Annotated in this window: 246 protein-coding genes and 2 tRNA genes (2 of these 248 cut by a window edge); 113 read left to right on the plus strand and 135 right to left on the minus strand. The window is 63.2% G+C overall.

What is annotated here, in order from left to right:
- On the minus strand, positions 1-114 hold the beginning of the coding sequence (locus DVK01_RS10635) for an AEC family transporter (protein ID WP_101349609.1). 837 nt of this gene lie to the left of the window's left edge; only the first 114 of its 951 coding nucleotides appear in the window; it begins with the start codon at positions 112-114; the stop codon falls past the left edge of the window.
- A gap of 146 nt (positions 115-260) precedes the next feature.
- Between DVK01_RS10635 and DVK01_RS10640 the strand changes: the two genes are divergently transcribed.
- The 4 genes from DVK01_RS10640 to DVK01_RS10655 all read left to right on the plus strand — a co-directional run bounded on the left by DVK01_RS10640 (position 261) and on the right by DVK01_RS10655 (position 2,043).
- On the plus strand, positions 261-650 hold the full coding sequence (locus tag DVK01_RS10640) for a nascent polypeptide-associated complex protein (protein WP_101349610.1): 390 nt from the start codon (positions 261-263) through the stop codon (positions 648-650).
- A 1-nt stretch (position 651) separates the two neighbouring features.
- Entirely contained in the window at positions 652-1,374 is a 723-nt protein-coding gene (locus DVK01_RS10645; RefSeq protein ID WP_121536637.1) for a methyltransferase domain-containing protein, read from the plus strand.
- A gap of 76 nt (positions 1,375-1,450) precedes the next feature.
- Positions 1,451-1,660: a hypothetical protein gene (locus DVK01_RS10650; RefSeq protein ID WP_004962941.1), complete on the plus strand. Its 210-nt coding sequence runs from the start codon at positions 1,451-1,453 to the stop codon at positions 1,658-1,660.
- A gap of 2 nt (positions 1,661-1,662) precedes the next feature.
- Positions 1,663-2,043 (plus strand): hypothetical protein, encoded by a 381-nt coding sequence (locus DVK01_RS10655; protein ID WP_101349612.1) that lies wholly within the window; start codon positions 1,663-1,665, stop codon positions 2,041-2,043.
- Here DVK01_RS10655 and DVK01_RS10660 read toward each other — a convergent pair.
- From DVK01_RS10660 to DVK01_RS10670, 3 genes are all read right to left on the minus strand, one after another.
- Entirely contained in the window at positions 2,024-2,635 is a 612-nt protein-coding gene (locus tag DVK01_RS10660; RefSeq protein WP_101349613.1) for a hypothetical protein, read from the minus strand. The genes DVK01_RS10655 and DVK01_RS10660 overlap by 20 nt on opposite strands.
- Before the next feature lie 9 nt (positions 2,636-2,644).
- The gene (locus DVK01_RS10665) at positions 2,645-2,971 is read right to left on the minus strand and encodes a transcription factor S (RefSeq protein WP_005535365.1); all 327 of its coding nucleotides are present in this window, start codon (positions 2,969-2,971) and stop codon (positions 2,645-2,647) included.
- Positions 2,972-3,089: 118 nt separating this feature from the next.
- Positions 3,090-4,172: a hypothetical protein gene (locus DVK01_RS10670; protein ID WP_101349614.1), complete on the minus strand. Its 1,083-nt coding sequence runs from the start codon at positions 4,170-4,172 to the stop codon at positions 3,090-3,092.
- A gap of 133 nt (positions 4,173-4,305) precedes the next feature.
- Between DVK01_RS10670 and DVK01_RS10675 the strand changes: the two genes are divergently transcribed.
- Together DVK01_RS10675 and DVK01_RS10680 are read left to right on the plus strand one after the other, a co-directional pair.
- Positions 4,306-4,593, plus strand: coding sequence for a DUF5789 family protein (locus DVK01_RS10675; RefSeq protein WP_121536639.1), 288 nt, complete (start codon positions 4,306-4,308; stop codon positions 4,591-4,593).
- Positions 4,594-4,742: 149 nt separating this feature from the next.
- The gene (locus tag DVK01_RS10680) at positions 4,743-4,943 is read left to right on the plus strand and encodes a hypothetical protein (protein ID WP_121536641.1); all 201 of its coding nucleotides are present in this window, start codon (positions 4,743-4,745) and stop codon (positions 4,941-4,943) included.
- Between the two features lie 92 nt (positions 4,944-5,035).
- Here the strand turns inward: DVK01_RS10680 and DVK01_RS22220 are convergent, their stop codons facing one another.
- The 10 genes from DVK01_RS22220 to DVK01_RS10720 form a co-directional block, all read right to left on the minus strand.
- A complete protein-coding gene (locus DVK01_RS22220) occupies positions 5,036-5,200 on the minus strand; it encodes a hypothetical protein (protein ID WP_004962921.1) in 165 nt (54 codons plus the stop codon).
- Between the two features lie 89 nt (positions 5,201-5,289).
- Positions 5,290-5,454, minus strand: coding sequence for a hypothetical protein (locus DVK01_RS21825; RefSeq protein ID WP_158598762.1), 165 nt, complete (start codon positions 5,452-5,454; stop codon positions 5,290-5,292).
- Between the two features lie 75 nt (positions 5,455-5,529).
- The gene (locus tag DVK01_RS10685; RefSeq protein WP_121536643.1) at positions 5,530-6,300 is read right to left on the minus strand and encodes a creatininase family protein; all 771 of its coding nucleotides are present in this window, start codon (positions 6,298-6,300) and stop codon (positions 5,530-5,532) included.
- 80 nt (positions 6,301-6,380) lie between these two features.
- Positions 6,381-8,105, minus strand: a complete 1,725-nt coding sequence (locus DVK01_RS10690) for an alpha-glucosidase (protein WP_233562763.1) — start codon at positions 8,103-8,105, stop codon at positions 6,381-6,383.
- Complete coding sequence (locus DVK01_RS10695) at positions 8,102-9,811, minus strand: alpha-glucosidase (RefSeq protein ID WP_121536645.1); 1,710 nt, start codon at positions 9,809-9,811, stop codon at positions 8,102-8,104. The genes DVK01_RS10690 and DVK01_RS10695 overlap by 4 nt, the downstream gene beginning before the upstream one ends.
- 97 nt (positions 9,812-9,908) lie before the next feature.
- Entirely contained in the window at positions 9,909-10,991 is a 1,083-nt protein-coding gene (locus tag DVK01_RS10700) for a Xaa-Pro peptidase family protein (RefSeq protein WP_101349619.1), read from the minus strand.
- Positions 10,992-11,122: 131 nt separating this feature from the next.
- The gene (locus DVK01_RS10705) at positions 11,123-12,082 is read right to left on the minus strand and encodes a nucleoside hydrolase (RefSeq protein WP_101349620.1); all 960 of its coding nucleotides are present in this window, start codon (positions 12,080-12,082) and stop codon (positions 11,123-11,125) included.
- Positions 12,083-12,197: 115 nt separating this feature from the next.
- Positions 12,198-13,211, minus strand: coding sequence for an ornithine cyclodeaminase family protein (locus DVK01_RS10710; protein ID WP_121536647.1), 1,014 nt, complete (start codon positions 13,209-13,211; stop codon positions 12,198-12,200).
- Between the two features lie 78 nt (positions 13,212-13,289).
- Positions 13,290-13,562, minus strand: coding sequence for a hypothetical protein (locus tag DVK01_RS10715; RefSeq protein ID WP_101349622.1), 273 nt, complete (start codon positions 13,560-13,562; stop codon positions 13,290-13,292).
- Entirely contained in the window at positions 13,559-15,112 is a 1,554-nt protein-coding gene (locus DVK01_RS10720) for a Na+/H+ antiporter NhaC family protein (RefSeq protein ID WP_121536649.1), read from the minus strand. Before DVK01_RS10720 ends, DVK01_RS10715 begins: the two co-directional genes overlap by 4 nt.
- 330 nt (positions 15,113-15,442) lie before the next feature.
- Between DVK01_RS10720 and DVK01_RS10725 the strand changes: the two genes are divergently transcribed.
- Complete coding sequence (locus DVK01_RS10725; RefSeq protein WP_101349624.1) at positions 15,443-16,195, plus strand: IclR family transcriptional regulator; 753 nt, start codon at positions 15,443-15,445, stop codon at positions 16,193-16,195.
- A 99-nt stretch (positions 16,196-16,294) separates the two neighbouring features.
- Here the strand turns inward: DVK01_RS10725 and DVK01_RS10730 are convergent, their stop codons facing one another.
- Positions 16,295-17,041 carry a helix-turn-helix domain-containing protein gene (locus tag DVK01_RS10730; RefSeq protein ID WP_101349625.1) on the minus strand — a complete coding sequence of 249 codons (747 nt, stop codon included), beginning with the start codon at positions 17,039-17,041 and terminating at the stop codon, positions 16,295-16,297.
- Positions 17,042-17,179: 138 nt separating this feature from the next.
- Between DVK01_RS10730 and DVK01_RS10735 the strand changes: the two genes are divergently transcribed.
- Positions 17,180-18,223, plus strand: coding sequence for a DUF1611 domain-containing protein (locus DVK01_RS10735; protein WP_101349626.1), 1,044 nt, complete (start codon positions 17,180-17,182; stop codon positions 18,221-18,223).
- Complete coding sequence (locus DVK01_RS10740; protein WP_121536651.1) at positions 18,220-19,299, plus strand: dipeptide epimerase; 1,080 nt, start codon at positions 18,220-18,222, stop codon at positions 19,297-19,299. Before DVK01_RS10735 ends, DVK01_RS10740 begins: the two co-directional genes overlap by 4 nt.
- A gap of 43 nt (positions 19,300-19,342) precedes the next feature.
- On the opposite strand, the gene DVK01_RS10745 is transcribed toward DVK01_RS10740, so the two are convergent.
- Entirely contained in the window at positions 19,343-20,443 is a 1,101-nt protein-coding gene (locus DVK01_RS10745) for a polymer-forming cytoskeletal protein (protein WP_101349628.1), read from the minus strand.
- 201 nt (positions 20,444-20,644) lie between these two features.
- Here DVK01_RS10745 and DVK01_RS10750 point away from each other — a divergent pair, with 201 nt between their 5' ends.
- Positions 20,645-21,490 carry a hypothetical protein gene (locus DVK01_RS10750; protein ID WP_121510953.1) on the plus strand — a complete coding sequence of 282 codons (846 nt, stop codon included), beginning with the start codon at positions 20,645-20,647 and terminating at the stop codon, positions 21,488-21,490.
- A 20-nt stretch (positions 21,491-21,510) separates the two neighbouring features.
- Here DVK01_RS10750 and DVK01_RS10755 read toward each other — a convergent pair whose 3' ends face one another.
- Positions 21,511-22,971 (minus strand): trehalose-6-phosphate synthase, encoded by a 1,461-nt coding sequence (locus DVK01_RS10755; RefSeq protein WP_101349630.1) that lies wholly within the window; start codon positions 22,969-22,971, stop codon positions 21,511-21,513.
- Positions 22,972-23,300: 329 nt separating this feature from the next.
- Here DVK01_RS10755 and DVK01_RS10760 point away from each other — a divergent pair, with 329 nt between their 5' ends.
- Complete coding sequence (locus DVK01_RS10760; RefSeq protein WP_121510951.1) at positions 23,301-23,993, plus strand: 6-hydroxymethylpterin diphosphokinase MptE-like protein; 693 nt, start codon at positions 23,301-23,303, stop codon at positions 23,991-23,993.
- A gap of 15 nt (positions 23,994-24,008) precedes the next feature.
- Here the strand turns inward: DVK01_RS10760 and DVK01_RS10765 are convergent, their stop codons facing one another.
- Positions 24,009-25,007, minus strand: a complete 999-nt coding sequence (locus DVK01_RS10765; protein ID WP_101349632.1) for a TIGR04024 family LLM class F420-dependent oxidoreductase — start codon at positions 25,005-25,007, stop codon at positions 24,009-24,011.
- Between the two features lie 240 nt (positions 25,008-25,247).
- Between DVK01_RS10765 and DVK01_RS10770 the strand changes: the two genes are divergently transcribed.
- Together DVK01_RS10770 and DVK01_RS10775 are read left to right on the plus strand one after the other, a co-directional pair.
- On the plus strand, positions 25,248-25,514 hold the full coding sequence (locus DVK01_RS10770) for a multidrug efflux SMR transporter (RefSeq protein WP_101349633.1): 267 nt from the start codon (positions 25,248-25,250) through the stop codon (positions 25,512-25,514).
- 108 nt (positions 25,515-25,622) lie between these two features.
- A complete protein-coding gene (locus DVK01_RS10775; RefSeq protein ID WP_101349634.1) occupies positions 25,623-26,303 on the plus strand; it encodes a haloacid dehalogenase type II in 681 nt (226 codons plus the stop codon).
- Between the two features lie 94 nt (positions 26,304-26,397).
- On the opposite strand, the gene DVK01_RS10780 is transcribed toward DVK01_RS10775, so the two are convergent.
- From DVK01_RS10780 to DVK01_RS10790, 3 genes are all read right to left on the minus strand, one after another.
- A complete protein-coding gene (locus DVK01_RS10780; RefSeq protein WP_101349635.1) occupies positions 26,398-28,635 on the minus strand; it encodes an amino acid permease in 2,238 nt (745 codons plus the stop codon).
- Complete coding sequence (locus DVK01_RS10785; RefSeq protein ID WP_121536653.1) at positions 28,632-29,063, minus strand: universal stress protein; 432 nt, start codon at positions 29,061-29,063, stop codon at positions 28,632-28,634. The genes DVK01_RS10780 and DVK01_RS10785 overlap by 4 nt, the downstream gene beginning before the upstream one ends.
- A gap of 101 nt (positions 29,064-29,164) precedes the next feature.
- The gene (locus DVK01_RS10790; protein ID WP_101349637.1) at positions 29,165-29,818 is read right to left on the minus strand and encodes a TrkA family potassium uptake protein; all 654 of its coding nucleotides are present in this window, start codon (positions 29,816-29,818) and stop codon (positions 29,165-29,167) included.
- 212 nt (positions 29,819-30,030) lie between these two features.
- On the opposite strand from DVK01_RS10790, the gene DVK01_RS10795 reads away from it, so the two are divergent.
- Both DVK01_RS10795 and DVK01_RS10800 read left to right on the plus strand, forming a co-directional pair.
- A complete protein-coding gene (locus DVK01_RS10795; protein ID WP_101349638.1) occupies positions 30,031-31,485 on the plus strand; it encodes an APC family permease in 1,455 nt (484 codons plus the stop codon).
- A gap of 3 nt (positions 31,486-31,488) precedes the next feature.
- Positions 31,489-32,142: a TrkA family potassium uptake protein gene (locus tag DVK01_RS10800; protein ID WP_101349639.1), complete on the plus strand. Its 654-nt coding sequence runs from the start codon at positions 31,489-31,491 to the stop codon at positions 32,140-32,142.
- A gap of 123 nt (positions 32,143-32,265) precedes the next feature.
- On the opposite strand, the gene DVK01_RS10805 is transcribed toward DVK01_RS10800, so the two are convergent.
- On the minus strand, positions 32,266-33,423 hold the full coding sequence (locus DVK01_RS10805; protein WP_101349640.1) for a dihydropteroate synthase: 1,158 nt from the start codon (positions 33,421-33,423) through the stop codon (positions 32,266-32,268).
- A 123-nt stretch (positions 33,424-33,546) separates the two neighbouring features.
- On the opposite strand from DVK01_RS10805, the gene DVK01_RS10810 reads away from it, so the two are divergent.
- Positions 33,547-34,734 (plus strand): HAMP domain-containing sensor histidine kinase, encoded by a 1,188-nt coding sequence (locus tag DVK01_RS10810; RefSeq protein WP_121536655.1) that lies wholly within the window; start codon positions 33,547-33,549, stop codon positions 34,732-34,734.
- Between the two features lie 96 nt (positions 34,735-34,830).
- Entirely contained in the window at positions 34,831-35,847 is a 1,017-nt protein-coding gene (locus DVK01_RS10815; RefSeq protein WP_101351411.1) for a phosphotransferase family protein, read from the plus strand.
- On the opposite strand, the gene DVK01_RS10820 is transcribed toward DVK01_RS10815, so the two are convergent.
- Positions 35,844-36,722, minus strand: coding sequence for a carbohydrate kinase family protein (locus tag DVK01_RS10820; protein ID WP_101349642.1), 879 nt, complete (start codon positions 36,720-36,722; stop codon positions 35,844-35,846). The genes DVK01_RS10815 and DVK01_RS10820 overlap by 4 nt on opposite strands.
- 168 nt (positions 36,723-36,890) lie before the next feature.
- Between DVK01_RS10820 and DVK01_RS10825 the strand changes: the two genes are divergently transcribed.
- Genes DVK01_RS10825 through DVK01_RS10835 form a run of 3 tightly spaced genes read left to right on the plus strand, consistent with a single transcriptional unit; the run spans position 36,891 to position 40,187 of the window.
- The gene (locus DVK01_RS10825; RefSeq protein WP_121536657.1) at positions 36,891-38,384 is read left to right on the plus strand and encodes a hypothetical protein; all 1,494 of its coding nucleotides are present in this window, start codon (positions 36,891-36,893) and stop codon (positions 38,382-38,384) included.
- On the plus strand, positions 38,381-39,064 hold the full coding sequence (locus DVK01_RS10830) for an ABC transporter ATP-binding protein (RefSeq protein WP_101349644.1): 684 nt from the start codon (positions 38,381-38,383) through the stop codon (positions 39,062-39,064). The genes DVK01_RS10825 and DVK01_RS10830 overlap by 4 nt, the downstream gene beginning before the upstream one ends.
- A complete protein-coding gene (locus tag DVK01_RS10835; RefSeq protein ID WP_101349645.1) occupies positions 39,054-40,187 on the plus strand; it encodes an ABC transporter permease in 1,134 nt (377 codons plus the stop codon). Before DVK01_RS10830 ends, DVK01_RS10835 begins: the two co-directional genes overlap by 11 nt.
- Here DVK01_RS10835 and DVK01_RS10840 read toward each other — a convergent pair.
- The 13 genes from DVK01_RS10840 to DVK01_RS10895 all read right to left on the minus strand — a co-directional run bounded on the left by DVK01_RS10840 (position 40,184) and on the right by DVK01_RS10895 (position 48,477).
- Entirely contained in the window at positions 40,184-40,696 is a 513-nt protein-coding gene (locus tag DVK01_RS10840; protein ID WP_101349646.1) for an HTH domain-containing protein, read from the minus strand. The genes DVK01_RS10835 and DVK01_RS10840 overlap by 4 nt on opposite strands.
- 339 nt (positions 40,697-41,035) lie before the next feature.
- On the minus strand, positions 41,036-41,188 hold the full coding sequence (locus DVK01_RS21830) for a hypothetical protein (protein ID WP_158598763.1): 153 nt from the start codon (positions 41,186-41,188) through the stop codon (positions 41,036-41,038).
- A 95-nt stretch (positions 41,189-41,283) separates the two neighbouring features.
- Positions 41,284-42,357, minus strand: a complete 1,074-nt coding sequence (locus DVK01_RS10845) for a methionine synthase (RefSeq protein ID WP_121536658.1) — start codon at positions 42,355-42,357, stop codon at positions 41,284-41,286.
- Positions 42,358-42,361: 4 nt separating this feature from the next.
- Entirely contained in the window at positions 42,362-43,360 is a 999-nt protein-coding gene (locus DVK01_RS10850; protein WP_121536659.1) for a 5-methyltetrahydropteroyltriglutamate--homocysteine methyltransferase, read from the minus strand.
- A 62-nt stretch (positions 43,361-43,422) separates the two neighbouring features.
- The gene (locus DVK01_RS10855) at positions 43,423-44,043 is read right to left on the minus strand and encodes a HemK2/MTQ2 family protein methyltransferase (RefSeq protein ID WP_121510938.1); all 621 of its coding nucleotides are present in this window, start codon (positions 44,041-44,043) and stop codon (positions 43,423-43,425) included.
- Between the two features lies 1 nt (position 44,044).
- Complete coding sequence (locus tag DVK01_RS10860) at positions 44,045-44,902, minus strand: 16S ribosomal RNA methyltransferase A (protein WP_101349650.1); 858 nt, start codon at positions 44,900-44,902, stop codon at positions 44,045-44,047.
- 81 nt (positions 44,903-44,983) lie between these two features.
- Positions 44,984-45,556 carry a DUF655 domain-containing protein gene (locus DVK01_RS10865; RefSeq protein WP_101349651.1) on the minus strand — a complete coding sequence of 191 codons (573 nt, stop codon included), beginning with the start codon at positions 45,554-45,556 and terminating at the stop codon, positions 44,984-44,986.
- 174 nt (positions 45,557-45,730) lie between these two features.
- On the minus strand, positions 45,731-46,087 hold the full coding sequence (locus DVK01_RS10870) for an RNA polymerase Rpb4 family protein (protein WP_121510936.1): 357 nt from the start codon (positions 46,085-46,087) through the stop codon (positions 45,731-45,733).
- The gene (locus tag DVK01_RS10875) at positions 46,084-46,374 is read right to left on the minus strand and encodes a 50S ribosomal protein L21e (protein ID WP_004593356.1); all 291 of its coding nucleotides are present in this window, start codon (positions 46,372-46,374) and stop codon (positions 46,084-46,086) included. The genes DVK01_RS10870 and DVK01_RS10875 overlap by 4 nt, the downstream gene beginning before the upstream one ends.
- A 113-nt stretch (positions 46,375-46,487) precedes the next feature.
- Positions 46,488-46,754 carry an elongation factor 1-beta gene (locus DVK01_RS10880; RefSeq protein ID WP_004593354.1) on the minus strand — a complete coding sequence of 89 codons (267 nt, stop codon included), beginning with the start codon at positions 46,752-46,754 and terminating at the stop codon, positions 46,488-46,490.
- A 2-nt stretch (positions 46,755-46,756) separates the two neighbouring features.
- Positions 46,757-46,936 (minus strand): HVO_2753 family zinc finger protein, encoded by a 180-nt coding sequence (locus DVK01_RS10885; RefSeq protein ID WP_004516620.1) that lies wholly within the window; start codon positions 46,934-46,936, stop codon positions 46,757-46,759.
- A 72-nt stretch (positions 46,937-47,008) separates the two neighbouring features.
- Entirely contained in the window at positions 47,009-47,608 is a 600-nt protein-coding gene (locus DVK01_RS10890; protein WP_101349654.1) for a DUF2391 domain-containing protein, read from the minus strand.
- On the minus strand, positions 47,605-48,477 hold the full coding sequence (locus DVK01_RS10895) for a 3-hydroxyacyl-CoA dehydrogenase family protein (protein WP_101349655.1): 873 nt from the start codon (positions 48,475-48,477) through the stop codon (positions 47,605-47,607). The genes DVK01_RS10890 and DVK01_RS10895 overlap by 4 nt, the downstream gene beginning before the upstream one ends.
- 147 nt (positions 48,478-48,624) lie before the next feature.
- On the opposite strand from DVK01_RS10895, the gene DVK01_RS10900 reads away from it, so the two are divergent.
- Both DVK01_RS10900 and DVK01_RS10905 read left to right on the plus strand, forming a co-directional pair.
- Complete coding sequence (locus tag DVK01_RS10900) at positions 48,625-49,593, plus strand: sugar phosphate isomerase/epimerase (RefSeq protein ID WP_101349656.1); 969 nt, start codon at positions 48,625-48,627, stop codon at positions 49,591-49,593.
- A 93-nt stretch (positions 49,594-49,686) separates the two neighbouring features.
- The gene (locus tag DVK01_RS10905; protein WP_101349657.1) at positions 49,687-50,400 is read left to right on the plus strand and encodes a TIGR00266 family protein; all 714 of its coding nucleotides are present in this window, start codon (positions 49,687-49,689) and stop codon (positions 50,398-50,400) included.
- Between the two features lie 31 nt (positions 50,401-50,431).
- Here DVK01_RS10905 and DVK01_RS10910 read toward each other — a convergent pair whose 3' ends face one another.
- A complete protein-coding gene (locus tag DVK01_RS10910) occupies positions 50,432-50,812 on the minus strand; it encodes a cyclic nucleotide-binding/CBS domain-containing protein (RefSeq protein WP_004516615.1) in 381 nt (126 codons plus the stop codon).
- A 102-nt stretch (positions 50,813-50,914) separates the two neighbouring features.
- Between DVK01_RS10910 and DVK01_RS10915 the strand changes: the two genes are divergently transcribed.
- Together DVK01_RS10915 and DVK01_RS10920 are read left to right on the plus strand one after the other, a co-directional pair.
- The gene (locus tag DVK01_RS10915; RefSeq protein WP_121536661.1) at positions 50,915-52,024 is read left to right on the plus strand and encodes a Gfo/Idh/MocA family protein; all 1,110 of its coding nucleotides are present in this window, start codon (positions 50,915-50,917) and stop codon (positions 52,022-52,024) included.
- Positions 52,025-52,069: 45 nt separating this feature from the next.
- Positions 52,070-53,251, plus strand: coding sequence for a redox-regulated ATPase YchF (locus DVK01_RS10920; protein WP_121536663.1), 1,182 nt, complete (start codon positions 52,070-52,072; stop codon positions 53,249-53,251).
- 16 nt (positions 53,252-53,267) lie between these two features.
- Here DVK01_RS10920 and DVK01_RS10925 read toward each other — a convergent pair whose 3' ends face one another.
- Positions 53,268-54,194 carry a hypothetical protein gene (locus DVK01_RS10925; protein ID WP_121536665.1) on the minus strand — a complete coding sequence of 309 codons (927 nt, stop codon included), beginning with the start codon at positions 54,192-54,194 and terminating at the stop codon, positions 53,268-53,270.
- Between the two features lie 137 nt (positions 54,195-54,331).
- Between DVK01_RS10925 and hisD the strand changes: the two genes are divergently transcribed.
- Complete coding sequence (gene hisD, locus DVK01_RS10930) at positions 54,332-55,603, plus strand: histidinol dehydrogenase (protein ID WP_101349661.1); 1,272 nt, start codon at positions 54,332-54,334, stop codon at positions 55,601-55,603.
- A gap of 89 nt (positions 55,604-55,692) precedes the next feature.
- Positions 55,693-56,067 carry an iron-sulfur cluster assembly accessory protein gene (locus DVK01_RS10935; protein WP_004593334.1) on the plus strand — a complete coding sequence of 125 codons (375 nt, stop codon included), beginning with the start codon at positions 55,693-55,695 and terminating at the stop codon, positions 56,065-56,067.
- Here the strand turns inward: DVK01_RS10935 and DVK01_RS10940 are convergent, their stop codons facing one another.
- From DVK01_RS10940 to DVK01_RS10970, 7 genes are all read right to left on the minus strand, one after another.
- Positions 56,068-56,268 (minus strand): dodecin, encoded by a 201-nt coding sequence (locus tag DVK01_RS10940; protein WP_004516608.1) that lies wholly within the window; start codon positions 56,266-56,268, stop codon positions 56,068-56,070.
- A 47-nt stretch (positions 56,269-56,315) separates the two neighbouring features.
- Positions 56,316-56,975 carry a hypothetical protein gene (locus DVK01_RS10945; RefSeq protein ID WP_101349662.1) on the minus strand — a complete coding sequence of 220 codons (660 nt, stop codon included), beginning with the start codon at positions 56,973-56,975 and terminating at the stop codon, positions 56,316-56,318.
- A complete protein-coding gene (locus tag DVK01_RS10950; RefSeq protein WP_101349663.1) occupies positions 56,972-57,592 on the minus strand; it encodes a hypothetical protein in 621 nt (206 codons plus the stop codon). The genes DVK01_RS10945 and DVK01_RS10950 overlap by 4 nt, the downstream gene beginning before the upstream one ends.
- A 58-nt stretch (positions 57,593-57,650) precedes the next feature.
- The gene (locus DVK01_RS10955; RefSeq protein WP_121536667.1) at positions 57,651-58,565 is read right to left on the minus strand and encodes a metal-dependent hydrolase; all 915 of its coding nucleotides are present in this window, start codon (positions 58,563-58,565) and stop codon (positions 57,651-57,653) included.
- Positions 58,566-58,632: 67 nt separating this feature from the next.
- Positions 58,633-59,166: a mechanosensitive ion channel domain-containing protein gene (locus tag DVK01_RS10960; protein WP_101349665.1), complete on the minus strand. Its 534-nt coding sequence runs from the start codon at positions 59,164-59,166 to the stop codon at positions 58,633-58,635.
- A gap of 24 nt (positions 59,167-59,190) precedes the next feature.
- On the minus strand, positions 59,191-59,523 hold the full coding sequence (locus tag DVK01_RS10965) for a hypothetical protein (protein WP_101349666.1): 333 nt from the start codon (positions 59,521-59,523) through the stop codon (positions 59,191-59,193).
- A 188-nt stretch (positions 59,524-59,711) separates the two neighbouring features.
- Positions 59,712-59,951 (minus strand): DUF5816 domain-containing protein, encoded by a 240-nt coding sequence (locus tag DVK01_RS10970; protein ID WP_004516602.1) that lies wholly within the window; start codon positions 59,949-59,951, stop codon positions 59,712-59,714.
- 72 nt (positions 59,952-60,023) lie between these two features.
- Here DVK01_RS10970 and DVK01_RS10975 point away from each other — a divergent pair, with 72 nt between their 5' ends.
- Positions 60,024-61,382: a bifunctional UDP-sugar hydrolase/5'-nucleotidase gene (locus DVK01_RS10975; protein WP_101349667.1), complete on the plus strand. Its 1,359-nt coding sequence runs from the start codon at positions 60,024-60,026 to the stop codon at positions 61,380-61,382.
- Positions 61,383-61,414: 32 nt separating this feature from the next.
- The gene (locus tag DVK01_RS10980) at positions 61,415-61,861 is read left to right on the plus strand and encodes a universal stress protein (RefSeq protein ID WP_101349668.1); all 447 of its coding nucleotides are present in this window, start codon (positions 61,415-61,417) and stop codon (positions 61,859-61,861) included.
- On the opposite strand, the gene DVK01_RS10985 is transcribed toward DVK01_RS10980, so the two are convergent.
- Positions 61,831-62,892 carry a mechanosensitive ion channel family protein gene (locus DVK01_RS10985; protein ID WP_121536669.1) on the minus strand — a complete coding sequence of 354 codons (1,062 nt, stop codon included), beginning with the start codon at positions 62,890-62,892 and terminating at the stop codon, positions 61,831-61,833. The genes DVK01_RS10980 and DVK01_RS10985 overlap by 31 nt on opposite strands.
- A 77-nt stretch (positions 62,893-62,969) precedes the next feature.
- On the opposite strand from DVK01_RS10985, the gene DVK01_RS10990 reads away from it, so the two are divergent.
- Together DVK01_RS10990 and DVK01_RS10995 are read left to right on the plus strand one after the other, a co-directional pair.
- Positions 62,970-63,704, plus strand: a complete 735-nt coding sequence (locus tag DVK01_RS10990) for a proteasome assembly chaperone family protein (RefSeq protein ID WP_121536671.1) — start codon at positions 62,970-62,972, stop codon at positions 63,702-63,704.
- 125 nt (positions 63,705-63,829) lie between these two features.
- A complete protein-coding gene (locus tag DVK01_RS10995) occupies positions 63,830-64,024 on the plus strand; it encodes a hypothetical protein (protein WP_101349671.1) in 195 nt (64 codons plus the stop codon).
- A 9-nt stretch (positions 64,025-64,033) separates the two neighbouring features.
- On the opposite strand, the gene DVK01_RS11000 is transcribed toward DVK01_RS10995, so the two are convergent.
- Complete coding sequence (locus DVK01_RS11000; protein ID WP_101349672.1) at positions 64,034-64,255, minus strand: hypothetical protein; 222 nt, start codon at positions 64,253-64,255, stop codon at positions 64,034-64,036.
- A 99-nt stretch (positions 64,256-64,354) separates the two neighbouring features.
- Positions 64,355-65,206, minus strand: a complete 852-nt coding sequence (locus tag DVK01_RS11005) for a translation initiation factor eIF-2B (RefSeq protein ID WP_121536673.1) — start codon at positions 65,204-65,206, stop codon at positions 64,355-64,357.
- Between the two features lie 90 nt (positions 65,207-65,296).
- Between DVK01_RS11005 and DVK01_RS11010 the strand changes: the two genes are divergently transcribed.
- A complete protein-coding gene (locus tag DVK01_RS11010) occupies positions 65,297-65,725 on the plus strand; it encodes a type IV pilin (RefSeq protein WP_121536675.1) in 429 nt (142 codons plus the stop codon).
- Positions 65,726-65,748: 23 nt separating this feature from the next.
- Here the strand turns inward: DVK01_RS11010 and DVK01_RS11015 are convergent, their stop codons facing one another.
- Positions 65,749-66,843 carry a DoxX family protein gene (locus DVK01_RS11015; protein ID WP_121536677.1) on the minus strand — a complete coding sequence of 365 codons (1,095 nt, stop codon included), beginning with the start codon at positions 66,841-66,843 and terminating at the stop codon, positions 65,749-65,751.
- A 120-nt stretch (positions 66,844-66,963) separates the two neighbouring features.
- On the opposite strand from DVK01_RS11015, the gene DVK01_RS11020 reads away from it, so the two are divergent.
- The 4 genes from DVK01_RS11020 to DVK01_RS11035 all read left to right on the plus strand — a co-directional run bounded on the left by DVK01_RS11020 (position 66,964) and on the right by DVK01_RS11035 (position 70,132).
- Entirely contained in the window at positions 66,964-67,443 is a 480-nt protein-coding gene (locus DVK01_RS11020) for an N-acetyltransferase (RefSeq protein ID WP_004516592.1), read from the plus strand.
- A 39-nt stretch (positions 67,444-67,482) separates the two neighbouring features.
- Entirely contained in the window at positions 67,483-68,661 is a 1,179-nt protein-coding gene (priS, locus tag DVK01_RS11025) for a DNA primase small subunit PriS (protein ID WP_101349676.1), read from the plus strand.
- Positions 68,658-69,602, plus strand: coding sequence for a DNA replication complex GINS family protein (locus tag DVK01_RS11030; protein ID WP_121536679.1), 945 nt, complete (start codon positions 68,658-68,660; stop codon positions 69,600-69,602). The genes priS and DVK01_RS11030 overlap by 4 nt, the downstream gene beginning before the upstream one ends.
- A gap of 101 nt (positions 69,603-69,703) precedes the next feature.
- Positions 69,704-70,132 carry a hypothetical protein gene (locus tag DVK01_RS11035; RefSeq protein WP_101349678.1) on the plus strand — a complete coding sequence of 143 codons (429 nt, stop codon included), beginning with the start codon at positions 69,704-69,706 and terminating at the stop codon, positions 70,130-70,132.
- Positions 70,133-70,163: 31 nt separating this feature from the next.
- Here the strand turns inward: DVK01_RS11035 and DVK01_RS11040 are convergent, their stop codons facing one another.
- Complete coding sequence (locus tag DVK01_RS11040; RefSeq protein WP_121536681.1) at positions 70,164-71,249, minus strand: S1C family serine protease; 1,086 nt, start codon at positions 71,247-71,249, stop codon at positions 70,164-70,166.
- A 146-nt stretch (positions 71,250-71,395) separates the two neighbouring features.
- Here DVK01_RS11040 and DVK01_RS11045 point away from each other — a divergent pair, with 146 nt between their 5' ends.
- From DVK01_RS11045 to DVK01_RS11055, 3 genes are all read left to right on the plus strand, one after another.
- Complete coding sequence (locus DVK01_RS11045) at positions 71,396-71,659, plus strand: hypothetical protein (protein WP_053968458.1); 264 nt, start codon at positions 71,396-71,398, stop codon at positions 71,657-71,659.
- A gap of 138 nt (positions 71,660-71,797) precedes the next feature.
- Positions 71,798-74,389 carry a heavy metal translocating P-type ATPase gene (locus DVK01_RS11050; RefSeq protein ID WP_121536683.1) on the plus strand — a complete coding sequence of 864 codons (2,592 nt, stop codon included), beginning with the start codon at positions 71,798-71,800 and terminating at the stop codon, positions 74,387-74,389.
- A 74-nt stretch (positions 74,390-74,463) separates the two neighbouring features.
- Positions 74,464-75,183: a metal-dependent hydrolase gene (locus tag DVK01_RS11055; protein WP_101349681.1), complete on the plus strand. Its 720-nt coding sequence runs from the start codon at positions 74,464-74,466 to the stop codon at positions 75,181-75,183.
- On the opposite strand, the gene DVK01_RS11060 is transcribed toward DVK01_RS11055, so the two are convergent.
- Positions 75,180-76,532, minus strand: coding sequence for a hybrid sensor histidine kinase/response regulator (locus tag DVK01_RS11060; protein WP_101349682.1), 1,353 nt, complete (start codon positions 76,530-76,532; stop codon positions 75,180-75,182). The genes DVK01_RS11055 and DVK01_RS11060 overlap by 4 nt on opposite strands.
- A 321-nt stretch (positions 76,533-76,853) precedes the next feature.
- Between DVK01_RS11060 and DVK01_RS11065 the strand changes: the two genes are divergently transcribed.
- Positions 76,854-77,096, plus strand: a complete 243-nt coding sequence (locus DVK01_RS11065) for a hypothetical protein (protein ID WP_053968454.1) — start codon at positions 76,854-76,856, stop codon at positions 77,094-77,096.
- A 69-nt stretch (positions 77,097-77,165) separates the two neighbouring features.
- Here the strand turns inward: DVK01_RS11065 and ilvD are convergent, their stop codons facing one another.
- Entirely contained in the window at positions 77,166-78,893 is a 1,728-nt protein-coding gene (gene ilvD / locus DVK01_RS11070; RefSeq protein ID WP_121536685.1) for a dihydroxy-acid dehydratase, read from the minus strand.
- Between the two features lie 120 nt (positions 78,894-79,013).
- Between ilvD and DVK01_RS11075 the strand changes: the two genes are divergently transcribed.
- Both DVK01_RS11075 and DVK01_RS11080 read left to right on the plus strand, forming a co-directional pair.
- Positions 79,014-79,979 carry a beta-ribofuranosylaminobenzene 5'-phosphate synthase family protein gene (locus tag DVK01_RS11075; RefSeq protein ID WP_121536687.1) on the plus strand — a complete coding sequence of 322 codons (966 nt, stop codon included), beginning with the start codon at positions 79,014-79,016 and terminating at the stop codon, positions 79,977-79,979.
- Between the two features lie 105 nt (positions 79,980-80,084).
- Positions 80,085-81,188: an NADH:flavin oxidoreductase/NADH oxidase gene (locus DVK01_RS11080; RefSeq protein ID WP_121536689.1), complete on the plus strand. Its 1,104-nt coding sequence runs from the start codon at positions 80,085-80,087 to the stop codon at positions 81,186-81,188.
- A gap of 6 nt (positions 81,189-81,194) precedes the next feature.
- Here DVK01_RS11080 and DVK01_RS11085 read toward each other — a convergent pair whose 3' ends face one another.
- The 3 genes from DVK01_RS11085 to DVK01_RS11095 form a co-directional block, all read right to left on the minus strand.
- Positions 81,195-82,196, minus strand: a complete 1,002-nt coding sequence (locus tag DVK01_RS11085) for a DUF368 domain-containing protein (RefSeq protein ID WP_121536691.1) — start codon at positions 82,194-82,196, stop codon at positions 81,195-81,197.
- 104 nt (positions 82,197-82,300) lie between these two features.
- On the minus strand, positions 82,301-82,552 hold the full coding sequence (locus DVK01_RS11090; protein WP_053968449.1) for a hypothetical protein: 252 nt from the start codon (positions 82,550-82,552) through the stop codon (positions 82,301-82,303).
- A 91-nt stretch (positions 82,553-82,643) separates the two neighbouring features.
- Positions 82,644-84,011, minus strand: a complete 1,368-nt coding sequence (locus DVK01_RS11095) for a hypothetical protein (RefSeq protein WP_101349687.1) — start codon at positions 84,009-84,011, stop codon at positions 82,644-82,646.
- A 118-nt stretch (positions 84,012-84,129) separates the two neighbouring features.
- Between DVK01_RS11095 and DVK01_RS11100 the strand changes: the two genes are divergently transcribed.
- On the plus strand, positions 84,130-84,402 hold the full coding sequence (locus tag DVK01_RS11100; protein ID WP_101349688.1) for a hypothetical protein: 273 nt from the start codon (positions 84,130-84,132) through the stop codon (positions 84,400-84,402).
- 78 nt (positions 84,403-84,480) lie between these two features.
- On the opposite strand, the gene DVK01_RS11105 is transcribed toward DVK01_RS11100, so the two are convergent.
- On the minus strand, positions 84,481-85,308 hold the full coding sequence (locus tag DVK01_RS11105) for a hypothetical protein (protein ID WP_101349689.1): 828 nt from the start codon (positions 85,306-85,308) through the stop codon (positions 84,481-84,483).
- Between the two features lie 301 nt (positions 85,309-85,609).
- On the opposite strand from DVK01_RS11105, the gene DVK01_RS11110 reads away from it, so the two are divergent.
- Positions 85,610-86,392, plus strand: coding sequence for a winged helix-turn-helix domain-containing protein (locus DVK01_RS11110; protein WP_121536848.1), 783 nt, complete (start codon positions 85,610-85,612; stop codon positions 86,390-86,392).
- Here DVK01_RS11110 and DVK01_RS11115 read toward each other — a convergent pair.
- The 7 genes from DVK01_RS11115 to crtD form a co-directional block, all read right to left on the minus strand.
- Positions 86,389-86,712, minus strand: a complete 324-nt coding sequence (locus DVK01_RS11115) for a transcription factor S (protein WP_101349690.1) — start codon at positions 86,710-86,712, stop codon at positions 86,389-86,391. The genes DVK01_RS11110 and DVK01_RS11115 overlap by 4 nt on opposite strands.
- 32 nt (positions 86,713-86,744) lie before the next feature.
- Positions 86,745-87,380 (minus strand): hypothetical protein, encoded by a 636-nt coding sequence (locus DVK01_RS11120; RefSeq protein WP_101349691.1) that lies wholly within the window; start codon positions 87,378-87,380, stop codon positions 86,745-86,747.
- Positions 87,373-88,245, minus strand: a complete 873-nt coding sequence (locus DVK01_RS11125) for a hypothetical protein (RefSeq protein ID WP_121536693.1) — start codon at positions 88,243-88,245, stop codon at positions 87,373-87,375. Before DVK01_RS11125 ends, DVK01_RS11120 begins: the two co-directional genes overlap by 8 nt.
- A gap of 133 nt (positions 88,246-88,378) precedes the next feature.
- Positions 88,379-89,215 (minus strand): HTR-like protein, encoded by an 837-nt coding sequence (locus tag DVK01_RS11130; RefSeq protein ID WP_101349693.1) that lies wholly within the window; start codon positions 89,213-89,215, stop codon positions 88,379-88,381.
- Positions 89,216-89,295: 80 nt separating this feature from the next.
- Complete coding sequence (gene cruF / locus DVK01_RS11135; protein WP_101349694.1) at positions 89,296-90,177, minus strand: bisanhydrobacterioruberin hydratase; 882 nt, start codon at positions 90,175-90,177, stop codon at positions 89,296-89,298.
- Positions 90,170-91,054 carry a prenyltransferase gene (locus tag DVK01_RS11140; RefSeq protein WP_101349695.1) on the minus strand — a complete coding sequence of 295 codons (885 nt, stop codon included), beginning with the start codon at positions 91,052-91,054 and terminating at the stop codon, positions 90,170-90,172. Before DVK01_RS11140 ends, cruF begins: the two co-directional genes overlap by 8 nt.
- A 3-nt stretch (positions 91,055-91,057) precedes the next feature.
- On the minus strand, positions 91,058-92,545 hold the full coding sequence (gene crtD, locus DVK01_RS11145; protein WP_121536695.1) for a carotenoid 3,4-desaturase: 1,488 nt from the start codon (positions 92,543-92,545) through the stop codon (positions 91,058-91,060).
- Between the two features lie 134 nt (positions 92,546-92,679).
- On the opposite strand from crtD, the gene DVK01_RS11150 reads away from it, so the two are divergent.
- The 3 genes from DVK01_RS11150 to DVK01_RS11155 all read left to right on the plus strand — a co-directional run bounded on the left by DVK01_RS11150 (position 92,680) and on the right by DVK01_RS11155 (position 94,526).
- Positions 92,680-93,855: a Xaa-Pro peptidase family protein gene (locus DVK01_RS11150; protein WP_101349697.1), complete on the plus strand. Its 1,176-nt coding sequence runs from the start codon at positions 92,680-92,682 to the stop codon at positions 93,853-93,855.
- A gap of 246 nt (positions 93,856-94,101) precedes the next feature.
- Positions 94,102-94,272 (plus strand): hypothetical protein, encoded by a 171-nt coding sequence (locus DVK01_RS22225; RefSeq protein WP_199722324.1) that lies wholly within the window; start codon positions 94,102-94,104, stop codon positions 94,270-94,272.
- A gap of 44 nt (positions 94,273-94,316) precedes the next feature.
- On the plus strand, positions 94,317-94,526 hold the full coding sequence (locus DVK01_RS11155; protein WP_004593281.1) for a ribbon-helix-helix domain-containing protein: 210 nt from the start codon (positions 94,317-94,319) through the stop codon (positions 94,524-94,526).
- An 8-nt stretch (positions 94,527-94,534) separates the two neighbouring features.
- Here DVK01_RS11155 and DVK01_RS11160 read toward each other — a convergent pair whose 3' ends face one another.
- Together DVK01_RS11160 and DVK01_RS11165 are read right to left on the minus strand one after the other, a co-directional pair.
- Entirely contained in the window at positions 94,535-94,945 is a 411-nt protein-coding gene (locus DVK01_RS11160) for a hypothetical protein (protein WP_101349698.1), read from the minus strand.
- A gap of 47 nt (positions 94,946-94,992) precedes the next feature.
- On the minus strand, positions 94,993-95,667 hold the full coding sequence (locus DVK01_RS11165) for a hypothetical protein (RefSeq protein WP_101351413.1): 675 nt from the start codon (positions 95,665-95,667) through the stop codon (positions 94,993-94,995).
- A gap of 127 nt (positions 95,668-95,794) precedes the next feature.
- Between DVK01_RS11165 and DVK01_RS11170 the strand changes: the two genes are divergently transcribed.
- The gene (locus DVK01_RS11170; protein ID WP_121536850.1) at positions 95,795-96,511 is read left to right on the plus strand and encodes a VOC family protein; all 717 of its coding nucleotides are present in this window, start codon (positions 95,795-95,797) and stop codon (positions 96,509-96,511) included.
- 117 nt (positions 96,512-96,628) lie between these two features.
- Positions 96,629-96,907 (plus strand): hypothetical protein, encoded by a 279-nt coding sequence (locus DVK01_RS11175; protein WP_121536697.1) that lies wholly within the window; start codon positions 96,629-96,631, stop codon positions 96,905-96,907.
- Positions 96,908-97,026: 119 nt separating this feature from the next.
- Here DVK01_RS11175 and DVK01_RS11180 read toward each other — a convergent pair whose 3' ends face one another.
- The gene (locus tag DVK01_RS11180) at positions 97,027-97,329 is read right to left on the minus strand and encodes a DUF5779 family protein (RefSeq protein ID WP_121536699.1); all 303 of its coding nucleotides are present in this window, start codon (positions 97,327-97,329) and stop codon (positions 97,027-97,029) included.
- Positions 97,330-97,463: 134 nt separating this feature from the next.
- On the opposite strand from DVK01_RS11180, the gene DVK01_RS11185 reads away from it, so the two are divergent.
- The 12 genes from DVK01_RS11185 to pfkB all read left to right on the plus strand — a co-directional run bounded on the left by DVK01_RS11185 (position 97,464) and on the right by pfkB (position 109,651).
- Entirely contained in the window at positions 97,464-98,708 is a 1,245-nt protein-coding gene (locus DVK01_RS11185) for a LeuA family protein (protein ID WP_014039970.1), read from the plus strand.
- A 345-nt stretch (positions 98,709-99,053) separates the two neighbouring features.
- Complete coding sequence (gene ilvB, locus DVK01_RS11190) at positions 99,054-100,811, plus strand: biosynthetic-type acetolactate synthase large subunit (RefSeq protein WP_121510895.1); 1,758 nt, start codon at positions 99,054-99,056, stop codon at positions 100,809-100,811.
- Between the two features lie 14 nt (positions 100,812-100,825).
- Positions 100,826-101,413 (plus strand): acetolactate synthase small subunit, encoded by a 588-nt coding sequence (ilvN, locus tag DVK01_RS11195; protein ID WP_101349704.1) that lies wholly within the window; start codon positions 100,826-100,828, stop codon positions 101,411-101,413.
- Positions 101,406-102,437, plus strand: a complete 1,032-nt coding sequence (ilvC, locus tag DVK01_RS11200; protein WP_121536701.1) for a ketol-acid reductoisomerase — start codon at positions 101,406-101,408, stop codon at positions 102,435-102,437. The genes ilvN and ilvC overlap by 8 nt, the downstream gene beginning before the upstream one ends.
- Complete coding sequence (locus DVK01_RS11205; RefSeq protein ID WP_101349706.1) at positions 102,430-102,696, plus strand: hypothetical protein; 267 nt, start codon at positions 102,430-102,432, stop codon at positions 102,694-102,696. The genes ilvC and DVK01_RS11205 overlap by 8 nt, the downstream gene beginning before the upstream one ends.
- On the plus strand, positions 102,693-104,114 hold the full coding sequence (leuC, locus tag DVK01_RS11210; protein ID WP_121536703.1) for a 3-isopropylmalate dehydratase large subunit: 1,422 nt from the start codon (positions 102,693-102,695) through the stop codon (positions 104,112-104,114). Before DVK01_RS11205 ends, leuC begins: the two co-directional genes overlap by 4 nt.
- The gene (gene leuD, locus DVK01_RS11215; protein WP_101349708.1) at positions 104,111-104,755 is read left to right on the plus strand and encodes a 3-isopropylmalate dehydratase small subunit; all 645 of its coding nucleotides are present in this window, start codon (positions 104,111-104,113) and stop codon (positions 104,753-104,755) included. Before leuC ends, leuD begins: the two co-directional genes overlap by 4 nt.
- 174 nt (positions 104,756-104,929) lie before the next feature.
- Positions 104,930-105,670, plus strand: coding sequence for a DUF6293 family protein (locus DVK01_RS11220; RefSeq protein ID WP_101349709.1), 741 nt, complete (start codon positions 104,930-104,932; stop codon positions 105,668-105,670).
- A 93-nt stretch (positions 105,671-105,763) separates the two neighbouring features.
- A complete protein-coding gene (locus DVK01_RS11225) occupies positions 105,764-106,525 on the plus strand; it encodes a response regulator (RefSeq protein ID WP_101349710.1) in 762 nt (253 codons plus the stop codon).
- 387 nt (positions 106,526-106,912) lie between these two features.
- Positions 106,913-107,896, plus strand: coding sequence for an isocitrate/isopropylmalate dehydrogenase family protein (locus tag DVK01_RS11230; RefSeq protein WP_121536705.1), 984 nt, complete (start codon positions 106,913-106,915; stop codon positions 107,894-107,896).
- 88 nt (positions 107,897-107,984) lie between these two features.
- A complete protein-coding gene (gene glpR / locus DVK01_RS11235; RefSeq protein WP_101349712.1) occupies positions 107,985-108,746 on the plus strand; it encodes an HTH-type transcriptional regulator GlpR in 762 nt (253 codons plus the stop codon).
- Positions 108,743-109,651: a 1-phosphofructokinase gene (gene pfkB, locus DVK01_RS11240; RefSeq protein ID WP_101349713.1), complete on the plus strand. Its 909-nt coding sequence runs from the start codon at positions 108,743-108,745 to the stop codon at positions 109,649-109,651. The genes glpR and pfkB overlap by 4 nt, the downstream gene beginning before the upstream one ends.
- A 40-nt stretch (positions 109,652-109,691) precedes the next feature.
- Here the strand turns inward: pfkB and DVK01_RS11245 are convergent, their stop codons facing one another.
- Both DVK01_RS11245 and DVK01_RS11250 read right to left on the minus strand, forming a co-directional pair.
- Positions 109,692-110,819, minus strand: a complete 1,128-nt coding sequence (locus DVK01_RS11245; RefSeq protein ID WP_121536707.1) for a hypothetical protein — start codon at positions 110,817-110,819, stop codon at positions 109,692-109,694.
- Between the two features lie 3 nt (positions 110,820-110,822).
- Positions 110,823-111,605 (minus strand): class I fructose-bisphosphate aldolase, encoded by a 783-nt coding sequence (locus DVK01_RS11250; RefSeq protein ID WP_101349715.1) that lies wholly within the window; start codon positions 111,603-111,605, stop codon positions 110,823-110,825.
- Between the two features lie 119 nt (positions 111,606-111,724).
- Here DVK01_RS11250 and DVK01_RS22230 point away from each other — a divergent pair, with 119 nt between their 5' ends.
- Positions 111,725-111,868: a hypothetical protein gene (locus DVK01_RS22230; RefSeq protein ID WP_170083691.1), complete on the plus strand. Its 144-nt coding sequence runs from the start codon at positions 111,725-111,727 to the stop codon at positions 111,866-111,868.
- On the opposite strand, the gene DVK01_RS11255 is transcribed toward DVK01_RS22230, so the two are convergent.
- Positions 111,865-112,314 (minus strand): DUF5799 family protein, encoded by a 450-nt coding sequence (locus DVK01_RS11255; RefSeq protein ID WP_121536852.1) that lies wholly within the window; start codon positions 112,312-112,314, stop codon positions 111,865-111,867. The two genes, DVK01_RS22230 and DVK01_RS11255, sit on opposite strands and share 4 nt — an antisense overlap.
- Before the next feature lie 176 nt (positions 112,315-112,490).
- Here DVK01_RS11255 and DVK01_RS11260 point away from each other — a divergent pair, with 176 nt between their 5' ends.
- Positions 112,491-113,774 (plus strand): FIST signal transduction protein, encoded by a 1,284-nt coding sequence (locus DVK01_RS11260; protein WP_121536709.1) that lies wholly within the window; start codon positions 112,491-112,493, stop codon positions 113,772-113,774.
- A gap of 47 nt (positions 113,775-113,821) precedes the next feature.
- On the opposite strand, the gene DVK01_RS11265 is transcribed toward DVK01_RS11260, so the two are convergent.
- Positions 113,822-114,217: an OsmC family protein gene (locus DVK01_RS11265; RefSeq protein ID WP_121536711.1), complete on the minus strand. Its 396-nt coding sequence runs from the start codon at positions 114,215-114,217 to the stop codon at positions 113,822-113,824.
- Between the two features lie 106 nt (positions 114,218-114,323).
- Here DVK01_RS11265 and DVK01_RS11270 point away from each other — a divergent pair, with 106 nt between their 5' ends.
- Positions 114,324-114,695 (plus strand): hypothetical protein, encoded by a 372-nt coding sequence (locus DVK01_RS11270; RefSeq protein ID WP_121536713.1) that lies wholly within the window; start codon positions 114,324-114,326, stop codon positions 114,693-114,695.
- Positions 114,696-114,747: 52 nt separating this feature from the next.
- On the plus strand, positions 114,748-115,602 hold the full coding sequence (locus DVK01_RS11275) for a UbiA family prenyltransferase (protein WP_101349719.1): 855 nt from the start codon (positions 114,748-114,750) through the stop codon (positions 115,600-115,602).
- 71 nt (positions 115,603-115,673) lie between these two features.
- Here DVK01_RS11275 and DVK01_RS11280 read toward each other — a convergent pair whose 3' ends face one another.
- A complete protein-coding gene (locus DVK01_RS11280; RefSeq protein WP_101349720.1) occupies positions 115,674-116,333 on the minus strand; it encodes a DnaJ domain-containing protein in 660 nt (219 codons plus the stop codon).
- Between the two features lie 127 nt (positions 116,334-116,460).
- On the opposite strand from DVK01_RS11280, the gene DVK01_RS11285 reads away from it, so the two are divergent.
- Entirely contained in the window at positions 116,461-117,009 is a 549-nt protein-coding gene (locus DVK01_RS11285) for a DUF1684 domain-containing protein (RefSeq protein WP_101349721.1), read from the plus strand.
- 62 nt (positions 117,010-117,071) lie between these two features.
- Positions 117,072-117,932, plus strand: a complete 861-nt coding sequence (locus DVK01_RS11290) for a CPBP family intramembrane glutamic endopeptidase (protein ID WP_101349722.1) — start codon at positions 117,072-117,074, stop codon at positions 117,930-117,932.
- Between the two features lie 829 nt (positions 117,933-118,761).
- Here DVK01_RS11290 and DVK01_RS11295 read toward each other — a convergent pair.
- Positions 118,762-120,120: an NAD(P)/FAD-dependent oxidoreductase gene (locus tag DVK01_RS11295; RefSeq protein ID WP_101349723.1), complete on the minus strand. Its 1,359-nt coding sequence runs from the start codon at positions 120,118-120,120 to the stop codon at positions 118,762-118,764.
- A 96-nt stretch (positions 120,121-120,216) separates the two neighbouring features.
- Entirely contained in the window at positions 120,217-120,738 is a 522-nt protein-coding gene (locus tag DVK01_RS11300; protein ID WP_101349724.1) for a response regulator transcription factor, read from the minus strand.
- 216 nt (positions 120,739-120,954) lie between these two features.
- Here DVK01_RS11300 and DVK01_RS11305 point away from each other — a divergent pair, with 216 nt between their 5' ends.
- Complete coding sequence (locus DVK01_RS11305) at positions 120,955-121,908, plus strand: D-2-hydroxyacid dehydrogenase (protein WP_101349725.1); 954 nt, start codon at positions 120,955-120,957, stop codon at positions 121,906-121,908.
- Here the strand turns inward: DVK01_RS11305 and DVK01_RS11310 are convergent, their stop codons facing one another.
- From DVK01_RS11310 to DVK01_RS11325, 4 genes are all read right to left on the minus strand, one after another.
- Positions 121,909-122,289, minus strand: a complete 381-nt coding sequence (locus DVK01_RS11310) for a hypothetical protein (protein WP_101349726.1) — start codon at positions 122,287-122,289, stop codon at positions 121,909-121,911.
- Positions 122,290-122,381: 92 nt separating this feature from the next.
- On the minus strand, positions 122,382-123,419 hold the full coding sequence (asd, locus tag DVK01_RS11315; RefSeq protein ID WP_121536715.1) for an aspartate-semialdehyde dehydrogenase: 1,038 nt from the start codon (positions 123,417-123,419) through the stop codon (positions 122,382-122,384).
- A 68-nt stretch (positions 123,420-123,487) separates the two neighbouring features.
- A complete protein-coding gene (locus DVK01_RS11320; protein WP_053968407.1) occupies positions 123,488-123,922 on the minus strand; it encodes a hypothetical protein in 435 nt (144 codons plus the stop codon).
- A gap of 58 nt (positions 123,923-123,980) precedes the next feature.
- Complete coding sequence (locus DVK01_RS11325; RefSeq protein WP_121536717.1) at positions 123,981-126,209, minus strand: AAA domain-containing protein; 2,229 nt, start codon at positions 126,207-126,209, stop codon at positions 123,981-123,983.
- A gap of 104 nt (positions 126,210-126,313) precedes the next feature.
- On the opposite strand from DVK01_RS11325, the gene DVK01_RS11330 reads away from it, so the two are divergent.
- From DVK01_RS11330 to DVK01_RS11340, 3 genes are all read left to right on the plus strand, one after another.
- Positions 126,314-127,354 (plus strand): tyrosine--tRNA ligase, encoded by a 1,041-nt coding sequence (locus DVK01_RS11330; RefSeq protein WP_101349729.1) that lies wholly within the window; start codon positions 126,314-126,316, stop codon positions 127,352-127,354.
- A 12-nt stretch (positions 127,355-127,366) separates the two neighbouring features.
- Positions 127,367-128,056 (plus strand): class I SAM-dependent methyltransferase, encoded by a 690-nt coding sequence (locus DVK01_RS11335; protein ID WP_121536719.1) that lies wholly within the window; start codon positions 127,367-127,369, stop codon positions 128,054-128,056.
- 201 nt (positions 128,057-128,257) lie between these two features.
- A tRNA-Gly gene (locus DVK01_RS11340) sits at positions 128,258-128,328 on the plus strand.
- Between the two features lie 302 nt (positions 128,329-128,630).
- Here DVK01_RS11340 and DVK01_RS11345 read toward each other — a convergent pair.
- Positions 128,631-128,945 (minus strand): hypothetical protein, encoded by a 315-nt coding sequence (locus DVK01_RS11345; protein WP_101349731.1) that lies wholly within the window; start codon positions 128,943-128,945, stop codon positions 128,631-128,633.
- Between the two features lie 390 nt (positions 128,946-129,335).
- On the opposite strand from DVK01_RS11345, the gene dinB reads away from it, so the two are divergent.
- Entirely contained in the window at positions 129,336-130,697 is a 1,362-nt protein-coding gene (gene dinB, locus DVK01_RS11350) for a DNA polymerase IV (protein ID WP_121536721.1), read from the plus strand.
- A 6-nt stretch (positions 130,698-130,703) separates the two neighbouring features.
- Here dinB and DVK01_RS11355 read toward each other — a convergent pair whose 3' ends face one another.
- Positions 130,704-131,051, minus strand: a complete 348-nt coding sequence (locus DVK01_RS11355; protein ID WP_101349733.1) for a hypothetical protein — start codon at positions 131,049-131,051, stop codon at positions 130,704-130,706.
- A gap of 169 nt (positions 131,052-131,220) precedes the next feature.
- Between DVK01_RS11355 and bluB the strand changes: the two genes are divergently transcribed.
- Both bluB and DVK01_RS11365 read left to right on the plus strand, forming a co-directional pair.
- Positions 131,221-131,904 carry a 5,6-dimethylbenzimidazole synthase gene (bluB, locus tag DVK01_RS11360; protein WP_101349734.1) on the plus strand — a complete coding sequence of 228 codons (684 nt, stop codon included), beginning with the start codon at positions 131,221-131,223 and terminating at the stop codon, positions 131,902-131,904.
- A gap of 159 nt (positions 131,905-132,063) precedes the next feature.
- Positions 132,064-133,968 carry a helicase HerA domain-containing protein gene (locus DVK01_RS11365; protein ID WP_121536723.1) on the plus strand — a complete coding sequence of 635 codons (1,905 nt, stop codon included), beginning with the start codon at positions 132,064-132,066 and terminating at the stop codon, positions 133,966-133,968.
- A gap of 27 nt (positions 133,969-133,995) precedes the next feature.
- Here DVK01_RS11365 and tpiA read toward each other — a convergent pair whose 3' ends face one another.
- Positions 133,996-134,643 carry a triose-phosphate isomerase gene (gene tpiA, locus DVK01_RS11370; RefSeq protein ID WP_008309909.1) on the minus strand — a complete coding sequence of 216 codons (648 nt, stop codon included), beginning with the start codon at positions 134,641-134,643 and terminating at the stop codon, positions 133,996-133,998.
- Between the two features lie 97 nt (positions 134,644-134,740).
- On the opposite strand from tpiA, the gene DVK01_RS11375 reads away from it, so the two are divergent.
- Positions 134,741-135,346 carry a response regulator gene (locus DVK01_RS11375; RefSeq protein ID WP_101349736.1) on the plus strand — a complete coding sequence of 202 codons (606 nt, stop codon included), beginning with the start codon at positions 134,741-134,743 and terminating at the stop codon, positions 135,344-135,346.
- A 1-nt stretch (position 135,347) separates the two neighbouring features.
- Here the strand turns inward: DVK01_RS11375 and DVK01_RS11380 are convergent, their stop codons facing one another.
- Genes DVK01_RS11380 through hisC form a run of 4 tightly spaced genes read right to left on the minus strand, consistent with a single transcriptional unit; the run spans position 135,348 to position 138,110 of the window.
- The gene (locus tag DVK01_RS11380) at positions 135,348-135,878 is read right to left on the minus strand and encodes a multiprotein bridging factor aMBF1 (RefSeq protein ID WP_004515642.1); all 531 of its coding nucleotides are present in this window, start codon (positions 135,876-135,878) and stop codon (positions 135,348-135,350) included.
- Positions 135,879-135,919: 41 nt separating this feature from the next.
- Positions 135,920-136,528, minus strand: coding sequence for a CDP-alcohol phosphatidyltransferase family protein (locus tag DVK01_RS11385; protein ID WP_121536725.1), 609 nt, complete (start codon positions 136,526-136,528; stop codon positions 135,920-135,922).
- A complete protein-coding gene (locus DVK01_RS11390) occupies positions 136,525-137,031 on the minus strand; it encodes an adenylate kinase family protein (protein WP_121510874.1) in 507 nt (168 codons plus the stop codon). Before DVK01_RS11390 ends, DVK01_RS11385 begins: the two co-directional genes overlap by 4 nt.
- Complete coding sequence (gene hisC, locus DVK01_RS11395) at positions 137,028-138,110, minus strand: histidinol-phosphate transaminase (protein ID WP_101349739.1); 1,083 nt, start codon at positions 138,108-138,110, stop codon at positions 137,028-137,030. The genes DVK01_RS11390 and hisC overlap by 4 nt, the downstream gene beginning before the upstream one ends.
- Positions 138,111-138,368: 258 nt before the next feature.
- On the opposite strand from hisC, the gene DVK01_RS11400 reads away from it, so the two are divergent.
- From DVK01_RS11400 to DVK01_RS11410, 3 genes are all read left to right on the plus strand, one after another.
- Positions 138,369-139,067, plus strand: a complete 699-nt coding sequence (locus DVK01_RS11400) for a chemotaxis protein CheC (protein WP_101349740.1) — start codon at positions 138,369-138,371, stop codon at positions 139,065-139,067.
- A gap of 48 nt (positions 139,068-139,115) precedes the next feature.
- The gene (locus DVK01_RS11405; protein ID WP_101349741.1) at positions 139,116-139,568 is read left to right on the plus strand and encodes a transporter; all 453 of its coding nucleotides are present in this window, start codon (positions 139,116-139,118) and stop codon (positions 139,566-139,568) included.
- Positions 139,569-139,652: 84 nt separating this feature from the next.
- Complete coding sequence (locus DVK01_RS11410) at positions 139,653-140,231, plus strand: metal-dependent hydrolase (protein ID WP_121536727.1); 579 nt, start codon at positions 139,653-139,655, stop codon at positions 140,229-140,231.
- On the opposite strand, the gene DVK01_RS11415 is transcribed toward DVK01_RS11410, so the two are convergent.
- Complete coding sequence (locus DVK01_RS11415; protein WP_121536729.1) at positions 140,228-141,859, minus strand: GMC family oxidoreductase; 1,632 nt, start codon at positions 141,857-141,859, stop codon at positions 140,228-140,230. The genes DVK01_RS11410 and DVK01_RS11415 overlap by 4 nt on opposite strands.
- A 600-nt stretch (positions 141,860-142,459) precedes the next feature.
- Between DVK01_RS11415 and DVK01_RS11420 the strand changes: the two genes are divergently transcribed.
- Positions 142,460-143,473, plus strand: a complete 1,014-nt coding sequence (locus DVK01_RS11420; RefSeq protein ID WP_121536731.1) for a site-specific integrase — start codon at positions 142,460-142,462, stop codon at positions 143,471-143,473.
- Here the strand turns inward: DVK01_RS11420 and DVK01_RS11425 are convergent.
- Both DVK01_RS11425 and DVK01_RS11430 read right to left on the minus strand, forming a co-directional pair.
- Positions 143,470-143,766, minus strand: a complete 297-nt coding sequence (locus tag DVK01_RS11425) for an HNH endonuclease (protein ID WP_121536733.1) — start codon at positions 143,764-143,766, stop codon at positions 143,470-143,472. The genes DVK01_RS11420 and DVK01_RS11425 overlap by 4 nt on opposite strands.
- Before the next feature lie 186 nt (positions 143,767-143,952).
- A complete protein-coding gene (locus tag DVK01_RS11430; RefSeq protein WP_121536735.1) occupies positions 143,953-144,735 on the minus strand; it encodes a hypothetical protein in 783 nt (260 codons plus the stop codon).
- Between the two features lie 1,117 nt (positions 144,736-145,852).
- On the opposite strand from DVK01_RS11430, the gene DVK01_RS21595 reads away from it, so the two are divergent.
- Complete coding sequence (locus tag DVK01_RS21595) at positions 145,853-146,101, plus strand: hypothetical protein (protein WP_121577559.1); 249 nt, start codon at positions 145,853-145,855, stop codon at positions 146,099-146,101.
- 503 nt (positions 146,102-146,604) lie between these two features.
- Here the strand turns inward: DVK01_RS21595 and DVK01_RS11440 are convergent.
- The 4 genes from DVK01_RS11440 to DVK01_RS11450 all read right to left on the minus strand — a co-directional run bounded on the left by DVK01_RS11440 (position 146,605) and on the right by DVK01_RS11450 (position 148,646).
- A complete protein-coding gene (locus tag DVK01_RS11440; protein WP_121536739.1) occupies positions 146,605-146,808 on the minus strand; it encodes a hypothetical protein in 204 nt (67 codons plus the stop codon).
- Positions 146,809-146,899: 91 nt separating this feature from the next.
- Positions 146,900-147,526 (minus strand): hypothetical protein, encoded by a 627-nt coding sequence (locus DVK01_RS21600; RefSeq protein ID WP_121577557.1) that lies wholly within the window; start codon positions 147,524-147,526, stop codon positions 146,900-146,902.
- Positions 147,519-148,193, minus strand: coding sequence for a recombinase family protein (locus DVK01_RS11445; RefSeq protein WP_121536741.1), 675 nt, complete (start codon positions 148,191-148,193; stop codon positions 147,519-147,521). Before DVK01_RS11445 ends, DVK01_RS21600 begins: the two co-directional genes overlap by 8 nt.
- A gap of 171 nt (positions 148,194-148,364) precedes the next feature.
- Positions 148,365-148,646: a hypothetical protein gene (locus DVK01_RS11450; protein WP_121536743.1), complete on the minus strand. Its 282-nt coding sequence runs from the start codon at positions 148,644-148,646 to the stop codon at positions 148,365-148,367.
- A 99-nt stretch (positions 148,647-148,745) separates the two neighbouring features.
- On the opposite strand from DVK01_RS11450, the gene DVK01_RS11455 reads away from it, so the two are divergent.
- The 6 genes from DVK01_RS11455 (at position 148,746) to DVK01_RS11475 (ending at position 152,257) form a co-directional block, all read left to right on the plus strand.
- Positions 148,746-149,093: a hypothetical protein gene (locus DVK01_RS11455; protein WP_121536745.1), complete on the plus strand. Its 348-nt coding sequence runs from the start codon at positions 148,746-148,748 to the stop codon at positions 149,091-149,093.
- A 60-nt stretch (positions 149,094-149,153) separates the two neighbouring features.
- Positions 149,154-149,801: a hypothetical protein gene (locus DVK01_RS11460; protein WP_121536747.1), complete on the plus strand. Its 648-nt coding sequence runs from the start codon at positions 149,154-149,156 to the stop codon at positions 149,799-149,801.
- 169 nt (positions 149,802-149,970) lie between these two features.
- Positions 149,971-150,135, plus strand: coding sequence for a hypothetical protein (locus tag DVK01_RS21835; RefSeq protein WP_158598764.1), 165 nt, complete (start codon positions 149,971-149,973; stop codon positions 150,133-150,135).
- Between the two features lie 2 nt (positions 150,136-150,137).
- Positions 150,138-150,500 carry a hypothetical protein gene (locus DVK01_RS11465; protein ID WP_121536749.1) on the plus strand — a complete coding sequence of 121 codons (363 nt, stop codon included), beginning with the start codon at positions 150,138-150,140 and terminating at the stop codon, positions 150,498-150,500.
- A gap of 217 nt (positions 150,501-150,717) precedes the next feature.
- Complete coding sequence (locus DVK01_RS11470; protein WP_121536751.1) at positions 150,718-151,092, plus strand: hypothetical protein; 375 nt, start codon at positions 150,718-150,720, stop codon at positions 151,090-151,092.
- Between the two features lie 265 nt (positions 151,093-151,357).
- Positions 151,358-152,257, plus strand: a complete 900-nt coding sequence (locus DVK01_RS11475) for a Dam family site-specific DNA-(adenine-N6)-methyltransferase (RefSeq protein ID WP_121536753.1) — start codon at positions 151,358-151,360, stop codon at positions 152,255-152,257.
- Here the strand turns inward: DVK01_RS11475 and DVK01_RS11480 are convergent.
- Both DVK01_RS11480 and DVK01_RS11485 read right to left on the minus strand, forming a co-directional pair.
- A complete protein-coding gene (locus DVK01_RS11480; protein WP_121536755.1) occupies positions 152,251-152,496 on the minus strand; it encodes a hypothetical protein in 246 nt (81 codons plus the stop codon). The two genes, DVK01_RS11475 and DVK01_RS11480, sit on opposite strands and share 7 nt — an antisense overlap.
- Before the next feature lie 6 nt (positions 152,497-152,502).
- Complete coding sequence (locus DVK01_RS11485) at positions 152,503-153,375, minus strand: type II restriction endonuclease (RefSeq protein WP_233560775.1); 873 nt, start codon at positions 153,373-153,375, stop codon at positions 152,503-152,505.
- Between the two features lie 90 nt (positions 153,376-153,465).
- Between DVK01_RS11485 and DVK01_RS11490 the strand changes: the two genes are divergently transcribed.
- Positions 153,466-153,693 carry a hypothetical protein gene (locus tag DVK01_RS11490; protein ID WP_121536759.1) on the plus strand — a complete coding sequence of 76 codons (228 nt, stop codon included), beginning with the start codon at positions 153,466-153,468 and terminating at the stop codon, positions 153,691-153,693.
- Between the two features lie 64 nt (positions 153,694-153,757).
- On the opposite strand, the gene DVK01_RS11495 is transcribed toward DVK01_RS11490, so the two are convergent.
- The 5 genes from DVK01_RS11495 to DVK01_RS11515 form a co-directional block, all read right to left on the minus strand.
- The gene (locus DVK01_RS11495) at positions 153,758-154,900 is read right to left on the minus strand and encodes a hypothetical protein (protein WP_121536761.1); all 1,143 of its coding nucleotides are present in this window, start codon (positions 154,898-154,900) and stop codon (positions 153,758-153,760) included.
- A complete protein-coding gene (locus DVK01_RS11500) occupies positions 154,893-156,791 on the minus strand; it encodes a hypothetical protein (protein WP_147435161.1) in 1,899 nt (632 codons plus the stop codon). The genes DVK01_RS11495 and DVK01_RS11500 overlap by 8 nt, the downstream gene beginning before the upstream one ends.
- Positions 156,792-157,013: 222 nt before the next feature.
- On the minus strand, positions 157,014-158,666 hold the full coding sequence (locus DVK01_RS11505; RefSeq protein WP_147435162.1) for a hypothetical protein: 1,653 nt from the start codon (positions 158,664-158,666) through the stop codon (positions 157,014-157,016).
- Between the two features lie 15 nt (positions 158,667-158,681).
- On the minus strand, positions 158,682-159,116 hold the full coding sequence (locus tag DVK01_RS11510; RefSeq protein WP_121536767.1) for a hypothetical protein: 435 nt from the start codon (positions 159,114-159,116) through the stop codon (positions 158,682-158,684).
- 169 nt (positions 159,117-159,285) lie between these two features.
- Entirely contained in the window at positions 159,286-159,774 is a 489-nt protein-coding gene (locus tag DVK01_RS11515) for a hypothetical protein (protein WP_121536769.1), read from the minus strand.
- 141 nt (positions 159,775-159,915) lie between these two features.
- On the opposite strand from DVK01_RS11515, the gene DVK01_RS11520 reads away from it, so the two are divergent.
- Positions 159,916-160,272, plus strand: a complete 357-nt coding sequence (locus tag DVK01_RS11520; protein ID WP_121536771.1) for a hypothetical protein — start codon at positions 159,916-159,918, stop codon at positions 160,270-160,272.
- A 202-nt stretch (positions 160,273-160,474) separates the two neighbouring features.
- Here DVK01_RS11520 and DVK01_RS11525 read toward each other — a convergent pair.
- Positions 160,475-160,548, minus strand: a tRNA-Arg gene (locus tag DVK01_RS11525).
- Between the two features lie 77 nt (positions 160,549-160,625).
- The gene (locus DVK01_RS11530) at positions 160,626-160,865 is read right to left on the minus strand and encodes a twin-arginine translocase TatA/TatE family subunit (RefSeq protein ID WP_121536773.1); all 240 of its coding nucleotides are present in this window, start codon (positions 160,863-160,865) and stop codon (positions 160,626-160,628) included.
- Positions 160,866-161,242: 377 nt separating this feature from the next.
- Here DVK01_RS11530 and DVK01_RS11535 point away from each other — a divergent pair, with 377 nt between their 5' ends.
- From DVK01_RS11535 to DVK01_RS11560, 6 genes are all read left to right on the plus strand, one after another.
- Entirely contained in the window at positions 161,243-161,488 is a 246-nt protein-coding gene (locus DVK01_RS11535; protein WP_121536775.1) for a hypothetical protein, read from the plus strand.
- A gap of 60 nt (positions 161,489-161,548) precedes the next feature.
- Entirely contained in the window at positions 161,549-162,016 is a 468-nt protein-coding gene (locus DVK01_RS11540; RefSeq protein ID WP_101349746.1) for a peroxiredoxin, read from the plus strand.
- Positions 162,017-162,057: 41 nt separating this feature from the next.
- Entirely contained in the window at positions 162,058-162,870 is an 813-nt protein-coding gene (locus DVK01_RS11545) for an HD domain-containing protein (RefSeq protein WP_101349747.1), read from the plus strand.
- A gap of 62 nt (positions 162,871-162,932) precedes the next feature.
- Entirely contained in the window at positions 162,933-163,331 is a 399-nt protein-coding gene (locus tag DVK01_RS11550) for a hypothetical protein (RefSeq protein ID WP_101351414.1), read from the plus strand.
- A gap of 234 nt (positions 163,332-163,565) precedes the next feature.
- A complete protein-coding gene (locus DVK01_RS11555) occupies positions 163,566-163,847 on the plus strand; it encodes a hypothetical protein (protein ID WP_101349748.1) in 282 nt (93 codons plus the stop codon).
- 2 nt (positions 163,848-163,849) lie between these two features.
- Complete coding sequence (locus tag DVK01_RS11560) at positions 163,850-165,424, plus strand: methyl-accepting chemotaxis protein (RefSeq protein WP_121536777.1); 1,575 nt, start codon at positions 163,850-163,852, stop codon at positions 165,422-165,424.
- Between the two features lie 299 nt (positions 165,425-165,723).
- Here the strand turns inward: DVK01_RS11560 and DVK01_RS22845 are convergent, their stop codons facing one another.
- Positions 165,724-165,849 carry a hypothetical protein gene (locus DVK01_RS22845; protein WP_255410216.1) on the minus strand — a complete coding sequence of 42 codons (126 nt, stop codon included), beginning with the start codon at positions 165,847-165,849 and terminating at the stop codon, positions 165,724-165,726.
- 232 nt (positions 165,850-166,081) lie between these two features.
- On the opposite strand from DVK01_RS22845, the gene DVK01_RS11565 reads away from it, so the two are divergent.
- Positions 166,082-167,332, plus strand: a complete 1,251-nt coding sequence (locus tag DVK01_RS11565) for a DHHA1 domain-containing protein (RefSeq protein WP_121536779.1) — start codon at positions 166,082-166,084, stop codon at positions 167,330-167,332.
- A 2-nt stretch (positions 167,333-167,334) separates the two neighbouring features.
- Here DVK01_RS11565 and DVK01_RS11570 read toward each other — a convergent pair whose 3' ends face one another.
- Genes DVK01_RS11570 through DVK01_RS11585 form a run of 4 tightly spaced genes read right to left on the minus strand, consistent with a single transcriptional unit; the run spans position 167,335 to position 171,291 of the window.
- Positions 167,335-168,258 (minus strand): DMT family transporter, encoded by a 924-nt coding sequence (locus DVK01_RS11570; protein ID WP_121536781.1) that lies wholly within the window; start codon positions 168,256-168,258, stop codon positions 167,335-167,337.
- A 7-nt stretch (positions 168,259-168,265) separates the two neighbouring features.
- Positions 168,266-169,069 carry a 5'/3'-nucleotidase SurE gene (gene surE / locus DVK01_RS11575; protein ID WP_101349752.1) on the minus strand — a complete coding sequence of 268 codons (804 nt, stop codon included), beginning with the start codon at positions 169,067-169,069 and terminating at the stop codon, positions 168,266-168,268.
- A 36-nt stretch (positions 169,070-169,105) separates the two neighbouring features.
- Entirely contained in the window at positions 169,106-170,560 is a 1,455-nt protein-coding gene (locus tag DVK01_RS11580) for a small ribosomal subunit Rsm22 family protein (protein WP_121536783.1), read from the minus strand.
- Positions 170,557-171,291, minus strand: a complete 735-nt coding sequence (locus DVK01_RS11585) for a prephenate dehydrogenase/arogenate dehydrogenase family protein (protein WP_121536785.1) — start codon at positions 171,289-171,291, stop codon at positions 170,557-170,559. The genes DVK01_RS11580 and DVK01_RS11585 overlap by 4 nt, the downstream gene beginning before the upstream one ends.
- 163 nt (positions 171,292-171,454) lie before the next feature.
- On the opposite strand from DVK01_RS11585, the gene DVK01_RS11590 reads away from it, so the two are divergent.
- A complete protein-coding gene (locus DVK01_RS11590; RefSeq protein ID WP_101349755.1) occupies positions 171,455-172,228 on the plus strand; it encodes a fumarylacetoacetate hydrolase family protein in 774 nt (257 codons plus the stop codon).
- A 41-nt stretch (positions 172,229-172,269) separates the two neighbouring features.
- Here the strand turns inward: DVK01_RS11590 and DVK01_RS11595 are convergent, their stop codons facing one another.
- Complete coding sequence (locus DVK01_RS11595; RefSeq protein WP_121536787.1) at positions 172,270-173,088, minus strand: halocyanin domain-containing protein; 819 nt, start codon at positions 173,086-173,088, stop codon at positions 172,270-172,272.
- A 317-nt stretch (positions 173,089-173,405) separates the two neighbouring features.
- Here DVK01_RS11595 and DVK01_RS11600 point away from each other — a divergent pair, with 317 nt between their 5' ends.
- Positions 173,406-173,768, plus strand: coding sequence for a helix-turn-helix domain-containing protein (locus DVK01_RS11600; RefSeq protein WP_101349757.1), 363 nt, complete (start codon positions 173,406-173,408; stop codon positions 173,766-173,768).
- Positions 173,765-174,067, plus strand: coding sequence for a hypothetical protein (locus DVK01_RS11605; RefSeq protein WP_101349758.1), 303 nt, complete (start codon positions 173,765-173,767; stop codon positions 174,065-174,067). Before DVK01_RS11600 ends, DVK01_RS11605 begins: the two co-directional genes overlap by 4 nt.
- Positions 174,068-174,089: 22 nt before the next feature.
- Here the strand turns inward: DVK01_RS11605 and DVK01_RS11610 are convergent, their stop codons facing one another.
- Positions 174,090-174,665: a halocyanin domain-containing protein gene (locus DVK01_RS11610; protein ID WP_101349759.1), complete on the minus strand. Its 576-nt coding sequence runs from the start codon at positions 174,663-174,665 to the stop codon at positions 174,090-174,092.
- A gap of 170 nt (positions 174,666-174,835) precedes the next feature.
- On the opposite strand from DVK01_RS11610, the gene DVK01_RS11615 reads away from it, so the two are divergent.
- A complete protein-coding gene (locus tag DVK01_RS11615) occupies positions 174,836-176,365 on the plus strand; it encodes a cryptochrome/photolyase family protein (protein WP_121536789.1) in 1,530 nt (509 codons plus the stop codon).
- Between the two features lie 32 nt (positions 176,366-176,397).
- Here the strand turns inward: DVK01_RS11615 and DVK01_RS11620 are convergent, their stop codons facing one another.
- From DVK01_RS11620 to DVK01_RS11630, 3 genes are all read right to left on the minus strand, one after another.
- Positions 176,398-178,152: an AarF/ABC1/UbiB kinase family protein gene (locus tag DVK01_RS11620; RefSeq protein WP_101349761.1), complete on the minus strand. Its 1,755-nt coding sequence runs from the start codon at positions 178,150-178,152 to the stop codon at positions 176,398-176,400.
- Between the two features lie 52 nt (positions 178,153-178,204).
- Positions 178,205-180,841: a heavy metal translocating P-type ATPase gene (locus DVK01_RS11625; protein WP_121536791.1), complete on the minus strand. Its 2,637-nt coding sequence runs from the start codon at positions 180,839-180,841 to the stop codon at positions 178,205-178,207.
- A 127-nt stretch (positions 180,842-180,968) separates the two neighbouring features.
- On the minus strand, positions 180,969-181,559 hold the full coding sequence (locus DVK01_RS11630; protein WP_101349763.1) for an Lrp/AsnC family transcriptional regulator: 591 nt from the start codon (positions 181,557-181,559) through the stop codon (positions 180,969-180,971).
- A 154-nt stretch (positions 181,560-181,713) separates the two neighbouring features.
- Here DVK01_RS11630 and DVK01_RS11635 point away from each other — a divergent pair, with 154 nt between their 5' ends.
- Genes DVK01_RS11635 through DVK01_RS11645 form a run of 3 tightly spaced genes read left to right on the plus strand, consistent with a single transcriptional unit; the run spans position 181,714 to position 184,576 of the window.
- Positions 181,714-182,799: a metal ABC transporter substrate-binding protein gene (locus DVK01_RS11635; protein WP_101349764.1), complete on the plus strand. Its 1,086-nt coding sequence runs from the start codon at positions 181,714-181,716 to the stop codon at positions 182,797-182,799.
- Between the two features lie 2 nt (positions 182,800-182,801).
- The gene (locus tag DVK01_RS11640; RefSeq protein ID WP_101349765.1) at positions 182,802-183,605 is read left to right on the plus strand and encodes a metal ABC transporter ATP-binding protein; all 804 of its coding nucleotides are present in this window, start codon (positions 182,802-182,804) and stop codon (positions 183,603-183,605) included.
- On the plus strand, positions 183,602-184,576 hold the full coding sequence (locus tag DVK01_RS11645; protein WP_101349766.1) for a metal ABC transporter permease: 975 nt from the start codon (positions 183,602-183,604) through the stop codon (positions 184,574-184,576). The genes DVK01_RS11640 and DVK01_RS11645 overlap by 4 nt, the downstream gene beginning before the upstream one ends.
- A gap of 75 nt (positions 184,577-184,651) precedes the next feature.
- Here the strand turns inward: DVK01_RS11645 and DVK01_RS11650 are convergent, their stop codons facing one another.
- The 12 genes from DVK01_RS11650 to DVK01_RS11695 form a co-directional block, all read right to left on the minus strand.
- On the minus strand, positions 184,652-185,047 hold the full coding sequence (locus DVK01_RS11650) for a hypothetical protein (RefSeq protein WP_121536793.1): 396 nt from the start codon (positions 185,045-185,047) through the stop codon (positions 184,652-184,654).
- A gap of 66 nt (positions 185,048-185,113) precedes the next feature.
- Positions 185,114-185,821, minus strand: coding sequence for a TMEM165/GDT1 family protein (locus DVK01_RS11655; RefSeq protein ID WP_101349768.1), 708 nt, complete (start codon positions 185,819-185,821; stop codon positions 185,114-185,116).
- Entirely contained in the window at positions 185,818-186,510 is a 693-nt protein-coding gene (locus tag DVK01_RS11660) for a metal-dependent transcriptional regulator (protein ID WP_198560226.1), read from the minus strand. Before DVK01_RS11660 ends, DVK01_RS11655 begins: the two co-directional genes overlap by 4 nt.
- 71 nt (positions 186,511-186,581) lie before the next feature.
- Positions 186,582-186,731 (minus strand): hypothetical protein, encoded by a 150-nt coding sequence (locus DVK01_RS22235; RefSeq protein WP_170083661.1) that lies wholly within the window; start codon positions 186,729-186,731, stop codon positions 186,582-186,584.
- Between the two features lie 126 nt (positions 186,732-186,857).
- Positions 186,858-187,106 carry an MTH865 family protein gene (locus tag DVK01_RS11665; protein WP_004515677.1) on the minus strand — a complete coding sequence of 83 codons (249 nt, stop codon included), beginning with the start codon at positions 187,104-187,106 and terminating at the stop codon, positions 186,858-186,860.
- Between the two features lie 158 nt (positions 187,107-187,264).
- Complete coding sequence (locus DVK01_RS22240; RefSeq protein WP_198560227.1) at positions 187,265-187,435, minus strand: hypothetical protein; 171 nt, start codon at positions 187,433-187,435, stop codon at positions 187,265-187,267.
- Between the two features lie 2 nt (positions 187,436-187,437).
- Positions 187,438-187,662 carry a zinc ribbon domain-containing protein gene (locus DVK01_RS11670; protein WP_101349769.1) on the minus strand — a complete coding sequence of 75 codons (225 nt, stop codon included), beginning with the start codon at positions 187,660-187,662 and terminating at the stop codon, positions 187,438-187,440.
- A 227-nt stretch (positions 187,663-187,889) separates the two neighbouring features.
- Positions 187,890-188,480, minus strand: coding sequence for a DJ-1/PfpI family protein (locus DVK01_RS11675; protein ID WP_121536795.1), 591 nt, complete (start codon positions 188,478-188,480; stop codon positions 187,890-187,892).
- 66 nt (positions 188,481-188,546) lie between these two features.
- A complete protein-coding gene (locus DVK01_RS11680; protein WP_101349771.1) occupies positions 188,547-189,341 on the minus strand; it encodes an HAD-IIA family hydrolase in 795 nt (264 codons plus the stop codon).
- 36 nt (positions 189,342-189,377) lie between these two features.
- Complete coding sequence (locus DVK01_RS11685; RefSeq protein ID WP_121536797.1) at positions 189,378-190,763, minus strand: response regulator; 1,386 nt, start codon at positions 190,761-190,763, stop codon at positions 189,378-189,380.
- Between the two features lie 74 nt (positions 190,764-190,837).
- Complete coding sequence (locus tag DVK01_RS11690; RefSeq protein WP_101349773.1) at positions 190,838-191,518, minus strand: DUF2071 domain-containing protein; 681 nt, start codon at positions 191,516-191,518, stop codon at positions 190,838-190,840.
- 21 nt (positions 191,519-191,539) lie between these two features.
- The gene (locus tag DVK01_RS11695) at positions 191,540-192,244 is read right to left on the minus strand and encodes a YqjF family protein (RefSeq protein ID WP_121536799.1); all 705 of its coding nucleotides are present in this window, start codon (positions 192,242-192,244) and stop codon (positions 191,540-191,542) included.
- A gap of 119 nt (positions 192,245-192,363) precedes the next feature.
- On the opposite strand from DVK01_RS11695, the gene DVK01_RS11700 reads away from it, so the two are divergent.
- A complete protein-coding gene (locus tag DVK01_RS11700) occupies positions 192,364-192,864 on the plus strand; it encodes a macro domain-containing protein (protein WP_101349775.1) in 501 nt (166 codons plus the stop codon).
- A 7-nt stretch (positions 192,865-192,871) separates the two neighbouring features.
- On the opposite strand, the gene DVK01_RS11705 is transcribed toward DVK01_RS11700, so the two are convergent.
- Genes DVK01_RS11705 through DVK01_RS11725 form a run of 5 tightly spaced genes read right to left on the minus strand, consistent with a single transcriptional unit; the run spans position 192,872 to position 198,108 of the window.
- Positions 192,872-193,165: a hypothetical protein gene (locus DVK01_RS11705; RefSeq protein WP_101349776.1), complete on the minus strand. Its 294-nt coding sequence runs from the start codon at positions 193,163-193,165 to the stop codon at positions 192,872-192,874.
- A 57-nt stretch (positions 193,166-193,222) separates the two neighbouring features.
- On the minus strand, positions 193,223-194,200 hold the full coding sequence (locus tag DVK01_RS11710; RefSeq protein WP_101349777.1) for an aldo/keto reductase: 978 nt from the start codon (positions 194,198-194,200) through the stop codon (positions 193,223-193,225).
- Between the two features lie 43 nt (positions 194,201-194,243).
- Complete coding sequence (locus DVK01_RS11715; protein ID WP_101349778.1) at positions 194,244-195,332, minus strand: ABC transporter permease; 1,089 nt, start codon at positions 195,330-195,332, stop codon at positions 194,244-194,246.
- Entirely contained in the window at positions 195,325-197,205 is a 1,881-nt protein-coding gene (locus tag DVK01_RS11720) for an ABC transporter permease (RefSeq protein WP_121536801.1), read from the minus strand. Before DVK01_RS11720 ends, DVK01_RS11715 begins: the two co-directional genes overlap by 8 nt.
- Positions 197,206-198,108 carry an ABC transporter ATP-binding protein gene (locus tag DVK01_RS11725; RefSeq protein ID WP_101349780.1) on the minus strand — a complete coding sequence of 301 codons (903 nt, stop codon included), beginning with the start codon at positions 198,106-198,108 and terminating at the stop codon, positions 197,206-197,208.
- A 60-nt stretch (positions 198,109-198,168) separates the two neighbouring features.
- Here DVK01_RS11725 and DVK01_RS11730 point away from each other — a divergent pair, with 60 nt between their 5' ends.
- Positions 198,169-198,600 (plus strand): SRPBCC family protein, encoded by a 432-nt coding sequence (locus tag DVK01_RS11730; RefSeq protein WP_121536803.1) that lies wholly within the window; start codon positions 198,169-198,171, stop codon positions 198,598-198,600.
- A gap of 19 nt (positions 198,601-198,619) precedes the next feature.
- Here DVK01_RS11730 and DVK01_RS11735 read toward each other — a convergent pair whose 3' ends face one another.
- The 5 genes from DVK01_RS11735 to sucC all read right to left on the minus strand — a co-directional run bounded on the left by DVK01_RS11735 (position 198,620) and on the right by sucC (position 203,430).
- Positions 198,620-199,642 (minus strand): HAMP domain-containing sensor histidine kinase, encoded by a 1,023-nt coding sequence (locus DVK01_RS11735; RefSeq protein WP_121536805.1) that lies wholly within the window; start codon positions 199,640-199,642, stop codon positions 198,620-198,622.
- Between the two features lie 251 nt (positions 199,643-199,893).
- Complete coding sequence (locus tag DVK01_RS11740; RefSeq protein WP_004593153.1) at positions 199,894-200,130, minus strand: hypothetical protein; 237 nt, start codon at positions 200,128-200,130, stop codon at positions 199,894-199,896.
- A gap of 246 nt (positions 200,131-200,376) precedes the next feature.
- On the minus strand, positions 200,377-201,369 hold the full coding sequence (locus DVK01_RS11745; protein ID WP_121536807.1) for a hybrid sensor histidine kinase/response regulator: 993 nt from the start codon (positions 201,367-201,369) through the stop codon (positions 200,377-200,379).
- 43 nt (positions 201,370-201,412) lie between these two features.
- Positions 201,413-202,285, minus strand: a complete 873-nt coding sequence (gene sucD, locus DVK01_RS11750) for a succinate--CoA ligase subunit alpha (RefSeq protein WP_101349783.1) — start codon at positions 202,283-202,285, stop codon at positions 201,413-201,415.
- Positions 202,282-203,430, minus strand: coding sequence for an ADP-forming succinate--CoA ligase subunit beta (sucC, locus tag DVK01_RS11755; RefSeq protein ID WP_101349784.1), 1,149 nt, complete (start codon positions 203,428-203,430; stop codon positions 202,282-202,284). Before sucC ends, sucD begins: the two co-directional genes overlap by 4 nt.
- A gap of 210 nt (positions 203,431-203,640) precedes the next feature.
- Between sucC and DVK01_RS11760 the strand changes: the two genes are divergently transcribed.
- Positions 203,641-204,423: an NAD-dependent protein deacylase gene (locus tag DVK01_RS11760; RefSeq protein ID WP_121536809.1), complete on the plus strand. Its 783-nt coding sequence runs from the start codon at positions 203,641-203,643 to the stop codon at positions 204,421-204,423.
- 4 nt (positions 204,424-204,427) lie between these two features.
- On the opposite strand, the gene DVK01_RS11765 is transcribed toward DVK01_RS11760, so the two are convergent.
- Positions 204,428-204,853 carry a DUF5793 family protein gene (locus DVK01_RS11765; RefSeq protein ID WP_064288494.1) on the minus strand — a complete coding sequence of 142 codons (426 nt, stop codon included), beginning with the start codon at positions 204,851-204,853 and terminating at the stop codon, positions 204,428-204,430.
- Positions 204,854-204,955: 102 nt separating this feature from the next.
- Here DVK01_RS11765 and DVK01_RS11770 point away from each other — a divergent pair, with 102 nt between their 5' ends.
- The 7 genes from DVK01_RS11770 to DVK01_RS11800 all read left to right on the plus strand — a co-directional run bounded on the left by DVK01_RS11770 (position 204,956) and on the right by DVK01_RS11800 (position 214,163).
- On the plus strand, positions 204,956-205,456 hold the full coding sequence (locus tag DVK01_RS11770) for a TIGR04206 family protein (protein WP_121536811.1): 501 nt from the start codon (positions 204,956-204,958) through the stop codon (positions 205,454-205,456).
- 132 nt (positions 205,457-205,588) lie between these two features.
- Positions 205,589-207,208: a type II/IV secretion system ATPase subunit gene (locus DVK01_RS11775; RefSeq protein WP_101349787.1), complete on the plus strand. Its 1,620-nt coding sequence runs from the start codon at positions 205,589-205,591 to the stop codon at positions 207,206-207,208.
- A 1-nt stretch (position 207,209) separates the two neighbouring features.
- A complete protein-coding gene (locus tag DVK01_RS11780) occupies positions 207,210-209,657 on the plus strand; it encodes a type II secretion system F family protein (RefSeq protein ID WP_121536813.1) in 2,448 nt (815 codons plus the stop codon).
- Positions 209,658-209,695: 38 nt separating this feature from the next.
- Positions 209,696-211,354, plus strand: a complete 1,659-nt coding sequence (gene ligA, locus DVK01_RS11785) for an ATP-dependent DNA ligase LigA (protein ID WP_121536815.1) — start codon at positions 209,696-209,698, stop codon at positions 211,352-211,354.
- Between the two features lie 59 nt (positions 211,355-211,413).
- The gene (locus DVK01_RS11790) at positions 211,414-212,160 is read left to right on the plus strand and encodes an MBL fold metallo-hydrolase (protein WP_121536817.1); all 747 of its coding nucleotides are present in this window, start codon (positions 211,414-211,416) and stop codon (positions 212,158-212,160) included.
- Positions 212,161-212,254: 94 nt separating this feature from the next.
- Positions 212,255-212,734 (plus strand): hypothetical protein, encoded by a 480-nt coding sequence (locus DVK01_RS11795; protein ID WP_121536819.1) that lies wholly within the window; start codon positions 212,255-212,257, stop codon positions 212,732-212,734.
- Positions 212,735-212,879: 145 nt separating this feature from the next.
- Positions 212,880-214,163 (plus strand): PQQ-binding-like beta-propeller repeat protein, encoded by a 1,284-nt coding sequence (locus DVK01_RS11800; protein ID WP_121536821.1) that lies wholly within the window; start codon positions 212,880-212,882, stop codon positions 214,161-214,163.
- Between the two features lie 26 nt (positions 214,164-214,189).
- Here the strand turns inward: DVK01_RS11800 and DVK01_RS11805 are convergent, their stop codons facing one another.
- Complete coding sequence (locus DVK01_RS11805) at positions 214,190-215,296, minus strand: DNA topoisomerase IV subunit A (RefSeq protein ID WP_121536823.1); 1,107 nt, start codon at positions 215,294-215,296, stop codon at positions 214,190-214,192.
- Position 215,297: 1 nt separating this feature from the next.
- Positions 215,298-217,688, minus strand: a complete 2,391-nt coding sequence (locus tag DVK01_RS11810) for a DNA topoisomerase VI subunit B (RefSeq protein WP_121536825.1) — start codon at positions 217,686-217,688, stop codon at positions 215,298-215,300.
- Positions 217,689-217,826: 138 nt separating this feature from the next.
- Here DVK01_RS11810 and gyrB point away from each other — a divergent pair, with 138 nt between their 5' ends.
- Positions 217,827-219,755: a DNA topoisomerase (ATP-hydrolyzing) subunit B gene (gene gyrB, locus DVK01_RS11815; RefSeq protein WP_101349794.1), complete on the plus strand. Its 1,929-nt coding sequence runs from the start codon at positions 217,827-217,829 to the stop codon at positions 219,753-219,755.
- Positions 219,752-220,236, plus strand: the 5' portion of a protein-coding gene (gyrA, locus tag DVK01_RS11820) for a DNA gyrase subunit A (protein WP_121536827.1). The gene runs 1,963 nt beyond the window's last position; 485 of the gene's 2,448 nt are visible here — the first part of the coding sequence; its start codon is at positions 219,752-219,754; its stop codon lies beyond the right edge, outside the window. Before gyrB ends, gyrA begins: the two co-directional genes overlap by 4 nt.

Consider the following 220,236-nt stretch of genomic DNA (forward strand, 5'->3'; position numbering starts at 1 on the left):
GATGGTGTTGAGCGCGTCGGGGTCGGTGTCCTTCACCCGACCGAGTGCGAAGCCGGCCCCAGCGACGGCGACGACCGGGAGGATCGCCGTGGCGAAGATAGACAGCAGTGACACGGCGGGGATGCACGGGCGAGCCTTAGAACCGTTACGAAGCCGTGTGCGCGTGCCGGTTTTGTCCGGTCAGCCGGCCTGTCCCGTGACGAACACCTGTCCGGGTCCGGGTCGCTACGCTTTTCTGCCCTGCCCCGCCAGTCCTACGTATGTTTGGCGGAGGCGGCGGGATGAACCCGCGCAAGATGAAACAGATGATGGAACAGATGGGCATCGACATGGAGGACATCGATGCGCAGGAAGTAATTATCCGCACACCCGACGAGGAACTCGTCTTCGACGACGCGGAGGTCCAGCTCATGGAAGCCCAGGGCCAGAAAACGTACCAGGTCGTTGGCGAGCCCGAGAGCCGCGAACTCGACGCCGGTGAGGGCTCGGCCGCGGCCGACGACGCTGATGAGTCCGAGAACGATTCCGGCGTCGACGAGGACGACGTCGAACTCGTCGCCATGCGTGCTGGCGTCGACGAGGACACCGCGCGAGAGGCGCTCGAAGCCAACGACGGCGACCTCGCGGACGCGGTCGACCAACTGGAGTAACGTGGCGTACCTCTTCGTCCACGAAGACCGCGAGTACCTGCTGGACCCCGGCGAGCGGTTCGAATCCGACCTCGGTATTTTGGAGGTGCCCGAAGACGTTGAACCGGGCGATGTCGTCGAGACCCATCTGGGGACCAGCTTCACCGTCCGTCGGCTGCGCGGCCCGGACCTGTTCACCCACCTCGAACGCACTGGCGCGCCGATGATGCCCCGCGACGTGGGGCTGGTCGTCGGCAAGACCGGCGTGGCAGCGGCAGATCGCGTCCTCGACGCCGGTACCGGAACAGGCATCCTCAGTGCGTACATGGGCCGTATCGGCGCGGACGTGGTGACCTACGAACAAGACCCCGAGTTCGCGGAGGTCGCGCGCCAGAACATGGCGGTCGCGGGCGTCGCGGACACTGTGGAGGTCCGGACCGGCGACATCACCGATGACCTCGACGACCTCTCGGGCTTTGACGTGCTGACCCTTGATACCGAGGATGCACCGACCGTGGTCGAGCGAACGCCCACGCTGCTGGGACGGGGCGGGTCACTGGCGGTGTACTCCCCGTTCGTAGAGAACACGCGCGAGGTCGTAGAGACGGCCACCGAGGTCGGCCTCGACGGCGTCGAGACGCTCGACACCATCCAGCGGGAGATGGACTTCGACGACCGCGGCTCCCGCCCCTCGACCGGCGGCGTCGGCCACACCGGCTATCTGACGTTCGCGCGGCGTCCCTGACAGAACCTGTCAGTTCTGCCGAACCCCTGTTGTTGGGGTCGACTTTAAACATGTATGAGTACGTATGGGATACTGCATGAGCGAATCAGAGACGCCGATGGAGACGACAACCTGGCCAGACCTCGCAATCGGTCTCTACGACCGCCTGACCGGACGCAATGCGGAAATAACGTACGACTTCGACGACATGGAAGTCGACGTCCCGAGCAAGGCCGGCGAAGACGCCGAGCACGCTCGCTGGCGGGTCGACGGCACGCTGACTATCACGACACGCGATAACGACTGACAGTGGCCACGACGACGAAGGCGGTCGGCGATCTGTTCGACCTGCTCGAGCGAAAGCCAGACCTCCTCGTCGACGCCGATCTGACCGTCGAGCGGGACGGGGTCGCGTTCACCGTCCGGGGATACGACGACTTCGTCGCCGTCGACCTGCCGTCACTCGGGGCGGCGGTCGCCATCTGGCGGGACCGGCTGGTCGGAGGACCGGACGCCGCCGCGGCGCTGGCTGCTGCCGGACTGACGGCCGAAATCCGGGTCCGAGGCGCACCCGTCGCCCGCCTCGGTGTGGACGCCGTGCCGAGTTCGCTCGCGAAGCGACTTGGCCTCGGGCCGGTCCAGCTGTTCCTCGACGGCGCGCTCCTGGCGATTACGCCACGGCGCGGATGAGGGCAAGCAGTTCGGTCCGGTAGTCCGACGGCGACCGCCGGAGCCGCTCCGGCGGGTTTTCGACGTTCAAAAGTGTCGCCAGCGACCGGTCAGGGTATGCGCCGGCGGCGATGCGGAACCCATCGCCGTGCCAGACGCCGACCCAGCCGGTAATCGACAGCGTCGCATCGACCGGTTCGAGGTCGAGTTCGGCGCTGTAGGTCCGGAGCCGCGCCCGGTCGCCGCTGTCGACGCGGACCCGTTCCCGCCGCCCGCGCTCGATGGATTCGAACCCTCTGTCGGCCAGTTCCTCGGCGAAGGCCGACTGTGCTTCAGAGCGGACCGTCGGGAGAATCATCGCCGGCCCGACGCCGGGCGCAAGCGGCGGTGTAAACGACAGTGCGGTGGCGAAAAAGAACCGCCACTGGTGGTCGAGTCCGATTGCTTCCCGGACCGCCGCGCGTGTCTCGGCGGCGTCGTACACTTTCGTCGCTCCCTGGACGCGCGCCGTCGGTAGCTGAAAGACCGTTTCGACGCTCTCGTCGACGAGCTCCCAGCCGCCGTCGCGTAACTGGTCGGCGGGCACATCCGGGAACGCGGGGTCAGTGGGCACGGTCCGGCCTCAGTGGTCGTCCTCTCGCCACTTGTGTTCGCACTCGGTGCAGGTGAAAAAGCGTGTTTCGGACTCGTCGGCCGCGCGTATCTGCTTCATCTCGTAGAACGCTCGCTCGTTGCCACACTCTGGACAGCGTGCGCCCGTCGTCGGCCCCATGTCTTCGGCATCGACTTCGGAGGTGTCGACGACTTCCGACTCCTCCTGGCCCTGCGTGGTGACGGCCATTTCCTGTTCGGTCTCGGCGTTTCGAGCCTTCTCGTAGCCGCAACTGCCACAGACCCAGCGCTCGTCGTCCGTTTTCATCATCGAACCGCATTCGTCGCAAAACTCCATTGTAGTACCACCATTTGCTTGCCGGCCGTGTTAAACACCCGGTTTCGACCGAACCGCTCTGTCTCTCCGTGTCGCCGTACGCTGTGAGACGAACAGCAAAATCGGACTGGCGACCGTCTCAGTCGTTGCGAACCCACGCCGAGCAGGCTTCCATGTCGTCCATGACCTCACCGTGGAACGAACAGTACGGCTCGATGTCGCCGTCCTGCATCACGTACTCGAAGTGTCGGCAGTTCCCGCAGTAGGTGTCTGGCTCGCCCTGATGGACCGCCGTCTCGGTAATTGCGTCGTGCCCCGTCGTCGCCGTGCCGCCATCGGTCGACGGCGAGGCTTCCGGGCCGGCCTCAGCTATCCTCGGGTCGAGCGCGTTCTCAGAGGGCCCACTCTGGTCCCTTCGACGCGACGCGGTGTTTTGCTGCCCGGTGTTCGAGCGCGCGTTTGCCTGGCGGCCCGACTCCGTCGCTGCGCCGCTGTTCGACCGTCGCTGGGACCGCGTGTTGCGGTCAGACTGCGTGTCGGTCGACGGTTGGCGGTGGCGGCCGTTGACCGTGCGCGCATCATCCGAGGGCTGTCCGGTCCCGCCGTCGCTGACAGCACCGCTCGCTCCCGGTCTATTCGTCTGCGTCTCGACTGTGCCCTCCGGGTCCTGTCCGAAAAACCCGATGCCGCCCAGCCCCGGGAGCGTTCGGGCTTCCTCAACGAGGCGAATCGTCCCTTCCTCGGTCACTTCCATGCGTGCCGTCCCACCGGGGTCGTTTCGCGTCTTGAACGTCGCGAGCGACGCGAACAGACACCAGAACGTCGTCACGATGCCGGCGAAGTAGACGACGCCGGTAAGTAGTGCCAGCAGCGGGTCGTTGCTGGTCCAGCTGTAGGGATACAGCGACTGGAACAGCCAGACGCCGACCGCAGCGACGCCTGTCCCGCCAAGGGCAGTCAGCCGGATTCGTCGACTGGCCGGCAACACTGCGAACACGCCGAGGATAACCGACGGCAGCCCGAGGCCGGCGATGATGCCGGCGATTTGTCTAGCTGCGTAGGCGTCCAGCCCGTATCTGTTGCCGACGGTGGTCGTTGCGAGTGCGATTGCCCCGACGAGTCCGGCAACACCAACGAGAAACAGGACTGTCCCGACGAGTTGCTGGCGGCGCGATGCAACGCGCCCAACCTCCCCTTCGTACACGTCGGTGAGACTAGTCATGCAGTATACTACTGCTACATCGGATAAAACTACCCGTCAGACACACGCATGACGCGGGCACGCGCGAACGCGATCTGAGGGACACGCGAGCCGTTCCGAAAGCACTAATCGGACCCACGGGCACTGTTCGGGTATGAGCGACGACGAAAGCGAGGACGCGGAGGAGCCGGCTGTCAAACTCGGCGACGGACCTGACGTTGCCGGTGCGCCGCTGGCCCGCGTCTCGGCCCGGCTCACCTGGGGCATCGAACATAGCACTATCGTCGACCGCGAGGGGGACACGACGATCCGGACGCCGGACGGCCCGCAAAAACTTGAAACGGTACTCGAGGACGTCGACGTGCCGTACTTCGCTGAGCGTCAGGAGTTCGAGAGCGCAGTCCGGGACGTCATCGGGACGGGCCCCATCCCGACCGAGTAAGCCGGGTAGCGGACTTCTGTGGCACCAGCACGACCCATCCTAGTTACAGCTGCTGTGATCTGTATGGCGTGTGTTATTACTTTTCACACTCGCGGTCCGATATCGCGTCGAACCACAGGCTTTGATACCGTCTGTTGCGGAGACAGCGTGTGTTCCACAGAAGTGGCCTCTCCTGGAAAGAGCGGACCGCATTCGCGATCTGGGGACTCGGGGTTATCATCGTTCTCCGAACCCTGTATGATGTCTTCGGCGTGGAGGGGCGCGAATTAGCTATCGTGGCTGTTGTTCTGTTCTTTGGCTCGTTCTACGGCGTGTTCATGCCAGTCTGGCGACGGCTCTCTGCGGAGTGAAGCACAAGAAGAGCGTCTGTGCGGTCACAGCGGGTCAGCGGTCCGACGCAGTACGGTTCGCTACCGTAGCGCCACAACACAACAGCGTACAGTTACCGCATATTTTCGAGCGCACACACTGTGTCGGAGATAATCCACTCCGTCTCACAGTCGGCGTGCTCGATACTGAGCGCGTTGAAGGTCTCTCGTCCGTCATCGACCGTTATTTCGAACGCTCGGCTACGAAGCGACTCCGGGTGGGGACTCGGTGGGGACACACATCCCCCTCATAGGGTGGGACCGATAAACGAGTCGATTCGCGGCGAGAGGGCCGTAACACGCCGATTGGCCGCTGTCTGGCGATTGGTCAGGATTCGGTTCGGTCGCTCACTTCGGCTCTGCCGCGGCGCTTCCCAAACAGGTACGCGGCGACAATGAGCGCCAGGGGGACAACGAGAAACAGCCCCATCATGATGAGGAGGATGACCAGTTCGATAGCCCCGGGCATACCGGGAAACAGGAGGAGGGCCACATCCGCCGTACATCCGCCTGTCGCAAAAAGCCACCTGCCAGGCGAGCCCGGGGACTCGCTCCTGCGGTGTCCGATTCAGACGTGTGGCTTCGGCAGGAGGTCGTCGAACGCTTGCGCGTCCAGCCACTCACAGAGCCTGACGAGCTGTTCGGTCGCGGCCTCGAACATCTCCGCGCCCTTTTCGGCCGTGGCATCGGTCTGGTCGCCCAGAACACCGTTATCGGTGTTATCAGCGGCGTCGTAGAAGGTTCGCGAGCCGTACTTCTTTGTCTCGGCTGCCGCAACGCTCGGAATCCCACCGTCCCGTGCGTCTTCGAGGCGGTCGTCGTGAACTAGGTCGGAGCGCAGGTGTTGAATCATGGCCGTTTCTTTCGGGCCGCCGTGTGGTCCGTTCTGTTCGAACAGGTCGTCCACGAGGTCTGGGATGCTCTCGTTCCACATCCATTCGATGGCGTACAGCACTTCGTCGTCCCGGAGCCGACGGCCGACCTCACGGAGGTGCTCGACGTTCCCACCGTGAGCGTTCACGTAAATGACCCGGTCGATGCCGTGGTAGGCCAGATTCCGTGTGAATGACTCGACGTAGTCGCGAAACACCGGCGCGTCGACCCACATCGTCCCGTTGAACTGTCTGTGATGGGGGCTCACGCCGACGTTGATCGTCGGAGTACAGAGATAGCCCGTCCTGTCGGCGGCTTCTCTGGCGAAGGCTTCCCCGATGAGGTGGTCCGTCGCCAGCGGGAGATGCGGCCCGTGTTGTTCAGTCGACCCCAGCGGCACGAGCGCGAGCGACTCCGTCTCGAAATAGTCACCGAGGTCCGGCCAAGTCTCGTCGGCAAGGTACATACCACTGCTGGTGACGGGCGCGTCTTGAATCTGTGCCTCTTGATGACCGTTTCGGTGGGAGTGCCATAGGGCGACGGTTGTCAGTCGAATAGCTCGTAGACGCGAGCCTCATACGGTGCAAGCGTCACCGTTTCCGGATCTGCGTCGTCGCGGTCGTAATTGCCCTCGAGCAGCGTCGCATCGGCGTACTCGACCGGGAGTGCAACGGTTTCGCTCCCGTCATCGAAGTGCAAGACGACCAGAACACGCTCGGTTCCCGCGTCCGTCGACAGCGACCGCGTGAACGCGAAGACGGTTTCGTGGTCGGGGAGCAAGTCGGTGTAGTCTCCGTACACCAGCACGTCCCTGTCGGAGCGCAACTGGATGAGTCGCCGGTAGTAGTTGTAAACGGAGTCTTCGTCCGTTCGCTGGGTAGCGGCGTTGATATCCCTGTAGTTCGAATTGACCTTTATCCAGGGGTCACCGTCGGTGAAGCCGGCGTTTCGGGAGTCGTCCCACTGCATCGGTGTCCGGGCGTTGTCGCGGGTCCGGTAGCCGACGACCTCTCTCACGTCCTCGTAGTCCTCGACATCGTCTTGCCCGAGGAGTTCCCGCGCGTGGTTGATGGCGTCCACGTCACGGAGGTCGTCCATCGTCTCCCAGTCGGCGTTCGTCATCCCGAGTTCCTGCCCCTGGTAGATGTAGGGCGTGCCACGGAGCATAAGGACGAACGTCCCGAGCAGCGTCGCGGATTCCCGGCGGTAGTTCTCGGGGTCGCCGTAGCGGGAGACGCTCCGCGGCTGGTCGTGGTTCTCCCAGTACAGGGCGTTCCAGCCGTCCGCCGCCAGCCCGTCCTGCCAGCGGTCGACGATGGTTTTCAGCTCCGGCAGGCTCCAGTCGCCGACCGACCACCGCTCGCCGTTGTCGTAGTCGAGCTTCGTGTGCTGGAAGTGAAACGCCATGTCAAGCGGGCCGTCGGCGCCGGCGTACTCCCGGGCCGACTCGACGGTGAGCTGTGGCATCTCGCCGACAGTCATCACGTCGTAGTTCGACAGCACCGACTCGTCCAGTGCCGTCAGATACGACGACAGCTCCGGCCCGTTGATGAAATGCTCGGAGCCGATCCATTCGCTGTCCGGCTCGCCGTCGGGCAGCCCCTCGACTTTCGACAGAAGGTTGATAACGTCCATCCGGAAGCCGTCGATGCCCCGCTCCAGCCACCACTCGATGGTGTCGAAGACGTCCTGCCGGACGGCGTCGTTGCGCCAGTTCAGGTCCGGCTGTGAGGTGTCGTACAGGTGGAGGTAGTACTCGCCGCGCTCCTCGTCGAACTCCCAGGCGGAGCCCCCGAAAAAGGACTCCCAGTTGTTCGGCGGCACGGGCTCGCCGTCCGCGTCAGTGCCGCCCTCGCGCCAGATGTAGTAGTCCTCGTACCCCGGGTCGCGCTGTCGGGACTTCTGGAACCACTCGTGTTGGTCTGACGTGTGATTGACGACGAGGTCCATGACGAGCCGCATATCTCGGTCGTGGACTTCCGCGAGCAGCGCTTCCCAGTCGGCCATCGTTCCGAACTCGTCGTAGATTGCCTGATAATCGCTGATGTCGTAGCCGTTGTCTTCCTGTGGAGAGTCGTAGACTGGATTGAGCCAGATAACGTCGACGCCGAGGTCGGCGACGTAGTCCAGTCGGTCGACGATGCCCTGCAGGTCGCCGACCCCGTCGCCGTCGCTATCGCTAAAACTGCGTGGGTAAATCTGATAGACGACTGCTTCTTTCCACCATTCGCGGTCCAGTTCGCCGTCGGAAAGCATCTGCGATGACATCATTGTTGCTCTGAGAGTTCGTAGAGGCGCGCTTCGTAGGGCTGCAGTTCCAGGTCTGTGCCGTTGTGGCTGCTGGATTCGACCGCCGCGTCCAGTTCGTTCCCGAACAGCGGTGTTGCCTCGGCCTCGACCGGGACCGAGACGCGTGTGGCCGTCGGTGAGACGTTCAAGACGACCAGCACGTCGTCGACATCGACCGCCGGGTCGTCGAGCGTGCGCCGATAGGCGTACACCGTCTCGTGGTCGGGCAGTAATAGTTCGTATTCGCCGTACACGAGCACGTCCAGGTCGCTCCGGAGGTCGATGAGGTCGCGGTAGTACGACAGAATACCGTCTTCGGTCGCCTCGGCCGCAGCGACGTTCACCTCCTCGTAGTTTGGATTGACCTTTATCCAGGGGTCACCGTCGGTGAATCCGGCGTTCCGGGAGTCGTCCCACTGCATCGGCGTCCGGGCGTTGTCCCGCGAGCGGAACTCGACAACGTCGCGTGCCTCGTCGTAGTCGTCGATATCACCCGACTGCAGGGCGAGTTCGACGCGGTTGGACGCGTCCGCGTCCCGGATCTCCTCGACTGACTCCCACGGGCAGTTCGTCATCCCGATCTCGTCGCCCTGGAACAGGAACGGCGTCCCCTGATGTGTGAGCAGGAAGGTCGCCAGCAGCGTGGCCGACTCCTCGCGGTACGCCTCGTCGTCGCCGAAGCGGGAGACGATTCGTGGCTGGTCGTGGTTGCCCAGGTAGACGGTGTTCCAGCCGTCGAGTTCGGTCTGCCACTCGGCCATCACCGACTTCAGCTCGGGCAGCGACCAGTCTTCGATAGTCCACCACCCTTCCTGCTGGTCCAGCAGCATGTGCTCGAAGTGAAACACCATGTCCAGCGGTCCGTCGGCGCTGACGTAGTCACCGGCGGTGTCGACGTCGATATCGACGCACTCGCCGACCGTCATCGAGTCGTAGCTGTCGAACGTTTCGGCGGCCATTTCTTCGAGGAACTCCTGTGTCCGAGGCCCGTTAGCGAACTGCTCGATACCGACCCATCCGGTGTCCGGGTCGCCGTCGGGCAACCCTTCCGGCTTGGATATCAGGTTGATGACGTCCATCCGGAAGCCGTCGATGCCCTTCGCCAGCCACCAGTCGATCATCTCGTAGATGTCCGAGCGGACCTCGGGATTCTCCCAGTTCAGGTCCGGCTGGCGCTCGTGGAACAGATGGAGGTACTGCGCCCCGACCTGCTCGTCGTAGGTCCAGGCCGACCCGCCGAAGCCGGTGGTCCAGTTGTTCGGGGGCGCGGGGGTACCGTCCTCGTCGGTGCCGCCCTCGCGCCAGATGTAGTAGTTGCGGTAGCCATCCTCGTCTCGGCGCGAGCGCTGGAACCACTCGTGGTCGTCGGAGGTGTGGTTGACGACCAGGTCCATGACGAGTTTCATGTCCCGGGCGTGAATCTCCTCGAGTAGCTCCTCCCAGTCTTCCAGCGTGCCGTACGCCTCGTGGATGGCGCGGTAGTCACTGATGTCGTAGCCGTTGTCGACCTGTGGTGACTGATACACCGGGTTGAGCCAGATGACGTCGACGCCGAGGTCAGCGACGTAATCCAGTCGGTCGATGATACCCTGCAAGTCGCCGACGCCGTCGCCGTCGCTGTCGTTGAAGCTCTGTGGGTAGATCTGGTAGACGACCGCTTCCTTCCACCAGGCGCGCGCTGCGGTCATACACAGGGGTAGCCTGAGCCGTTCCTTAAACCCACGGATTCATACAACACCTGTTGTAAACATCCTCTCCACAATCGGAAACAGCGTTCCAGCGCCGCTACAGCTCAAGCACCGTGTGCCGCGGCAGTTCGAGGTCGTAGCCGACCGCCGAGACCGTCTCAGTCGGCCAGTCGCCGGTCCCGGACAGCAGTTCGACGTCGTCTGCAGAGACGAGATACGTGTCCTCGCTCTTCGTACCGGCGATAGTCGGATTCCAAGCGTACCCGTGTGGCAGCGCGACCTCACCCTCGTGTCCGGGCGTGGCGATCCATTCGCGACCGGCGAAGCCCGTCGCACCGCCCTGATGATGATTCTGCCACTCGCCCTCCCAGCCGACCTCGGCGTAGGCGTCCTGTATCGCGCCGAATACGTCGCCCGCTGTGCCGCCATCTCGGCCAGCAGCCTGTGTCGCAGCCAGCGCAGTGGTTTCGACGCGGGCAGCCTTGCGGGTGCGCTCCATGAGCCACTCCGGCGGGTCGAACGCGACCGCTCGGGTGGTGCTGACGTGGAGGCCGTTCCGCTCGACGGTCACCGACATGAGCGCGTAGTCACCGAGTTCAGCGTCTGTCGGGGTGTAGTGTCGGTAGGATTGTGCTCGCTCGGCGCTGCCGACGAGCACAACGGGTGTGGCGATGCCCCGGCCTTCGAGCTTCTGTCGGAGCACCGCGGTCACATCAAGCTCGGTGTGCGACGGCTCGACGTTCCGCGCGACAGCCTCGACTGCTTCGGCCGTGTCTCGCGCGAGTTCGCGGCACTGCTCAATCTGGGTCTCGGTCAGTGGCTGACGGAGACGCGCGGCGTCAACTGATTCAAAGCCGGGGACATCGAAATCAGCCGCCGCCGGGGTCGGACTCGCTTCAGCGACGGCTTCGGCCAGCGACTGTGCGTGCCAGTCGAATGTCTCGACGGCCACGTCGCTGTCGAGTTCCTCGTCGCGGAGCCGCGGCGCTTCGATGTTGTCGGTGACGACCCGTACCTCGTCGCCGTCGTAACCTGCGGCGGCGACGCCAACGCCGACCTCCCGGTCGACGACGTTGTCACCACCGCCGGTGAGCCACGCGAAGGAGTTCGGTCGGGCGAACCAGACGGCTTCGAGCCCCGCTGTCCGGAGGTACCGGTCGAGACGGTCTGTAAGCGTCATACCCTGACATGCCGCCGGCCCCCAGTAAAAACCAGGGACAACACGCGGCACCGGGACTGGTGCCACAGGTCTCACACAGCGGCAACGACGACACACCGTCCGTTACTCTCGTGTTCGCCTCCGCTCCTGACTCACTCGGTGATGCCGCTGTCGGGGTCTCGGGACTGGAGCAGCGAGTACATGACTGACTGGAAGGCGTCGCTATCGACGGACTCTACGACGTGGGTATTCGGGTCGCTGTCGGTCACACCGTTGACATCGACGCTGGTGTACCCACGGGTGAGTCCCTCGCGGTCGTCCACCGTAACGTGATACGTCGACACCGCCTCGCGGAGTTCCGGGTACGCAAACAGCGCGGCGGTGACACTGTCCGGGAGTGCCGTCCACCCGGGGTCATCAGGGCCCTCACTGTTGAACGCCCGGGCCTGCGCTGTCACCGACTCGAAGAACGACGCCAGTTCCGTGTCGAACGCCGATACCGCCTCGAACTCGGGAGTGCCGAACACTGCGTCCCGAAGGCACACGCCCCAGTCGACGAGCGTCACCTCGAAGGCGTCGAACACACGCTTGGCGGCGTCGGGATCGACCCACAGATTGAATTCCGCGGCGGGGGTGACGTTCCCTGCACAGTTGACGTTCCCGCCCATTACCCACACTTCATCGACGAGGTCTGGCAGCTCGGGCTCGCGGGCGTACGCCAGCGCCAGATTGGTCAGCGGGCCGATACAGAGCAGCGTGATTTCACCCGGGGCCGCCCGACAGCGGTCGACGATCTCGTCGGGGCCAAACCCCGCCGCCGATTCGATGCCGGTGTCGGGGAACACGTCCCCGCCGAGGCCGTCCTCGCCGTGAATGTACGTCGCGTGTTCGAACTCCTTGAGAAGCGGCTGTCTCGCCCCTTCGTAGACGGGCACGTCGAGTGAATCGGCGAGTTCGAGCGTATACTTCGCGTTCTCGACTTCTCTGTCGAATGGAACGTTGCCGGCGACGACCGTGATTGCGTCGACAGTAATCCGGTCACTGAGACAGGAAAGCAAAATTGCCTGTGTGTCGTCGCCCGCGGTATCCGTGTCGATGATGACGCGTCGCATACCCCCTCGTCGGATGGCACATACAAATGATACCGGGCCACAACTGCGTGCCACATCGACACTTCGTCGCTCGATACCACTGTAGAGCGACTACCGGTGCTGTAGACCGGCGTACTTACACCATTTCGAGGCGGTGTCCGCTGTCGTCACCGAGCGATTCGTACACGATACGTGCGGCAGCGATGTCCTGAATCGCGAGGCCGGTCGAGTCAAAGACGGTATTCCCGGACAGGTCCTCGCGACCCGACGCGCTCCCGACGACAATCTCGCCGAGTTCGGCGTCAATATCCGACTCGTCGATATCGCCTGTGCTCCATGGAACGTTTATCTCGCCGGAGTGGGTCGTCTGTTCGAAGTCGTCGATGACAAGTGTCGCCTCGCGGATAACATCGGTGTGGAGTTCCTGCTTCCCTTCGGCGTCGGCACCCATGGCGTTGACGTGGGTGTGCTCCCCGAGGTCCTCAAGCGTGACGATGGGGTCTTCGACCGGCGTGACCGTCGACAGGACGTCACACTGGGCCGCCTCAGAAATCGTGCCGGCGCGCACGTCGAACTCGTCGCCGAACGTGTCGATAAACCGCTGGACCCGGTCGTCATCGAGGTCGCTAACGACGACGGACTCGATCGGTCGCACCTGCGAGATGGCCTCCAGTTGCGTGTAGGACTGGACGCCGGCACCGATGATGCCCAGCGAAGATGCCCCCTCGATAGCGAGGTGGTCCGTCGCCACGGCGGCGGCCGCACCGGTTCGCTTCATCGTCAGCGTCGTCGCGTCCATCACGGCAAGCGGGAAGCCGCTCTCGGGGTCCGTGTATACGAGTGTCCCCATCACGGTCGGTAGGTCGAACTCGTCGGGGTTGTCCGGGTGCACGTTCACCCACTTGATGCCCGACGCCTCCCAGTCGTCCGTTTCGAGGTATGCCGGCATCGACCGGAAGTCCCCGTTGTGCTGTGGCAGGTCGATGTAGGACTTCGGTGGCATCTGCGCCGTGTCGTTTTCGTATGCGGCGAATGCGGCCTCGATGGCCGGGACGAGGTCCGCCATCTCGACGGTCGCTTCGATGTCCGTACTGGGAACGATAGTCGTCTGGTTGTGCTGTCGTGCTGTGGAATGGAGTGAATTGCTCATATGCTGTGAATCTCTTATATCGGTTTTATCGGTCGCGCTATACTGGCTCGCTGCACTGTTCGGCACTCTGTGGCACTGCTAGAACGACCCCTGCGACAGCGTCTTCCGGTGAGTGACCCGGCCGCGGTGCTCGGCGTCGTCGAACGACTCGACCGTTGCGAGCACGCGACAGCCGACGATATCCGCCTCACCGTTTTCGAAGTAGAGGCGGGTCTCGCCGACCTGTGCGACCAGCTCGCCGGATTTCTCGTCGAGTTCCGTGACGTACACTTCTATTTCTTCGCCCGCCTCGAACGTCGGCGTGGTCGACCTGAAGGACATCCCGGTGAGGAACTTGCTGAGCATGCTCATAGACGGGTCACATCCTTGGATTTGCGGTCAGTGGTGTACTCAAGGCCGAAGCCGGTCAGCGCGGAGAGGAGGAACACACCGAACAGGAACCAGCCGTGGAAGACGTACGGCCACACCTGGACGGGGTTGACAATCATCGCGCTGGTGAACCATTCGTACTGCTCCGGGAGGCCCTGTAGCGTCGCGAAGCCGATGAGAACGCCGCCGCCCCACGGGAAGATGTACCCAAGCGCCGAGGTGTTCGCGTCGAGGATATTCGCCCGTCGGTAGCTATTGATGTTGTACCGCTGGCCGATGCGAGCGATGTACGGCGCAATCGCGATCTCTGCTGCCGTGTTGATCGTAATCATCGAGTTGACGAGGGCGGTCCCAACCACCATCGTCGTCTCGGCTTTTCGGACGCCCGTTGCGACATTTTCGAGAAGCCATTCCTGTATCGCTTCGAAGCCACCGCCACGGATCATGATCTCCGACCCGGCGACGATGAGCAACACGAGCACGATAAGCGGGAAGAAGCCGGCTGCACCGTTGTAGATCGAGCCGGTCACGCCGGCGTTTTGCGGCGCGACCACTTCGGCAACAGGGAGCGCACCGGCCCAGCTCGCGGCTGCTGACGTTTCGGGAACTTTGAACAGCAACACGTCACTCAGCGGTGCGAGATCGAAGATGACGTTGAACACAACCGCAACGATGAGTCCCCACGAAATGGCCTCGACAATGTGTCGGCCCATGACCGCCGTCACGATGACGACGAGCATGGAGATGAGATGCAACAGTCCCGCTGGTTCGCTGTTCTGGACGAACAGGTCCTGTGCTTGCTGGGAGATGTCCAGCCCGGCCATCGCGTTTCCGGCGAAGACGTACGCCGCAAGCGCCAGTATCGCTGCGATAACAGCGTACTTGAACCGCGACGCGACGACGCCGCCGATATCGGCGTCCTGCGTCACTGCGCTCACGATCGTCGTATCACTGACTGGCGCGAGGTTGTCCCCGAAGACGGCCCCGGAGAGAATTGCTCCGAACAGCAACACCGGATTCGCCCCGAGCAGGATGCCGGCCGGGAAGAAAAGCGCCGAGAACGCGACTGCCGCGCCGTAACCAGTACCGATCCCGGTCGTGAACAGCGCTGCGAGGATGAACGTGGCGGCTGGGAACAGTGCGCCCCCGACGTCGGCCGCGTTCGCTGCCCAGACGAGTCCGCCGACGAAGCCGCCTGCCTGGAGCGTGCTCGAGAACATCCCTGCCCAGAGCCATGCGACGACTGCTGTCGCGGCGACTCGCTTCGTCATCCCATCGAAGATGGTGTTCGCGTAGTTCTTCCAGTCTCCTTTGGCGAAGAACATCCCGACGATGAGCGCCACGAGCATTCCCGCGACAAGACCAGTCGTATCCCCGATTCCGAACAGGCCACTCTGGACAATCGCCCACAGGATAAACAGCCCTATGGGAATAACGCTCATCCACCGTCCGCCGTAGAACTCGATTGCTTCGACATCTGGGCGAGAGATCTCCTCGATCTCAGTCCCATCGCCGCTATCCGTGTCTGACATGCATTCTGTGCCTCGTCAAATACACACGCAAAAGTTCATGATAATAGCTAACTCAGCGGTAACAAATCATCGGAGCCGCCTCTGGTAAATTCTCATCCCGTCGCCGTCGCTGTAGACATATAAAACTCCGCTAGGATTGGAATTCGAGTGGTGTATTACCCCTGAATATCGTCCAGATTGAACTGAGTGGACACAATTTCAGACATGTACTCTAAAAATATAACCCGTGGCAATCACTAGGCCGAGTACTATCAGCGAGTGGTATAATATCGACAGAACCTGTTCCACTATGACCGGACTTTTTTATACTGGTGTCGAGTCCACTGTGGTATGGACAGCTCTAGCGGTCGTCGTCTCCAGACGACCGAAACCTCCCTCGCGATCATTGATGCGGTAAACGAGCTGGGGGAGGCGCGAATGAGTGAGCTTGCGGACCGGCTGGACCTCTCGACGAGCACCATTCACGTTCACCTCAGGACACTCCTGGATCAGGAGTATCTGGTCAAGCGGGGTGAGCAGTACCGACTCGGCATGAAGCTGTTCCACCTCGGAGAGGGCGCCCGGACCCGAAACGAGTGGTACGAGGTCGCCCGTCGCAAAACACACGAACTTGCCGATAGCTGTGGTGAGGAAGTCACGTTTGCCATCGAAGAGTACGGACGTGCGATAACGTTGTTCAACGTCGTCGCTAACGTCCCGTCGAAAGGGTTCCAGGTGGGTCGGTACTACTACCTGCACAACTCGGCAGTCGGCAAGGCGATCCTCGCCGGGTTGCCAGAAACCCGTGTCAACGAGATTCTCGACCGGTGGGGACTGCCCGCCGAGACGGAGTACACAATCACCGACCGCGACGCCCTCATGGAAGACATCGAACGCACGAGCGAGCGCGGCTATTCGGTGAACGATCAGGAGGCAGTCGAGGGGCTTCGGTCCGTCGGCGTGCCGGTCACCGCCCCACACGGCGGCGTTCTCGGCGCGCTCGACATCTCCGGTCCGCTGTATCGGCTCCCACCGAACGAGGAACTCGCATCGATGTTGCAAGACGTCGTCGAGGAGCTGGAATCGGAACTCGGAGTCCAGTAGCGCTCTGTCGCGCCTGTCGTCGCAAGCTTGGAACGCTGCCACCTGCTCTGTGACAGGAGACACGACAACTGGCAAGTGGGCCGAGACGCTGTGTTGTCGTCAGCCCCGGTCGGCGTCTCTCGGACCGAGAAGCGTGGCCTCGACTTTCCGGAGGTGTTCGTGAAACGTCGTCTTCGCGATACCGAGCTCGTCGGCTAGCTCGCTCCCGCTTACCTCTCTCGGGTAGTCGTAATAGCCGCGTTTGCGGGCCAGTTCGAACACGTCGCGCTGTCTGTCGGAAAGCTGTCGGACCGCCAGTTCGTCCCGCTCCCTGCTTCCGGTGGTCGCGGACGTAATCTGGGTCACGGTGATCGTCGCGTCTTTCTGTGCGCACACGGCGTCGAGCTTCTCCTGTATTGTCGTCCGCGATTCGTCGATAGCGACCGTCCAGTACTCGGTCCCGTCGCGGATTCGGATCGGCTCTTGATTCATGAACCCGTGTGAGACCAGCGCGTCGTGGATGCTCTCTTCGGGGCCGTATTCGACGAGAAGCGTGCGCGTCGCTTTGTTTACCGGTGCCGATATCCCGCCGAAGCTACGACGAGTATCCATTTCTGTGACTGCATGGGTGTGGTCGGATGCCCGGGTCGCCGCAACGAGCGCCTCGACCGCGGCCGCCGACTCAGCGTATGCGACGACGTGGGCTTTGACCTTCCCGTCGACCAGATACGCCGCGTTGACCAGCAGTTTGGCTGCAGTGGCCGCCGTCACTTCCCGCATCCAGCAGTCGGGATGCTCCAGTTTGAGTGTCAACTGGAGACCGCCGCTGGACGGGGACGCGGCCATATCGGAGCCGTCAGTGGCCATCGTTCTCTCCGGGTTCTGTGACGCGATAGCGCTCGCCTGTTCTTGCTTTCATTACCGGTTGTCGTCCTCCAGTACTCTCAGTGGAGGCCACACATGTAAGGCTCTGGTTTGTCAGTCACGCCCGCAGTGTCCTTCAGTATGGACTTGCGGCGAAAATACGACGAAGGCACGCCCGCCGTTGTGCTCGCAGAGGGGGAGTTCGGACAGCCGGAAGGTAAGACGGCCAACGGTATCGTTATGCACGGAGAGCTGTTCGACGCGCAGGCCGTCGTGGACTCGACGTGTCCGAGCCCTCACGCCGGAGCGGCTCTTGAGTGGCCTGCTGCCGACAGCGTCCCGGTCGTCGAAACCGTCACCGAAGCGCTGGATCGGGCCCCGGACGCGGCCGTCCTTGTCATCGGCGTCGCGCCCGCTGGTGGTGACCTCCCGGAGTCATGGGCCGAGGCAATCAAGCACGCGATGGAGCGGGGCTGTGATATCGTCTCCGGCTTGCACGTCTTTCTGAGCGAGCGCCCGGCCTGGACCGAGCGCGCACAGCAACACGGTGTCGACCTCGTTGACGTTCGGAAACCTCCAGCCGTCACCGATCTGACGCTCGGTGACGGCCGCGGGGCTGCGGCCGACGCAGACGTCGTCCTGACGATGGGGACTGACTGTGCAGTCGGGAAGCGAACGACGACCTTTGAACTGTACCGGGCCGCGACCGATGCCGGACTCGACGCCGGCTGGGTCGCGACGGGACAGACCGGCATCCTCGTCGGCGCGGACCGCGGCGTCGTCATCGACCGGGTCCCGGCTGACTTCGTCTCGGGCGTCGTCGAGGACATGGTGCTCGACGTTGCGACGGACCACGACATCGTGTTCGTCGAAGGGCAGGCCGCCCTCACGCACACCGCATACGGCGGGGTGACGCTCGGACTGCTCCACGGAGCGGCCCCCGACGCAGTCGTACTGGCCGATGACCCTTCTCGGGAGGCCCGGTCCCACTTCGATGACCTCACTGTAGCCGGTGTCGAGGCCGAATGCCGCGCGATTACCGCCCTCACAGAGACGACAGTCGCCGCCCTCTCGACCTGGGGGGACCCGGAGGCGGAAACCGCCAGAACAGGGCTTCCGGCGGCGAACATCTACGACGATGACGGCCCGGAGACACTCCTCACAGCTGTTCTGGAGGCGCTATGACCCGTATCGACCGTGTCTCTGTCGAATCGCTCGATCGCGAACTCCGCGAGCCGTTCGAGATCTCGCTCGGAACTCGTGAGAAAGCGCGGAATCTGGTCGTTCTGGTCGAGACGGACTCGGGCGTCGTCGGCCACGGGGAGGGGTCCCCGTTACCGCCAGTGACCGGCGAGACGCAGCCGGCTGCCGTGGCGACTGCCCGGTCGGTAACGTCGATGCTTGAGGGAGCGTCCCTCGCCGACTACCGCGAACTCGCCGGTGAGGTGCGGGCCGCAGTACCCGGAGCGGTTACGGCACTGTTCGCCGTCGAGACGGCGCTGCTCGACGCGTACTGTCGCGACCGCGGTATCCCGCTCTCGGAGCTGTTCGGCGGAGCGCCGACCCCAGTTACCACCGATATTACCGTTCCGATAGTCGCGCCCGACGCGGCAGCCGAGCGAGCCACCCGTGCCGCGGCCGCGGGCTTCGACCATATAAAGGTCAAAACCGGCGGCGCGATTGACGACGACGTGGCCCGAACCGTTGCGGTCGCAGACGCCGCACCCAACGCAACGATTACCGTGGACGCGAACCAGGGCTGGACGCCGAAGGCTACAGAGCAGTTTGTCGACGAGGTGGCGACGGCTGGGGTCGACCTCGCTCTGGTCGAACAGCCGACGCCGAAGGACGATGTCCGCGGTCTCGCGAGGACCCGCGACAGACTCTCGGTCCCCGTCGCCGCGGACGAGGCCGTATTCACGCCCGCGGACGCAACTACCGTGGTTCGCGACGGGGCTGCCGACGTGATCAACGTCAAACTCGGGAAGTCCGGGCTCCTCGGGGCAGCGGCAATTGCGACAATCGCCGAGGCCGCCTCGCTCGATTGTATGCTCGGCTGTATGCTCGAAGGCGCGATCGGGATTGCGACGAGCGCTCACCTCGCCGCTGGGCTCGGTGCCTTCGACTACGTCGACCTAGATGGCCACCTGTTGCTCGACGAAACGCCGCCATCGATGGCGTTCGGTCCGGGCATCGATATCGACGGGCCGGGCCACGGAGTTTCGCTGCCGGCGGCTGTGAGTGGTGCGACTCAGAGCTGATGCTGTGGCGGGACGGTTCTCACGCAAAATAGCGTCCGGGCAGTTACTCTGCGGACTCCGCCGCCTCTTCGACGTCGGAATCGGCTTCTGAAGCATCGCTGCCAGTCGTTGCGCCAGTCCCATCGCCGCCGTCGGTTGCTGCGCTGTCCGCAGTGGCAGCGGTATCGTCCGCTGTTACATCAACCGCCGGATCGGTATCGTTGGACTCGCTCTCTTCGGTGGCTGGCTCCGTAGTGTCAGTATCAGCTTCAAGCGATTCGGCCATTTCCGCCATCGCCGCAGCGGACTCGTCCGGCCGGTCCAGAACCGCTTCGGTGTGCATTCGCATCTCTTCGCTGGCCCGGATCGTCCCGTCGACCGTCGCGTTCTCGTGGAGTTCGACGGTCGTCCCCGAGATGTCGCCCCAGACCTTCGCGCCCGGGCCGACGCGGACGGTCCCGTTGCGGGTCGTTACGTCCCCTTTGATCTCTGTGCCCCGGCCGACCACGATGTCGGCTTTCGCGCGGAGGCTTCCGAAGACAACCGTGTCACGGCCGACTTCGAGTGATTTTGCACGGATATTTCCGTGGAGCCGGCAGTCGTCGCCGACCGTCGCTGGCGTCGACACGCGCCAGGCGTCATCCGAGACGCTCGCGCCGCGTGGAATCAGAACCGGGTCGTGCTCGTCACTGCCGTCGTCTAGCATCTCGTCGATTACTTCCTCGGCCGCGTCTTCCTCGCCGATGCGGAGGAGTTGTGAGAGGTAGACGAACAGGAAGACGATGGTCGGCATCGGATTGCGGATGACGATCCAGCCGTTCGCCTCGAACCCGTTCTCGATGTCCACGTCGTCGCCGATATCAAGGTCGCCCGCGACACGGAGTTCGCCGCCGATGTGTACTCGTTCGCCGATGTAGGCGTCCTCGCCGACCAGCACGTTGTCCGCCACGTCACACCACATATCCAGCCGACAGTCACCTTCGGCTTCGATGTGGCCGCCAAAGCGGACTCGCTCGTCGGCGATGACCGTCCGCCCGCGCACACCGAACTCCACGGTCGACTGGCCGCCGACGATGACATCACCGTCGGTCACCAGGTCGTGTTCCTCGACGGTTGTTCCGTCGGGAATGTCGAGTTCGGACAGCGGGTCGGAGCCGAGTGGCACGGTTCCTATAGCGTTTTCGTTCGTATTAAACCCTCATGACGTGCATGACGGGCGTCTGACGCGGGTCGGACGGGACCGGCATCGCCGCAGTCTCGCGACGGCAGCGGGACGGTCATCGAGTCCGTGTATACCCTGAAGCCGGACGGAATCTGACAGCTGAACGGCCATAACGAACTAACCCACTGATACAGTGGCACCGATATGTCTCTCGAACGCCGTCATCTCTCGCTTGCACTTGCGGTGCTACTGATAGCGTCCGCTGGCTGTAGCGGGCTGTTGGGCACTGAATCGGGTACAGCTGGAACAGACACCGAAATAACATCGACCTCGGCTGACGTCAACGGCCCCGCACCCGGCTCGTCCGGCTTCGATGCGGCGGCTATCGAACGCGGACACTTCGAGCGGCTGTCGAACTCGTCGTTTACCACGTCGCTGTCGTTCCAACTTTCGACGGTCCGCGACGGCGAGAACCGGTCGGTGTTCATCAACCGAACCGTTGCTATCGACCGTGCGAACGACCGGTCGCTAGCGCAGGGCGAACTGGTTCAGGCCGGCGGCGACACACTGGTGACAACGACGTACACCGCCGATGGAACCACCACACAGCGCCGTGTCCTCACCCGCGGTGAGGAGGCGATGACGGAGATCCGGGCTGCGTCACCGCCGTACGACGGGTCGGTCCAGCCGGTCAACGAGAGCAGTGTCATCGACCGCTCGTTGCTCCAGTCACTGGGGTCGGACATCAACTGGACGTACGCCGGTACCGAGACGGTCGACGGTGACAGGGTCTCGCGGTTCGAAGCGACAGGGGGTAACGTTACTGGCTTCGCGGCCGACGACGCTGTCTCGACGACCGTCTCGGCCAACGGGACGACGGACTCGGCCAGTGCAACCGTCCTTGTTGACGAGGATGGCGTCATCCGGTCGTTCCAGTACCGGGTGACCACTGAGCGGGACGGCCAGCCGGTGACGGTGACGCTGTCGCTTTCCGTTTCGCAGGTCGACGATACCACCGTCGCGGAGCCGGACTGGCTGTCGAACGCGTAGCGCCGGTAACTGACGGCCCCCTACGGTGACTGCCCGGGGCTGAACTGTCTGGCGACCCACTGTGAACTGTCGAGCGCTTCGGCGCTTTGCTGCAAGCGCGCCAGCCGGTCTGCTCTGTCCGCTTCCTCCAGTTCCAGCGCCCGCTCGATGGTGTCCGCAATCGCACCGATATCGTGCGGATTGACTGTTAGCGCGCCGTCGAGATGGGTCGCCGCGCCGGCCAGTTCACTCAGTACGAGTGCGCCGTCACCATCAACACAGGCGACCGGATACTCGTGGGCGACGAGATTCATCCCGTCGCGGTGTGGCGTCACGACCATGACCTCGGCAGCCCGGTACAGCCCGGCCAACGTCTCGTTGTCGAGGGTGGCTTCGGTGTAGACGATGGGCTGCCAGTCATCGGTCCCGAAGCGGTCGTTGACGCGTTCGACGGCATCGACGACGTCCGCTCGGTACCGTCGGTAGGCGGCAATCCCCTCCCGCGTTCGACTTGCCTTCTGCACGTACGTGAACTCCCCTCGCAGGTCCGGTCGCCGGTCCCAGAGGTGCGCCAGCGCCTCAATCCGCTCGGGGATGCCCTTCGAGTAGTCGAGCCGTTCGACGCCGAGCGCGAGGCGGATGGACGTGTCCGAGCGACTGCCGCCCAGCACGGTATCGCGGATACTGCCCACGTCGGCAGCACGCGCTCGGTCCCGGACCCCCTCGGCATCGATACCTAGGGGGTTCGCGACGACTCGCGTCCGCTCGTCGTTCCGGGTGACTGTCCCGGTGTCCGTGTCGATGGTTGCCGCGGAGAACGCACTATCGACGCAGTGCAGGAACTGCTCGGCGTACCCTGCTGTGTGAAAGCCGATGACGTCACACGCCAGCAGTCCGTCGAGTAGCGCGTCGCTGTGGGGACAGTGCTGGAACACCGACGGCGCGGGCCAGGGGATGTGCCAGAACTGCAGTAGCCTTGCCTCCGGCCGTCGCTCCCGGAGCAGTTTAGGGGCGAGCGCCAGATGATAGTCCTGGAACCAGACCGGCTGGCCCGCGTCAGCGACCGTGTCGACGGCCTCGGCGAACTGCTCGTTGACGGCGCGGTACTGCTCCCAGTAGGCTGGTTCGGCCCACATCCGGCCCGTATCCTCGTGACAGAGGGGCCAGAGCACTTGATTGGCGTAGCCGTAGTAGTAGCCCTGGACCGCCGCGTCGGAGAGCGGGACGCGTTTCAGGTCGTAGGCCGGGTCCGACGGCGGCACTTTGACAATACCTTCGTGGGCGACAGTCATATCGGCGTCGCCGCTGCCCCAGGCGACCCAGGTGCCACCCCGTGACTGCATCACCGGGTCGAGTGCGCTCGTCAGGCCACCCGCGGCGGACTGGACCCGTATCTCGCCGTCGTCGCCCCGCTCGTGGCTATACGGTTCGCGGTTCGAGACGATCACCAGCGAATCCGGAACTGCACCGTCTTGCGCATTCACCGACAGTTCCGGGACCATTTGTCCTCCGTAAGGACTGCCCCGTCTTGAGGCTGTCGCGGAGTGCTGGCGTAGCTACGGGGTGGAACAAGTTATCGCTGCCCGCGAGGTCCGCCATTCGTGTCTGACGGTAAGAGAAAACTTATACCGGAGGCCTCGAAAGAAAGGGGTGAAAGCCGAAAGGGCACCCGGGTAGGGGTACACGGACGTGCCATTTCGGCTCAACTCGGTTTATCTGGCCACGAATCCGGTAGCGACAGCAACGCTCCGGGCCAGTGACAGCGTCGTGCAGTGTGACTGACCGGGGAAACAAGACAGAAGCATGTCCACTTCGTGGCGTCTGATAACAGATGGAATTTCACACCTGGGAGCCAGTGTATTCGGACATTCTCGACGACTTCGGGTACCCTCGTGACGGCGACGAGCTCGCCTGTGACCGCTTCGTCGAACTGCTCGGCGACGATAGCACATACGACCCGACGACCCTCGGACTCGACGGTGCATCGGTGGCTATCGCCGGAGCCGGCCCGTCACTGGAAACCGAGGCCGACCGTGCAGCCGACGCCGACGTGGTCCTCGCGGCGTCCACTGCTGCCGACCGTCTCCAGGCGGCAGGCGTCGCCGTCGACTGTATGGTTACGGACCTGGACAAGAACGCTGATACCGGGCGGAAACTGACTGCCGCCGGGACGCCGGTTGTCGCCCACGCCCACGGTGACAACATCCCCGCACTGGAGACACACATTCCGGCCTACGACAGTGAGTTCGTTGTACCGACGACGCAGGCGACACCCGCCCCGCCGGTCCGCAACTACGGCGGCTTCACCGACGGCGACCGCGCCGCGTTCCTCGCGGACCACTTCGGCGCTGCCTCGCTGGTATTCCCCGGATGGGACTTCGAGGATCCGTCCGTCACTGCTGAAAAGCGGCAGAAGCTTCGCTGGGCCGAGCGCCTGCTTCGCTGGCTAGAACAGCGCCGTGGCGAGCGCTTCAACGTTCTCGATGGCCGTCGCGACGCCATCGAGCCGGTAGTGACCGACTGAAAGCCACTCCCCACTTCAGGGTGCTAACACGTCGATGGTCGCGTCGATAGTGTCCCGTTCCGCAGCGCGGGGGAACGAGATGTTAATCGCGTCCACGCCATCGATAGTCTCGAACTGTGCGATACGGTCACGACATTCTTCAGGTGTCCCGGCAACGGCAATGCTGTCCAGTAGCTCGTCACTGATCGCGTCGACGGCGGCCGCTTTGTTGCCCGACCCCCATTGCTCGGCGATCTCGTAGGCGGTGTCCTCGTACCCCTGCCGGGCCAGCGCGTCGCGGTAGAACGTCCCCATCCCGCCGATGTAGAACGCGACGTGCTGACGGGCCAGTTCGCGGGCCTGCTCCCGGTCGTCCATCGCACAGCACGTCAGCGACAGCGTTACCCGCTGGTCGGCGCGGTCGCGGTCGCCGAGGTCCGCGCCGTGCTCGAAGTCTTCGAGCCGGTCCCGAAGGCCGTCAGCGGTCAGCATGAGCGCGTGCCAGCCGTCGGCGAAGCGACCGGCGAGTTCGACTGATTTCGGTCCGAGACCGCCGGCATCCACGGGGGGCGCGGGTTCGGGCGGTTCACAGCGCAGCCGGAACCCGGACAGCGAAAAGATGTCTCCGTCGTAGTCGACGGTCTCCCCGGAGAGTACCAGTTTCATGATGTCGACTGTCTCTCGGGTGTACTTGAGGGGGCTCTCGAACTCACGGCCGTGCCAGCCTTCGATGACGATGGGCCCGGACGGGCCGACGCCAGCGCGGAAGCGGCCGTCTGAGACCTCCTGCAGTGTCGCTGCGGTCTGGCCGAGCAGCGCCGGCGACCGCGAGTACACGTTCAGAATCGATGAGCCGAGGCCGACCGCCGACGTGTGTTCGGCGATGCTGGTCAGCGTCGTCACTGCGTCCCGCCCCCACGTCTCCGGGAGCCAGACCCGGTCGTAGCCGCTGTCCTCGGCCTGCTGGCTCATCCCGACAAGCGTGTCGACCGACGGCTGGGCTGCGACCGGGAGATACACGTCTCGCGCTGTCATCTGTCGCCCTCCACGCGTCGAGCGGCGACCGGCCGTACTCCTGTCGGCTGGAACGTATGTACCTGAAACATGGCTCGCAGTGCGGCCGCACGGGAGATAAAGCCACATGAGAGGGGGAGTGTCGCCCGTTGTCCGCGGTTTATTCACAGGACGGTCAACTGGGCCGGGAGCGTCTCGGAAAGGGGACTGGTGAGGTGACGACAGTCGAAATGTATCGTATCTGTCCACAATTCTCGACGAGTGAACCCATACGCCTTCCTCGGAGCCGTGATTGTGTCCGAACTGCTCGGGACAACGTCGCTGAAACTCTCAGAAGGGTTCCCACGTCCCGTTCCCCGTCTCGGCGTCGTCTACGGCACCTGGGCCGCGCTGGGAATCGTCGGTGTCGTGGCGATCGGGACTGTCGTGTTCGACCGGCCTATCGACCTCCCCGGTGCCGTCGGGATATTGCGCATCATCATCGGCGTGTACTGTGTCACCGTCCTCTCGGAGACGTCTGCGCACTGAGCGGGAACCGGCCACAACACGCCCAGCGTCGTGAGTCTGCCCGTGCCGAACAGCTGTGCGTCCGGCTTGGCGACCGGCTATATGAGGCACCCGGTTCTACGGGGGCCTATGTCGTTCGACCCGGACCGCGTAACGACGATTACGTTCGACTCGTACAGCACCATCGTCGACGTTGAGGCGGCTCAGAAAGCCCTCGCCGACCGGGTAGATGACCCCAAACCGGTATCCCGGCTCTGGCGCTCTCGTTCACTGGCGTACACGTTCCTCGCTAACCAGATCGACGCCTACAAGCCGTTCTACGAGATGAACCGCGACGCGCTCCAGTACGCCCTCGATGTCCACGGCGTCGACATCACTACCGAGGAGCGCGACGAGATTCTCGCCGTCTACCACGAACTCGACGTGTTCGACGACGTTCGTGACGGCATGAACAAACTCTACGACGCCGGCTACGACCTCTATGTCGTCTCGAACGGGAACCCCGAGATGCTCGACTCCATGGTTGATTTCGCCGGTATCGGCGGCCTGCTCGAAGACACTGTCAGTGCCGACGAGATCCAGACGTTCAAGCCGGCGGCGGAACTGTACCGTCACGCATCGGACCGGACGTCGACTGAGATCGAGGAAATCGCCCACGTCACTGCAGGGTATTTCGACGTGTACGGGGCGATGCACGCCGGGATGCAGGGCGTCTGGGTCAATCGCGATGACGGCCCCTGGGACTCGTTCGCCGGCGAGCCGGATCTCACTATCGCGTCGTTCCACGACCTTCACGATGAGCTGATGTGAAGCGTCGAAAAGGCATGTCGCGGTTCTGGTTCCGCGGATAGTCAGGGGAGTCAGGAGATGGCGTCGCAGGAGTCTCAGAAAAAATACCGGCTACTCAGAACAGCCGCTCAAGCAGGCCGCGGTCGCGGCGTTTCTCCGCCAGCAGGACGGAACACTCCACGTCGTCGACAACGTCCAGCACGAGCGACTTGGAGACGAGCCGGCGAAGTAGACCCTCCTCGGTCGCGCCGATGAGGAGCAGCGTCGAATCGGTGGCAGCGTTCCGGATCGCGGTCTCGACATCGCCGGATTTGACGAGGCGCTCCGCGTCTTCAAGCCCCTGCTCGGCCGCCCATTCCCGCAAGAATTGCTTGCCTGCCTCGCGGTCGTCGTCGACGTTAAGCAGCGTCACGTCGGAACCATATTCGGACTGTAACAGTTTCGCGATGGCGGCCGACAGCTCGGAGTCCGGCCCACCGGCTGTCGGAAGCAGGATACGCGAGGGGTCGAACCCGCGGTCACGGAGCACGAGGAAGTCACAGGGAACTGTCTCTGTGAGTTCGTCCATGGCAGACTCCGCCCGCCCGGGCGAGCCGTGCGCGTCTGGCCCCCATCCCATCACGACGAGGTCCGCCGTCTGCGTGCGGGCGGCGTCGAAGATAGCCTCGTAGGACTTGTGCGAGAGGACGGTGTGTGTTTCGACATCGACGCCGAACGTCTCGGCGTCCTCGCGAGCTTTATCGAGCAGTTGCTGTGAGCTCTTGTCGATCTCATCGGATCGGTCGGCGGCAGCCGAAAGCGCCGTCTGGTCGGGGACGGTGACGATGTGGGTCGCGATTACGGTTCCGCCGCGCTGTTTGGCGATGGCGCTGGCGAGCGTAATGAGGTCCTGTTCGTGTGCAGGATTGGCTAGTGGGACCATCACGCGGTACTGCCCGCCATCGGGCTGGACGCCGGCGGCCGCGCTGACGGCCGCGTCCGGCATTTCGTCGGACCGCGAGATGATGTGTTTCGACAGGATGCCCTGTTTTTCGGTGCGCGACCGAGCGTAGAACCCGTACCACAGTATCGCTGCGGCGGCGATGCCAAAGGAGAGCAACAGGGCGTCGCTGGCAACGAACACCAGTAGGGCAAAGGAGAGCACGACTCCCAGAATCGGCAGTAGAGGATACAACGGCACCACGAAATCCGGTGCGTACTCCTCCGGATTCACGTACCGCATGACGATGAGTGCGACGTTGAGTAATCCGTAGATGATGAGATGCAGGCCCGACGCAGCGCCCGAGAGCAGCGTCAGGTCCCCGATGATGATAAACAGGAGAATCAGGCCGCCGGTAATGCCGATTGCTCTGTACGGCGTCCCGTAGCGGGGATGTATCTCGTTGAGGGCCGGCGTGACGATCCGGTCACGGCCCATCGCGAAATTGATGCGTGACGACGCGAGGATGGAGGCGTTCGCGCTGGACGCTGTGGCGAGCAAGCCGCCGAACAGGAGCGCACCCCCCATTACAGCCCCCTGAATGTAGCTCCCGACCTCGACGACGGCGATCGGGTTCTCGGCGTCGGAGCTGATGATGTCCGCGATGAACCCCTGCGGAACGGCCGCGCTCATGATCACGAGGACGAGCGCGTAGATGACAGTCACGATGACGACGCTGCCGATAACTGCACGCGGAAGGTTCTTTCCGGGGTCTTTGATCTCTTCGGCCACGCTCGTAATCTGGACGAAGCCGAGATAGGAGACGAAGATGAGTCCCGTCGTCTCCAGAGTCGTAACCACGTCAGTAGCGGCCGGCAGGTTCGACGGCTCTGCCCGGAGCGTTCCGAGGAGTGTGAACACGGAGAGAATGGCGATAAGCAGGACGACGATGATGTTCTGCAGTCGCCCGGTTTCCTTCGCGCCGACGTAGTTGATGAGGACGAAGAAGGCCCCGCCGACGAGTGCGATAAGTTTCACGACGGTGAGCGATATCGGACCGACGCCGACGCTGCCGGAGAGACCGAAGATGCGGGCGATGTACCGGCCAAACCCGACCATGTAGAACGCGCTCGCGAAGGCCAGACCGAGCCAGTTGGCCCAGCCGGCGACCGAGCCAAACATCGGCCCGAGCGCGTGGTTGACGTAGTAATAGGCCCCGCCCGAACGCGGCATCGCTGTGCCGAGTTCGCTAGCCGACAACGCCGTGAACATGGCGATAACGCCGCCCAGAATGAACGCCACGGACGCCAGCGACCCGGCCTTGAGGATGGCCTCGCCCGGGAGGACGAAGATCCCCGCGCCGATCATCGTCCCGACGCCGATAGTCAGCGCCGCCAGCGGTCCGAGGTCCTTGGCAAGGTCTTCCTCGCTCATGTTCCATCCTCTCGGGGGAGTGCAATGACGGGCCGGTCCGAATTTGTCACCAGTTTCAGGGAGACGTCACCGGAGAGAAACTGCATGAGTCGGTTCCCGCCACGGGACCGATAGGCAATAGCGCTGGCGTCCACTTCTGCAGCGGCCTCGAATATCGTCTCCGCGACATCTCGGCCGTACGCGGTGTGTTCGCTGGCGTCAGGGAACACTGTCCGGACGGCAGCGTACGCCTCTGTGGCCAGTTCTTCGGACTGTTCGACCGGCGTCTTGTCCGGAACGCCACCGCCCTTTTCGACGACATGCAAGGCGGTCACGCTCCTTGGTTCGTACGGTTCGAGCGCCTTCGCCGTCGCCAGCGCGTCATCCTCGTCAGTGACGGGAAGAAGTACGTGGCCGAGGAGACCCTCGTCCGTGGGCTCACTGGTCATAGTGGTGGGAGAACCTACTCGCTGTTAAGCGTGTGTATCCGCTTTCTCGCATACGAATAAATAATAAGAGATGCTGACTATCAGGCTGACAACTCGGCCTGTTACCCGCGCATGAGATTCAACACTTCGTCGACGACATCAGTTTCGACGGCGAGAATATACTGCTCGTCAGGCTCCAGCACCGTCTCAGCGCCTGCGAGTTCCGTTCGGTCGGCCGTCGAAATCAGGAGACTGCCAGCCGGAAGCGCGATCTCGTCGAGACGACGCCCTGCAACGGGGGCCGACGGAGCAACACTCACCTCGATGATATCGAGGTCAGCGGTTGGGTAGACGAGCGTTCGGATATCCTCACCGGTCAGTATATCGGCCGCGTAGTCTCCACCGAGATATTCGGGAAGTAGCGTTGCGTCGACGACTTCACCGTACTCCTGGTCCGTCTCCGTCTCTGCTCTCGCGATGGTCCGAATCGAGGGTGCGTACTGCTGTGCCTCCATACAGATGGCGAGATTCGTGCCCGGTTCGTCAGTGAGTGCGGCGATAGCGTCAGCCTCCGACAGGTCTGCCTGTTCCAAAATTGACGGTCGCGTGGCGTCCCCGTGGATAACTGGGCCGATATACGCATCCGATAGCGCCTCGACGCGTTCCGCATCGGACTCGATCAGTAGGACGTCGTGCCCCTGTTCAACGAGGTTTTCGGCGGTTTGTTTCCCGACGCGGCCGCCGCCGGCGATGACGAATCGCTTTGTCCGGGCCATTGTTGTACTGTTATCGATGTGTTATCTTCAATGCCCCGCCAGTTCTAACCGAGCGGGAACGCAACTGGCTGAATCGGCGGTCACGCGGCAGAAGGCTTAATGAAATCCCATCACAGTTCTTACAATAGGAGAACTCCCCCCGGTACTCAAATGGACCGAGCGAAGCACATACAGCGTACGATGGACAGCGCGCCAGTTACAACCAGAACGCAATGAGCAAGAGCCAGACGCGGTCGCCCGAGGCTGAACTCGGACTCCTCGACGCGACGATGATCGGGATGGGTGCGATGATTGGGGCCGGTATTTTCGTGTTAACGGGACTGGCCGCCGAAATCGCTGGCCCAGCCGCGATTCTCGTCTTCGCACTGAACGGCGTCGTGACGGCGTTCACAGGACTTTCGTACGCGGAACTCGCCGCTTCGATTCCAAAGAGCGGCGGTGGATACGCGTTCGTGCGGGAGATATTCGACGACTTCGCCTCGTTCATCATGGGCTGGATGCTCTGGTTCGCCTACATGATTGCGGGAGCGCTGTATGCACTGGGATTTGCGCCGAACTTTCTCGAACTGTTGCACGTCTACGGCGTGGTCCCGTCACCGGACGAGGTCGGCGCCGTTGCAGTTCCGGTCATTGATACAGCGCTCCCGCCGGCCTTTTTGCTGGCGTTTATTGCAGTCCTTGGTCTCGTGGCGCTCAACGCCGTCTCGACGGCCGCCAGCGGTAGTGTCGAGACGATTTTCACAATAATCAAAGTGTCTATTCTGGTGGTGTTCGTCGCGTTCGGGTTCGCGTCACCGATGTTTTCGGGAGCCGAATTCCAGCCACTGTTCCCGGAGGGGAGCGGAGCGGCTGCCGTCTTGCCGGCGATGGGGCTCACCTTCATCGCCTTTGAGGGGTACGACCTCATCACCACTGTCACGGAGGAAGTACAGAACCCGCGGGAAAACATCCCGAAAGCGATCTTTATTAGCCTCGCTGTGACTGTCGTCGTCTATCTGGCAGTTGTGACAGTCGCTATCGGAACGCTCGGAGCCGAGGGACTCGCCGACGCTGGCGAAGCCGGTATCGCCGCGGCCGCGACGTCGTTCATGCCGACCGGGCTCCCGGTTATTCAGAACGGTGGGGCACTCATCGTCTTCGGGGCTGTGTTCTCGACGCTTACGGCCCTCAACGCCGTCGTCATCGCGTCGTCGCGCGTCGCGTTCTCGATGGGGCGCGAAGGGCAGTTACTCCCTTCGATTGGCCAGATACACCACCGCTACGGGACGCCCTTCGTTGCTATCCTCACCAGTGCCGTCGTGATGCTTGGCTCAGTTGCACTGCCGACACAGAGCGCCGGCAATATGTCGAGCCTGTTCTTCCTGCTCTCGTTTATCATTGTCAACGTCGCGGTCATTAGACTCCGCAGGGAGCGACCGAACATGAATCGGCCGTATGAGATGCCATACTACCCGGCACCACCGATAATCGGTATCGCACTCAATCTGATTCTGACCGGGGTGCTGATAGAGTTTCTGCTCCGGACGGATCCACTGGCACTGGCACTCAGCGTCGCATGGATCGTGCTCGGCGCAGTCGTGTATTTCGCCCTCAAACGGGTAAAACAGCAATCGGACCGCGAGCAGGCGACTGCCGCCAGCGAAATAACACCTGAGGCTGAAGACTAACTCATGACCCGAACACTTGACATTATCATCGCAGGCGGTGGCCGCGTCGGCTTCCAGACAGCCGAGATACTTGCCGACCGCGGGCACGACGTGACGATCATCGAACGGGACGAACGGATGGTCTCGGAAATCGCCGATCAGTGGGTCGCGACGGTTATCCGAGGCGACGCGACGAATCCGGAGATCATCGAACAGGCAGGTATCGACCGAGCGGACGCGATTGCCGCGCTCACGGGTGAAACCGGGCTGAACCTCGCGGTGTGTTTAGCTGCGTCGGAATTGACACCAGATATTCGGACGGTCGCGCGAATCGACCGCACAGCCGGTAAGGCGTACACCCGATTTGTCGATGCGGTGGTCTTTCCCGAACGGGCTGGTGCGAGGGTGGCAGCGAACGAAATCCTTGGGAGTGATGTCCAGACGCTTGCCGACGTGACAGGCAACCTCGATATCATGCTCGTCCGCGTCGCTGACGGCGCTCCAGCCGCCGGAAAAGCACTCACAGACGTACGCTTTCCCGAGGGGACGCTGGTTGTCTCCGACGATAACGGTGAGCGGATCGCCCGTGCCGACACGACCTTGACGCCAGGAAGCCGCTACGTTATCGCGGTTGAACCTGATGTCGTCGATGAGGTCTTGAATTTGATGCGCGGCTAGTGACTTTTTCGACTCGCAGACCGCTCCGCGTAATTCGCTCGTCTCCACGGACAGCCACTGTGGGACCGCTCCGGAGTAGTCTGTGAAAATCCCGTCACTGCAAGTACGGACCAGCCGCGGTGCCTACACCCGCCGGGACAGCGAGGCCCGTAGTTCGCCGGCAAGCTCCCGGTGTCCGTCCTCGGCGAGGCTGTCGGTGACGACCTTCAGCGCAGCCGCGGCACCACCGACGTAGAGGCTGCCGCTGTCTTTCTCGACCACCACTACGTCAGTCACCTCGGCGACAGCCCGGATACTCGAGCGGGCGTCGTCGGTCAGGTCGCCGAGCAGGAACGTGAGCGTCGCGCCGTTGTCGGTGCCGCCGGCGACCGTCTCACCGAGGGCCTGATGGCGCGCGACCTCACGCAGAGACACGTCTGTCAGTTCCGACACGGTGGGGCCGGAGTCGGTCTCAGCCCGCGTCGTCCGCTCGTCACCGAGCGCGTCGGCCACTTTGACCACGTCATGTGTCTCTTGCGTATCGTGTGTTCGGATGATGTGTGCGCCGCGTTCGACTTCCATCGTCGCTGCGGCCAGCGAAACGGCGAGCTGGTTCTCCGTCTCGGGCTGGTCGGCCAGATCGCCGAGGAAGTCCTCACGGTTGGTCGCGGTGAGCATCGGCCGGTCGAAGGCACGGAACTCCCGCAGCCGACGGAACATCTCCCAGTTGTCCTCGAACTCCTTGCCGTCGTACCAGCCGCCGAAGGCCGGGTCGATGATGGTTCTATCCGTGAACCCGTCTCGCTGAAGCGCCTCGAAGATGTCGTCGATAGTTTTCAGTGCGCCGGGTCGCGAGAGGTCCGGCGGGCTGGCCATCTTGACGACCGGCATATCGTGGTCCTCGACGACGCCTTTCATCTCCGGGTCGGCGAAGCCACACACGTCGTTGATGAGGTCGAAACCGTGGCCGATGGCCTCTTCGGCCACCTCAGCGTAGCGCGTTTCGAGCGACAGCGGCACATCGGCGTCGAGTTCGTCGACCAGCGGCGCGACCTCTTCGAGCCGGTCTTTCTCCATCTCGACCGGTTTGGACTCGTATTTGGGGTTCGCCGACTGAAGGCCGACATCAATGATATCTGCCCCAGCGGGGACGAGGTTCTCCTCGATAGCGTCGGCGGCTTCGGCTGGGTCCAGATACACGCTCGGTTTGTACCCGGAGTTCGAACTCATATTCAGCACGCTCATGACGCGCGTTGGGTGGCCATCACCCACCGGGAGGCCGTCGATTTCGACCGTTCGCATACTGCTTCCTGAGGGCTGTGCATACATAGGTCCCGCGACATCGGCGGACTGGCGACGCCGTGTAACGTATCACTGACACAGAATCACCGAGTTTTATATACTGAGTTGCATGATTTGTACGGGATGGGTGGGGAGTTAACCGTTACATTCGATCTCGATTCGTTCGAGGCTGTAACACGACAGCTGATGGCTGCGGAGTCCGAGCGAGAGATCTGCGAAATCGCAATGTCGGAGATTTCGTCTGTGTTTGACCTGCCACTCGGAGCACTGTGGCTGTATGACAGCGACGCGACGGAGCTACAGCTGGCCGCGTCGACGGAGCGGGCGGACGAGGTGTTCGACTGGCCGGTTACCTACCGACCCGGCAACAGCCTCTCGTGGGAGGCGTTCGAGCAGGACGAAGTGCGGACGTACTCGGAACTTGACGACGAGCAGCGCCAGTACAACGAAAACTCCCCCGTCAGCAGCGAGATCATCCTCCCGCTTACCGAGTACGGCGTTATCAACATTGGGTCGCTAACCCCCGTTACGTTCGACGATGAAACGGTTCGACTCGCGAGGATGTACGCGACGCACGTTCAGGCGGCACTACAGAAAGCCGAGCGCGAGCATGACCTCCGCGTCCAGCGCGACCGGATGGAACAGTTCATCGGTGTCGTCTCACACGACCTCAGAAACCCGCTTCACGTTGTCGAGGGACGCATTGAACTCGTCCGAGAGAGCGGTGACCTGTCCCACCTCGACGACGCGGCGGAAGGCGTGGCTCGCATGGAATCACTCATCAACGACTTGCTAACACTTGCCAAGGAGGGGTATGCAGTCGAAGACCGCACTGCCATATCGCTTGACACCATTGTCGAACAGACATGGGAGATGGCCCGAACAGCCGACGCGACGTTGCAGATCGAAGGGTCCGCCCCGGTGTTCGGTGATCAGAACCGCCTCAAACAGGTGTTCGAGAATCTCTTTCGGAATGCGGCGGACCACGCGGGCGACGACGTGACCGTCTGGGTCGGCCCACTTGTCGACAGCGGGGCAGCCGATATCGGCAGTGCGGATGCGCGGAACGAAGGCCGAGTAATCGGCTTCTACGTCGCCGACGACGGACCAGGAATCTCGCCCGACAAACTGAACGACCTGCTCTCGGTCGACGCTCTCTCAGGCAGTGACAGCGGCCTCGGCCTGTCTATCGTCGCACAGATCACTGATGCCCACGGCTGGGACATCTCTGTGACCGAGAGCAGGGCCGGCGGCGCACGATTCGAAGTGACCGACGGGACGAAACCGGTCTCACCGTTTCACTCCTCGTAGCGTAGAGATGGCCACCGACGGCGCTTGAACCGGGTGCCAGTGCTGTCCGTGGCGGGATTGACAGATTTATTTGCTCGCCCACTAGATGGTATGGCAGTGCAGACCCCGGAACAGGACATCGAAGCCGTGCTGAAAGAGTCAGGCCCGGACTACGAGGGGTTCCAGTTCGAGACTCCGGGTGGGGGCCACCAGAGCGATGTCTACATGGTAACGCTGCGCCACAACGGTGAGGCGTACGAGGTCGTCGTGAAGTTCAAGCCACAGGGCGATGTCCCGTTCGCCGTCGAACCCTGTCTCCACGATTTCGTCGCCGCCCGGACCGATGTCCCTGTTCCACGCATCCTTGTCTACGAGGACAACCCCGACGCCGATGTCCCGCCGTATTTCGTCACCGAGCGCATCCACGGCGAGAATCTCGCCGAGGAGTTCGCCGGGCTTTCCACTGACGACCGACAGCGGGTGCTGGCACAGTCCGGTCGGATCCTCGGAGATATGCACTCCGAGATCGGATTCGAGGCGTTCGGCCGACTCACGCTCCACGACGACCGGATTATCGTGAGTGACTGGATGGGCAACTGGCGGGAGTACTTCGAGAGTCTCACCAGATCACATCTGTCGCACCTTGCCGGGACGCCCTTCGAGGACATGACAGACCGAGCGTGGGACTGTATCGAACCGGCACTGAGTATGGTGCCCGAGGACGGCGTTCCGCGACTGGTTCACGACGATTTCAGGCCGGCGAATCTGATGTTCGAGCAAACGGCGGACGCGCCGATCACGGCGGTCCTTGACTGGCAGGACGTGCTCGCGGCACTGCCGGAGTACAACCTCGCACAGACGGAGTTTCTCTTTATCGACTCGTCGTTTCAGGACCCGGAACTGCGCGACTCGCTCCGGACGGTGTTTCACGAGGGGTATCAGGAGATGCGCCCGATGGAGTTCGACGAGGGGTACGAGCAGCGACGCCCCCTCTATCAGCTCTCGACGCTCCTGTGGCGGATGGCCGGCTTCGAGGCCGCCTTCGCTGACGAGTCCGGCCTCGCCACCGCTCGTGCCGAAGCCCAGTACCGCCAGCAGTTCGAGCGCCTCGTCGAAGAGATACAGGCGAACTAAACTGGGTCCGGTGAGTGCCCGCTGTCGACGAGGGCCCACACCGACTCCCAGTCGAGCGTCGTCTGTGCGCCGGGTGACTGCGCCGCGAGTGCACCACAGGCATTGGCGACTGCGAGCGCGCGCTCTGGGCCGCTCTCCTGTGCGCTGGCGAGCAGATACCCGGCAGCGAACGCGTCGCCCGCGCCTGCAGTGTCCACAGAGTCTATCGGATACCCGGCGTTCGTGACTGTTCGGTCACCAACATATGCGGTCGCGCCGCAGTCCCCGTGTTTGACAACAACTGTCGGCACTGTTTCGAAGAGCCCGCTGTCTCTGGCGTGGTCGGCCTCCCGGTCGTTGCAAAACAGGATATCCGCATGTGAGAGCACCGACGAGTAATCGCGGTACGGGAGCCGGCGGCCGGGGTCGAAGCTTACCGGAACATCCGCGGCCGTGGCATCGCGTGCGAGCGCTGCAGCCGTCGTCGGATCCTGTCCAGTCAGGTGAAGGTGGTCCGCCTCGGCCAGGGCCTCGGCTGGGAGGTCCGACGCGCCGAACGCCTCGTTGGCCCCGTCGTTTCCAAGCACTGCAACGTCGCCGCTCTCGTCCACGATGAGGTACTTCACGGCCGTCGGCTTGTCCGATTCGATCAACACCGTCTCGACACCGGTGGCCGACAGTTCGCGCCGAGCCATGGTTCCGTGGTCGTCCCGCCCGACGCTACCGAGAACTAGCGGCTCCGCATCGAGCCCGGCCAGCGCGACGGCCGCGTTCGATGCGCTCCCCCCGCTAGACTGTGACCGGTCGGTGATACGCCCCTCGCCGTCGGGTTCCGGGAGGTGGTCGACGTGGAGCGTCACGTCCCAGTTGACGTGGCCGGCACAGATGACGCGCATATCCACCGCTGGGAGGGGCGCTATGATATCAGTTTCCCACTCAGATATATGCAGCATGTTTAACATTGACCGGAACGGACCGGCGCACATGGCAACGGTCCCCGATAGCGTCCTCCCGATGAGTTGTCGGACCGGCATACGAGTACCACAGCCAGAGGTGACCGCCTGATGCGTCACAGTGTGGCTGTACTGGCCTGCTTAGTCGTCGTCGGCTCGCTTCCGCTGTCAGTCGCCGGCGCGAGCGTCAACGCGTCGATCTCGAACGTCGAGGTATCGCCGTCATCACCAGCACCGGGTGAAACCGTCACGTTCGACACGACTGTCCGGAATCTCCAGAGCAGCGATTCACCGCTCGAAATCAACGACATTGCAATTCGGAAATCGGGTGGGAGAGGAATCACCGAGTACGAACGCGTTTCGAATCTGGGCTCGATTTCCCCGGGCAGCACACTGGAGGTACCCTTGACCGCCTCGTTTGATTCGTCCGGAAGCAAGGACCTCCGCGTCATCGTGTACGGCCGTGACCGTGGCACAGGCGACAACGTCGAGCTCAGATACCCGGTGAAGCTAAACGTCGAAGAGCGTCACCCGCAGATGGATATCACGGCTAACGACTCCGTCGCCGGCGTTGAATCGACCGGCCAAGTCACCGTCGCAAACGGACTCGATTCCCAGATAACGAACGTCGAAGTCGTCGTCGAGGGCGATGGCGTCGAGATGACAAAGAGCCGGACGGTACGGTCAAGCATCGCCCAGAACGGGTCAATAACCGCACCGTTCCGGTTCCGACCTGAATCTGCCGGCGAACACTCGCTGACCGCAACGGTCAGCTACACAGTCGCTGGCGACACCACGCGCACCACAACCCGGTCAAAAGTCATCGAGTCGGACCCGCTCCGAAACAGCGTGGAACTCGATACGACTGCGGTCGGTAGCGGCACTGACCGCGCGTTGCGGGTCGCCGTCTCTAACGGGGCCAACGCTCCGCTTTCGGATGTCATGGTCAGTGCAACGTCGGAGAACGCGTCGTTCCAGCGCGTCCTGCTTGAGAACATCTCAGCCAGCACGACCCGGCAGGTGCGACTGAACGCCACGATGAACGAACCCCGCGCTGACGTTACTGTCACGGCCACCTACGAACTCGGGACTGAAACGGAACAGACAACAACCGAAACGACGCTTCGATCCGTCCCGGGAACGATAGACCTCACCGGTCTTGACGTGGTCCGACAGGGCGGGCGCCTCCAGATCTCAGGGAGCGCGAGCAACGTCGGGTCGACGGATGCGGACAGCGTCCTCGTCAGCGTCGTCGATACCGAGCGCATCACCCCGGCAACTCCGAACCGCGATTACTTTGTCGGCACGGTCCCGGCCAGTGACTTCGTCTCCTTCGACGTGTATGCCCGGACGACGGGGAACGTCACGTCGGTGCCGCTGGAGGTGACCTACCTCGTCGACGACACGCGCAAGACACAGCGCTTCGACGTGGACATCAACCAGATGGGCAGTGCGGCACAGCAGCCGGAGCAGGACGGCGGCAGCGAGGGTGGAAACCAGAACAGTATGCTGCCGGTGTTCATCGCCGGCGGCCTGGCGCTACTGGTCGTCGTCGGTGTCCTCGTACGCCGCTACCGCCGCAGTGACGACGATATCGAGGTATGACGGTCATCGACGCACAGGGACTGGTCAAGCGCTACCGGACCGGCGGCCAGACCCTCTACGCACTGGCGGGCATCGACTTCGCACTCGAAGCCGGTGAGTTCGTCTCGATTATGGGCCCCAGTGGCAGTGGCAAGACAACTCTGTTGAACATCCTCGGGCTGCTGGATACGCCGACGGAGGGAACCGTCTTGCTGGAGGGACAGGATGTGACCGGACTCGGCGACAGCAAGCGGACGCGCCTCCGGAAGCAAACAATCGGGTTCGTGTTCCAGCACTTCTATCTCCTGCCGACACTGACTGCTGTCGAGAACGTCGAGGTACCGCTGCTGTTGGACAGTGATCCGAAAGTCAAAAAGCGGGCCAGAGCGCTCCTGGAGCGGCTTGGGCTCGGTGACCGACTGGATCACAAGCCCGACGAACTCTCCGGCGGCCAGAAGCAGCGCGTCGCTATCGCACGCTCGCTCATCAACAGCCCGAAGGTCGTTCTCGCCGACGAGCCGACGGGCAACCTAGACAGCGAGACGGGCCGACAGATACTCGATGAGTTCCGCCGCATCGCCGACGAGGACGACGTGGCGATCGTCGCGGTCACCCACGACGACCTCGTCAACGAGTACGTCGACCGAACCGTCCATCTGGTCGACGGCACCATCGGGAGGGAGCGGAAGAATGGCGGGTAGGTTCTTCCCGGCCGCGCTGATGGCGCGGCGCAACCTCACGCGGACGAAGATGCGGTCATTGCTGGCGTCGCTGGGTATCGTCATCGGTGTCGTTGCCATCGCTTCACTGGGAATGTTCGGCGTCGCGCTCCAGTACTCGTTTACCCAGAACCTCGGTAACGTCGGCAACCAGCTCACGGTATACCCGAACTCCGGCGAAAACATCACTGAACTCACCGAACGCGATATCCGTACGATTCGCAGAGAGGCAAGTCCGACAGCGACTGTGTCGCCGGTAAAGACGCGCGTAGAGCCGGTGTCGTACAACCGTGAGGACGCGGTCAGGGAAACGATCTACGGCGTGGAAGACCCTGCAGCGTTGTACGAGGCCAAGGAGGGACGGGTATCGCCGTTCCGGTCTGGTGCACTCGTCGGTTCAGATGTCGCGGAAGAGCACGAACTGCATCCCGGGAGCCAGATTACCGTCAACGGGACCAGCGTCCGCGTCCGGGCCGTCCTCGAAGAAGGCGACCCGTTCTCCTCGACAAACCCCGATAACCGAATCATCATGCCGGCTACTTCGTTCAACCAGCGCGGTTACTCAGAAGTGTACGTTATCGAGTCGACCGGGACACAGGCCAACGAAACGGCGATTGGGATCCGCGACGCGCTCAACGACCGCGAGCAGCGAGTCTTCGTTCAGGAACTCGGCTCGCTCGTCGACACTATCGAAGAGCAGTTCCAGATCATCAACACTGTCCTCGCCGGCATCGCATCGATTTCGCTGCTCGTGGCTGGCATCTCCATTCTCAACGTCATGCTGATGTCCACCGTCGAACGACGGGAGGAGATTGGCGTCCTCAGAGCGGTGGGCTACCAGAAGCGGGATGTCCTCAAAGTGATGTTGATGGAAGCGACGCTGCTCGGCTTCCTCGGTGGCATCGCTGGTGTCATTCTGAGTCTCGGTGCCGGGTTGGCGATAAACCACTACGCCGTCGGCGATGCCATGGCTGTCTTCAGGCTGCCAAACGCTTGGTACGTCGGTGCAGCGTTCTCCTTTGGGGTGCTGACGAGCATTGTCAGCGGGCTGTATCCGGCCTGGAAAGCAGCGAGCGAGGAACCGGTCGAAGCGCTGCGCGGTTAAATCGTCGCGTCGACGCCCGGTTCCAGCAGCGGGTCGGTCCGGTCGACCGAGAGCGAGTCGAACTGTGCAAGCCAATCCTTGTCGCCGCGCTCGAAGGCTTCTAGCGCGTCGCCAACCGTGTAAGTCCGTTCCTCGTCCGAGCACGGGAACACGCCTTCCAGGTCGTCGCCGTCGTAGATCGCCAGCGAGACGACCGGGAACACGACCACATCGTCGATGCGGTCCATCCCGACGTAGCTCCGGTTCCGTCGCTCGAATGCCGGTTCGAGCGAGTGACCGTTCCGGGCCGCCCAGCCCGTGAACTCCTCGTAGGTTTGGATGGCTTCCGACCGTTTGTCCTCCGCCATCGTCCTGATCCGTTGCCACTCGCCAGCGACCATCGACTCGCTGAACACGCCGTTGGCCTCCAGCCGCTTCACCCGATTGAGCACCTGCTGTTGTGCATCGAACGTGCCGTAGGTATCTCCGCGAAGATACAGTTCCGCCCGAAGATGTGTGTCCCCTGTCATAGCTTTCTCATCGCTAGCTTCTCCAGAGACCCTCAAAACTCTTTCCCAGATTTGCGTGCCAACACACCACACGAATCTGGGAGCGGAAATTAGTGGTATGAGGCGCTCTATATCCATAATATAGAATATTTACCTGAATACAGCATCCCCCAATATTATTAGTTCAATAACAATTATTTTCCCCTTAGGTCGATGTTAGGTTCGATATTTGTCGAACAAACTACTGGCAAATAGCTTCCAGTTTAGCTGATGGATTCGAGGATACATAAGAAAATTAATGACTTTATGCCGGGAGCCTTTGTGCTCAGGCAACCTCGTGATGGCCTGTTCGAGATACTGCTAGCCAGCGGTCCCACAGGTCTCGTCTGATTCCAGTTCCGGATAGCCGCTGTATCTGTCTGCGACATTTGCCGGATTCGGGTGCGGTGCGCCCGAGAGAATTCGATAGTTGCCGAAATCGTAGCCAACTTTCGTCGAAATTAGGTCAGTCATACCACAATCCGAGAGCCCCCTTGCTGCGTTCGGATACTCGCTACTCGTCCGCTACAAAAACGGTTGCCAACTCGTGGTCGATCCTTCTCGCCGATTCAGTCGTCTGCGTGCGCTTGTGCACCACTCGCAACAATATCGATCTCGCCGGCGTCCAGTTCTTCCTCGATTTCGCGGGCGGCCTGCACCATGTTCTCCATCTTGCCGTAGGCAACCTCGCGCGGCAGGAGCTTCACGCCGCAGTCCGGCGAGACGGTGAGGCGCTCCGGGGGTACGACCTCTAATCCTTTCTTGATGTTCTCCTTGATTTCCTCGACAGGTTCGACTTCGGCGACGTGGGCGTCGACGACGCCCATCGCGAAGTCCTTCGTGAACTCGTGCTCTTTGAAGACGTCGAGCTGGTCGTAGTCGCCGTTGGCGAGTTCCAGGTCGTACTCGTGGACCGGATAGTCCAGAATCTCGGGGTAGATACGCGAGTAGTCGCCGTAACAGACGTGTAGCCCGAGGCGCACGTCGTCGGGAATCTCGTCGACGATGCGCTCCAGACACTCGCCGACGATGGCGTGGTCGTCCGGCGTCGTGGCGAGGGCGGGCTCGTCGATCTGGATGTAGCGCGCGCCGGCCTCGACCAGCGCCTCGATTTCCTCGTTGACGAGTTCGGCCAGCTCGTAGGCCAGTTGCTCCTCGCTGTCGTAGACCTCGTTGAACGACCAGTTGGCGAGCGTGTACGGGCCGGTGATCGGGACCTTGACCGGTCGCTCGGCCACCTCGTCGGTGAACTCGAACTCCTCGACGAGCCACTGCTCGCCGTACTCGACCTCGTCGGCGACCGAGGGCTTGTCGAAGTAGTTGTGGCCCCACACCTTCACGCGGCCGTTGAACTCGTAGCCGTCGATGCGGTGGGCGAAGTACTCGACCATCTCGTTGCGGCGCATCTCGCCGTCACAGATGACGTCGAGACCCGCGCGCTCGTGCTCGTGGGTGATGAGCCGCGAGGCGTCGTCTTTCGATTCTTCCCACTCGTCCTCGCCGAAGTCGGCGTCCTCGTCCTCGAACAGCTCGCGGGCGCGGTCGTGCCATTTGGGCTTGGGGTAGGAGCCGACGACGGTCGTCAGCAGGAAGTGGTCGTTCGGGTGATCCGCCGGTTTGAACTGGTTTCGTGGTCCTGTCATCGTTTTATGCCTCCGCCGCCTCCAGGTCTGCGGCGTTTGCGAGCGCTTCGAGCTTGTCTTCGAACTTGTTCACCGGGAGATAGAACGTTTCCGTGTTCGCCGTCGCGTAGACGGTGTCGTAGGCGGTGTTGGTCTGCTGTTCGAACCAGTCGATGCGGTCGCGGATGGTCTCGGGCGACTCGACGAGCGTGTTCTGGCCGTCGACGACGCCAAGTGCCACGTCGTCCTTGGTGCCGTACTCCTGTACGTTGTAGACCGTCTGATCGTGGTTCGCCACGAGGTCGAAGCCGATGGCATCCACGTCAGCGTCCATCAGATGCGCGTAGGCCTTCTCTTCGATTGCGCCCCAGTAGGTGTGGGCGACGACTTCAGCGTCGGCAGCCGAGGCGATGGCATCGATTGCCTCGGCGGCGCGTTTGTCCTCGCCGTCCTCTGGCGTGTTCTCGACCAGCGACGGTTCAAGCAGGAACAGGGTCTCTATCTCGGGGAACGACTTCACTTCCTCGACGAGGAAGTCGGCGACCGCATTGAGGAACTCGGCGTCGTCGCCGTAGTGTTCGTCCGTGGCGAGGTCCGCGAGCGAGTACGGCCCGGGGAGGACGGCCTGCAGTCCCGAATCGACGTGGTCGGCTGCGGCACCGAGGTCCGCGGCCACGTCGCCGCCGTCGGCGGAGAGGTCGCCCTGCACGACTGGCTCCCGATAGAAGTTGTTGTTGTCGTAGTAGCGGACGATGCCTTTCGTCTCCACGCTGTCGTGGACGGCCAGCGGGTGCGCGAGCATGTCGTCCCAGCGGAACTGGCCCTCGACAACGCGGTCAAGGCCGGCGTCCTGCTGGACGCCGATGACTTCCTCGCGGGCCTCGTCGTAGGCCGCAACGACCTCACCGGACTCGTCGCCCGAGATGAGGTCGGTCTTCTGATGACCTTTCAGATCTGCCAGTTCGTCCTTGGCCCAGTCCGGGAGCGGAAAGAGCCCAGGTGTCGTGGCGATTACCTGTGTCATTGCCCTGGGGTATGAAATGACGGGCTTTAATATTTCCTATTCGATCAAATGCCCAACGGTAATTACTCGGCGGAGAACCGCAGGACGACGAGCACTTCATACGGATGTTTCTCACTCGCCACGCGTTCGCTTGCCAGTCCGTGGTCGCTCGCGTACGCTCGCACCGCATCCGGGTCCGTGAGGCTGCTAACGAGCACGAGCGCCTCGCCGCCCGGGGCCAGCACGCGCTCGACGGTTTCGAGGAACGGGTCGACCAGCCGGCGACCGTCCTCGCCGCCCGAGAGCGCGTGTTCCATCCAGTCGTCCCACTCCTTCTCGGGCGGCGTCGGCAGATACGGGGGATTGAACGCCACGAGGTCGAAGGCGTCCGCCCGGAACGGTTCGACGAGGTCCCCGCGGACGACCGGGACGCCGTTGCCGGCGGCCTCCCGACACGCGAGCGGGCTCACGTCGACTCCGACCGCCCGCGCGCCGGCCTCGGCGAGCGTCGCGGCGACGTAGCCCGACCCCGTCCCCACGTCGAGGACGGTATCGCCCGCCCCGACTCGCTCGCGGGCCGTCCGGGCCAGCAGGTCCGAGTCCTCCGCGGGCTGGTACACCGATTCCACGCCGCGCTGGTCGGCCAGCGAGGGGCGGTCGCCGTCCCCGCCAGCGTCGGCCGCGTCGCTCGGCTCCTCGCCCATCTCAGACCTCCGGCTGGCCGACCTCGTAGGCGAGCGTCGCCAGCGTGGCGAAGTCGGCCGGCGTGAGCTTCCCGGCGCGGGCGCGCATCAGGTCCTCGTCGGCCGCCTCGACCACCGCGTCGGGGTCGCCCAGCCCGGAGATGTGGGCCGTGTTGCGGACGGCGTTTCGCATCGTCTTCCGACGCTGTGTGAACACTGCCTTCAGGAAGTCCATGAAGAAGTCGTCGCTGGGGACGGTGTAGTCCGGCGTCCGCGGCGTCGTCCGGACGAGCGCGCTGGTGACCCGTGGCTGGGGGTCGAACGCTTCCGGCGGGACCGTCTCGACGACTTCCACGTCCGCGTAGTGGCCCGCTGTCACCGAGAGCCGCCCGTAGTCGTCGGTTCCCGGGTCGGCGGCCATCCGCTCGGCGAACTCCCGCTGGAACATCAACAGGAGCGGCCGTCCTTCGGGCAGCAGTCGGAACGCGATTTCCGAGGACGCGCCGTAGGGCAGGTTCGAGATGCTGGCGGTGAACTCGGGGAGATCGACGTCGAGCGCGTCGCCCTCGACGACAGTGAGCCGGTCCGCCGCGACCTCCTCGGCGAACTCCTCGCGGAGATGCGCCGCGAAGTCCGGGTCGCGCTCAACTGCGGTCACACGCTCGGCCGCCGCGAGCAGGCGGTCCGTCAGCGCCCCTGGGCCCGCGCCGATCTCCAGCACGTGCGCGGTGTCGATATCGGCCTCGGTCGCGTACTCGGGAATCCGGTCCAGCACCCGGTCGTCGACGAGAAAGTGCTGGTCCTGTCGGGTGTCGGCCCGTTTGCCGGCCCGCCGGACGAGCGCGTCGGGGTCCCGACTCCCTGTCTCGATCGTAGTCATTAGCGAGCCGTAGCGGGTCGCGGTAGAAAAGGGTCGCCTTATACTGTCGGCTGTCGGGTTCGCTGCTTGCAGCTGACAGGCTTAGGAGGACTGTTCTTCACGCCGGACGAACAGCCGGTACTTCAGGTCGTCGTCCTGTAGCTCTTCGAGTATCCGCTCGACAAGCGTCTCTTTTGGACTGTGGAGGCCGTTGACGCGCTCTTCGAGGTCGTCGAAGCTCTCGAAGGGCTTTCGCTTTCGCTCGTCGAGAATCGTATTCCGTAGCTTCTTGCCGATGCCTGGCAGGAGGTTCAGCTGGTGGAGCCGCAGCGTGATCGGCTGGGCGTCGTTGTAGAAGTCGACGAACCGCTGCTCGTTTGCCTCGACGACTTCCTCGACGGCGTAGTCGAGCTCCGAACGGGCGCCGCTCGGAATATCTTCGAACTCGACTTCCGTCACGCGGCCGAACTCCGTCAAGTCAACGCGGTCGCCAAAGGCGATGTCAGCGTCCTTGTCCGCAAGCTGCAACTCGTAAATATAGAACTCATCGATGTCGAGCGCGTACGCGAGCGGCTCCTTCTGGTGCTGCGGCCGGTCGTCGCCGGGCCGTCCGTGCGGGAGCACATCGAGGACAGCTGCCATCATAGTGTCGCCGCCGCTCTCCGATTCAGTCATGTCAGGCAGTACGAGCACAGCATACTTAATGCCGGTGGATGCCCCGAACCGCTTCACGGGACGCCGGCGCTCCCTTTGTGTCCGTTTGGCGGCAACTGGAACGAATCTGTTCGCGTGGCTGCTCGTCTGTAAACGTAGAGAGAGCGGCCGAGAACCGAGCTGACGAGTTCCTCGTTATGCGTACTGCTTGACGATGTTGAGTATCTCGTCGAGTTCGTCACCGTCAAGCGTGTACCGCTCCTGAGCGAACACGGCCCGGAGCTCGTCGCGGTCTAGCGGCCGCAGGTTCGCGATCTTGTAGGCCGTCGGCGTGTCGACTTTCTCGAGTTCTTCGAGGTCTTCGACCAGTTGTAGCGACTCCTCGGGGTCGAGAACGGCAAAGCGGTTGACGTGCTCGATGGCCCGCTTGAGCTCGTAGCGCATCTCGCGGTCCTCGTCCGCGGCCCGCTCCATCTCGAGGTCTTCGAGTATCTCCTTGGTCTCTGCGACCGTCAGGAACTCCTCGCTGACTTTCTCTTTGAATATCGTCATTCTTGCCGGCGCAGGTGCGCAGCGGTGACGATGATGGTCTTCGCCTTGCCACCGTCGACGATGTCGACCTTGTACGCGTCACCCTGCTTCCCTTCGACGGTTCCGGTCTGGCCGTCGAACCGCGGGTGGAAGCGCCCGTTGGGCACGGACGGGTCGATCTTGAGGTGAACCTTCTCGCCGTCGTCGAACTCTTCGACGGCGCGCTGTGGCGGCGAGGTGCCGCGGTCACGGGGCTTGTTCTTGAGCTTGTCTCGTGTTCCTTCGAGGGGTCCGTTTGAACTAGGCATTCTTGCTCCTCGCTAATCCGGTCGCCCTAATAAAACGTGCGTTCCGCGACTGTCGCTGGTCGTGCTCTTGCAGTCGCTACAGACTCAACTAGAAAACGACGGCGGCGAGTCGATTACAGGCGACCGGTGCTCTCGACGGAGACCGACTCGACATCATCGACGTTCGCGAAGGCCTCTTCGACGGCTTCCGTGCCGCCGGTGTCGTCGGGGACGATGACCGTCGGCGTCAGCGCGACGAGACCGAAGGCGACGTCCTCGCGCTCGAACCCGTTGATCTTCGTTCCTTCGGGAAGCACGCCCTCGAGACGCTCCTGCAGGTCGTCGAGGTCGACTTCGGGACTTTCCGGCATGACCTTGATCTTGGCTGCTACTTTCCCCATTGTTATGGCCCCATGAAGCCGCAGTCCGGGCATTTGTAGAGGTTGCTCTGCTTCCGGCAGGTGGCACAGCGGTAGATCTGCTGGCCACAGTCCGGGCACTTGAACGCGGCGGCGTTCGTGCCGGCGATGTTGATGCCACACGAGACGCACTTGCGCGCCTGTTTCTGTTGGCTCTCGCTCATACCTCTCCGTATCCGACCGCGGCTTTTAACGATTGCCAAACGCGACCGCCACCGCGAGAGACTGCCATGGCCCTAGTTCCCGGGCAGAATGTCCCCGAGCGCAGCGCCGATCGCCATCGGAACGAACGCCACGGCACAGATGCAGGCCGATTCGTAGACGACTGCGGTGTCCGCCGACCACTCGACCAGCCCCCACCCCGTGAGCAGGGCCACGGAGACGACTAGCGCTGTTCCGGTGACGCCGACGAGTCGCCGGGGAATCAGCCCGAAAATCGGGTTCGCCACCCGCACATCCTGAAAGTCGGCCACGTACAGAATCGAGATGACCAGCCCGATGGCGATGACGACCGTCGCCGCGAGATACAGCGGATGCTGGGCGATGTGACGGCCGGCGTCGACTGTCCCGCCCTCGACGGCCATCGGTATCCCGAACAGCAGCGAGCCCAGCAGCGCCTCGGCGAGGTCGGACCGGCCGAAGCCCCAGACGACCCGGCCGAAGGTCGCAGGCTCGTGGTCCTGGGAATCCGCGGCCGCGCGCATCGCATCTCGGACCTGCTGGCGCTCGTGTTCGGAGTCAACAAGCTGTTCTAACTCCTGCAGCTCGTCGAACAGGGTCGCGAACTCATCGTCCTCTCTCTCCGGTTCGGCCGGGGTGTCCTCCTGCGTGCTCATCTGAGATCTGGGTCGCTGTCTCGCGTTGGTACCTCCGGGTCCGGGGCGGCTCCGGTCGTCGGCTCGCCGTCTTCCCAGACGTAGAACCCCTCGCCGGAGACTGCACCGCGTTGTCCATCCGCGAGCTTTTGACGGAGCAGCGCCGGCGGCTCGAACCGCTCGTCGAGCCGCTCGGCGAGGTCTTCTAGGGCCGTCAACACCGTTTCCAGTCCGTGCTGGTCAGCGCGAACGAGCGGCCCGTCACGGTCCGAGCCGCCACGCTCGAACGTCCGGTCGATATCACGAACGCCGGCGACGCCGTCCTCGAGCATCCGGATCGCTTCGGCGATGGTAGCGAGCTCGAGTCGGAGCGCGGCAAACCCCGGCGTGTCGCGGACGACGACCGGTGAGGCGTCCAGACTCTCGACGAAGTCAGTGACTCTGTCGCGGGTCGCCGCTGTCGTTTGTTCGGCGATGACGACCTCGACGATAGCGCCGTCCGGCGGGTCGACAAGGTTGAGACCGACGGCCCGGTCCGGGCTCCGCAGGCCGGTCGCGACCGCAGTCACCGACAGCGACGTGTCGCTGACGGCGATGAGCGTCTCATCTTCGACCATGGTCTCCGTTTCGGCGACCACTTCTCGGTGGCTGTCCGTCCCGCCGTCGGTTACGTCGATGCTGATGTCACTGCCGCTGACGGCGCTTTCGAGCCCGGTGGTTCCGTCGATACTGGCCGAGACGTCATCGTTTAGCGCCCGCCGAATCTCGTCGACTCGGTCCATCACGTCCGTCGCATCTGTTCCCCGAAGACGCACTTCGTGGCCCGCACGGACACACCGCTGTGCGATATCCCGCCCCCGCTGTCCGGTTCCGAGTACGGCCACAATCATGACAGAACCACCGCACTCCCGGCGTTAATCCTTTACGCCGACCTGTCCCCTCGGTGTTCTCTTTCCGGTCTGTATCGCTTGCTGGCCGGACAGCGAGACCAGCGCGTCGGCAGTACGCTTTTTTTGACACCGGCTGTATCGCTGGGTATGGATATCGGCGTACTGACGGTCCCTCTGGGCGGACAGTCACTCGACGAGGCGCTGGCGTATCTCAGCGACCTGGGCGTCGACGCGGTCGAACTGGCCTGTGGCGGCTTCCCCGGCGACGACCACCTCGACCGGCAGGCGTACCTCGACGACGAGGACAAGCAGGCCGAACTGGCGGCGCTGCTCGACGACTACGACCTCCGCGTGAGCGCGCTGGCGACACACAACAACCCACTCCATCCCGACGACGACCGCGCTGCCGAGGCAGACCGGGAACTCCGGGAGGCGATTCGGCTGGCCGACCAGCTCGACGTCAACACCGTCACTGGATTCTCGGGCCTGCCGGCCGGCGGCCCCGACGACGAGGTGCCGAACTGGATTACCGCCCCCTGGCCGACCGAACACGCCGACGCCCACGAGTACCAGTGGCGCGTCGCCGACGAGTACTGGTCGGACCTCGCGGCCCACGCCGGCGCACACGACGTGGACGTCGCCATCGAGATGCATCCCAACATGCTCGTCTACGAGCCCCGCGGCCTGCTCGAACTGCGCCGCCGGACGAACGACCGCATCGGCGCGAACTTCGACCCGTCGCACCTGTACTGGCAGGGCATCGACGTGACCGAGGCGATCCGCCTGCTCGGTGAGCACGACGCCATCCACCACGTCCACGCCAAGGACACGAAAGTGTACGAGTCAAACGCCCGCGAGAAGGGCGTACTGGACACTGCGCCGTACACGGACGAGGCAGACCGGTCGTGGCTGTTCCGCTCTATCGGCTACGGGCACGACGAGTCCCACTGGAAAGACGTGGTGTCGACACTGCGGATGGTCGGCTACGACGGCGCGCTCTCTATCGAACACGAGGACTCGCTGACCAGCGCACGTGAGGGGCTGGAGAAAGCGGTCGACGTACTCGACCGCGCTGTCTTCGAGACTCGGCCCGGCGACGCTTACTGGGCTGAGTGACCGGTACAACGAGCGACGCGGCTTTCTCGGCACGTAGGCTTATATAGTGTCTGTGAGATAATACGACCGGATTCCCGTATCCAGTGACACTCTATGGATATCGAACTTACACACAAGCCCTCGTACACGCACGTCCGCGCCGCCCTCGACAGCGGCGAGTCGATACTCGCCGAACCCGGCGCGATGGTCAGCCACTCGCCGACTATCGACATCGAAACCACAACCAGCCGGGACGGCCTTCTTAGCTCCGCGAAGTCGATGCTTGGCGGTGAATCGCTGCTCGCAAACGAGTTCACTGCCACGGGCGGTCCCGGCACCGTCACCCTTGCCCCGCCGACGCCCGGCGATGTCCATCACCACGAACTCACCGGCGAGACGCTGTACGCCGTCGACGGGGCGTTTCTCGCGGCCGACCCCAACATTGATATCGACTCGGAGTTCGGCGGCATCCAGTCGCTGCTGGCCGGCGCGAGCATCACGCCGCTGGCGCTGAAAGGGACCGGGAACGTCCTTATCGAGGCCTTCGGCGGGCTGGAGACCGTCGAACTCGACGCTGGCGAGTCCTACACCATCGACAACGACCACGTCGTCGCCTGGGAGGAGTCGGTCGACTTCGACGCCCACCGCGTCGGCGGGCTGAAGTCGACGCTGCTCAGCGGCGAGGGGCTGGTGATGGACTTCACCGGGCCGGGGACGGTCTGGTACCAGACCCGCGGCCTTGACTCGTTCACCTCGGCCATCGCCGACGCGCTGCCCGGCACGGGCGACAACGGCGGTGACGCGGCCGGGCTGGACGATTTCATATAGCCGGCGACGCGGCGCCGAAAAGAGCCGCAATTCAGGACAGCGCCTGCGTGATGTCCGTCGAGGACACCATGCCGACGTAGTCCTGGTGTTCGTCGATGACCGGGAGGTGCTTGATGTCGTAGGTCGTCATCATGGCGGCGGCCTCGCCCAGTTCCAGCGAGGTCGTCACCCGCTCGACCGGCGAGGTCATCACGTCGCCCACGGTCGCCGTTGAGAGGTCCTTGCCGGCCGCGACGGCGTCGACGATGTCGGTGGTCGTGATGATGCCCGCTTGCGCCCCCGGGACGAAGATGCCGTTGATGTTCTGGGCCTGCATCTGCGTCGCGGCCGCTTTGACGGTCTCATCGGCGGAAATCGTCTCTAGCGGCGTCGACATGATGTCCTCGATGCGGACAGTCGTTTCAGTGGCCATGCAGGGTCAACGCGCGCATCCGGTTTTGGCTTTTCCCTCGCGGCGGTCCGCCGCCCTGCCGTCACCCTGAGCGTTATTTCGGCCCCGGGTGAACAGCCGTGTATGACCCTCGATATCGGCATGCTCGGCTACAAGTTCATGGGCAAGGCCCACGCCAACGCGCTGGACCGCCTGCCCATGTTCTTCCCCGAAGCGCCCGCCGTCAACAAGGACGTGCTCGTCGGCCGCGACGAGGACGCACTGGCCGACGCGGCCGACCAGTTCGGCTTCGACCGGACTGCAACGGACTGGCGGGATATCGTTGACGAGGTAGACGTGTTCTACAACCTTGGCCCGAACCACGTCCACGCCGAGCCGTCCATCGCCGCGCTGGAGGCCGGGACGCCGACGTTCTGTGAGAAACCGCTCGCGCCCACGCTCGACACCGCCGAGGAGATGGCCGAAACGGCCGCTGACGCCGACGTCCCCGCGGGTGCGGCGTTCAACTACCGGTTCGTCCCGGCTATCCAGTACGCGAAGGGACTCATCGACGACGGCCAACTCGGCGAGATTCACCACTTCCGCGGCCAGTACCTCCAGGACTGGCTGGTCGACCCCGACGCGCCGTGGTCCTGGCGCAACGACGAGGAGATGGCCGGCAGCGGGGCGCTGGGCGACCTCGGCTCCCACACGGTCGACCTGGCCCGGTTCCTGCTCGGCGACGCCGCCGGCGAGATAACGGACGTGAGCGGGCACCTCCGGACGTTCACGGACGAACGCCCCGTCGAAGGCAGCGACGAGACCCGTCCGGTGACCGTCGACGACGCCTACAGCGCCCAGATTGCCTTCGAGAACGGGGCGATGGGCACGCTGGAAGCGTCCCGGGTCGCCAACGGCCACAAGAACGCCCACACCATCGAAATCGAGGGGTCGAAGGGCGCACTCAAGTTCGACCTCGAGCGGCTGAACGAACTGCAGGTGCTCACCGAAGGTGACCGCGGCTTCCAGCAGGTGCTGGTCACCGACGCCGACGACCCGTACGTCGACCACTGGTGGCCCCCCGGCCACGTCATCGGTTGGGAGCACACGTTCGTCCACGAGAACTACGAGTTCCTCACGGCCGTCGCCGAGGGCGGGACGCAGGAGCCCTCTTTCGCCGACGGGCTCGCGGCACAGCGGGTCCTCGACGCCGTAGCGCGCAGCGACGAGCGCGGCGAGTGGGTCAGCCCGTAAGGCCGAACCGAAACCCCCTTTCGACGGCCACTGGTAGGGGCTGACATGCTCTCTATCGCGCTGGCCGGCAAACCGAACGCCGGCAAGTCTACCTTCTATAAGGCGGCGACGATGGCCGACGTGGACGTTGGGAACTACCCGTTCACGACCATCGACGCCAACCGCGGGGTCAGCCACGTCCGCACGGACTGTCCCTGTCTCGACCGCGAGGAACGCTGTGGCGACGACAACTGCCGGGCGGGCAAGCGGTACGTCCCGGTGGAACTCATCGACGTGGCCGGCCTCGTCCCCGGGGCTCACGAGGGCCGTGGCCTCGGGAACCAATTCCTCGACGAACTGTCGACCGCCGACGTGATTCTCAACGTCGTCGACGCCTCCGGCGGCACCGACGCCGAGGGCGAACCCGTCGAGGTCGGCGAGCACGACCCCGTCGAGGACGTCCACTTCGTCGAGGAGGAGATGGACCTGTGGCTCGCCAGCATCGTCGAACGCAACTGGGAGTCCATCGAGCGCCAGTCCCGCTCGCCGGACTTCAAACTCGACGAGTCGCTCGTGGACATGCTGGCCGGTGTCGGAGCTTCGGAACTCGACGTGGCCCGCACCCTGCGGGACCTGGAGTACCCCGAGGACCCCATCGCCTGGACCGACGAGCACCGCGAGGCGCTGGCAACGGAAATCCGCCAGCGGACGAAGCCGCTCGTCGTCGTCGCAAACAAGGCCGACATCGCCCCGGAGGGGAACATCGAGGCCCTGCAGGACGCCGCCGACGTGGTCGTGCCCGCGACGGCCGACGGCGAACTCGCCCTTCGAAACGCCGCGCAGGCCGGCGTCGTCGACTACGACCCCGGCGACCCGGACTTCGACATCGTCGGCGACGTGAGCGACCAGCAGCGGGAGGGGCTGAACCGCATCCGCGGCGTCATGGAGGAGTGGGATGGCACCGGCGTTCAGGGCGCGCTCGACACTGCCGTCTACGACCTGCTGGACCATCTGACCGCCTACCCCGTCCAGAACGAGACCCACTGGACCGACGGCCAGGGGAACGTCCTCCCCGACGCGTTCCTGCTGCGCAGCGGGTCGACGCCGAAGGACCTCGCCTACGCCGTCCACTCGGACATCGGCGACGGCTACATCCACGCCGTCGACGCCCGCGAGAACCGGCGCATCAGCGACGAGACGGAACTCGAAGAGGGAGCGGTCGTCAAAATCGTCAGCGACGCGAACTGAGCACCGTCGCCCGCGCTCACTCCGGCAGCAGGTCCCGCAGCGTCGCCCGAACCCCCTCGCTCCCGGGGCTCTGTGGCACCTGCCCGAGCACGTCCCGGCCGAGTCGTTCCGTCGCCGCACCGACCGAGAGTTCCTCAAGGAGCGCCCCGTACTTCAGCGCCAGCCGCGGCGACACGTCGAACAGCAGGTCGCGCTTCCCGATGAGCGAGTGGGTTATCGACAGGATTTCGACGGCGTTGTCGACGTACTGCTGTCTGGCGTCGTCGCTACCGCGTTCAGCCAGCGCAGCCAGCAGGAACTGCTCAAGTTCGGCCTCGCGGTCGTGGAGCGCTGGCGGGTCCGGAAGCACAGTCGTTCCGTCGGGTCGTTCCGGGAGCATACTCCAGCGAGGCGCATATGAGAGGACCGCGCCGGTGGTGGGCGTCGTCGCGGCGGGCAGCGGCACGGATAGCCGCTTCGAGGGGTTGGTGTCAATGAAGACGACGTGGAGGTTCGCCGGGTCGCCGCGAACCGGCTCGTCCCAGCTGTCAGGGGTATGCGTGTAGTCACGGCGGAGCGCCTCCCGAAGCGTGCGTACAATCCGCCCGCCCTCGCCCTGCAGTTCCAGGTGGAGCACGACGGGGCCGCGCCCGCTCTCGTCGACGACGGACCACAGGGCCGGAAGCGCGTCCGCGGCCCCGGCCGAGAGTTCGTAGCAGGGTGCGCCCGCCTCCGCGGCCAGCAGGCGGGCGAGCGTACTGCCGCGCCAGCCGGTCAAGTCGGCCACGTAGAACCACGGGAGGGCGTGTATCGGGCCGACGGCGGCGTCCCCGGCCGCCGCGTCGATGGTCGCCGGCACCGTGTCGAGATAGCTGTCGAGAGCGTCCAGTTCGGGCGCGAAGTAGTCGGTCGCCGCCGCTGGCAGGTCGGTCGTCCGGCGACGATGGTCGTCGGCTGAAGCCATACCGCCCGTAGGCCCGAGTGTCGGAAAACGGTGACGAGAGGTCGACGGGACGCGGCGCGTCTCCCCCACGCCGCGCTCGCGGCCGCCCCCGGCCGACGAAGGGAAACCCGTTTTTTGCCCCGTCCCGAACCAGGCGTATGAACGTACGGCCGATAGCCGACTTAGGTCCCGACGAACGGGCCGCTTTCTTCGACCGCGACGCCGGTGTCGACGCCGTTAGAGACGATGTCAGGGATATTGTCTCGCAGGTCCACGAGGAGGGTGACGTGGCGTTGCGGCGCTTCGCCGAGGAGTTCGACGATGTCTCGGTGGGCAATATCGACGTCACGGACGCCGCCGAGCGAGCCTACGAGGAGGTCGACGACGACGTGCGCGCGGCCATCGAGGACGCCGCGGCGAACATCCGCGCGTTCCACGAGCGACAGGTCCCCGAAGACTGGCGCGACGACTTCGACGGACGGGAACTCGGCCGTCGGTACCGGCCGCTCGATAGCGCTGGTGTGTATGCGCCCGGCGGCACAGCGGCCTACCCTTCGAGCGTGCTGATGGGTGTCATCCCGGCGAAAGTCGCCGGCGTCGAGCACGTCGCCGTCGCCACCCCGCCGGCCGAGGAGGTCAATCCCGTCACGCTGGCGGCTATCCACGTCGCCGGAGCCGACGCCGTCTATCAGGTCGGCGGCGCACAGGCCATCGCGGCGCTCGCCTACGGGACTGAAACCGTCAGCGCGACCGACATTGTCGTTGGCCCCGGCAACCGCTGGGTCACGGCGGCGAAGGCCGAGGTCCGTGGCGACGTTGCCATCGACTTCCTTGCCGGCCCCTCCGAGGTTATGGTCGTCGCCGACGGCGACGCGGACCCGGAACTGGTCGCAGCGGACCTCGTCGCACAGGCCGAACACGACGAGAACGCCTCCGTCGTCGCCGTCACCGACGACGAGACCCTCGCCGAGCAAGTCGTCGAGGCCGTTGACGAGCAGGCCGACGGCCGGGAGCGCGAGGCGGTCATCCGCGCCGCGCTGGACAACGACGCGTCCGGCGTCCTCCTCGCTCGCTCGATGAGCGAGGCTGTCCTCTTCGCCGAGGAGTACGCCGCCGAGCACCTCTCGATTCAGGCCGCCGACGACGAATCGCTCCTCGAACGGATTCCCTCCGCCGGGTCCGTGTTCCTCGGCCCGTACAGCCCTGTTGCGGCCGGCGATTACGCGACCGGGACGAACCACGTCCTGCCGACCGGCGGCAGCGCACGAGTCTCCGGCGGCCTCTCCGTGGACACGTTCGTCCGGTCGACGACGGTCCAGCGACTCTCGAAGGACTCGCTGGACGATATTTCGGACACGATTACAACCCTCGCCGAAGCCGAAGGGCTGGAAGCCCACGCCCAGAGCGTCCGCAAACGGTTCGAGGAGTAACGCGGTTCCCGGTGGCCGTCCGTCTCTGACGCTTGCCACGGTGTTCCACCGGCGTCACTGTTAACACGTTCGGGCGTGGATACTTGTGTATGAGCAGCACAGCGGACGACGGCGACCCGAACCTCGGGGGCGAGGACGTAGCCGTCACCGAGCAGGCAGCGGGAGAGGCACTGGACCTTCTCGAAAGCGAAGGCATGGACGTCGACGAATCCGGGCTCCGCCTGTACGTCCAACAGGGCGGTTGCGCCGGCCTCTCATACGGGATGCGGTTCGAACACGAACCGGAAGACGACGACGAAGTGTTCGAGCGCAACGGGCTTCGCGTGTTCGTCGACGACGCCAGTATCGACTACATCGAAGGGTCAGTACTCGACTATGAGGGCGGCCTGCAAGGGGCCGGGTTCCACGTCCAGAACCCGAACGTGGTCAGCGAATGCGGCTGTGGCGAGTCCTTCCGGACGTAGCTACTCTTCGAGTTCGAACGCTACGACGACCTCGGCCTGATACTCGCGACCTTCGACGCTGGCGATTTCGACGCCGAGTTCTTCCACTTCGACCCATTTGAGATTGTCCAGTGTCGCCTCCGCGCGCTCGATGGCGTCGTCGGCGGCTTTATCGAAGCTTTCCGAACTGGTTCCGATGAGTGTGATCTTTTTGAAAACCATCTGCGTGACATTTGTTCACACACCGATGTGATAAAAGTACGGACAGGTCACTGCGACTGGCGGTTCAACAGTGCCTCGACGTGACCGACAGCGTCGGTGAGATGTGCGGTCCCCCAGATAGCCACAATAATGGCGCCGATACCATCGAAAACGAGATCGAGCATCGTGTCGCTGAGCCCGAACTGTGTCAGAATCGTGTCGTTCCCGGTCGCCGACGCGGCGAGGCTGATCGAGAACTCGATAACCTCCCAGAAGACGCCGAATGCCATCACGAACAGGAGGAGGAACACGAACATGAACCGCGGGGGAATCGAGATCTCATCGGTGTGTTCGTCGAGCGCGCGAACCGTCGTGTACCCGACCGCGGCGACGACCGACGACGAGAGAGCGTGGGTGAAGTGGTCCCACCACCAGATGGTGACATAGAAGTTCTCCTCGGCCCCCGGGAGACCAACGGTTCCGAGTGCATGGAAGAACGCCGCTGAGGTGATCCACAGAGTCAATGCTGGGTCGAGCGCGATGCCGTAGTCCCGTTCCAGCAGCGCCGGGAGTTGCGTGACGAGGATGGCGACGCCCGAATTGACGATGATACCGACGTTGCCTCGCTCGATCCCAACCGCAAGCAGGCCGATGAGTGCGAGTGACAGGGCTCGCGAAAGCCGTTGCTGTGTCGCTGTGCTGATGCTGAAGCGGTCACGGACCCTCATACGTCCGACTGGACCTCCTCGGGGACGCGGCTGATCCCGGCCTGCCGGCGGACGTAGTACGCGAAAACCACGCCGGCACCGATGCCGGCGATAGTCGACGCGACGAACTCCCACATCACCGCTTCCTCGATGACGTGTTCGGACACCGTCGGATCGAGGATGAAGGTGGTCCCGAGAAACTGGTCGGCTACCCAGCGGACGACGGCCCAGACGCCGGCGGTAGCCATCGTGGTTATGGCGACGAAGACGACGGCGAACCGGGGCGTCATCCGGACGGGCGTAAAGAGCTGGAGTTCGACGGCGAGGATGAGCGCGATGGCGGCAACCGAGAGGTAGGTCGCGAGATTGCCGGTCATCGAGAGCGTTGCAAACAGACGGCCAACGACGGGCGACGCCGCAAGCAAGAGGATTTCCCAGGGGAGCATGGCGTCCCGGTTGCGCAATAGAACCGGCGGAAACAGCGCCAGCGCCGCAACGGCCGCCGCGAATCCGGCCCACAACAGGTCGGCCTGAACGGCACTTGTCACCGAAACGGCCGCCAGCATAGCGACGATGCACCACGCCGCGAGGGCGTTGACGCGCCTGTCCCGGAGCAACCGCGCCACGTCTCGGCTCATATTGTCTGGTGAGCCCGGACTGGAAAAACCCTATCGACCGATATCGGCGGGGACTGTTTCAGACAGCCCCATATGCCATGGCGTACGCGAGTGCGGCGATGGTCACCGCTGCCAGCCCCGTCACGACTGTCTCCAGCCAGTCGACACCGTCACTGAAGGGCCGAGTCGGTGCACCGACGACGCCCAGCGCGAGGACGCTGAACACGAAGTGTGCCGACTTTTCGAGCGTCGGTGCGGGCAAGAACAGGACAGCTGCCCCGTAGCCAATTCCCAGCGCTGCCCGGGGACGGACGAGTTCGGTCAGCACGTATCCGCGGAGGTGGGCGTACGTCCACACGGCGAGCCACACCGTCGCGAGTTCGATGGCGAACGCCGCCAGGAGGTGCGTCGTCGGGTCGGGGTGGAGTATCACCCGCTCGGCGACGAGGCTCACGTCGAAGGGGTAGAAGAACGGGGGCGGGCCGCCAGTAAAGAGGTCACCGAACGGGTGGGTAAGCAGTCCCAGTAGGGCCAGCCCGGCCACCGTCCGGGAACTGATGTCGCGTGACTGTGCGACTGTGGCGACACCAAGCACGGCTACGACGAATACGAGCGTCACGAGTCCTGCGACGGGACCGCTAAGTGTGCCCGTGAGAACAGTCAGTGCGACGCCGATGGCCAGCACGAGGGCTCGGCCAGTCCGAGAGTTACTTGCCCAGAGGCCGGCCGCGGCGGCGAGTACGACCCCCAGCACGAGCGAGTGTGTCGGCCCGCGGTGGACGACGTTCGCTGTCTCCCAGAAGCCGTCCGCTGTCAGGTTCTCGGCAGCCCCGACGAGGAGTCCGAAGGGGGCGTAGACGATGTCAACGTCGGGAGTTGCGGCGAACAGGCCGGCCACGACGCCCAACTGGACCGCTCGCTCGCGCGAGAGTCCAAGCCACCACGCGGCGAGGGCTCCGAGGGCGAACGCAAACAGCGCATGCCCGACGAACATACACCGAATATGATGGCGAGAGGCTTAAACACCTCGTGTGAACGGGTAGCGCGGGACTCGCCCTCGTTCAGGACTCGGCGCTGACTTTCGTCCAGCGTTCTTCGATGGCCGCGTTAGCTCTGACGACGGTGTCACCGTCGACACGGAACCGCGTCTTCCGGAGTTCGATGGCGGCCACCTCGCCGGTGGTGTCGCCGGCTTTGACCGTGTCACCGGGGTTGAAGTCGGGGTCGCGGAGGAGATAGACGCCCGCGACGGCGTCCTTTATCATCTCCGAGAGCGCGTACGAGACGCCAAGTGCGAGGAATCCGGTCGCCGTTCCGAGAGATGCGGCGATGGCGGTCAGGCCGACGATAGAGAGGAACGAGAGCGCCACGCCGAACCACAGAAACACGAGTACGATCACCGACAGAAACTGTCGGTACACGGGTGATTCGCCGGGCAGCGACCGCTTCAGAACGGCCTGGACGACGAACATGATTGCCTTGATGCCGACTGCAGCGATGGCGAGAAAGACGAACGCGGTTATAAGCCGCGGGAGTGCGTCGACGACGTTCGTGACTAGCTGTTCGAGTGCTCGATTGATGACACCGACTTGCACGCCGGATGGTGAACGGAGAGACTCCTAAGTGTTGGCGTCAGCCGACATGGCTGTGTCGTCGGGGTGACGAACCACCTCGTAGTCGCCATCTTCGGTGATTTCAATGACGGCCCAGTCATATGATACGTCTAGCCGATTGAGACGGCGGCTGAGGTGTGTTGCCTCGCCAGTGCGTGTGACGAAACAGCGCAGATTGCCGCTCTCTGGTATTGGGTCCTGCGAGTCGAGCACTGAGACCGTGACGACCCGCCAGTCGTGTTCCGCTCGCAGTTCGGTGCCAGTGCGCGACACGGTGTATCCGAGGTCGTCGAATATCGACCGGGCCTGCTCGTCGAGTGATGTGGTAACGGCCCCCATCTGAGAGTTAGTATCATTGGCTATCGCATAAACGTTCCCACTAGCCACCTAGCTGACAGTTCACTGGGACAGACGGCGGCTGCGCTGAGCGGGTGGATCGGTACTGGCAGGGGACCGGTTCTCTGAGCGACTGTCCGACTCACCGAGGCGGTCAGAAGGGAAAACAGTCCGGTCGCCCGGGTCCGCTGTCACTCGTGGGCGGCGTCCCACTCCTCGGCCTTGCGGAGGTTCGAGCAGTCGTTACAGCGGATGCGCCCCATCGAATCCATCGCGTTGTTGAACGTCTCGCAGTTGCTACAGAAATAGCCCCAGCGCCGCTCGCGGTCGGCGTCGCGGTAGACGACGTAAAACGCGCCTTTCGTGCCGATGTCGCCGTCGCTGCGGTCGACATACAGTGTCTCCCCGTCAGGACCGTCGAGTGCGTCCATACGTGATCATGACAGGCCAGCGGCTAAATCACTGCGGAAACCATTAGTGACTGGTTCCCCTGCACTGTGGGTGTGAGTCCCCGGCTGATTCAATACTCTGACGTGGAGAAAGCGTACGACACACCCGAGCGAATCGGTCGATTCGCGGGGACAGTGGCCGCCGCTGATGGCTCGGATGCGCTGGTGGTCGGCACCGGGGACAACACCGGTCCGGGGGTGCTGTCGCTGGTCACCGACGGCGAGCAGTCGCTCGACCTCTTTACCGCGCTGACGCCCGCGTTCGAGACGCTGGGCAACCACGATTTTGACCACGGACTCGATGCGACGCGGGCGATTATGGCACGGTCGCCACAGACGTGGCTGACTGCGAACGTCGAACAGGACGGCGAGCGGTTCGCTCGACGGGTGACCCGACCGTGGGCGAGTCGGGCCGTCGACGGAGTGCAGGTCGGTTTCGTCGGCGTCACCAGCCCGGACACGGCCTCGGCTAATCCACAGGCGACGACGCTGACGTTCACCGACCCTGTCGAGGCCGTCAGCGAAGCGGCCACAGCGCTTCGGAACGACGGGGCGGCCGTCGTCGTCGTGCTCTCACACCTGGGGCGGGCTGACGAGAAACTGGCCCGCGCTTGCGACGTAGACGTAATCCTCGGCGGGCACGTCCACGAGCGCCGTATCGACCGCGTCGCCGGGACGTTGCTCACCAGACCCGGAGCCAACGGCCAGGCCGTTGTCGAGGTGGACCTCACCGGGCCGAAACCGACTGCGCAGTTCCGCGAGGCCGCCGACGGCCCTGTCGACGCCCGACTCGCGGCAGCTATCGAGGACAGACTCTCCGCAGCTGGACTGGACGAAGTCGTTGGGCATGTCGCCGAGCCTCTCGACCGACGGCAGGCGACGACCTACGGCGGCGAGTGTCGGCTCGGCAACCTCGTCGCGGACGCGTACCGGTGGGCGACGGGCGCAGATGTGGCCCTCCAGAACAGCGGCGGTCTCCGGAACGACACGGTTCCGCTCGATGGGGCGCTGACGGTCGCCGATATGATTTCTGTCGTTCCGTTCGAGGAACCGCTGACTGTCGCCGAACTGACGGGCGCGGAGCTCCGGACGCTGTGTCGACAGGGAAGCGGACAACAGGTCGCGTTCGGCGACCAGAGCTGGTGGCACGCTCATTTCAGCGGCGTCGAACTGATCTGGAACGATGAGACACAAACCATCGAGCGACTGCGGGTCGACGGAGAGCCGGTCCGCGACGACGAGACCTACACGCTCGCGACGAGTAACTACCTCTACTACACCGAGCTGGAGTTTCCGGTCCTCACCGAGTCCCACCGGGTCAGCGTCGCCGACGTACAGTACGAAGCGCTGGCCGACTACGTCCGCGAGACGGACATCGACCCGGCGGTCGATGGGAGACTCACTCGCCGCTAGCGATTTAAACCTCGGCACGGTACGTTCGGCCGATGCCACAGGTCGTCGTCCCGGTCAGATACCCGCTCTCGGAGAACTCCCGAGCCACGCTCGCGGAGGCCATTCAGATCGCCGACGAGGAAGACGCGGACCTCACCGTCCTGCATGTAAACCTATACCAGAACAGCCACCGTGTCGACCGGACAGAACTCAAACGTGCCGTCGAGCAGTCGTTCGGCCACGTCCCGCGGACGCGGTACGTCGTCCGGTCGGGGATGCTCGTCGAAGAGACTATTCTCGACGAGGTCGCCGCACAGGACGCCGACATCGTCGTCATCGGGAGCAAACAGGCGAGTCGCTGGCGACAGATGATCCGCCGGCTGGTCGACGACCCCGATGTCGAACAGTTCCTCCGCGAGGAACTCGACTGCGAAATCGTCACCGTCGAGCCGGATGCCCAGTCTAGCCGTCACTCGTCGGCGAGGTCATCAGGGTCCTGATTGGGTGGGACGGGTGAGTCACCGGTGGCCGTACGGGTCCGGTCAATGCCGTCTATGGCATCAAACCCGTTATTGAGTGAGACGTTCATTTCACCGCTGGTGTCGTCGAAGTACAGGTGCGAGTGGGGATAGGCGATCTCGACGTCTGCATCTTCGAGCCGCTGCCAGACGTTTGTCTGGACCTTCGAACGGACAGCGAGCAGTTTGTACGGTTCGGTCACCCAGTACCGGAGTGTCAGCAACACGCCGTGGTCGGCGAAATTGTTGATATACACTGTCGGCGAGGCGGGATATCGGGCCGCACCGACGCGGATGTCCGGCCCGCCGGAGATGACGTTGTCCACTTCCCGGGCCGCCGCTTCGATAAGAGTCCGCGCGACAGCGATGTCGCTTTCGTAGGTGACCAGCACATCGAGGGACAGCCGCGTCCGTGAGTCCTCCGCGGAGTAGTTGACGACATCCCGCTGGCGGATCTCCCCGTTGGGGATGACGAGAAACGTGTTGTCGAGGGTGAACACCTTCGTGTGTCTGAGCGTGATGTCCTCGACGAACCCTTGCTGGCCAGTGTCGGCGAGTTCGATCATATCACCGATTTCGTAGGGCTGGTCGGCCAGCAGGAACACCCCAGAGATATAGCTGCCAAGGATCGGGGCGAGCACGACACCGACCACGGCCGTGAACACGGTGACCGAGAGGGCGATGTCACCCAGTTGGAGGCCGTAGATGTTCAGAATAGTCAGCAACGCGAAGACGTACACGCTGACACGGATGCCGCGCAGAACCGTCCGGGTGAGGCTCGGCCGCCGGAACTGCCGAGCGACGCGTCGACCGAGAAGACGGACGAGAAGACGGGAGACAACGATTGCCAGCCCGATGACAATCAGAGACCGCCCGATGTTCGCCACCCACACCGGAATCGAGAACGGGAGCAACCCACCGATGTCAGTCGCCACTTCTGTCGCCACTTCCGTCGCGGCTTCGGTCGGCGTCGGAGTGGGCGTCTGCAACGGCCAGACAGGGCCAAAACGCATGCCAGGGATTCAACCCCGCCACGAGAAAAGGATTCCCCTCCCGAACTACTTAGCCCTCGCACTCCGACTGACCGACTATGTCTTCCGATGACATTTCGGTGGTCCTCTCAGATGACCGGCAACCGGTCGATACGCTGGTAATCGGTGTCTCTGAGTACGGGCTGGCTGGCCTCACCGCCGTCGATTATCTCGCCGACCAAGACTCGATGCACAAGGTCGGCCACCTGCGGACGACGGAACCGCCGTTCATCACGCCCTTCGAGAACGGGACCCCGAGACACCACACGCGGCTGTACGCGGACGAGGCAGCGTCGTTTGCCGTCGTCGTGGGTGAGCGGTTCGTACCGCCGGCCCAGGCTGGAGCGCTCGCCGCGGCAATCACGACTGCTGGGAGAAAACTAGATGCTTCGAACATGACGATGCTCACCGGCGCTCCCGTCGCACACGGCCCGGAAGACCACGTTCCGTTCTACATCGCAACGCCAGCGTACCGGGACTCGTATCTCGACGACACCGACATCAGGCCGATGGGGAACGGATTTCTCGATGGACTGAGTGCGGAGCTAGTCGCGCGAGGCATTGATGAGTCGTTTCCGACCGGCGTGTTTACGACGCCGACTCACCCGCAAGCGCCCGACGCGGCCGCCGCAATCAGACTGCTCACCGCGCTGGGAGCGGCCCACGCAATCGACATCGACACCGGGCCGCTGGAAGCCTTCGCCGCGAACATCGAAGCCCACTACCAGGCGCTCGCAGAGCGGATGGAGGCGGCCGATTCCGAGCAGTTCATAGATGACCGAATGTACATGTAAAGGACAATATCTGGAACAAATATCCACAATCTGGGGAATTTAAACTATGGTAATTCCACATCGTGCGTGAACAATCAAACATTCTGTCGACACATTTTTCAGCCTACAACCCGTTCTTTTCCTTGATGACCTCCACCGAAATCTACACGACCAGCGCGGTCGATTCAGACCCCCCACCACAGACACGGTCCAAGACATCGCTGTTCTGTCCCGACTGTGGGCACGAGAGCGCAGTGACTGGCGACTGGACAGCCAAAGCAACCGAGAACAGTTTGGAGCTCCGGTGTCCGGACTGTGACGCCGTCGTCCAGCAGCGGTAGACTACGTACTTACCTCTCGTCATCTGTAGACGAGGAACGACTGGCGTTCTCAGCAGTCGGATTCACCCTGATGAACTCAGCAGCGAGATACACCACTGCGCCAGTGGCCAGTATGAGCAAGTAGCTCGCTTCTGAGGCACTCTGCAGGCTCACTCCAACAGTGGCAAGCGTTACAACAAGTACCGCGGTACACCGACGGATCGTCTGGCGGAGGAGGGCAGTGTCGTCCATACGTGGCTTCTTCACTGCCAGCAACAAGAATCTTCGACCTCGCTTTTCGGTACTAGAACCCGCCCTGCTGGCTCTCGAACGAACGTACAGCGCCCCGTCTCAGTACTCGTGGATCCCGTCGTCAGTGACGACCGTATCCAGCAGCTGCGTCGGCGTCGCGTCGTAGGCCGGGTTTGCGACCTCGAATCCGTCTGCGGGCTCCCGGAGTACTTCCGACGGCGACCGAATCTCGTTCTCGAAGGCGAAGGCCCCGTCGACGTATTTCGCGGCAGCCCCGACCACCGTTACCGGAACGTCGTTGTCCGCCGCCGCCGTCACAATCGGATACGTGCCGATGCGGTTGTACAGCGTGTCGTCGACGATGCAGTCCATGCCGACGAGCACGCGATCGACCTCTGACATGAAGTGGCCGGCGGCGCTGTCGACGATGAGCGTCACGTCAACCCCGTCCCGGTCGGAGAGATGGCGCGTCATCTTTCGGCCGAGGAAGCGCGGTCGTGACTCCGTAACGTACACCTCGAAGCTGTGGCCGGCTTCGATAGCATCGTCGATGGCCGCAAGGACCGTCGAGGAGAAGTCATGTGTCAACAGCACGTCGTCATCGGCAATCTCCGAGACGGCGCGTGCAGCGGCGCGGTCTTTCGACGACTCGACCGAGTCGATAACGTCGTCGATCGCCTCGTTCGTCAGTTCCTTGGCGGCCGCCACGTCGTCGGGCTCCGCATCTGAGACGGTGTTCACGATCCGGTGCTGGGTCGTGTGGAGGGAAGCATGCGAGGGGTTCGCTCGTCGGAGGGCGCTGCTGTTCCGGTCGAGCGAACGGAGGTAGTCATCGACCGTCGGGTATTCCCTGTCAGTCAGGTCCCGGAGCGCCTGGGCGGCTTTGACTGCGACCACGGAGGAACTGTGGGTCTGCATCTCCGAGATCTCTTTGACAGTCTCGTCTATCATACCGGTGGCTGTGAGTTGGACCGATATGTGTCTTCCCCTCGCCGTCGAACAGCATTTAACGCCGTCTCACATTAGGGGTGATAGACGCCTATGGGACGGCTCAGCACTGACACGGTCGGGATGACAGAGGGCATCGGCGTCGCCGTACTCGTCGGAATGACGCTACTCGTGACGGCGATTGTCGGGCTGAACGTCCTCGTCATCGAGGACGATGGCAGCGGCCCGCAGGCGAACTTCAGCTACGACTACGTCGAGGACAACGAACTGCTCATCGTCACACACGAACGCGGCGACGAGTTCAAAGCCGGGAACGTCGAATTCGAAGGGCCGAGCCAGACAGTTACCTGGGCCCAAGTGGCGAGCCGCGAGCCCGACGCGATGATCGGCCCGGGCGACATCGCACAGTTGAGCAGCGGCAACGCCTACGGGCGGCGCGTAGGCGCTCGTGACACGATCACGATATACCACAACGCGAGCGGGAATCGGACTCAGTTGGACCAGTGGGACGGCGCGAACTGACCTGCGGGACTGCTGTGGCCTGCTCAGTCAGCCGACACGACGGTCTCCCGGTCGCTCTGTGCCGGTCGACCGAACCAGTCATCGAACGAGAGCGGCCCAGCACCCATCGTGAACACCGCCGAGGCCATCCCGAACAGCGTGATGTGCGCGAGTACCGGGTCGTCCGGGAGTCCGAACAGCGTCGTGGTAAACAGGACAAAGGACACGGCCGCGGCCCCGCGAGTCATGAAGCCGAGTATCAACACCAGTCCGACCAGCATCTCGGTCAGGCCGGCCCCGAGCACCCACATCCCGGGGTCGACGGGGACGACGGCAGTGAGGTCGTACTTTTCTACGACCAGAAGCGCCTGACCGGGTTCGGCGAGCTTCTGGAACAGTCCGAGATAGATGAACGTCACACCCATGCCGATCCGGACGATGACCGGGACGTACTCGCGGTACGGTGCCGTCGCCGAGTCGAGAAAAGCCTTGAGGTAGTGGACCGGGTCGACGCGGCCGTAGTAGGTCCCGTCAGTGCTGGCGACCTGCTGGAGCATATGGTCCGCGCTCGGGCGACCACCGCCAAGAATCAATAGCGCCAGAAACGCCGGCACGTACTCCATAGCGAGAATGACGCCGAGGTCGACGCTCAGCGCCCAGCCGTAGGTCATTAGCCCGACCGCCGTGACGATACGGGTCGCGAGTCCGAACAAGAGCGTGAAACCCAACCCGATGAACAGGATGCGGACAGCCGGGCTCGTGGCGGGGTCAAACGTCACTGTCGGGGCGAACAGATACCCCTGAAAACCGGCACCGACGAGTGGCAGTCCAACGCTGAGTCGGAGCATCCACGGGACGAGGTCCGCGTAGCCGACGAGTACGTCCCGGAGGATGACGATGTCCGCAATCGTCGGCCGGACCCGGAGATACGCTACGAGGCCGACAGTCACGGCCACGCCCGAGACGCCGAAAACCGCCGCGTTCACCGGATTAGACAGCACGGATATCGCAAACGCTACCGCGTCAAGGGCCTCGCCCGGCCCGTCCGTCACGTAGTCGACGTGTGCCGCCGCGGGTCGCGACAGGAGAGCGAGCGTGAGGACGGCGGTGCCGATAAAACTCGGTACGCGTGTGTCCATACCTGAGAATTCGTGTGCTATCCACCTAACCCTGTTCGTCCGGTTCGCGGCGCTGGGCGTTGAGATACCCCTCTCTGTAGGCGGTGGAATTATATCCACGCCTCTACTACTTATACGGCAGTGAGCGTCAATATCGAGACACAGATCGTCGAACGCGGGGACGACGAACACGTCGACGCGGCGTGGCGGCTCAAGGAGGACATCCGCGAGGCTGACGGCGTCCTCCGGCAGCGACGGGGGTTCTTTCGTGACGCCTACCGACGGTCGACCACCTATCTCTACATCGACCGCTCCAGAGACCGCCTCATCGGCTTCGCCGCGGTTCGACGCGACGGCTACATTCTCTTTCTCGCAGTCGACGACGAGTACAGGGGCCACGGCTTCGGCAAGCGACTCGTCGCTCGCGTCGCCGAGGACTACGGCAGCGTGACCTGCCACGCCCGGGCGACGAATCGGGAGGCACTCGGCTTCTACAAACACATCGGCTTCGAGATTACACGGCGCATCGACAACTACTACGAGGACGGCGGCGACGCATACTACCTCAAACTTGGAGAGGACTCGATTACGGACAAACTGTCGAAGTTCCTGCGCGGTTAAGCGAACGCTTTTCAAGGGACCTCCCCAAGCAGGTAGCCGATGGAAGAGCGGACCCGCGCGTACCTCCGTGGCCGGTTCGGCGACCACTACCGCCAGGCATCCGTAACGCCGCCGCCGGCCGCAAACGAACGCGAATGGGGGTTCATCCCGTGGACTGAGGGCCCCGGCGAGACGATGGTCCGCCATCGCTCGCTGCTGGACCTCGGCGAAATTGAGGACTTCCTCGGCCGGCGGAAGCCCCGCCACGTCTACTTCTCCGCGGGCCGCTACGACGAACCGAGCGCCTCCACCATGTCCGAGAAGGGCTGGCGCTCCTCGGACCTCGTGTTCGACCTCGACGCCGACCACCTGCCCAGCGTCGTGCTGGGCGAGGACAGCTACGCCGAGATGCTCGAAAAGTGCAAGGACGCGCTGTTGCGGCTGCTCGACTTCCTGGAGGACGACTTCGGCTTCGAGGACCTGACGGTCGTCTTCTCCGGCGGTCGCGGCTACCACGTCCACGTCCGCGACGAGCGCATCCGCCACCTCGAACGGGACGCGCGCCGGGAAATCGTCGACTACGTCCGCGGCATCGGGCTGGAGTTCGACGAACTCGTCGACGAGGAGGCCGTCGCCGGCACGGCTGGCCGGTCCAGCCCGGCCCAGAAGCGGACGCTCTCGACGGAAGGCGGCTGGAGCGCTCGCGCCCACCGCCACATGCTCGCCGTCGTCGACGACCTGCTAGCGATGGAGGAGGCCGACGCGCTGGACCGACTGCAGGAGTACGACGGCATCGGCGAGGGGAAGGCGACGGCGGCGCTGAACGCCGCCCGGTCGAACTACGAGCAACTGGAGGCCGGCAACATCGACGTGCATCCGGCGTTCTACCAGTTGGCGAAGATTCTGCTCCACGAGGTCGTCGCGGCGGACAACGCGCCGATAGACGAGCCGGTGACAACGGACACGAACCGACTCATCCGCCTGCCTGGCTCGCTACACGGCGGCAGCGGGCTGGAAGTCCAGCGTATCGACCGCGAGGACCTCGACGCGTTCGACCCGCTGGTCGACCCCGTCCCGGAGACGTTCCGAGGTCACGACATCACCGTCGAGGTGACCGACGGCGGGCTTGTCGAACTGGATGGCGATAGCTTTACACTGGAGGCGGGTAATCAGACTGTACCAGAGCACGTGGGCGTGTTTCTCATGGCCCGCGGGCGTGCCGAGAAGGGGAAGGAATGAACGTAGACGAGCTCCAGTCCGTCCAATCGCGCGAACGCCAGACAGATCAGCTTCAGCAGCTGCGCGAGACGTTCTACGAGGACGCCGGACAGTTCATTCAACAGCTCCGGACCGAGCGCGAGCGCGCGGCCGAGCGCGCCGAGGACCCGTTCGACTCCCCCGAGGTCAACCGCCTGACCGACGACATCAAGACCGCAGAACAGACTGTCGAGGCCGTCTACGAGCGCCGCGTCGGCAAGATAGTCAAGATGGCGTCACTGGCCGCGGCGGACATGCCGACCGAGGACGACGGCCTCACGCGGGAGGAGCGGGACCTGTTCGAAACGATGGTCGATGCTATCGAATCCAATCGGGGTCACGTCCTTGACGTGATCGCCGGCGAGGCCCCGACCGGCGCGGTCGGCGACGAGCCGAAATCCGATGAGCGACAGGCCTCCGATCCGGAGCCACACCAGACGGCGAACGAACCGGCAGCCAATGAGTCCGAGCCGGTATCGACACCGGACTCGGGCGTCGACGCGGCTGACATGATGGGCAGCGGCGGAGACCAGTCGCCGCCAGCGGCGGACTCCGACCCACCGACGCCGCCGCCCGAGCTAGACACGGACAGCAATCCCACTGCCGCCGGACAGTCCAACCCGGCGGACGTGCCGGCCGAAGACGACGTTCCGGTCCCACCGGCCGAAGCCGGCGCTGAGTCCGACCCCGAACCGGGAACGGACCCGACACAGGCCGACGGCGGCCGGCAGTCACCAGGCGGTTCTGATACGTCCGGGGCCGCCGACGTGGACCGACGAACGGTGCGCATTACGGACGACGTGGGCGAGATATTCGGCGTCGACCAGCGCGAGTACGACCTCTCGACCGACGACGTGGTGACGCTGCCAGCCGACAACGCTGACCCGCTGGTCGAACAGGACGCTGCCGAGCCGTTAGAGTAAGCCGGCCGGTGGAAGGAACTGGCCGCTGTACGAAGCGCCGCCCGACGAACTGCTTCGTGGCGGCGATGGGCTATTTATATTGAGTCGTCAAGCTGATACGTATGAACACGCACGTCCGAATCGTCGTTGCCTTGCTTCTCGGTGCACTCGTGTTCGCAGTCACAACCGTCGCAGTGACCGCCGGCTTCGAACCGGGGATAGAGTTCTCGCTGCTCATCGGGTTCCCTGTGGGCGTTTCAGCCGGTCTGACGGCGCTGTTTGCCGGCTACGTCCTGCTGTGGTACCGCGACCTGGCGGCCGCGGGTACGGTCTCCGAGCGCGCGGTTCGCCTTCGACTGGCCGCGCTGGCGACCGTCGCTGACTTATTCGTCGTTACTGCGGCCGGCGTTACCATCTACACACTCGCGGATGGCAGTACAGGTATCGGACTGCTGGTCGCGGGACTCCCGGTGACACTGCCGCTGGCCGCCGTCGTCGGGTATCTCACCGCCGGTCGCAGGCGTCGCGGACAGGGTTGGTTCCGAACGTAGTGACGCGCGCTGCCACAACCGCTGAACCGGCCTACGGCTCTGGTCTGGTTCCGAGCGTGAGTGCGACTGTCTCCTGTGCCCCGTCGCGCTCGACCAGAACGTCGACCGTCTCGCCGGGACTGGTCTCCAGTGCGAGGAAGCTTCCGAGCGCCTGTCGCGTCGGCGTCGGGGTGTCGCCCATCTGCCTGACCACGTCACCGCCAGTGGGAATCGCCGCCCCCGAAATCATCGTCTCCCCGTCACTTCCCTGCAGAACGCCCGCCGCCGGGCCGCCCTCAAGGATGCTGTCGATGTACACGCCAGAGGCTGGGTCTAGGTCGTTTGCCTCGGCGAGTCGGGGCGACACGCCCCGGAGGCCAACACCCATATACGGGTGATCGTAGTCGCCGGTCTGGATGAGCGACGGCACGACACGCTGAGTCAGCGGGGCCGAGATGGCGAATGCGACGTTGTCGCCGCCGCCCGAATTGATGACGCCGAGTACGTCGCCGTCTAGCGTGACCAATGGTCCGCCGCTGTTGCCTGGGTTGACGGGGGCGTCGGTCTGGACCGCGTCTGCGATGGAGAAGTTGTTCGCGCTCTGGAGCGTGCGGTCGACGCCGCTGACGATACCCGCAGACACTGACCCGGACAGCCCGAACGGGTTCCCGATAGCGACGACTTCGGTCCCGACGGTGGGCTCAGTCTTGGCAAACGAGAGTGGTGTCACGGTCGGCGTCGCACCGACACGGAGGACCGCAAGGTCGCTGTACACGTCCGCACCGACCACGGAGGCGGAGCGCCAGCCGGTGTCTGCGAAGCGGACGTAGTATTCGTCTCCGCCCGCGACGACGTGTTCGTTCGTGACGATATGCTCGTCATCGATGAGGAAGCCGCTCCCCTGCCCACCACGGGCGTCTTCGGCATACACCCTGATCGAGACGACGGCATCGGCTACCTCTTGATACACGTCGGTGTAGACGCTGTCGGACTGCGCGACCGCGTCGGCTGACTCCGACTGACCCCCGGTATCACCGCCCGAGTCGCTGCCGGTCCCGGGACTCTGACAGCCAGCCGTGGCCGCGACAGCTGTCCCGAGGGCTCCCAGCATCGCCCGGCGGGTGAGAGACTGTTTCATACTGGAGCGTGGGTCTGGGCTGCGAAAAAGGCACGGTCAGGGCTATTTATCGGAATCGGAGTGCTTGATTGCTGTGGGCTGTGGCTTTCAGTTTGACCCGGAGAGCGGGCACAAACTACAATCGTCCCGATAGCATACGGGGGCGCATGGCAGAGGATTCATCGGGAACGAACACGCCGACACCGGGGTTCCTGTTACCCGGACTGCGATGCGGTGTCGAGATGGCACTTGTCGGAACGATCGTGTTGCTCATCGGCCTCCCGACTGAGGAACCGATACGGCTTGGAATCGTCTTCCTGTCGGCGCTACTGGCGATGACTGTCGTACTGTTCTGGGCCGTCGGTCGACACATGCGGCGCTGGATCCGGTACGCACAGGGGAAACCGACGCGGACGACACCGTTCGAGTGAGTGGCGGCCGGCAATGCCAGCTACACGGTCGATACTGGCTGGGTTAATAATATAACCGCACTTATTTATTAACAAATCCCAGTTTATGGGCCAGATTTAGCAGCTGGATTAATAAGATCGGGTAGCCTAGCACCGGTAATGACGGAGTCCGACAGCTGTTCGGATGGTGGTGCGTGTGTCGGCGCGGGTGACGACGGTCCTCCGACAGTGACAGACAGAGAACGGACGCGGCAGGTCGCACAGCTGTCCGTCCCGGAGATGGACTGTCCCTCCTGTGCGGGCAAGGTGGAGTCGAGCGTCCGCGAACTCCCCGGTATCAAGACTATCGATCCGCAGATAGCGGCGGGACGACTCATCGTCGAGTACGACGAAGCCGAGACGGATTTAGCTGCGATCACGGGACGCGTCGAAGCAGCGGGCTACACCGTCGCAGACGACGGCGGTGAGACGCTGCGGCTCAGTGTTCCGGAGATGGACTGTGCCTCCTGTGCCGGGAAGGTTGAGAGCGCGCTCGGCGGGGTCGACGGCATCAGAAGCGCCGACACACGCCCGACCACCGGGACGGTCGTTGTCACGTATGACCGCGACGCGGCGACGGAGCGGGACCTCGTGACGGCTATTGAGAGCGCCGGCTACGAGGTCACGGAGACGGCGGGGGAGGACGACACGGGGACCGGACAGTCGGACGAGAACGACTCGATCTGGACCAGTTCACGGGCGCTGAAGACGTGGGTCAGCGGCGTGTTCGTCGCCTTGGGCCTCGTTTTCTTTCTGGAGTTCTTGCTGCCCGGCGCGAACGCGCAAGTCGGCAGCGCTCTGGGGACGCCGCTGTACGTCGACGACGTTCTGTTTCTCATCGCGGTAGCGACGGGCGGTCAAGAAATCCTGCGCGGGGGCTACTACTCCCTGAAAAACCGGAATCTGGACATCGACCTGCTGATGTCCATCGCCATTCTGGGCGCGCTTACTGCCAGCTTGGCTTTCGGCGAGGCGCTGTACTTTGAAGCCGCGACGCTCGCGTTCCTGTTCAGCGTCGCGGAACTGCTGGAACGCTACTCAATGGACCGCGCGCGGAACTCGCTGGAAGAACTGATGGACCTCTCGCCCGACGAGGCGACAGTTCTGCAGGACGGCGAGGAGACGACAGTCCCCGTCGACGAGGTACAGGTCGGCGATGTCGTCGTCATCAGGCCCGGCGAAAAGATTCCGATGGACGGCGAGGTCGTCGATGGGACCAGCGCAGTCAATCAGGCTCCGATCACCGGCGAGAGCGTCCCGGTCGACAAGACCGAAGGTGACGAGGTGTACGCCGGGACGATCAACGAGGAGGGGTATCTGGAAGTGCAGGTCACAGCGGCGGCCAGCGACAACACCCTCTCGCGCATCGTCAAGATGGTCGAGGACGCCCAGTCGAACAAGACCGAGCGCGAGCAGTTCGTCGAGCGCTTCTCGGCGTACTACACGCCGGTCGTCGTCGCCTTCGCCGTCCTCGTGACGCTGGCGTCCCCTACCGTATTCGGCGTAGCGTGGTCGACCGCCGTCGTGCACGGGCTGACGCTGCTGGTGCTGGCCTGTCCCTGCGCGTTCGTCATCTCGACGCCTGTCTCAGTCGTCTCCGGCATCACCAGCGCCGCGAAGAACGGCGTTCTCATCAAGGGCGGGAACCACCTCGAAGCGATGGGCGCGGTCGACGTGGTCGCCTTCGACAAGACCGGCACGCTGACGAAAGGCGAACTGACCGTCACCGACGTGATTCCGCTGAACGGGAACACCGAGGACGAGGTCCTTCGGTGTGCCCGTGGGCTCGAACAGCGGAGCGAACACCCCATTGGCGAGGCCATCGTCGCAGAGGCGGGAACGACCGGCGTCGAGAGCGCCGACGTCGATGACTTCGAGAGCATCACTGGGAAAGGCGTCCGTGCAGACCTCGACGGGACGCCCCACTACGCCGGGAAACCGGGCCTGTTCGAGGAGCTCGGCTTCGACCTCTCGCATGTCCACGCGACCACCGATGGCGGTGTTGTCACCAAAACGACCCAGCAGCTCTGTGAGCGCAACAACTGTCTGGACTTGCTGGAAGATGCCGTGCCTGAACTTCAGGCCGAAGGAAAGACGGTCGTCATCGTCGGGACAGAAGACGAGATCGAGGGTATCATCGCCGTCGCCGACGAGGTGCGCCCGGAGGCAAGAGCCGCCATCGCCCGGCTCCGCGACCTCGGCGTCGAGCGGACGGTGATGCTCACCGGCGACAATGAGCGAACGGCAGGGGCTATCGCCCGGGAAGTCGGCGTCGACGAATACCAGGCCGAACTCTTGCCTGACGAGAAAGTCGCCGCTATCGAGGACCTCGTCGAGGAGCACGACGGCGTGGCGATGGTCGGCGACGGCATCAACGACGCGCCGGCGCTGGCGAGCGCGACTGTGGGAGTCGCCATGGGAGCAGCCGGCACGGACACGGCGCTTGAAACGGCTGATATCGCCCTCATGAGCGACGACCTCTCGAAACTCCCGTACCTGTACGAACTGGCGAACGACGCCAACGGCGTCATCCGGCAGAACATCTGGGCCAGCCTGGCGGTCAAAGCTGGCCTCGCCGTCGCTGTTCCGTTCGGTCTCGTTCCCATCTGGGCGGCCGTGCTCGCGGGCGACGCCGGGATGACGACGGCCGTGACCGGGAACGCGATGCGGCTCTCACGGGTCCGGCCGGAAAGCGGTGTCGACGAGCCGTAAGTTCGTTCGGCTCTGCCGTTTGGCGCCCACTCACTGTAATATTAAGTAGACGCCGCGAGTAGCGTGCATCCGGTATGGAACTCACATGGTACGGCCATTCGACGTGGCACGTGACAGTCGACGACACCGAGTTGCTCATCGATCCGTTCTTCGATAACCCCAAGACGGATACGGACCCCGAGGAACTGGACCCCGATTACGTGCTGTTGACCCACGGCCACGCGGACCACATTGGCGACGTGGACCGCTACGAGGGCAGTGGGCTCGTGGCGACGCCGGAAGTCGTCGAGTACTGCGAGGACAACTTCGGCGACTTCGACGCCGTCGGCGGCATGGGGATGAACCTCGGCGGCACCGTCGAAATCGGCGACGCCTTCGTCACGATGCACCGGGCCGACCACACCAACGGCATGGACACCAGCTACGGCACCAGCGGCGGGATGCCGGGCGGGTTCATCATCTCAGATACGAAGCCGACGCAGGTCAGCGACGCAGAGTCGACGACGTTCTACCACGCCGGCGACACCGGCCTCATGACGGAGATGCGCGACGTCATCGGGCCGTTCCTCGAACCGGACGCCGCGGCGGTTCCGGTCGGCGACCACTTCACCATGGGACCGATGCAGGCCGCCGTCGCCGTCGACTGGCTGGACGTCGACCACGCGTTCCCGATGCACTACGACACGTTCCCGCCTATCGAAATCGACACACAGGACTTCGTCAACGAGGTGGCGGGCACCGGCAGTGACGCCGAGGTCCACGTCCTCGACGGCGACGAGACTTTCGAACTCTAGTCCGGTCGTTCCACGTCGGTCACGGTGAACCGCGCGCCGCCCGCCTCGCTGTCATCGACGGACAGCGACCAGCCGTGTTCTTTTGCGATCCGGTTGGCGATGTAGAGTCCGAACCCACTGTTTTGCTTCTCTGATGCGTATCCCGCCTCGAACACCCGCTCCGGCGGCGAGACGTCGACGCCGGGCCCATCGTCCGCGACGAAGAACCCCGAAGACGTGGCACCGACCCGAATCGCCACGTCCGGCCCGCCGTGTTCGACGGCGTTCGAGAGCAGGATTTCGAGAAACAGGCGCATTGATTCCGGGTCCGCCAACAGCCGCCTGTCTGATGTTACTTCGAGCGACGCGGCTTCGAGCGACAGCGAACTCCATACGTCCCAGGCGACCGTCGAGAGCCACTGTTGCTCGGGTTCGAACTCCGGCGAGTCGCTCGACGCCAGCGAGACGACTTTATCGACGATACTGGAGAGTCGGTCGATGGACTCCTCCACAGCGCCAATGTGCTCGTCGTCGGCCTCAATCTGCGAGAGGTGGCCGGTCGACACCTGGAGTTCGTTTCGGAGTTCGTGTGCGGCCAGCAGTGCCACCTTCCGGAGACGTTCGTTCTGCTGTCTGAGAAGACGTTCGCGTTCCTTCTGGTCGGTGATGTCCTGTGTGATCCCAATAAGGCCGGCCAGCTCGTCAGTTTCGTCGTACCATGGGACCTTCGATGTCCGGAGGTGCTTTCCCATCGACGGCGAGAACTCGTGGATGTCGAGGATGTCGGTCTCGTCGTTGATGACCTGTAAGTCGTCACCGCGCGCCGCATCCAGATACGTCGCCCCCGCGGGGAGCCCATCTTCGTCCCGCCGGCCGAGCAGTTCCGGGGGCGCGTACGAGGAATCGTTGAGCAGCAAATACTGCCTGTCAGTGTCTTTTACGTACAGGTGTTCGGAGTTCCGTTCGAACATCGTGGCGAGAATCGTCTCCGGCCGGGAAGCCGGCCGTGCGGCCATTGTCTCACTGTTTTCGAGCGCCTCACCGACTGCGGCTGCCAGTTCCGGCGACCCAAGGTCGTCGTCGGCGACCGCCTGAATGTGCTCTCCACGGTCTGCCTCAGAGCCGTACATGATTACTGGGAGGGTCGGGTAGAGACCGGTAGCCGCCTCCGCCAGATGTCCGCCGGCCATACCCTCACACGTCACCGGAACGACGAGGCAGTCAACCGCAGTACGTAGCAGTGTCGTATCGACGCATTCGGGCTCGGTCGTCTCAACCGTGGCGTCGATTGCTGCCTGTTCAAGTGCCGCCTGTAACCGCTTCCCGGCAGCAGTCTCGGCGGTGATGAGGAGGACGGTCGGCGGGGACATCAACACGCCCACGGTTTGTACTGGGATTGTAAATAGGTTTAGTAGTCATGATGAAAATAAAATATGACGTAGTAGCGGGATGCGCTCCCACGACTTATATCGGACACTGCCGTCCGCAGCGACCGGCCGCCGTCTGAATCGTCCCGGCAACTGCGCTCAGTGGCCGCTATACGGCAATAACACATCACGGGGGCTATTTCCCGCCCAGAGAGCTGTACGGTAGTCGACGAGTGCCGTCGATAGAAACAGTCCATAACCGGTTATGATGCCCAGATGAAATGTTTCACAACACCCGAGTATCCGGACGGCGTATAGTCAGGTGTGTCCGAAACGTACGTGTGTGCCCGATGCCAGGCCGGCGTCGAGCGGGACTTCGAGGTTCGGTCGATAATCAAGACCTGCGATGACTGTGGCGAGAACGGACGGTTCCTCCACAGGTCGCTGGTCGAGTCGCTCGCTGAGATTGCCGCGGAGAATCGGCCAGACGGCTGGGAGCAGATGACGCTTGACGAGCGGTTCGAAGCGGCACTGAAAGAAGGGCTTATCACGGTCACGCGGACGTGAATCTTCGGGGCGGGTCCAGCGGGGCCGTCGCGGGCGGTTCGTTCCGCGCGCCGAAGCTGTGATCCGGTCTCAGTCCCACTTCGCGCCGGGGTTTGTCACCGCACCGTTGGCGGCGGAGCCGAAATCGCTGTGGTACTTCGCCAGCACGCCGCTGTCGTACGTCGGCTCGGGGTCGTAGTCTTCGAGGCGCTGTTGCATCTCCTCGTCAGTGAGATCGACCGACAGTTCGTGGTTGTCGATGTCGATAGTGACGGTGTCGCCGTCCTCTAGGGCGGCGATTGGGCCGCCGACGAACGCTTCGGGCGCGACGTGGCCGATGGAGAAGCCGCGGGTCGCGCCGGAGAAGCGGCCGTCGGTAAACAGCGCCACGTCCTCGGCGTGGCCTTGCCCGGCGACGGCCGAGGTGACGCCGAGCATCTCGCGCATGCCGGGCCCGCCCTGGGGACCCTCGTTGCGGATGCAGATGACGTCGCCCGACTCGACGTGCCCCTCTTGCACGTACTCCATGGCTCCTTCTTCCTGCTCGAAGACGCGGACCGGCCCCTCGTGGTGGAGGTGGTCCTCGCCGGTGATTTTGATGACTGCGCCGTCGGGCGCGAGGTTGCCCGAGAGGATGCGGATAGCCCCGCGCTTGTGGATCGGGTCTTCGACCGGGTACAGGTAATCCGCGTCGAGGTCCTCGATGGCCGGCGGGTCGATGCGGTCGAGTTCCTCTGCGATGGTGTTGCCAGTGACAGTGAGTTCGTCGCCGTGGAGCAGGCCGGCGTCGTTCAGCGCTTTCAGGACGACCGGGACGCCGCCGACCTCGTGGAGGTCGTTCATGACCTTCTCGCCGCCGGGCTGGAGGTCGGCAATCTTGGGCGTCCGGGCGCTGATGTCGTTGAACGTCTCGATGTCGAGGTCGATGCCGGCCTCCGCCGCGAGCGCGAGCAGGTGGAGGACGGCGTTGGTCGAGCCCCCGACCGCGACCTGCAGGGCGATGGCGTTCTCGAAGGACTCGCGGGTGAGGAAATCCGAGGGGCGGCGGCGTTCTTGGACCACCTCGACGGCGAGTTCGCCGGCCCGGCGGGCCTCCTCGTAACGGGACTCGTGTTCGGCCGGCGGGGAGGCCGACCCAAGCGGCGCGAAGCCGAGCGCCTCGGAGATGGAGGCCATCGTGTTGGCGGTGAACATCCCGCCACAGGAGCCCGCGCCGGGGCAGGCGTGGCGTTCCATCTCGTCGAGTTCGCCCTCGGTCATCTCTCCGTCGGCGACCGCGCCGACGCCCTCGAAGACGTTCTGGATGGTGACCTCGCGGCCGTCGTGCTCGCCGGGCATGATGGAGCCGCCGTAGAGGAAGACGCTCGGCAGGTCCGTTCGGATAGCGGCCATCATCATGCCGGGCATGTTCTTGTCGCAGCCGCCGATGGTGACGATGCCGTCCATCCGCTCGCCGAAGGTGACGAGTTCGACCGAGTCGGCGATGATTTCGCGGGAGATGAGCGACGCCTTCATTCCCTCGGTCCCCATCGAGATAGCGTCGGAGATGGTGATGGTCCCGAACTCGATTGGCATCCCTTCGGTATCGTCGATACCGTCGTAGGCAGCATCGGCCACGTCGTCCAGATGGACGTTACACGGGGTGATGTCGGCGGCCGGGTTCGCGATGCCGATCATCGGCGAGGAGAGGTCCTCGTCGTCGTAGCCCATCGCGCGGAACATCGCGCGGTGGGGGGCTTTCTCGTATCCCTCCGTCACCTCGGTACTCCGCAGGTCCGGGTCTTTTTCCGGACGTTCTTGCCGCTCCTGATTGCTCATATTTCACCGAGGCCATGGGCAACCTTAAATAACTTGTACTCGCGGTACCGTCTCACACGGAGCACGGCGAAACCGACCGGTGACAGTACCTTCTTTTCCGTCGGGGACTTCCGCCGCCGTATGCCGACGGTCACGACCGCCGCGCGACTCCACTTCGGCTTTCAGAACCTCTCGCTCGCCCACGAGCGCCTCTACGGCGGCGTCGGGCTCGCGCTCGATGAGCCGCGGCTGACCGTCGAGGCGTCCCGGGCCGAGACGGTCCGGTGTGACGACCCGGCGACCGAACCGTACGTCCGGCGCGTCGTCGACGCGCTCGACGTGCCCGGCGCGGCCGTCGCCGTCGACGAGCGGTTCCCGCGACACGTCGGCCTCGGGAGCGGCACCCAGCTCTCGCTGGCGACGCTCATCGCCGTCGTCCGGGCCTACGACCGGACTGCCGACGCACGGACCTACGCGCCGCAACTGGGCCGGGGCGGCCGGAGCGGCGTCGGCGTGGCCGCGTTCGAGTCGGGCGGGTTCGTCGTCGACGGCGGCCACCCGACGGAGCGGTTCACTGCCGAACCGCCAGCCGAAGGTGACTGGGACGTGCCGCCGGTGCTGGCCCGTCATGACGTCCCCGCACACTGGCGGTTTGTCATCGTCGTCCCGGACACCGACCCCGGACAGAGCGGGAGCGCAGAAGACCAGAGCATGCGGCAAGCCGTCGAGCGCGCCGACCCCGGTATCGCTGACGAGATCTCGACGTTACTGACCCGGCGGGTCCTCCCCGCGATTGCGACCAGAGACCACAGCGACTTCGGGCAGGCCGCGGCGCGGCTGGGCCGGCTCAACGGCGCGTGGTACGCCGACGAGCAGGGTGGCGTCTACCGCCCACCCGCTGGCGAACTCGTCGACTCGCTGTCGAGCGCCCCGGTAATTTCGGGGGCCGGCCAGAGCTCCTGGGGGCCGACCGTCTGGGGGCTGACGACGGCGGCCCACCAGTCCGAGGCCAGGGAGGCTGGCGTCCTAGCTCTCGACGAGGCCGGCGTCGAGGGCACAGTCACCGTCGTCGCCCCCCGGAACACCGGTGCCTCGCTGACCGAGTAGGGCGCTGGCGGCGAGACGCCCAGGTGACGACGGAAACCGCCGGAACTAACCACGACTCTTGCAGCCGCCAGTGCGGTTATCCGTCTCGACGGCAAACTCCCGTCGATGACTGCACTGTTCTCACCGCTGGAACTCCGTGAGACGACAGTCCCGAATCGCGTCATGGTGTCTCCGATGTGCCAGTACTCCTGCGAGGCTCGTGACGGCCTCGCCACCGACTGGCACCGCACGCACCTCGGTTCGCGTGCCGTTGGCCGCGCAGGCCTGGTCATGACCGAGGCGACTGCTGTCGAAGCCCGTGGCCGTATCTCTCCGGAGGATCTGGGTATCTGGAGCGACGAGCACGCGGCAGCGCTGGAACCGATTACGGAGTTCATCACCGAACAGGGAAGCGTGCCGGGCATCCAGTTAGCCCATGCTGGGCGGAAAGCCTCCATCGAACGACCGTGGGATGGCCACGACCCGCTCCAGCCCGACGACGGCGGCTGGGAAGTCGTCGGCCCGAGTGACGACCCCTGGCCATACGAAGACGGCGAGGCACCGCCGACAACGGCGCTCGATCAGGGCGGCATCGAGGCTGTCATCGGCTCGTTCCGCACCGCCGCTGAGCGCGCGCTCGACGCCGGATTCGAAGTCGCAGAGGTCCACGCCGCCCACGGCTACCTCTTGCATCAGTTCCTTTCACCGGTGACGAACCACCGCGAAGACGACTACGGCGGCGACTTCGAGGGCCGCACGCGGCTGGTCCGCGAAATCACGACCGCCGTCCGCGAGGTCTGGCCCGACGACAAGCCGGTGTTCGTCCGTATCTCTGCGACGGACTGGTTCCCCGACCGCAATTCCTGGACCGTCGAGGATTCCGTGCGACTGTCGGACCGGCTCGCCGACATCGGCGTGGACCTCATCGACGTAAGCGGCGGCGGCATCCACCCCGAGTCCCGCCCCGACTACGCCGGGCCGAACTACCAGCTCCGGTACGCCGAGCGGATCCGAGAGGAAACGGAGTCGGACATCGCCGTCGGCGCTGTCGGCGGCATCACGACGCCCGAACAGGCCGAAGCCGTCGTCGCCAACGACCGGGCAGACATGGCCATCGTCGGCCGCGAACACCTCCGGGACCCGTACTTCACGATGAATGCCGCGAAGGAACTCGACGCGACCGACGAGATAGAGGGACCGCCGCAGTACCGCCGTGCCTGGGGCTTCTGAACCTGTTTAGATCTTATCCAGGTCGAGGTCGACGGCGTACCAGTCGAGCGCGAGCAGGAAGGCCGCGCCGATAGCGGCGGCAGCGACGAACGCGATGAGAACGTCCGTCGAGAAGCCGACTTCACTCCGGACCTTCACGACCGGAGCGCGGAGTGCGCCGACGACGAGCGCGACGAGGAAGGCCAGCGTTGCCCGACGGTTGTACTCCAGTGCCCGACGGACGACGCGTGCGATGGTGAACAGGCCGACCAGCCCGCCGACGATGAACGTCACGACCGGCACGGCGGTCGTTGTCACGTCTTCGGCTGGCCCGCCGGTGACGAGCGCAATGAGCGCGTCTACGAAGTCGGCGAGCGCCATTGACATCCTGTCGTACTGCCCGAGGATGACGAGCAACAGCGATCCCGAGATGCCGGGCAGAATCATCGCGCTGACGCCGATCATGCCGGCGATGAAGACGAGTGCGAGACTGCCGCCGTCGGCGGCGGTGTTCGAGACGCCGGACACGTAGAACGCAAGCAGAAACCCGAGGACGCCGGCCCCTATCTGGAACGGCGACTCGACCGTGAGACTGCGCAGCAACACCACCGCGGAGGCGGCGATGAGGCCGAAGAAGAAGCCGAAAAGCAACGCCGGCGTCTCCTGGCTGGCGACGGTGACGATGTGTGTTACGATGACGACGGCGGTACCGACGCCGGCGACCAGCGCGAGGAGGAACCAGATGTCGAGTTCGAGGAGTTCGGCAAACGCACCGCGCAAATCAACACCGCCGTCTAGCGGCGTGAGAGCGCGAACGAACCGTATTACGCGGCCCGGCGTAACGGCGGTAATCGCGGCGATGAGTCGCTCGTAGACCCCGGCGATGAGCGCGATTGTGCCCCCGGAAACACCGGGGACCCCGTCCGCGCTGCCCATACAGAGGCCGATGAGAAACGTTCGAATCCACGCACGAAGCGGTGGCACCGAGCCCAGAACCGTCGGCGGGTCCCGGTCGGGAGGGGTGGTCATCACTGAACGGTTCCAGCAACACGCTCAAATCCCTTGTGGAGTCGTATCGTGTTGCTGGACTGTCACAAAGGCAGGGTATGGCTAAAAAGTAGCCCGCGACAGCGCTAACTTCGCTGCGAGAGCGTGAGCACGCCGTTTCTGAGTGTCTGGACTGCCCCGGCAGCCGGTAGATCGATGTCGAACTCCGTCTGGAGGTGCGGGGCGTCGACGGCAACGATGGCTTCTGTTCCAATGACGTCGACTGTGACGTGGTCGTCGCTAACCTGAAGCGAGTCGAGGTCGACGGCGACCGTCCAGCCGTCGTCGTGGTCGGTGTGCGAGACGTGTAGCGGCGACCGCTCAGTTTGTGCGTCCATTCGTCAATCATGGGTACGTGTTACACACATAAAGGTCCGCGTTCGGCGCGTGCCAAAGCTCGGTCACACGGGAACGCTATCCTGCACGTCGCTAGACGGCAGGGCCGAGATAGCCCCACGCCTGCAGGCGGTCCCCGTCGCCGTCGATCCAGCGCTCGCCGATGTCGTCGCGGTAGTAACAGTTCGGGATGAGGATATCGTCGATTCGCTCGTAGGCCTGCTCCCGTGCCGCCTGCATCGTTTCGCCTTTCCCCGTGACGACTAGCGGCATCCCGCTTTCACCAGCCACACGCCATTGCCCGTCAACAGCCGCTTCCGGCTCGCTTCTCTCGCCAGCCGAGCGTTCCGCACCCTCAACGGGTACACGCTTCGCGTCCTCGATGTGGATGCCATCGCGGCTGTCGGATTCGAAGACGACTGCGGCGTTGCGGGAGTTCTCGTCGTACGTCTCTTGGTCGTCGAACGGGAACGGCGGGAGGACGACTCGAACCGCGATCTGATACCCCCGGTGGACCTCCAGCCCGGGGTCGCGCCCGTTCGCCAGATCGAGGAAGAACTGCCCTGTCCCCGACTCAAACGACTCCTCCTGCAGCGTGACTGTGGGGTACCCGAACCGCGGTGTAAATTCCAGCGGATAGATACCGTCCTCGTTGACGATGCAGTTGATGTCGATGCTGCCGACGTACTCCTCGCCGGCGAGCCAGCCCTCCAGTTTGCCGAGCGTCTCGGTGAACAGTTCGTTGCGCCCCGCCCAGAACATCGAGGTCCCCATCTCGCCGGTCGAAGGACCGATGTTGCCCGGGAACAGTTTCTTGTGCTCGAAGTTGAAGTTGATCGGCTCGACGAACGACTCGCCGTTGAAGAAGCCACAGACGGCGACTTCGACGCCCTCGACCTTCCGCTGGAGCTGGAAGCCTTTCATCCGGTGCCCCCACGCTTTTTTGTAGGCACGAAGGACGTCAACGACGTCGCTGCCGTCGTCCTCATTTCCGACGTAGAGGAGTCGCTTGACGTTCTGGACCTCGCCCAGCGGCTTGATGACATAGGGTGCGGAGTCCTTCTGGACGTGCCGGATGCCGGCGTCGAAGTCCTCGAAGACGTGATGTTCGATAGTGTTGACACCGTGTTCTTCGAGGATCGCCATCGCGTAGCCGCGGTCCTCTTCGAGCCGGTCCGTGTTCGGAGTGCCTCCGACGACGGCGTGGCCCTCGGCCCGGAGTTCCCGCGCGAGTTCGCCGGTGCCGACATCGCTGCCGACCCAGATGTCGTCGAATATAATGACGTCGGCCCACTCGACTTCGGTGCGCCAGTCGTCGGTCTTCGGCACGAACCCGTCGGCGATTTCCCTGTCGCTGTCGGCCTCGATGTAGTACTTCACGTCGTGGCCCTCTCGAGCGACCTGCCAGGCGATGTCGCCGACGAGTGCCGCATCTAGCGAACAGAAGAGGAAGGTTGCCATGCCCGGTCTGGGAGCGGGGACTGGGTAAGCGTTGCGCGGCCTCCGGCCGCTGTTTATTTATAACAATCCTGCTCGCGTAAGCCGAACCGTTTTAGTCCCCATCTGTAAACTTCCACGTATGACACGCGACGAACTCGCATCCGCAAGCGAACTGCTCGAATCGGCGTCCGAAGACACTAGCAGCGACGAAGCGAGCGAGCGCCTCGCCGAACTCGCCGACCAGCTCGACACCCTCGCGACCGCCGAACGCGGCCCGGACCACGGTCGGCTCGCCCGCATCCAGTCGGCGCTCAACGACCTGAGTAGCGGTGACGCGGGAGACGTAGCCGGTGTCATCGAAGACGCCGACGACGCGATCAACGAGTACCGGTCCGACCTGGAAGGGGTCTGAGGCGGCGCTCCTGTGCCAGCGTCTGACTGTTTGCTGTCGTCTCGATGCGCACAGGCGGCTCTCGAATGCGATGGATTTCTATGATTCGGTCGTAGCTTCCTCATCGACCGGTTTGATTCGGTGTGTCGCGTCGTTGTGGTCTTCCGAGGCTCGCAGGTGATACGTGACTTCGCGCGGTTCCGTCTCGTCGACGTAGGGACTCTTGCCATCGCGTGTAATGCTCTCTGTTTCACCCGGCGCCAGCTCACCGTCAAACCGTCCGACGGGCGTGTAAGCGACGCGTGGACCGGTTCGGTTGAGTGCGAGGACGTACCGACCTGCGGTGTCGCCCGTGTTCGTGACTGTTATCTCAAGCGTCGGCACGGCTGGCTCAGTGACGCGCCCCGGTCCGTCGAGAGTGACATCGAATGACGGCAGCGGCGCTTTGAGCCTGTTCTGGACAGTCTCTGGCGGTGTCCACTCCCCGCCGGGCCAGGAGAGTCGGGCGTCGCTGGCTGTGCCGGTTTCAGGGAGATCAAAGACCAGTGGTCCACCGGCCTCGGTGAACTGTTGGCCCCACTCACCGTCGCGATACAGCCCGTTCCTGAAGGTCTGTGGGCTGTACGTCGACCCGTTGAATCTGAGCGAGAACGCGGCGCGGTCTACTCCGGAGCCTTCGACAGTCACTGTGAGCACGAGGTACTGCCCATCGGCTGACTGGACATTGATAGAGTCAGTTCCCGGGACCACGACGCCGGGCATCACTACTGAGTCCGTAATCGTCACCGCGGGCAGCGGCCCGGTGTCAGTTTCGCTGATGGCCGGCGACGGGACCGGCGTCACTGTTTCGGTGTCAGCAGTCTCACCCTGACATCCTGCACCGGTGAGAGCCAGTCCACAGAGTGCCAGAACACGACGACGGTACATGGCTTTGCGTTGCCCTGCCCTGAATAAATGCCTTCAGAAGGCTCAGGTTCTGTTTTGACCAACGGTGCCCTGTCCGGCCCATAGATCGGTCCCCCCGCTCTGCATAGTTTGTATCATTAGCATTCAGGCGCTGGCTGCGTAAATAACATATTAATTAATGTTTGTGTCTAACCAAAAGCTTTTGACAATTCCATTGGTTTCAGTCAAACGTATATCAGGTCGGGGGATTGGGTGGCGGTACCATCCCTATGTGGTGATATCAATGAGCAAATCAACGAACGGCCGAACGGCCCCCAAATCGATGCGTCACAAACAAATACTCGACGTAGCGGCCGAGAACCCTGAGGCGTCCATCGCAGAGCTTGCGTCCGAAGTGCCGAGCGCGACAGCGGAACTGGTCGAGCGGGTCCTCGAAGAACACGGCGACCCAGCCGAGGCCGACGAGACCGACGAGACCGACGAGTCTCCGAGTGAATCGTCCGCGGAGACACAGTCGCATCCGGCCCCGGAGGACCTCTCCTCGACAGAACGAGAGACGCTCCGGGCGATTCGGCAACACCCCACCGCGTCCCAGCGAGACCTCGCAGAGAAGCTCGATGTGACTGCCTCGACTGTGAGCAATCGTGTCAACGGTATCGACGGGTTCGACTGGGCGAACCGCGAAACGTTCGCAAACGCTGTGTTTAGCGACGAACAGACCGATTCAATGTCCTCTGACGAGACTGAAACACTGGCATCCGAGAGCGAACCCCCGGAGTCACCGGACGCCCCCGACACCGGGGACGAACAAGTGTCAGAGACCGATACCGAGCCCGACGACGGCGACCGCTCGGCAGCGGTGGTCGAGACAGCGGCCGGCGAGGTGAATACCACGCTGACTACGTTCCAGTCGACTGTCGAGGACCTCTCCGCACAGCTGGCCGAGCTTGAAGGGCAGGTCGAAACCATCGCGGACGGTGGCGGCTCGCTGCAATCCAATCCGTTTCAGGATCCCGAGCTCGTCCATAAAGTCGTCCACGCGTGTATGAACTCCGAGCAGATATCCGAGGAGGAAGAGCTCCAGATTCTGGAGTCGCTGCTCTAGTTGTACTCACGCCACCGGTGGCCACACTCCTGGCACTTGAAAAACCGCGTCGGCGGTTCGTCGGCTGACCCGGTCTGTTTGATCGTGTACCACGCTTTTCCGTGCCCGCATTCCTCACAGGTCACGTCGTCGGCCGTCGGCTTGCCCTCGAAGTTCGAGCCCTCTTCGGTCTCTATCAGTTCGTCGCCGCTCTGTTCGTCCGTGGTGACGAACTCAGCCGCCCGGTCCTCGTCTTTCGCGACCCGCGCGCCACAGGACTGACAGACCATCTCGTCACCGTCGGCGTGCATCATCGAACCACAGTCGTCGCAGAACTGCATACACGCCCGTCCGACACCGAGGCAAAAAGCCGTTACTGCTCGTCCTCGATTTCGTGTTGCTCGGCGACGACCGGACAGTTCAGGAGCCGGACCGTCTCCATGTCGAGGAACTCCACGATTTCAGTCCCCTCGTTCGTGCAGTGTGCGTTCGGCGGTTCGGAGAAGTGTTCACACTGCTCGCAGTAGCGATGTTTCGACACCTCCGCGTAACGGCTCTCTGGCGCGGTCTCGCTATCGTCGTCGTCAGCGATTTCTGCCCACACCTTGTCGGCGTCGATGTGGTCGACATCGACCCGCTCGAATGCGCTGTCACCGCTGCCGAAGGGGTCTTCGCCGCGGTCGTCCATCCCCGAGAACGGGTCGTTCGGGCTAGGTGCCGACTCTGAAACAGGGCTGTCCGATTCAGCCGCCGAATCCGAACGGAACTCCGCCGTGTCGACAGCCGAGAGCAGGTCGTCAGCATCGGTTGCAGCGGGTTCACCGTTGGACCCGCTGTCGGCCGGTACGTCGCTCGATTCGCTGCCCGGCCAACCGTCGTCGGACGGCTGGCGTGTGTCTGTCGAGGTGTCCGCGTCGTCAGGTCCCGACCCGAGTCGCTCGAACGGGTCGCCCTCGCGGTCGTCACCGGAGTCGAGCGCTTCGAAGGGGTCTGGCTCGTCGTCACTCATTGTTCTCGCCCGGTTCAAGCTGTGCTGCGGCCACCAGCCGCGCCTTCGAGCGGATGATACCGCCCTCAGGCCGCACGTCCGACACCGTCGTGTTGCAGTGCGGACACTGGGGTTCGGTCAGGAGCCCGATCTCGACCTGCTCGTCACAGTTCGAACACCGTGCCGCTGAGATGTTCTCCTGTGCCGCGGCGCGTTTCAGGCGGTCGACCGCTTTTTGATTCTGGTCTCGGCCACCCTGGTCGTCGCGAAGGTCGCTGACGACCCAGGCGACGCGGGTGAGCTTGTCTTCGACATCATCGAGACGGTCGTCGATGTCGGCGATGCGCTCGTCCTGCGTTTCGAGCGAGTCAGTCACGTCACTTCGAAGCGCGGCGAGTTCCGTCTCTATCTGTTCAATCTCCTGTGTGAGTGCATCGATGCGGTCGAACTCCTCGTGGCTGTGGTCGGCAGGCGCTTTGGCGTCGGCCTCCCGTTTGACCTGTACGACGCGCTCGCGGACGTCTTCGATCTTCGTCTGGAAGTCTGCTTCCAGCGCCTCGAACCGATCAGCAAGCTGGCGTTCTACCGTGTCGACGATGTCCGGGACACGAGCGTTGACGGCGCTCTCGGTCGCCGCTTCGACTGAGCCGTTCAGCTTCTCGTCCACGGTCGCGGCGACGACGGCATCCAGTTCGTCCGACGACGGCTGGATGTGATCGCGCATCTCGCTGTCCGAATCGACCGTCGTCATGTATGCGGCCAGCAGTTGCTCCATGACGGCATCGCGAGACACGTCGAGTGTCTCGGCCTGCTCAGTCAGCCACTCGTCTAGATCTGCAGATAGCTCGACGTACACTCCCCCGTCATCAGTCGACTCGGAGGACATTACGACACCCTTGACGAACAAGACTGATAAGGGTTTACCGCCGATTTCAGATACCGAGAGTTGAAGCGATTCCGAAGCGCCGTTCTCGTTGTTCCCTGCCGACAGCTACTGCCGGCTGTCCCGCCGACTATCGCTATCGAATCTTGCGGACGTCGCTGATATCGAAGCCGGCATCGCCCAGTTCCGTCTCGAACTGAACGATGTCCTCGTCCTCGATCTGTGAGAGGACGCCACGGAACTGTTGAACGACGAGGGTTCGAGCCCGGGTGGAGCCGCCGGACTCCCACGCGAACTCCATCGTTCCGTGGGATGCGTCGACGAGTTGCCCGTATCGAACCGCCGACAGCGTCTCGGGATTGATGTGCAAGAGGAGCAGACAGCGCCACTGATGGGCCGCCTTCTGGAGCCCCTGGACGAGCGAGCTGATGTCCGCCCAGTCAATCTCCTCACCCATGGCGCTGACGAGGTCCGAAAGCGAGTCGATGATGACGAGGTTGTTCGCCGCCACCTCGTTCAGAACCATCCCGAGTGTGCCGAGCAGGTCCTCTCGCTCGTGGCGCGCCCGGAGGTCGGTAATCGACGCGGTTTCGTCTGCGTACCAGTCCCGAGGGACGGGGCTGATATGGAAATACCGCTCCGAGAGGTCGTGGAACTCGACCGCTTTGCTCCCTTTTTCGACTACGTTGTCGTCCATCGCCAGCCGCATCTCGCTGACCAGCTGTGTCTCGCTTGCGGTAAAGGAGATGTAATGGACTTCCTCCGGCGCGACGGCGTCGGTCGAGCGGTCGCCGTAGTAGAGGTCATGTAGCTCCCCGTCGACCTGCTCGAGCCCGTTGATGAGCGCGCTCGTGTGCATGAACTCCCGGGAGCCAGCACCGGCCTCGCCGGAGAGCAAGACGACGCTCCCGGCGGGTGCCCCACCGTTGATGATGGAGTCGAGCTGGCGGATTCCGAACGGGATTCGCTCCATACGTCCTCCTACCTACGCGGTCGCTTAAACGCTTGGCTGTCGCAGCGTCGTCGGCAGCGCGGCAGCGAGCCTGCAGACCGTCACCGCCAGACGGCACGGCCGACCCGAGTCTCCGAGAGGTCGAAGTCAAAGCGGTCCGTCCAGAGAAGGCCCGCTCCCAGCAGCGCGGCGATACCGACCGGCACCCAGTTCGCGTAAAAGAGGTTGATACCGCCCCACAGCAGGACAAAGCTCACCAGGTCATCGAGCATGAACGGACACGCTTCGAGCCGCTGTCGGAGCCCCGCACGGTCGAACCCGAGGTCGAACAGCAGGACGGCAACCGAGCCCGACAGGAGCCAGCCGGCGTAGTTCTGCCACGGAACGCCGTAGAACTGGGGCACCTCGTAGGTCCAGAACCCGATGGCCACGGCACCCGGATCGAGTACGAGATCGATAAGCATGACCGTCGAAAGCGTCGCCAGCAGCCGAACCGCGGTTGACGCCGCTCTGTTGCCGAGCAACAGCAAGACGAGCAGGTAAGCGTTCAGGACCAGCGGGAAGAAGAAGACCGGGAGGCCGAACGGTACCTCACCGAGCAACATTGGACCGAGGTCGACACCGTAGGTAAATTCGCCGTAGGGCCACCCGGTCCTGACACCGACAAGCTCGATGCCGTAGGAATACAGCGTCAGCGCGACCAGCGCCAGCCCGGCCCGGCGGTCCACGAGCGGGAAGACGCCGGCCACGAGGGGTAATCGCATCACGAACGTGCCAAAGAGGACGAAGTAGGGATTGAACGCGAGCGGATCGGGCAGGACTCCCTCAGCGCTGGCAAGCAGGGTGACCGCGCCGACGAGCGGAAAGACGACGGCGATGGTAAACCGGTTCTCGGTGACGAACTGGTCGAACTGCGCGGTCGCGTCGGTCTTTGTCTCCGGGAGCGTCCAGCCCGGTCGCGTCCGGTCTTTGCCGCTACCCATACAGCATCACCCACAGCGCGATGAGCGTGAACACCATGCCGACAATGGTGTTGATCGCGGGGTACCACCAGTAGGCCTCGTCGATGTCGACGCCGACGCCGAGAATCCCGAAGACGAGGCCGGGGTAGACGAGCAGTAGCAGGCCGAAGACCCAGTGCGTGAAGTTGAACGCGAACGACGCCATGAGCCAGCACATCACGCAGTAGTAGTAGGTGTTTGACTCGCCTAGGAACGTCGCCGTCGTCTGAATACCGGCCTCGCGGTCGGGTTCGATATCGGGAATCGCCGAGAAGGTGTGCATCCCCATCGCCCAGAGCCACGCGCCAACCACCGCCGTCGCCGGTGGGGCGACGCCTTCGATAGCGGTGTAGCCGATGACGCCGGGCAGGATGTACAGGCCGTTCGAGATGGAGTCGAGGAAGGGCGTCGTTTTGAACCGCAGTGGCGGGGCCGAGTACTCGACAGAGAGCGCAATCCAAGCGAGCAGGGCTACGACCCCGAGCGTCGGCAGCCCGAGCATAAACAGCAACGCGAGCGCGCCGCTGACAACGACGATGGCCGTGACAGCGCTGTCCCCGCGGTAGCTGACCTCGCGGCCCTCGTCTTTCTTGGGATTGTGTTCGTCGATGTCGGCGTCGAAGATGTCGTTGACGCCGTACAGGAACACGTTCCCGGGGATGGTGAAGTACAGAAACAGCGCGATAGCCAGCGGCGAGAACAGTTCGCCCGGGCCGTCGGCCGCATAACTGACGCCGACGATGACCGGGCCACCGAGGTACAGCCAGAACCGCGGCCGGGAGAGGCGCAACAGGTAGCCCACGAGCGTCTCTTCCGGCGGGATAACGGCGGTAATGCGGTCGGTCGGAAGTTCGGGCATTACTCAGGCGATATCCTCGATGAGCGCCTCTGCAGTGTGTTCGCCGCTGATGAGACACATCGGCACGCCGATGCCGGGCGTCGTGAACGACCCCGTGAAGTAGAGGCCGTCGACGGCCGACGAGCGGTTGTTGGGCCGCAGCAGGGCCGTCTGGCGGAGCGTGTGGGCCAGACCGAGGGCCGTTCCCTCCGTGGCGTTGTACCGCTCACCGAAGTCGGAGACGGCGAACTGCTTCTCGTAGACGATGCGGTCGCGCAGGTCGACGCCGGTGTTGTCGGCGATGTCGGCCAGCACCTTCTCGCGGTACTCCTGACGTATCTCGTCGCCGTCGTGCAGTCCCGGCGCAATCGGGACCAGCACGAACAGGTTCGAGTGCCCGTCTGGGGCGACGGTGTCATCGGTCTTCGAGGGCACACAGAGGTAGTAGGCCGGGTCGTCGGGCCAGGCCGGCTCCTCGAAGATGTCGTCGAAGTGAGGGTCCCAGTCCGTCGGCAGAACGAGTGTGTGGTGTTCCAGCGGCTCCACGTCACCCTCGACGCCCATGTACATGAGGAAGGCAGACGGCGCGTACGTCTTGTCGTCCCAGTAATCGTCGTCGTACTGGCGTTCGTGGTCCGGGAGGAGTTCACGCTCGGCGTGGGCGTAATCGGCGTTGACGACCACTTCGTCGGGGTGGGTCGTCTCGCCATGAACCGTCTCGACGAGGAATCCCTCCTTCCGTCGGGAAATCTCCGCGACCTCGGCGTCGGTCTCGTAGGTGACGCCGAGTTCTTCGCCGAGTTCGACCAGACCGTCGACGACTGCACCGACGCCGCCGTCGGGGTAGTACACGCCGAGGTTGAAATCGACGTGGCTCATCATGTTGTACAGCGCTGGCGTCGTTCGAGGTGAGCCGCCGAGGAAGACAAGCGTGTACTGCATTATCTGCTGGAGCTTCGGGTGCTCGAAGTAGTCCTCGACGTGGCTCTGCATCGAGCCGACGAGCTGGAGGCCGACCGGGGCGGCGGTCATCACGTCGAGGTCGACCCAGTCACGGAGCTTCGAGCGGTCCTTGTAGACGAACTTGTTCATCGCCGTCTCGTAGTGGCGTTCGCTGGTCGACAGATATTCTTCGAACGCCTCGCCCGCGCCAGGTTCGTACGCCTCGAACTTCTCGCGCATCTCGTCGTTGTTACCGGTCACGTCGATCTGGTCGCCGTCCTTGAAGAAGATACGGTAGTGCGGGTCGAGCCGCTGGAGGTCGTAGTAGTCGCGGGGCTCCTTGCCGAAGTACGCAAAGAAGCGCTCGAACACGTCGGGCATCAGATACCACGACGGCCCCATGTCGAACCGGAATCCATCCACCTCCAGCCGGGAGGCGCGGCCCCCGAGTTGCTCGTTTTTCTCCAGTAGCGAGACGTCCGCGCCTGCGTCCGCCAGGTAGCACGCGGCGGAGAGCCCACCGATGCCGCCACCGACAACGGTCACGTCTTCACCGGACAAGTCACTCATTACTAGAACTGAGGGGCTGGAACGTCAATAAATGAGCGGCCAAACTGCATCGGTATGGTATTCGTGGCCATATGTCGGGCCGCCGAGCGGCGCAGTGGGAGACGTATATGGGGATGGGGGCCAATCTGACACGTATGGAACCTGCTCTCTCAGCACTGGACGCATATCTCGACGATGCCGGCGTCGATGGCTACCTTCTCGATGCGGATTCCGAGGTGTCAGACCAGTACTATCTTTCGGGCTTTGACGCGCCGGACCCGTTCATCACGCTGTACGACGGTGAGACACGCCTTCTCTTCCCACGGAGTCTGGAGTTCGGCCGAGCCAAGCGCGAGTCGCGGGCCGAGACTGTCGAACGGTATGTCGACTTCGACCACCAGCAGAAAGTCGAGGAGTACGGCCCGGACGAAGCGGTCTCGCACGTCCTCGCGGACTTCCTCGCGGCTTACGACGTCGAGAGCGTGGCCGTGCCGCCGCGGTTCCCCCTTCGGACCGCGGACGGCCTGCGCGCACGCGGCGTCGACGTGACGGCCGACACTGACGGCATCGTCACGGAGATCAGAGCGACGAAGACAGAGACGGAAGTCGACCACATCCGGACGGCACAGCGGGCAAACGAAGCGGCGATGGCGGCGGCCGAGTCGCTGCTTGACGCGTCGGACATTGCGGAAGATGACACGCTCGAAGTCGACGGCGAGACGCTGACGAGCGAGCGGGTGAAAGAGGAGATCGAGGTGACGCTGCTCCGCAACGGCTGCTCGCTGGACGAAACAATCGTCGCCTGTGGCGCGGACGCTGCGGACCCTCACGACCGCGGGAGCGGGCCGCTCCTCGCTCACGAGCCGATTATCATCGACATCTTCCCACAGGACAAGATGACGAAGTACCACGCCGACATGACGCGGACGTTCGTCAAAGGCGAGCCAAGCGAGACGGTGCGTGAGTGGTACGACCTCACTGAACGCGCGGTGGACGCTGCGTTCGACGCGCTGGAACCCGGCGCGACCGGCGCAGACGTACACGACGCTGTCTGTGACGTGTACGAGGACGCCGGCGAGCCGACGTTGCGTGACGACGACCGAACGGAGACTGGGTTCATCCACAGCACGGGCCACGGCGTCGGGCTGGATGTCCACGAGCTTCCACGGCTGGCACCGAACGGGGGGGAGCTCGAACCCGGGCACATCGTCACCATTGAACCTGGCCTCTATGATCCCGACGTGGGTGGTGTGAGAATCGAGGACATCGCCGTCGTCACCCCCGACGGATACGAAAACCTGACTGAGTACGAGATTCAGTTCGTCGTCTGAAGCAGTCGAACAGACGCGAGAGGCACGGTAGCAGTTGTAATCTGGCTACTGGCCAACGCTGTGTTACCTATTACCAAAACACTTGTTACCATGAGACAGTATTTTCCACACCTACATCATGAACATTTATGATGGATGGGGCAAAAGGTGGTGGTACCCAATGCTTGTATCCGACGTACGCCCCGCACGCGACCCACACACTGCACTGCCCACGAACCACAGACGCCGGCCGACACCACCCCCAGGATGACAACACGAATCACGACCCCTCGAAACGACGACTCGTACCCGACAACCACGCTGCCATTCGACAGCGCGGACGACCAGTCCCGGTCCCGCCATGCGCCGAAGGTGTTCTCGCCGACCAATCACGCGACGATGGGCCAGTTCGACACTGAGGCGACGGACCCGCGCTGAACTGGGACATAACGCATATCCCGACGGCCCGCCTCCGTCCCGATATGGCTGACTACACCACAGTATCCATCCCGAAGGACCTCGCGGAGCGCGTCGAAGAGACTATCGAAGGGACGAGTTTCTCCAGTACGTCCGACCTCGTTCGGTTCCTGCTCCGGAGTATCGTCGTCGAACACCAGCGGGAAGGAGAACTGACCGAAGCACAGTTTCAGGATATCACCGACCAGTTGCGGGACTTGGGCTATCTGGAGTAGTCGGGCCGCTACTGCGGATACTTCTCGGGCGGTTCGACGTCGAGAACCGTAATCTCCTGTGCCTGCCCGGCTCTGTCAAAGGCCCCGAAGGCGTCGATATCCCACGGCGGGATGCCGACGAAGACCACCTCGTGGAGGTCGTCGGTCTTGCTGACTCCCATGTAGCCGTCGGGATGGGAGACGAACCGGCCCTGCGTCTGGCCGGCCGGCGTCCCCAGATCAACGCCGAACACCGCCTTCACGGAGGCCCCGGCTGAGGGGAGGTAGAAGTCAGTAAATACCGGTGTTTCGTCTGGTAGGTCCGCATCGGGAAGGTCCCCTGCAGGTGTGACGGCCAGCGAAATCGTCACGTCGTCAGGTTCGGCCTCGCTGGCGAGCCGTAACAGCGTCTCGACGAGTCCGCGTGTGACGTAGACCACGCCATTCTTTCGCACGGCCCGGGTAAAACGGCGTCGCTTGCCCCGGTTCAGCCGAGCACGAGCGACTTGAGGTTCTTCGCGTACAGCCCCGGCGTCCGGCCGCGAGACCCGCGAAGTGCGTAGGCGATGGCCTCAGCGGCGTCCTCCATCACGCCCTCTCCGTGTCCGACTAGTACTCGCTCGGGGTCGAGGCGGCTGAGCTTCTTCGGCGGGAACAGGCGCAACATCGGGTGGACGCCGAGCCGCTCGTCGCCGGCGAGGAAGTAGTCCGCCGCCCCGACCGCTTCGGGGACGACTAACGTGTCGTCTGCATCGCCATACAGCGCGGCTTCTTGCCAGAACGTGTTATCGATTATCTTGTGGACGCCGTAGTCCGTGTCCGGCAGTTGTCGATGCATGCGTTCGACCGGCGCGTCGATATCCTCTTCGACGCCAGACATCCAGTCGGGGATGTACACTGATACGTCGTGTCGGTTTGCAACGGCGGCGCTGTCACGTTTGTGCCGATCCAGCAGAATGACGACGCCGGCAACCGCGCCGAACTCAGCGAATAGCTCGTCGATACCGTCGACGTCTATCGGGTCGACGACGAACACACCGGCTTCCGTTTCGAGAACGTGACTCGCCCGGACCATCATTTCGTCGGGATACGGAATGTAGCTCACGCCGCGCTCCCAGCGGTTCGTCTCTAGCCACTCCGTTGCCTCGCCCTGGCCTTTCATTGGCATACGCTTCCATACGAGCCTGAGGTGAATAAATGGTCGAGAACGGGAAACACGCGTGCTGGGGTTGTTTCGCTCCCGAAACGGGTCCACAGCGGCTTTGTCGGTGGCGGTCGAAGCGCCGATTATGCTCTCATCGCCCGCCTGGCTCACGCTAGAAGTGAAGTATCCAGACCGTGCCACAGCGTTCTACGAGGCCTTTCTGGAGCTCGACATCGTTTCAGAGGGCCCAGATGAAGCCGTACTCGCGGCCGGTGATACCGAGCTTAGACTCCGTGCACCGGGAACAGTGCCGCGCGGTGGGCTCCACACGCACTACGCACTGACAATCCCCGAGCGGGAGTACGACGACTGGTACGACCGGCTGGACGAGCGCTTCGACCTGGTCGAACACACCTTCGGCGACGCGCGCTCGCTGTACTTCTACGACCCGGAGGGCAACTGCGTCGAACTCGGGGAGCGTGCGATCGACGGCACTGGCGTCACGGGCCTGTTCGAACTCGTCCTTGAAGCCGAGGAGCTGTCCTCGGCGATGGAGTTCTACACCACGCTCGGGTTCGAGGTGGTCGACGACGGCCGTGACGAGGGCCGGGTCAGACTCTCGACTGGCGAACTCGATCTGGAACTGTGGTCGCCGCGGCTGGGCATCGCCGACGCCCGCGGCGGTGTCCACGTCGACTTCGGCGTTGTCGCTGACGACCCGAAATCGACGGCCAGGGAGGTCGCCGACGACGCGCTTGCGGTCACGTCGGTCGATGACGGCGTCCGAATCCGGGACCCGGACGGCCACTACCTGACGCTGGTATCCGCGCAGGTAGCCGCGGGTGTCGGCGCGGCCGACTAGCGGTACCGGGGGAGACACTCGCTGGACGCGAATATAATGACCTCCCCTGTACTAGTAGCCGTATAGACCCCTCATAGGCAGGTTCTTTTCCAGTCGATAGCCACCGTCTAAGTGAGGATGTCCCCAACTGACTCCCGGACCGAGCACGGTGGCCTTACAAAGGCGACACTGTTCTGTCCGGACTGTGGGCACCAGAGCAGGTACGACGGTGACTGGGTCGTGGTCGAGCAACGCGGTAGCACGCACTATCGCTGCCCGGAATGCCACGCTCAGATTGCGACCAGACCGAGCCACACTGACTGTGGAGCGTCCCGGTTCTTCGACACCTACTGGCAAGCGTGGAACCACGGCATTCGAGCGTGGAACGGACTGTTACAGCGCCTGCTCTCCCCCTGAACGGTCGTGCTAACTGTGGTGGTGTCGATCAAGATCGCTACGCTTCGGGTTCGGCGAATGGCCGCAGAAACGCATCGCCCGCGACAGGACTGCTCGGTGGGGACCGGCTGTTCTGGCGCTCAATCTAGGCGTTCGGAGTCGATGCTGACTCCCGGTGGCGTCACAATCAGGAACCCACGGAAGTGCATCAGTTCCCCACCGGCCTCCCGGACCGGGCGGGCGAACCCGGCGGCGAGTTCGTTCAGGTCGCCTTCGACGTTGAGAACCAGGACCGACCCGTTTTCGATGGTTTTGACCCACTGTTCGGACGGTTCCGACCCGTCGAGGACGCCCAGCACGACGCGGTTGCTGCCGGCCCCGTCACGGTCCTCGTCCATCTGGTCCTCCACGGCCTGCAGGTCCAGGCCCTCGAAATCACTCATAGCCACATCCATGCGCGGACGGAGCAAAAATCCTCCCCACCTGTCTGACGCGCGGCAGTCGCGCTGGCTGCAATACCCGGCTTGCGGCTGTGTGCCGTGTCGACGTGCCACCGCCTTATGAACAAGTATAAATAGTGGAAGCATCCAGTTACGGGTGCTTATGTCCAACAACGAGGGCACGTCGGAATCTCCGGCGGATCGAGTTCTTCCAGGGCACACTGGATTCCACGTCTGAGATTACAGACGCACGGATTTTCGACACCACGCTGCGCGATGGTGAGCAGTCACCACGTACGTCGTTCAACTACGAGGACAAACGCGAGATAGCCGCGCTGCTCGACGAGATGGGGACCCACGTCATCGAGGCCGGGTTCCCCGTCAACTCCGACGCGGAGTTCGAGGCAGTGCGCGATATCGCTGAGTCCACGCGAGTGACGACCTGCGGACTGGCGCGCGTGGTCGAGAAAGACATCGAGGCGGCTCTGGATTCGGGTGTGGACATGGTCCACACCTTCGTCTCGACGTCGGATGTACAGTTGCAGGATTCCATGCACGCGACCCGTCAAGAGGCGCTCGACACCGCCGTCGACTGTGTCGAGATGATCAAAGATGCGGGCGTCGAATGCATGTTCTCGCCGATGGACGCCACGAGGACCGACGAGGACTTCCTCGTCGAAGTCATCGAGGCCACGTCCGCGGCGGGGGCGGACTGGATTAACATTCCGGACACGTGTGGGGTCGCCACGCCGCGGCGGTTCTACGACCTCATCGAAATCGTCGACGACTGCACCGACGCCTACATCGACGTGCACACGCACGACGACTTCGGGCTGGCGTCGGCCAACGCCATCTCCGGCTTCGAAGCCGGAGCCAGTCAGGCGCAGGTGTCGGTCAACGGCATCGGCGAACGCGCCGGCAACGCGGCCTACGAAGAGGTCGTGATGGCGCTGGAGTCGCTGTACGACGTCGACACCGGAATCGACACCACCCGCATCACGGAGCTGTCGCGGATCGTCGAGGAGAAATCCGACATCGGGGTGCCGGCGAACAAGCCCGTCGTCGGGCGCAACGCCTTCTCCCACGAGAGCGGCATCCACGCCGCCGGTGTCATCGAGAACTCCGACACGTTCGAGCCGGGCGTCATGACCCCCGAGATGGTCGGGGCCACGCGCGAACTCGTGCTCGGCAAGCACACCGGGGCCCACTCGGTTCGGGAGCGGCTCGTCGACGCGGGCTACGACCCGACCGAGGCGGAGGTCAGAGAAGTGACCCGCCGCGTCAAAGAGTACGGCGCGGAGGAGCAGGTCACCATGTCGGTGCTCGAACGGTTCGCCGAGGAGATCGGCGTGACCGAGGAGAGCGAGGAGGTCCGCGCGTAGGCCAATGACCTCGCTTCCGGCCGTCACTACGAGTGACCAGCCACCGGTGAGTACCCGGTTTCGAGCGGCTGCCCGCCAACAGCTATCACAGAACGTTTATTATTCGGGACGAACTGCATTCGGGTGTGATGACCGCGGCTGCTGGACAACAGGTTCGAACCCCCGCCAGCACCGCGACCGCTATTCTCGGCGTGCGTATTGTAGGGGCACTATAGCCCCTCTCTTCACCTTTTCACCCCCGGCCGAATCGATTCGTCATACCACCACAGAGTCATCAGTCATGCACGCAGCACACACATCACCGCGGTATCGACCCCGAACACGAACAGACGGAGGGCTAACACGATGAGCGAACGCGCATCCGTCCCCAAGGAAGAGGACGACACGGAGCCAGAAACCGAACCGGAACCGGTCACAACGGGCGCACAATCGGTCATCCGTGCGCTTGAAAACGCCGGGACAGACTACGTCTTCGGCGTTCAGGGCGGCGCGATCATGCCCGTCTACGACGCGCTGTACGACTCAGACATCAACCACGTCACGATGGCCCACGAACAGGGGGCCTCACACGCGGCAGACGCGTACGGCATCGTCACCGGCGACCCCGGCGTCTGTTTCGCCACGTCCGGGCCCGGCGCGACGAACCTCGTGACCGGCATCGCCGACGCCAACATGGATTCGGACCCGGTCATCGCACTGACCGGCCAGGTCCCGACGGAGTTCGTCGGCAACGACGCCTTCCAGGAGACGGACACGGTCGGCATCACCCAGCCCATCACGAAGGAGAGCTACTTCGCCGCCGACTCCGATACAGTCGGCGACGATGTCAGCGAAGCGTTTGCGCTTGCCGATGCCGGCCGGCAGGGACCGACGCTGGTCGACCTTCCGAAGGACGTGACCCAGGGCGAGACCGAGGTCGAACCCGGTGTCCCCGAGACCCCGGACACATACGACGTGCCCGAGGAAGCCGACGACGAAAACGTTCAGGAAGCCGCAGAGGCACTGGCCGCTGCCGACCGCCCGGTCATCCTCTCGGGCGGCGGCGTCATCAAGGCGAACGCGTCGAGCGCGCTCCGTGAGTTCGCCACGGAGTACGAGATTCCGGTCATCACGACGATGCCCGGTATCGGCTCCTTCCCCGAAGACCACGAACTCTCACTGGAGTGGGCCGGGATGCACGGCACCGGCTACGCCAACATGGCGATTAGCAACACCGACTGCATGCTGGCTATCGGGACGCGCTTCGACGACCGCCTGACCGGGGGCGTCGACTCCTTCGCCCCCGACGCGGAGGTCATCCACGTCGACATCGACCCCGCCGAAATCAGCAAAAACGTCTACGCTGACTACCCACTCATCGGGGACGCCCGGAACGTGCTGCGGCAGCTGTTCGATGCGATGCCGCGCGCACCGGACGCCGACGAGTGGCGCGACCAGTGCCAGACCTGGAAAGACGAGTACCCGATGGAGTACGACACGCCCGACGACGAGCCGTTGAAGCCGCAGTACGTCGTCGAGCGCTTCTCGGACGTGACTCCTGACGACACCATCGTCTGTACCGGCGTCGGCCAGCACCAGATGTGGGCCTCCCAGTTCTGGGAGTACACCGAACCCCGCACGTGGGTGTCTTCCCATGGTCTCGGGACGATGGGGTACGGCGTGCCCGCCGCTATCGGCGCGAAACTCGCCGCCCCGGACCAGGAGGTCGTCTGCTTCGACGGCGACGGCTCGTTCCTGATGACTGTCCAGGGCCTTTCCGTCGCCGTTCGAGAGCAACTGGACATCACCTACGTCGTCCTCAACAATGAGGCGGTCGGGATGGTCCGGCAGTGGCAGGACGGCTTCTACGAGGGCCGCCGGATGGCCTCGGAGTACCCGTGGATTCCGCAGTTCGACAAGCTCGCTGAGGCCTTCGGCGCACGCGGGTTCACGCTCGAATCCTACGAGAACGTCGAGGAGACGATACAGGAAGCACGCGACTACGACGGCCCGAGCGTCATCGACGCCCATATCGACCCCGGGGAGAACGTCTTCCCGATGGTCCCCAGCGGCGGTGACAACGGCCTGTTCGCGCTCAACGAAGACCATCTGGACATGATCTAACAATGACTGGAGGAATGCCAGGCCCCGCGCCGGACGAACGGATGCGCCCGAAGGGCCGACGCAACACGCAGGGAATCCGCGTCGACCCCGAGGCCGAAGTGACACACGAACCGCGCCAGGCGGTGCTGTCCGCGCTGGTCAAACACCGACCGGGCGTGCTGTCGGAGGTGTCGGCGCTGTTCAGCCGGCGGCAGTTCAACATCGAAAGTCTCACCGTCGGGCCAACAGTCGACGAGGACACAGCCCGGATGACGATCCTCATCGAGGAGCCGGACCCGGGGATCGACCAGGCGAAAAAGCAACTGCGGAAGCTCGTTCCCGTCATCTCGGTCAGGGAACTCGAAGGCGAGGCCGTCCGCCGGGAGCTCGCGCTGGTGAAAGTCAGCGGCGAGAAGCCCGACGACGTCAACGCCGTCGCCGACATGTACAACGGGCAGGCCGTCGACGCGTCGACCGACTCTGTCACCGTCGAGATTACGGGCAGCAAGCAGAAGATCGACGCCGCCATCGAGGCGTTCAAGCAGTTCGACGTGCAGGAGATTGTGCGAACCGGGGCCGCCGCACTGGAACGCGGCCCGAAAACATTAGAGAAAGATGTCTGACGAACTTACCACAACAGTCTATTACGACGAGGACGCTGACGTATCGACTATCGACGACGAGACCGTAGCCGTGCTGGGATACGGGTCGCAGGGCCACGCCCACGCGCTGAACCTCCACGAGTCCGGCGTAGACGTAATCGTCGGTCTCCGGGAGGATTCGTCTTCCTGGGCCGACGCCGAGGCCGCCGGCCTCCGGGTCGAGACCCCCGACGTGGCCGCCGGTGAGGCAGACCGCGTCGTGATGCTCGTCCCCGACACGATTCAGCCGGCCGTGTACGAGGCCATCGAGGACGAACTCGACGCCGGCGACACGCTCCAGTTCGCCCACGGCTTCAACATCCACTACGGCCAGATCGAACCGCCGGAGGACGTGGACGTGACGATGGTCGCGCCGAAGTCCCCCGGTCACCTCGTGCGCCGGACCTACGAGCGCGGCGAGGGAACGCCGGGTCTCATCGCAGTGTATCAGGACGCGACCGGCAACGCCAAGGAGGAGTCCCTGGCCTACGCCAAGGGCATCGGCTGCACTCGCGCCGGGGTCATCGAGACGTCCTTCCAGGAGGAGGTCGAGACGGACCTCTTCGGCGAGCAGGCCGTCCTCTGTGGCGGCGTCACCGAGATGGTCAAGGCCGGCTTCGAGACGCTGGTCGATGCCGGCTACGCCCCGGAGATGGCCTACTTCGAGTGTCTGAACGAACTCAAGCTCATTGTCGACCTGATGTACGAGGGCGGCCACATGGGCATGTGGAACTCCGTCTCCGACACCGCCGAGTACGGTGGGTTGACCCGCGGCGAGGAAGTCATCGACCGCGAGGGTATGGAGAAGATTCTCGAAGAGGTCCAGAACGGCGAGTTCGCTCGCGAGTGGATCAACGAGAACCAGGCCAACCGACCCGCCTACAAGCAGTATCGCGACGCAGAACAGAACCACCAGATCGAAGCCGTCGGCGAGAACCTGCGCGAACTGTTCGCGTGGGGCGAGGACGCCGACGCAGAGAAGACAGAAGCTCCAGCAGATGACTAACGAACGCACGGATACGACGGACGGCGAACAGAGCGAATCGCGCACAACGATGGGCAGCATCGAGCACACCCACCCCGAGACGAACGGGACCTTCGGCGCGGTGTTCCGCCGCGGCCCGGTTGTGGCTGCCGACGGCGGCGAACGCGATGCGGAGGAGGAGACTGACGAGACGATGGAAGACATCGACCACGAAGCTCCCGACGAGGGTGTCACCCGCGCGTACGAGCGCGGAACTGAAGGACGGGACGAGACAGTATGAGTTCGGGAACGCTGTACGACAAGGTATGGGACCAGCACAAGGTCACAACCCTGCCGAACGGTCAGGACCAACTGTTCGTCGGGCTGCACCTCATTCATGAGGTCACCAGCCCGCAGGCCTTTGGTATGCTCAAAGAGCGCGGCCTCGAAGTCGCGCGCCCGGACCTGACCCACGCGACAGTTGACCACATCGTCCCAACCGCGAACCAGGACCGGCCCTACAGCGACGACGCGGCCGAGACGATGATGGCCGAACTCGAAGAGAACGTCCGCGACGCCGGCATCCAGTTTTCCGACCCGACGACGGGCGATCAGGGGATCGTCCACGTCATCGGCCCGGAGCAGGGCATCACCCAGCCCGGCAAGACTATCGTCTGTGGCGACAGCCACACATCGACTCATGGTGCCTTCGGTGCGCTCGCCTTTGGTATCGGGACCAGCCAGATTCGGGACGTGCTGGCCACCCAGACCATCGCGATGGAGAAACAGAAGGTCCGCAAGATAGAGGTCTCCGGCGAACTCGACGAGGGCGTCGAGGCCAAGGACATCATCCTCGAAATCATCCGCCGGCTCGGCACCGAGGGTGGCGTCGGCTACGTCTACGAGTACGCCGGCGAGACCATCGAGAACCTCGACATGGAGGGGCGGATGTCCATCTGTAACATGTCCATCGAGGGCGGCGCTCGCGCGGGCTACGTCAACCCCGACGAGACCACCTACGAGTGGCTGGAGCAGACGGACTACTTCCAGGAGCACCCCGAGAAGTTCGCGGAACTCAAGCCGTACTGGGAGTCCATCCGCTCGGACGACGACGCCGAATACGACGACGTCGTCGAAATCGACGCCAGCGAACTGGACCCGGTCGTCACCTGGGGAACCACACCCGGCCAGGGCATCGGCATCGACGACCCGATTCCGGAACCCGAGTCGCTGGCCGACGACAAGGTCGACACCGCCCGCCGCGCTCAGGAGCACATGCGCGTCGAGCCCGGCGAGACCATGGAAGGCTACGACATTGACGTGGCCTTCCTCGGCTCCTGTACGAACGCTCGACTCCCCGACCTGCGACGCGCGGCTCGCATCGTCAAGGGCCGAGAAGTCGCCGACGACGTGCGCGCGTTCGTCGTCCCCGGCAGCCAGCGCGTCCAGCGCGCCGCCGAGGAAGAAGGGCTCAAGGACATCTTTGAGAAGGCCGGCTTCGAGTGGCGAAACGCCGGCTGTTCGATGTGCCTGGGCATGAACGAGGACCAACTGGAGGGCGACGAGGCCTGTGCCTCTTCCTCCAACCGGAACTTCGTCGGTCGGCAGGGCAGCAAGGACGGCCGCACGGTCCTGATGAACCCCCGGATGGTGGCCGCCGCGGCCATCACTGGCGAGGTCTCTGACGTGCGCGAACTGAAGGAGGTGAATTTAGCGTGAGCGACCCCACTGAGGACATCCCGTCGGTCGATTACGTCGAGGGTTCCGGCATCCCGATTCGCGGGAACGACATCGACACGGATCAGATCATCCCGGCGCGGTTCATGAAGGTCGTCACCTTCGACGGGCTGGGCGAGTTCGCCTTCTTCGACCTGCGGTTCGACGACGAGGACAACGAGAAGGACCACCCGTTCAACGAGGAGCGGTTTCAGGACTCGAACGTGATGGTCGTCAACAACAACTTCGGCTGTGGCTCCTCCCGCGAACACGCGCCACAGGCCCTGATGCGTTGGGGCATCGACGCCATCATCGGCGAGGGCTTCGCAGAGATTTTCGCCGGGAACTGTCTCGCGCTCGGCATCCCGACGGTCACCGCCGACCACGAGACGATCAACGCGCTCCAGCAGTGGGTTGATGACAACCCCGACGGCGAGATTGAGGTTGACGTGCGAGCGGAGACTGTCACCTACGGCGACAACGAGATCAACGTCAGCGTTGACCGCGCCCAGCGCGAGGCGCTCGTCGAGGGCAACTGGGACACGACGGCGCTGATGAAGGCTAACAAGAACGCTATCGAGGAGACAGCCTCGCAGTTGCCGTACCTCGATCAGACGCGGTCGGATATCGAAGCGGACGATTGACGCGAGGTCACTTTGTGACCTCGGTTTGTGCGGACGGCAGAGCCGTGCGCGCAGTGCGCTCATTTTGAAGCGCCGATATCCAGATCGCGGAGGGCAGCTACTACCGTCGGCCTCTGTCGATTTCTCCCTTGGAGATGGCAAGACCAATAGCTGTGCGGGGCGCGTTCTTCCCGCATGGATCAGATTCGGGAGATACACATCGCGCCGCTGGGACACGAACGCGACCGGGTCACCGAGCCGATTCACCAGCACAACGCTGACGACGTATACCTCCTCACGGCGACGCCGGAGCTGTCACGGTTGACACCGTATCAGCAAGCACTTATCGAAGAACTGGACGCCGACGGTGTCAGCGTCGAACTACGACAAACAGATTTACACGACCTGTATGATGTGCTGGCCGAGGTCACGACACTGACCGCCGACCATCCCGAGGACATCGTACGCGTCAACGTCTCTACAGGACCCAAGGTGGCAGCTATCGGGAGCGCAATCGCATGTATGGCCACAGCGGCGACGGCCTACTACGTCCACCCAGAAGAACACGTCCCACCGATTTCAGCGAAGCCTCTCACACGCGGGATGGACCGCGCGGAGGTCCTCCCCTCGTACCCCATCGAAGCCATTTCCCGTGACCAGGTCGCAGTGCTGGACTATCTCACGCGGACAAATACAGACAAGTACACGGCAAAGAAATCGGACCTCATCGGGTTCGCTGAGGACGCCCGGCTTTCGTTCATCGACGATGCGGACCCGGCAAACGAGAAAGCGAAGTTCGCGCTGTTGAACGCCAACATCGTCGACCCGCTGGTCGAAGACGGCTACATTGAGGTCAACGATGTCGGTCGGACGAAGCAGGTGGAACTGACCGAGACCGGAGAGAACGTCCTCCACGCGTTCCGACACAAGCTCTGAGCTTCTGTTGTCTCGATTGTCATACCATCTAAAATACAACCCAACGCTTTCGTGGTTTCACACGATACCTGCATACAGTTGGGAGACGCCCGCATGGACCACTTCTCGATAGATAACATCAGAGTGCTCCACGTTGACGACGATTCCGGCTTCGCCGATATCGTCTCGGAGTTCCTCGAACGGGAAGACGACGCGTTCTCCGTTGAGACCGCGACGAGCGTTGATGACGCGCTGACAGTGCTTCAGGACGCCCGGGTCGATTGCGTCGTCAGTGACTACGATATGCCGCAAAAGGACGGGCTGGACTTTCTCGAACTGGTCAGAGACGACTATCCCGGACTCCCGTTTCTCCTGTTTACCGGCAAGGGCTCGGAAGAAATCGCAAGCCGAGCGATTTCGGCCGGGGTCACCGATTACCTCCAGAAGGGGACCGGGACAGAGCAGTACACCGTGCTGGCAAACCGGGTCAGGAACGCGGTCCGGAGCAGTCGAGCCGAAACCGCGGTGCGGCGCACGGAAGACAGATACCACAATCTCGTCGACACTGCACCGATCCCGATCCTCCTCTTTGATCATAACTGGGAAGCTCTGTACGCTAACGAGGCGGCCGTCGCATTTCTCGATGCGGATTCCTTCACCGAGATTGCTGGGAAGAAGGCGAGCGACTTTCTCCACCCCGACGACCGGGAGGCGGCTAGAAAGCGGTTCCAGCGGCTGATGCGTGAGGACATCTCGGTTCCGGAACGGGAGTACCGCGTGGTGACCGTCGAAGGAGAGACGAAGACAGCGACAGTTGCCACCGCACCCGGCTACTACCGCGGTGAGAAGGTCGCGCAGGCGATGCTGTACCGATAGCTGGCGGGCGGTTGCGAGGACCGTATTCGTAGATGACTCTGGTAGTCTGTCTCAGTCCATGGCGTACACCAGTAGCACAGATTGTATTGTTAGTATACATAGTATCAACTGTGTTCGTAGTATTGAGATAGAACATACATAGCCACCATCGCTACGAACAGTTGCGCACGGGTCGCCAGCGCTCACCCCTGATTCGCTTCGGCCCTCCACACGCTCACGTCGTCCGCTGGTCACCCGTGCCATTCCCCTGAGCGTGTCCACTGTTCGTCGTTTTCTTCGCTGCCGCGCCGATAGCGCGAACCGGTCACTCGCATGTGGTGCACCGGCGATTCGCGGGAGACGGTCGGAACCGAACCACTTTCACCGGGCGGCTACGTCCCTCCCGCCATGACACACGAGATAGCCGTTATTCCCGGCGATGGAATCGGACAGGAGGTCACACCCGCTGCGGTGGAAGTGCTGGAGGCCATCGATACCGTCGACTTCGACTTTGTTGAGGGCGAGGCCGGCGACGCAGTGAAGGAAGCAACCGGCGAGGCGCTCCCGCAGGAGACGCGTGACTTGGCGGCTGACGCCGACGCGACGCTGTTCGGCGCGGCCGGTGAGACGGCGGCCGACGTAATCTTGCCGCTCCGGCAGGTTGTCGGCTCGTTCGCCAACGTCCGCCCAGCCCGTTCGTATCCTGGTCTAGACGCCGTCCAGCCCGACACCGACATCGTGTTCATCCGGGAGAATACCGAGGGCGTCTACAAGGGCATCGAGAGCGAAATCGCCGACGGCGTCACCACCTGCACGCGTGTCATCACTGAGGACGCCTCGGAGAAAATCGCCGAGTACGGCTTCAGCTACGCGAAGCAAAACGACTACGACGATGTGACTATCGCCCACAAGGCCAACGTCATGCGCACCACCGACGGCCTGTTCCTCGATGCGGCCTCGGCGGTCGGCGACGACCGGGGGGCGTCCTACGACACCGCGCTGATGGACGCGCTGGCGATGCACCTCGTGATGAACCCTCAGGACTACGGCGTCGTCATCTGTCCGAACCTCGCCGGCGACATGCTGTCGGACCTTGCTGCGGGCCTCGTCGGCGGCCTCGGCCTGCTGCCGTCGGCCAACATCGGCGAGGAGAACGCGCTGTTCGAGCCGGTTCACGGCTCCGCGCCCGATATCGCTGGTGAGAGCATCGCTAACCCGTCAGCGATGATTCTCTCCGCAGCGATGTTGCTCGACCACCTCGGCTACGACGAACAGGGCGATGCAGTCCGAACGGCTGTCGAGTCCGTGCTCGACTCAGGCCCTCGAACGCCGGATCTGGGCGGCGACGCGTCTACTGCGGACGTAACCGCCGCGGTTATCGACGAACTGTAAGCAGTTTTCTCGCGTTCTATCTGGGCAGAAACAAGCACGGTCCAATAGAAAGAGGTAAAACCGAAGCGAAACAATCACGCCCGAAAGAATGCTCCCGGCCGAGCGAAAGCGCACTATCGTCCAGTTGGTGACAGAGCGAGACGGCTGTTCAGTGTCGGAGCTGGCCGCGGAACTGGAGTTCTCGAAGGCGACGATACGCCGCGACCTCCGGGATTTGGAATCCGAAGGCCGGATCGAGCGATCCCACGGCGGCGCGGTACCGGCGTCCTCTGTCGGCACCGAACGACCCTACGGCCAGCGTGAGGTCGACCACTACGCCGAGAAACAAGCGATTGCGGAGCGAGCCGCGCAGGAGGTCCGGGAGGGACAGGTCGTCTGTTTCGACGCGGGTTCGACGACAATGGAAGTGGCCCGTGCGGTTCCGGACAGTGATTATGTCGCGGCGACGAACATGCCGGACCTCGCGACAGAACTGGCCGAACGGGACGTTGACGCCAAACTCACCGGTGGCAGTCTGCGGCCCCGAACCCGCGCGCTCGTCGGCCCGACGGCCGAGCGCGCCATCGAGCGGATGAACTTCGACCTGCTGTTCCTGGGGACCAACGCCCTCGACAGCGCCGCCGGGCTGTCGACGCCAAACGAGGACGAGGCGGCCGTCAAGGAACTGATGGTCGAACGCGCCCGCAGGGTCGTGCTGGTCGCCGACGCGTCGAAGTTCGGCGACCGGAGCTTCGTCAGTTTCGCCGACCTGGACCAGGTCGATTTGCTCGTCACCGACGCCAGCCCGTCGGGGGCACTCGCCACAGCGCTCGCAGACGCCGACGTGCCCGTTGAGGAGGTCAGCACATGATTGTCACCGTCACCTACAACCCTGCAGTCGACCAGACAGTCCAGTTCGAGGAACAGATGGCCCCCGACCGCGTCATGCGGGCCGACAGCGCGCAGTTTGACGCGGGCGGGAAGGGTATCAACGCCGCGCAACTGCTCACCGCGATGGACCGGCCCTGCGTCGCGACGGGACTGCTGGGCGGGTTCACCGGCTCGTTCATCCGGGAGACGCTGCAGGGCGACGGCGTCGAGACGGCCTTCGTCGACGTAGACGGGATAACCCGGCTCAACACCACCGCCATCGCGGCCGCGGAGGAGTACAAACTGAACCAGGCCGGGCCGACCGTCGAGGAGGCTGTCGCCGACTCGCTGCTCGAACGGGTGCGAGCGCAGTCTCCCGACCGCGTGCTCGTCGGTGGGAGCCTGCCGCCGGGGCTGTCCCCCGAGGCCATCGACCGCATCGCGGCCGGCGGCGACTGGGAGACCGTCGTCGACACCGGCGGCGACGTGCTCCGGGCCCTCGACGCCCAGTACGGGCTCTGCAAGCCCAACCGCGCCGAACTCGGCGACGCGACCGGGGCCGACGTGTCCACCGTCGAGGGGTGTGCGGACGCGGCGGACACGTTCCGTGAGCGGGGCTTCGACCGCGTGCTGGCCTCACTCGGCCCGGACGGCGCGGTCCTCGTCGGCGACGCGGGCCGTCTGTACGCCGAGGCGCTCGACGTCGACGTCGTCGACACCGTCGGGGCCGGCGACGCGCTCCTCTCGGGCGTCCTGAGCGCCTGGGAGGCCGGCGCGGACGACGAGACGGCGCTCCGGACCGGCGTGGCCGTCTCCGCGCAGGTCGTCCAGCGGGCCGGAACGGCCGTCCCCGACCTAGCGGATATCGACTCGCTCCGAGACGGTGTGACGGTACGGCGGCTCTAAGACGGGGCTTCGCGCAGAAATAGAACTCCAAGCGGGGCGCTCAGAACTTCTCGAGGTAGTCGTCGACGAACGCGCGCACGTCGGCCAGCGACGGCTGGTCGGCGGTCCGAACAAAGTAGCCGGCGACGGCGTTGCCGACGACGACGGCGGCGGCGGACGGGAGGCCGGCGATGCGGGCGAGGCCGAGCCCGGCGTTGAAGTGGTCGCCGGAGCTGGTCGTCAGTTCCGGGTCAGAGACGGCGGGGACGGCCACGCTGTCGGTGCCCGTCTCCGAGACGACGACGGAGCGTTCGACGCCGTGGCCGACGAACCAGGTCGGCGCGAGCGCGTCGTACACCGCCTCGGCGTCCTCGGCGAACGAGCGCTCCCCTTCCCCTGCGTAGGCGTCGGCGAGCACGCCCGTCTCGGCGCGGTTCGAGGTGACCACCACGTCGGTCACCTCGTCCAGTCGGCCGATGGCCTCGCGGCCGGCCCGCAGGCGGTCGGCGTCGAGTTTGCGCACGTCGCCAGGGTCGACCAGCACCGTCCCCGGCGGGTCGTCGATGTCGCCCCAGAGGTCGCGCAGACCGTCGAAGACCGTCGGCAGGTCCGGCGTCTCCGACCAGTAGCCGGTCCCTAACAGGCTCGCGCCGTCCAGCGTCTCAGCCAGTCGGTCGTGGCCGAAGGCCGCGTCGAGTTCGGCCCAGTCCAGCGTCATCGTGTCGCCGATTTCGGTGAGCATGAGCTTCCCGTCGTCGAACTCGACGGCGTCGGTGACGCCGGGTTCGCCAAGCGAGTGGAGTTCGTAGTCGCCGAACTCCGACTCGAAGGCCTCGTGGACCGGGTCGCCGTACATCCCGACCATCACCGGGTCGAACGACCAGCCGCCGAAGGCCCGCGCGAGGTGGCTGGTGTGGCCGCCGGTGCGGTTGCCCTGCTGGAGCCACTCGAAAGAGAGGGAACTATCGGCAGCGACGGAGCGGTCGATACGGTCGCCAAAGCCTTCCAGCGTGGCGAGGCGCTCGTGGCTCTCGGGGTCGATGCGGTCGGCGACGACCTCCCGGACGCGGTCGAGGTAGCCGTCGAAGCCGAAGACGACCCGGCCGGTGTCGATAGTGTCGGGGAGCGCGTCGCTGTAAGGCAACGCCTCGTCCGCCGCGGCGACGGCTCGGCGCGTCTCCTCGTCCATGGCCTACAGGACGTCGTCGGCGGTCGCGTCCTCGAAGATGACGCCTTCGAGCTTGTCGAGGATGTCGTAGGGGTCGTCGCGCTGCCAGACGTTGCGGCCGACGGCGAGGCCGGCGACGCCGACGTCCATGCAGTCCTCGACGAGTTCGAGGAAGTCGCGGTCGGAAGTCTTCGACCCGCCGGAGAGCAGGACGCGGTTGTCGGCCGCCGAGCGGACGGCGTGGGCCATCGCTTCCTTGTCGCGGGGGTATTTCACCTTCGTGAAGTCAGCGCCCAGTTCCAGCCCGATACGGGCCGCGTAGGCGATGGTCGAGGGACTGCGGTGCTCCTTGATGGCCTGTCCGCGTGGGTACGACCACATGGCGATGGGCAGGTCGTGGTCGCGGGCGTTTTCCTGCACCGGGCGGAAGTCCTCGAACATGTCGGTCTCGCGGTTGACGCCCGGATAAATGGTGTAGCCGACGGCGTCGGCACCGAGTTCGGCGGCGTACTCGACCGACCAGTTCTGGGGCGAGTACGGGTCACCCATCCAGAGGTCCGAGCCGCCGTTGAGCTTCGCCAGCAGGTTCACGTCGTCCTCGTAGCTCGGGTAGTACGTTTCGGCGAGGCCCTTCCCGACAGCTAGCGCCGTCACGGCGTCGTGGGTCGCCATCTCGAACACCTCACGCGGGTCGAGGCGCTCCTCGACGCCGCTGAACTGCTTGGGACCGTGTTCCAGTCCGTGGTCGTGGGCCAGCACGAGCGTCTTGTCGTTCCGTACAAGCGGTGAGTCACCCAGTGGTCGCATGTGTCGTGTTTCTACCGAGAACGACCATTAACCGTTTTCGGTTCTGATTTGTTACTACTGTTCGCGTTTGTTTTTGATTGTGGGCGGGAATTAAGTGTGTTCCACTGAAAGGTTCAGATATGCCATCCGTGGAACTGGATGCCGAGACAGTGGAGCGCCTCGATGACCTTCGCGTCGAGGACGAGTCGTACGACGACATCGTGACGGAACTTATCAACATCTACGAGGCCGAGGAGCTAACACTGTTTCACAGCGGCGACTAACCCTGTGCCTGCTCGCAGACAGACTTCCAGCGCCCGTTCGACTCCAGTTTCTCCTGTAGTTGCTCAGCGTACGCCTGTGCGAGCCGGGCCGCCTCTTCTTTCTGTTGCTTGTCCCCGCCACCGGACCCGCCCAGTCCAAGCGCGTCCTTGACGCCAGAGAGGAGGCCGCCGCCCGAATTCCCGGACTGGTCGCCCCCGGGACCGGCCATCGGTCCCTGGTTGGCGACCCGTTCCATCTCCGGCATGACGCTGGAGAGTTTCGACGTATCGGCGACGATTCGAGCGGCGTCCGGGTCCTCCGGGTTCTCGATCTCGAACTCGACGGCAGTCATCACCAGCCCCCACTGCTGGCTGGAGAACGACGACGCTTTGACCTGTTCGTTGAACTGCTGGTCGACCGTCATCCGTTCGCCGGCGATGCGGTCGGTCCAGTCTGAGTCACTCATGGACTGGTGTTTGCGGGCCGACGGTATGAGCGTTTCCCGCTCCGTGTGGTGGTCTACGATAAGGCGTACCGCTTCTGGAGCGACTCCCGGGCCTTCGAGTGACGCCACTACCCTGCCTTGTTATTTTCAAAACGGTTCCAATATGTTAAGTTAGCCCACGATATACTTGCATCTCAATGACTACTGAGTTTGGGACAGGGCAGGCGACGGGAGACTCGGGCGATGCCGCAGCGATGGACGCCATACGGGATGCCATGGCCGGTATATCGGCCAGCGAACCGGACTTCTGTCAGATTTTCTGCTCTCCGAGGTACGATTACGAGGCGGTGCTGTGGGGTGCTCGGAGTGTTGTCGGTTCGGACACCGAAATCGTGGGCTGTTCGTCCTCCGGAGAGTTCACTGAATCCGGTTCGGGGAACGGAACTGTCACAGTCGGTGTCGTCTCGTCGGACTCGATGCGGTTCTTTTCCAGCCTGTCGACCGAACTGAGCGCTGACCCCGAACGCTGTCTGTTCGAAGCCGTCCATGACCTCCCTGCGAGCGAGGACGCCACTGTCGAGGGGTATCCGCATCGGACGGTCATCAATCTCCACGACGGCATGGCCGGAATCGGAAACAAAGTCACTCGGCTCACCGAGCAGTACCTCGACGACGAGGAGACGCCGGTTGTCGGCGGGTCTGCGGGTGACGACCTCCAGTTACAGCAGACCCACGTCTTCCGGAACGACCGCGTCGAGACGGACGCCGTCGTCCTCGCGCTCATTGCCTCAGAGGACCCGCTTCCCGTGACAGTCAACCACGGCCACGAACCGATCTCCGAGGCGATGACGGTAACCCGAGCAGAGGGCAGCACCGTGTACGAACTCGACGGCAGGCCCGCGTTCGAGGCCTGGCGGGACGCGATTCGGGAGGATGCGATGGAGACGTACGACATCGATGTCGACGAGTTGGAAGCAGGGTCCGAGGACCTCGTCATGTTGCTCGGCCGCTACGAACTCGGTATCGAATCGGAACCTGATGCCGACGCGGACGGACTCGCCTCACGAATCAAGACCTTCATCGAGAGCAAACTCATCTCGACGACGGGATACAACATCCGATGGCCGGGCCATACAACCGACACCGATGGGCCGCTGGATTTCGCCGTCGCTGTCTCCGAGGGGACGGAAGTGCGGGTGACACATAGCAACAAATCCGACCAGGTGTATGCGGTCCGGAACGCCGCCACCAACGCCGCCAATGAACTCCGCGGTGGAAATGTCGCGGGCGGATTCGTCTACGATTGCGCCTGCCGGGCGATGATTCTCGGCGACGACTTCGACGACGCCGTCGAGACGATTCACAGCGCTATCGACGCGCCCTTCGCCGGCTTCGAAACCTACGGCGAAGTCTGCTCGGCCGACGAGGACTACACCGGCTATCACAACACGTCCTCGGTTATCCTGCTGTTCCCGGAGTAACGACGACGGGGCTGCTACCAGCGAAAATAACCCCGGCCCTTGCCCGCTCAGACGCCGGACTCGATAGTGATTTCTGCGTGTAGCTCGTCCTGCAGCGCCGAGTGGACGTGGCAGATGTCCTCGGCGAGTTCAACGATGTCCTGTTCCTCGTCTGCGAGTGACTCCTCGACCTCGACATGGAAGTCGATATACTCTAGGTCGTCATCCTCGTCGAGACCTGCGGCGACTTCGACGTCGACGCTGCCGATGTCTTCGTGGCCGTACTTGTCGGCGGCGACGCGCAGCGCCGGGATGTAACAGGAGGCGTAGTCGGCGGCCAGAACCTCGTTCGGCGACGGGCCGTTCTCGCTCAGCGCGTCGACGATAAGCTCCCATTCGCCGTTGATGACGCTTTCGACTGTGTATCCTTCCTCGCACGTACTCTCGATTTCAATATCTGCCATAGCAATTCTGTGGACACGGCCCTGACCCTAAACATTTCCTGCATGGCGTTTCTACCGGCGAGGCACTGCCGAAAGGTAATACACCTCCAGTCCCTACAAACGACCAATGGAACACCTCGCACCGTCGAACGTGCCGGTGTATGCTACGCGGGACCACCAGCGCGAGATCTGGGAGCGCTGTCGGGACCGGGGCCACCCGGTCCTCGCCGTCCGAGACGCGACGCGGGGATTCATCGTTCGATACGACCTCCAGCATCTGTCATACGAACTCTCGGACGCTACCGTTCAGGAACTCCGGGACCGCGTCCGGTCCCGCCGACCGTATCCGACGACGACGGACCCGATCTCGGAGACGGAGGGCGTCGGCGGCGAAGCCGGCCCGGTGTCCGGTGAACTCCACGCGGACAGCGAACAGGCCGCCAGAGAACTGGCCTCGCACATTTCTGGCTTCGTGCTCGACCGCTCGAACTGGCGGTAGTACCGAAACAACGCGGCTGGGGATTTTTGCCACAGCCGTACCTTGAGTCCGTATGGCAGTCGCCCGACACGAGACCGGTCCGCTCGCGACCGTGAGTGCCCTGGCCTCGCAGGTGCACCCGGTGTTTATGCTGCCACCGCTTGCGACCTCGCTGTTCGGGGGGTTGCTTTCCGGTGGGTTCTGGCCCCCAGTGGCCGCACTTCACGCGAGTGCGATGTTCTTCGCCGTCTACACGGCCCACGTCAAGGACGGCTACGTCGATTTCCACGTCCGCGGCGAGGACGACGACCACCCTCTCACTGGCTCGGGGTGTCGCATGGCGCTGGTCGGCGCTGGCGTCGGCTTTGCGCTCTGCACGGCAGCTATCTGGCTGTTGGTCGGTCCCGGCGCGGCGCTGCTGACGCTACCGACATGGGTTATCGGCTACACCCACGCGCCACAACTGGATATGAACCCTATCGGTGCGACGATGGGCTACCCGACGGGTATCGCGCTGTCACTGTTGGGCGGCTACTACGCACAAGTGACGACGCTGACGCCGCGTGCTGTCGGTCTCGCCGCCGTGTTTCTGCTGTTGCTGACCGGCATCAAGATAATCGACGACGAGCAGGACTACGACTACGACCGGTCGATACAGAAACGCACCGTCGCCGTCGTACTTGGCCATCAAGACGCCCGGCGACTCGCGCTCGGTCTGTTCGGAGCGGGCCTTCTCGGAATCGTTGGGCTGTCTGTGGCATTGCCCGGGGTCCCGCCGAGTGCTGCGGCGGCTGCGGTCGTCTTCGGGACGGTCGCGGCTATCGCCCAGCGGGGCGACCCTGAAACTGCGACGATGCTGCTGATCCGCGGCTCGTATCTTCTGCTGGCCGTCCTCGTTACCGCTGTTTGGTTCCGGCCGCTGTCGTGAATGTGGCTGTGCTGCCGGCTTCGCGTCTGCTGGCTCTCGAAACTGCCGCTGTGCGAACCGCTCCGTGCCAGTCAGCCCGAGATGTGTGTGAGGACATGGGTCGCCGAGACGGCGAGCGAGATGGTCACCATCGAGGCTGCCATGACACCGGCGACGACCGGTGAGAGGTCTCCAGTGAGGCCACCGACTGCGAGCAGTACGGCGGCAATGATCGTACAGACCAGCAGTGCCAGATGGACGAACAGCCACGGCCCGACACGTCGCAGTGACTCGAGCAGTGTCTCGACTCCCGACGGCTGTGCCGGCCGAACCCGCTCGCCGGGCCGGTAGTACTCCGCGGCAGTCCCGTAGCCCGTGCTTCCACCGCGGGTCTGGGTTGGCCGCTGTGTCGCTTTCGCCGTTGTCTCGCCTGCCGTCTCTGCGTCGGCTCGCTGGTCGACGTACTGCTGTGCGATGTCACTGACACCGCCCGTGGCTGTACCTCCGTCCGCGACGCTGTCGACGTGCCTGTTGACGTATGCGTCGTGGCCGAGCCGGTCGTATCGCGCTCGCTCGGCCTCGTCTGTGAGCACGTCTTTCGCCTGCGTGAGGCGCTTAAACCGGTCTCTAGCGGCAGGGTCGTCACTCACGTCCGGGTGATGCGTTTTCGTCTGCTCCCGGTAGGCGCGGACTATCGTCTCTTCGGTGGCATCTGGGTCTACCCCCAGAATACCGTAGAACGTCGCTTCCATACACACCCCTGTGTAGTTATCGAGTTGGACTATACGTATAATAAGGTATTCACTCCCTCACGACACGATATTGCCGAGCTGTCGCTGAGTCGCCGGACTGAAACTGCGTGGCCACCACCGTCTCAGTATGGACGAAGACACCGAAGACTGGGCAGCGCAGTTGGAGGCCAACCGGGCCGAGAAAGACCGCTTCTTCGCAGAGCATCGCCAATCACCGATTCCGCCCGAGGAACGCGACGAGTTCGACGGACTCAGTTACTTCGACCCGGACCCCGACTATCGGGTCGAAGCGACCGTTACCGTTCACGAGACACCGGAGTCGGTCGATCTGGAGACGAGCGACGACCGGACGGTGCGCTATCTCCACGTCGCAACACTGTCGTTCGACCTCGACGGCAAGTCCCGCGAACTCCACGCGTTCCGGCAGGCCGCCGACGAGTCACGGACGCTCTTTGTCCCGTTCCGGGACAAGACCACCGGCCAGCAGAGCTACGACGGCGGTCGATACATGGAACTGGAACCCGACCGCGACCTGAGCGACGGCGACGAGATTACGCTGGATTTCAACCTCGCCTACTCGCCGTTCTGTGCCTACAGCGACACGTTCTCCTGCCCGTTGCCGCCGGAGTCGAACTGGCTCGATGCCGCAGTGACGGCCGGCGAGCGGATCGACTGAACGCGGGTCGCGACACCGATACCAAACGAATTGTTTACACATCGCCACGACCAAGGTAGCGTATGGCAACGGCGACCCGCGACCGTCCGGTTCTACAGGCCTTCCAGTACGGGTTTACGCTTTTTTCGGCGCTCTCGCTGGGTGTGATAGGACTCGGGTTCGGCTCGATCCTGCTTCTCAGCATCGCTTTTTTCCTCTCACTCGGTGCCGGAGTACAGATAACGCAAGTACAGACGCTGGTCCTCGGACTGATAACAGTTCAGGGAATCGGATGTCCAGTCATCGCGTACACGTACATCAAACTCAGACCGGTAATCAGAGCGAAAGTCCGCGAGGTGTTCTCCTATGCACCGGACACCGGCGCATTCAGTATTGGCATTGCTGTACCGAGTCTCCGTGAGGCCGGCATCGTCGTGCTGGGCTACGTCAGCGCGATGGGCGGACTCGTGGTGGTTGCCACCATTATCACGACACTCGTCTCGCTGTTCGGGATCGAAACGGCAACCAATCAGGCGGCTGAGATTGGCATGGAAAACCCTGATGTCCTCCTCCTGTTGATTCCTGCCTCCTTCCTCCTCATCGGCCCGGGCGAGGAACTGCTGTTCCGCGGTGTCGTTCAGGGCCGCATTCGGGACTACTTCGGCCCAATCTCGGGCGTCACTATCGCGAGCGTCATCTTCGCCGGCATTCACTACCCCGCCCTTAGTGGCGGGTCGGTCACGGGGAAACTCGTCGGGGTGGGTGCCCTTCTCGTTCCGTCGCTCATCCTCGGCGCCACCTACGAGTACACGGACAACATCGTCGTCCCGTCACTCATCCACGGCGCGTACAACGCGACGCTGTTTACTGGCCTGTACGTCTTCGTGAAATTCAGCGGGGACCTCTCGTCCGCTCCGGCCGTGCTCGGTATCAGCGGCTTCTGACCGGCCTATCCCACCAGGTCCGCAATCTGGCAGGTCCGTACCTGACTTGAATGATTTCCTGCCCTGTATTCGCAAGGGATACCAGCGGCGACCTGTCTCTCACCGCCCGGCGATAGCACATCTTCGTCTCACCCCTATTGCCGAAAATCGGCGAATCCGACGGCCTGCTCTCCGTCTACAACACTGAGCAGCAAGGGCTGGATGCCGACGCTGCATACCAGCGGTGGAGTAGCAACTGGTCCATCGATGCGAAAATCGAACTCAACGGTAGGCTATTCGAGACAGCCTGTTTCGTTGCCCGTCCACCGGTCAACTACGTTCAGAGAGGACGAACAGGCCTTCGTCGAACTGCTTACCCGCTGGCCCAGATACGAACTGAGCCGATGCGACGGGCAGAGCCAGTGGCCGCCACAATCCTGCTCACATCGAGTGTTGCGTAGCCGGCTCGCAGAACGATTTCCGACGCTCTCGGGACACACCTCCGTCTCCAATTAACAGTAGCATGTCGCCCGGAACACTAACGTCCGGCATCATCCTCGGCGGTGTGCCACGTCAGCCGGCAAACCCTCGTGCCGGGCGGGTCGTCCACAGACGACCAAGTGCGCGAGCGGCGTCAGCCGCGAGCGCGGGTGATTACGGCGTAATCACCGAACGCCCAGACGGTGCAACCGTCTGGCGGGTCGCCGGATACGGCGACCAGATGCGGTGTGAACCGCGGTCATGTCGCGTGCCCGGGTTCTCCGGGTCGTCATTGTCCCGGTGACGGGTCTCAGCCGGGGATTAAAGGCACGCAGATGCATTTCGCCGGTGGGACACCTAAGGGTGACGTTCAGACGGCGTAGTCGTCCTCGCGCAACTGGACGTACTTGCCGTTACGGTAGGAGAACTTCCCCCATTTGTAAGCCAGAACCATCTTGATGCCGTTGAAGCCGCCACGGAGCGCTGCGTCGGCCTTGATGCCGCGGGCGTCCATCAGGTCGTTGGCGGTGGTAAAGGCCCGGTCCCAGTCGCCGGGCCGCCAGTCCCGCACCATGTCCGCGAAGGTGACGTTCCGGAGGATTTCGTCGCCGATGGCGTCGTGCCAGGCGTCGTTGTAGCGTTCGAGGCGGTCGTTCGCGGCGAGGCGGCCGGCGATCTTCCCAGTGCGAACAGCGACGTGGTCGCCGCCCTCGTGGAACGCTGACGTAGTCCCCATTGCCCCACCGGCCACGGCAATGCCGGCACCAACTGGGGACTCTATCGGGCGGGTCGAGGAGATAGGGTACGTCTCTGTGCCCTTCGATTTTCCCCGGTCCTCGACAAGCGGGAAGTCGTCGAGGTCGTACGCCTGAAACTCCCGTTCGAGCAGCCGTTCGATGTACTGCCGTCCCTGCGGGATGCTGTCGTCGCTCGCTTTGAGCAGGTCCCACTCGCTGCGGTCGTACGCGTCGATATTCAGCCCGATAGGCATCGTCAGACCGATGCGGGCGACCGGGGCGTCGTTTGGGAAAATCCACGGATACGCTGTGTGGCCGGGCATGATGCCCCACCAGAACTCGATGAACTCCGGTGTGAACAGTTCCTCCGGCATCCGGCGGTGCTCTTGATAGGCGATGTGATTGACCTTGTTCGACGGCATGATGTCGGCCATCGTCTGCCCGTCTGGGAGAAACTGATCGAGCGTCCCGCCGGTGACGGTTCGCTGGGGGCCATCCGCGAGTATCACGTACTCCGCAGCGATGTCCTCGCCGTTGGCCAATCGAACGGTGTGTCGCGGCGAACTCCGCAGGTCGGTCTCGACGCCGGTGACGCTGACACCGACGCGGTAGTCCGCGCCCGCTTCCGTCGCCCGTCTGCGGAGCCAGTCGTCGAACCGCGCTCGGTGAAACGTGATGCCAAAGCTGTCGGCGCTAGAACTAATCCCGGTCTCCGTGAGCGTCATCTCCGTCGAGGGACCATAGAACTTCGCCCCGTCGAGTTCGCTCAACACCACGTCCTCGGGGAACTCGGACCGGGGAATACCCATGATGTCGAACCAGTAATCGAGCAATCCGGCGGCATCTGTCGAGTCCGGTCCCGCCCCCTCGCGGTCGGCTCTGGGGACCCCCTTTTCGAGGAGGACGGCGTCGGCCCCGTGGTCGGCTGCGGCCTCGGCCGCCGACGAGCCGGCCGGGCCACCACCCACAATGGCGACGTCTACGTGTTCCATACCCGCTACGGTGTCCCGCGCCCGCTAAAACCTATTGTCTTGCATCGAAACTACGGTGTGACGCGCTCACCGGACTGAACTGGAACGCCCTGCGCGCTACGGTCCGGACACTGCGCCGCCGAGTGATACGTCGTGTCGCTCCAGCCGCTTGACGACCCGCTGGTACGCGTCGCTCTCAGCGAGCGCTGTGGCCCGGACAGCGTCGGCAACTGTTGCTCGGCGGTCGGCGAGGCCCAGGAGCTCGCGGCGTTTCGCCTCGTACTCACACCGGGTACGAACGGTCGAAAGAACCGACAGCAGAGTGTCCCGGTCAGCGGGCTTTCTGAGATACGAATCCACGGGGATATCCAGAATATCCACGTCAGGCTTGACGCTACTGATCATGACGACCGCAGGGGTAACTGTCCGCTGTTGGAGTTTTTCCGCGACCGTTGCGCCGCTCAGGTCCGGCATCTGGCGGTCCAGCAATACCGCATCGGTTGTGTCGTCGATGCACTGTAACCCTGTACGGCCGTCTTCCGCTTCTATAACCTCGTATTCGTCCGGAAGCCAGAGCTTGTAGAGCTGTCTGTAGTCCTCGTCGTCATCGACCACCACAATGCTCGTCGGTCTCCTCATCTCTTGGAACTCATACGCTGGTCATCCTACAAATATGCTAAGATATCGGTGTACTATTACTACAAATTTTACTAATTCAGGCTGGTAATTCTCCTACTCTCTAGATGTAGAAATACCAACACCAGCCTTGGCGTGCGACCAGCGGTCTGCCGGCACCGTTTTGAGGCCCCCGCGTGGAACAGCCGGTATGGCTCCGCACGCCACAGGAGGGGTTCAATGGCCGATATCGTCGTGATGAGATACGACGTTCACGGGATGCCGGTCGACCAGTACGCGACTGCGCTCCGGGACCGACTGCCCGAGTGGGACATCACCGTCGCGGAGACACCAGACGCCGAGCGCGACCTGATTGCGGAGGCGACAGTCCTGACCGGTAATGATGTTTCGCCGAAACTGGTCGATGCGGCCGACGCCCTGGAACTGTTTGCAGGGACGTACGCTGGATACGACCACCTTCCGCTGTCGGAGTTGGCAGACCGCGACATCGCCCTGACGACGGCCTCCGGGGTCCACGGCCCGAACGTCGCCGAGAACGTCGTCGGCTCGTGGCTCGCCTTCGCCCGCGGTTTCTTCACCGCCCGCCGCCACCAGCGCGAGGGCGTCTGGCAGTCGTTCCACACCGACGACTTCGCTGGCAGCCGCGTCTGCGTTGTCGGCCTCGGCGAAATCGGGCAGGCCATCGTCGACCGCTTGCAAGGGTTCGACGTGGAGACCGTCGGCGTCCGCTACTCGCCGGAGAAGGGCGGCCCCACCGACGAGGTGTACGGCTTCGACGAGATTCACGAGGCCGTCGCCGATACGGAGTACGTCGGACTCGCCTGCCCGCTGACCGACGAGACACACCACCTCGTCGACGAAGCGGTGTTCGACACGATGCCCCCCGAAGCGGTGCTCACCAACGTCGCCCGTGGCCCCGTTGTCGATACCGACGCGTTGGTCAGTGCGCTACAGCGCAACCACATCGGCGGCGCGGCACTGGACGTGACCGACCCCGAACCGCTGCCCGGCGACCACCCGCTGTGGGACTTCGAGAACGTCCTCATCACGCCACACAACGCCGGCCACACGCCGAGCTACTACGATCGACTGGCCGATATTGTGGCCGAAAACGTCAGGCAGGCCGAGCGAACCGGCGAGTGGGACGGGCTCAGAAACCAGATCGAACTGTAGTCACTGCCGGCTGGCGAGATGGCCAGCGCGGGCTTCGTACACCAGATACGAGACGACGGTCACACCAAACACGCCGCCGAGTAGGTGCGAGACTGTAACGCTCCCGAGGCTAGTTCTCCCGACGGTACCCTGCAGCAGTTCGACTACGGCCACTACCGCCGCGAGCCCAATGTACCGCCAGCGGGCCGCGACCGGAAGCGTCTCGCTATCACCTGCCAGCGCGAGATACAGGTGTGTGCCAGCCAGAACGGCGAAGTACGTAGCTGCGACGAGCACGACCGAGGCAACAGGGCCGAGTGGAACCGCCCGGAACAGGAGCGCCCAGACGAGGACGACAGCGCTCACCACCCCGATCTGAAGCTTCGTATCGCGGGAGACCATATGCCAGAAGTCGAGTCTGGCCGTGAAAAAATATCGGATCGCCTAGCAGTTCTCGTGCGACTCGGAAGAACGGCGCTCGGCGAGCGTGACCGTTACAGATAGCCGCGCTTGTTCAGCAGTTCGCCGTTCAGCACGCTCGCACCGGCGGCACCGCGCATCGTGTTGTGCGCGAGGCAGTTGAACTGGACGCCGTCCGTCGTCTCGCGGAACCCGCCGACTGCGACGCCCATGCCGTCCTCGACGTTGCGGTCGAGGCGTGGCTGTGGGCGGTCGGGTTCCTCGAACACCGTGATGAGTTTCTCCGGCGAAGACGGCAGGTCGATGCCGGTAACCGACTCCATCGCGGCCTCGGCGTCGGCCGCAGAGATGTCCTCGGCGGTGTCGGCCCAGACGTTTTCGAGGTGGCCGTCGAGCGTCGGGATGCGGTTACAGGAGGCGGCCACGTCCATCTCGTTGAGGTGGACCTCCGCGCCGTCAAACGAGCCAAGCAGTTTGCGCGATTCGGTCTCCATCTTCTGCTCTTCGCCGCCGATGTGCGGGATGGCGTTGTCGATGATCTCCATCGATGTGACGCCAGAGTAGCCCGCACCGGAGACGGCCTGGAGCGTCGAGACGCGCACGTCGGTCAGGTCGAACTCGCGGTCCAGCGCGGCCAGGGGCGGGACCATCGTGATCGTCGAGCAGTTCGGGTTCTTCAGGAGCGCGCCGTCCCAGCCGCGCTCGTCACGCTGGACTTCCAGGAGGTCGACGTGGTCGGCGTTGACCTCGGGAATGATGAGCGGCACGTCCTCGTCCATCCGGCCGTTGGAGGAGTTCGACGAGACTGTGTAGCCGGCCTCACAGAACTCCGGTTCGACTTCCGCGCCGACGCTCGACGGGAGTGAGGAGAAGATGAGATCGACGTCGTCAGGCACCGAATCCGGGTCGGTGGCGCGGACTTCTAACCCGGCCACGTCTTCGGGAATCGGGGAGTTGACGCGCCACTTTGCGGCGTCCTTGTATGTCTCGCCAGCGCTTGCGTCGCTGGCGGTCAGTGCTGCGATCTCGAACTCGGGGTGGGGGTCAAGCAGTTGGATAAGTCGCTGCCCGACCGCGCCAGTCGCACCGAGCACACCTACGCGTACAGTCATCGGTTGACACACGGCTACGGGTGGTCAAAACAGTTTGGATACGGGGCCATGCCGCTGCCTTCGTCGGGTTACTCGCGCTCGGTGTCTTCGAACACCCATTCGATAACACGGGCCTCCACGAGATCCCGCTCCTCGACGTATGGGTCGTCGCGGTTCGCCAGCGTCTCCGCGGCCTCAGCGCGCATTTCGGCTTCGATTTCCGTATGGTCCGGTTCGTCTCGGATGTCATTCAGCAGTGCCTCGAAATCCTCACGGAGATCGAAGGAAGCTCGGGCGGCGTTACACCGCGACAGCGGGCTCATTCCGGTCTCTAACACGAGGTCCCGCACCGTCTCCCAGTCGGAGCCACAGAAGTAGATGGACACCTCGCCGACGATGTCCTGCCAGGCGATTGGGTCTGCGTGCTTGAGCAGCGGGACCGCCCGCGGCGGCAGATCGAGACGGGTCTCAGTGTCGGGATTCCCGCACAGACAGCATGCCTTCTCGGTCTTCCCCGTGTACATATGAGACAGTTGTGTCGGACGTATTTGGACCCATCGCAGTTGGGCGGTCGCTGGCCGGCTACACCGGAATGAATTCGGGGTCCACGTCGTTCAGGCGGTCGGTGTTCGAGACGAACTGGTAGAAGTCGCTGTAGAGATCCGTACACTTCCCGTCGGCGTCGTAACGGAGTGTGTGCCAGTCGGCGACGACGGCGCAGTAGCGCTTGGCCCGCGTGAGCGCGACGTTCAGCCGCCGGGGGCCGTCGACCGGCCGCCCGAGGAACCCAACGGTTCCGTCGGCGTTGCTCCGGACGAGCGAGAGGACGATGGCTGTCCGTTCGCCGCCCTGAAACGAGTCAATGGTGTCGACAGTCACTCCGTCTCCGGCGTCGGTTCGCTCTGCGAGCATCTCCCGGATGCGTGACACCTGCGCGCTGTACGGCGTGATGACACCGATTTCCTCGGCAGGTACGTCTGCCAGCAGGTCCTGAACGAGATGCGCGACGAGGCGGGCTTCGGTGGGATTCGCCTTGGAGTGCCCGGCGGTTTCGACCCGACCGCCGACGTTGTACCCTTCAAGCGCCGGCCTGTCTGGGAGCGGGTCGACGGCGCGCCCGTTCCGTAGCGTCCGGTCGTAGAACCGACGGTTCGGGAAGTACGCGATGTCGCGGTGCATTCGATACTGGGTCTGTAGCTGGAGGCCGACACCCTCGTAGACGCCGCCGTCAGCGTAGAGATGCTCGAACAGCGAGTGACCGTAGCTCGACGCCGGCGGTTCGTCGCTGGCGCTGTAGGGCGGGAGCTGTCGGTGGTCGCCTGCGAGGACGGCGCGGTCGGCCCGGACCAGCGGGATACACGACGCTGCGCAGGTTGACTGCGTTGCTTCGTCGAGGACTACCAGGTCGAACTCCCTGGCGAGCGTCGCGGCGCTGTTGTTCGTTACCGCCACTACGTCAGCCCGCCCGGGTACGTCGCTGTAGGCGCGCCCCACAACATCGTTTGCTGACTGGCTCGCGTTCACGCGGTCGAGGGTGTAGTCGCCGTCGCCGTGCTGGCCATAGGCGTGCAGCGACTGCGGGTCGGCCCCGTCACCCGTCGACGACCCTGCCACGAGGTTGTCGACGGCCTGATTCGAGTCCGCACACACCAGCACATCCTCACCGGCCTGTGCGGCCCGCCGGACGATTTCGACGAGCGTCCGCGTCTTCCCTGTCCCCGGTGGGCCGTGGATACAGAACAGGTCGTCGGCCAGCAGCGCGTGCTCGACAGCCAGTTGCTGCTCCTGGTTCAGTTCCCCGTCGAACTGGTCGCTCCGGGCGGCAGCCCCGTTCGAGAAGGTTATCGGCCGGTCGCCGGCGAGTACGGCCCGAAATCGGTGGTCGGTCAGCAACTCAATCGCCGCACGTTCGCGGTCGAACGGAACGGGATTGAGCAGCGCCGTGAGCCCGTAGGTGGCATCACTGTCAGTGAGTGCGCTTTCGAGTGTTGTCGCCCCGTCGACCTCGCCCCAGTCCACCGCGAGCCAGACCGAACGCCCGCGGATGCGCTCGACTGTCGCCGGGACAGGGAACGGGTCGTCGCCGCGTCCGCGCTCCCTCTCGGCGTGAATCAGCACCTCGTTTCCCTCGTGAATGCCGAACACGGATTCGACGACAAACGCCCAGTCACCGTCCCACTCGGCGGCGATGTCAGCGGGTGGGTCGACGCGAAACCGATACGCTCCGTCATCTCGGCCGCGCGCGTGCAGGTCGGGGACTGCATCACCACCGGCCCCGTACACCTCGGCAGGTGAGCGCCGTTCGGCGCGCTCTCGGTTTTGCTGGCGAGTCGCCGCACGTTCGCGCTCGACGTGAGACCGCAAGCCGTCGATCAGTTCTGCCGACGGGATCGGATTTCGGGGCGGTTCGCTGTCGTCTATCGGTGCGTCGTAGGAGGGTGGGTACGTTTTCGGGACGTAGTCGGAGTGCCAGAACCGGAGACGGTCGGCCAGCCCCGTGGCTCCGAACCCGTCCGCATCGACGAAGTCCCGCTCGCCGTCGCGCTCGAAGACGAAAATCTGTCCGTGTAACGAGTGGTCAGTGAAGGCGACGTACTCTCCCGTCGGTCGCGCCGAGTCTGGTTCGTGTAATGGGATACAGACCCAGTCTTCCGCGGGATGGGCGAGCTCGTCGTGGTGGGCCGCAAACTCGGCAACGGGCCGCGCGGGGACGACATCGCCGCTGTCGTCGAGAGCAGCGTCGGTAACGGCACACAACGACGCGTCGTCGAGGGCAAACGACCCGATGACGTGGTCGAACAGGAGGGACATCTATCGCCGATTGTGCGCCGCTGTGGTAAAACAGTACGGCCCACCTCGACAGCGCGTCACACCGGACAGGAACGTTTTAATCGCCGGACCGGCCACACTGCGGTATGGATACCGCCGAGCGACTCGATCTGGTGACGCGACACACCACAGAAGTCGTCACCGAGGACGAACTGCGGACGCTGTTCGAGGAGAGCGACCCGTCGGCGTACATCGGCTACGCGCCGACCGGCGAGATGCACATCGGTCACTTCACGACGATGCGAAAGCTCGCGGATTTCCTGCGGGCCGGCGTCGACGTGACGGTCCTCATCGCGGACCTGCACGCCCACCTCGACGACAACAAATCGCCCTTTGACCTGCTGGATGCCCGCTCGGCCTACTACGAAACGGCCATCGAGGGGATGATTGAAGCGGCCGGCGCAGACCCCGAGGACGTGGAGTTCGTCCGCGGGACTGACTTCCAGCTTGACGAGGAGTACACGCTGGAGATGTACCGGATGGCCGCCGAAACGACGATCTCCCGCACGCAGCGTGCGGCCAGCGAGGTCGTTCGCGAGTCCGAGAGCCCGAACCTCGGCGGGCTCATCTATCCGCTGATGCAGACGCTTGACGTGAAGGCGCTGGACGCCGACATCGCCTACGGCGGCGTCGATCAGCGTGGCATCTACATGCTCTCGCGTGAGATTCTGCCGGACCACGGCGGCGAGTCGCCGATCTGCCTGTTCGCGCCGCTCCTGTCCGGTCTCTCGGGCGGCAAGATGAGCGCATCCGACGAGGCGTCGAAGGTCAACCTCACCGACAGCCCCGACGAGGTTGACGAGAAAATCGGGCAGGCGTACTGCCCGGCCGGCGAGGTCGAGGAAAACGGCGTGCTGGAGTACCTCGAACACCTCGTGTTCCCGGTGCTGGACGTCCGCGACGAGTCTTTCGTCGTCGAGCGCCCCGAGGAGTACGGCGGCGACCTCACCTACGAGAGCTACGACGAGGTCGAATCGGACTTCGTCAGCGGCGAACTCCACCCCGCCGACCTGAAGCCGTCCGCCGCGGGCGCTATCTCGGACGTTATCGACCCGGTCCGGGAGCGCCTGGCCGACGAGGAGGACCTCCTCGCCGAGGCCTACCCCGAGAAGTACGGCGCGGAGTAACGCCGCGTCGCGATGCCCCCCTCCGACCCGAGCGCCGACAGTGAGGAACCCGCGCGCTCGCGGGCCGCCGTTCGCCGGACGTACGAGGACATCGGCGATCACTTCTCGAAGACCCGCGAGTACGCCTGGCCAGAGGTCGAATCGTTCGTCGACGAGTCCAGCAGTGCTCGAACGGCGCTCGATGTCGGCTGTGGCAACGGCCGCCACGCGGAACTGCTCACAGAGGTCGCTGACCGCGTCGTCGGCCTCGACGCCAGCCGCGCGCTCCTGCAAGCCGCGACCGACCGCGTCGGCGACAGCGTCGCGCTGCTGCAGGGCGACGCGACGCGGCTCCCGCTTGCTGCCGGGTCCGTCGACCTCGCGGTGTACGTGGCGACGCTGCATCACCTCCCGTCGCGGTCCGCCCGCCGCGCCAGTCTGGACGAACTGGCTCGCGTGCTCGCGCCGGGCGCTCGCGCACTCGTCAGCGCGTGGAGTACGGCCCACGACCGCTTCGACGCCGACCCCGACGCGGACGCGGGCTTTGACACGACAGTCGACTGGACGCTCCCCGGCGGCGAGACAGTGCCGCGGTTCTACCACATCTACGCGCCGGCCGAATTCGAGCGTGATGTCGCCGACAGCGACCTCCGGCTCGTCTCGATGGAACTCTCAAGCGGCAACTGTTACGGGGTTGTCGAACCAGAAGGGAAACGCACTTAATTGCCTTCCATCTATGAGTGTATACGTTCGCACTCGGGCGGTCCCGATTCGAGAGAATCAGGGCTGCATGAGTGAGCGGTGGTGGTGAGCAAATCCAACGGATTTGCGAACGACGCCGCGAGCGAACGGCGTGAGTGAGCGGTGGTGGTGAGCAAATCCAACGGATTTGCGAACGACGCCGCGAGCGAACGGCGTGAGCGAGCGGCGGTGGTCTAGTGGTAGGACCTGAGCCTTCCAAGCTCATGGCCCGGGTTCAAATCCCGGCCGCCGCATTCTGCGAGGAACGGACGTGACGAGCGAAGGCCGTACGGCGGGATTTGAATCACGCGAGACGAGCGCAGCGAGTCTCGCCATCGGGTTCAAATCCCGGTCGCCGCACTTTTTCGACGAACAATTCGTGAGTCGGAAATGCGGAATGGCGGATTTGAACTACGGAAATCCGAGCGATAGCGAGGATTTGCAGTCAAGTTCACTCCCGGTTGCCTAATTCTGGCGTGACACCAGCGACCGACTGAAGCGGTAGCAGGCGGTCTTGCCTTCGAGAGCCATTCAGCCGCCGCGACCAATCGACACCTCACTCCGGTTCGACGGCCGCTTCCTCGAACTCCTCCCAGTCGTCGCCCATCCACTCCTGCAGGCGATCAGTAACGCCCGCGAAGTCCTCGCCGTCTTCGAAGGACTCGACGACGACCCAACCGTCACCGTCGCGGTCGTAGCCGAGGCTGTAGCCCCGGTCGCCGTCGATGATGACGACGAACGCGGCCACTACGTCGAGGTCGGGGAAGAACCCGACCGGCGCAAATCCGTAGTCGTCGTGCTGGGCTTCGAGGGCGGAGATTTCGCTCGTCGAGAGCGGTCTGTCCGGCAGCGAGTCCGTCAGTTCCGTCATTACGTCGCACTCATGTGGAGAGAACTGAAAACGTTTCGAGCGGAACGAACGCAAGGGACGTGCCGGAGAGGACTGCAGCCAACATTGAAGTGTTTCCATGCGTTTTGTTAACATGGAGCTTCCGACGCTCCCGGCGGGAACGACCGTCGTACCATCCGGGATTGGCATCGGCGGACGACCACTCGCCGGTGGAGCGATGGCCACTCCACCGGCCACGTATCGCTTTGCAACCAACGGCGTACGGAGCACCTGACACCCAACCCCCACCCACCCCCACCACTTTCCCTGCTCCCGCCTTTCGAGGTGTTTTCGATACATCGGACAGTACCCTGACCTGATGCGTTCGGCGAGGGCCGGTGGGGTTTTCTGCCAGTACACGTAGCGTCGAGTATGGACGCTGCGCGACTCCCCGGGACCAGCGGCCCCGAGCAGATCGTCGCGCACGTCGACATGGACTGTTTCTACGCCGCCTGCGAACAGCGGCGGGAGCCGGCGCTCCGCGGGGAACCACTCGTCGTGGGAATGGGCTACGAGAACGGCACGACACACGGGGCCGTCGCGACGGCGAGCTACGAGGCGCGGGCGTACGGCGTCGAATCCGCGATGGCCATCTCGGAGGCCCTAGAGCGGCTCCCCCGGAAGGTCGATGCCGTCGAGGACCCGGACCTGGACGTCGAGGACGCGGGGTTCTACCGCCCCGTCGACATGGACTTCTACGAGTCCGTCGCCGCGGACGTCCGGGAGATACTTCACGCTGAGGCAGCGGTCGTCCGCGAGGTGAGTATCGACGAGGCGTACCTCGACGTCACCGACCGGGTCTCCTGGGAGACCGTCGACTCGTGGGCGCAGGACCTGAAAGACACAATCGAGTCGGCAGTCGGCGTGGTGGCCAGCGTCGGCGTCGCCCCGACGATGAGCGCCGCGAAGGTGGCGAGCGACCGCGACAAGCCCGACGGGCTGGTCGTCGTCGAACCCGGAGATGTCCGCGAGTTCTTCGCCGACCTGCCCGTCGAGGACGTCCACGGCGTCGGCCCGGTCACCGCCAGCGAACTCGATTCGCTCGACATCGAGACCGCAGGAGACCTGGCGGCCGCCGACCCGGAACTACTGGCCGACCGCTTCGGCGAGCGCGGCCGCGAGATACGCCGCTACGCCCGCGGCGAGGACGAGCGGTCGGTGACCCCGAAAGGCGACCCCAAGAGCCTCTCGCGGGAGTCCGCGTTCACCGAGGCGACGACCGACTCGGAGGCCAAGTGCCGGCAGGTCCGCACGCTCGCCGAGGCCGTCGCCGACCGCGCCCGGCGGAAGGGCGCGCGCTACCAGACCATCGGCATCAAGGTCGTGACGCCGCCGTTCGACGTGAACACGCGCGCCCGGTCGCTCCCCGGCCCGGTCGAGGAGCCCGATCTGGTCAAGCGCGTCGCGCTGGACCTGCTTAGTGAGTTCGACGACGACCCGGTGCGGAAAGTCGGTGTCCGCGTCTCGAACCTTGATTTCTCGGCCGGCGAGCAGGCCAATCTGGACGGGTTCAGCGGCGACACTAGAACCGAGGAGACGAGCGATAGCTCCGTCGCCGACAACAGCTCAGAGAGGGCCAAAGAACAGAACGAGGAAGGACAGGTCGGACTCGGAACGTTCGGTGAGAACGACGAGGGAAACGAAGCTGCGGGAGATGCGGTAAACGAGGGAGAAGACACCGTCAGTACCAACATTTCGCTCCCGCCCGGCCAGACCACCCTCACAGATTTCTAACGGTGTTCAGGCGACACCGTGTTCCAGATTCTCCAGCAGTTTCCCGACGAACAGGCCGGCCCGCGGCGAGATGGTGTCATCGGCCGCAACTGCTGTTGGATGCGCGGCCAGCGTGTCGACGAACCGTTGGCTGTGGGTCATTGCGTGTAACATATCGACCACGTCGACCACTAGTCCCTCGTCGCTGGTGTCCATCCCGGCGTACCGCTCCTTCTCGGCCTCGGAGTAGGTGATTGTCCACGCCGGGCCGCCGGCAGCGGCGACGATATCCTCCAGCGGTGCCACTTCGAGCGGGCCGTCGTCACTCCCGACGTACACCGTTCCGTCCTCGACGAACGTCTCGTATCTGTCCATGGACAGCCCTCAGCGAACGAGTGTGTCAAGGTGTCCCACCACAATAGCCGTTGCCCCGTCTCGGACTGACTGGCAACGATCACGGTCGGCTTCGCCTTCACATCCTACCGTACTCGGGACACTGTCGGTCAGCACAACCGGTTTACAACTGTCGTCTGTCAGTGAGGATATGGTTGAGTTCGGACCACGCGACCGCGAGGCGGTCTACAAGTCCATCTATTCGCGACGGGACATCAGACGATTTGCCGCGGACTCCGTTCCCGAGGACGTACTGGCACGGATCCTCGATGCCGCACACAACGCGCCCAGCGTCGGGTTCTCGCAACCGTGGGATTTTGTCGTGATCGAGGACGAACAGACGAAGTCAGCGGTCGCCGCGATTGCCGAACGGGCGATAGCCGCCGCACGCGAAGGCTACGAGGAGCCGCGCAAATCGGATTTCGGCCAGTTGAAACTGGAGGGGATAACCGATGCCCCGGTGAACATCTGTGTTACCTGTGACCCCACGCGCGATGCGCCACACGTCCTCGGCCGGAATACGATGCAGCGAATGGATGTCTATTCGACGTGTCTCGCCGTACAGAACCTCTGGCTCGCTGCCCGTGCCGAGGGCATCGGTGTCGGCTGGGTCTCGTTTCTGTATCCCCACGAACTCCGTGAGGTGCTGAACATTCCACACCATGTTCAGCCTGTGGCCTACCTCTGTGTCGGCTACCCCGAAGACGGCTTCCCTGCGGAACCGGTACTGCAACAGGAAGGCTGGCGTAGTCGCATCGACAGAACGGAACTGGTCCATTACGGCGAGTGGGACTCCGGTCGGACGCCCGAAACGAAGTCCCAGCGGCGTCGGTAACCGAAGCCGCGTCGGTAGCACACGAGAATTTGAAGCCCGAGCGAGCGAAACCTCGGACTGGCTTCGAACTGTTTGCGTTGCGTCCAGACCTGTTCCACAGTTGATGGGCGTCTGACGGAGAGTTATGGGGTGTGAGCGTCTCCGTTCCGACAGTAACGCATGGCAGAGACCGAACAGATAACTGTCGCGACGACGAGCGCGGGGCCGGGTGGGACCGGGGAGCCGGGCGAGACGGTCAATCTCCCGGTGGTGGAACTGCTCACCGGCCGGGGGTTCATCACCGGCAAGAGCGGGTCCGGGAAGTCGAACACGGCGAGTGTCATCGCCGAGAAACTGCTGGACAACGGGTTCGGCCTGCTTATTGTCGACATCGATGGCGAGTACTACGGCCTGAAAGAGGAGTACGAGATCCTCCACGTTGGCGGTGACGAGGAGTGTGACATTCAGGTCACGGAGGACCACGCCGGCAAGATCGCCTCGCTGGCGCTGGAACAGAACGTCCCCATCATCCTCGACATCTCGTCGTTTCTCGACGAGGAAGAGGCCGAGACGCTGCTGACAGAGGTCGCAAAGCAACTGTTCGCGAAGGCGAAAAAACAGAAACAGCCGTTCCTGATGCTCGTCGAGGAGTGCCACGAGTGGATGCCCGAGAAGGGGTCGATGGGCGAGGTCGGGAAGATGCTCATCAAAATCGGGAAGCGCGGCCGGAAACACGGGCTTGGCATCGTCGGCATCAGCCAGCGCCCCGCCGACGTGAAGAAAGACTACATCACCCAGTGCGACTGGCTCGTCTGGCATCGCCTGACCTGGAACAACGATACGAAGGTAGTCGGGCGCATCCTCGACAACAAGTACGCCGACGCCGTCGAAGACCTGGACGACGGCGAGGCGTTCATGATGAACGACTGGGCTGAGCAGGTCCGCAGGGTGCAGTTCCACCGCAAGCAGACCTTCGACGCCGGCGCGACGCCCGGCCTCGACGACTTCGAGCGCCCGGAACTCAAGTCCGTCAGCGACGACCTCGTCTCCGAACTGGAGACCATCAGCGAGGAACAACAGGAGACGGAGAACCGCATCAAGGAGCTCCGGGAGGAACTGGACAAGAAGAACTCCCGCATCGCCGAACTGGAGGCGGAACTGCAGGACGCCCGGGACCTCTCGCGGATGGCCGAGCAGTTCACCGAGGCGATGGTGGAGCAGGCTGAGGACTACAACCCCGGCCGGACGGAACAGGAGAACATGCGCCGCAAGCGCGAGCGGTTCGCCGACCAATCTCCGTCGGACGGCGACGCAGACGCCGAGGATGAGGCGGACGCCGACGGTCCCCGCGACGAGTCCCCCGAACCAGACGAGACGGCCGATGCCACGTCGGGCGGCGGGTTCGGCGACGCGTTCAGCGCCTTCGCCGCGGACGACGCTGCGATGAACGGCGGCAGCGCCAGTGGCGGCGCGGACGCGACTGGGAGCAGCGCGGACGCTAAATCGGTGTCGGCTGCCAGCAATACGGACGCAGAGCCGGCGTCAAATGGCCACGCTGACAACGCTGCTGTGGCGACGAACGGGGACAGCCCAGACAGCAGTGCGGCGGGCGTACCAGTCAACGGCCGGGCTGAGACGGACATTGCTGAGGCTGACGACGACGCTCTGAGAGCGGCCATCGCCGAGGCCGTCGAAGCTGAGCAGTCGGCGGAGGTGACCGGAGCCACCGACGACGAGATGCCCTCAGATGTCGACGGTCCCGCCGTCTACGCTGACCTTCGAGCCGACATCGAGGAATTGGACCGAAAGACCTGCCGGATGCTCGCGTACTACCGGGAGCAGGGACCCGGGACGCCGCTAAACGCCCACTTCTCGGCGGGCGGCTCCGGCGACCGGACGGCGGCCTACGCGCGGAACAGGGAACTCCGGCTTCGCGGGCTGGTCGAACACGTCGGCCGTGGAAAGTACGACGCCCGGCTGGCGGCACTGGTCCGAGAGGAGAGCGACCGCGGACTCGACGACGACGAAGTCGAGTCGGTGATCTCTCGACTCGAATCGGCGTTTCTGGACGGAGACAGCGAGTGAAAAGTCCGTACTTCGACGACAGCGATTCTACAGCAGCGGTTCGACGAGGTCTTCGAGCGCCGCGCGCGGGTCGTCAGCTTTCGCAACGCCGCTTGCCAGCAGGACGCCGCTCGCGCCGAGGTCGCTCGCCGAGACGAGGTCCTCGCCGGTCGAGATGCCGGCCCCACAGAGCACGTCCACGTCGCCGTTGACGCGGGCGGCGGCGTCGACTGCGCCGGTCACGATGTCCGGGTCGGCCTTGCTGACGGGCGTGCCGGTCCCGATGAGTTCCGGGGGCTCGACGGCGACGCCGTCGGGGTCGAGCGCGGCGGCCGCGCCGATCTGTGCGGGGTTGTTCGCACAGACGATGGTTTCGAGGTCCGCGCGGTCGGCGGCGTCGAGCGCGCCGTCGATGTCCGCGAGCTTGAGGCGGTTCTCGGAGTGGTTCAGCAGCGTCCCGACAGCACCGGCGTCCGCAGCGGCCTCGGCGAGGGTGCTGCCGGTGTGGCTGCCGTGTTCGACGGCGCTGACGTGCTGGGCCCACGTCTCGACACCAGTCTCCGCCACAGCGCCGATCTGTGCGGCCTGTGGCGCGACGGCGACACGGACACCGGAATCGTCGCTGACGTCAGCAGCGGCGGTCGCTACTTCGACTGGATCACACGGGTACGCCTTCAGATTGACAAGGACGAACATACGAAACGCACCGGTTGCTGTGGGGAAATAGGTTGCGAAGCCGCCGTTTGGCGTCCCTACCACTCCGCCTTCGATTCTCCCGAACCACGGCTCGGGGATGACAGTTATTACGGTTCAGCCGAGACAAGAAACGAGACAAGCCGTGACAGCAGGGGATGATGACACACCGACCGTTCTGATAGTCGAGGACGAACAACATCTGGCTGACCTGTACACCGACTATCTGTCCGACCAGTATCACGTCCAGACGGCCTACAGCGGCGAAGAGGGCTTGGAACTGCTGTCGCCCGACATCGATGTCGTGCTGCTCGACCGCCGGATGCCGGTCGTCTCCGGCAACGAAGTGCTTGCACAGATCGAGGAGAAGGGGCTTCGATGCCGCGTCGCGATGGTGACCGCCATCGACCCCGACTTCGACATCATCGAGATGCGCGTCGACGACTACCTCGTCAAGCCTGTCACCCGGGACGACTTGCAGGAGGTCGTCGACCGACTGTACAAAATCCGGGAGTACAACAACCGACTCCGGACGCTCACGTCGAAAAAGCTCAAGCGCAATGTTCTCCGGGTCGAGAAGACCGACCGTGAACTCCAGGACAGCGAACGGTATCAGGCACTGCAGGACGAGATCGAGCGGATCTCGTCGAACGTCGAGTCACTCGCGAACGAACTCGATGTCGAGAAAGACGACCTCCAGCTGTGACCTAGTCCTTTCGTTTCACGACGTCGCCGAGCGTGTACTCGCCGTCACTGCTGCCGCCGGACCACTCCGTTTCGTCAGCGCTACCGCCGGCGCTCAGAGAGATTTCGAGCGCGCTTTCGAGCTTCTTTTGTACGTCGTCGCTGGGCAGCGAGTTGCCCTGTTCGAGCTTCCGGATGAGGCTCGCCTTCTCGTTGAGTTGCTTGGCGAGTTCCTCCTGGCTGAGGCCCTGTGACTCTCGGCCTTTGCGGATCCGGTCGTCGTAATCCTGTGCGATCTCGTCCATCTCGTCGAACATATCCCGGCGGCGGCCACCGGATCCGCCACCACCCGAGGAACTCGATGAGGAGGACGAACTCGACGACGATGACGAGGAGGACGACGTCGAGTACTTCGTCGACGTGGACGACGTCTCCTCCGTCTTGACCTCGGTGCCGAAGTCGGTACACTCGTCACAGACGTCGAGTTCGGCGCCCTCGATTTTGACGCGGTTCGGAGACGAAACCTCCGTTCCGCACATCTCGCACTGAACCATACCGACGGCTTGGACGGGGCGCGGTATAAATGGTGCGCTGGCTACTCCAGCGCGCCCATCGCGTGATAGAACCGCTGGACGGCGGTAACGTGCCCAACGACGGCGAACACGACCAGCAACCAGCCGACCAGCGTCAGGCCGGCCAGTGCGGTCGGGACGAACGCCGCGACGCCTGTGACGACACCGACGAGCGCAAGCCGGTCGGCCCGCCCGAGCAGGCCGCCGTAGACGCGGTCGAGGCCGACCGCCTGAGCCTGCGTTCCGAGATAGGAGGTCATCAGGACGCCGGTAACAGCGGCGATGCCGAGCGCCCACTGGCCGACACCGGCGGCGAGGCCGATGATGATGCCGATATCGGCGTAGCGGTCGAGCACGTGGTCCAGCAGGTCGCCGCCCGAGGACGCGACGTTCAGTTCTCGCGCGAGCGCCCCGTCCACGAGGTCGAGCCAGCCGTTCAGGAAGACGAGAACGGCACCGCCGAGATACAGCAGCGGCTCCCGCGTTGCGGCGGCGTACACCCCACCCGCGCCGAGCGCCAGCAGGAAGGCGATGACGCTGACGCCGTTGGGCGAGAGGCCGGCCACCTTCGCGGCGCTGACGAACGGGCCCAGCGCGCGGTCGGCCAGCGGGCGGAACTTGTCGAGTGTCATAGCCAGTCGATGTAGGAGACAGTGCCCGCGCTCGGCTCGCGCTCGCCAGCCACGACGGCCTGAATCTCTTGTGCCACCGCGTCGGGGTCCCGGTCCGTTGTCTCTATTTCGTAGACGGAATCCACGCCATGCTCTTCTACGGCTTCCCCGAGAATGACGTCGAGCGCTTCTGACTCCGCGTTCTCGTAGGCCTTCGAATCGTCGTCGCCGCGCTCTCGAAGTCGCTCGACGATGGTTTCGGGGTGCGCTCGCAGCACAATCACGCGGTCGGCGTCGAAGTGATGCGCGAGGTGGGATTCGAACAGCACGTCGTCGCGGCCGTCGAGCCACTCGGACAGCCTGTCGAGGTCGGCGACAAGGCTCCCACGGTCTTCGTCGATGCCCGTCGAGAACCCCTCGGCCTTGATGATGTCGTTGAGGTGGAAGACATCGAAGTCTGTGTCGAGGTGTTCCGCTGCCGTGGTCTTGCCCGTCCCCGGCGTGCCAGTAACGGCGACCCTCACGGCTCGACCACCTCGATGACCTCGTTCAGTACCGAGACGGCGCGCTCCGTGTCCTCGCGCGTCCCGCAGGTGATACGGATGCATTCGGGGAGCCCGAACGAGGAGCAGTCGCGGATGATGACGCCCCGTTCCTGGGCGGCGTCCGCGACGGCCGACGCGTCGCCGACCTCCGCGAGAATGAAGTTCCCCGCGCTGTCCCAGGTCGGCGCGTCGAGTTCCTCGGCGAGGTACTCCCGGGCCCACGCGGCAGTATCGACGGAGCGCTCGACGTGCTCGTCGTCGTCGAGCGCCGCCAGCCCGGCCCGGCAGGCGAGTTCGCTGGCTGAAAAGGGCGTGTTGATGCGGGCGTAGGCGTCGGCCCAGTCGTCCGGGACGACCGCGTAGCCAAGGCGAATCCCCGCGAGGCCGTAGGCCTTCGAGAACGTTCGCAGGAGCGCAACGTCGTCGCGGTTGTCCAGTAATGGCCGCTTGCTCGGTTTCTCGGTGAACTCCCCATAGGCTTCGTCGACGACGACCAGCGTCTGCTCGTCGGTTTCCTCTGCGATAGTCCGGACCGCGTCGGTCGTGAACTCCGCGCCGGTGGGGTTGTGCGGGCTGGTGAGATAGACGATCCGCTCGCCGTCGTAATCTTTCAGGACGGTGTCGGCGGTCTGAGCGAAGTCGTCGGCCTTCGAGAGCGTGTACTCGTTGACCTCGCCGTGGTGATAGCGTGCGCTCATCGCGTAGTACGCGAAGCCCGGTGACGGGACGAGCACGTCCTGGCCGGGTTCGAGCATCGCCCGGGCGAGGCAGTCGAGCGCGCCGTCGCCGCCGTTGCTCAGCCACACCTGTTCGGGCGTTACGTCCCACATATCCGCCAGCTCGTCGACGAGGTCGGCGTGGGAGGCCTTCGGATAGGAGTGCATTCGCTCGGCCGCCCCGCGAATCGCCTCGACGGCTCTCGGGCTCGGCCCGTACATGTTCTCGTTCGACGCCAGCTTCACCATGTCGTCCGGGTCGAGGCCGAGTTCCCGGGCGACTTCCTCGATACCGCGACCTGCCCGATAGACAGTGTGAGCGGAGAGGTCCCGTGGTTCCATGGCTGTGCAAAACGGACGGGGCGGCTTAAGCGTGCTCACATCGGGCGTGGCCGTGGCTTCCCCAGTCAGTGTCGCACAGAAATCCGCTGGCGGCTTCCCGTGAGAAACCCGTCGATGACGGGTACGACACGGAATAGCACGCTCCCCACCGAAACCCTGTCAGTCAGTGGTAATGAGCGTTACGGTGACCCACCGTGCAGCCCCGGGACGCCGTCCCCACCGAAAACGGTAACATACCATAGGTCCTGTTAGCCTGCAATGCCGCTTCTCATCGATATTCGGAAACTCACGCTCATCACCAGACTCATTCAGGATGGGGCCGAGCAGGTCGCTGATTCGCTGGCGACGCTGGCCGGCGTCGACGCGGCCGTTGAGATCAAGAGCCTCTCGTTCGTTCAGCCGGAGGACATCGCCACCGAGATGGGCGGCGGGAATATTTACAGTGCTCGCGTCCGGTTGACAGAGCCGCCGTACGGCGTCTTCCTGATGACGTTCGAGACGGAGACAGCCGCGGAGATTGCGGAGTTAATGACCGGCTCCAGTGTCGACGATGGGTTCACACAGCTCCACGAGTCCGCGCTCCAGGAGATGTGTAACATCCTCACCTCGGGCTTTATCGACGGCATCGCGAACACGCTGGACGCGACCATCAACATGGGGACGCCGACGGTCGTCCAGGACGACGCGACCGAAATCGCCGACAAGGCCCTCTCGCACGTCCGCCGGGACTCGCTGACCATCGTGCTCGACTCGCTGGTCGACATCAAGGAAAGCGACGTGGCGTTCTCGCTTCGTATCTTCCTCATCCCCGACCCCGGCTCGTTCGTCCACCTTATCGACCAACTGGACTACGACACCGACCGCGAAACCCACATCTCCGCCGACACTGACGCGGTCAAGGAACTCGATATGTCGGGTGATGCGGACGCCCTCGATGCCTTTGATTCCTCGAAGTAGCCGGACCAAACCCACGACGTTGAAGAGGGTCGCGTCCAACCGCCGGATATGAGTGTCGTAAACGCGGCTGTCTTCGGGGTACACCTGATATTCGCCGCGCTGTGGGCTGGAACCGTGTTGTTCATGACCTATGCCGTGCTCCCGACGGCGCTGAACGGCGACTCCTCGCCGGGGCCGCTGTCGGCGATTACCGCGAAGCTCCAGACGGTGTCGCGTGCGAGTGCGACGCTCCTGTTTCTGACGGGGGGACATCTGGCAGCGACCCGCTACACCGCTGAGTCGCTGACTGGAACCGGTCGCGGCCACCTCGTCATTACGATGATCGTCCTGTGGTTCATTCTGGCCGGCCTTGTAGAGGTCGGCGCATCGAAGCTCAGCGATGGCTTCGCCCAGCAGAAGGTACGCGAACCGGCCCGGAACGCGCGCCCGTTCCTGCTGGGGGCGTCTCTCGTGTCGATTTTACTTCTGCTTGACGCCGGCGCTATTCTCGGCCTGTACTGAACAGCCGGCATCTCGGTCCCCGGGCTCGACTCACGGACACCTGTATCAGCAGATACAAATCACAATCCAGCATAGCACGACACAATGTGGCCGTGGGGACATCTCGCCGTCGCCTACCTCGTCTACGCTGTGTACACTCGGTTCGACCCGACCCGTCGCCAGACAGCGGCCACGCTGACCGCGCTGGCGGTGGGGTCGCAGTTCCCGGACCTGATCGACAAGCCCTTGGCCTGGACGTTCGGCGTCTTGCCGTCCGGTCGGTCACTGGCACATTCACTGCTCTCACTTCTCTTCATTGCCGTAGTCTTGCACCGGCTCGCCGCGCTGTATCGCAGAACGGACCTTTCGACGGCGTTCACGCTCGGTGCGTTCGCACACACGCTGACGGATATGAGCCCGACGGCGGTGGGCGGGGTACTCGGCGGTGACCTGACACAGCTTCAGTGGCTGCGCTTTCTGGTCTGGCCCCTGCAGCCACCGCCGCCGTACGCCAACGACGCCTCCTTCGTCGAGCAGTTCGCGTCGCTCTCGCTCGAGCCGTACGTCCTGTTTCAGTTCGGGCTGTTCGGCCTTGCCGTCGCCGTGTGGCTCGTCCATGGCGCGCCCGGACTTCGGTCGGTCACTCGCCGGAGCAAGGCCGTGTTCACCGACTTCGCCGATTAAAGCCGCTCGGAAATATGGTCGGCACATTTCAACGCCAGCGCGGCGATGGTCAGCGTCGGGTTCATCGACCCGGCGGTGACGAACACCGACGAGGACGCAATCGAGAGGTTCGACACGTCGTGGGTCTGCAACTGTGGGTTCACGACGCTCTCTGCGGGGTCCGTCCCCATCCGCGTCGTCCCCATGTGGTGGTACGCCGGGCCGGTGTTTTCCGGCCCGACCGTCCAGGAGACGTCGACGCCGAGTTCGTCCAGAATCGCGTGCTGAATCTCGTTCGCCCGCGAGAGCGACCGCTCCAGCCGGTCGCCCCACGACCACTGGATGTCCGGCACCGGGTTCCCGTGGTCGTCCGTCGTCGAGGTGTCCAGCGTCACGCGGTTCTCCTTCCGCGGCGGCTGGCCGACCAGCCCGCCCATGGCGATGCTGTTGCCGTAGGCGTCCCGCAGACTCGACAGCAGGGTGTCGCCCCACTCCTCGCCGGAAAGGGCGAGTTCGACCGGCGACGGGCCGGCGTAGTTCAGGAACTCCAGTTTCAGCGGCGACAGCGCCCCGTCGGCGGCCTTGACCACCGTCTCGCCGTCCGCGACCCGCTCGACCGGCTGGCCGGGGTCGTCGTAGAACTGGTGGCACTCGCTCGTGAGGAAGCCGACGTGGTTCTGGCGCGTCTCGCGGTCGAGCGTGCCGCCAGCGCCGGCAAACAGGTGGTCCATGAAGTAGCGGCCCACCAGCCCGGACCCGTTCGCCAGCCCCTCGGGGTGGTCCTCGTTGGCCGACAGCAGGAGGAGCCGCGGCGTCTCGACGCCGCCCGCCGCGACGACGAACTCGCGGGCCGTCTGGCGGTGTTCGGTCCCGTCCGGCGTCGCGTACACGGCCGCCTCGACGCGCCCGTCGCCGTCGGTTTCCAGGCGCTGGACCGGCACGCGGTCGATAACTTTGGCCCCTTCGGCTTCGGCGTCTTCGATGTGGACGCTGGCGTCGTATTTCGCTCCGGAGGGACAGACCGGCTGGCAGGTCCCGTAGCCGACGCAGGGGCCTCGGCCGTCGTAGGGCTCTGAATTGCGGGCGTTGGGGACGGAGTGCATCGTGATGCCCAGCTGCTCGCAGGCCTCGGCGAACAGCGAGTCGCTGTACGACGGCGGGAACCCGGGCAAGGGGTACGCGCCGTCACGCGGCGGCGCGAAGGGGTTGTCCACGTCGCCGGCGACCCCAAGCGCCCGCTCGGCGTCGGCGTAGTACGGCCGCAGGTCGTCGTAGTCGATTGGCCACGCGGGGTCGTCGGTGTCGTGGCTCCCGTCGAAATCCGAGGGGTGCAGCCGCATCACCATCCCCTGCCAGTGCAGCGTCGACCCGCCGACGCCTTTGACCCGTGAGATGTTCAGCGGGTAGTACCGCTCGCCGCTCGCACTAAACGCGTCGCGGTCGCCGCCCATTTCCCAGACGGAGCCGTGGTCGCCGGGTCGAATCGTCTCTTCCATCTGCTGCTCTCGTTTCGACCTGTCGAACCGCGGCCCGGCCTCTAGCACCACGACCTTCTGGCCCTCGCTAGCGAGCTGGCTTGCGATGAGTGCCCCTGCCGGCCCGGCTCCGACGACACAGACATCCGCCCGCTCGGACGGCTCCCGGTCCATTTCAGCAGGAGTTAGGCAAGCCTAAACTTATACGTTGGCATCTCAGGCGTCGTGTGGGTGGCGATGTTTGCTCTCTTCCGCCACGAGGTGTGGGACTCGCGGGAGTGACCAAACGCAGAGCGGTTGCGAACTACGCGAGACCCGTCGGGGCGGGTCTCGGGATTCGAACCCGAGGCGAGACTCGCTGTGCTCGTCTCGCGTGTTTCGAATCTCCGGGCCGTTTCACGCCTCGCTATCGCTCGGCGAAAACGGGCGTGGCGGGACTGAGCGAAACCGCAGGTTTCGCGAGGGTCGCCACGGCCGCGAGTGTGTTTCGAGCGAATGTGAGAAACCACGAAGCGGGCGTGGCGGGATTCGAACCACGGTCGGACGTGCTCGCTTCGCTGCGCGCGACCTCCCTGATTAGAATCCCGCCATGCCGGTTCGCTCCCTTCGGTCGCTGCACGGGCGTGGCGGGATTCGAACCCGCTAACCCACCTTTACGCCCTTCCCAGCCGCTAACGCGGCTGTTCAGGTCGCAAAGCTGGACCAAATACTAACGCCTCATAGCGGGCGGATACTGGCCACAAATCGGCGCGTAGGAGTGCGGTCACCTCGAACATGACCGAACTAGAAGCCCTACAACCGGCAGAAGCCGTAGAGATGTATCTCACCGATAAGGACACCGAATACACCGAGGCTACACTCGACAGTCATAGACGGCGAATCAAGTGGTTCAGACGGTGGTTCGACACGGAGACCGAGTACGACTACCTCCGAGAGTTGTCCGGTCTCGACCTTCACCAATTTCGGGTGTGGAGACAGGGGGACCTCGCACCCGTCACGTTGAAAACGCAGATGGACACGGTGCGAGTGTTCCTCTACTGGTGTCGCAACATCGATGCTGTCTCGCAGGACCTACCCGAGAAGTGCGAGTCGCCCCGAGTGAGTGGAGACCAAAACCAACGGTCGGACATGCTCCCCGTGGACCGCGTTGAGCACATCATCGACTACCTGTCCCGCTTCCATCACGCGAGTGTTCAACACGTGCTGTGGGTACTCCTTTGGCGGACAGGCATCCGTGTGGGAGCGGCCCGTGCAATCGACATAGAGGACTACTACCCTGATGAGCAGTACGTCCAAATCAATCACAGACCGGACGAAGATACACCGTTGAAAAACCAGTACCGAGGTGAACGTCCCGTCTCTCTTCGACCGGACACGTGCGAGGTGCTGGACGACTACATCCGCCACAATCGCCACGAAGTGCGGGATGAGTACGACCGCCGCCCGTTGTTCACCAGCCGACAGGGACGCCGAGCGATCTCGAACCTACGCGAGATTATGTACCGGTGGAGTCGGCCGTGTCGCGTCGGTCGAGACTGCCCCCATGGCCGAGACCCCGACACCTGCGATGCCAACAAGAGCACGAACGTGGCGAGTCAATGCCCGTCCTCGAAGGCGTGTCACGCGATGCGTCGGTCGTCAATTACCCACCATCTCAGACAAGACGTGCCCGTACCGGTGCTCTCTGACCGAATGAACGTGTCTGCGGACGTGCTGGACGATCACTACGACCAGCGAACTGAGCGCGAGAAGATGGAGGTGAGGCGCGAGTACCTCGACTGGGACTAGCTCTGTCTCTCTAACCGTTCCTGCACCCACTCATCCCGGAACGACTCCGTGATCGCGGTCTCATTCATCTGAGCCGCGTCAGGCGCATGAGTCACGCACAACGTAATCAGGTTCGACACCTGAAACCCATCCTCTCGCTCGTGCGGATGCTCGTCGAACAGCACGAACAACTCCGTCTGCCGCCCGCACTCCCGGCATCGGAAATCATCACGCTTGAGCGTCTTCTCCTGAAGCTCATCCCAGTCCAACGGGAAGCCGCGATCCGCGTACTCTGCAGGCGATAGATTGGACATAGGCTGCTCCCAGTTGAACACACGAACGTATATGGGTCGGCGTTGATGGCTGCATCATCGCGAGGCTGCTCCTAGCGTCTGATACAGTCCCTTATCCGTCTTCAGCCGATGTTGTCTCGTCAGATGTCGGGTACAAACACCGTGCTCCTACGGCGGAACAGGACCGCGAAAAAAAGAGAGGTGAGTTTAGAACGTCCGCATAATATCTTGGTCAAGGTCATCACCCCGCCCAATTTCATCGGCTTCAAGCCGTTCAACGATACTATTCCACCGCTCGATAGCACCGCCCACCAACTTGTAGTCGTCGCGGAACGGTGCTAACGCCTCGACAGTCTGGACTGCCCACCGGTGCTGACTGGTATACACGACATCCCCGTTCACCAACTTAGGCTCCAGATCGTCAAGATGAGCGTGCAAGACAGCGGCAGCACGCTTCGGATCGGCAGTCATCACACCGTCGTCCTTGAGTTCGAACAACTCGTGTTCCATGGTCTCTCGGATATAGTCGGCCATCTGGTCAGACTGGCCAAACTGTTGCTCAACGAAGTCCTCAATGAGCCGCTTGCGGATTTTGCCCTCAGGGTAGCGATAGCGGATCATCGCTCCGAGCAGTTGGCGCTTCTCAACACGGTCACGCGGCTTTTTGCTGACGTGGTCAGGGTTGATTTGGGCGTCTGGCTTGACGATTATTCGACGGATGGTGTCGGTGTCCAGCGTCCCGATGATTTCTTCATCAGGATCGTATTCGGCAGGGTCGATACCGCCCGACTTTCCCCCATTCACGTGAGCGCCGTCCAACAGGACCTCGACAGGGTTGTCGTAGTCTGACTCGTGCTCGCGCATGTCGATGTCGCCGATGTGTTCGACGAAAATCTCGTGCATGAACTCCTTCTTCGATTCGTAGTCGTACTCGTCGTAGATGTGGTCAATGACTTCTTTCGTATCCTCGTCGATGCTTGTTCGTGACATTCTTACTCTTACTTGACACCTCACACGTATATATCACTCGGGAGACTGGACACCCCCTAATCCGCAATATTCAGCCAGAAGGCGGTTTGAAGGCGGAGATTGCGGGCATCAGTCCAAAAATAGATCGTTTTCTTTCCCTAATTTGGTGTGGTATCTGTCAGGACTAACCGCGTAGGGGTGGATAGGGATGGACACCACATGTGGACACCCACTATTTGAGGGTTTGAGGCCGTGAGACACACGTTATCAGCAGAATAGGGAGCACGGTCGAACAGAAAGGCTGTCGACTCTCTTCGCTCAGAAAACGGAAGGGTGGGGGGGTAGGGGGACAGCCGTGTCTGGTCAGGGATGGATAGGGATGGACGGGTAGGTGGACACCCGTTATTCAGCCGATAGACAGCTTGAGGCCGGTGTTAACTGGGTTTTCGCGCTTTGGACGCTAAAGGTAGTCGCCCGTCTCTTCTCGTTGACGAACTCGATGGGTGGGGGTGGTCGTTGGAGTCGGGGACGCTTGGGCAGGTTGACGTGTTGCCGTCCGGTGCCGTTCCCGGAACACGTCCGGTTGATTACACACATACGTTACTTGAAGTAACGCAATAAACATAAACACTTATATACATATAACTCTAAGATACCGTAAGCCACTCTTTTGGTGCAAGGATGGGTCGGTTCACCGACCCGACGCCGCACCCCTCCCCCCACCCCTTCGGATTCTTCAGCGAGAAGAGGTGGCGACCTTTCTTCCGACGGCCAACGTCAATTCTCCCGTTGACAACCGACACAGCGACTCTAACGGCTGTTTCGGGGGTGTCCAGAAGGGTGGATAGGGATGGACACCCCTACGACCGGTCACGACGCTGTTGCATGGTTTCGGGGGTGGACACTCGACGGTAACACGACTGGTTGGCTGACGTGAGTTGTGAGCGACAACTGGTTGAGCGTGACGCCTGACACCCGACTGGGAACAAAACGTCTGTGCGACCGCGAGAATCGGGTTGCTATCGACCGTGGCCTGTACGTGCCCACACACGGGCGGGCGTTCAGGTTCGACTACGTGTTGCGCCTGTTCCGTGTTCGGTACTCGACAATTTTGGACGTGGCTCACGAAGCGTGCTGTATGGGCGACGACGAACACGACCTGCCAACGCCGGGAGAGATCGTTGACGTGACTGGCGGTGACCCGGCTAAGATTCGTGACGGGATGCGGGCGTTCGGGTGGGTGAATGGTGAATGTCCGTCTGCGTCGGAAAATATCGACGTGACTCCGGGGGTTGGTCGGGATATTCGAGCGCCGCCACGCGATTACACCGGACAGGACTGGCACTTCGAACAGGAATTCGGGGATGAAGCTGGTGAAGGGGAGTAGGAGTGGAAACTCGGGGCGGAGGCCCGCGAGTAGGATCGAACAGGTTCCGTTCGGTTGGCCGGGGATTTTTCCCCGTATTCTATCTACCTGCCTGACAAGTATAAACGACTCGTGGGACTACGCGGTCAAAGCGTGTCGCGGGTAGTCAGGGTCAAGAAGCCGCAATGTGGGCAGTCCCAACCGGAGATGTATCCGGTGGTTTCGTGCCGCATCAACAGGCCGTGGCAGTCGGGGCAGCGTTCGTCGCTGATGGTCCCGCCGCCGATGATGCCGGGGTTCAGACCGGGCGGGATCGGTTCATCTAGTCGTCGGGCACATGACCGGCTCAGACATCGCCCCCACCTGACACGAGGTCATGAACTTCGGGGCCGTACTGAGATCGGTCCGTCCAATACTCGCGGCAGGACGGACATCTGAGGACTTGCGCTTGACCCCACTCATCGGGGTAGTCTCGTGATCGGATGTATAGCGTGACGTGCGGGTGGCCGCACTCGGGACACGCTTCACTCATCGTTCTCACCCGTGAGTGCGTCGCGTTGTGCTTCGATGTAGTCCTCGAATGGGTGGACGGCGATCTCGTACCCGCATTGGCAGTTAAACGGTGTCTCAGTCGTCATAGCCGCCATGAGCGGTACGTCCCCGCACTCGGGGCACGGGTGGATGTCGTCGGTTACGTCTTGTATGTCTATTTCTTCTGGTACTTCCATGTCAAAAACTAGAAGTTACGAGGGTATAAGGGCTGCCCGCAAGTGCTGGATTCAGAGGGTAGCGCCGCCCATCTCGTCGAAGTAGAACTCTTCACCACGCCTCGATTTTCTCGTGTTGCAAAGGGTCACCGACTAACTCCAGACTGTATAGGGTGATCTCGTTGGTGTCTTCGGGATTCTGGCTATACGGTACAAGATACAGCGTTGTGTCCTGATGTGAAGGGGCATACTTCCCGAAGGTACTGTATCGACTATCGATACCGAACGCCTCAATCAGTTTTCGTCCCTGTGTGAGACCGGCTTCTGTGTACGTGTGACAGTCTTCGCACCCGACATCGGCATAACCAAACCAGACCTTCGGTTCAATTGAACCGCAGAGTGTAGGGGTTTTCTCGGGTGTCCCTGATGGGTTCCACCACCGGTTGATTGTGTGCCCGGACTGTTCAAGGAAGTCTGCGGTTTGGAGCTTCAACCGGGTATGGCGGGGATTTTCGTGACCGGAGTATCCCGGTGCGCTTGGTGCGTACTTCCGATGGTCGGTGACCTCACCTTCGCTGATGGCACGGGTGTGGTGTTGATGAGTTCCTAATTGAATGATACCGCAGTCGAGAAGTTCTTGAACAAGACCGAGTTCGACACGGTGATCGCTCCAACCACCACTCCCGTCGAATGCGCTGCAAAGGCGGTCTCGCGGTTCTGTATCTATCTCTTTACGCATTATCACCACCGTGGCGCAGACCGTATAGTGCAGGCGAGTCGAGTGCGCGGTAAATGCTTTTGCGGCTGGTGTTCAGTTCATCGGCAGCGGCTCGTTTTGAGAGTGACCCGTCCTGAACGAGAGAGAGCACCGTCGCAACCCGGTCGAATTGATCAGTTGGGACAAGCTCTCCGCTATCCTTATTGAACCCAAGGGGAGCAGGTCCGTGATGGTAGTCAGGGTTCTGACGGCGGACTGCAATTCCTTCCTTGGTTCGCTGTTGAGCCAACTCGGCTTCTAACTGAGCGAACACACCCATGAGACGCAGCATGGCATCTTGGAAGGGGTCCCGTTCACCCGGAACAAGCTCAAACCGCTCCTTCACGATGTGGAGTTCGGTGTCATTCTCACGGACCACGCGCTCAACGGTGGCGTCGAGGTCTCTGATGGAGCGAGAGATGCGTGAGACGGCGTGTGTGACTACTGCGTCCACTTCACCGGATTCGACGAGTTCCATCGTCTCGCGGTAGCCTGAGCGGTCTGTGTTGGTCCCCGTGGACTTGTCGCGTTTGACTTCGATGTCAGCGAGTTGAGCGCCGAGTTGGTCTTGTGCGTAGTTGGTTGTCGATTCGATTTGTCGTTGGGGGTTTTGGTCCTCGGTGCTGACGCGGCAATAGCAGATTATCATGGTTTGAGGGGCGGGTGACTGCACAGGTCGGGGTTGATATAAATGACCCCGTGACTCGCACAGACTGTGCGAGAACGGATGTTCCAGCACACCCTTGTCAGAATATTGATGTCTGGTGAACAAAAGGGCTGCCCGAGACTGTGGCCAGCAGCTAAAACAGATAGAGTGGACTCAGTCGAGGTCGTACGCTTCGAATCGGTTCTCCAGCGTCGCAAGCCGTTGTTCAAGATCGTCCTGTAACACGTCTTGTGTTTCGCCGTGGAGGTCGGGGGCGACTGCCTCTAACGCTTCCATTTCTTCTTTGAGTCGGGCGATTCTGTCGCGGATTTTTGACCTGACGACGTAACGGTGATTGTCGCTGCCTCGACCCTGCAGGACCTCTATCTCCCGGTCGGTCGCAAGGACTCTGTTTACTCGTTTGTTCTCTTCTTTTTCATCCTGTTTTTCGGACATACTCTATCTTGGACGCGCACGTATAAATAACTTAACCAGATTGTTTAGAACCTTAGTAACTGAGTTAAGTTTATATGGATACATCGTTTAACTCTATACATGACAGAATCAAAATCTGAGGGAGGTGTAGAACAAATTGAACCGACAACAGTCGTGCAGTACGACGACGCCACAACCGGCGACATCGTGCTGATCCAGCAACCCGTGTTTGGCCACGGACTCGTCTGGGACGACTCAAACGGCGAATTAGTGGCCGTAGACGACTCATACACTGTGCTGGACCGCATCCCAGTAGACGTAGACGAATGCGTTGACATGCCCGACTACACGACGGATGTTACTGCGCTATGGATGCCAGACATCCACGTCACGAGCGTTCGCAACGGGTCTGTGACCATCATGGACGACAGCGGTCGTGTGGGTCGTATCGTGCCAGCAGGCGACTAAGTCGGTCTCACGTCCTCTATCAAATCTATCTAGCTCGGGCCGCGAGGCCCACAGAAAAATATGACAGAAGAAGAAAATCTGCAAAGAATCGAGAACGTGGTCGCAGGCGAAATCCGCCCCGGCCATCTGCGATGCACAGTTTGCGGCGGCGACGTGACGCGGGACACCGCGTACGCACACCGGATCGAACAGAGGGTGAACGTCCACTACCGATGTCAGGGCGACTGCTCCGTGTCGGGTCACATCCAGCGTATCACTCGCTCTGAGGGTGGCGTCGAACACGAGTTCAACAATCTCCAGCAACTCGGCGACAGTCACCTCACGTACGCACAGAAGCACGAACGAGCGGCGTTCCAGACCGGTAACGAACTTCGGGGGGACGGCGGCGTGGCCACCGAGCAACCCGTCGAAGACTCGGAACCAGAGCAGTACAACGAGTACGTGAGCGACCGCACAGAGGACCTTCGACCCGGCGACAGGGTGGTCATCAGCACGTACCGTGACGACCACTTGAACGTGGTCCCAGCCGACGTAATCGCGGCAAGTCACCGTTGTATCAAACTCGACGTTCCGGCTGACGCACCACTCGACAAGTGGGTGTTTCGAGAGGAGGATTCTGAGTACCTGTTGGCCATCGTCGGCCCTGACGTTCAGGCCGTCGACGTGTACCGGCCAACAACGACCACGGAGGTGGGTGGTCGTGAATGAGTTGCGCGTACTGCGGCGGTGTCCTTGAACAGACGGCGTTCAAGGCCGTATCTGACCGGGAGTGCATCGATACATTCGAATGCATCTCTTGTGGCCGACTGGGAACGCTACACGTCCGGCCCGGAGACCTCCCAGACCGCGAAACCGGGGTCTGCGCAGGTGATGGCCGATGACCTGTCCAGACTGTCCTGAGTCGACCGGAACCTACGCGGTTGAAGAGACCTACCACGGCATCGACACGACCACTATCAACGTGACTGTCTACTGCCGGGGTTGCGACGCTGAACTGCACACTGAGACCGAGACACGACGCGCAAAACACCGACTATACTAACAATGCACTACGAACCAAAATTCGAGACCGAAGTAACAGACGAAGAGCACGACAAAGTAACCGAAACCATCCAATCCCTTGACCTCCCCGACGAGATTCGCGGAGTCCAGCACACCACGGCGATGCTGGACTTGATTGACTTCCTTCGGGATTTCGACGCTGATACCCTACCAGACACAGACCGGTGCCCGGAGTGCGGGTCACCAGTCGTGATTGGATTGACTGGCACAGACCGGATTGATACGGACATCATGACCCTCACATGGAGGATTGGGTGTACGGATTGTATGACCGAGATCGATGATATCGAGACATGTATCTGGCAGCCTCGTGGTGGGCCAGTGTTTGACCCGGGATACCTCTAATCGGGACACCGGGGTTCCAGTTTTTTCTTTTTAGCTTACTGAGGAGTCTTCTTCTGCTGATTCTTTCTGCTGTATTCTCTGCTGTTATGATGTAACCGCTATACGGGGCTGAATCTATAGTATAGACGTGACAGTTCGTCCCGGTAACTGCACGGTTGTGTGTTCCGGGGTTTGTTCCGGAGCAGGTGCTTTAAGACTCGGTTCTTACTCGTGATTGATGACTGATACAAGAGAATGGAACGGGGTTGAACTCCGTCCGCATGAGTGTGAACTTCTGACTGTATTGATAGAAGAGAACCCGCAATTTCACAACGCTTCCCGTGGCATGACGAGCACGGAAGTAATGGAATACTTGACGGTGATTCAGCATCGAAGCCAACTATCCAGAAGCCGGAAACGACTGAAGGAAGCCGGATTAATCGAAGTCGGCCAACAGCAGAATGATGGCCCACTCCAACCAGTCAAGATTATGGCGGCCACCGACGACGCAGAAGAGCATCTGGACTATCTCCGCTGGGAGTCGGAGGACACATTAGAGGATCGGGTTGAACGCTTGGAACGCATCGTAGAGTCAGAACTTCTGAACGAGTAGACCACAATCGGGGGAATGACCCCCGGAAAGAGACCGCAACCAACGACCAAAACATGATGGACGGCTTCTATTGGGGCCGCTTGCTTGGTGGCGGCTTCCAGCTATACACTCGGGTCAGCTCCAGTACCGTTCGAGTGCGGTCGGGGCATGATGCACTCTTAGGTAGGGATGTTTCCCGTAAGTGGATATGTCCGGGGCTGCTCAGGCTGCTCTCAAACACCGAGTGTGAAGGACTATAACCCATTAGGAGCGATTCAATCATAACATGGTCAACCCGGTCCTCAAGTGGGCAGGAGGCAAGCGTCAATTACTCGATGAACTCTACTCACGCTTCCCGACCGAGTATCAACACTACCACGAACCCTTCTTTGGTGGCGGGGCGGTGTTCTTCGACCTTGAACCGGTAGACGGCACTATCAACGACACAAACCCCCGACTAGTCAATTTTTACGAGCAGGTTCGAGACCACCCGGAAGACCTAATCGACTTACTGCGGGCGTTTGAGGACCCGGAATCCGACCCCGACTCCGGAAAGGACCACGCCGACGAGAAGAATTACTACTACCAACACCGGGAGTTGTTCAACCGTCGCCCGAGAGACCGTGAGCACGGTGAACTGGAAGAAGCGGCGCTCCTCCTCTATCTTAACCGGACGTGCTTCAACGGCCTCTACCGGGAGAACAGTAGCGGCGAGTTCAACGTTCCCATCGGACGGTACGCGGACCCGGATTGGGTCAGGAGTGAGCAGATACGGGCGGCCAGCACGGTCCTCAATGACACTGAAATACACAACGACGATTTTGAGTACGTTCTGAACGCCGCAGAGGAACGCGACCTCGTGTATTTTGACCCGCCGTACCAGCCGATGAGTCCGACCGCTAACTTTGCTGAGTATTCCGCAGATGGGTTCGGAAAAGAGGACCAAGAACGACTACTGGACACGGCTAAAGAATTGGATGAGATGGGTGTCTACGTCGTTCTGAGCAACAGCGGTGTCATGTACGATTTCTACGACGGGGAGGGGTTCGACGTGGCTGTTGAGGGCGCGACACGCTCGATTAACAGCGATGCAGACAACAGGGACGAAGTGGACGAAATCATCGTCACGAACGTCCCAGAAGAGAAGCGAGATTCCTCGGGCCAGATGAAGCTCGGCAACTACTGACTGTTAGCTGTTTTCCGGAACTCAATAATTTCACCGTCCGGTTCGTACTCCATCACGCCTGCTTCCGGGATCGAGTCACCCTTCTCTATCCCGCTGAAGTTCTCCCGCACCCATTCCTGAAGTGGCGCGTCGAACGGTTTAGGTAAGTCTGCACGGTGCTCGCTGGCCACCCCGAACACTTCAGGTTCATCACTATGACCAACGTCGCAGTACACCTCGATATTGACCGTGCGACTCATCGTACCCTATACCTCGCCCGTGTGAAAGAATCTCAGCACATCATCCATCCACTCGTCGTCCATCATGTGGAGATTGTAGATGTCGGTCAGATCGTCGTAGCTCTGTCGCAAAACGTTCGACAGCGGCCCGTCCCATGCTTGTCCATCCGTCACCCATGTAAAGGCGACACCATCGTTGTACATCCTCCCACCTACGTGGTTGTAGGACCGACGGATTTCAGACGGTTTCGACCCCCTGCTCTTGTATGCGTTCGCTTCCACAGTCAGGCGAAGCTCGCCGTCCTCGAACAGTGCATAGTCTACCTTCTTTTCCTGTCCGGTGTCGTCTTTGTACGCGGTCACGTACTCCTTCTTATACGAGACATCGAACCCGTCGTCCTCAAGTTCACCGACTACAGTATTCAGACGTTCTTCGACTAGTGCCTCAAATCCGGTTCCTTGTCGGTTCTTGCGTTTGTTCGGTTCCAATCCTACCAGTAGCCCACGATAGTGTGATTCGATCCTGTCAGTGTCGTCAACGATCTGCTGAAGGTCGATGTCGCAGAGTAGTTCGGCGAGTTCTGCCGCAGCGTCACGGTTCCCGGAGTCAATATCCTTCTTGTACGAGTGGAACTTCCACGTCCCTTCTGCCGAAGAGTACCGTATCCCGGTCTCACCAACGAGTTCAAACAGGAAGTCAATCCACTCACGGGTCTCGTTCGTATCCATGAGTGTGCCCGTAATCTCGGTCTCGAATTCAGCACGTGACAACCCGCTCCATGATTGAACCGACCGAATGCGGTTCCGGTTAGCGTCCAGTTTGTCTTCGATACGCTCGTAGTCAATGAACATCTCGTTGGGTATCGCAGAAGGGATGACAGTAGACTGGAACTCCTCCACGAAGTCGTCCGTTGGTGGACGACGTTGACGGATAGGCATGTGTCACTCTTCGACGAAATACGTATAATTGCACTGGTTCCATCGTGAACTATGACCAGTTTCGACACCGGCGACTGCATTAGGATCGACATCCCAGACGAAACGGACCCGGATCACCACCTACACGGCCAACACGGTGTCATCCAGTCGGTCTTTGAGGATGATGCAGGGCAAGCGACGGGCCGTGACGTGGACTCGACACTCTACACGGTTGAGCTTGACAATGGTGAGGAAGTCGATGTCAGAGGCCGTGATGTTCGGCCACCTATAGAGGACTAGTACCCACACCCCCACACCCCCCTTCCAATCGCGGCTGAGCGCCCGCACGTGCGTACGCGACCCCCTACTCACCGCCGTCAGGATCGTGCTGGTCACGATGATACTGACAATACCCATTCGGGCCGAGCCGTGACGGGTCCGTGATACCGCACCTGTTCCCGTTCTCCTTCTCACCCTGACATCGGTCGTGGATTGGTGAAGAATCGTTCTCAGAGCCGTCTGCGTCCTCTTGGAACGCCTCCCAGCCGTCAATGAGTTGGCCGCGTTGAATCTGCTTCGCGGGGTCGTCAAGGTCCCAGACAAAGTTAGCGAAGTAGTCGGTGTCAGCCCGCCATCGACGCGGCGACTGCGGGATGTCCTTCAACACGAACCACTTGTTGTCGTCCTCGTACTGCTCCCACGCGCTGTTTCGTTCGTCTGACCGGTACACGATGGCCCGCTTCTTTTTCGACCCTTTCCCCGCTTTCTTCACTACCAACTGCACGTTCTCACGCACAATCGGGTGAACGTCGGCGTGACCACGGTGGCCAATCCAGATCGTCCGAGTGCTTCCGTCCGGGTTCTTCCTGAAGGCGTTGATTGTCTTCTGCAGGGCCTGTTCTACGTCGATGGCCCCGCTTCCGGCGTAGCCGGTCCCCTTCGTCGAGAACTCGTCTACAACAGCCACGCGGTCACCGGGCTGTTTGGCGAATTCAAGCAGGCTGGAGAGTGTTTCGCCGAACTCGCTGTCGGAGTGGTTCACTGGGACGTTCTGCCAGACATCAAGGCCATTCCCGTACAATTCGCTGATAACGCGCTCCACGAAATCGGTCTTCCCACTCCCCTTCGCCCCGATGACCAGCATCGAGTGCGCAGGCTGCATCATCTCGCTCATGAGCGCATCCATACCGTACGTCTCGACGCTGCTGGACGGAGCGCCCTTCCGGTACGAAATCCGGCTCAGGTTGCCCTCCTCCACGTCACGAGCCATGGCCATCCCGGAGCCGTGACTCTTGATGAGACGGTAGAGTGGTGTTTCTTCGAAGTCACGGTAGTCGTCCGCAATCCCTTCATCGTAAGCAGTGATGATTTTCGCAACGGCTGACCGGGCAACTGGATCGTCTATCTCTCCGAGAATTGGGTGCGGGGCCGCCTCGTTGTTCTCACGGTCGCGCTCCAGCTTTTCGCGTAGGAACGCTTCATTTAGCCCGTCGCTATTGTCACTCATCGGAATCACCCGCGTTGTCTGCGGATTCTTCGGCGTCACCCCCACGGTTGCCTCGCGTAAGTTCGCCCGCGTAATCGTCAAGGTCGCCGTCGAGATCGGTTTCACGAGCGAACTGGTCTTCCAGTTCGTCCTCCTTGGATTCGTAGGAGTCAATCATATCGTCGAGGATGGCTTCGACGGAATCACCGGACACCGCACGATTCAGTCCAATAGCGATGTTCTTGGCTTCGTCGAGTGCTGTCCGTGCTCTGACGAACGGGAAGGCAGACCGCAACTGCTTGCCGTTCTTCGCCTCCGTGAGCATATCCTTGATCACCATCGCGGCCTTCTTCCGGTCGGCCAGAATCTGGTCGATGCCGATGAGTTGGCCGTTGATGTACTCGACTTGCTCACGTTCGATTCCCTCGATGTCTTCGACAGTCTCGACCTGCCAGTCGAACGCCGCTTCGACACGTTGTTCACCACGGTTGATAGACTGAACGAGATACGCCGTGTCGCCTGTTTCCGTGTCCCGAGTGGGTGGGTAGCGGTCGTACTGGTAGTCCTCGGAGAACGTCCCCTTGCGTGCCCAATACCCGGCCACCTTCCTGCCGGTCTCGTCCAGCACTTGGATTTTTTCGAGTGAAGGGTTGTACGCCGCTCGAAGAATCGGCTTCAGCAGCGCCGGACCGAAGAAGATCATGGCGAACAGGATAGACCCAATCACGAGTTTCGCTTGGTCGCCAATATCGGGCAACGGCAACGCAATCAACCCAACCATGTCCACGAGGTACAGGATGGCCCCAAGTTTGACCGCGTTCACGACGACACTACGGATGTTTGCGTACCTTTGGAACAAGCCCCTCAGACCGTCGTCGTACTCCTCCGGTTCTTTCTGACTGTCGGTGAACCGGTTTAGCAGGCTCTCGCGCTCAACTTGACCGGCAATAAGAGCGGCTGCCGGTCGGAATCGCTGGAAAATCTGCTCCCGACCGAGGAACCATTGTAGCGCGAACAACGCCATCCCAGCCGACCCGCTGACGAGCACAATCCACAGGTACTCGGAACGCATATCGCTCAGGAACGGTGGCTCGATCTCTCGAAGGACGACACCAGTATCCCCCGAAGCGAGAGTGATGAGTTGGATGCCTTCGAACTCACCTGCCGGGAGTCGAATCGTGTGCGTACCCGGCTCCAGTTCAACGGATTGAGCCGTGTAACGGCCTGTTGACGCCATGCTGCCGAAGTCAACGTACTGGACGCTCTCCGTGGTCCCACCGCTGACACGGATGATGCCCGTCCACGCATTGTCGCTCTCGTCGAAACTCCACGCAACAACCTCCACGTCGGATGTGATGCGTGTACCTTCGCGGTCGAGATCGCTGGCCGTGATGTTACTCCCATCAATCAATCCGTAGGCGTTCTGAGAGTTCTGTGAGGCGTTCTGCAACTCGTTCTCTGCCTCTGTGATGAGTGATGGATGAAGGCCCTCACCGGGCTTCTCGCCGGTCTCATACCAGTCTATCCACGCTTCAACGTACCGTTGCTCCACGTCGCTAAACTGGTCTTGGTTGTCGAGATACCACGTCTCCATTGAGTCCACGTCAATCGTGCTATGGCGGCTGATTTGATCGTCCACAATCGACAGGATACGGGCCTTCGACCAGTTACTGGGATCGTTGGTAGTGTTCGAGTCGTCTGAATTGGCCGAGTCACCCCCTTCTGATGTAGGCGTTGAGGTTGGTGTCTCGGTCGTGTTTCCGTCCGGGGACTCCTGTTGCTGGTAGTAATGGTCCCCCGGGTCGGTCGTCACCGATGCCGCGACGACGCCAACACCAGCCGTCGATGTCAGGACACTCACCACGAGTAAGACAGCAACGAAAGCGCCGTAGGTAGTTGAAATACTATTCATCATGTTCACCGTAAATGTAGAAGCAGTACCCGCACGAGTCGCAGACCACCCGCCGAGTCCCTGTCGGGACGTACGGCAGGCAATGGTCGCAATCCGGGCATTCGGTTAGCTGCTGTGCTATTCGTTCTGGTCGCATACCGCAAGCCGCCGCCGGGAATCGAACCCGGCCAAACCCGTCCAAGGGGCGGTTCAGCGGCGTGACGTGCCGCTACACGTGATTGGTTAGTCGAGGAACCGGCGACTAGCAACGACACCGCCACCCCCACCGCCAAGCAGGAGCACCGCTGCCCCTGCAAGCGCGAGAATAATGACGATACTACCGTTGCCACCAAGGTCGAAGCCACCGAAGCCGGGGATAATGCCCGAACCCTGACGCTGCTCCTGCAACTGATCAATCCGCTCGTTCAGGCGGTCCATTTCAGCCTTCAGGTCGCTCGTATCGCTGGTGTTGACCTGAACGGACTCGTGTCCGACGGACTGCACTTCGGTTCCGTCGGTCTGCTGGAGCGTGCTGATGGTGAATTCACCGTCGATACGGTGGAGTTCACCCGTGTCGGTTACGAAGTACGTCAGTCCGCTAGAGCCGTTGTACGTCTCACCGGACTGCCACGTGGCGTTACCGGAACCGTCCGTGGTGTTCGGCGTCCACGACGTGTACAACTGCCCTTGAGCGGTCTGCGTGTTGTTGTTGGAATCAGTCCACTCGATTACGACGGTCGTGTCAGCACCGGGACCGTCCATATTGATTCCGAGGACACGATTATAGTAGTCCTGCGGGTCAGAAGTGGTGTTCTCAACGGATACGGGGTCGTACCCGCTCACGAGGTCACTCGCGTTGTACGAGTTGCTGCTGAGTGCAACATCGAGGTCAGCGAGGTAGCCACTCGAAGCGTTTCCGAGCGTGTTCTGGACCTCATCACGCTGCGTGCTGATGGACTGGTAGGTGACCCCATAATCGTAGTAGTCCAATGCCTCCACATAGGAACCGGCATCGGGGTCATTGACTTCGATTACGTACTGGTCAGCGTTCCCATCAACGTTGTTCTCGAAGTCGGCAGGATTATGGACATTTTCCCACGAGCCATCATAACTGCTGTATGACGCGATGGTACGGAAAGTGTGAGTTGAGCCGTTTGCAAGCGTTGTCTGGATGGCGACTGACCCGTTTTGTTCGACGATACTCTCATCTCCCTCAGAGTCAGTCTCGATGAACGCGGTAGAGCCCAACTGGCTGTAATTAGTCGTTATTTGGCCAGTCGGATAGTCACTATCACCCCCAAACGCATACGTTGGATGCTGCGCAATCCGCACGTCGCCCTCGTACCCGAGGTTTGTGACCTCCTCATCCATCGCGGCGACACCCCCTCCAGAGACGATCTGCGTCTCGTACTTCGTGAGGAGTTGTTTCTGCTGCGCCGCGTACATGTCGTCTACACGGTTCTTAGCGGCTGTAACTGCCTCAGAGTGAGTACTGCCGTTGGCACGCTCTTGGAGGTACGTGAGACGGGCTTCACGCATCGCGTTCGCTCGTGAGAGTTCGAGTGCGTTCTGCGAGTCTGTGATGTAGTTCTCCTGCGCCTGCTGCATCGAGTAGGCGTCCTGCGCTATCAAGCGCCGGAACTCGGAGTCACTGTACGCGGACGAATTCCGCTCTTCGCTGCCGAGTATGTAGCCACCGACAGCGGCGCCGCCGACGGCAGCACCCACGACACCGATAGCGACGGCGGTCGTGACCGCGATTGCGTCGGCTTCACCGACCGGAGACGCCTGTTCAATCGGGTCATTCTGATACCCGACGAACGGCACGCCGACGGTCGTCACAACCAGAATCGCCATCACGACGCTGAGGGCTTTCAATAATGTGTTTCGATTCATATTCAATCACCTGAGTTACTCTTCGTCACCGTAGTTCGCTACCACACCGTAGGCAAGCGCCGCATCCACGAGAGACACGGCTGTCTGCCAGTCAGCCCCGGTGACAAATGCACTCACTTCGCCGATGAACGGCGTTGTGAACATCAGAATGGCTCCAGACGCGAGGAAAAACTGTTCTACCGTCGGAAGCCGCTTGAAGTCACTCAGGGTAAACCCGGTCGTGATGAGGTTATAGCCGAATACGCCCCCACCGAGGAGGAAGGCGAGTGTGACATTGCCACCAAGGAAGGTGAACATCACCTCACTCATCGACAGATCGGTGAAGAGGGAGAGGCTAATTGTTGCTGCACCGAACTGAGCGAGCGCCGAAATCGTGAAAACGACGGACAGCGCCGCCTCGTCCAGCGAAACGTTTCGAAGGTCGAGGTCTAGGATGTTATCTAGTACCATCAGTTAGAAGTAAATATTGCCGCCTTTTACGTGCTGCCCGCGACTGTGCCCCTCGACGAAAACCGAAGCTGCTCGGGCTGCCTCCAGAACCGGCCGTTATAACGGACTACCGACTACGTAGAACCGGGTCGCGTCACCCACCCTCGCGACCCCACCATCGTGAGATTGCTTACCTCACACGCCGCTTCTTTCTCAACCCCTGAAGCCACGGTGTCCGATGCCACGGCAACGCAAGCTCACGTTCACCATCGCCGCGCTCTGTCCACTCGTACAACGCTGTCGCAATCTGGTGGAGTTCATCGACCGCCACAACCGCATCGTCAACGACCTCGTAGTCGTCCACGTCCGGTCGCAGAACGACCAACCCATACCGCCGCTCCCCATACTCCTGCTCGTTTTGAAGCCAGAGATTAGCGTAGTGCTGGGACTCCCGAAACCTAAATCGGCCATGCCTCGCGGTGCAACCCTTCACTTCCTCAGTCGTCCACCCGTCAGCCAAATCGTTCAACGGCGACCGAACCACTTCGGTAGGGTACTCTGCTTTGATGGCCATCCAGCGTTCGCAAAGCGAGTCGATCTTTTGAGCCGGTTCACACCCCGGTCTCAATTCGATCCGGCCTTCAGGAATTCTGTACCGGTAGCGGTCTTCGACATTCATCTCACACAATAATCATTGAGACATCACTTATTCGTTCCCCACCTATTCCGCCCGAGGAAGCCGTATAACGGATTAGAGGCCCTAATAATACTTCTGCGTTAGTCCTTATTATCGTGAAACTGTAACACATTATGCTTCAAAATGAGTGGAATAGAACAGGAGCAGAACGAGTCGAACCGAGAGGAGAACCAACCACGCTACACCCGCGACGAATACAACGAGTGGAAGCCGAACGCGGACATGCCCGAGTACGAGGTGGCCATCCAAGAAGCGATCCGTCGCATCAAGGACGAAGACGCGCTCGTGCGCGACGAACTAAGCATCGGTGTGCGCGTACACCTCAAGCCGATAGACAACCCGGACATCACCGTCAGCCTCGTTGACGTAGCAACCGCGAAACTCGCCGGGAAAGCCGTCGACCGCGACGATGAAACAATCAGCGAAGAAGAGGTGGTGAAGCGGCTGGAGGCACTACTCGAACACGAACGGAATCAGTAGCGAAAGGACACCGAGTTCTCGGGCGCGACTTCGACAGTCACCCTAACCCCAGATTTTTGTGGTTCAGTCGCGATGGTTCTGGGAGACCGCATGACAGCGTCGTGGCCGACCCGCCAGAAGTCGTGTTCAGCCATCCGGCTCCTGACACGATTTATAAGCATCCCCTCGCCCGCAAGGGGTTCTGGAGTATGCTTTGCTGAGACGGGCGTGGCGGGATTCGAACCCGCGTTCTAGGGGTTAGGAACCCCTCGCCCTGGTCCACTAGGCCACACGCCCTACCGAGTGGTTGATTGACCGGCGAAAAATCCTTTCGTTATCACTAGCGCCGGCTGAAAACGGAGAAGTGGTCGAGATTACGTCTCGGTTTCCGTCGCCGTCTCGGTCGACTCGGTCGAGTCCACAGTGGACGCGTCGGTCCCTTCTGCAGCGCCGCTCTCACGCATCTCTTCGAGTTCCTGTTCGACTTCTTCTCGCCCCTTCTGGAACTCGCCCATGGCTTCGCCGGTCGACCGCGCCAGTTTTGGAATCTTGTTCGCCCCGAACAGCAGGACGGCGATGAGGAGGATGACCATCATCTCCGTCGTCCCGGGCATTCCCGGGAACAGTACTCCGGATGTCCCTAACATTGTGTCCGAAGGTTACGTGGTTGCTATTATAACCTTTTTGCTCAGGATGGCCTGCTGGGTGATTCACCGCTGTCGGGACTGTGTTGGGGCGCTGTATCGGCCTCTTGGCAACAAAACGAGAACACAACTGAGACAGACTTGAGCAGCCTGTGGCAGTGGCCTCGCCGGGGACTGCCGACGAGGCCCGACGTCAGGGGGTTGTGGATCGGACGGAGCGCCACGAGGCACAAGGTTTCCGACTGTTCCATCTCGATGGGCTGGGAACTCAACAGCGAGACCACACCGTGAGCAGCGGACTCCGCCGCCCGGGGATATAACTACTGTCGGGCGCTCAGAGATACCAGATGCCGGCTGATAGCCACACGATGGAAGTCAGGAGCGGACAGGAGGTAACGATTCGACCGATCAAACCCGTCGGGGAGGACGCCGTTCGGGTCGACATTGAGGCCGATGGGGTGTGGCGGCTCGATATCACGCGCGAGGGCGAGATTGCGGATGTCGTCACGACCCGGGACGCAGACGGGACACTCGCGGACCGCGAGCTCCCGGAGTGGATCGACGAGGTCACGGCGAAGTTCGCACAGTTCTGACAGCCGCTGTACTCGCCCGGGTCGGAAAGGGTTTTACCTGCCACGACCCAGGTCGCCACTATGGTATCAGTCGGCGACGCTGCGCCCGATTTCACGGCACCGATAGCAAATGGCGATATCGACGAGATAACACTGTCCGAGGCGGTCGCGGACGGCCCTGTCGTCCTCGCGTTCTTCCCGGGGGCGTTCACCAGCGTCTGCAGCCACGAAATGAACACGTTCCAGGACCGACTGGATGAACTCACCGATGCGGGAGCGACGCTGTACGGCGTCAGCATCGACACGCCGTTCTCACAGAACGCGTTCCGTGACGAACTGGGACTCGAATTCGACCTCGTGAGTGACTCCGGGCGGGAGATAGTCGACGCCTACGACATCTCGATGGACTTCGAGGCACTCGGCGTTCCGAACGTCGCCAAGCGGGCTGTCTTCGTTATCGACGAGAACCAGGAAGTCACGTACGCCTGGGTCAGCGACGACCCTGGTGTCGAACCGGACTACGACGAAGTTATCGACGCCGCCACCTGAGCGGTGGGGGATTTTTCGCGGTGGGCCGTCTGGGTAGTCGTATGAGCGTCGACAGAGACGATACCGGCGGCCGTATCTACGACCCCGAAGCGGACCATGCGTTCCCGGACGGACGACTGAACGCGGTTCTCGACACGATCACGACTGACGAGGAGATTCAAGCGTATCTCGAGGCCCAGAACATCAATCCCGTCGCGCGCAAGCGGTACAACGACCACGGCGCGAAACACATCGGCATTGTCCGAAATCGAGCGCTGTGCCTGTACGACCTCCTCAAGCAGGGGGGCGTCGAGTTCAACGGCGCGGCGGACCACGGCCTCGACGAGGCAGACGAGGCCGTCATCATCGCATTCGCAACGACGCTGCATGACATCGGACACGTCGTCCACCGCGACTCACATCCGTATTATTCGATTCCGCTTGCGGCCGACATCCTTGATGACATCCTCCCGGAGTTCTACGACATCCGTCAGGCGGTACAAATAAAAGGTGAGGTCCTCCATGCGATTCTCTGCCACCACACCGAAGAAAACCCGCTGACGCTGGAAGCCGGCGTTGTTCGGGTCGCTGACGCGCTGGACATGGAGCGTGGCCGGTCGCGGATTCCGTACAAGCGCGGCGGCCGCGGCATCGACACCGTCTCCAGCCAGGCCATCGAGACGGTGACGCTGACCACGGGCGATGACTACCCCGTCCTCGTTGAAATCGCGATGAACAACGCGGCCGGCGTCTATCAGGTCGATAATCTGCTGAAAGCCAAACTGAAAGACTCCGGTCTGGAGGAACACGTCCGCATCGTAGCGCTCAACACCCGAGAGGACGGCAACCAGATCGTCGAACGAATCGAGCTCTAATCCGGATCGACACAACGGTTTTGTACCGTGGTTCCCTAGCTATGCCCATGAGTCTCACACCCATGGATGAGCCACGGGGTGCCCGGGGCAACACGGATGACGGCGACGTGCCGTCGCCCTCGCTTCTGGACCGGGTCAGGTACCGCGTGCGCTCAGCCATTGAGACCATTTCAGTTGGGGAGCGATGCTCTGCATGGCTTGATAGACGTGGTCGAGACAAACCACAGTCACAGATTCACACCGATGGGTTCGCTGACGATGTCGTTGCGCCGCCGGAGTGCCCGTCGATCAGCGACCTGCCGACGCGGTCACGACCATTTACATACCCGACGCGGAATCACACGGAGAGCAACACTGTCGACCTGATCGCAGTTGAGGGCGGAGACCAGCTCACGATGACGCACCCAGACAACTCGGACGCGAAAATAACATCTGATATGTGGATGGACGTCGAGCAGTAACCGCAGAACACCACCTCCTTTTTAATCCGGCATTGCCACTCCCCGCTCACTGGAATGGTTTCAGATCGCTTCGGATAGTGAAGCTGTAACCCGTTCTTTGCCTGTGTAGAACTCGTTATTGTGTACTGTTATTATGTGTGACTAATTGTGGATATATAACGCTGAGCGCGCGGTTATTATCGATTTTGATGCCTCGGGCGAGAACCTTTTTTAAACCCAATGGCTTGACCGGGTATGGCTGGCATTGGCCCATTCGGAACACTGGAAGTTGTAGGTCTGCTCGTTGCAGTAATCGGCTTAGTACCCGTTCTCTCACAATACCGGGAGGAAACTCGGTGGTTCACTGCCGGGTATGTCCTCCTTGTGGTTGGCATGGTCGCAACGAATCTTGAAGCGGTCGTTCTCGGTGACGTCCTAAATTTCGTTGAGCACGGCGTCGGAATCGGTGTTGCCGGACTTACCTTCTTCCTGGCCGCCTATCTTCGTCGGGAAAACCGGATCAAGACTGAGGGATAACGATGGTCGGAATTGCACCTATCTTTGATGGGCTGGGCGCGCTGGGGTTTATTGCTGCGACGGCGCTCGGCTGGCTCAATTATCGAGACACGGAGGCTGAATCGGCCTTCTGGCTGACGTTCAGCTTCGCATCTACGCTTGGTGCTGTCTGGACATTCAGCCTTATGCTGGAGAAGGCCGGCATCTACGAGGAGGTGTTCAATCTGGCAACGGGGCCGTTGATGACAGCAACAGTTGCTGTCTTCGCAATCGGGGGCACAGCGACTCTCTCGCTGGTCACAGAGATGCAGGAACTGGTCGACGAGGCAGAGACGAAACGACAGGAAGCAGAGAAAGCGAAACAGAAAGCGGAGGAACAGCGCAAGCAGGCGAAAGACGCACAGCGCGAATCTGAGGAGGCGCGCGCAGAAATTGAGGAACGCGAGGCGGAGCTCGAGCAGCTGACCACGGAGCTTGAATCAACTGCCACGTCATACGGTCAGGCGATGGAACGAGCAGCCGCCGGGGACCTTACTGTCCGGGTAGATGCGGACAGCCAGAACGATGCGATGGCAAGAATCGGGTCGGGGTTTAATTCGATGATGGACGAACTCCAGACCGTTATCGCCGAGATTCAATCGTTTGCACAGCAGGTTGATACGGAAAGCACAGAAGTCACGGGCGGTGCCTCGGATATCCGGTCCGCCAGCGCAGAAGTCGCGGAGAGCACTGAAGAGATTTCGGCCGGAACAGAAACACAGAGCGAGAAAATCAACGAAGCGAGCAGCGAGATGAGCGACTTATCGGCGACGATTGAAGAGATCGCCTCCTCATCAGAAGAAGTCGCTACCCAGTCACAGCAGGCCGCAGAACTGGGTCAGGAAGGCGAAAAAGCGGCCGAAACAGCCGTCGACAAGATGGCTACGCTTGAAGCCCGGACTGACGAAACTGTCTCAGAGGTGGCAAACCTCCAGAACGCTGTCGAGCGAATCGAAGAGGTCGTGAACCTGATAAACGACATCGCGGAACAGACGAACATGCTCGCCCTCAATGCGTCAATTGAGGCTGCGCGTGCCGGCGAAGCGGGTGAAGGATTTGCTGTTGTCGCATCCGAAATCAAATCGCTTGCCGGTGAGACCGCCGACGCAACTCAGGAAGTCGAAACGCTCATTGAGGGCATCGAGAACTCGACCGAAAGTGTCGCCGACGATATCTATGACACGCAGTCAGAGGTCGAGGAAACGCGTGAGACAATCGACGAGACAGCCACCGTACTGAACCGGATTGTCACCGAGGTCGAGGAGGCCAGCAGCGCGATCCAGTCGATCAGTCAGGCCACCGACCAGCAGGCTGATTCCGGACAGAAGGTCGTCACGATGCTGGACGAGGTAACATCGATCAGCGACCGGACGGCCGACCAAGCACAGGAAGTCTCGGCGGCGACGGAGGAGCAGACCGCGACGATTCAGGAGATCGCGACCAGCGCTGAGTCGCTGTCGGACAGTGCAGATCGACTCCTCTCTCTCGTCGCCCAATTTGACGTTCAGGAGCAACAGGCCCGGCCGGGGACTGTGAGTGCGGAGGTGACGACGGACTAACTGAGCGCCGACGGCTACAGATCGTACCGCGCGATAGCACTGGAGTCACAGATCGGGCAGGTCGTCGCGTCCGTTTCGAGGGTCGTTCCACAGCGTCGACACTCCAGATGTGACTGCTGTCGAGCCCCTACGACCCGGCGTAATCGCTCCATCATATTGCCAGACAGGACACCAAGACTCATATCATCAGTCAATCCACGGTGAAAGTGAAAATCGCAAGACATAGGGTCGATTCGGATGGGCGTCAGCCGAGCGTCAGACGCCGCTAACAGACCGTCCAGCCTATACAGCCACCCCTGTTACGCCCGGACCTGCTCCCGATCCTGCTTGCCGGACGCATACAGAAGCGCCAGAACCAGTCCGACTGCAAACAGCCAGACCACCACCAGCAAGAGCACTATCGACTGGACCCCGGTCCCGAGCATGAGCGGTACGCGTCACTGTCGGTACTTAATTAGGAGCTCTGTATCGGGAACGGGGACAGTGCCACACAGCGGATTATGCCGTCGATAACGGTGCAACCGGCGTCGGTCACTCTACAGCCGAATCGACTCGGTGCGCATGAACACTGCGCTCCTGTCGATTGGGTGGTCCCAGACGCCTGCCCGTCCAGGGCACGCCCAGACGTTTTTGTGCACGCCAACGTAGCCACCTCCGATGACGGGAACAGCCGCAGCCGAGCCCACTGTGACGACGTTTACGTCGACCGTCGACCGTATCGATTCGACCGCCGTCGTGCTAACGGAGACGTACTTTTACGCCGAAGGCGGTGGCCAGCCGGCGGACCGGGGGACGCTCGGTGGTGTCGAGGTTGTCGACGTGCAACACCGGGACGGGGACATCGTCCACGAACTGGCCGAACCGCCGTCTTTCGAGCCGGGTGAGTCGGTCGAAGGCGTAGTCGACGCGGCGTTTCGGACCTACTGTATGCGTGCCCACACGGCCAGTCACGTCCTCTATGGCGCCGGTCGCCGGCTGCTGTCGGACCTCGGCTACGGCGGCTTCGACATCAGCGCGACGGTCCCAGACGATGCCGGTGACGACGACTTCGGGCCAGCTGTCAGCGGGAAGGTGCGGGTGGACTTCGAGACGACGACCGAAATCGACGACTCGACGCTCGCGGAACTCGAGCGGCTGACCAACCGCGCCGTCTGGGAGTCCTACGACGTGACCTGGGAGCAAATCCCGCGCGAGGAGGCGCTGGGCCGCGAGGACATCGCGTTCAACACGAAGACCGAGGAAGGTATCGAGGGCGAGACGGTCCGGGTCGTCACCATCGAGGACTGGGACGTGGCGGCCTGTGGCGGGACACACGTCGGGAACACGCGGGAGATCGGACCGGTGACGGTGCTCGGCCGGTCCAACCCCGGCGAGGGGCTGACCCGCGTCGAGTTCGCCGTCGGCCCGCGGGCGATTCGCCAGCGCGCGACCGAACACGAGCAGTCCAGACGGGCCGCACGGGCACTGGATACGAACGTCGCCGAACTGCCGGACGCCGTGGCGGCCCTGCAGTCAGAGCGCGACGACCTCCGGGATACCGTGGCGACGCTCCGGGAACAACTCGTCGACGCCCGCATCGCCGACCTGCGGGACGACGCCGTCGAGGCGGACGGACGGCGGTGGCTCGTCGGCACCGTCGCGGGACTCGACGCGAACGGGCTGGCCAACCGGGCGGAAGGTGCCGTCGGCGACGCCGTCGACGTGGCCGCGCTGGTGGACGACGACGGCCAGTACCTGGGCGTCGCGACGACCGGCGACGTCGACGCCGGCGAGGTGGTCGACCGCGTGACCGCGGAGTTCGGCGGCGGTGGCGGCGGCCGGCCGACCGTCGCGCAGGGCGGCGGGCTCGACGCCGACGGGGACGACGTCGTCGCGTTCATCCGTGACACGACGGCCGGCGGCGACTGACTTCAGTCCCCCCGCCTCGGCGTCCCGCCGAACCGCGCGACCTCGTTTCGCAGCGCGTCCCGCTTCAGCAGGCCGAATCCGATGAGAATACAGCCGAACCCGACACCAGTGTAGACCGTCGGGGTCTCGCCAAGGAACAGCAGTCCGGTGGCGGCGGCGACGACCGGCGCAGCGTAAGAGACGAGATTGATCTCGATAGGTCCCAGCCGCTCCAGCAGGTCGAAGTAGATGAGAAAGCCCAGCGCGCTGGCGACGACGACCAGATACAGCAGGGCCAGCACGGCTTCACCAGTCCACTGAACATCGGCTATCGATTCAGCGGCCCCGAGGCTGACACCGTGCATAAGCACCGCACCGAGCAGCATCGACCACGCTTCCATCGTCTCTATCTCCAGATCGTCGTCGACCCGACGGGTCAGCACGCTTCCGAGAGCGAAGGCCGTGGCCGCGAGGAACACCAGAACCAGCGAGACAGTCCGGGGGTTGAGGAGGTTTCCCGGGTCGGGGTTGCTGAGGACGCCGACACCGACGAATCCGACGAGCAGGCCGACGATGCCCAGCGTCGTGAGCCGTTCGTCCGGCAGGAACGCCCGCGCGAACCCGGTCGTGAGAATCGGCGAGAGGCTGACGACGATAGCGGCGGCGGCGCTCGTGGTCCCCTGCTCGCCGACGAACAGGAAGATGTGATACGCCGCAATCATGAGTGTGCCGCCGATCCCTATGACGATCCAGTCGGAGCGGCCCTTCGGGAACCACTGGTCGGTAGCGTACACCGCGTAGCCGAGCATCAACACCCCGGCGAGGTCGTACCGGAACGCAGCAAACAGGATCGGTGGGAAGTACTCCAGCCCGGCTTTGATAGCGGTGAATGCGCTGCCCCAGGCGACTGCGAGCGCGACGAAGAGGATTGCGTTACGGAACCGCATCGTCCGCTCAGTCGGCCGCCTCGTCGCCCGGCTCGTAGGTCTCCGCGATAGCGTCGAGCGCCTCGTGATGTTCCGTCGTGTGTGGCGCAGTCAGCGGCGAGACACTGACTTTTCCGTCGACGACGGCGCGGCGGTCCGTCCCCTCGGGGTCGGGGATGTCGCCCTCGGCCATGTGCTCCCAGATGCGGTCGTGGAGGGTCACGGCGTCGCCATCCTGCACAGCGTCCATCTCGTAGAGGTGAGACGGTCGTGTGACCGTCATCTGTGCGTCGCCCCACTCGGCGACGGGGGCGTTGATGTTCAGGTAGTCGCACTGTTCGAACACGCCGGCATCGACGGCGTGGTCGGCGAGGTAGGTCGTCGCTTTCGCTGCCTCGCGGTAGCTGTCGCCGTTAGCTTCGATATCGGCGAACGCAGCGTCCTCGCGGACCGGGATGTACATAGAGACGGCCATCGCCGGCACGTCGAAGAAGGTAGCCTCGACGGCGGCGCTGACGGTCCCCGAGCGGCCGAGAACGTACGCACCGAGGTTCGCCCCGCGGTTACAGCCCGCGACGACGAGGTCAGCGTCGGTGACGAGCGCTTCCAGTCCCGCCACGACGCAGTCTGAGGGCGTCCCTTCGACGGCGTAGCCGAGTTCGTGCTCGTGGACGGTCACTTCGTGGGAAATAGCCCGCCCGACCGCGCTCTGGTCTTCCGCCGGGGCGACAGCGGTCACGTCGCCGACTGTCGAGAGACCGTCGTACACCGCCCGGAGGCCGGCGCTCTCGATTCCGTCGTCGTTCGTCAGCAGAATCGTCGGCTCGTCCATACGTTCCGTGGGGCCGTCTGCGAGAAAAGCCCACCGCTAGCGCGCTCGGTCGACAACCGTCTCGCCGTCGACGACGACGTTGTACGCCTCCTCGTCGTCGTTCCACAGGACCAGCGCGTTCTCGAAGGACAGCAGGTCGCCGTAGTCGGCTTTCCGGAGGTCTTCGTTCAGTATCGACGCCTCTGTGAGGACGGCGAAGTGGTCGACCTGCTGGCTCCCGTCTCCGAGCAAGTACAGCGGGTTTGCGCCCTCCCGCTCGGCGAGGTCGTGGCTGAGCTTCACGCCCAGAAAGTTCACCCGGTCGGTGACGTAGTTCTCGGCGTCGGCCATCGGTGCGTGGATGCCGCGGTCCGGCGTCACGTCGTGCGTTCGCTTCCCGTCGGTTCGCAGGACGCTGTAGGCGAACTGCACGTCCGTGTTGACGAACTCGCCCGTGCCGCCACCGGCGTCGTCGAGCCGTTTTTGCATCGTCGGAACCGCGATGTCCGGCTTGCGGTCGAACGACCACGACTCGCTGTCGGGGGACTGGTGGGGCCAGAGCCGCACCGTCGGCCCGTACACCGTTGCTGGGCCGCCGTCGGCCACCTCCCGTTCGACGGTTCGGAGCTGTATCGCCGTGTTGCGGTCGGCCGGAGCCAGCGCCAGCAACGTCCCGTCGTCGGCGATCGCCTCGACGTACCGGTAGAGCGTCGCCGCCGCGTCGTCGAGTTCGCTGAGGACGTTCCCGAAGATGACGAGGTCGTAGCCGGCGTCGCCGTTCCCGTCTCCGGTCCCATCACTGCCGTCGCCCTCGAACGGCGACGCCGGGTCGAACGCCTCCGCCGTCTCCCGGTGAATCTCCCAGCGGACGTTCCCGCTGCTGTCCTCTAGAAGGTGTTCCAGCACGTCCGCAGCGGCGCTGGGTTCGACCGCGTGATAGTCGAGCAGGGCGTCGTCGGGGAGCAGGTCCCGCAGGGCCAGCGCCGGGCCGCCGACGCCGGCCCCCACGTCCAGCACTCGAAGCTGTGACGGGAGCAGGCCGTCGACGGCGAGGTCCGCGAGGACGTACTTCGCCACGGCGTAGTAGTCCGGGAGGTGGTAGACGGCGTAGCCAAGCGCCGTCAGTTCGTCGTACTCGACGGCCTGCCCGCGGAGGTACCGCTCCTTGATGTCGCGGATGCGCTCGCGGAGCTGGTCGCCGCTGTCGCCGCTGTGCCACTCCAGCCCGCCCCACTCCGTCAGCAGGTCGATGACCTGCTGTTCGTAGCGGTCGGGGAACCGGTCGACGCCGTCGAAAGTCACCGAGAGCCGTTCCTCAGGTGCCGGGACGAAGGTCCCGTCCTCGCGCTCGACGAGACCGAGATCAAAGGCTTCCTCCCGGAGTACCTGCCTCACGACGGCGGGGTGGGGCTGGCCCTCGACGTACTCGTGTAGCTCCTCGGGGTCCAGTGGCCGGACGTTCCGGAGGTACTGGGCGTTGTCGCGTATCTGCTTTCGTGTGTCCTGGTTCATGAGAGTCGCTCGTACAGCCGTTCGAAAGTGTCAGCGTCGGCATCGGCGAGTTCCCTGGCCGCGTCGGCCACGGCGTCCGCGCCGTCGAAGGCGTCTTGGATGTCAGCGTACACCCGCGGGTCGCCGCCGGTGACCTGCTCGACGAGGTCGAACAGACCAGCCGAAATCGGCGTCTGGAACCGGTCCGGCACGTCGGCGGCGGCCATCGCAAACGCGAGCACCGCTGCATGGGCGCTGGCCTGGACCGTCTCCATGGCCTCGTCGTGTTCCGCCGCCGTCGTCTCGAAGCAGTTGTTCCCGGCCGCGGCGAGGGCGTCGACGACGGCCTCGGTCTCTGGCCCCGGTGCGTCGGCGACGACGGCGACGTTGCCGGGCGCGTTCTCGGGGGCGAAAAGCGGGTGAAGGCTGAGTCGCTGGCCGTCGGGCATCGCGTCCTGCATCGCCGCGACGGGGCCGGCCATGCTCCCGGTCACGTCGACGATTGCACCCGTGGCAAGCGGCGCGAACTCGTCGATGGCCGCCCCGGCGACGGGCATCGGCACGGCGACACAGACCACGTCAAAAGTCTCGGCCGCGTCGCTGGCAACAGCGCGCCCGCCGACCGCGTCAGCGGCGGCTTCAGCGGCCGACTGGTCGAGGTCGGTGAAGGCGACGGACGCGTCGGCGTGAGTCCGGACCGTGCGGGCGAACCACCGGCCCATCGCGCCGGCACCGACGACGAGGACGTTCATCGGCCCAGCGTAGCCCGTCCCGTCTCAAAAGCCGTTCGGTCACGCTTCTGCTCGCCGCGACACCGCAGGTGACGATGGACGGGTAGACAGCCGTCGAACAGCCCGCTGTAGTCCGGTTTCCCCCTCCTAAACGCTTATCTGTCGGCCCTGAGAGAACGGTGACATGAAGCGCGTTCGATTCCGTGATACCGCGGGGAACGTCCGGGGGGGTCGCTGGACCGTCGAGGACGGTGAGCCCGTCGTCACCGCCGCCGCCGGACCGTACGGCCGTATCGCCTTTGGCGACGAGTCCTACGACCCCGACGAGGTGGATATCCTGCCGCCCTGCGAGCCGACGAAAGTCGTCTGCATCGGGCGCAACTACGCCGACCACGCCGAGGAGATGGACTCGGAGCTCCCGGACCGGCCGATGCTGTTTCTCAAAGCGCCAAACGCCGTCGCCTCGCACGGCAAGCACCTCACGATGCCCTCGGGGAAGGAGCGCATCGACTACGAGGCGGAACTCGGCGTTGTCATCGGCGAGCAGTGCCGGAACGTCAGCGAATCGGGCGCGATGGATGTCGTCGCAGGGTACACCTGCGTCAACGACATCTCGAACCGCGACGACCAGCGCCAGGAACAGAACTGGGTCCGCGGGAAGGCCTTCGACAACGCCTGTCCCATCGGCCCACTCGTGGCCACCCCAGAACACGTCCCCGAAGACGCCAGCATCGAACTCCGTCTCAACGGCGAGACGAAGCAGTCCTCCTCTCGCGACCACCTCATCTTCTCCGTCCCCGAACTGATCGCCGAAATAACGTCATACATGACGCTGGAACCCGGCGATGTCATCGCCACGGGGACGCCGGAGGGCGTCGGCCCGATGGAAGACGGCGACGAAGTCGAAGTCGAAATCGAAGGTATCGGGACGCTCAAACACAGCGTCAAGATTCCGTAGGCGACCGACATGTCCGTTCCGACGCGGTTCGACGACGATTACTATTCGACAATGATTGCGCCTCTCATCCCCAGGCCTTGGTGCGGTTTACACGAGTACAGGTAGGTCCCGGTTTCCTCGAAGGTGTGCTGATAAGCGCTTCCGTCTTCGGCGACGAGTTCCGAATCGAGCGGCCCATCTCCCTTTGAGACGATGTTGTGGGGACCCCCCTCGCCGGTCCACTCCCAGCGGACGGTCGTCTCAGTCGAAACCTTCAGCGCCGGGGGGTCGAACGCGAACCCCCCGCCGTTGCCTTCCGCGCCGGTTGTGACAGTTGCCGTGTCAGTGCCGGTCCGATCGATAATGGTGCCGTCGAAGTTACTGGATTCTACGAGCCACTCGTCGACCTCTGTGTTGCCTGAAGACGGTGGCTCTTTCACGATAATCGCACCCTTCATCCCATCGTCGCGATGCGGTTCGGAGACGTAGCGGTACTCGCCGGTCTCCTCGAAGAAGTAGTGATACCCCGTCCCGGGCTGGGCGTTTGTTCGGCCGCTGTCAAAGGTACCGTCTACGGCGACTACGTTCTGCTGACCGCCGTGCCCAGTCCAGTCCCAGCGGACTATCGTCCCCGGTGGGACTTCTATGGCCGGTGGGCTGAATGCTAGTCCGCCATCCGTCTCCTGTCCAACCAGGATTGTCGGCCGGGACTCGGGGCCGTACCTGTGGGGTTCGCCGTCGTAGCCGTTGGCATCATCAAGCCAGTCGTCAAGCGATTCAGGCGTCGGTTCAGGCGTCTGTTCAGGCGTCGTGGTTGGCGTCGCAGTTTCGGTCGCTGTTCCGGTTTCGGCCGCTGGTTTCGAACTACTTCCCGAGGACACGCACCCAGCGGTAACGGCGAGCGCTGTCAACCCTGTGCCTGCGAGAAACTGTCTGCGAGTGGAGGGCCGTTGCATAGCAATCTAGCTGTTGTCATTCGATGATAGAAAAGGGAGTGTGCCCTTTCCAGATTCTGGAAACAAACGGTCGCCCTTTATCTGAGGGTGTTTTATATTTCCGACACTGACAGGAAACTGCTACCGGGGTACCGCAGGACATCGGGTCGAAGTATCCCACAGGATTCCCGTCGTTGCCCCGTCATATCGAAACCGAACCGTCCACAGAACCACCTCCACCCGTTCCCTGAGAGGGCCCCTCCGTGGCACACAACGACGCGAGCGAGACACAGGCGCTGTTCGACGCTCTCGCCGACCCTGACTGTCGCGACATACTCAGGGTGCTCGACGAGCCGTTGCCAGCCAAGGAGGTCGCCTCGGTCTGTGATCTTCCCCAGACAAGCACCTACCGGAAGCTCGAACAATTGAGCGAGGCCGAACTGGTCGCCGAGGAAACAGAGGTGCGTGCCGACGGCCATCACGCGACGGCGTACGTCCGGGATTGTGACGGTGTGTTCGTTGGTATCGACGCCGACGGCGCGTTCGAGGTCGACGTTCTGCCGACCGAGGAGCGGCCGAGTGATCGGCTCGCCCTCCTGTGGTCTCGTGTCAGCGAGGAACTATGAACGCAGATATCCCACTCATCGTCATCGGATTCAAGACTGTGACAGTGTTACTCGGTGGGCTTATCACCTACTTCGCTGTTCGCGCAGCAGTGAAAACGAGGGCCACCGGACTCACGTATCTCGCCGTCGGATTCGCGACGATTACTGTCGGCTCGTTGCTCGCCGGCGTCGCAGACCAGCTGTTTGGCTTACCGACCGACGTCGCGCTGATAGTCGAGAACGCGCTCACCGCGGTCGGCTTCGCGGTCATCGCGTACTCGCTGTACGTCACCAGCCGCTCCGCGCTGGTAACACGATAAAAATCTGCCAGACAACGATCCGTTATTCGACGACGACTGCGCCGACCATCCCGAGCGCCTTGTGCGGGACGCAGTTGTAGAGGTAGGTGCCGGTTTCTTCGAACGTGTACTCGTAGGTGGTCCCTTCCTCTGCGACAGCCGAGCCCGAGTCGAGCGGGCCGTCGCCCTCGGATTTGACGTTGTGGCCGGCTCCTTCGCCGGTCCACTCCCAGACAACCGTCGTTCCGGTCGAGACGTTGACCGCTGGCGGGTCGAAGGCGAACGCGCCGCCGTTGCCCTCGGCCCCGACAGCGACTGTGACCTCGTCCTGGTCGGTCATCACGACCATGGAGCCATCGAAGTTCGACGAGTCGCCGACGTAGTCCGCGACCTCGCCCGGCGCTTCGGCGGTTTCCACTCCCCCGCTGCTCTCGGTGTCCATTGACTCGGCATCAGTGGTTTCCATCTCCTCGGCGTCGGTGGCCTCCGTTTCGTCGCTGCCACCATCGCCGCCACTGCCGCCATCGCCGCCGGACCCGCCACAGCCAGCGAGGAGTCCAGCGCCTGATACGGCTGCCGTCGTGCGGATGAACGTCCGCCTGTCGAGGTCGTCTGTCATGCATTTAAACTTATGACTGTGCACGTATAAGCGAGTCGTTTCTGTCGTTTATCAAGAAACAATAATTGAGGTTTTGACCGCTCCGCTGTCCCGGAATACCAACACAGTTCGGACGGGGATTGATGCTGATACAGGCCCGTAGTGGAACTAATGGGAGTGTCTGTTTGTCGATGACTGTCTGGCTTCGCGGAGACCACCTTGTCCGGCGGTCCGGTCCCGTCGCTCGACGACCTGACGAACCGGTGCTTCTGATAGAATCGGAGTCGTTCGCTCGCAAGTTACCGTACCACCCACACAAGCTGATTCTGCTGTTCAGCGCGATGCGGCATTTCCGCGACGAACTGCGCGACGACGGCCGACCGGTCCGCTACCAGCGAGCAGCGACCTTCGAGGACGGACTGGCAGCACATTTCGAAGCCACCCCTGACGACACGCTCGTCACCCACCGACCACAGACTGAGTCTGCACAGTCGCGTCTCGAATCGCTGGTCGCTGATGCCGGCGGAACTGTCGAGTTTGTCGCCGACGAACGCTTCCTCTGCTCACCGTCACAGTTCGACGACTGGTGCAGTAGTGACGGTCGCTACCGTCACGAGGACTTCTATCGGTTCATGCGCCGTGAGACGGGCTACCTGATGGCGAACGGCGACCCCGTCGGCGGCGAGTGGAACTACGACGACCAGAACCGTGAGACGCCGCCCGATGGGTGGACGCCAGCGGACCCCCCGCAGTTCGAGCCCGACGACGTGACCCGGAACGTCGTCGAGTGGGTCGAAACGACCTTCGAGGGAAGCTACGACGAGCGGCCCTACGGCGGTGACTGGGCTGACCCAGACCCGTTCCGCTGGCCGGTCACTCGTCGGCAGGCCGTCCGCGCGCTGGACCACTTCGTCACGGACCGGTTGACTGAGTTCGGCTCGTATCAGGACGCGATGTTAGAGGACGAGTGGGCGATGAGCCACAGTCTGCTTTCCACGTCGCTCAATCTGGGACTCCTCGGCCCTGCGGAGGTCATCGAGCGCGCTATCGCCGCCTACGAGGACGGAGACGCGCCGCTCAACAGCGTCGAGGGGTTCGTCCGGCAGGTGCTGGGCTGGCGTGAGTTCCTCCGGCACGTCTACCGCCGAGAGATGCCGGACCTGAGCGAGGCGAACCAGCTCGGCGCGAGCGAGGCCCTGCCGGATTTCTACTGGGACGGTGACACCGACATGGCCTGTCTCTCCGACGTGGTCGACGGGGTTCGGGAGCGCGGGTACTCACACCACATCGAGCGGCTGATGATTCTCGCCAACTTCGGGCTTATCTACGGCGTCGAGCCGGCACAGCTGAACCGCTGGTTCCACGCCGGCTACGTCGACGCCTTCCACTGGGTGACGACGCCGAACGTCGTCGAGATGGGACTGTACGGCGCGGGCGTGTTCGCCACCAAGCCCTACGCCTCGTCGGCGAATTACGTGGACAAGATGAGCGACTACTGTTCGGGCTGTCCGTATTACAAGACGAAGACCACCGGTGACGGAGCCTGTCCGTTCAATGCGCTGTACTGGGACTTCCTCGACCGCAACGAGGACACGCTCCGGTCGAACCACCGGATGGGGCTGATGTACAGCCACGTCGACAACAAAAGCGACGAGGAACTCACGGAGATCCGCGATCGGGCCACGGAAATTCGGGACATGGCGGCCGAGGGCGAACTCTGAGCGCCGCTGCGGCCTGAACGCGGGTTTGGGGGCTACTCTTCTCCCTCTGTACCGTCAGTCGCCTGCCGCTGTCGCATTTCGTGGCGAGTGAACTGCGGTGACGACAGCGCCGGTCCGCGACTCCGGCGGAACGACCACGCGAGAACTCCGACCACCGCTGCGCTCCCGCCCAGTGCGAGAGCTGCAGGCTGAAGCCCGCTCACGGTGTAGAGGTAGGCACTCACCGGCACGCCGGCACTGGCGACGATACCGAGCAGAAGCCGCTTGGCGAGCACCCGGCTCAGTCCGTCGGAGTCTTCGAGGACAGTCTTGACGAGCAGTTCTTCGCGCTCGACTCTGTCAAGTGTGTCCTCCACCTTCGGCGCTGTCCGCACCGCTGATCGGGTCGACGATGTCACCGCGTCCTCTAGCTCTGTTTGCACCTGCTCTCGCACGTCGTTCACAGCACCTCGCTCCATGACGTACTCGGAAATGATTTCGATGAAGTCGAACTCGGGGTCGAGCGTCCGACAGACGCCTTCGAGGACCGTCGTCACCCGAACCACCAGCGCCAGGTCCTGCGGGAGCCGCATCGGAAACTCGTACAGTTGCGTCTCAAACTGGCCCACTAGCTGCTCGATGCGGTACTCACTGATGTCTTCCCCGCGGAACTGTTCGATGACGATGTCGAACGCCTCCCGCATCACCCCGCGGTCGGCCATCGGGTCTAGCGCGCCCATCTCGACGAAGGCGTCCATCACGCGGTCCACGTCATCAGTCGCCAGTCCGACGTAGAAGTCAAGCAGTTGGTCCTGCGTCCGGGGACCGAGGTAGCCGGTCATCCCGAAATCGTAGAACACGAGCGTCCCGTCTGACTGGACCGCCAGATTCCCGGGATGTGGATCGGCGTGAAAGAGGCCGTCCTCGACGATCATCTGGATGTACACCTCTTCGAGCCGCCGGACGAGTGCCGGCCTGTCGATGCCGAGGTCGTCCAGCCGCTCCACGTCGTCGATCTTCACCCCGTCGAGGTACGTCATCGTCAGCACGCGGTCCGTCGAGTGGCTCTCGACGACATCCGGGATGGCGATGTCGTCGTCGTTTGCGAAGTTGTCGCCAATCTCCCGAAGCATCCGCGCCTCGTGGCCGTAGTCCATCTCCCGGCGGACAGTCGTTGCGAACTCCTCGGTGAGGTTTTCCAGCGTGAACGCCTGACCCGGGTCCGCGCCGTAGGTGAGCACTGGTAGCAGCGTCGACAGTACGCGCAGGTCGGACTCGACGCGCGTTCTGATGTTGGGTCGAAGCACTTTCACAGCGACCCGCTGGCCGTCGACGCGTGCTTCGTACACCTGCCCGAGCGACGCCCCGGAAATCGCCGTGGTGTCAAACTCCTCGAACAGCGCGTCGATATCGTTGCCCAGTTCCCGTTCGATGACGGGCTCGATGGTCGCCCACGCGTCCGGTGGGACGTTGTCCTGCAGTTCAGAGAGCACGTCGACGTACGCTCGCGGCAGCGCGTCGGGCCGGGTCGACAACATCTGTCCGAGTTTGATGAACGCCGGGCCGAGGTCGACAAAGGTGTCTTTCAGGTAGCGTGCGCGCCGCGTCCGGGTTTCGGGGGCCACTGTCCGGGACCGTCCGAACAGAAGGTACCGCTTGCGGTCCCGGCCCCACTGCCAGAGCAGCGGGACGAACTGCCAGACGATGACCAGCGCCCGCCAGAGCGCCCGGAGCCGAACGCCGACGCCGCCTGGCTGTGACACTGTCTGTCCCGTCGGCTCGTCGGCGACACGCTCCTCAGCAGTCACTGTTCGCAACTGAGGCCCGGCGACAAATGAGTCTGCTGGAGACGGTCCTCGCTCAGCGCCGGAGGAAGCCCAACAGCCGATACGCCGAATCCGGCGTGTACCGGCGGAATGCGAGGCTGTTCGCGAGAACGGACACGGACGAGGCGGCCATCGCGGCGGCGGCGAGCACCGGCTGAAGGAGTCCCAGCGAAGCCAGCGGAATCATCACCGTGTTGTACCCCAGCGCCCAGAACAGGTTCTGCTTGATCTTCTGGAGCGTGGCCTCGGAGATTCGGATGGCCTTCACCACGTCGGCGGGGTCGTCCCGGAGCAGCGTCACGTCCCCGGCTTCGATTGCCACATCGGTCCCGGAACCGATGGCACAGCCGACGCTCGCGGCCGCCAGCGCGGGCGCGTCGTTGACGCCGTCGCCGACCATCATCGCCTGGTCGCCGTCGCTCTGGAGGTCGTCGACGGCGTCGGCCTTGTCTTCCGGCAACACGTCGGCCATCACGTTGTCGGGGTCGATGCCGACTTCCTCGGCGACAGCGCGGGCAGTCCGCTCGTTATCGCCGGTGATGAGCCAGACGCCAAGCCCCCGCTCGCGCAAGCCACTGACTGCAGCTTTGGCGGATTCTTTGACCGTGTCTGCGTCGGCGACGATACCGATGAGGCGGTAGTCCGGGTCGCCGTCGCCCTCGATGCCGTCATCGCCTTCGTCCTCGGCCAGCGCGACCAGCATCGCCGTCTTCCCTTCTCGCTCGAGTGTGTCCATCCGGTCCTCTGCCGGAGCGGTGTCGACGCCGGCCTCGGACAGCAGTTTTCGGTTGCCGACGAGGACGCGACCGTGGCGCGTCGTCGCTTTCACGCCTTGGCCGGGGATGTTCTCGAACGCGTCGGGGTCCTCGACCTCGATGCCCCGGTCGCGCGCGCCCTCGACGATAGCCTCGGCCAGCGGGTGCTCGCTGGCGTGTTCGGCGCTGGCTGCGACTTCGAGGACGAACTCTTCGGTCAGCTCGCGCCCGGGCTTGAGCGTCCCGCCGTCCGTAGCGGGACCGACGACTTCCACGTCCGTGAGTTCCATTTCGCCTTTCGTCAGCGTCCCCGTCTTGTCGAAGACGATGGTGTCGACCTCGTGGACGCGTTCGAGCACGTCCCCGCCCTTGAACAGGACGCCGTTGCGTGCGCCGATTGCCGTCCCGACCATCGTCGCCGCGGGCGTCGCCAGCCCCAGCGCACAGGGACAGGCGATCAGGACGGCAGAGGCGAACACGACGACCGCGAACTCGCTCACACCGACGCCGGCCGGGCCGCCCGCGGCCAGCCCCCACAGCGGGAGCGCGTCGACGACGGCCGCCAGCGTCTCCGGCACGACCGCCCACAGCACTGCCCAGAGGACGGCGTTGCCGATGACCGCCGGGACAAAGTACGCCGAGATGCGGTCGGCGACGTTCTGGATGTCGGGCTGGCGTGACTGGGCCTGCCGGACCCGCTCGGCTATCTGCTGGATGGCCGTCTCGGAGCCGACCTTCGTCGCCTCGATTTCGAGGACGCCGTTCTGGTTCACCGTCGAGCCGATGACCTCGTCGCCCTCGCCTTTCTCGACCGGGACGGACTCGCCGGTCACCATCGACTCGTCGACCGCCGAGTCGCCGTCGACGACGACGCCGTCGGTCGGCACCTTCTCGCCCGGCCGGACTTTCAGCCGGTCGCCGACCCCGACCTCGTCGATAGGAATCTCTTCCTCGCTGCCGTCCTCGCGGACGACCGTCGCCGTGTCGGCCTCCATTTCCAGGAGTTGCTGGATGGCGGCCCCGGCCTGACTTTTCGAACGGGCTTCGAGGTAGTTCCCGAGCGTGATGAAGACGAGAATCAGCGCTGCCGTGTCGAAGTACAGCCCCGTGCTCGCGATGAGGTCCGCCAGCGCGGCCACTGAGTAGAGGTACGCTGTCGAGGACCCCAGCGCGATGAGGACATCCATGTTCGCCCGCCCGTTGTTGACAAGCGCCTTGTAGGAATTCTCGTAGAAGGGCTTGCCAAGCAGTATCTGGACCGGCGTCGCCAGCGCGAAGGCAACCCAGCCCTGTGGTACCCCCAGAATCGTCTCGCGGACGAGCCCGAGCGAGAACAGGTGGTCCGCCATGAACAGCAAGAGGGGGGCCGAGAGAACCGCTCCAAACAGCGTGAGCCGAAGTTGTCTGCGCGTCTCCTCGTTGCGCGCGGCGGCGCGGCGATCAGCGCCGGACTGCTCACCGCCGTCGCTGTCGTCGGCGTTTGCACTCTCGCTGCTCTCTCTTACGGGCGTGTAGCCGGCGGATTCGATAGCGTCGTAGAGGTCCGAACGCGACACGTCGGCCGGGTTGTAGGTGACCTGACCTTCGTCGGTGGCGTAGTTCACGCTGGCTTCGATGACGCCTGCAGTCTCCTCCAGCGCCTCCTCGTTTGCCTCCGCGCAGTTCGCACACGACATATCGGTGATGCCGATGGTCACCGTCTCCGTCGCCACGCCGTAGCCAGCGTCCTGTACGGCAGTGACGATGTCAGCTAGCGATACCACATCGGAGTCGTACTCGACGCTCCCCTCGTCGGTGGCGTAGTTCGCGTCGACGGATGTAATCCCGTCCAGTTCGCCCACCGACTCTTCGATGGTGCCCGCGCAGTTGGCACAACTCATTCCCGTCAGTTCGAGCCGGGTGGTCCGGTTGCTCATCTTGTCTTACTGTACGCCCCCCGTATTCATGCGGTTTGTCCCTTTGACTCGAAGGTCAGACCCGGCTGCTTAATTTAGAACTAAACTCGAATAGCCGATAAGTTTCCATTCTGAACCCCGAACCGGTTCAGGCCCCTTCTTTGAGCGATTCGTACTGGTCGACGAACCGCTCGGCACAGGAGCCACAGCAGAAGTAGTACCGCTCCCCGCCGAGCGTTCGCTGTTCCCCCTCCTCGTCGACGGAGTTGCCACACTCCGCGCAGTCGGGCGCGAACTCCGCCGCACCCAGCCCGGCGGTCCATTCGGTGTCCGCAATCATCCGGACCTCGTAGCGATCCACGTCCCCGAGGTCGACGTGTTGGGAGAGGAGGTCGCTCGCGTCGGCCTGAGAGACGTTCGCCACCAGTACGACTCGGCCACCAGCGGTCCGATAGACCCGCTCGACGGCGTCTGCGTCGCTGACCGCTGTAGCGATGTCGGCGGCCCGACCCGGCTTCGCAGTGACTTCGATCAGAACCGGCACGCCGGCCTGTAGCAGTGAGCGGTCGATATCGACGGTAAATCCCTGTATCAGTCCCATTTCGACGAGCCTGTCGACCCGATCGGAGACGGCAGGGGCCGAGAGGTCAACTCGTTCAGCGATGTCGCTGTATGGTCGCCTCGCGTCTTCGAGTAGCAGTCGGAGAATTTCGTGGTCCGTGTCGTCGAGTCCGGGCATACCGGACCAACTTCCAGCGCCGGTTTATGTGTTGTGTCCACCCGCGTCTGTGCCACAGAGCTGCCTTCAGGTACGAGCTGGCTTGCGAATTAGACTAGTCTAATACTATAGTTAGATAGAAACTATTATATTCTTCTCCGACAGCAAGCCACACATGGAAACTAACCAACCCTGCGACGAGCGGCCGTATGGAGTCACCCGCAGGCAGGCACTCAGTGCCGGAGCCGGAGCCCTTGCGACCGGCTTTGCCGGCTGCCTGACCGGCGGCGGGAGAGAGGCGGCATCGACTAGCAGCGGCGGGACGGACGGTTCGGACGGACCGGTTGCGGTCGCGTCGTTCTTCAGCTTCTACGACTTCGCCCGCAAGGTCGCACGCGGGACGCCGATAACGGTCAAGAACCTCATCCCGACTGGGTTGCACGGCCACGGCTGGGAACCGGACGCCGGGATCACGCGAGATATCATCGACGCGGACGCGTTCATCCACGTCGGCCCGGACTTCCAGCCATGGGCCGACCGCGCGATTCAGACGCTCAAAGACGACAACGTCGATACCGACCTCATCAATGTCCGCGAGGGTATCGAACTCGAATCGCTCGCGGCGAGCCTTGACCGCGACGAAGAGGGCGTCGGGCAGAACAGAGCCAGCGACCCTCATTTCTGGCTTGACCCACAGCGCGCGAAACAGTCGGTCGACAACATCACCGAGGGGCTGGTCGCGCTCGCCCCGGACGCTGAAGACACGCTCCGGGACAACGCCGAGACGTACAACGCTGAGGTCCTCGACCGCATCGACGCGGACTACGCCGATATTTTCGACCGGGCCGACAGAAACGTGGTCCAGCTCGCGGCGCACAACGCATTCCAGTACATCGGAACGCGCTATGGCGTCGAGATGCGCCCGCTTGTGGTTAACCTCGCTGCCAGCGGTGACGTGAAACCCTCTGACATCACTGAGGCGAAAGCGGTCATCGAGGACAACGATATCCGGTACATCGGAGCCGGCGTCTTCGAGACGCGCAAACCAGCGAAGCAGCTACTCGCCGAAACACCGGTCGAAGCCTACTACCCGGTGACGCCATATGCTGGCGTCCGTGAGGAGTGGGTCGAAAACGGCTGGGGATACGAGGAAATCGCTTACCAGATAAATATGCCGACGTTCGAGGTCGTTCTGGGCAACACGGCTCCTGAAGACGCGGGCCCCGACGGCTGGAGCGAGAAGTGGCGGAATTTCGAATAAAGATGGCCATGCGCTCACACCACCGAGACGATACCGACGAAGCGACGACCGACTCGAACGAAAGCAGGTCATCAGTCGTCGAACTCACAGACGTGTCGTTCGGGTACACGTCCACGCCTGTCGTCGAAGACATCACTGTCAGCATCGACGCCGGAGAGTACGTCGCCGTTGTCGGCCCCAACGGGTCCGGCAAGTCGACGCTCATGCAGTTGCTGCTCGGCCTGCTGGAGCCAGATAGCGGGACTGCAAAGCTGTTCGGCGTCGACGCGACGGCGTTCGACGACGGAGCCAAGGTCGGCTACGTCGCACAGCGTGCCGGGGCGAGCCGGGAGATGCCCATCACAGTCCGCGAAGTGGTGAAGATGGGCCGGTTCCCACACGTCGGGTTCGGACGTCTTTCCGCAGCCGATTGGCGTATCGTCGACAGGGCCATCGACACGGTCGGGATGTCTGCCTTTGCCGACCGGCGAATCACCCAGCTTTCCGGCGGGCAGCGCCAGCGTGCGTTCATCGCTCGGGCGCTCGCGGGTGAGGCTGACCTGCTCGTGCTGGACGAACCGACCGTCGGCGTGGACACCGAATCAGTCGACGCCTTCTACGGACTGCTCGAATCGCTCCACGCCGAGGGCATCACCGTCCTGCTTATCGAACACGACCTGCAGGCCGTCATCGAACACGCGGAGCGCGTCATCTGTCTGAACCGGGAGATCTACTTCGACGGGCCATCGGCGGAATTCACCGACAGTGCGGCGCTGGCCAGAGCGTTCGGGACGGGTGCACAGTCGTTGACCGGAGGCAACCGATGACGTTCGCGTTTGCGGCCGGCGGCGTCTACGAGGCGTTCGTCCCGATCCTCGACGTGTGGTACTGGCTTTTGGCACTGCTCTACCACCTGACCGGACTGGAGCTTATCAACCCCGAATACACGTTCATGTACCGGGCGATACTGGTCGGGCTGTGCGTCGGTGTTATCGCACCACTCATCGGAACTTTTCTTGTCCACCGCCAGCTCGCCCTCATCGGGGATGCACTCGCCCACACGGCTTTCGCCGGCGTTGCCGTCGGGCTGTTTCTCAACGCCGTCCTCGAACTGAGCGTGTCGCCGTATCTCACCGCTGTCGTCGTGGCCGTCATCGCGGCGCTGCTCATCGAACTAATCTCCGAGGCGACCGACGCCTACAACGACGTATCGATGGCGATTGTCCTCTCAACGGGGTTCGCACTTGGGACGGTTCTCATCAGCCTCAACGCTGGTGGGCTGGCCGTGGGTATCAATCAGTACCTCTTTGGTAACCTCTCGACGGTGTCTGCCGAGAACGCGGTCATCATGCTCGGGCTGTTCAGCGTCATCGTTGCAACGGTCGGGATCACCAGAAACCAATTGCTGTACGTCACGTTTGACGAAACCGCCGCCGCCGTCTCCGGACTGCCGGTCGCCTGGTACAACCGGATTATGGTGATGCTGACGGCGCTCGTCGTGGTCGGCGCGATGCAGATTATGGGCGTCATCCTCGTCGCGGCCATGCTGGTCGTCCCGGTTGCCGGCGCGACGCAGGTGTCCCGGAGCTTCTCGGAATCACTGCTGGTCTCGATTGTGCTGGCCGAACTCGCCGTCCTGCTCGGCATCGGTATCTCGTACTACGTCGGTGCAACAGCCGGCGGCGTCATCGTACTCGTCGCAGTCGGGATCTACGTCCTCTCGGTTCTCGTCGGGAAGGTCCGACAGAGGGGCGCGCCGGACGAAGCGCGGGAACTTGACAGCATCAGTCAGGACTGAACGCCGGTCTCGACTGGGGGCGGTGGGTGCAACTGAGAGCCACGGCTGGCGGCGACACGCTGGCCGACGGGCGAGTCACCGGAACGCATCACAGTCGCTGCTCGCGCTCTGCCAGTGGACGACGTCGTCCCCGGTGTACTCGACAATGATGTCGTAACACGCGTCGTCGTCGAACGTCGTCTCCGCAGAGAGATCGGTCCCGGCGATGGCCGTCGCTATCGTTATTTTGCCCTGTCTGTCCGGCAGCGCATCGTCCAGTTCCACTGCACCGTCTGCCCCAGCCCTCACAGTGTGTGTCTCCTCGTACACCGTCTCGCGGTCGACCGTGACCGTGAATTCGAACTCATGTGTCGCTGAACCGGTGTTGGTTAGCCGTACGCCGGCAAGTCGAGCGCTCGCAGGACTGAGTGCTACACACCCCGAGAGGGCAGCGAGTGTTGCTGCTGTGAGGATACTCCGTCTGGAGGGCATCACCCGGGGCTGGTCAACCGTTTAACAAAAGTCTTCTGTCGGCTCAAGACAGCCGAACTGCTCGTCTCAGACACCCGCCTGCGCCGCGATGGTCGAGACCATCGTTTCCCACAGCGAGAACCCCATCGTCACGCTCAGGGCGAAGTCCGCGGCGAAAAACAGGAACAGCCCTGCGCCGAGGAAGTGCGCTTTCCGCAGGTCGAAACGGTGGGTGAACCGGTGGAAAAACAGCGCGTTGACGAGGCTCACTGGAATGATGGCGAGCATCTCCCCGGTCCAGATAGCGCTGGCGTGGGCGCTGTACTGAGCGGCAAGCGTGATGGTGATGAGTTGGGTCTTGTCCCCGAACTCGCCGAAGGCCATCATCGCGAAGATGGGCAGGAAGCCGCCGAGCTTGTTCGGCACTTGCCAGTCGACGACGGGAACGCGAACGTCTAGCTGTCCGCCGTCAGTGGTGAACCCGGACGCGGGTTCCTGCTGCTCTGTGTCGGCTGCCGGGGCACTGCGGACCAGCAGTATCGCGAACAGCAGGAACATCCCGGCGGTGAGGCTTTCAAGAACGATACCGGGTAGTACCGCCGTGATTGCGGAGCCGAACCAGATCTCCAGTGCCGTCCAGCCGGCGAAGGCGGTGCCCGCGGCGCTGACGACGAGGAACGGATTGAACCGCGTCGACAGGCCGGCGATGATGAACTGTACTTTCTCGCCGGGGAGGACCGCAAGCTGTGCACCGGCTGCTATCGCGACCACTGTCAGCCACGTCGCGTCGCTCACGCCTGACTCACTCCGTCCTCGCCCTGCGTATCCGGTGCGCGGACCTGAATCGCATCGGCGATGTGGTCCGGGAGCGACACTGACGACCCGCTCTCTAGCTGGACCGTCACCATCCCGATGGGCGCGACCTCCTCGACAGTCAACACGGTCCCCGGCGTGACGCCGGCGTCGGAGAGATACGTGAGTTCGTCGGGGTCGCGGTCCCGGACACGTGCGACTTCGAGTCGCCCACCTTCGCTGTGCTCTGACAGCGCCGTCGCGGACTCGTCGTCAAGGGGGTCGAGCGAATCGCTGGGAATCGGGTCCCCGTGGGGGTCAAACTCCGGTTCGTCGAGGACCGCCGCAACTCGGCGCTCGAACTCCTCGCTGATGTGGTGTTCGAGTACCTCCGCTTCCTCGTGGACTTCGGCCCAGTCGTACCCCAACTGCTCCGTGAGAAACGTCTCGAGCAGGCGGTGATGGCGGATGATCTCGAGGGCGACTGTCTCGCCTTCCGGGGTTGTCTGTACGCCCTTGTACTTCTCGCGTTCGATCAGCCCGCGGTCGGCCAGTTTTTCCACCATACTGGTGACGGTCGGTGCGGTCACGTCCAGCATCTCGGCGATAGTAGACGGAGCAATCGGCGGGTCGCCGTCCCGCTCGAGGCGATAGATGGCTTTCAGATAATCCTCCATCTTGGCACTCAGCATACACCGGATTAGACGAATCTAACGCAAAAAATTGACGGTTCCAACAACTTCGTGCGCCCGGCCGCCTGCTGTCACTCGTCGGCGGCGTATGTTTCTCGTCGGTTCCGGGTCAGGAGCCACAGAAACAGATAGCCGATGGCACCCAGAACGAACAGCGTTGCGGGGATGAGAAACGGTCCGAACGTCCGAACGAGCGTCTCGATCCCCGACAAACCGACCATACCCTAGGTAGGGACGTTGCCCTGATAAACCTCAAGGGTACGCGGAGACGGCGACCGGTGCCCTCTTCGGAACCCTGTGAGTTGTGGCGCAAAAGCGGTACCGCGGTCGGATTCAGTGTGGTCTGTTTAGATGAGGTCCTGATCTTCCAGCGAGGCCATGACGTCGTCGACGAAATCGTCGACACTCTCGTACGGGAACTCCCCGTTGAGCTTCGTGTTCAGTTCCATCGCTGTCATCGAGAAGTCACCGGACTCGAACTTCGTTGACGGGCCGCCCGGAAGTGCCGGAACGAGGTCCATCGGACTGGAAATCGGGTAGTCAGCTTCCTCGAACGCATCAACGAACTGTGATCTGAGGTCTTCTTTGTCAACCATGGTCGGACGTTGTGCGAGTGTTATGATAAAAGGTTCGACATCGGTACACTTTCCCATTGTTTTGAGTTTATTCGAACCTTGCGCCGTTCTGACAATCGTGGTGCTGTATCACTGTGTGAACAACTCGCCGCTGCGGTCGACGAGACGGCCCGGGCCACTCACCGGGTTCGACCCTCGTCGTTCGTATCGCGGCGGGCAAGCCGTTCGGCAGTCTCCCGGTCCGTCTCGACCCGCTGGTCGTGTTCGCTTCTGACCAGCGCGTACAGGGCCAGCGGTGCAACCAGTGCGAGTAACACGACCACGACGAACAGTCCGCTTACGGCGGCCATCGTCACCCGAGGAAGATGTCTGCCAGGTCACTGCCAGCGGACCCGGTGTCACGGTATAGTTCAGAGTAGCCGCAGTTCGTACACGTGACGACCTGGAACTGGTTCGTCTGGATGTCGAACATCTTCGAGAGACCGCCGCCGGTGGTTGAGATGCTACCCACGTCAGTGCCAGTGTGGCCGCACTTCGGACAGCCGCGGTCGTCGTTTCGGGAGGTGTCGGAGGGCATTACACACGACTGTTCTCTCCCCAGCATAACAAATCTGGTGGCACTGTGACACGCACTCGGTCCCTTCTTGGCGGTGGCAGTTCGTTACTGGAATCTGTTATATTTTGTAATTGTGGAAAACGAGGCGGGCGAACGTAATGGTGCACTATGCCAGTTCCCACCCGCCTCAACGAACGGAAACGGTCCGGTTATTTGTTTGTTATGAATTCGTCTACTCGTGTGTTGTCTCAGTCGTCGGCGGGGATGGGTTCGCCGTGGGACACGTCGTCCCCGAGCAGGGCGATGAACTGCGCGAGCCACTCGGGGTGGTCGGGCCAGGCCTGCCCGGTGACGAGGTTGCCGTCGGTGACCACTTCGTCGACCCACGAACAGCCGGCGGCCTCACACTCTGCGCGACAGGCCGGGTACGATGTCATCTCGTAGCCGTCCAGTACGTCGGCGGCAGCGAGAATCTGTGGACCGTGACACAGCGCCGCGACTGGTTTGTCTTCCTCGAAGAAGTGCCGTACAGCGTCAAGCACCTCGTCATACGTCCGGAGATACTCGGGGGCACGCCCGCCGGGGACGACGAGCGCGTCGTAGTCGCTGGGATTCACGTCGGCCATCGTCGCGTTGAGGACGAAATCGTGGCCGCGGGACTCCATGTAAGTCTGGTCGCCGCGGAAGTCGTGTATCGCTGTTTTGATCGTCTCTTCGGCCGCTTTGTCGGGACACACTGCGTCGACCTCGTGGCCGACCATCTGTAGCGCCTGGAACGGCACCATTATCTCGTAGTCTTCGCCGAAATCACCGACGATCATGAGGATGTCTTTGCCCATTGGAAACACCACTGAAAGCTACTGCCGCAGTCAAAATAAAGCCGCAGGTGAATTACCAGAACGGTGTCATGCGTCGAGCGCCACCAGCACGTCCTCAATCTCCGCCAGCGAGTCGATGACATAGTCAGGTGTCACAGCACTCCGTTCCAGCGACCGCTCGTTGGACACGCCGGTCCGGACAAGAACGGTCGTCATTCCGTTCCGTTCGCCCATTGCGATGTCCGTCTCCAGCCGGTCGCCAACGACCAGACAGTCCGCTGGCCCACAGTCCAACCGTTCCAGGGCCGCCTGGACGGCAATCTCCGAAGGCTTCCCGAGTATCCGGTCCGGGTCCCGTTCGATGACGCCAGCGACGGCGTTGATTATCGCTCCGGAGCCCGGAACCGGGTCGCCGTCTTCGCCAGGGAACGTTCGGTCCGGGTCGGTTCCGAGGAAGACGGTGTCGTCGTCGACGGCCCGGAGCGCGTCGACCATGTCGTGGTAGTGGAAGCCGTCCGTCCAAGAGGCCAGTAACACGTCTGTCTCGGCTGGGTCTTCGGACAGCCGTGCCTCTGTCCCCGTGACCATGCTGCGGAGCGGCTCACTCCCGATGACGAACACGTCGTCACCCGCATGAGATCCGTTGAGGTACTCGCGGGTGACGACGCCGGAGGAACAGGCCTCGCCCTCGCGGGCGTCGACACCCAATCCCTGCAACCGCTCGACATACTCGCTCCCGTCGTGGATGGGGTTGTTCGAGAAGAAGCAGATTCCCAGACCACGCTGCCTGAACGTATCGATTGCCGACGCCGCGCCCGGCAACAGCGTGTTTCCGTGGTACACCGTTCCATCGAGGTCGATGATAACCCCCGCAACTGTCATTACCACTGCTCGGGTCCCAGCAGTGAAAAGTCCGTCTCAGTTGTGCAGTTCGACGCCTGCCACTTCAAAACGCGCCCCGCCGCTGTCACTCTCGGTCAGAGACACTTCCCAGCCGTGGGCTTCAGCGACTTGTTCGACGATAGCCAGGCCGAATCCGGTTCCGTCCTCCGTCGAGGAGTAGCCCATCTCGAACACGTCCTCAGCGTCGCCCTCGACACCTTCGCCGTTGTCTGCGATGTAGAAGCCGTCGTCGGACCCCAGTAGTCCGACTTCGATTTCCACGTCGCCGTCGTTGTGTTCGATGGCGTTCCGGAACAGATTCGCCAGCATGTCCTGGACACGCCCGCTATCGGCGTTGAGCTCCGTGCTCGACTCGACCGACATGGAGGCCTGCTCAGCCTCGATCCATGTCCACGCGGTCGACGCCAGCGTCGACAGCTCTGTCTCCTGTGGGTCACTGACCGTCTGGCCTTGCCGCGCCAGCGTGAGCACGTCCTCGATAATACAGCCCATCCGGTCCAGTGACCGGTCGATCTTGGCGACCAGTTCGGCTTCCTCGCTATCGGCGGGCTCCTCAAGCAGATCGACCGCGCCCTGAGCGACGTTCAGCGGGTTCCGCAGGTCGTGGCTGACGACGCTGGCGAACTCTTCGAGTCGCTCGTTCTGGCGTTCCAGTTCGCGCTGGCGTTCAACGCGTTCCGTGATATCGCGTGACACCAGCTGGAAGGTATCCGCCTTGCGGTGGCTGTCGACAGGGATGTACTGGTTGTGGTAGTGTCGTCCCCCAACGGCGTCCTCGGAGCGAGTCGCAGTCCCGTTTTTGACTGCGCTTTTCCCGGCTTCGAGACGCTGATTGGCCGCTTCGCTGTCCATCACGTCGCTCAGTTGTTGTCCGACGAGCGTGTCGGGGTCGCTACCCAGTCTGCGTGCCATCGAGGGGTTCGCTGAGAGGATGGTCCCGTCAGTCGTCAGGTGGACGATACCGTCCGGCGAGTCCGACACAAGCGATTCGAACTTCTTGCGGGTCCGCTCTTGGGAAACAACGTTCTCGATTCGGTTCGCTAGCCGACCGTACTGCTTGTCTTCGACGACTTCCAGTTTCAGCAGGTAGTCGGCGACGCCCGCCGCGATAGCCGCGCTCGCCGTCTCTTCGTCCCCGCGGCCGGTCAGCAAAATGAACGGGATAGACGGGTTCGTTTCTCTGATTGCCTCGAGCAGTTCCAGCCCGTCCATTTCGGGCATTTCGTAGTCACTGACGACGCAGTCAAACCCGCCCCCGTCAAGTCGTTCCAGCGCTTCCATGGCGCTGTTTGCAGCAACGGACTCGATGCCGTGTTGTTGCGTGAGCGTATCAGCGGTCATCTCCGCGAAAAAATCGCTATCGTCAACAACAAGCGTTCGTATATTAGTTTCAGCTGTCATATGGGCGGCAGGGTCCTTGTTCCCCCAACGGTCTGTCCGTACTTATATTTCAAGGGAGCCAGGTTGCCCGCTGGTCACGGCTCTGGCGGTACCGGTGGGGCCACCGAAACCCGAAGCGCAGGGCTGTGGTGGACCAGCGGGTCCGAGTTAGGAGCCGATATATCAACTATCGAGAGCACAGATCCGGTCACAGTAGCGTCAACGCGGTCGAGTCGCCACGGGTCGTGACCGACGCTGCCGACGAGGTGCGTCCCGAAGCGCCCGGTCGTGAAATATCGCTGCCGGTCGACGAGGAAGGCGGCCAGCGAGTCCGGTGGAAGCGCCACTGGCTCACCGCCGGAGGTGTACCGACACTCGAACAGTCGTCGCTCCCCGGCGTCAAGGACCCGGCGACGGTCAGCCGTTGAGAGCGTCCGTGGGACGGCATCACCAACCGTAATGCGAAATAGTTCCGAAACCGCCGTCGCTGTCCGCCTGTCGTCACCGAACAGCCCGAGCACACAGACCCCGCGCTGGCCGGTCGGCCCGCGGACGTAGGTTCGAACCGTGAGCAACTCAGACGGCCCAGCAACCTCGATACCAAACGTCTCGACGCGGTCGACGGTCGCTACAACGGCCGACACCCAGGCGTCACCGTCGGCCGTCTCGACGGTGAGCCAGTCGGGGACCGCCGATCGTACCGCGGCCTCGGAGACCGGCCAGTGACAGAAGCAGACGTCATCAAGCGTGACCTGCAGCGGACGGAGGGCGACCACATACTCACTGGGGCCGACACGCTAATCAGTGTACTGGGCACCCCCGTCGAGCCGGTGAAGCCGACCCGCAGTCACTGGAATCTCGGCGCAGTAGTGGACGAGCGGGTCGCCATCGGGGTTCTCAAAGCCCGACGCGGCGAACAGGCCGTTCGTCCGAATATCTGCGTGTCCTCTCTGCAGTGGCCACGGCTCGTGGTCGATGTCGGCGTAATACACCGTCCCGTCGTCACTCGCGGCATAAAAGCGGTACCGCTCTACTAGGAACGACTCCACCGAGCCCGGTTCGGGCGGCGACGGCGGTTCGGTCGGCTCGTATGTGGCGTGGAAATCCGCCGGTGGCGCGCGCGAACTGGTCCGGCGACTCCGGAACTCGACGCTGTCGCCGTCAGTCCGGACCTGCATCGACGCCTGGTAGTAGGACAGCTGGAACAGCTGCCGTGCCAGCGTGACGCTGAGGCGGTCGTCAGCGTCGAGGTTGTAGAAGTACACCCCCGGCGTCCCGTCAGCGACTACGTAGGTCCGGAGATTTAGCTCGCCGAAGGACCGCCCAATCGGACTGCCTCGCGGTCTGATGTCCGCCATCTGGAACGGGACCACGCTGAGCCACGCCTGCCCGTCGTACGTGTCGACATCGAGCTGATCCGGCAGTGTCGTCTGGATACTGTCGGGCTCGATCGGCCAGTGCATGAACCCCACGTCTCGCCACGTCATCGTCAACAGGTCCATACCTGTTTGTAGGGACCAGAGGGGTTTTTGCCTGCTGTGGGGTTCGGTGACAGGTACCAATGAAACCGCTCGGTCGCGCTGGCGCTAAAACTTTGTCAGTGCCGCTCCCAGCGTCGCGTATGGAGTTCGAGGTGATCCAGGGCGACATCGCTACACAGTCGGCGGACGCACTGGTCAACGCGGCGAACACGAGCCTCCGGATGGGCTCCGGCGTCGCCGGGGCGCTCAAGCGCGCTGCCGGGTCGGGCCTGAACGATGAAGCCGTCGCGAAAGGCCCGGTCGACCTCGGCGGTGTCGCCACGACCGACGCCTACGACCTCGACGCCGAGTACGTCATCCACGCCGCCGCGATGCCGCCGGGCGGTCAGTCAACCGCCGCAAGCATCCGCAACGCAACCCGAAACGCACTGGCAGAAGCTGACGCGCTGGACTGCGAATCAGTCGTCCTCCCGGCCATCGGCTGTGGCATCGCCGGGTTCGAGTTTGAGGCGGGTATCAGGGTTATCTGTACTGTTATCGACGAGTACCAGCCCGACTCTCTGACAGACGTGCGACTCATCGCTTACTCCGACGACGACTTCGCGGCAATGCAACGGGTCGCGGCCGACGTTCGCAGCTGACTGCCCGCTACAGCAGGTGTATCCGGCCGGCACGCCACTCCCAGGCGAGTTCCAGTGCGATCCAGCAGACGAGCCATATCGCAGCGAAACTAAACACCAGCCACGTCGAGCCGAGATACGTCGTGGTCCCGGTGACGGACTGGAGCCACGGATACGCTTGCACACCGACGATGAGCGTCGCGGCAAGTCCCAGTATCCCGGTCACGTAGTGCTCAATTGCGTTCCGTACCGGACACACGCAGGCGTCACCGCCCGTCGGCTCCTCGAACGCCTCGTTGCTCGGCCCCCGAGCATTGGTCATTGTTACCTTTCCTCAGTGTCAAGCTTCACCATACAGCGCAATAACCGTTTCGGCGGCTTACTCGTGGCCCGACACCCGAACTGGCTCGTATGGCTCTTCCAGCCACTCTACGTCGCTCGCCGTGAGGTCGATCTCCAGCGCCGAAACCGCTTCTTCGAGGTGTTCGAGGCTACTCGTCCCGATAATGGGTGCGTCGACCCACTCCTTGTCGAGCACCCAGGCCAGCGCGATCTGTGCCATCGAGGCGTCGTACTCGTCGGCCAGTTCCTGCACGCGCTCGTTGATTTCGCGGCCGTTGCCCTCGAAGTAGGGGTGTTCACGAGCGTAGTCGTCTGTCTCGCCCCGGACCGTCTCCTCGACCTGCTCGTGCGGGCGGGTAAGATAACCCCGGGCGAGCGGACTCCACGGGATAACGCCGACGGCCTCCTTCTCACACAGCGGGAGCATCTCGCGCTCCTCCTCGCGGTACAGCAGATTGTAGTGGTTCTGCATCGTCTCGAACCGCTCCAGTCCTTCGCGCTCGCTCGTCCGGAGCGCATCCGCGAACTGGTGGGTCCACATCGACGACGCGCCGACGTGCCGTGCCTGTCCCCGTCGGACCGCGTCGTCCAGCGCCCGGAGCGTCTGTTCGATAGGTGTGTCGTAATCCCAGCGGTGGGTCTGGTAGAGGTCGACAGTGTCCATCCCGAGCCGGGACAGCGAGTTCGCCAGTTCTTGCTCGATGGCCTTCCGCGAGAGCCCCCCGGAGTTTGGGTTGTCCTCGTCCATCTGGAAGTATCCTTTCGTCGCCACGACCTGTCCGTCGCGGTCGTAGTCGTCGAGGACGGTCCCGAGAACACGCTCGGACTCGCCCATCGAATACATATTGGCCGTATCGAAGAAGTTGATGCCGAGGTCGATGGCCCGCTCGATGACCTCGCGGCTTTCCGCTTCGTCGAGCACCCAGTCGCGCCACTCCGAGGTTCCGAAGCTCATACAGCCCAGACAGAGCCGGCTGACTTCCATGCCAGTCGACCCGAGTGTCGTGTACTCCATGCTCAGGTTCGCGTCCGCGCTGGCGAAAAAGGTTCGCCGCTGGTTACAGTGATTCCGCCGCGACCCGCCCGATGTATAGTCTGGCTACGACGTAGCCAGCGACCGCCAGCAGGACCGCCCCACCGACGTGGCCGTAAGTCAGTAGGGTCGGGCTATCCACTGCAAGCTTCGCCACCGTCGTCGCCGGGTGTTCCGGGAGGACGACGGCCCCACCGAAGAGGACGAGGGTGAGCACGGAGAACAGCAACTGCGCCGGGCGACGGTTCTGGAGCGTGACGCCCAGCACGACGCCGAGCGTCACGACGACGACGGTGACGGCGGTGATAAACAGCAGAATCGCGGCCGGGTTCGAGACGGCGATACCGTTCGTCGACAGCAGGGCGAGCCACAGGAGCGCCTGTGCAGGGGCAAGCAACACCATTCCGAGGGCTTTCCCGTCGATGATGTCGAGCAGCGACACCGGGGCCACGCGGAGTAGTTCCATCGTCCCGCGTTCGAGTTCCTCGGTGACGGTGTCGACGGCCACCGAGCCGCTGATGAACGGCGGCAGGAACAGGAGCAGTGGAATCAGGATGGTGTAGGTGAACCCGAAGTACTGGCTCGCACTGACGGTCTCAGGCAGTGGTACGGGGGGCGAGTCGAGATACGGCGTCCGCTCCAGCCGCTCCTGACGCTCCAGCGCGCTGAGGACCCGGCGCACTTCGACGACGATGAGCGTCGACCGAATGCTCCCCTCCGGCACGATAGCAGTGACCGCTATCTGCTCTCCTGGCCCGCGCGCTGACGGCACGTAGTCGCCGCGCAGTATCGCGTCCACCTGGCGCTGGTCGAACGCCCGCTGTGCCGCGCTCTCGTTCTCGAAGGCGGTAACGCTGGTTCCGTCCTGTTCGGCGGCCGCGGCCACCAGTTCCTCCCGGGCGTCGCCGGTGACGGCCATCTCCACCTCGCCGGCTGCGACCGAGCTGGGGTCGTACAGCGACGTGAGGCCGACGACGAGGAACGAGGAGAACCCCGCGACGAACAGCTGAATGAGCAACGCCAGCACGATGGTCTTCTCGCGGGACAGCGACCGAATGTCACGCCGCGCGATGACGATTCGCGGGTCGCGCCAGACCGGACGGTCTTCAGACAAGGGTACTCACCACCGCGAAGTTGTAGGCGAAGTGGACGACGATGGCCACAGTCAGGGCAGTCACGTAGGCGCGCCGCCCGCGGCTCGCGCCAACCGACGAGATGGCTGCCGTCACTGTGTGCAGTGCCAGCGGGAGCAGGAACAACAGGCCCGCGACCCACAGCGGCAGGCCGGCCGGCAGGGTCGCGCCCTGCAGGGCGGCTTCGCCGATGGGGAGGCTCTCTAAGTCTGACAGCCGTGCGATAAGCAGCCCTTTCTCCCCGATGAAAAAGCCGAGTCCGGAGAGCGCACCGACGCCGAGCGCCGACCGGAGCGTCCGCTCGTAGCGGGCGTGCTCGTAGCCGGCGTAGACGTGCAGGCTCTTGGCCACCTCCTCGATAACGACGATGACGCCGAGCACGAGCACGATGCCCAGCGACTGGTTCGTCCCGAAGACGTTCAGCGACACCGAATCGAGGACAAACAGGAACGCGATGGCTGCCAGCTCGGCGACGATGACCAGCGGCAACAGAACGACGCTCATCTTCAGCGCGCTCCGGCGACCAGTGATACCGCCGGCCAGCGCGTCGAGCACCTTCAACGGAATCGGCCGCTGGGTGAACATGTCCTCTTCTCGATAGAGACCGGCCCCCAGACCGAACAGCACCAGTCCGGTCAGCAGCGGCGGTGCCGTCGAGAAGACGAACGACGAGAGCCCGATCGGCTGGCCGGTGAGGTCCATCACGACGAGCGTCAGCGGCGAAATGAGCGCAATCGGCGTCACGTCGGTGAAGATGGCCGGCACGAACGCGTAGGAGGTCAGCGTCACCGTGATTGTCACCGTCACGAAGGTGAGTTCCTTGAACGAGCGGGCGAACATCGCCCCGCAGAACGTCGCCGAGAGGAAGAGGACGACGAGCGGGACCACCGCCAGCACCGCGACGTAACTCCCCGCCGGCGCGATGTTCCCGAACCGGAGCGCCGCGGTGATGAGCGCCGCCACGCCGACAGCGCCCGCAAGGTACGGGAGCGTCTTCCCACCGATGATGTCGCCCCGCGAGGCTGGCGTCACCAGCAGGAGTTCACCGCGGCGGTTCAACCGTTCCGAGAGCATCGACGAGCCGTAGGCCTGGATGACGAAGTTCATCGGCACGATGTAGAGGAAGGCGAGCACGAGCGACTCGAAAGGGAACGGTGGCGAGATATCAGAGGGGGTGCCGCCCTGGACATCGCCGGTCAACCGCGCGCCGATAGCGCCGAGGTTCGCGCCGCTGCCACCGGCGGTTCCGCCGTTACCGACGCCACTTGCCGTTGCGCCGCCAGTGCCGCTCGTACCTGAACTGTCACCACTGTCGCCGGTGCTCGTCTTATCGCTGTCCGAAGACTCGGAGCCCGACTCGCCACCGTTGCCGCCGCTTCGGGGGTCAAACTGACTACTCCCCGACTGCTGCTCGTAGATGAGCGTCACAGAAACGGGAAACGCGGCGGTCTGGTTGTCATCCCGGGCGAGTGTTCGGTCGTTGTACTGCGCCGTACTGTCGCGTAGTTCGGCCAGTGCCGCCCGCTCTTTGGCTGTCTGTGGAACGCTCTGGAGCTGTGTCCCCCGATACAGGAGTTCCTGCTGGCGTCGCTCGATGGCTGCAGGATCCGGCTCACGGACGCCGAAGGTCGAGTCATTAGCTGCCACGTCGTAGTACGGGCTGCTCTCGTCGACGCCGATCCGGTAGATGCCGTCGTCCATGCCCGCGCCGGTGCCACCGCTGACGGCTATCGCGGCGACCGCGCCCATCGCAACGAGGGACAGCGCCATCACGACGATGGTCCGCTTGTCGACACCGCCGGCGTTTTTTGTCACCTCCCACTTCGCGACGCGCAGGAGCTTGTCGGGTTGCATCTACTCCGCGTCCTCCCCGACGTATCGCGTGCCGCGGGTCCCGGCCTCGGCGACGTTGAGGAACACCTCCTCAAGGCTGGACTCCTCCGTTCGTATGTCGACTACGTCTCCGCCGTTTTCTTCTGCCTGTTCGCGTGTCGCTTCGACGGCGTCCATGCTCTCGACCACCCGCTTGTACGATCCGTTTTCCTGCACCGCGTCGGGCACGTCGACGGTCGTATAGACGTGATACCGCGTGTGACCGTACTCGGCCTGAAGTTCGTCGAGGTCGCCGCGAGCGACGATTTCGCCTTCGTTCATGATGACGACCCGGTCGCAGATAGACTCGACGTGAAAGAGATTGTGTGCAGAGAAGACGATGGTTTTGCCCTCTTTCGCCAACTGCTCAGTGAACTCGATGACGTAGTTCGTCGTCAGCGGGTCTAGCCCCGATGCCGGCTCGTCGTAGATGAGCACGTCAGGGTCGTTGATGAGCGACCGGGCGATGGCAACCTTCCGTTTCATCCCCTTGGACATGTCGCCGAGCTTCCGGTCGCGGTGTTCGAGTTCGAGTTCGTCCAGTGTGTCGTGCATCCGTTCCTCGGCCACGTCCGGATTTACGTCGTACAGATCGGCGAAGAACTTCAGATAAGAGACCGGCGTCATCTCCTCGTACAGCGGCGACTCCTCGGGCAGAAAGCCCAGTTGTTGGCGCATCTCCGCGGTCTCGGTGTCGAGGCCCGCTATCTCGGCCGAGCCGCTCGTCGGCTCCAGCAGGCCCGCGAGCATCTTCAGCGTCGTCGTCTTGCCGGCCCCGTTCGGCCCGATGATACCGAACACCTCGCCGCGGTCGACCGAAAACGAACTGCCCTGTACAGCGACGAAACCGCCGTACTCCTTTCGAATATCCCGGGCGTCAATCATCTGGCGATTGGTTGTGAGTGAACTAACCTATACCTTGGCTCCGGCCTATTGCTTCTGATAATGGCACTCGAACTCGGCGCGAGTAGCATCTCACTCGAACGAACACCGGACGGCCGACGCCTGCTCGTCCGCCACGACGCCGATGCGTCGGTCGACACCGTGTGGGATGTTCTGACCGACACCGACTGCTGGGCAGACTGGGGGCCGTCTGTCACAGCCGTTGAGACAGCGGACCGGTACATCACCGCGGGGACGACCGGTCGCGTTCGCGTCGCCGACGCGGTGTGGCTCCCGTTCGAGGTGACGGCGTGCGCGCCGTATCGCTGGACGTGGACCGTCGCACGGCTCCCCGCGACCGGCCACTTCGCCGAGGAACGGACCACCGGCTCCGTCGTTGGGTTCGAGATTCCGCCGCTGGCGACTGGCTACGCCCCGGTGTGTGCCCGAGCGTGCCAACGGATCGCCGCTCTGGGAAAGCAACGCGAGGCGTAGGTAGCGCCGGGCCGACCCGTCAGGGCTGTACTGGCGTCTTCGAGCGCGTGCGAGTGTCTTCCTCTGGGTCGTCCGTCCTCGCGATGCCCGTTATCTCGAAGCGCGTCCCACCCTCGTCGCTTTCGGTCACGTCGATTTCCCAGCCGTGAGCTTCGACGATGCGCTGGACGATTGCCAGCCCCAGCCCGCCTTCACCGTCGGTGGCAGTATAGCCGTCGTCAAGCACCGCATCACGCTTTTCCGGCGGAATTCCGGAGCCGTCGTCGGCGACATAAAACCCCCCAGACAGCTCGTCGACACGAATCGTCAGGTCAGCACTGCCACGTTCGAGGGCGTCGTCGGAATTCACACTGCCCGTGGAGCCATGTTCCACGGCGTTCCGAAACAGGTTCTCGAACAGGTGACGGAGCCGATCCGGGTCGGCGTCGATGACGGCTGTTACTTCGTTTGCTAGTGTCGCATCCGCCGTCGGCACTGCCTCCCAGCAGCTCTCGACCAGTTCTTCGAGGTCAACGGGCTCAGTCTCGCTGATGACGTGTCCGCTTCGGGCCAGCGTCAGCGTCCGGTCGATGAGCGTTTCCATCCGGTCCAGCGCTGTCGCAGCCGTTTCCAGGTGTTCCGAGTCGCGGTCCATTCGTTCGAGTTCGAGCTGACCGGACGCGACGCTGAGCGGGTTTCGGAGGTCGTGTGCAACAACGGCCGCGAACTCGTCGAGGCGTTCGTTGCGCTGCTCGACGGCCCGCCGCTGGAACCGCTGTCGTTCGGCCTCGACGGCTCGCGAAATCGCTCGCGCTTCAAAGATGCCCGCGACCAGACCACCGGAGCCGCCGACACCAATCGCAAACAGCGCCCATCCGATAGTCCACCGGAGCGACCCGGCGGGCCAGGTCCACATCATAACCAGGTTCAGTAACAGGAAGCCACTGAGCCCGCCGGTGAACCAGATTCCGACCCGCTGGTACCGTGACGAAGTCAATGCTGAGTTTCCTAGCCAGAACCCACCGACGATAATCACCGCGGCAAACGGCACGACTGCCAGCATACTGACGACGAAATCGGCCGTGAGGACAGCCGGAATTCCAGAATCAGAAAAGTAAAAATAATTACCGATAATCCCGAGCAGAAGAATCCATCCAACTCCCTGAATAAGGGCTGGCAGGCGATCTGGGTCTGTCACTTCCGCATCAGTTTGTTAGGTGAGCATTTACTGCTACTGGCCAACGGAACAGGCGTGTGTCGAGCTCCCCGCGCTACCGTCCACCGGACTGCTAACCTGGCCTGTCCTTCCCGATGCTACTGTTTGGTTACGCGTGCGTCAGATACCTTGTGGATGTCGTCGTCGATCCCGGTGCCGTCACAGTCGTCATTCGGACATCGATAGTGCCAGCCGTCCTCCGTCGCCGCTCGCTCGGTAAACCGGTCACCACATTCGTCACAGTAGAGCTGCCCGTCCGAACACGTGTCGCGGTGGAGTTCGAGTTCGAGTTCTGTGCCGAAGGTCCGCTTGCAGTTCCGACAAATATGAGGCATATTCGAAGATACAGATTCATCCCTTATAGCGATACCGGAACGTTCACGCCCGCTTCTTTCCGTTGACGGAGGGTTCGGGTCGTCCGCCGTCCGTCGATTTTCGATATCTCATACACCTCATATCTTGGACAGTAATGGTTCCCAACGCTGACTACCAACGTACACATCTCGGCAACAGCCAGTTCGAGAGCAGACACGCAAGCTACCGTTCCAAGCGGTCCACGGTTATCGTCTGTCACGACGCCGCTAGACTGTTGTCACGTCAATCCGCGTGCCGCCGGATTCGCTGTCCCCGACCGACACCGTCCATCCGTGTGCCCGCGCCGCGGTGTCGACGAGGAACAGTCCGTATCCTTCCCCTTCCTGCGTCGTCCCGAAGCCCTGTTCGAACACTTTGTCGCGGTCTGATTCGGGAATCCCCGGGCCATCATCGGCCACGTAGAATCCCGACTCGGTGTCACCGACGCTGACAGTCACCGGTCCCTCGGTGTGAGCGACGGCGTTGTCAAATAGCTCGCGAAGGAGCAACTGCAGTCGGTCGTTTTCGGCGTCGATAGCCGCGTCTGTCGTCACTTCGAGCGTCGCGTCCTCGTAGCTCGCTGCGGCCCAGACTTCGGTAGCGACGTCAGAAAGCGAGAGCGAGTCGGGTTCCGAAACGGGGCGTCCGATGCTTCCGATACGAGACAGGTCGGTAAGGAGCGACTCGACCCGGGTGACGGACCGAAGCAATGCGTCTTCATGCGGCTCACCGATATCGAGTAGCTCTAACCGGCCCATGACGACGTTCAGCGGGTTCTTCGCGTCGTGGGAGACGCCGCTGGAAATATCGTTCCACTGGCTGGCACCGACCCACCAGTCAGTCGGCCACCGGGTCGCGTACGCTTCGAGCTTCGCGGCCAGCAGGGATGCCGGCGTTGCTGCGGTCACGTAATCACTGACGCCGGCCCGGAGCGCCTCGGTGACCCGGTCCGGTTCGGGGTCGGTTCCGACGAGTACTATCGGAATATCGGTACCCGCTGCCCGTAGCCCCTCGAATACCGCAACCCCGTCACAGTCGCCGTCGTCACTGATGACGACACCCCTGATATTCCCGTCACTCAGCCGGTTCTGTACGTCGCTCGTGTCTGGGACCGCCTCGGCTGTTGCCCCGTCCGTGGTCAGCGCTTCGGAAAGTGCCTCAGCTAGATCAGTCACTTCGCGCCCGGCGACGAGATAGACGGTCCCACGAGCAGGCGTCATCCCGTGATATTACGAAAACGGGTGATAAGAAACCGACGGTGCCCTACAGCAGGTCCTCGACGTGATCGGCGACTTCCTCTGGCGTGTCACCGACCGGGACGCCGTTGTTCTCCAGCGCGTTGATTTTCGACTCGGCGGTCCCGGTGCCGGAGCCGGAGACGATAGCGCCGGCGTGGCCCATCCGCTTCCCGGGCGGTGCGGTGCGGCCGGCGATGAAGCCGGCGACCGGTGTGTCCATGTGCTCGCCGATGTAGCGGGCGGCCTCCTCCTCGTCCTCGCCGCCGATTTCGCCGCACATGACGACGGCGTGCGTGTCGGGGTCGGCCTCGAACTGCTCCAAGGCCCCGATGAAGTCCGTCCCGATGATGGGGTCGCCGCCGATGCCGATGGCCGTCGACTGGCCGATGCCGCGGTTGGTGAGGTTGTCGACGACCTGGTAGGTCAGCGTCCCCGAGCGGGAGACGAGACCGACGTTCCCGGACGAGAAGATGTTGCCGGGCAGGATGCCGAGCTTGGCGACGCCGGGCGTGATGACGCCGGGGCAGTTCGGCCCGACGAGGTGCGTGTCGGTCTCCTGCAGCTTGCGGTAGACCCGCGCCATGTCCTGGGTCGGGATGCCCTCGGTGATGGCGACGACGAGGTCGATGCCCCTCGCGTCAAGGGCCTCGAAACAGGCGTCGCCGGCGAAGGCCGGCGGCACGAACACGACGGCGGCGTTGGCGTCCTCCTCGCGGGCGGCCTGCTGGACCGTGTCGTAGACCGGCACGCCGGCGACCTCCTGCCCGCCGCGGCCGGGGACGGCCCCGGCGACCACGTTGGTGCCGTACTCCAGCATCTGTTCGGTGTGGAACTTCCCTTCACCGCCGGTGATTCCCTGTACAACGACGCGCGTGTCTTCGTCGACTAGCACACTCATGCTTCCACCTCCTTCGCGTACTCGACTGCACGCTGGACGGCGTCCTCCAGCGTATGTTCGACCGTGACGAGGTCTTCGTTCAGAATCTCCATTCCCTCTTCGGCGTTGGTCCCTGCGAGTCGGACGGTGACCGGCTTCGGAATCTCGTCGAACTGCTCCAGGGCCTGATTGATACCGTTGGCGACCTCGTCGCCGCGGGTGATGCCCCCAAAGATGTTGAACACGACCGAGTCGACGTTGTCGTCGGAGAACACCATGTCGAGGGCGTTCGCGATGCGGTCGGCCTTCGCGCCACCGCCCACGTCGAGGAAGTTGGCCGGTTCGCCGCCGTAGTAATCGACGAGGTCCAGCGTCGTCATCACGAGGCCCGCACCGTTACCGATGATGCCGACGTTGCCGTCGAGTCGGACGTAATCGAAGCCGTACTCGTCGGCCTTCTGTTCGAGTTCGTCGCCCTCCGCCGCTTCCTCGCCCATCTCCGCGATCTCGGGCTGGCGGAACAGGGCGTCACCGTCGATGTTCATGACGGCGTCGGCCGCGATAACCTCGTCGTCGCCGGTAATCATCAGCGGGTTGATTTCCGTGTCAGCGCCGTCACGGTCGTCCCAGAGCTGGTACAGCGTCGTGAGGACGCTCGCAACGTCGTTTGCGACCTCGCGGTCGACGCCGGCCTCGTAGACGACCTTCCGGGCCTGGAACGGGTGCATCCCGAAGGCGGGGTCGATGTGCTCGCGGGCGATGGCGTCAGGGTCCTCCTCGGCGACCTCCTCGATGTTGACGCCGCCCTTCGTCGAGACCATGGCGACGGGGCGACCCTCGCCACGGTCCATCGTCACGCCGACGTACAGTTCGTTGACGAAGTCGACGGCCTCCTCGACGAGCACCTTCGAGACGTGGTAGCCCTTGAGGTCCATCCCGATGATGTCCTCGGCGGCCTCGCGGGCCTCCTCCCTGGACTCGACGAGCTTGATGCCGCCGGCCTTGCCGCGGCCGCCCACGTGGACCTGTGCCTTGATGGCGACCGGATATCCGATTTCCTCGGCCGCGTCGACGGCCTCATCTACTGTCTCGGCCAGCTGCGAGGCGGGCGTCGGGATGCCCGCGTCAGCGAAGACTTGCTTCGCCTGGTATTCGTGCAAGCGCATGTCATGCAGAAAGGCGAGCGGTGGCGATTTAAATCCGTCCGTTTCTCTTCTTGCGACCAAGCGGAGAGCGTCCCAGTTCATGTGGAAACCGCAAACGAGCCCGAAGGACGCTGTGCGTGGTACGGGACGGCGACTCAAGATGTGGGGACACGTCCACGGTCGTCGGGTTCGAGCCGATAGACCCACAGCGTCGCACTCCGAAGTGAGCGCATGGCCGACAATAGGCACGGAACCGGCGACGTTGACAGTGAGACGCTCGATGCCGTAGCCGAGGCGCTTCGGACCGCTGAAACCGGCGTCGCGCTCACCGGCGCAGGCGTCTCGACGGCGTCGGGGATTCCCTCCTTTCGCGGCGACGACGGTCTCTGGGAGCGCCACGACCCGGCAGACTTCCACCGCCGCCGGCTCGACGCCGACCCGGCGGGCTTCTGGGCGGATCGAATCTCGCTCCGGGAGGCCATCTACGGCGACGTAGGCCCCGAACCCAACGCTGCTCACGAGGCACTGACGGCGCTCGAATCCGCGGGCCACCTCGACGCCGTGCTCACCCAGAACGTCGATGGGCTGCACGACGCCGCCGGGACGGACCGGGTCGTCGAACTCCACGGCACCCATCGGCGCGTGGTCTGTGACGACTGTGGCCACCGGCGGGACGCCGAACCGGTGTTCGAGGCGGCCGACGAGGACGGCGACTTGCCCCCGCGATGTGACTGCGGTGGTGTCTACCGGCCCGACGTGGTGCTGTTCGGCGAACCGATGCCCGACGTGGCGATGAACGAGGCCCAGCGTCTCGCACGGGACAGTGACGTGTTTCTGGCGGCTGGGTCATCGCTGTCGGTCCAGCCGGCGTCGCTCCTGCCGAAGATAGCGGCTGAGGCGGGGAGTACACTGGTCGTGATAAATTACGATAAGACGCCGCGTGACGCGGCTGCGGCGCACGTGCTCCGTGCGGATGTCACGCAGGTGCTCCCGGCGATTGTCGAGCGGCTGTAGCGGGCTACAGCTCGACGCCGCCGGGGATGAGGCTCTGTCCGCGCAGGAGGCTCCCGTCGTGGTCGTAGACGAGCAGCGTCCGCAACTCGTAGGCCCGTGACTCGCCCTCGCCGTCGGTGAGACGGACCCTAAACTGTGGGTCTTCTTGGGCGTCCGCTGTGGAGACGAGCGCGTCGACATCCGCTGTCGGTGCTGTCGCCTCGAAGACGTACTCACCGGTGAGTCGGTTCGTTAGCGAAAGCACACCGTCGCTTTCAGGCTGGCGGCGGAAGGTCACGTCAATGTCCTCGCCATCGAGTGTGCCACCGTCTACTTTGGTGAGGCGCTCGCGAAGCTCTCCTGTCGGCCCATCGTATACAATCGCGATCGTCGGGTCGTCGTTGTCGGTGGCCGAAGCCTGGATGTCGACAGTGAAGTAATCACGCCTCATTCCGGTGTTTACTGGTACGTGTCCCGGCCAAATGAACGTAACGGCGCACCGACTGTCGGTATCGGTAGCTTTTACCGGACCGGCCCACCCTCTGACAGTAGCATGGCCTGGGTGAAGTCAGAGTACGCCGGCGAGTTCGCGGTGCTTTCGACGTGGCTCGTGGGACTGGCCCCGTGGTCGGTGTCGCTGTTCGAGATTGAGGGGGTGACTGTCGTCGGGCTTCGGTTTCTCCCGTTCCGGTTCCAGTTCATCTTCGGTGCGACGCTCCCCGGAGAGCGGCCGTTTCTCTGGGCCTGGGAGGTCGCCACGTTTCAGGAGTCGGAGCCGCTGGCGCTCGCCGGGACACTCGGGGTCACAGCCCTCGCTGTTTTCCTGCTGCCGCTCGGCCTCAGCCTCTACTACTACGCCGCTGAGGAGCGTGTCGAGGCGGCGCTCCCTGTGGACCCAGTCCGACTGTTCGGCGGACTGCTCGGCCTTGTGGGCGTTCTGACGCTCGCGGCCAGCGGGCTGTTCATCACGTCGTTTCCCGGCATCACCGTCCCCGTCGGAACGCTCGTCGCCCTCGTGTTCGCCTTCTTCCTTCTGACCGTCGACCGAGCGTGACTGCCAGCCGGTCTCGTTCGTCCGACCGCTGGCGATTATACTCCTGATAATTTGGCGAGCGAATTTAAGTAGGTGGATACGATAGCAGAGGTATATTCCGCGGAGCACCGTGTGCTCCCCACTACACTACCGATGTCGAATCCAGAATCTCCCAAACCCGGTGACATCGTTTCGGACCCGCTCGGCCACATCCAGTCGTGGCTCTCACGGACCGCGACGGTGTTGAGCGGGGCGGCGGTTCCGACGGCGAACTACGACCCCAGCCGCCACGGGACACTGGTCGAGTTCGACGGCCTCGACGGCTACAACGAGGTGGAACGCTACTGGCTGAACGCTCCCTTCGCCTTCGCCTCTATCAACCACGACCCGGACCGTGACGAGCACCTGTATCACGTCGTCGAGCCGTCGCTGACCGATATTGAGCGAGAACTGCTCGACCGCCTGTTTGAAGACATCCGCATTCCACTCATCTACCGCGACGACGTCGACACTGACCCGGAGCGTGTCCTCGCCGAGGAACTCGAAGCCAGGCTGGAGGAGTACGGCGTCGTCATCGAGCCGGAGACGTTCTACCGGCTGTTTTATTACCTGCATCGCTCCTTCCAGGGCTACGGCCACATCGACCCCCTGATGCACGACCCGGATATCGAGGACATCTCCTGTGACGGGGCGAACCTCCCCATCTTCGTCTACCACGACGGCTACACGGATATCGAGACGAACATCACCTACGACGCCGACGAACTGAACGACTTCGTCATCCAACTGGCCCAGCGCTCGGGCCGACACGTCTCTGTTTCGGACCCTGTCGTCTCCACGACGCTCCCCGACGGCTCGCGCATCGAACTGGCCCTTGGCGAAGAAGTGACCCCGCGCGGCTCCGCGTTCACGATCCGGAAATACGCCGACGAGCCGTTCACGCCCATCGAACTGCTGGAGTACGGCACGTTCTCCGTGGAGATGCTCGCCTACCTCTGGCTGGCCATCGAGTCCAACAAGTCGCTCATCTTCGCGGGCGGGACGGCGGCCGGTAAGACCACGTCGATGAACGCGCTCGCGATGTTCCTGCCGCCCCGGTCGAAGGTGCTCTCAATCGAAGACACCCGCGAGCTATCCCTGTACCACGATAACTGGCTCTCCTCGGTCACCCGCGAGCGGCTGGACGACTCGGACATCACGATGTACGACCTGCTGCGGTCCGCGCTCCGGCACCGCCCCGAGTACATCATCGTCGGCGAGGTCCGCGGTGAGGAGGCCATCACGCTGTTCCAGGCGATGAACACCGGTCACACGACGTTCTCGACGATGCACGCGGACTCGGTCCAGACCGTCATCAACCGGCTTGAGAACGAGCCGATCAACGTCCCGCGGCCGATGGTCCAGAGCCTCGACATCCTCTGTGTGCAGGTGCTGGCCCGCTCGGGCGACGAGCGCGTCCGCCGGGCGAAGACCCTCGCCGAAATCGAAGGCATCGACCAGCGGACCGGCGAACTGGACTACTCGACGACGTACAACTGGCGGGCCACTGAGGACCGATTCTCCGAGAACAACAGCGAGCTACTGGACGAGATCCGCGAAGAGCGCGGCTGGACACAGTCGGAACTGCTCACCGAACTCCGCAACCGCCAGCGGTTCCTTCGCTATCTCCAGTCCGAAGGCATCACCGACTACCGGAAGTTCACGGCGATGGTCAACAAGTACTACGCGGACAAAGAGCAGGTCATGGCGAACATCGACGACGAGATAGCCTGACATGGCGCTGAATCCGCTCGGTCTGGCACCGCTCGCCGTCGTCGTTGGGATTCTCGGGCTTATCGGCTACAGCACGGTCAACGAGCGCTTCGACCGCAACGTCACGCGGCTGTCCCGACGGCTTTTCGGTCGGTATGTGGGACAGTCGCCCGAGCGGGAACGCCAGCTCGAAGCCGCATACGTCGACGAGACGTACCGCGGCTACGCCGCCAGAACGCTGGTGTACGCCTGTGCTGGTGCTGTTTCGGGAGCGATAACCGGCGCGTACGCTATCGGCGGCCTGCTGTTGATTCTGCCGGCGCTAGTGAACCTTGCACAGGGGCTCCCCTCGACGATGGTGAACGCCTTCGGCCTGCGAACGTTCGAACTCGTGCTGACGCCGACAGGGACTCTCTACATCCTCATCGGCGGCGGCGTGCTTTCCGGCGCAGTAACGGCCGGACTCGCGTACCTCTACCGCTGGGAGCGGCTCAAGAATCAGGCGGATGTGCGGAGCCGGAACATCGACGAGGGGATGGCCCGCACTATCGCCTTCATGTACGCGCTGTCCCGTGGTGGGATGTCCTTCCCAGATGTTATGCGTGTACTGGCCCGAAATCAGGAAATCTACGGCGACACGGCGAGGGAAGTCGGTGTCGCCGTCAGGGAGATGGACCTGTTCGGCCGGGACATGATCACGGCGCTCGAACATGTCTCCCGGCGGACCCCCAGCGAACAGTTCAAGACGTTCACCGAGAACCTCTCCAGCGTCCTCCAGAGCGGCCAGTCGCTGGCCCCGTTCCTCCGCGAGCAGTACGAGCGCCATCAGGAGGAGGCCGCCGAACGCCAGGAGGATCTGCTCGAACGGCTGGCCACGGTCGCCGAGGCGTACGTCACCGTGTTCGTCGCCGCCGTGCTCTTCCTGATGACGATTCTGCTCGTGTTCGGCCTGACGACGACGGACACCCTCTGGCTGTTACAGATGATGGCGTATCTCGTCATCCCGCTCGCCAACGTCGGGTTCATGGTGTACTTGGATATCAAGCTCCAGTCGCTCGGCATCGGGAGCGCCGGCACGACGGACGTTCTAGAGCGCTACGAAACGGCGTCGCTCGGCAAGCCCAGTTTCGCCTCCGGCCGTCTCGGCCTGCCCGACGGCGGCGTCGTCCCGGCCGACGAAGCGAACTGGCTCCGACTGCGGTTCTACGACCGCGTCAAATCGCTTCGGGACCTGCTCAGCTCCCCGATCCAGTCGCTCGTCTGGAACCCGGTGTACGTCCTCTACCTCGCCGTCCCAGTCGCTGTGGTGCTACTGCTCCTCCGCGCCCCCGCGGCGTTTCAGACCTCGTCTATCAACGTCCGCATTCTCGACGATCTCGTTATCCAGTCGCTCCTGCTGGTTCTGGGGCCATTTGCGCTGGTGCGGTTCGTCTACACCCAGCGGCTCTCACGTATCGAGAACGCGACACCCGACCTGCTCGAACGGCTGGCGAGCCTGAACGAGGCGGGGATGACCGTCGTGGAGAGCCTCCGACGGGTCCGGGGCAGTGACATCGGCGTCCTCACACAGGAGATGCACCGCATCTGGGCCGACATCCGGATGGGCGCGAACGTCACTGACGCCTTGGTCCGGTTCGGCCGCCGCGTCCAGACGACGGCGATAACGCGCATCGTGACCCTGCTGACTCACGCGATGCACGCCTCGGGCCAGCTCGGCCCGGTGTTTCGCATCGCGGCGACCCAGTCACGGGCCGACCTCCGGCTGAAACGGCGGCGACGCCAGCAGATGCTCACTTACCTCGTCGTCATCTACGTCGCCTTCCTGGTGTTTCTGGTCATCATCGTCGCTGTACAGGAAGTGCTCGTCCCGAGTCTGCCCTCCAGCGTGCCGACGCCGGCCGGCGAGTCGAACCGCCTCGGCGTCGGCGTCGACCAGTTCGCTCGCTTCGGGCGCGTCGACAAGGCCGCGTACACGCTCGTGTTCTTCCACACTGCTCTCATTCAAGCAGTTCTCACCGGCTTCATCGGCGGCCAACTGGGTGAAGGGACGCTCAAGGACGGCGCGAAACACGCCGCGATTTTGCTGGGCGTCGCCTACATCGCCTTCATTCTCCTCTCCTCGCCGGTTGCGTCGATGACGGTCACCAGCCCTGCTGTTTCCGGTGATCAAATAACGGTCGAATCGGCATCGCTGTCAGAGGGCGGGTTCATTGTTGTCCGGGAGTTCGAAGCGGACGGTAGAGTGCTCGGGACCTCTGAGTATCTCTCGTCGGGGTCCCACAGCGATGTCCAGATAACGCTGGACAGGCCGCCGTCGACCGGCCAGTCGCTCGTGCTCGTCGCCCATCAGGACACCAACGGGAACCAGCAACTCGACTATCCCGTCAGCGACACTTCGGGGTCGCCGGACCGACCGTATGCGTCGTCGACGGCCGGCGAGAACGTCACCGTCGAGTACACGGTCGAGTGACGCTGGATTTACGGTGCCCAATCGGGTAGGAGGCGCTGATGGAGTTTGCCGCCTTCGCCGACCGGGCCGACGCAATCGAAGCCGAGAGTGCCGATACCGCGATTACGGAGGCGGTCACTGACCTGTTCACCGATGCGGGATCGGACCTCTCGACGCTCGCTCGCTTCGTCCAGGGCCGGGTGTTCCCGGCCTACGAGTCGCACACGCTCGACATCGGGCCGCGGCTTTGCTACGAGGCGATTGCCCGAGCAGCGGGCCAGAATATCAGCGCTGACGACGTGGAGGAGCGCCTCGCCGACATGGGCGAAATCGGGGCCGTCGCGGCCAGCTACGACCTCGGCGGCCAGCAGGGCCTCGCCGCGTTCGGTGCCGGCGGGACCGCCGCGCTGACCGTCGCGGAACTCGACGCCGAGCTACGGGACCTGGCCGCCGTCGATGGCAGCGGGAGCCAGGGGACAAAAGTCGACATCCTCTTTGGCCTGTTCTCGCGGTGCTCGCCGACGGAAGCGAGCTACCTCGCCCGGCTCGTCCTCTCGGAGATGCGCATCGGCGTCGGCGAGGGGACCGTCCGGGACGCCGTCGCGGCCGCCTTCGACGTGCCGGTCGACGCCGTCGAACGGGCCGTCCAGGTGTCGAACGACTACGGCACGGTCGCCGAGATGGCCCGCGACGAGGGCGAGGCGGGACTGGCGACCATCACGCTGGAAATCGGCCGCCCGGTCCAGGCGATGCTGGCCCAGGCCGGGACAGTCGCCGGCGCGCTCGAAGACTGGGACCGCGCCGCCGTCGAGTGGAAGTACGACGGCGCTCGCGTGCAGGTCCACTTCGACGGCGAAACCGCCCGGCTGTTCTCGCGGAACATGGAGGAGGTCACCGACCCGCTGCCGGAGGTGGTCGAAGCCGTCGAGGCGGCGCTCGACGCCCCGGCAATCCTCGACGGCGAGGTGGTCGCGGTCGACGCCGACGGCGACCCGCTCCCGTTTCAGGAAGTGCTGCGGCGGTTCCGCCGGAAACACGACGTGGCCGCGGCCCGCGAGGACGTGGCGGTCCGCCTGCACGCCTTCGACTGCCTGCACGCCGACGGTGAGGACCTGCTGGACGCGCCGCTGGAGACGCGCCACGACCGTCTCGAATCGCTGTTCCCCGACGGGAGCGACGCCGTCTCTGAGATGTGGCTGTCCGGCGACCCCGAGGAAATCGAGGACCTGGAAGCGGCGGCCCTCGCCGCCGGCCAGGAGGGCATCATGCTGAAGGACCCGACGGCGGCGTACTCGCCCGGCAAGCGGGGCAAGCACTGGCGCAAGCGCAAGCCCGACGTGGAGACCCTGGATTGCGTCGTCACCGGCGCGGAGTGGGGCGAGGGCCGCCGGGCGAACGTCCTCGGGTCGTTCGAACTCTCGGTCCGGACCGACGACGGCTACGCCACCGTCGGCAACGTCGCGACCGGTATCACCGACGAGGAACTGGACGACCTGACCGAGCGGTTCGAACCACACGTCCGCGCCGAGGACGGGCGCGACGTGGCGCTCACCCCGGCGGTCGTCTTCGAGGTCGGCTACGAGGAGATACAGGCCTCCCAGTCCTACGACTCGGGCTACGCGCTCCGGTTCCCCCGGTTCCTCTCGGTCCGCGAGGACAAGACGCCCGCCGACGCCGACTCGCTCGAACGGGTCGAGCGGCTGGCCGAGTCCCAGTAAGACCGTCGAGACTGGGACGGACCGACACGCGTAATGGGCCGCTCCGAGAACGCCCGTACATGACAGTCAGACACGACGGCATCACCGCCGAGTGGCTCGGCTACGCGACGCTGCGGCTGGAAGGCGATGACACGGTCGTCTACTTCGACCCCGGCCGCTACGGCGTGCTCACCGGCGAGTGGGAACCGGACACGCCCGGCGTCGGCCACCCGCCGACGCGGGACTACGCCCCGAATGACGGCGACATCGTCTGTGTGACCCACATCCATCACTACGACCCCGACGGCATCCGCCGCGTCGCGGGCGAGGACGCCACCGTCGTCGCCTTCGAGGGTATCAACGTCCACGCGACTGACCGCGACCTCGACCGCCTCGCCGACCTCGACTACGAGGTCCGCAAAGTGTCGATGGAGGCCGACGTGCTGGTCGACGACGTACCTATCTGGACGATGCCGGCGTACAACCACGAGGACGGCCGGAACGTGAAAGACGACGGCAGCCCGATTCACCCGAAGGGCATCGGCTGTGGCTTCCTCGTCGCCATCGACGACACCCGCGTGTTCTGGCCCGGCGACACCGACGTGCTGGACGGCCACGCCGAACTGGACGTGTCGCTGTTCGTCCCCTCCATCGCCCAGAACTACACGATGAACCGCCACGAGGCCGCCGACCTCGCCGAGGCGATGGACCCGGACCTCGTGCTCCCGATGCACTACAACACGTTCACGTCGCTGGAAGCCGACTCGGGCGCGTTCGCCGAGGACGTGGCAAAGCGCGGCGTTCCGGTCGTGCTGGACGAGAACTGACTGGCGAACCCGTCTTCGGCGACCCGAGACGGTGGTTTCCCGGTCCATCTGTCAGTCAAAACAATATTGGGGCGTTCAGCAGAACACCACCGACATGGAACGCGCCAGTGACCGAACAGGGGAAACACGTTCCCCAGCCGAACGAACGCCCTCGTTCGGTCACCTACTGCTTGTCTGGCTCCTTGTCGGGCCGTCGCTGTGGTCCCTCGGTTCTGCCGTGGCCGATGCGATTCAGGCCGAACTGCCGCTGTCGACGATGGGAGCCGGCCTGCTGTTCGGAACGATAGTCGTCGTGTCGTTCTGGACCGCCGGCTTTCAGCCCTCACTCAGGGCCAGTTTCGGCTATTTTGTCGCGGAACTGAGTATCTATCTGGTCTTGGCTGTCGGGGTCGTTACGGTCTTCGTTCCGACCTTTACACCGTGGGTTACGATTGCTGTCCAACTCGTGTCTATCTGTCTCGCCGCGACGCTGGTGTTCACCCCGGTCGGTGCGAACATACGGAACTGGTTCCGGCGACATGTCCGCTCTCTGCTGAAACTACCGCCACAAGACCGGTCAGTCGATCGCGACTGATGGATTCTCGACCGAGCAAACGCGGATTCGCTTTGTCGGTCAGTCGTTCCGGGTAGTACACTAATTGCGCACCGGTCTCACCACGACTGTTCCCATTTTCCACTCGACAGAAAACACTTACCGAGAGACAGGAGATGGACTCCTAATGCCCTCCTCCCGTCGGCGATACCTTCGTGGCTGTGTCGCGACCCTCGGACTGGCGTCCGCTGGCTGTCTCGGTTCGAACGAGTACATAGAGACTTCACCGATTGGAACTGAGACGACACCGGAATCAGGGGCTGGGACGCCCGCCCACAAGCGGAGCGGGGAAACGGAACCGTTCGTCGCCTGGCAGCAATCACTCGACGCAGAGATCACAGCGCCTCCAGTGAGTACGGGTGAGCGCCTGTACGTCGGGACGGCGTCGGGAACGGTCGCAGCACTCGCAACTGCTGACGGGAGCCAGCAGTGGTCATACGACGCGAGCGACCCCGTCAGTTCACAGCCGAGACGCGTCGGGGACACCGTCTTCGTCGTACGCGGGAAAGAAGGACTGTACGAGGACCACAGCGTCGTCGCACTCGACCCCGAAACCGGCGCGAAACAGTGGACGTTCTCGCCCGGAGAGTGGTGGCTGGAGTTACTCGACGTAACCGAGGACACGGTGTACGTCGGGACGAACACCGACGCCCCGTCGAAGCAGGGGCGAACGCTCTACGCGCTCGCCGTCTCTGACGGGTCGGTGCAATGGTCCGGGGAAATCGGCGACCAGTACGAGGGAGCGGTGCGCAACGGGGCGATATACGTGGCGTCGTACGGGCGGTTCTACGCGTACGACGCTGAGACCGGTGAGCAACGGTGGACCAGTGACGTTTCGGACTACTACTCCCAGACGATGGTCGCTACCGACGACACGCTTTGTTATGCCGCCGACGTGGACGAGACTCACGGTACGCTCATCGGCGTCGCCGCCGACACCGGTGCGACCCGCTGGACCCACAACGACGGGTTCGTGACATCGACGACGCTCCACGACGGGACGCTCTACGTCGGTGGCACACACGTCGCTGCGCTCGATCCCACGACCGGCGAGCAACAGTGGCAAGCGGACCAGTCCGGGTACGTCCAACGGGCCTCGGTTCAGGACGGGACGCTCTATGCGGGTGGCGACGCGGTTCGCGGTCACGACAGTAGTACCGGCGAACTCGACTGGTCGTGGGAGCCGGACGTGAACGTCGAGGGACTGATGCCGGCGGCGGCCGTCTCCGATACCCTATACGTGAACTCGTGGACGGACGGCGACCCGCGGAACCGATTCAAGTTCGCGGTCGAGGCGACGGCTGGAACGAAACGGTGGACGTTCGACGCCGAGCGCGACCTGACCGATCTGTCTGTCGACGAACATCGGGCCTACGTCGCCGCTGACGATACCGTGTACGTGCTGGAATAACCGAGAACGCTCCGTCGATGCCGTGCCTACAGTATGCCCATCTCGTCCAGCCGCTCGGGCAGGTATGTCTCCGTCACGAAGTCAAGCCCCCGAGAAGCGAGCGCCTGCTGCTCGGCCTTCTTGTTGATGTCGAGCTGGAGCTCGATCTGTTCTTCCCAGAAGTCAGTCTGGAAACGCGGGTCCTCAAGTTCGCTCTCTAAGGCGTTGACGTCGGAGTCCGACAGCGGGTCCGTCGGCAGTTCGTACTCGACGATGTCCTCCGGGCGGATGCCGATGAACTGGGCTTCGGGGGTCGCCAGGTACTCCGAGAGGTGGGCAGATTTGATGGAGCCGTAGGAGACCGACCCGAAGATGCGGTACGACCACGGGTCACCGTCAGTGAACACCGTGACCGGGAGGGCCAGTTCGTCGTGGAGCCGTTTGATGAGCCGCCGGGTCGCCCGCGCGGGCTGGCCGCCGAGGTGGACGACCAGCGCGTCGTACTCGTCGTCGAAGCCGTTCTCGACGAGTCGGTCCCGCATCCCGCCGGTCTCCACGCAGAGGACGAACTCCGCGTCGTTGTCGAGGAACTCGATGGTGTCGGGGTTGTTCGGAATCTGGTAGCCGCCCTGCCCCACGTCGTCCTGACAGTGAATCTCGCGGTCGCCGCGGTTGGTCTGCTCGCGGAGGAGCAGCGGCCCCATCACCTTCGCGCCGGATTCTTCCGGGCGCATGTGGAAGTCCTCGCGTTTGACGTCGGAGACGATTTCGAGGTCCTCGATGAGGTTGTTCGACTCGTCCTGCGTGTTGAACTGGGCCTCGTCGAGGTCCCAGGACTCGGAGAGGTAGTACAGTTCACGCAGGGTCGACGAGCGGTCTTCCTCCAGTTGCTGGGAGAGGAAGTCGATGGTGTAGACGGCCTTCAGAATCTTCTCGGCCCCGGAAATCGTCTTCGCCGACCGGGTGGAGTTCCGGTCGCCGTACACCCAGACCTGTTCGTCCTCGTCGAAGACGATGTTCGATTTGGTCCGGGTGGGGATGGTCATCGTCGGCACCTCGCCGTCGGCGAACTGGTCGTAGAAGTCCGCCGCGAGGTCGATGAGTTGCTCGCGCGCTTCCTCGGTGTCGGGTGTGGTGTCTGAGTCGGTGCTCATATCAGGCGTTCACCGTGAGTTTCTCCTCTTCGACGCCGTCGACCGAGACGGTGAACTCGGCCTCGTCGGGGACGCTGTATTCGAGAACAGCGGTCTCGCCGGCCGCCACCGTCGGCGACCACTTGACGAACCACTCGCCGTCCATCTCGACGACGGTCGCGCCGTTCGTGTCCTGTGGCTCGGCGGTGACGATGTCGGTCAGGTCGATGTCGGCGTTCGTGTCGTCGTTGTTCTCGACGGTCACGCGGACGGTGCCGTCCTCGATTTCGCGCTCGACGAGCACGTTGTTCATGATGCGGGCCAGCGAGTCGTCGATGTGCAGGTCGTCGTTGCCGGTCACTTCGGTGAGCTTCTCGGCCATCTCCGGCAGGATGGTCGCCAGTTTGTCCTGTTTCTCGCGGCGCTGTTGCATCGACTGGCGCTTGTTCAGGTAGCTCTTGAGCTCGCGGGCGGCCTCCCGGATGGCGAGTTCGATTTCGTCTTCCATCTCCGGGACGTTGGCGATGGCGTCCTTGGACTCACTGGTGAAGGGCACGTTCGTCGAGGCGACGTGGACCATGATGACAGCCGGCCCCTTCGGGATGCCGGAGCCGCCGGGCTGGTCGAGGTTGTAGTTGCGCCAGCGGATTGACTTCACCACGTCCGTCGTCGCACAGGCCCCGCGCTGGTAGACCAGCGGCACGCGGTTGGCGAAACGCATCACGTCGACGCTGCCCTCGGCCTCCAGTTCGCCGCCGTAGGCGATGCCGGCCTCGACGATGAACGGGTCGCCGCCGTGGACTGACGCGTCACGCGTCGAGGCGGCGTAGAAGTCCGCGTCGAACTCCTTCCGGAGGCCTTCCTCGACGAGTTCCGCGCTGATGGGGGAGAGACAGTCCGTCGGCGGCGCGATGATGTCCGTCTCGCGCATCGCCGACAGCAACTGACTCGCCGTATCGCGGTCGGCGGCGATGTCGTCTACCTTCGGCGGGTCCTCCGGGATGTTCACGGCCGCGGTCCAGAGTACCTCCAGCACGTTCTCGCGGGCCGTCTCGCCGAAGGTGGCGTCGTCCTGCTCCTCGGTCATGTCGGCCGCGCGGTCGACGTACTCCCGGAGTTCGTCGCGGGTCAGTCGGTGGCGGCCCTCGTCGGCGAACTTGTCGGCCAACCGGCTCGCCAGCCCCTCGATTACCGCGTCGTCTTTGCGTTTCGTCGTTACGTCGTCAATGAGGGTGTAGAGGTCGCTCGACAGGGTATCACTGACGGCATCCCAAGCGGCCTCGACGGCGTTTTCTCGAACTGTCGCGCCGAACGTGGTGTCGCCGTCGGCCTCGGCGTCTTCGGCCGCCGAATCGACGATGGCTTCGACCTCGTGGTACGCGACCCGGGCGCGGTCGTGAATCGCCTCGGAAACGGCGGCGGCGAAGGTCGCCGTGGTTTCAGCGCCTTTGTTCGCCACGGCGTCCTCGACAGCGGCCTCGATGTCCGCGTCCTCGCCGACTTTCGGCGGCTGCCAGGCCATGCCGCGGCCGTAGTGGCGGTCGTTGAAGTTCGCGATGACGCTGTCGGCGGTCTTGCCGCCCACGCGGGTGAACTCCTCCTGCATGAACCCCGAGACGGAGTAGGAGTCGGTGGCTTCGAGCATCTTCAGCAGGGTCCCGAGTTCGACGCCGTGGGGGTGCGGGCGGATTTCTTCGGTCTCGTCGGGAAGGTCCGCACCTTCCGCGCGCTCGAACTTCAGGGACTCGTCCAGCCCCGGTTCGTCGAACTCGATGCGGGCGTGAGGGTTGACGACGGCGGTGTCCTGGATGTAGTCCCGCAGCGTCGAGCGGGCGCGCATGTTGGCCTCCATCTCCAGTTCGATCCGGGTCCCGTGAGGGCGCTCCCACGTCGTCGTCTCGTCGACGCTGATCTCGGGTTCGTTGGTGTCCGTGTCGACGATGAGTTCGAAGTACTGTGCCTCGTCCTGGCCCTTCGGCCGGGAGGTTATCTTCGCGGGCTTGCCGGAGGTCAGCTGCGAGTAGAGGACCGCCGCGGAGATACCGATACCCTGCTGGCCGCGGTTCTGCTCGCGGGCGTGAAAGCGGGAGCCATAGAGGAGCTTCCCGAAGATTTTCGGGGCCTGCTCTTTCGTGATACCGGGGCCGTTGTCCTCGACGACCAGCCGGTAGTAGTCGCCGGCCTCCTGAATCTCGACGTAGATATCGGGGAGAATACCGGCCTCCTCGCAGGCGTCGAGCGCGTTGTCGACGGCCTCCTTGACGGCCGTGACGAGCGCCCGGGCCTCCGAGTCGAAGCCCAGCATGTGTTTGTTCTTCTCGAAGAACTCGGCGATGGAGATGGCCCGCTGGGATTCGGCCAACTCCTCGGCGATCCCCTCGCCCTCGCCGAGTCGCGACTGATACGAGGTCATTGTCGTGCGGTACGTACCCGCGTCGGGGTTAAAAGGTAATCGCCACCGGAGTGAAAGTGAACGCTGTCCCCGAAACCGCGGCCCCGCGCGCGTGCGGGAGCTTTATACGTGCCCCTCTATTAGAACTGGTAAGTTCCTATGTCAGGAGAGTCTGATGAGTACGGCGCAAAGTCGATCCAGACCCTCGAAGGGCTGGAAGCCGTCCAGAAGCGACCCGCGATGTATATCGGGTCGACGGACGCTCGCGGCCTCCATCATCTCGTCTACGAGGTGGTCGACAACGCGATCGACGAGGCGCTCGCCGGCTACTGTGACAACATCGACGTAACGATTCACGACGACGGCTCCGTCTCTGTCAGCGACGATGGACGAGGCATCCCCGTCGATACCCACGAAGAACACGGCCGTCCGGCCGTCGAGGTGGTAATGACGATTCTCCACGCTGGTGGAAAATTCGACAACAAGTCCTACCAGGTCTCCGGTGGCCTCCACGGGGTCGGGGTGAGCGTGGTCAACGCCCTCTCCAAGTGGCTCGAAGTCGAAGTCAGGCGCGACGGCGCGCTCTGGAAGCAGCGTTTCGACCACGGTAAACCGGAGTACGACCTCAAGAAGGTCCGCGACCTCGAACCCGACGAGGAGACGGGCACGACGGTCCGGTTCTGGCCCGACGACGAAATCTTCGAGACCGGCGAGTTCAAGTTCTCGACGCTTTCGTCCCGACTGCGGGAACTCGCTTTCCTCAACTCCGGCGTCGCCATCTCTATCCACGATGAACGCGACGGTGACACGGAGACGTTCGCCTACGACGGCGGTATCCGCGAGTTCGTCGAGTATCTGAACGAGACAAAGGACCCGCTCCACCGAGATATCATTTACTTCGAGGACGAAGAGGAGATCGCGGAAGGGCCGGTCCAGGTCGAAATCGCCATGCAGGGGACCGACGACCTGCAGGGTTCGATTCACGCCTTCGCCAACAATATCAACACGCGCGAGGGCGGGACACACCTCACAGGATTCAAAACCTCGCTGACACGGGTGGTCAACGACTACGCGACCGACAATAATCTGCTGAAAGATCTGGATGATACACTCAAAGGCGACGACATCCGCGAAGGGCTGACGGCTGTCATTTCTGTTAAACACCCTGACCCACAGTTTGAAGGGCAGACCAAGACCAAGCTCGGCAACAGCGAGGTCCGCGGCATCGTCGAATCGGCGATGCACGACGGACTTGCGACCTTCTTCGAGGAAAATCCCGACACGGCCGAAGCCATCGTCGGCAAGGCCGTCGAGGCCGCGAAGGCACGGAAGGCCGCACAGAAGGCCGAGGAACTCACCCGCCGGAAGTCTGCGCTCGACTCGACCGCACTGCCCGGAAAGCTGGCCGACTGCCAGACGCGGGACCCCGAGGAAGCCGAACTGTTCATCGCCGAGGGTGACTCCGCGGGTGGCAGCGCCAAACAGGGCCGCAACCCGGATTTCCAGGCCATCCTCCCGATCAAGGGGAAGATTCTGAACGTCGAGAAACACCGGCTAGACCGGATTCTTGAGAACAACGAGATACGGAACCTCATCACCGCGCTGGGGACCGGTATCGGCGACGAGTTCGACATCGACGACCTGCGTTACGAGAAGATCATCCTGATGACGGACGCGGACGTCGACGGAGCACACATCCGGACGCTCCTGTTGACGCTGTTCTATCGGCACATGAAGCCGCTGCTGGAAGCAGGCTACGTGTACGCCTCCCAGCCGCCCCTGTACCGGATTCGCTACCGCGGGAACACCTACGACGCGATGACGGACGCGGAGCGCGACACAATCATCGAGGAGAAGTGTGACGGGAACCCCACGCAGGTCCAGCGGTTCAAGGGCCTCGGTGAGATGAACCCCGACCAGCTCTGGGAGACGACGATGAACCCCGACAACCGGATTCTCAAGCAGATAACCATCGAGGACGCCGCAGCCGCGGACAAGATGTTCAATATCCTGATGGGCGACGCCGTCGAACCGCGCAAGGAGTTTATCAAGGAGCACTCGCCTGAAGCGGAGTGGGTCGACATATGAGTTCCGACGCTAACGACGCGAACGCCCCGGCAGAGCAGATCAAGCACGTCCGCATCGAGGACGAGATGGAGCAGTCCTACATCGACTACGCGATGTCGGTCATCGCGGGTCGGGCGCTCCCAGACGTTCGGGACGGGCTCAAACCCGTTCATCGGCGTATCCTCTATGCGATGCACGAGATGGGCGTCTCCTCGAACACCGCCCACCGGAAGTCCTCCTCGATTGTTGGGGACACGATGGGTGACTACCACCCACACGGCGACTCGGCCATCTACGACACGCTCGTCCGGATGGCACAGGACTTCTCGATGCGGTATCCGTTGATAGACGGCCAGGGGAACTTCGGCTCGATGGACGGCGACCCGGCGGCCGCCATGCGGTACACGGAGGCGCGGATGGCGCCCATCGCCGAGGAACTGCTTGAAGACATCGAGAAAGACACAGTCGATTTCTCCAGCAACTACGACGACCGCCTGCAGGA

Source organism: Haloarcula sp. Atlit-120R (genome assembly GCF_003665885.1).
Lineage (GTDB): Archaea > Halobacteriota > Halobacteria > Halobacteriales > Haloarculaceae > Haloarcula > Haloarcula taiwanensis.

Excerpts from the sequence above, each read along its gene's own strand:
- DVK01_RS11295 (WP_101349723.1), bottom strand. The coding sequence starts at position 120,120 with ATGGAACACGTAGACGTCGCCATTGTGGGTGGTGGCCCGGCCGGCTCG.
- DVK01_RS11810 (WP_121536825.1), bottom strand. The coding sequence starts at position 217,688 with ATGACCTCGTATCAGTCGCGACTCGGCGAGGGCGAGGGGATCGCCGAG.
- DVK01_RS11415 (WP_121536729.1), bottom strand. The coding sequence starts at position 141,859 with ATGGACCGGGAGCCGTCCGAGCGGGCGGATGTCTGTGTCGTCGGAGCC.
- DVK01_RS10860 (WP_101349650.1), bottom strand. The coding sequence starts at position 44,902 with ATGACTACGATCGAGACAGGGAGTCGGGACCCCGACGCGCTCGTCCGG.
- surE (WP_101349752.1), bottom strand. The coding sequence starts at position 169,069 with ATGGACGAGCCGACGATTCTGCTGACGAACGACGACGGAATCGAGAGC.
- DVK01_RS22225 (WP_199722324.1), top strand. The coding sequence starts at position 94,102 with ATGACAACACGAATCACGACCCCTCGAAACGACGACTCGTACCCGACA.
- leuC (WP_121536703.1), top strand. The coding sequence starts at position 102,693 with ATGAGTTCGGGAACGCTGTACGACAAGGTATGGGACCAGCACAAGGTC.
- DVK01_RS10870 (WP_121510936.1), bottom strand. The coding sequence starts at position 46,087 with ATGACGATATTCAAAGAGAAAGTCAGCGAGGAGTTCCTGACGGTCGCA.
- DVK01_RS10970 (WP_004516602.1), bottom strand. The coding sequence starts at position 59,951 with ATGGACGCACTCGACGGTCCTGACGGGGAGACACTGTATGTCGACCGC.
- DVK01_RS11735 (WP_121536805.1), bottom strand. The coding sequence starts at position 199,642 with ATGCTGGCAGTCGTGCCGTTTGCCGCGGTGATTATCGTCGGTGGGTTC.
- DVK01_RS11375 (WP_101349736.1), top strand. The coding sequence starts at position 134,741 with ATGACAGTTATTACGGTTCAGCCGAGACAAGAAACGAGACAAGCCGTG.
- DVK01_RS11055 (WP_101349681.1), top strand. The coding sequence starts at position 74,464 with ATGGAACTCACATGGTACGGCCATTCGACGTGGCACGTGACAGTCGAC.
- DVK01_RS10955 (WP_121536667.1), bottom strand. The coding sequence starts at position 58,565 with ATGTTCGTCGGGCATGCGCTGTTTGCGTTCGCCCTCGGAGCCCTCGCC.
- DVK01_RS11115 (WP_101349690.1), bottom strand. The coding sequence starts at position 86,712 with ATGCAGTTCTGCGACGACTGTGGTTCGATGATGCACGCCGACGGTGAC.
- ilvB (WP_121510895.1), top strand. The coding sequence starts at position 99,054 with ATGAGCGAACGCGCATCCGTCCCCAAGGAAGAGGACGACACGGAGCCA.
- DVK01_RS11290 (WP_101349722.1), top strand. The coding sequence starts at position 117,072 with ATGGCAACGGCGACCCGCGACCGTCCGGTTCTACAGGCCTTCCAGTAC.
- DVK01_RS11345 (WP_101349731.1), bottom strand. The coding sequence starts at position 128,945 with ATGACGGAACTGACGGACTCGCTGCCGGACAGACCGCTCTCGACGAGC.
- DVK01_RS10825 (WP_121536657.1), top strand. The coding sequence starts at position 36,891 with ATGCGTCACAGTGTGGCTGTACTGGCCTGCTTAGTCGTCGTCGGCTCG.
- DVK01_RS11380 (WP_004515642.1), bottom strand. The coding sequence starts at position 135,878 with ATGGTTCAGTGCGAGATGTGCGGAACGGAGGTTTCGTCTCCGAACCGC.
- DVK01_RS10850 (WP_121536659.1), bottom strand. The coding sequence starts at position 43,360 with ATGACACAGGTAATCGCCACGACACCTGGGCTCTTTCCGCTCCCGGAC.
- DVK01_RS11730 (WP_121536803.1), top strand. The coding sequence starts at position 198,169 with ATGGCACTCGAACTCGGCGCGAGTAGCATCTCACTCGAACGAACACCG.
- pfkB (WP_101349713.1), top strand. The coding sequence starts at position 108,743 with ATGATTGTCACCGTCACCTACAACCCTGCAGTCGACCAGACAGTCCAG.
- DVK01_RS11270 (WP_121536713.1), top strand. The coding sequence starts at position 114,324 with ATGGAACACCTCGCACCGTCGAACGTGCCGGTGTATGCTACGCGGGAC.
- DVK01_RS11465 (WP_121536749.1), top strand. The coding sequence starts at position 150,138 with ATGCACTACGAACCAAAATTCGAGACCGAAGTAACAGACGAAGAGCAC.
- DVK01_RS11480 (WP_121536755.1), bottom strand. The coding sequence starts at position 152,496 with ATGAGTCGCACGGTCAATATCGAGGTGTACTGCGACGTTGGTCATAGT.
- DVK01_RS11475 (WP_121536753.1), top strand. The coding sequence starts at position 151,358 with ATGGTCAACCCGGTCCTCAAGTGGGCAGGAGGCAAGCGTCAATTACTC.
- DVK01_RS11170 (WP_121536850.1), top strand. The coding sequence starts at position 95,795 with ATGCTCTCATCGCCCGCCTGGCTCACGCTAGAAGTGAAGTATCCAGAC.
- DVK01_RS10965 (WP_101349666.1), bottom strand. The coding sequence starts at position 59,523 with ATGGGGGCCGTTACCACATCACTCGACGAGCAGGCCCGGTCGATATTC.
- DVK01_RS11320 (WP_053968407.1), bottom strand. The coding sequence starts at position 123,922 with ATGTACACGGGGAAGACCGAGAAGGCATGCTGTCTGTGCGGGAATCCC.
- DVK01_RS10750 (WP_121510953.1), top strand. The coding sequence starts at position 20,645 with ATGTCTCTCGAACGCCGTCATCTCTCGCTTGCACTTGCGGTGCTACTG.
- ilvC (WP_121536701.1), top strand. The coding sequence starts at position 101,406 with ATGTCTGACGAACTTACCACAACAGTCTATTACGACGAGGACGCTGAC.
- DVK01_RS11040 (WP_121536681.1), bottom strand. The coding sequence starts at position 71,249 with ATGAAACAGTCTCTCACCCGCCGGGCGATGCTGGGAGCCCTCGGGACA.
- DVK01_RS22240 (WP_198560227.1), bottom strand. The coding sequence starts at position 187,435 with ATGGCCGCCGTAAGCGGACTGTTCGTCGTGGTCGTGTTACTCGCACTG.
- DVK01_RS11650 (WP_121536793.1), bottom strand. The coding sequence starts at position 185,047 with ATGCCCTCCAGACGGAGTATCCTCACAGCAGCAACACTCGCTGCCCTC.
- DVK01_RS11420 (WP_121536731.1), top strand. The coding sequence starts at position 142,460 with ATGACCGAACTAGAAGCCCTACAACCGGCAGAAGCCGTAGAGATGTAT.
- DVK01_RS11680 (WP_101349771.1), bottom strand. The coding sequence starts at position 189,341 with ATGACAGTTGCGGGGGTTATCATCGACCTCGATGGAACGGTGTACCAC.
- DVK01_RS11540 (WP_101349746.1), top strand. The coding sequence starts at position 161,549 with ATGGTATCAGTCGGCGACGCTGCGCCCGATTTCACGGCACCGATAGCA.
- DVK01_RS11570 (WP_121536781.1), bottom strand. The coding sequence starts at position 168,258 with ATGCGGTTCCGTAACGCAATCCTCTTCGTCGCGCTCGCAGTCGCCTGG.
- DVK01_RS10790 (WP_101349637.1), bottom strand. The coding sequence starts at position 29,818 with ATGGCCCGGACAAAGCGATTCGTCATCGCCGGCGGCGGCCGCGTCGGG.
- DVK01_RS11725 (WP_101349780.1), bottom strand. The coding sequence starts at position 198,108 with ATGATTGACGCCCGGGATATTCGAAAGGAGTACGGCGGTTTCGTCGCT.
- DVK01_RS10720 (WP_121536649.1), bottom strand. The coding sequence starts at position 15,112 with ATGTCAGACACGGATAGCGGCGATGGGACTGAGATCGAGGAGATCTCT.
- DVK01_RS11405 (WP_101349741.1), top strand. The coding sequence starts at position 139,116 with ATGAGTGTCGTAAACGCGGCTGTCTTCGGGGTACACCTGATATTCGCC.
- DVK01_RS11430 (WP_121536735.1), bottom strand. The coding sequence starts at position 144,735 with ATGTCACGAACAAGCATCGACGAGGATACGAAAGAAGTCATTGACCAC.
- DVK01_RS11685 (WP_121536797.1), bottom strand. The coding sequence starts at position 190,763 with ATGACAGCTGAAACTAATATACGAACGCTTGTTGTTGACGATAGCGAT.
- hisC (WP_101349739.1), bottom strand. The coding sequence starts at position 138,110 with ATGGAACCACGGGACCTCTCCGCTCACACTGTCTATCGGGCAGGTCGC.
- DVK01_RS11365 (WP_121536723.1), top strand. The coding sequence starts at position 132,064 with ATGGCAGAGACCGAACAGATAACTGTCGCGACGACGAGCGCGGGGCCG.
- DVK01_RS11780 (WP_121536813.1), top strand. The coding sequence starts at position 207,210 with ATGGCGCTGAATCCGCTCGGTCTGGCACCGCTCGCCGTCGTCGTTGGG.
- priS (WP_101349676.1), top strand. The coding sequence starts at position 67,483 with ATGGAAGAGCGGACCCGCGCGTACCTCCGTGGCCGGTTCGGCGACCAC.
- DVK01_RS11035 (WP_101349678.1), top strand. The coding sequence starts at position 69,704 with ATGAACACGCACGTCCGAATCGTCGTTGCCTTGCTTCTCGGTGCACTC.
- DVK01_RS10735 (WP_101349626.1), top strand. The coding sequence starts at position 17,180 with ATGGACTTGCGGCGAAAATACGACGAAGGCACGCCCGCCGTTGTGCTC.
- DVK01_RS10710 (WP_121536647.1), bottom strand. The coding sequence starts at position 13,211 with ATGAGCAATTCACTCCATTCCACAGCACGACAGCACAACCAGACGACT.
- sucD (WP_101349783.1), bottom strand. The coding sequence starts at position 202,285 with ATGAGTGTGCTAGTCGACGAAGACACGCGCGTCGTTGTACAGGGAATC.
- sucC (WP_101349784.1), bottom strand. The coding sequence starts at position 203,430 with ATGCGCTTGCACGAATACCAGGCGAAGCAAGTCTTCGCTGACGCGGGC.
- DVK01_RS11310 (WP_101349726.1), bottom strand. The coding sequence starts at position 122,289 with ATGGTCTCCCGCGATACGAAGCTTCAGATCGGGGTGGTGAGCGCTGTC.
- DVK01_RS10980 (WP_101349668.1), top strand. The coding sequence starts at position 61,415 with ATGCCACAGGTCGTCGTCCCGGTCAGATACCCGCTCTCGGAGAACTCC.
- DVK01_RS21835 (WP_158598764.1), top strand. The coding sequence starts at position 149,971 with ATGACCTGTCCAGACTGTCCTGAGTCGACCGGAACCTACGCGGTTGAA.
- DVK01_RS11660 (WP_198560226.1), bottom strand. The coding sequence starts at position 186,510 with ATGCTGAGTGCCAAGATGGAGGATTATCTGAAAGCCATCTATCGCCTC.
- DVK01_RS11155 (WP_004593281.1), top strand. The coding sequence starts at position 94,317 with ATGGCTGACTACACCACAGTATCCATCCCGAAGGACCTCGCGGAGCGC.
- DVK01_RS11625 (WP_121536791.1), bottom strand. The coding sequence starts at position 180,841 with ATGAGCAACCGGACCACCCGGCTCGAACTGACGGGAATGAGTTGTGCC.
- DVK01_RS11015 (WP_121536677.1), bottom strand. The coding sequence starts at position 66,843 with ATGGACACACGCGTACCGAGTTTTATCGGCACCGCCGTCCTCACGCTC.
- ilvD (WP_121536685.1), bottom strand. The coding sequence starts at position 78,893 with ATGAGCAATCAGGAGCGGCAAGAACGTCCGGAAAAAGACCCGGACCTG.
- DVK01_RS11635 (WP_101349764.1), top strand. The coding sequence starts at position 181,714 with ATGGAAACTAACCAACCCTGCGACGAGCGGCCGTATGGAGTCACCCGC.
- DVK01_RS10915 (WP_121536661.1), top strand. The coding sequence starts at position 50,915 with ATGACCCTCGATATCGGCATGCTCGGCTACAAGTTCATGGGCAAGGCC.
- DVK01_RS11180 (WP_121536699.1), bottom strand. The coding sequence starts at position 97,329 with ATGAGTGATTTCGAGGGCCTGGACCTGCAGGCCGTGGAGGACCAGATG.
- DVK01_RS11060 (WP_101349682.1), bottom strand. The coding sequence starts at position 76,532 with ATGTCCCCGCCGACCGTCCTCCTCATCACCGCCGAGACTGCTGCCGGG.
- DVK01_RS10950 (WP_101349663.1), bottom strand. The coding sequence starts at position 57,592 with ATGAGCCGAGACGTGGCGCGGTTGCTCCGGGACAGGCGCGTCAACGCC.
- DVK01_RS11590 (WP_101349755.1), top strand. The coding sequence starts at position 171,455 with ATGAAGCGCGTTCGATTCCGTGATACCGCGGGGAACGTCCGGGGGGGT.
- DVK01_RS11440 (WP_121536739.1), bottom strand. The coding sequence starts at position 146,808 with ATGGAAGTACCAGAAGAAATAGACATACAAGACGTAACCGACGACATC.
- DVK01_RS10835 (WP_101349645.1), top strand. The coding sequence starts at position 39,054 with ATGGCGGGTAGGTTCTTCCCGGCCGCGCTGATGGCGCGGCGCAACCTC.
- DVK01_RS11710 (WP_101349777.1), bottom strand. The coding sequence starts at position 194,200 with ATGGAGTACACGACACTCGGGTCGACTGGCATGGAAGTCAGCCGGCTC.
- DVK01_RS11500 (WP_147435161.1), bottom strand. The coding sequence starts at position 156,791 with ATGAATAGTATTTCAACTACCTACGGCGCTTTCGTTGCTGTCTTACTC.
- DVK01_RS10705 (WP_101349620.1), bottom strand. The coding sequence starts at position 12,082 with ATGCGACGCGTCATCATCGACACGGATACCGCGGGCGACGACACACAG.
- DVK01_RS11140 (WP_101349695.1), bottom strand. The coding sequence starts at position 91,054 with ATGCCCGAACTTCCGACCGACCGCATTACCGCCGTTATCCCGCCGGAA.
- DVK01_RS10640 (WP_101349610.1), top strand. The coding sequence starts at position 261 with ATGTTTGGCGGAGGCGGCGGGATGAACCCGCGCAAGATGAAACAGATG.
- DVK01_RS11285 (WP_101349721.1), top strand. The coding sequence starts at position 116,461 with ATGGACGAAGACACCGAAGACTGGGCAGCGCAGTTGGAGGCCAACCGG.
- DVK01_RS11095 (WP_101349687.1), bottom strand. The coding sequence starts at position 84,011 with ATGGCAACCTTCCTCTTCTGTTCGCTAGATGCGGCACTCGTCGGCGAC.
- DVK01_RS11775 (WP_101349787.1), top strand. The coding sequence starts at position 205,589 with ATGTCGAATCCAGAATCTCCCAAACCCGGTGACATCGTTTCGGACCCG.
- DVK01_RS11230 (WP_121536705.1), top strand. The coding sequence starts at position 106,913 with ATGACACACGAGATAGCCGTTATTCCCGGCGATGGAATCGGACAGGAG.
- DVK01_RS10895 (WP_101349655.1), bottom strand. The coding sequence starts at position 48,477 with ATGATTGTGGCCGTACTCGGAACCGGACAGCGGGGGCGGGATATCGCA.
- DVK01_RS11665 (WP_004515677.1), bottom strand. The coding sequence starts at position 187,106 with ATGGTTGACAAAGAAGACCTCAGATCACAGTTCGTTGATGCGTTCGAG.
- DVK01_RS11010 (WP_121536675.1), top strand. The coding sequence starts at position 65,297 with ATGGGACGGCTCAGCACTGACACGGTCGGGATGACAGAGGGCATCGGC.
- DVK01_RS11760 (WP_121536809.1), top strand. The coding sequence starts at position 203,641 with ATGGCCGACAATAGGCACGGAACCGGCGACGTTGACAGTGAGACGCTC.
- DVK01_RS10985 (WP_121536669.1), bottom strand. The coding sequence starts at position 62,892 with ATGCGTTTTGGCCCTGTCTGGCCGTTGCAGACGCCCACTCCGACGCCG.
- DVK01_RS11105 (WP_101349689.1), bottom strand. The coding sequence starts at position 85,308 with ATGTACCGTCGTCGTGTTCTGGCACTCTGTGGACTGGCTCTCACCGGT.
- DVK01_RS10725 (WP_101349624.1), top strand. The coding sequence starts at position 15,443 with ATGGACAGCTCTAGCGGTCGTCGTCTCCAGACGACCGAAACCTCCCTC.
- DVK01_RS11460 (WP_121536747.1), top strand. The coding sequence starts at position 149,154 with ATGACAGAAGAAGAAAATCTGCAAAGAATCGAGAACGTGGTCGCAGGC.
- DVK01_RS11005 (WP_121536673.1), bottom strand. The coding sequence starts at position 65,206 with ATGATAGACGAGACTGTCAAAGAGATCTCGGAGATGCAGACCCACAGT.
- DVK01_RS11745 (WP_121536807.1), bottom strand. The coding sequence starts at position 201,369 with ATGACGCCTGCTCGTGGGACCGTCTATCTCGTCGCCGGGCGCGAAGTG.
- DVK01_RS11150 (WP_101349697.1), top strand. The coding sequence starts at position 92,680 with ATGGAACCTGCTCTCTCAGCACTGGACGCATATCTCGACGATGCCGGC.
- DVK01_RS10855 (WP_121510938.1), bottom strand. The coding sequence starts at position 44,043 with ATGGGCGAGGAGCCGAGCGACGCGGCCGACGCTGGCGGGGACGGCGAC.
- DVK01_RS11495 (WP_121536761.1), bottom strand. The coding sequence starts at position 154,900 with ATGAGTGACAATAGCGACGGGCTAAATGAAGCGTTCCTACGCGAAAAG.
- DVK01_RS11305 (WP_101349725.1), top strand. The coding sequence starts at position 120,955 with ATGGCCGATATCGTCGTGATGAGATACGACGTTCACGGGATGCCGGTC.
- DVK01_RS11255 (WP_121536852.1), bottom strand. The coding sequence starts at position 112,314 with ATGAGTGACTCAGACTGGACCGACCGCATCGCCGGCGAACGGATGACG.
- DVK01_RS21830 (WP_158598763.1), bottom strand. The coding sequence starts at position 41,188 with ATGACTGACCTAATTTCGACGAAAGTTGGCTACGATTTCGGCAACTAT.
- DVK01_RS10885 (WP_004516620.1), bottom strand. The coding sequence starts at position 46,936 with ATGAGCGAGAGCCAACAGAAACAGGCGCGCAAGTGCGTCTCGTGTGGC.
- DVK01_RS10935 (WP_004593334.1), top strand. The coding sequence starts at position 55,693 with ATGAGCAGCACAGCGGACGACGGCGACCCGAACCTCGGGGGCGAGGAC.
- DVK01_RS11400 (WP_101349740.1), top strand. The coding sequence starts at position 138,369 with ATGCCGCTTCTCATCGATATTCGGAAACTCACGCTCATCACCAGACTC.
- DVK01_RS10780 (WP_101349635.1), bottom strand. The coding sequence starts at position 28,635 with ATGAGCGAGGAAGACCTTGCCAAGGACCTCGGACCGCTGGCGGCGCTG.
- DVK01_RS11045 (WP_053968458.1), top strand. The coding sequence starts at position 71,396 with ATGGCAGAGGATTCATCGGGAACGAACACGCCGACACCGGGGTTCCTG.
- DVK01_RS11080 (WP_121536689.1), top strand. The coding sequence starts at position 80,085 with ATGACTGCACTGTTCTCACCGCTGGAACTCCGTGAGACGACAGTCCCG.
- DVK01_RS11265 (WP_121536711.1), bottom strand. The coding sequence starts at position 114,217 with ATGGCAGATATTGAAATCGAGAGTACGTGCGAGGAAGGATACACAGTC.
- glpR (WP_101349712.1), top strand. The coding sequence starts at position 107,985 with ATGCTCCCGGCCGAGCGAAAGCGCACTATCGTCCAGTTGGTGACAGAG.
- DVK01_RS11075 (WP_121536687.1), top strand. The coding sequence starts at position 79,014 with ATGCCGACGGTCACGACCGCCGCGCGACTCCACTTCGGCTTTCAGAAC.
- DVK01_RS11610 (WP_101349759.1), bottom strand. The coding sequence starts at position 174,665 with ATGACAGACGACCTCGACAGGCGGACGTTCATCCGCACGACGGCAGCC.
- DVK01_RS11640 (WP_101349765.1), top strand. The coding sequence starts at position 182,802 with ATGGCCATGCGCTCACACCACCGAGACGATACCGACGAAGCGACGACC.
- bluB (WP_101349734.1), top strand. The coding sequence starts at position 131,221 with ATGGTTGAGTTCGGACCACGCGACCGCGAGGCGGTCTACAAGTCCATC.
- DVK01_RS11520 (WP_121536771.1), top strand. The coding sequence starts at position 159,916 with ATGAGTGGAATAGAACAGGAGCAGAACGAGTCGAACCGAGAGGAGAAC.
- DVK01_RS10925 (WP_121536665.1), bottom strand. The coding sequence starts at position 54,194 with ATGGCTTCAGCCGACGACCATCGTCGCCGGACGACCGACCTGCCAGCG.
- DVK01_RS11700 (WP_101349775.1), top strand. The coding sequence starts at position 192,364 with ATGGAGTTCGAGGTGATCCAGGGCGACATCGCTACACAGTCGGCGGAC.
- DVK01_RS11765 (WP_064288494.1), bottom strand. The coding sequence starts at position 204,853 with ATGAGGCGTGATTACTTCACTGTCGACATCCAGGCTTCGGCCACCGAC.
- DVK01_RS11085 (WP_121536691.1), bottom strand. The coding sequence starts at position 82,196 with ATGACCACCCCTCCCGACCGGGACCCGCCGACGGTTCTGGGCTCGGTG.
- DVK01_RS11410 (WP_121536727.1), top strand. The coding sequence starts at position 139,653 with ATGTGGCCGTGGGGACATCTCGCCGTCGCCTACCTCGTCTACGCTGTG.
- DVK01_RS11605 (WP_101349758.1), top strand. The coding sequence starts at position 173,765 with ATGAACGCAGATATCCCACTCATCGTCATCGGATTCAAGACTGTGACA.
- asd (WP_121536715.1), bottom strand. The coding sequence starts at position 123,419 with ATGACTGTACGCGTAGGTGTGCTCGGTGCGACTGGCGCGGTCGGGCAG.
- DVK01_RS11280 (WP_101349720.1), bottom strand. The coding sequence starts at position 116,333 with ATGGAAGCGACGTTCTACGGTATTCTGGGGGTAGACCCAGATGCCACC.
- DVK01_RS11330 (WP_101349729.1), top strand. The coding sequence starts at position 126,314 with ATGGATACCGCCGAGCGACTCGATCTGGTGACGCGACACACCACAGAA.
- DVK01_RS11225 (WP_101349710.1), top strand. The coding sequence starts at position 105,764 with ATGGACCACTTCTCGATAGATAACATCAGAGTGCTCCACGTTGACGAC.
- DVK01_RS11260 (WP_121536709.1), top strand. The coding sequence starts at position 112,491 with ATGACTACTGAGTTTGGGACAGGGCAGGCGACGGGAGACTCGGGCGAT.
- DVK01_RS10875 (WP_004593356.1), bottom strand. The coding sequence starts at position 46,374 with ATGCCTAGTTCAAACGGACCCCTCGAAGGAACACGAGACAAGCTCAAG.
- DVK01_RS10775 (WP_101349634.1), top strand. The coding sequence starts at position 25,623 with ATGTCGTTCGACCCGGACCGCGTAACGACGATTACGTTCGACTCGTAC.
- DVK01_RS11250 (WP_101349715.1), bottom strand. The coding sequence starts at position 111,605 with ATGCGACCACTGGGTGACTCACCGCTTGTACGGAACGACAAGACGCTC.
- DVK01_RS10800 (WP_101349639.1), top strand. The coding sequence starts at position 31,489 with ATGACCCGAACACTTGACATTATCATCGCAGGCGGTGGCCGCGTCGGC.
- DVK01_RS10730 (WP_101349625.1), bottom strand. The coding sequence starts at position 17,041 with ATGGCCACTGACGGCTCCGATATGGCCGCGTCCCCGTCCAGCGGCGGT.
- DVK01_RS11455 (WP_121536745.1), top strand. The coding sequence starts at position 148,746 with ATGACAGAATCAAAATCTGAGGGAGGTGTAGAACAAATTGAACCGACA.
- DVK01_RS11515 (WP_121536769.1), bottom strand. The coding sequence starts at position 159,774 with ATGAATGTCGAAGACCGCTACCGGTACAGAATTCCTGAAGGCCGGATC.
- DVK01_RS11585 (WP_121536785.1), bottom strand. The coding sequence starts at position 171,291 with ATGAACGTCCTCGTCGTCGGTGCCGGCGCGATGGGCCGGTGGTTCGCC.
- DVK01_RS10700 (WP_101349619.1), bottom strand. The coding sequence starts at position 10,991 with ATGACGCTTACAGACCGTCTCGACCGGTACCTCCGGACAGCGGGGCTC.
- DVK01_RS11385 (WP_121536725.1), bottom strand. The coding sequence starts at position 136,528 with ATGACACTCGACAAGTTCCGCCCGCTGGCCGACCGCGCGCTGGGCCCG.
- DVK01_RS11450 (WP_121536743.1), bottom strand. The coding sequence starts at position 148,646 with ATGTCCGAAAAACAGGATGAAAAAGAAGAGAACAAACGAGTAAACAGA.
- DVK01_RS10945 (WP_101349662.1), bottom strand. The coding sequence starts at position 56,975 with ATGAGGGTCCGTGACCGCTTCAGCATCAGCACAGCGACACAGCAACGG.
- tpiA (WP_008309909.1), bottom strand. The coding sequence starts at position 134,643 with ATGTTCGTCCTTGTCAATCTGAAGGCGTACCCGTGTGATCCAGTCGAA.
- DVK01_RS10765 (WP_101349632.1), bottom strand. The coding sequence starts at position 25,007 with ATGACAGCGCGAGACGTGTATCTCCCGGTCGCAGCCCAGCCGTCGGTC.
- DVK01_RS10890 (WP_101349654.1), bottom strand. The coding sequence starts at position 47,608 with ATGAGCACGCAGGAGGACACCCCGGCCGAACCGGAGAGAGAGGACGAT.
- DVK01_RS11565 (WP_121536779.1), top strand. The coding sequence starts at position 166,082 with ATGACGGGAACAGCCGCAGCCGAGCCCACTGTGACGACGTTTACGTCG.
- DVK01_RS11770 (WP_121536811.1), top strand. The coding sequence starts at position 204,956 with ATGGCCTGGGTGAAGTCAGAGTACGCCGGCGAGTTCGCGGTGCTTTCG.
- DVK01_RS22235 (WP_170083661.1), bottom strand. The coding sequence starts at position 186,731 with ATGGTCGGTTTGTCGGGGATCGAGACGCTCGTTCGGACGTTCGGACCG.
- DVK01_RS11720 (WP_121536801.1), bottom strand. The coding sequence starts at position 197,205 with ATGCAACCCGACAAGCTCCTGCGCGTCGCGAAGTGGGAGGTGACAAAA.
- DVK01_RS11470 (WP_121536751.1), top strand. The coding sequence starts at position 150,718 with ATGACTGATACAAGAGAATGGAACGGGGTTGAACTCCGTCCGCATGAG.
- DVK01_RS11580 (WP_121536783.1), bottom strand. The coding sequence starts at position 170,560 with ATGAACCAGGACACACGAAAGCAGATACGCGACAACGCCCAGTACCTC.
- DVK01_RS10845 (WP_121536658.1), bottom strand. The coding sequence starts at position 42,357 with ATGACAGGACCACGAAACCAGTTCAAACCGGCGGATCACCCGAACGAC.
- DVK01_RS11795 (WP_121536819.1), top strand. The coding sequence starts at position 212,255 with ATGGAACGCGCCAGTGACCGAACAGGGGAAACACGTTCCCCAGCCGAA.
- DVK01_RS10665 (WP_005535365.1), bottom strand. The coding sequence starts at position 2,971 with ATGGAGTTTTGCGACGAATGCGGTTCGATGATGAAAACGGACGACGAG.
- DVK01_RS10695 (WP_121536645.1), bottom strand. The coding sequence starts at position 9,811 with ATGACCGCAGCGCGCGCCTGGTGGAAGGAAGCGGTCGTCTACCAGATC.
- DVK01_RS11275 (WP_101349719.1), top strand. The coding sequence starts at position 114,748 with ATGGCAGTCGCCCGACACGAGACCGGTCCGCTCGCGACCGTGAGTGCC.
- DVK01_RS10755 (WP_101349630.1), bottom strand. The coding sequence starts at position 22,971 with ATGGTCCCGGAACTGTCGGTGAATGCGCAAGACGGTGCAGTTCCGGAT.
- DVK01_RS10840 (WP_101349646.1), bottom strand. The coding sequence starts at position 40,696 with ATGACAGGGGACACACATCTTCGGGCGGAACTGTATCTTCGCGGAGAT.
- DVK01_RS11560 (WP_121536777.1), top strand. The coding sequence starts at position 163,850 with ATGGTCGGAATTGCACCTATCTTTGATGGGCTGGGCGCGCTGGGGTTT.
- DVK01_RS11800 (WP_121536821.1), top strand. The coding sequence starts at position 212,880 with ATGCCCTCCTCCCGTCGGCGATACCTTCGTGGCTGTGTCGCGACCCTC.
- DVK01_RS11325 (WP_121536717.1), bottom strand. The coding sequence starts at position 126,209 with ATGTCCCTCCTGTTCGACCACGTCATCGGGTCGTTTGCCCTCGACGAC.
- DVK01_RS11790 (WP_121536817.1), top strand. The coding sequence starts at position 211,414 with ATGACAGTCAGACACGACGGCATCACCGCCGAGTGGCTCGGCTACGCG.
- DVK01_RS10830 (WP_101349644.1), top strand. The coding sequence starts at position 38,381 with ATGACGGTCATCGACGCACAGGGACTGGTCAAGCGCTACCGGACCGGC.
- DVK01_RS11535 (WP_121536775.1), top strand. The coding sequence starts at position 161,243 with ATGCCGGCTGATAGCCACACGATGGAAGTCAGGAGCGGACAGGAGGTA.
- DVK01_RS11355 (WP_101349733.1), bottom strand. The coding sequence starts at position 131,051 with ATGGACAGATACGAGACGTTCGTCGAGGACGGAACGGTGTACGTCGGG.
- ligA (WP_121536815.1), top strand. The coding sequence starts at position 209,696 with ATGGAGTTTGCCGCCTTCGCCGACCGGGCCGACGCAATCGAAGCCGAG.
- DVK01_RS11645 (WP_101349766.1), top strand. The coding sequence starts at position 183,602 with ATGACGTTCGCGTTTGCGGCCGGCGGCGTCTACGAGGCGTTCGTCCCG.
- DVK01_RS10995 (WP_101349671.1), top strand. The coding sequence starts at position 63,830 with ATGACCTCCACCGAAATCTACACGACCAGCGCGGTCGATTCAGACCCC.
- DVK01_RS11245 (WP_121536707.1), bottom strand. The coding sequence starts at position 110,819 with ATGGACGAGGAGACGCGCCGAGCCGTCGCCGCGGCGGACGAGGCGTTG.
- DVK01_RS11100 (WP_101349688.1), top strand. The coding sequence starts at position 84,130 with ATGACACGCGACGAACTCGCATCCGCAAGCGAACTGCTCGAATCGGCG.
- DVK01_RS22230 (WP_170083691.1), top strand. The coding sequence starts at position 111,725 with ATGCCATCCGTGGAACTGGATGCCGAGACAGTGGAGCGCCTCGATGAC.
- DVK01_RS11000 (WP_101349672.1), bottom strand. The coding sequence starts at position 64,255 with ATGGACGACACTGCCCTCCTCCGCCAGACGATCCGTCGGTGTACCGCG.
- DVK01_RS10865 (WP_101349651.1), bottom strand. The coding sequence starts at position 45,556 with ATGACTGAATCGGAGAGCGGCGGCGACACTATGATGGCAGCTGTCCTC.
- DVK01_RS11670 (WP_101349769.1), bottom strand. The coding sequence starts at position 187,662 with ATGCCCTCCGACACCTCCCGAAACGACGACCGCGGCTGTCCGAAGTGC.
- DVK01_RS11445 (WP_121536741.1), bottom strand. The coding sequence starts at position 148,193 with ATGATAATCTGCTATTGCCGCGTCAGCACCGAGGACCAAAACCCCCAA.
- DVK01_RS11510 (WP_121536767.1), bottom strand. The coding sequence starts at position 159,116 with ATGGTACTAGATAACATCCTAGACCTCGACCTTCGAAACGTTTCGCTG.
- DVK01_RS11130 (WP_101349693.1), bottom strand. The coding sequence starts at position 89,215 with ATGGAGCGAATCCCGTTCGGAATCCGCCAGCTCGACTCCATCATCAAC.
- DVK01_RS21595 (WP_121577559.1), top strand. The coding sequence starts at position 145,853 with ATGGGCGACGACGAACACGACCTGCCAACGCCGGGAGAGATCGTTGAC.
- DVK01_RS11220 (WP_101349709.1), top strand. The coding sequence starts at position 104,930 with ATGGATCAGATTCGGGAGATACACATCGCGCCGCTGGGACACGAACGC.
- DVK01_RS11555 (WP_101349748.1), top strand. The coding sequence starts at position 163,566 with ATGGCTGGCATTGGCCCATTCGGAACACTGGAAGTTGTAGGTCTGCTC.
- DVK01_RS10900 (WP_101349656.1), top strand. The coding sequence starts at position 48,625 with ATGGATATCGGCGTACTGACGGTCCCTCTGGGCGGACAGTCACTCGAC.
- DVK01_RS10675 (WP_121536639.1), top strand. The coding sequence starts at position 4,306 with ATGAGCGACGACGAAAGCGAGGACGCGGAGGAGCCGGCTGTCAAACTC.
- DVK01_RS10685 (WP_121536643.1), bottom strand. The coding sequence starts at position 6,300 with ATGTACCTTGCCGACGAGACTTGGCCGGACCTCGGTGACTATTTCGAG.
- DVK01_RS11425 (WP_121536733.1), bottom strand. The coding sequence starts at position 143,766 with ATGTCCAATCTATCGCCTGCAGAGTACGCGGATCGCGGCTTCCCGTTG.
- DVK01_RS11740 (WP_004593153.1), bottom strand. The coding sequence starts at position 200,130 with ATGCCTCATATTTGTCGGAACTGCAAGCGGACCTTCGGCACAGAACTC.
- DVK01_RS10740 (WP_121536651.1), top strand. The coding sequence starts at position 18,220 with ATGACCCGTATCGACCGTGTCTCTGTCGAATCGCTCGATCGCGAACTC.
- DVK01_RS11125 (WP_121536693.1), bottom strand. The coding sequence starts at position 88,245 with ATGTCCTCCGAGTCGACTGATGACGGGGGAGTGTACGTCGAGCTATCT.
- DVK01_RS10795 (WP_101349638.1), top strand. The coding sequence starts at position 30,031 with ATGAGCAAGAGCCAGACGCGGTCGCCCGAGGCTGAACTCGGACTCCTC.
- DVK01_RS11550 (WP_101351414.1), top strand. The coding sequence starts at position 162,933 with ATGGATGAGCCACGGGGTGCCCGGGGCAACACGGATGACGGCGACGTG.
- DVK01_RS11050 (WP_121536683.1), top strand. The coding sequence starts at position 71,798 with ATGACGGAGTCCGACAGCTGTTCGGATGGTGGTGCGTGTGTCGGCGCG.
- dinB (WP_121536721.1), top strand. The coding sequence starts at position 129,336 with ATGGACGCTGCGCGACTCCCCGGGACCAGCGGCCCCGAGCAGATCGTC.
- DVK01_RS11030 (WP_121536679.1), top strand. The coding sequence starts at position 68,658 with ATGAACGTAGACGAGCTCCAGTCCGTCCAATCGCGCGAACGCCAGACA.
- DVK01_RS11615 (WP_121536789.1), top strand. The coding sequence starts at position 174,836 with ATGACTGTCTGGCTTCGCGGAGACCACCTTGTCCGGCGGTCCGGTCCC.
- gyrB (WP_101349794.1), top strand. The coding sequence starts at position 217,827 with ATGTCAGGAGAGTCTGATGAGTACGGCGCAAAGTCGATCCAGACCCTC.
- DVK01_RS11545 (WP_101349747.1), top strand. The coding sequence starts at position 162,058 with ATGAGCGTCGACAGAGACGATACCGGCGGCCGTATCTACGACCCCGAA.
- hisD (WP_101349661.1), top strand. The coding sequence starts at position 54,332 with ATGAACGTACGGCCGATAGCCGACTTAGGTCCCGACGAACGGGCCGCT.
- DVK01_RS10760 (WP_121510951.1), top strand. The coding sequence starts at position 23,301 with ATGGAATTTCACACCTGGGAGCCAGTGTATTCGGACATTCTCGACGAC.
- DVK01_RS11695 (WP_121536799.1), bottom strand. The coding sequence starts at position 192,244 with ATGGACCTGTTGACGATGACGTGGCGAGACGTGGGGTTCATGCACTGG.
- DVK01_RS10940 (WP_004516608.1), bottom strand. The coding sequence starts at position 56,268 with ATGGTTTTCAAAAAGATCACACTCATCGGAACCAGTTCGGAAAGCTTC.
- DVK01_RS11090 (WP_053968449.1), bottom strand. The coding sequence starts at position 82,552 with ATGGACGCACAAACTGAGCGGTCGCCGCTACACGTCTCGCACACCGAC.
- DVK01_RS11300 (WP_101349724.1), bottom strand. The coding sequence starts at position 120,738 with ATGAGGAGACCGACGAGCATTGTGGTGGTCGATGACGACGAGGACTAC.
- crtD (WP_121536695.1), bottom strand. The coding sequence starts at position 92,545 with ATGAGTGACTTGTCCGGTGAAGACGTGACCGTTGTCGGTGGCGGCATC.
- ilvN (WP_101349704.1), top strand. The coding sequence starts at position 100,826 with ATGCCAGGCCCCGCGCCGGACGAACGGATGCGCCCGAAGGGCCGACGC.
- DVK01_RS10805 (WP_101349640.1), bottom strand. The coding sequence starts at position 33,423 with ATGCGAACGGTCGAAATCGACGGCCTCCCGGTGGGTGATGGCCACCCA.
- DVK01_RS11505 (WP_147435162.1), bottom strand. The coding sequence starts at position 158,666 with ATGAATCGAAACACATTATTGAAAGCCCTCAGCGTCGTGATGGCGATT.
- DVK01_RS11165 (WP_101351413.1), bottom strand. The coding sequence starts at position 95,667 with ATGAAAGGCCAGGGCGAGGCAACGGAGTGGCTAGAGACGAACCGCTGG.
- DVK01_RS11110 (WP_121536848.1), top strand. The coding sequence starts at position 85,610 with ATGCGTCACAAACAAATACTCGACGTAGCGGCCGAGAACCCTGAGGCG.
- DVK01_RS11120 (WP_101349691.1), bottom strand. The coding sequence starts at position 87,380 with ATGAGTGACGACGAGCCAGACCCCTTCGAAGCGCTCGACTCCGGTGAC.
- DVK01_RS10910 (WP_004516615.1), bottom strand. The coding sequence starts at position 50,812 with ATGGCCACTGAAACGACTGTCCGCATCGAGGACATCATGTCGACGCCG.
- DVK01_RS11175 (WP_121536697.1), top strand. The coding sequence starts at position 96,629 with ATGTCCCCAACTGACTCCCGGACCGAGCACGGTGGCCTTACAAAGGCG.
- DVK01_RS10650 (WP_004962941.1), top strand. The coding sequence starts at position 1,451 with ATGAGCGAATCAGAGACGCCGATGGAGACGACAACCTGGCCAGACCTC.
- DVK01_RS11530 (WP_121536773.1), bottom strand. The coding sequence starts at position 160,865 with ATGCCCGGGACGACGGAGATGATGGTCATCCTCCTCATCGCCGTCCTG.
- DVK01_RS10690 (WP_233562763.1), bottom strand. The coding sequence starts at position 8,105 with ATGATGTCATCGCAGATGCTTTCCGACGGCGAACTGGACCGCGAATGG.
- DVK01_RS10715 (WP_101349622.1), bottom strand. The coding sequence starts at position 13,562 with ATGAGCATGCTCAGCAAGTTCCTCACCGGGATGTCCTTCAGGTCGACC.
- DVK01_RS10670 (WP_101349614.1), bottom strand. The coding sequence starts at position 4,172 with ATGACTAGTCTCACCGACGTGTACGAAGGGGAGGTTGGGCGCGTTGCA.
- DVK01_RS10820 (WP_101349642.1), bottom strand. The coding sequence starts at position 36,722 with ATGCGCGTCATCTGTGCCGGCCACGTCAACTGGGACGTGACGCTCCAC.
- DVK01_RS22845 (WP_255410216.1), bottom strand. The coding sequence starts at position 165,849 with ATGCTCGGGACCGGGGTCCAGTCGATAGTGCTCTTGCTGGTGGTGGTC.
- DVK01_RS11630 (WP_101349763.1), bottom strand. The coding sequence starts at position 181,559 with ATGCCCGGACTCGACGACACGGACCACGAAATTCTCCGACTGCTACTC.
- DVK01_RS10920 (WP_121536663.1), top strand. The coding sequence starts at position 52,070 with ATGCTCTCTATCGCGCTGGCCGGCAAACCGAACGCCGGCAAGTCTACC.
- DVK01_RS10905 (WP_101349657.1), top strand. The coding sequence starts at position 49,687 with ATGGATATCGAACTTACACACAAGCCCTCGTACACGCACGTCCGCGCC.
- DVK01_RS11490 (WP_121536759.1), top strand. The coding sequence starts at position 153,466 with ATGACCAGTTTCGACACCGGCGACTGCATTAGGATCGACATCCCAGAC.
- DVK01_RS11805 (WP_121536823.1), bottom strand. The coding sequence starts at position 215,296 with ATGAGCACCGACTCAGACACCACACCCGACACCGAGGAAGCGCGCGAG.
- DVK01_RS10990 (WP_121536671.1), top strand. The coding sequence starts at position 62,970 with ATGTCTTCCGATGACATTTCGGTGGTCCTCTCAGATGACCGGCAACCG.
- DVK01_RS10785 (WP_121536653.1), bottom strand. The coding sequence starts at position 29,063 with ATGACCAGTGAGCCCACGGACGAGGGTCTCCTCGGCCACGTACTTCTT.
- DVK01_RS11675 (WP_121536795.1), bottom strand. The coding sequence starts at position 188,480 with ATGGGCAAAGACATCCTCATGATCGTCGGTGATTTCGGCGAAGACTAC.
- DVK01_RS11205 (WP_101349706.1), top strand. The coding sequence starts at position 102,430 with ATGACTAACGAACGCACGGATACGACGGACGGCGAACAGAGCGAATCG.
- DVK01_RS11335 (WP_121536719.1), top strand. The coding sequence starts at position 127,367 with ATGCCCCCCTCCGACCCGAGCGCCGACAGTGAGGAACCCGCGCGCTCG.
- DVK01_RS21600 (WP_121577557.1), bottom strand. The coding sequence starts at position 147,526 with ATGCGTAAAGAGATAGATACAGAACCGCGAGACCGCCTTTGCAGCGCA.
- DVK01_RS10810 (WP_121536655.1), top strand. The coding sequence starts at position 33,547 with ATGGGTGGGGAGTTAACCGTTACATTCGATCTCGATTCGTTCGAGGCT.
- DVK01_RS11705 (WP_101349776.1), bottom strand. The coding sequence starts at position 193,165 with ATGACCAATGCTCGGGGGCCGAGCAACGAGGCGTTCGAGGAGCCGACG.
- DVK01_RS10880 (WP_004593354.1), bottom strand. The coding sequence starts at position 46,754 with ATGGGGAAAGTAGCAGCCAAGATCAAGGTCATGCCGGAAAGTCCCGAA.
- cruF (WP_101349694.1), bottom strand. The coding sequence starts at position 90,177 with ATGGGTAGCGGCAAAGACCGGACGCGACCGGGCTGGACGCTCCCGGAG.